Annotated in this window: 157 protein-coding genes and 7 pseudogenes (2 of these 164 running past the window's edge); 77 read left to right on the forward strand and 87 right to left on the reverse strand. The window is 71.6% G+C overall.

Translation table 11 applies throughout. From position 1 onward, the window contains the following. Nucleotides 1-400: the 5' end (the start) of a DegT/DnrJ/EryC1/StrS family aminotransferase gene (locus tag V1227_RS09100; protein WP_329792067.1), read on the reverse strand. It extends 704 nt beyond the left edge of the window; only the first 400 of its 1,104 coding nucleotides appear in the window; its start codon is at nucleotides 398-400; the stop codon falls past the left edge of the window. A 151-nt stretch (nucleotides 401-551) separates the two neighbouring features. Between V1227_RS09100 and rfbA the strand changes: the two genes are divergently transcribed. Beyond that, nucleotides 552-1,427, forward strand: a complete 876-nt coding sequence (rfbA, locus tag V1227_RS09105; RefSeq protein WP_090096827.1) for a glucose-1-phosphate thymidylyltransferase RfbA — start codon at nucleotides 552-554, stop codon at nucleotides 1,425-1,427. On the opposite strand, the pseudogene V1227_RS40600 reads toward rfbA, so the two are convergent. The 3 genes and pseudogenes from V1227_RS40600 to V1227_RS09125 form a co-directional block, all read right to left on the reverse strand. Beyond that, nucleotides 1,377-2,362, reverse strand: a pseudogene (locus tag V1227_RS40600) (NAD-dependent epimerase/dehydratase family protein). The gene rfbA and the pseudogene V1227_RS40600 overlap by 51 nt on opposite strands. Nucleotide 2,363: 1 nt before the next feature. After that, nucleotides 2,364-3,527 (reverse strand): epoxide hydrolase family protein, encoded by a 1,164-nt coding sequence (locus tag V1227_RS09120; protein WP_329792070.1) that lies wholly within the window; start codon nucleotides 3,525-3,527, stop codon nucleotides 2,364-2,366. 2 nt (nucleotides 3,528-3,529) lie between these two features. Continuing rightward, nucleotides 3,530-4,159, reverse strand: coding sequence for a DUF2306 domain-containing protein (locus V1227_RS09125; protein WP_329792071.1), 630 nt, complete (start codon nucleotides 4,157-4,159; stop codon nucleotides 3,530-3,532). 351 nt (nucleotides 4,160-4,510) lie between these two features. On the opposite strand from V1227_RS09125, the gene V1227_RS09130 reads away from it, so the two are divergent. The 3 genes from V1227_RS09130 to V1227_RS09140 are packed head-to-tail and all read left to right on the forward strand — an operon-like array spanning nucleotide 4,511 to nucleotide 7,902. Next, nucleotides 4,511-5,842, forward strand: a complete 1,332-nt coding sequence (locus V1227_RS09130; protein ID WP_329792072.1) for a nucleotide disphospho-sugar-binding domain-containing protein — start codon at nucleotides 4,511-4,513, stop codon at nucleotides 5,840-5,842. After that, nucleotides 5,842-7,077 (forward strand): class I SAM-dependent methyltransferase, encoded by a 1,236-nt coding sequence (locus V1227_RS09135; protein WP_329792073.1) that lies wholly within the window; start codon nucleotides 5,842-5,844, stop codon nucleotides 7,075-7,077. Before V1227_RS09130 ends, V1227_RS09135 begins: the two co-directional genes overlap by 1 nt. A 24-nt stretch (nucleotides 7,078-7,101) precedes the next feature. Next, nucleotides 7,102-7,902, forward strand: coding sequence for a TIGR03084 family metal-binding protein (locus V1227_RS09140; protein WP_329792074.1), 801 nt, complete (start codon nucleotides 7,102-7,104; stop codon nucleotides 7,900-7,902). A 171-nt stretch (nucleotides 7,903-8,073) separates the two neighbouring features. Here the strand turns inward: V1227_RS09140 and V1227_RS09145 are convergent, their stop codons facing one another. Next, entirely contained in the window at nucleotides 8,074-9,660 is a 1,587-nt protein-coding gene (locus V1227_RS09145) for an MFS transporter (RefSeq protein ID WP_329792075.1), read from the reverse strand. Nucleotides 9,661-9,766: 106 nt separating this feature from the next. Here V1227_RS09145 and V1227_RS09150 point away from each other — a divergent pair, with 106 nt between their 5' ends. Further along, on the forward strand, nucleotides 9,767-12,895 hold the full coding sequence (locus tag V1227_RS09150) for a BTAD domain-containing putative transcriptional regulator (RefSeq protein WP_329792076.1): 3,129 nt from the start codon (nucleotides 9,767-9,769) through the stop codon (nucleotides 12,893-12,895). Nucleotides 12,896-12,909: 14 nt separating this feature from the next. Here V1227_RS09150 and V1227_RS09155 read toward each other — a convergent pair whose 3' ends face one another. Beyond that, entirely contained in the window at nucleotides 12,910-13,356 is a 447-nt protein-coding gene (locus tag V1227_RS09155) for a winged helix-turn-helix transcriptional regulator (protein ID WP_329792077.1), read from the reverse strand. An 86-nt stretch (nucleotides 13,357-13,442) separates the two neighbouring features. Here V1227_RS09155 and V1227_RS09160 point away from each other — a divergent pair, with 86 nt between their 5' ends. From V1227_RS09160 to V1227_RS09170, 3 genes are all read left to right on the forward strand, one after another. Further along, the gene (locus V1227_RS09160; protein WP_329792078.1) at nucleotides 13,443-14,387 is read left to right on the forward strand and encodes a carboxymuconolactone decarboxylase family protein; all 945 of its coding nucleotides are present in this window, start codon (nucleotides 13,443-13,445) and stop codon (nucleotides 14,385-14,387) included. Nucleotides 14,388-14,520: 133 nt separating this feature from the next. Then, nucleotides 14,521-15,507, forward strand: coding sequence for a DUF1702 family protein (locus V1227_RS09165; RefSeq protein WP_329792079.1), 987 nt, complete (start codon nucleotides 14,521-14,523; stop codon nucleotides 15,505-15,507). A 7-nt stretch (nucleotides 15,508-15,514) separates the two neighbouring features. Beyond that, nucleotides 15,515-16,513, forward strand: coding sequence for a carboxymuconolactone decarboxylase family protein (locus tag V1227_RS09170; RefSeq protein ID WP_329792080.1), 999 nt, complete (start codon nucleotides 15,515-15,517; stop codon nucleotides 16,511-16,513). A gap of 51 nt (nucleotides 16,514-16,564) precedes the next feature. Here V1227_RS09170 and V1227_RS09175 read toward each other — a convergent pair whose 3' ends face one another. The 3 genes from V1227_RS09175 to V1227_RS09185 are packed head-to-tail and all read right to left on the reverse strand — an operon-like array spanning nucleotide 16,565 to nucleotide 20,093. Then, complete coding sequence (locus V1227_RS09175) at nucleotides 16,565-17,908, reverse strand: cytochrome P450 (RefSeq protein ID WP_236221771.1); 1,344 nt, start codon at nucleotides 17,906-17,908, stop codon at nucleotides 16,565-16,567. Beyond that, complete coding sequence (locus V1227_RS09180; protein WP_329792081.1) at nucleotides 17,905-19,566, reverse strand: GMC family oxidoreductase; 1,662 nt, start codon at nucleotides 19,564-19,566, stop codon at nucleotides 17,905-17,907. Before V1227_RS09180 ends, V1227_RS09175 begins: the two co-directional genes overlap by 4 nt. After that, on the reverse strand, nucleotides 19,563-20,093 hold the full coding sequence (locus V1227_RS09185; protein WP_329793985.1) for a DUF5987 family protein: 531 nt from the start codon (nucleotides 20,091-20,093) through the stop codon (nucleotides 19,563-19,565). The genes V1227_RS09180 and V1227_RS09185 overlap by 4 nt, the downstream gene beginning before the upstream one ends. Before the next feature lie 497 nt (nucleotides 20,094-20,590). Here V1227_RS09185 and V1227_RS09190 point away from each other — a divergent pair, with 497 nt between their 5' ends. Continuing rightward, the gene (locus V1227_RS09190; RefSeq protein WP_329792082.1) at nucleotides 20,591-21,445 is read left to right on the forward strand and encodes an AraC family transcriptional regulator; all 855 of its coding nucleotides are present in this window, start codon (nucleotides 20,591-20,593) and stop codon (nucleotides 21,443-21,445) included. 63 nt (nucleotides 21,446-21,508) lie between these two features. Here V1227_RS09190 and V1227_RS09195 read toward each other — a convergent pair whose 3' ends face one another. The 9 genes from V1227_RS09195 to V1227_RS09235 form a co-directional block, all read right to left on the reverse strand. Continuing rightward, on the reverse strand, nucleotides 21,509-22,018 hold the full coding sequence (locus V1227_RS09195; protein ID WP_236221769.1) for a flavin reductase family protein: 510 nt from the start codon (nucleotides 22,016-22,018) through the stop codon (nucleotides 21,509-21,511). A 20-nt stretch (nucleotides 22,019-22,038) separates the two neighbouring features. Continuing rightward, nucleotides 22,039-22,476 (reverse strand): acyl-CoA thioesterase, encoded by a 438-nt coding sequence (locus tag V1227_RS09200; protein WP_090096843.1) that lies wholly within the window; start codon nucleotides 22,474-22,476, stop codon nucleotides 22,039-22,041. Between the two features lies 1 nt (nucleotide 22,477). Continuing rightward, on the reverse strand, nucleotides 22,478-28,210 hold the full coding sequence (locus tag V1227_RS09205) for a type I polyketide synthase (RefSeq protein WP_329792083.1): 5,733 nt from the start codon (nucleotides 28,208-28,210) through the stop codon (nucleotides 22,478-22,480). Further along, on the reverse strand, nucleotides 28,207-29,223 hold the full coding sequence (locus tag V1227_RS09210; RefSeq protein WP_442916524.1) for an enediyne biosynthesis protein: 1,017 nt from the start codon (nucleotides 29,221-29,223) through the stop codon (nucleotides 28,207-28,209). Before V1227_RS09210 ends, V1227_RS09205 begins: the two co-directional genes overlap by 4 nt. A gap of 5 nt (nucleotides 29,224-29,228) precedes the next feature. Beyond that, a complete protein-coding gene (locus tag V1227_RS09215) occupies nucleotides 29,229-31,088 on the reverse strand; it encodes a CRTAC1 family protein (protein WP_329793986.1) in 1,860 nt (619 codons plus the stop codon). A 47-nt stretch (nucleotides 31,089-31,135) separates the two neighbouring features. Continuing rightward, on the reverse strand, nucleotides 31,136-32,119 hold the full coding sequence (locus V1227_RS09220; RefSeq protein WP_329792085.1) for a DUF1702 family protein: 984 nt from the start codon (nucleotides 32,117-32,119) through the stop codon (nucleotides 31,136-31,138). A 90-nt stretch (nucleotides 32,120-32,209) separates the two neighbouring features. Next, on the reverse strand, nucleotides 32,210-33,178 hold the full coding sequence (locus V1227_RS09225; protein WP_329792086.1) for a DUF1702 family protein: 969 nt from the start codon (nucleotides 33,176-33,178) through the stop codon (nucleotides 32,210-32,212). Between the two features lie 76 nt (nucleotides 33,179-33,254). Beyond that, a complete protein-coding gene (locus V1227_RS09230; protein WP_329792087.1) occupies nucleotides 33,255-33,893 on the reverse strand; it encodes a MerR family transcriptional regulator in 639 nt (212 codons plus the stop codon). Next, entirely contained in the window at nucleotides 33,884-34,852 is a 969-nt protein-coding gene (locus V1227_RS09235; protein ID WP_329792088.1) for a hypothetical protein, read from the reverse strand. The genes V1227_RS09230 and V1227_RS09235 overlap by 10 nt, the downstream gene beginning before the upstream one ends. Nucleotides 34,853-34,927: 75 nt before the next feature. Between V1227_RS09235 and V1227_RS09240 the strand changes: the two genes are divergently transcribed. From V1227_RS09240 to V1227_RS09250, 3 genes are all read left to right on the forward strand, one after another. Next, nucleotides 34,928-35,995: an NAD-dependent epimerase/dehydratase family protein gene (locus V1227_RS09240; protein ID WP_329792089.1), complete on the forward strand. Its 1,068-nt coding sequence runs from the start codon at nucleotides 34,928-34,930 to the stop codon at nucleotides 35,993-35,995. 89 nt (nucleotides 35,996-36,084) lie between these two features. Continuing rightward, nucleotides 36,085-37,626 carry an acyl-CoA carboxylase subunit beta gene (locus tag V1227_RS09245; RefSeq protein ID WP_329793987.1) on the forward strand — a complete coding sequence of 514 codons (1,542 nt, stop codon included), beginning with the start codon at nucleotides 36,085-36,087 and terminating at the stop codon, nucleotides 37,624-37,626. After that, nucleotides 37,623-38,264, forward strand: a complete 642-nt coding sequence (locus V1227_RS09250) for a maleylpyruvate isomerase N-terminal domain-containing protein (protein WP_329792090.1) — start codon at nucleotides 37,623-37,625, stop codon at nucleotides 38,262-38,264. Before V1227_RS09245 ends, V1227_RS09250 begins: the two co-directional genes overlap by 4 nt. On the opposite strand, the gene V1227_RS09255 is transcribed toward V1227_RS09250, so the two are convergent. Further along, a complete protein-coding gene (locus V1227_RS09255; protein WP_329792091.1) occupies nucleotides 38,245-38,910 on the reverse strand; it encodes a TetR/AcrR family transcriptional regulator in 666 nt (221 codons plus the stop codon). The genes V1227_RS09250 and V1227_RS09255 overlap by 20 nt on opposite strands. 69 nt (nucleotides 38,911-38,979) lie before the next feature. On the opposite strand from V1227_RS09255, the gene V1227_RS09260 reads away from it, so the two are divergent. After that, complete coding sequence (locus tag V1227_RS09260; protein ID WP_329792092.1) at nucleotides 38,980-39,996, forward strand: carotenoid oxygenase family protein; 1,017 nt, start codon at nucleotides 38,980-38,982, stop codon at nucleotides 39,994-39,996. 39 nt (nucleotides 39,997-40,035) lie between these two features. On the opposite strand, the gene V1227_RS09265 is transcribed toward V1227_RS09260, so the two are convergent. The 3 genes and pseudogenes from V1227_RS09265 to V1227_RS09275 form a co-directional block, all read right to left on the reverse strand. Continuing rightward, the gene (locus tag V1227_RS09265; RefSeq protein ID WP_329792093.1) at nucleotides 40,036-40,896 is read right to left on the reverse strand and encodes a hypothetical protein; all 861 of its coding nucleotides are present in this window, start codon (nucleotides 40,894-40,896) and stop codon (nucleotides 40,036-40,038) included. 517 nt (nucleotides 40,897-41,413) lie between these two features. After that, nucleotides 41,414-41,743 (reverse strand): annotated as a pseudogene (locus V1227_RS09270) (SDR family NAD(P)-dependent oxidoreductase); the annotation flags it as partial. Nucleotides 41,744-41,756: 13 nt separating this feature from the next. Next, a complete protein-coding gene (locus tag V1227_RS09275; RefSeq protein WP_329792096.1) occupies nucleotides 41,757-42,530 on the reverse strand; it encodes a FadR/GntR family transcriptional regulator in 774 nt (257 codons plus the stop codon). A 324-nt stretch (nucleotides 42,531-42,854) separates the two neighbouring features. Between V1227_RS09275 and V1227_RS09280 the strand changes: the two genes are divergently transcribed. From V1227_RS09280 to V1227_RS09305, 6 genes are all read left to right on the forward strand, one after another. After that, a complete protein-coding gene (locus tag V1227_RS09280; RefSeq protein ID WP_329792097.1) occupies nucleotides 42,855-45,227 on the forward strand; it encodes an RICIN domain-containing protein in 2,373 nt (790 codons plus the stop codon). Nucleotides 45,228-45,738: 511 nt separating this feature from the next. Further along, nucleotides 45,739-47,076 carry an endo-1,4-beta-xylanase gene (locus V1227_RS09285; protein ID WP_329792098.1) on the forward strand — a complete coding sequence of 446 codons (1,338 nt, stop codon included), beginning with the start codon at nucleotides 45,739-45,741 and terminating at the stop codon, nucleotides 47,074-47,076. A gap of 90 nt (nucleotides 47,077-47,166) precedes the next feature. Next, nucleotides 47,167-48,528, forward strand: coding sequence for a glycoside hydrolase family 43 protein (locus V1227_RS09290; RefSeq protein ID WP_329792099.1), 1,362 nt, complete (start codon nucleotides 47,167-47,169; stop codon nucleotides 48,526-48,528). 106 nt (nucleotides 48,529-48,634) lie between these two features. Beyond that, on the forward strand, nucleotides 48,635-51,487 hold the full coding sequence (locus V1227_RS09295; RefSeq protein WP_329792100.1) for a glycosyl hydrolase family 95 catalytic domain-containing protein: 2,853 nt from the start codon (nucleotides 48,635-48,637) through the stop codon (nucleotides 51,485-51,487). 110 nt (nucleotides 51,488-51,597) lie between these two features. Continuing rightward, nucleotides 51,598-52,890 carry a ricin-type beta-trefoil lectin domain protein gene (locus V1227_RS09300; RefSeq protein WP_329792101.1) on the forward strand — a complete coding sequence of 431 codons (1,293 nt, stop codon included), beginning with the start codon at nucleotides 51,598-51,600 and terminating at the stop codon, nucleotides 52,888-52,890. A gap of 36 nt (nucleotides 52,891-52,926) precedes the next feature. Continuing rightward, complete coding sequence (locus tag V1227_RS09305; RefSeq protein WP_329792102.1) at nucleotides 52,927-56,670, forward strand: glycoside hydrolase family 2 TIM barrel-domain containing protein; 3,744 nt, start codon at nucleotides 52,927-52,929, stop codon at nucleotides 56,668-56,670. Between the two features lie 93 nt (nucleotides 56,671-56,763). On the opposite strand, the gene V1227_RS09310 is transcribed toward V1227_RS09305, so the two are convergent. From V1227_RS09310 to V1227_RS09325, 4 genes are all read right to left on the reverse strand, one after another. Further along, nucleotides 56,764-57,387 carry a DUF1345 domain-containing protein gene (locus V1227_RS09310; RefSeq protein ID WP_236219243.1) on the reverse strand — a complete coding sequence of 208 codons (624 nt, stop codon included), beginning with the start codon at nucleotides 57,385-57,387 and terminating at the stop codon, nucleotides 56,764-56,766. 154 nt (nucleotides 57,388-57,541) lie between these two features. Beyond that, the gene (locus V1227_RS09315) at nucleotides 57,542-58,348 is read right to left on the reverse strand and encodes an alpha/beta fold hydrolase (protein WP_329792103.1); all 807 of its coding nucleotides are present in this window, start codon (nucleotides 58,346-58,348) and stop codon (nucleotides 57,542-57,544) included. Between the two features lie 9 nt (nucleotides 58,349-58,357). Further along, the gene (locus V1227_RS09320) at nucleotides 58,358-59,191 is read right to left on the reverse strand and encodes an alpha/beta fold hydrolase (RefSeq protein ID WP_329792104.1); all 834 of its coding nucleotides are present in this window, start codon (nucleotides 59,189-59,191) and stop codon (nucleotides 58,358-58,360) included. A 78-nt stretch (nucleotides 59,192-59,269) separates the two neighbouring features. Then, complete coding sequence (locus V1227_RS09325) at nucleotides 59,270-62,020, reverse strand: ATP-binding protein (RefSeq protein WP_329792105.1); 2,751 nt, start codon at nucleotides 62,018-62,020, stop codon at nucleotides 59,270-59,272. Nucleotides 62,021-62,295: 275 nt separating this feature from the next. Between V1227_RS09325 and V1227_RS09330 the strand changes: the two genes are divergently transcribed. From V1227_RS09330 to V1227_RS09365, 8 genes are all read left to right on the forward strand, one after another. Then, a complete protein-coding gene (locus V1227_RS09330; protein ID WP_329792106.1) occupies nucleotides 62,296-62,484 on the forward strand; it encodes a TIGR03769 domain-containing protein in 189 nt (62 codons plus the stop codon). A gap of 177 nt (nucleotides 62,485-62,661) precedes the next feature. Continuing rightward, a complete protein-coding gene (locus V1227_RS09335; RefSeq protein ID WP_329792107.1) occupies nucleotides 62,662-64,194 on the forward strand; it encodes an anchored repeat ABC transporter, substrate-binding protein in 1,533 nt (510 codons plus the stop codon). Nucleotides 64,195-64,208: 14 nt separating this feature from the next. Next, nucleotides 64,209-65,105, forward strand: a complete 897-nt coding sequence (locus V1227_RS09340; protein ID WP_329792108.1) for a choice-of-anchor M domain-containing protein — start codon at nucleotides 64,209-64,211, stop codon at nucleotides 65,103-65,105. Next, on the forward strand, nucleotides 65,102-65,845 hold the full coding sequence (locus tag V1227_RS09345) for an anchored repeat-type ABC transporter ATP-binding subunit (protein ID WP_329792109.1): 744 nt from the start codon (nucleotides 65,102-65,104) through the stop codon (nucleotides 65,843-65,845). The genes V1227_RS09340 and V1227_RS09345 overlap by 4 nt, the downstream gene beginning before the upstream one ends. Further along, nucleotides 65,846-66,718: an anchored repeat-type ABC transporter permease subunit gene (locus V1227_RS09350; RefSeq protein WP_329792110.1), complete on the forward strand. Its 873-nt coding sequence runs from the start codon at nucleotides 65,846-65,848 to the stop codon at nucleotides 66,716-66,718. Between the two features lie 106 nt (nucleotides 66,719-66,824). Further along, complete coding sequence (locus V1227_RS09355; protein ID WP_329792111.1) at nucleotides 66,825-68,987, forward strand: choice-of-anchor M domain-containing protein; 2,163 nt, start codon at nucleotides 66,825-66,827, stop codon at nucleotides 68,985-68,987. Between the two features lie 75 nt (nucleotides 68,988-69,062). Continuing rightward, nucleotides 69,063-70,478 carry a choice-of-anchor M domain-containing protein gene (locus V1227_RS09360; RefSeq protein WP_329792112.1) on the forward strand — a complete coding sequence of 472 codons (1,416 nt, stop codon included), beginning with the start codon at nucleotides 69,063-69,065 and terminating at the stop codon, nucleotides 70,476-70,478. 60 nt (nucleotides 70,479-70,538) lie between these two features. Then, entirely contained in the window at nucleotides 70,539-71,513 is a 975-nt protein-coding gene (locus V1227_RS09365) for a WxL protein peptidoglycan domain-containing protein (protein WP_329792113.1), read from the forward strand. A 482-nt stretch (nucleotides 71,514-71,995) separates the two neighbouring features. On the opposite strand, the gene V1227_RS09370 is transcribed toward V1227_RS09365, so the two are convergent. From V1227_RS09370 to V1227_RS09380, 3 genes are all read right to left on the reverse strand, one after another. Continuing rightward, nucleotides 71,996-72,418 carry a Fur family transcriptional regulator gene (locus V1227_RS09370; protein WP_329792114.1) on the reverse strand — a complete coding sequence of 141 codons (423 nt, stop codon included), beginning with the start codon at nucleotides 72,416-72,418 and terminating at the stop codon, nucleotides 71,996-71,998. A gap of 93 nt (nucleotides 72,419-72,511) precedes the next feature. Continuing rightward, nucleotides 72,512-73,618 carry a ribosome hibernation factor-recruiting GTPase MRF gene (gene mrf, locus V1227_RS09375; RefSeq protein WP_329792115.1) on the reverse strand — a complete coding sequence of 369 codons (1,107 nt, stop codon included), beginning with the start codon at nucleotides 73,616-73,618 and terminating at the stop codon, nucleotides 72,512-72,514. Between the two features lie 273 nt (nucleotides 73,619-73,891). Continuing rightward, a complete protein-coding gene (locus V1227_RS09380; protein WP_236219235.1) occupies nucleotides 73,892-74,188 on the reverse strand; it encodes a hypothetical protein in 297 nt (98 codons plus the stop codon). A 219-nt stretch (nucleotides 74,189-74,407) separates the two neighbouring features. Between V1227_RS09380 and V1227_RS09385 the strand changes: the two genes are divergently transcribed. From V1227_RS09385 to V1227_RS09435, 11 genes are read left to right on the forward strand one after another with little or no spacing between them, the layout of a single operon-like run. Next, nucleotides 74,408-75,658, forward strand: a complete 1,251-nt coding sequence (locus tag V1227_RS09385; RefSeq protein WP_329792116.1) for an ATP-grasp domain-containing protein — start codon at nucleotides 74,408-74,410, stop codon at nucleotides 75,656-75,658. Further along, complete coding sequence (locus V1227_RS09390) at nucleotides 75,655-76,449, forward strand: Rossmann-like domain-containing protein (protein ID WP_329792117.1); 795 nt, start codon at nucleotides 75,655-75,657, stop codon at nucleotides 76,447-76,449. The genes V1227_RS09385 and V1227_RS09390 overlap by 4 nt, the downstream gene beginning before the upstream one ends. Next, nucleotides 76,446-77,504, forward strand: coding sequence for a PLP-dependent cysteine synthase family protein (locus tag V1227_RS09395; protein ID WP_442916472.1), 1,059 nt, complete (start codon nucleotides 76,446-76,448; stop codon nucleotides 77,502-77,504). Before V1227_RS09390 ends, V1227_RS09395 begins: the two co-directional genes overlap by 4 nt. Then, entirely contained in the window at nucleotides 77,501-78,529 is a 1,029-nt protein-coding gene (locus V1227_RS09400; RefSeq protein WP_329792118.1) for an enolase C-terminal domain-like protein, read from the forward strand. Before V1227_RS09395 ends, V1227_RS09400 begins: the two co-directional genes overlap by 4 nt. Continuing rightward, nucleotides 78,526-79,698 carry an MFS transporter gene (locus tag V1227_RS09405; RefSeq protein WP_329792119.1) on the forward strand — a complete coding sequence of 391 codons (1,173 nt, stop codon included), beginning with the start codon at nucleotides 78,526-78,528 and terminating at the stop codon, nucleotides 79,696-79,698. The genes V1227_RS09400 and V1227_RS09405 overlap by 4 nt, the downstream gene beginning before the upstream one ends. Further along, complete coding sequence (locus V1227_RS09410; RefSeq protein ID WP_329792120.1) at nucleotides 79,695-80,480, forward strand: class I SAM-dependent methyltransferase; 786 nt, start codon at nucleotides 79,695-79,697, stop codon at nucleotides 80,478-80,480. Before V1227_RS09405 ends, V1227_RS09410 begins: the two co-directional genes overlap by 4 nt. Before the next feature lie 11 nt (nucleotides 80,481-80,491). After that, nucleotides 80,492-82,018, forward strand: a complete 1,527-nt coding sequence (locus V1227_RS09415) for an ABC transporter substrate-binding protein (protein ID WP_329792121.1) — start codon at nucleotides 80,492-80,494, stop codon at nucleotides 82,016-82,018. After that, nucleotides 82,015-82,959, forward strand: coding sequence for an ABC transporter permease (locus V1227_RS09420; RefSeq protein ID WP_329792122.1), 945 nt, complete (start codon nucleotides 82,015-82,017; stop codon nucleotides 82,957-82,959). The genes V1227_RS09415 and V1227_RS09420 overlap by 4 nt, the downstream gene beginning before the upstream one ends. Beyond that, entirely contained in the window at nucleotides 82,956-83,729 is a 774-nt protein-coding gene (locus V1227_RS09425) for an ABC transporter permease (protein WP_329792123.1), read from the forward strand. The genes V1227_RS09420 and V1227_RS09425 overlap by 4 nt, the downstream gene beginning before the upstream one ends. After that, nucleotides 83,726-85,144, forward strand: coding sequence for an ABC transporter ATP-binding protein (locus tag V1227_RS09430; protein WP_329792124.1), 1,419 nt, complete (start codon nucleotides 83,726-83,728; stop codon nucleotides 85,142-85,144). The genes V1227_RS09425 and V1227_RS09430 overlap by 4 nt, the downstream gene beginning before the upstream one ends. Beyond that, nucleotides 85,141-85,716: a GNAT family N-acetyltransferase gene (locus V1227_RS09435; RefSeq protein WP_329792125.1), complete on the forward strand. Its 576-nt coding sequence runs from the start codon at nucleotides 85,141-85,143 to the stop codon at nucleotides 85,714-85,716. The genes V1227_RS09430 and V1227_RS09435 overlap by 4 nt, the downstream gene beginning before the upstream one ends. A gap of 43 nt (nucleotides 85,717-85,759) precedes the next feature. Here V1227_RS09435 and V1227_RS09440 read toward each other — a convergent pair whose 3' ends face one another. Then, nucleotides 85,760-86,119: an ArsR/SmtB family transcription factor gene (locus V1227_RS09440; RefSeq protein WP_236219213.1), complete on the reverse strand. Its 360-nt coding sequence runs from the start codon at nucleotides 86,117-86,119 to the stop codon at nucleotides 85,760-85,762. Nucleotides 86,120-86,159: 40 nt separating this feature from the next. Between V1227_RS09440 and V1227_RS09445 the strand changes: the two genes are divergently transcribed. Further along, complete coding sequence (locus V1227_RS09445; RefSeq protein WP_442916473.1) at nucleotides 86,160-88,034, forward strand: heavy metal translocating P-type ATPase; 1,875 nt, start codon at nucleotides 86,160-86,162, stop codon at nucleotides 88,032-88,034. 27 nt (nucleotides 88,035-88,061) lie between these two features. On the opposite strand, the gene V1227_RS09450 is transcribed toward V1227_RS09445, so the two are convergent. The 3 genes from V1227_RS09450 to V1227_RS09460 are packed head-to-tail and all read right to left on the reverse strand — an operon-like array spanning nucleotide 88,062 to nucleotide 90,827. Next, a complete protein-coding gene (locus tag V1227_RS09450) occupies nucleotides 88,062-88,874 on the reverse strand; it encodes a class I SAM-dependent methyltransferase (protein ID WP_329792127.1) in 813 nt (270 codons plus the stop codon). Continuing rightward, nucleotides 88,867-89,691 (reverse strand): class I SAM-dependent methyltransferase, encoded by an 825-nt coding sequence (locus V1227_RS09455; RefSeq protein ID WP_329792128.1) that lies wholly within the window; start codon nucleotides 89,689-89,691, stop codon nucleotides 88,867-88,869. Before V1227_RS09455 ends, V1227_RS09450 begins: the two co-directional genes overlap by 8 nt. Further along, on the reverse strand, nucleotides 89,688-90,827 hold the full coding sequence (locus tag V1227_RS09460; RefSeq protein ID WP_329792129.1) for a GTP-binding protein: 1,140 nt from the start codon (nucleotides 90,825-90,827) through the stop codon (nucleotides 89,688-89,690). The genes V1227_RS09455 and V1227_RS09460 overlap by 4 nt, the downstream gene beginning before the upstream one ends. Before the next feature lie 6 nt (nucleotides 90,828-90,833). Between V1227_RS09460 and V1227_RS09465 the strand changes: the two genes are divergently transcribed. Both V1227_RS09465 and V1227_RS09470 read left to right on the forward strand, forming a co-directional pair. Next, the gene (locus tag V1227_RS09465) at nucleotides 90,834-91,073 is read left to right on the forward strand and encodes a hypothetical protein (protein WP_329792130.1); all 240 of its coding nucleotides are present in this window, start codon (nucleotides 90,834-90,836) and stop codon (nucleotides 91,071-91,073) included. A gap of 63 nt (nucleotides 91,074-91,136) precedes the next feature. Continuing rightward, the gene (locus V1227_RS09470; protein WP_329792131.1) at nucleotides 91,137-91,430 is read left to right on the forward strand and encodes a hypothetical protein; all 294 of its coding nucleotides are present in this window, start codon (nucleotides 91,137-91,139) and stop codon (nucleotides 91,428-91,430) included. An 83-nt stretch (nucleotides 91,431-91,513) separates the two neighbouring features. On the opposite strand, the gene V1227_RS09475 is transcribed toward V1227_RS09470, so the two are convergent. Both V1227_RS09475 and V1227_RS09480 read right to left on the reverse strand, forming a co-directional pair. Further along, nucleotides 91,514-91,822 (reverse strand): hypothetical protein, encoded by a 309-nt coding sequence (locus V1227_RS09475; protein WP_329792132.1) that lies wholly within the window; start codon nucleotides 91,820-91,822, stop codon nucleotides 91,514-91,516. Continuing rightward, nucleotides 91,819-92,001: a hypothetical protein gene (locus V1227_RS09480; RefSeq protein WP_329792133.1), complete on the reverse strand. Its 183-nt coding sequence runs from the start codon at nucleotides 91,999-92,001 to the stop codon at nucleotides 91,819-91,821. Before V1227_RS09480 ends, V1227_RS09475 begins: the two co-directional genes overlap by 4 nt. Before the next feature lie 495 nt (nucleotides 92,002-92,496). Here V1227_RS09480 and V1227_RS09485 point away from each other — a divergent pair, with 495 nt between their 5' ends. The 3 genes from V1227_RS09485 to V1227_RS09495 all read left to right on the forward strand — a co-directional run bounded on the left by V1227_RS09485 (nucleotide 92,497) and on the right by V1227_RS09495 (nucleotide 94,844). Then, a complete protein-coding gene (locus V1227_RS09485) occupies nucleotides 92,497-92,868 on the forward strand; it encodes a MerR family transcriptional regulator (protein ID WP_329793989.1) in 372 nt (123 codons plus the stop codon). A 235-nt stretch (nucleotides 92,869-93,103) separates the two neighbouring features. Next, a complete protein-coding gene (locus V1227_RS09490) occupies nucleotides 93,104-94,600 on the forward strand; it encodes a SulP family inorganic anion transporter (protein ID WP_329793990.1) in 1,497 nt (498 codons plus the stop codon). Nucleotides 94,601-94,616: 16 nt separating this feature from the next. Further along, entirely contained in the window at nucleotides 94,617-94,844 is a 228-nt protein-coding gene (locus V1227_RS09495) for a hypothetical protein (RefSeq protein ID WP_329792134.1), read from the forward strand. A gap of 128 nt (nucleotides 94,845-94,972) precedes the next feature. Here the strand turns inward: V1227_RS09495 and V1227_RS40605 are convergent, their stop codons facing one another. Beyond that, on the reverse strand, nucleotides 94,973-95,293 hold the full coding sequence (locus tag V1227_RS40605) for a hypothetical protein (RefSeq protein ID WP_442916474.1): 321 nt from the start codon (nucleotides 95,291-95,293) through the stop codon (nucleotides 94,973-94,975). Between the two features lie 1,027 nt (nucleotides 95,294-96,320). Here V1227_RS40605 and V1227_RS09505 point away from each other — a divergent pair. Beyond that, nucleotides 96,321-96,794 (forward strand): YbaB/EbfC family nucleoid-associated protein, encoded by a 474-nt coding sequence (locus V1227_RS09505; protein WP_329792135.1) that lies wholly within the window; start codon nucleotides 96,321-96,323, stop codon nucleotides 96,792-96,794. 285 nt (nucleotides 96,795-97,079) lie between these two features. Here V1227_RS09505 and V1227_RS09510 read toward each other — a convergent pair whose 3' ends face one another. Beyond that, a complete protein-coding gene (locus V1227_RS09510; RefSeq protein WP_329792136.1) occupies nucleotides 97,080-97,628 on the reverse strand; it encodes a PH domain-containing protein in 549 nt (182 codons plus the stop codon). A gap of 134 nt (nucleotides 97,629-97,762) precedes the next feature. On the opposite strand from V1227_RS09510, the gene V1227_RS09515 reads away from it, so the two are divergent. The 6 genes from V1227_RS09515 to V1227_RS09540 all read left to right on the forward strand — a co-directional run bounded on the left by V1227_RS09515 (nucleotide 97,763) and on the right by V1227_RS09540 (nucleotide 104,990). Then, nucleotides 97,763-98,869, forward strand: coding sequence for a PucR family transcriptional regulator (locus tag V1227_RS09515; RefSeq protein WP_329792137.1), 1,107 nt, complete (start codon nucleotides 97,763-97,765; stop codon nucleotides 98,867-98,869). Between the two features lie 133 nt (nucleotides 98,870-99,002). Next, complete coding sequence (locus V1227_RS09520) at nucleotides 99,003-99,434, forward strand: NfeD family protein (RefSeq protein WP_329792138.1); 432 nt, start codon at nucleotides 99,003-99,005, stop codon at nucleotides 99,432-99,434. A 3-nt stretch (nucleotides 99,435-99,437) separates the two neighbouring features. Next, nucleotides 99,438-100,481 carry an SPFH domain-containing protein gene (locus tag V1227_RS09525; protein WP_329792139.1) on the forward strand — a complete coding sequence of 348 codons (1,044 nt, stop codon included), beginning with the start codon at nucleotides 99,438-99,440 and terminating at the stop codon, nucleotides 100,479-100,481. Nucleotides 100,482-100,616: 135 nt separating this feature from the next. Further along, on the forward strand, nucleotides 100,617-101,924 hold the full coding sequence (gene nhaA, locus V1227_RS09530) for a Na+/H+ antiporter NhaA (protein WP_329792140.1): 1,308 nt from the start codon (nucleotides 100,617-100,619) through the stop codon (nucleotides 101,922-101,924). A gap of 119 nt (nucleotides 101,925-102,043) precedes the next feature. Then, nucleotides 102,044-102,622 (forward strand): NAD-binding protein, encoded by a 579-nt coding sequence (locus V1227_RS09535; RefSeq protein ID WP_329792141.1) that lies wholly within the window; start codon nucleotides 102,044-102,046, stop codon nucleotides 102,620-102,622. A gap of 313 nt (nucleotides 102,623-102,935) precedes the next feature. Then, nucleotides 102,936-104,990, forward strand: coding sequence for an acyltransferase family protein (locus V1227_RS09540; protein ID WP_329792142.1), 2,055 nt, complete (start codon nucleotides 102,936-102,938; stop codon nucleotides 104,988-104,990). A 2-nt stretch (nucleotides 104,991-104,992) separates the two neighbouring features. On the opposite strand, the gene V1227_RS09545 is transcribed toward V1227_RS09540, so the two are convergent. Genes V1227_RS09545 through V1227_RS09555 form a run of 3 tightly spaced genes read right to left on the reverse strand, consistent with a single transcriptional unit; the run spans nucleotide 104,993 to nucleotide 107,183 of the window. After that, nucleotides 104,993-105,811, reverse strand: a complete 819-nt coding sequence (locus V1227_RS09545; protein ID WP_329792143.1) for a hypothetical protein — start codon at nucleotides 105,809-105,811, stop codon at nucleotides 104,993-104,995. Then, nucleotides 105,801-105,935, reverse strand: coding sequence for a hypothetical protein (locus tag V1227_RS09550; protein ID WP_329792144.1), 135 nt, complete (start codon nucleotides 105,933-105,935; stop codon nucleotides 105,801-105,803). The genes V1227_RS09545 and V1227_RS09550 overlap by 11 nt, the downstream gene beginning before the upstream one ends. A 36-nt stretch (nucleotides 105,936-105,971) precedes the next feature. Further along, complete coding sequence (locus V1227_RS09555; protein WP_329792145.1) at nucleotides 105,972-107,183, reverse strand: cation:proton antiporter; 1,212 nt, start codon at nucleotides 107,181-107,183, stop codon at nucleotides 105,972-105,974. 159 nt (nucleotides 107,184-107,342) lie between these two features. On the opposite strand from V1227_RS09555, the gene V1227_RS09560 reads away from it, so the two are divergent. From V1227_RS09560 to nhaA (V1227_RS09585), 6 genes are all read left to right on the forward strand, one after another. Continuing rightward, the gene (locus V1227_RS09560) at nucleotides 107,343-107,951 is read left to right on the forward strand and encodes a TetR/AcrR family transcriptional regulator (RefSeq protein ID WP_329792146.1); all 609 of its coding nucleotides are present in this window, start codon (nucleotides 107,343-107,345) and stop codon (nucleotides 107,949-107,951) included. Beyond that, entirely contained in the window at nucleotides 107,948-109,198 is a 1,251-nt protein-coding gene (locus tag V1227_RS09565) for a glycosyltransferase (RefSeq protein WP_329792147.1), read from the forward strand. Before V1227_RS09560 ends, V1227_RS09565 begins: the two co-directional genes overlap by 4 nt. Beyond that, nucleotides 109,185-109,667: a DUF6653 family protein gene (locus V1227_RS09570; RefSeq protein ID WP_329792148.1), complete on the forward strand. Its 483-nt coding sequence runs from the start codon at nucleotides 109,185-109,187 to the stop codon at nucleotides 109,665-109,667. The genes V1227_RS09565 and V1227_RS09570 overlap by 14 nt, the downstream gene beginning before the upstream one ends. A 229-nt stretch (nucleotides 109,668-109,896) precedes the next feature. Beyond that, entirely contained in the window at nucleotides 109,897-110,094 is a 198-nt protein-coding gene (locus V1227_RS09575; protein WP_329792149.1) for a hypothetical protein, read from the forward strand. Between the two features lie 46 nt (nucleotides 110,095-110,140). Continuing rightward, on the forward strand, nucleotides 110,141-110,377 hold the full coding sequence (locus V1227_RS09580) for a hypothetical protein (protein WP_329792150.1): 237 nt from the start codon (nucleotides 110,141-110,143) through the stop codon (nucleotides 110,375-110,377). 65 nt (nucleotides 110,378-110,442) lie between these two features. Then, a complete protein-coding gene (nhaA, locus tag V1227_RS09585) occupies nucleotides 110,443-111,633 on the forward strand; it encodes a Na+/H+ antiporter NhaA (protein ID WP_329792151.1) in 1,191 nt (396 codons plus the stop codon). A 620-nt stretch (nucleotides 111,634-112,253) separates the two neighbouring features. On the opposite strand, the gene V1227_RS09590 is transcribed toward nhaA (V1227_RS09585), so the two are convergent. From V1227_RS09590 to V1227_RS09630, 9 genes and pseudogenes are all read right to left on the reverse strand, one after another. Next, a complete protein-coding gene (locus V1227_RS09590) occupies nucleotides 112,254-112,655 on the reverse strand; it encodes an ATP-binding protein (protein WP_329792152.1) in 402 nt (133 codons plus the stop codon). A gap of 205 nt (nucleotides 112,656-112,860) precedes the next feature. Next, nucleotides 112,861-114,459: a SulP family inorganic anion transporter gene (locus tag V1227_RS09595; RefSeq protein WP_329792153.1), complete on the reverse strand. Its 1,599-nt coding sequence runs from the start codon at nucleotides 114,457-114,459 to the stop codon at nucleotides 112,861-112,863. After that, nucleotides 114,456-114,788, reverse strand: a pseudogene (locus V1227_RS09600) (ArsR/SmtB family transcription factor). The gene V1227_RS09595 and the pseudogene V1227_RS09600 overlap by 4 nt, the downstream one beginning before the upstream one ends. 3 nt (nucleotides 114,789-114,791) lie before the next feature. Continuing rightward, nucleotides 114,792-114,968, reverse strand: a complete 177-nt coding sequence (locus tag V1227_RS09605; protein WP_329792154.1) for a hypothetical protein — start codon at nucleotides 114,966-114,968, stop codon at nucleotides 114,792-114,794. 97 nt (nucleotides 114,969-115,065) lie between these two features. Beyond that, complete coding sequence (locus V1227_RS09610) at nucleotides 115,066-115,548, reverse strand: CBS domain-containing protein (protein WP_329793991.1); 483 nt, start codon at nucleotides 115,546-115,548, stop codon at nucleotides 115,066-115,068. After that, a pseudogene (locus tag V1227_RS09615) lies at nucleotides 115,531-116,127 on the reverse strand (IS630 family transposase); the annotation flags it as partial. The gene V1227_RS09610 and the pseudogene V1227_RS09615, both read right to left, overlap by 18 nt. Before the next feature lie 44 nt (nucleotides 116,128-116,171). Continuing rightward, nucleotides 116,172-117,047: a universal stress protein gene (locus V1227_RS09620; protein WP_329792155.1), complete on the reverse strand. Its 876-nt coding sequence runs from the start codon at nucleotides 117,045-117,047 to the stop codon at nucleotides 116,172-116,174. Then, nucleotides 117,044-117,610: a CBS domain-containing protein gene (locus V1227_RS09625; protein ID WP_329792156.1), complete on the reverse strand. Its 567-nt coding sequence runs from the start codon at nucleotides 117,608-117,610 to the stop codon at nucleotides 117,044-117,046. Before V1227_RS09625 ends, V1227_RS09620 begins: the two co-directional genes overlap by 4 nt. 26 nt (nucleotides 117,611-117,636) lie before the next feature. Further along, nucleotides 117,637-118,329, reverse strand: coding sequence for a hypothetical protein (locus tag V1227_RS09630; protein ID WP_329792157.1), 693 nt, complete (start codon nucleotides 118,327-118,329; stop codon nucleotides 117,637-117,639). Between the two features lie 259 nt (nucleotides 118,330-118,588). Between V1227_RS09630 and V1227_RS09635 the strand changes: the two genes are divergently transcribed. Beyond that, a complete protein-coding gene (locus tag V1227_RS09635; RefSeq protein WP_329792158.1) occupies nucleotides 118,589-119,245 on the forward strand; it encodes a response regulator transcription factor in 657 nt (218 codons plus the stop codon). A gap of 4 nt (nucleotides 119,246-119,249) precedes the next feature. Here the strand turns inward: V1227_RS09635 and V1227_RS09640 are convergent, their stop codons facing one another. Beyond that, the gene (locus V1227_RS09640; RefSeq protein WP_329792159.1) at nucleotides 119,250-120,920 is read right to left on the reverse strand and encodes a sensor histidine kinase; all 1,671 of its coding nucleotides are present in this window, start codon (nucleotides 120,918-120,920) and stop codon (nucleotides 119,250-119,252) included. 139 nt (nucleotides 120,921-121,059) lie between these two features. Here V1227_RS09640 and V1227_RS09645 point away from each other — a divergent pair, with 139 nt between their 5' ends. The 3 genes from V1227_RS09645 (at nucleotide 121,060) to V1227_RS09655 (ending at nucleotide 123,797) form a co-directional block, all read left to right on the forward strand. After that, nucleotides 121,060-122,067: an Acg family FMN-binding oxidoreductase gene (locus V1227_RS09645; protein ID WP_329792160.1), complete on the forward strand. Its 1,008-nt coding sequence runs from the start codon at nucleotides 121,060-121,062 to the stop codon at nucleotides 122,065-122,067. Nucleotides 122,068-122,166: 99 nt separating this feature from the next. After that, on the forward strand, nucleotides 122,167-122,646 hold the full coding sequence (locus V1227_RS09650; RefSeq protein ID WP_090096871.1) for a cation:proton antiporter regulatory subunit: 480 nt from the start codon (nucleotides 122,167-122,169) through the stop codon (nucleotides 122,644-122,646). A gap of 2 nt (nucleotides 122,647-122,648) precedes the next feature. Further along, on the forward strand, nucleotides 122,649-123,797 hold the full coding sequence (locus V1227_RS09655; RefSeq protein ID WP_329792161.1) for a cation:proton antiporter: 1,149 nt from the start codon (nucleotides 122,649-122,651) through the stop codon (nucleotides 123,795-123,797). On the opposite strand, the gene V1227_RS09660 is transcribed toward V1227_RS09655, so the two are convergent. After that, nucleotides 123,754-124,086, reverse strand: a complete 333-nt coding sequence (locus V1227_RS09660; protein WP_329792162.1) for a glycosyltransferase — start codon at nucleotides 124,084-124,086, stop codon at nucleotides 123,754-123,756. The genes V1227_RS09655 and V1227_RS09660 overlap by 44 nt on opposite strands. A 14-nt stretch (nucleotides 124,087-124,100) precedes the next feature. Between V1227_RS09660 and V1227_RS09665 the strand changes: the two genes are divergently transcribed. Further along, a complete protein-coding gene (locus V1227_RS09665) occupies nucleotides 124,101-124,484 on the forward strand; it encodes a TetR-like C-terminal domain-containing protein (RefSeq protein WP_329792163.1) in 384 nt (127 codons plus the stop codon). Nucleotides 124,485-124,563: 79 nt separating this feature from the next. Here V1227_RS09665 and V1227_RS09670 read toward each other — a convergent pair whose 3' ends face one another. After that, nucleotides 124,564-124,911, reverse strand: coding sequence for a helix-turn-helix transcriptional regulator (locus tag V1227_RS09670; protein WP_329792164.1), 348 nt, complete (start codon nucleotides 124,909-124,911; stop codon nucleotides 124,564-124,566). A gap of 220 nt (nucleotides 124,912-125,131) precedes the next feature. On the opposite strand from V1227_RS09670, the gene V1227_RS09675 reads away from it, so the two are divergent. After that, nucleotides 125,132-126,067, forward strand: a complete 936-nt coding sequence (locus V1227_RS09675; protein WP_329792165.1) for a TerC family protein — start codon at nucleotides 125,132-125,134, stop codon at nucleotides 126,065-126,067. 21 nt (nucleotides 126,068-126,088) lie between these two features. On the opposite strand, the gene V1227_RS09680 is transcribed toward V1227_RS09675, so the two are convergent. The 3 genes from V1227_RS09680 to V1227_RS09690 all read right to left on the reverse strand — a co-directional run bounded on the left by V1227_RS09680 (nucleotide 126,089) and on the right by V1227_RS09690 (nucleotide 128,848). Continuing rightward, complete coding sequence (locus tag V1227_RS09680) at nucleotides 126,089-126,484, reverse strand: STAS domain-containing protein (protein ID WP_329792166.1); 396 nt, start codon at nucleotides 126,482-126,484, stop codon at nucleotides 126,089-126,091. Between the two features lie 72 nt (nucleotides 126,485-126,556). Next, on the reverse strand, nucleotides 126,557-127,513 hold the full coding sequence (locus tag V1227_RS09685; RefSeq protein ID WP_329792167.1) for a DUF4394 domain-containing protein: 957 nt from the start codon (nucleotides 127,511-127,513) through the stop codon (nucleotides 126,557-126,559). A gap of 3 nt (nucleotides 127,514-127,516) precedes the next feature. Continuing rightward, on the reverse strand, nucleotides 127,517-128,848 hold the full coding sequence (locus V1227_RS09690; RefSeq protein WP_329792168.1) for a PP2C family protein-serine/threonine phosphatase: 1,332 nt from the start codon (nucleotides 128,846-128,848) through the stop codon (nucleotides 127,517-127,519). 228 nt (nucleotides 128,849-129,076) lie between these two features. Here V1227_RS09690 and V1227_RS09695 point away from each other — a divergent pair, with 228 nt between their 5' ends. Together V1227_RS09695 and V1227_RS09700 are read left to right on the forward strand one after the other, a co-directional pair. Continuing rightward, the gene (locus V1227_RS09695) at nucleotides 129,077-129,256 is read left to right on the forward strand and encodes a hypothetical protein (RefSeq protein WP_329792169.1); all 180 of its coding nucleotides are present in this window, start codon (nucleotides 129,077-129,079) and stop codon (nucleotides 129,254-129,256) included. A 227-nt stretch (nucleotides 129,257-129,483) separates the two neighbouring features. Further along, the gene (locus tag V1227_RS09700) at nucleotides 129,484-130,419 is read left to right on the forward strand and encodes a hypothetical protein (RefSeq protein ID WP_329792170.1); all 936 of its coding nucleotides are present in this window, start codon (nucleotides 129,484-129,486) and stop codon (nucleotides 130,417-130,419) included. A 123-nt stretch (nucleotides 130,420-130,542) separates the two neighbouring features. Here V1227_RS09700 and V1227_RS09705 read toward each other — a convergent pair whose 3' ends face one another. The 3 genes from V1227_RS09705 to V1227_RS09715 are packed head-to-tail and all read right to left on the reverse strand — an operon-like array spanning nucleotide 130,543 to nucleotide 132,100. Further along, complete coding sequence (locus V1227_RS09705) at nucleotides 130,543-131,409, reverse strand: transglutaminase-like domain-containing protein (protein ID WP_329792171.1); 867 nt, start codon at nucleotides 131,407-131,409, stop codon at nucleotides 130,543-130,545. After that, entirely contained in the window at nucleotides 131,406-131,561 is a 156-nt protein-coding gene (locus V1227_RS09710; protein ID WP_329792172.1) for a DUF6307 family protein, read from the reverse strand. The genes V1227_RS09705 and V1227_RS09710 overlap by 4 nt, the downstream gene beginning before the upstream one ends. Continuing rightward, nucleotides 131,558-132,100 (reverse strand): DUF5994 family protein, encoded by a 543-nt coding sequence (locus V1227_RS09715; protein WP_329792174.1) that lies wholly within the window; start codon nucleotides 132,098-132,100, stop codon nucleotides 131,558-131,560. Before V1227_RS09715 ends, V1227_RS09710 begins: the two co-directional genes overlap by 4 nt. Nucleotides 132,101-132,489: 389 nt before the next feature. Here V1227_RS09715 and V1227_RS09720 point away from each other — a divergent pair, with 389 nt between their 5' ends. After that, nucleotides 132,490-132,804 carry a hypothetical protein gene (locus tag V1227_RS09720; RefSeq protein ID WP_329792175.1) on the forward strand — a complete coding sequence of 105 codons (315 nt, stop codon included), beginning with the start codon at nucleotides 132,490-132,492 and terminating at the stop codon, nucleotides 132,802-132,804. 69 nt (nucleotides 132,805-132,873) lie between these two features. Here the strand turns inward: V1227_RS09720 and V1227_RS09725 are convergent, their stop codons facing one another. Next, nucleotides 132,874-133,017, reverse strand: a complete 144-nt coding sequence (locus tag V1227_RS09725) for a hypothetical protein (RefSeq protein WP_329792176.1) — start codon at nucleotides 133,015-133,017, stop codon at nucleotides 132,874-132,876. Between the two features lie 382 nt (nucleotides 133,018-133,399). On the opposite strand from V1227_RS09725, the gene V1227_RS09730 reads away from it, so the two are divergent. The 4 genes from V1227_RS09730 to V1227_RS09745 all read left to right on the forward strand — a co-directional run bounded on the left by V1227_RS09730 (nucleotide 133,400) and on the right by V1227_RS09745 (nucleotide 136,854). After that, nucleotides 133,400-134,023, forward strand: coding sequence for a hypothetical protein (locus V1227_RS09730; RefSeq protein ID WP_329792177.1), 624 nt, complete (start codon nucleotides 133,400-133,402; stop codon nucleotides 134,021-134,023). Between the two features lie 151 nt (nucleotides 134,024-134,174). After that, nucleotides 134,175-135,398, forward strand: a complete 1,224-nt coding sequence (locus tag V1227_RS09735) for an AI-2E family transporter (RefSeq protein WP_442916475.1) — start codon at nucleotides 134,175-134,177, stop codon at nucleotides 135,396-135,398. Continuing rightward, nucleotides 135,399-136,439, forward strand: a complete 1,041-nt coding sequence (locus tag V1227_RS09740; RefSeq protein ID WP_329792178.1) for a fatty acid desaturase family protein — start codon at nucleotides 135,399-135,401, stop codon at nucleotides 136,437-136,439. A 19-nt stretch (nucleotides 136,440-136,458) separates the two neighbouring features. Then, nucleotides 136,459-136,854, forward strand: a complete 396-nt coding sequence (locus V1227_RS09745; RefSeq protein ID WP_329792179.1) for an HPF/RaiA family ribosome-associated protein — start codon at nucleotides 136,459-136,461, stop codon at nucleotides 136,852-136,854. Here the strand turns inward: V1227_RS09745 and V1227_RS09750 are convergent. From V1227_RS09750 to V1227_RS40610, 4 genes are all read right to left on the reverse strand, one after another. Further along, a complete protein-coding gene (locus V1227_RS09750) occupies nucleotides 136,839-137,300 on the reverse strand; it encodes a hypothetical protein (protein ID WP_329792180.1) in 462 nt (153 codons plus the stop codon). The two genes, V1227_RS09745 and V1227_RS09750, sit on opposite strands and share 16 nt — an antisense overlap. Further along, nucleotides 137,300-138,151 (reverse strand): STAS domain-containing protein, encoded by an 852-nt coding sequence (locus V1227_RS09755; RefSeq protein ID WP_329792181.1) that lies wholly within the window; start codon nucleotides 138,149-138,151, stop codon nucleotides 137,300-137,302. The genes V1227_RS09750 and V1227_RS09755 overlap by 1 nt, the downstream gene beginning before the upstream one ends. Nucleotides 138,152-138,251: 100 nt before the next feature. Continuing rightward, entirely contained in the window at nucleotides 138,252-138,827 is a 576-nt protein-coding gene (locus tag V1227_RS09760; RefSeq protein ID WP_329792182.1) for a GNAT family N-acetyltransferase, read from the reverse strand. Continuing rightward, a complete protein-coding gene (locus tag V1227_RS40610; protein WP_442916476.1) occupies nucleotides 138,824-138,976 on the reverse strand; it encodes an RGCVC family protein in 153 nt (50 codons plus the stop codon). The genes V1227_RS09760 and V1227_RS40610 overlap by 4 nt, the downstream gene beginning before the upstream one ends. A 1,594-nt stretch (nucleotides 138,977-140,570) precedes the next feature. On the opposite strand from V1227_RS40610, the gene V1227_RS09765 reads away from it, so the two are divergent. The 3 genes from V1227_RS09765 (at nucleotide 140,571) to V1227_RS09775 (ending at nucleotide 141,945) form a co-directional block, all read left to right on the forward strand. Beyond that, entirely contained in the window at nucleotides 140,571-140,774 is a 204-nt protein-coding gene (locus V1227_RS09765) for a cold-shock protein (RefSeq protein ID WP_329792183.1), read from the forward strand. A 252-nt stretch (nucleotides 140,775-141,026) separates the two neighbouring features. Further along, a complete protein-coding gene (locus V1227_RS09770) occupies nucleotides 141,027-141,257 on the forward strand; it encodes a hypothetical protein (RefSeq protein ID WP_329792184.1) in 231 nt (76 codons plus the stop codon). Between the two features lie 346 nt (nucleotides 141,258-141,603). Next, on the forward strand, nucleotides 141,604-141,945 hold the full coding sequence (locus V1227_RS09775) for an ATP-binding protein (protein ID WP_329792185.1): 342 nt from the start codon (nucleotides 141,604-141,606) through the stop codon (nucleotides 141,943-141,945). Nucleotides 141,946-142,093: 148 nt separating this feature from the next. Here V1227_RS09775 and V1227_RS09780 read toward each other — a convergent pair. Next, a pseudogene (locus V1227_RS09780) lies at nucleotides 142,094-143,365 on the reverse strand (DUF6357 family protein); the annotation flags it as partial. Nucleotides 143,366-143,628: 263 nt separating this feature from the next. On the opposite strand from V1227_RS09780, the gene V1227_RS09785 reads away from it, so the two are divergent. Continuing rightward, complete coding sequence (locus V1227_RS09785) at nucleotides 143,629-143,973, forward strand: histone-like nucleoid-structuring protein Lsr2 (protein ID WP_329792186.1); 345 nt, start codon at nucleotides 143,629-143,631, stop codon at nucleotides 143,971-143,973. Between the two features lie 31 nt (nucleotides 143,974-144,004). Here the strand turns inward: V1227_RS09785 and V1227_RS09790 are convergent, their stop codons facing one another. The 8 genes from V1227_RS09790 to V1227_RS09825 form a co-directional block, all read right to left on the reverse strand. Next, nucleotides 144,005-145,237 carry an MFS transporter gene (locus V1227_RS09790; RefSeq protein WP_329792187.1) on the reverse strand — a complete coding sequence of 411 codons (1,233 nt, stop codon included), beginning with the start codon at nucleotides 145,235-145,237 and terminating at the stop codon, nucleotides 144,005-144,007. After that, nucleotides 145,234-164,712, reverse strand: coding sequence for a non-ribosomal peptide synthase/polyketide synthase (locus V1227_RS09795; RefSeq protein WP_329792188.1), 19,479 nt, complete (start codon nucleotides 164,710-164,712; stop codon nucleotides 145,234-145,236). The genes V1227_RS09790 and V1227_RS09795 overlap by 4 nt, the downstream gene beginning before the upstream one ends. Nucleotides 164,713-164,726: 14 nt before the next feature. After that, nucleotides 164,727-166,463 (reverse strand): non-ribosomal peptide synthetase, encoded by a 1,737-nt coding sequence (locus tag V1227_RS09800; RefSeq protein WP_329792189.1) that lies wholly within the window; start codon nucleotides 166,461-166,463, stop codon nucleotides 164,727-164,729. Next, nucleotides 166,442-178,294 carry an amino acid adenylation domain-containing protein gene (locus V1227_RS09805; RefSeq protein ID WP_442916525.1) on the reverse strand — a complete coding sequence of 3,951 codons (11,853 nt, stop codon included), beginning with the start codon at nucleotides 178,292-178,294 and terminating at the stop codon, nucleotides 166,442-166,444. The genes V1227_RS09800 and V1227_RS09805 overlap by 22 nt, the downstream gene beginning before the upstream one ends. A gap of 98 nt (nucleotides 178,295-178,392) precedes the next feature. After that, the gene (locus V1227_RS09810) at nucleotides 178,393-179,715 is read right to left on the reverse strand and encodes a serine hydrolase domain-containing protein (RefSeq protein ID WP_329792191.1); all 1,323 of its coding nucleotides are present in this window, start codon (nucleotides 179,713-179,715) and stop codon (nucleotides 178,393-178,395) included. 368 nt (nucleotides 179,716-180,083) lie between these two features. Continuing rightward, nucleotides 180,084-180,287 (reverse strand): MbtH family protein, encoded by a 204-nt coding sequence (locus V1227_RS09815; RefSeq protein ID WP_329792192.1) that lies wholly within the window; start codon nucleotides 180,285-180,287, stop codon nucleotides 180,084-180,086. A 396-nt stretch (nucleotides 180,288-180,683) separates the two neighbouring features. Beyond that, nucleotides 180,684-180,878: a hypothetical protein gene (locus tag V1227_RS09820; RefSeq protein WP_329792193.1), complete on the reverse strand. Its 195-nt coding sequence runs from the start codon at nucleotides 180,876-180,878 to the stop codon at nucleotides 180,684-180,686. A 121-nt stretch (nucleotides 180,879-180,999) separates the two neighbouring features. Beyond that, nucleotides 181,000-181,812, reverse strand: a complete 813-nt coding sequence (locus tag V1227_RS09825; protein WP_329792194.1) for an HD domain-containing protein — start codon at nucleotides 181,810-181,812, stop codon at nucleotides 181,000-181,002. 252 nt (nucleotides 181,813-182,064) lie between these two features. On the opposite strand from V1227_RS09825, the gene V1227_RS09830 reads away from it, so the two are divergent. Both V1227_RS09830 and V1227_RS09835 read left to right on the forward strand, forming a co-directional pair. Further along, nucleotides 182,065-182,418, forward strand: a complete 354-nt coding sequence (locus V1227_RS09830) for a TFIIB-type zinc ribbon-containing protein (protein WP_329792195.1) — start codon at nucleotides 182,065-182,067, stop codon at nucleotides 182,416-182,418. Nucleotides 182,419-182,673: 255 nt separating this feature from the next. Continuing rightward, nucleotides 182,674-184,209: an MFS transporter gene (locus tag V1227_RS09835; protein WP_329792196.1), complete on the forward strand. Its 1,536-nt coding sequence runs from the start codon at nucleotides 182,674-182,676 to the stop codon at nucleotides 184,207-184,209. A gap of 597 nt (nucleotides 184,210-184,806) precedes the next feature. Here the strand turns inward: V1227_RS09835 and V1227_RS09840 are convergent. Both V1227_RS09840 and V1227_RS09845 read right to left on the reverse strand, forming a co-directional pair. After that, nucleotides 184,807-187,356 carry a BTAD domain-containing putative transcriptional regulator gene (locus V1227_RS09840; protein WP_329792197.1) on the reverse strand — a complete coding sequence of 850 codons (2,550 nt, stop codon included), beginning with the start codon at nucleotides 187,354-187,356 and terminating at the stop codon, nucleotides 184,807-184,809. 58 nt (nucleotides 187,357-187,414) lie between these two features. Further along, the gene (locus tag V1227_RS09845; protein WP_329792198.1) at nucleotides 187,415-187,690 is read right to left on the reverse strand and encodes a hypothetical protein; all 276 of its coding nucleotides are present in this window, start codon (nucleotides 187,688-187,690) and stop codon (nucleotides 187,415-187,417) included. Between the two features lie 630 nt (nucleotides 187,691-188,320). Here V1227_RS09845 and V1227_RS09850 point away from each other — a divergent pair. Continuing rightward, nucleotides 188,321-191,260 carry an AfsR/SARP family transcriptional regulator gene (locus V1227_RS09850; RefSeq protein WP_329792199.1) on the forward strand — a complete coding sequence of 980 codons (2,940 nt, stop codon included), beginning with the start codon at nucleotides 188,321-188,323 and terminating at the stop codon, nucleotides 191,258-191,260. A gap of 88 nt (nucleotides 191,261-191,348) precedes the next feature. On the opposite strand, the gene V1227_RS09855 is transcribed toward V1227_RS09850, so the two are convergent. From V1227_RS09855 to V1227_RS09915, 13 genes and pseudogenes are all read right to left on the reverse strand, one after another. Further along, entirely contained in the window at nucleotides 191,349-192,761 is a 1,413-nt protein-coding gene (locus V1227_RS09855) for a class I adenylate-forming enzyme family protein (RefSeq protein ID WP_329792200.1), read from the reverse strand. 305 nt (nucleotides 192,762-193,066) lie between these two features. Continuing rightward, on the reverse strand, nucleotides 193,067-193,333 hold the full coding sequence (locus V1227_RS09860) for a DUF5988 family protein (RefSeq protein ID WP_329792201.1): 267 nt from the start codon (nucleotides 193,331-193,333) through the stop codon (nucleotides 193,067-193,069). A 176-nt stretch (nucleotides 193,334-193,509) separates the two neighbouring features. Beyond that, nucleotides 193,510-194,253 (reverse strand): thioesterase II family protein, encoded by a 744-nt coding sequence (locus V1227_RS09865; RefSeq protein WP_329792202.1) that lies wholly within the window; start codon nucleotides 194,251-194,253, stop codon nucleotides 193,510-193,512. Then, nucleotides 194,250-195,311, reverse strand: a complete 1,062-nt coding sequence (locus tag V1227_RS09870; protein WP_329792203.1) for an HAD-IIIC family phosphatase — start codon at nucleotides 195,309-195,311, stop codon at nucleotides 194,250-194,252. The genes V1227_RS09865 and V1227_RS09870 overlap by 4 nt, the downstream gene beginning before the upstream one ends. Continuing rightward, nucleotides 195,308-196,261: an acyl-CoA dehydrogenase family protein gene (locus V1227_RS09875; RefSeq protein WP_329792204.1), complete on the reverse strand. Its 954-nt coding sequence runs from the start codon at nucleotides 196,259-196,261 to the stop codon at nucleotides 195,308-195,310. The genes V1227_RS09870 and V1227_RS09875 overlap by 4 nt, the downstream gene beginning before the upstream one ends. A gap of 196 nt (nucleotides 196,262-196,457) precedes the next feature. Then, entirely contained in the window at nucleotides 196,458-196,709 is a 252-nt protein-coding gene (locus V1227_RS09880) for an acyl carrier protein (protein WP_236218466.1), read from the reverse strand. A 45-nt stretch (nucleotides 196,710-196,754) separates the two neighbouring features. Next, on the reverse strand, nucleotides 196,755-197,606 hold the full coding sequence (locus V1227_RS09885) for a 3-hydroxyacyl-CoA dehydrogenase family protein (protein WP_329792205.1): 852 nt from the start codon (nucleotides 197,604-197,606) through the stop codon (nucleotides 196,755-196,757). 107 nt (nucleotides 197,607-197,713) lie between these two features. Then, nucleotides 197,714-200,524: a type I polyketide synthase gene (locus V1227_RS09890; protein ID WP_329792206.1), complete on the reverse strand. Its 2,811-nt coding sequence runs from the start codon at nucleotides 200,522-200,524 to the stop codon at nucleotides 197,714-197,716. A gap of 7 nt (nucleotides 200,525-200,531) precedes the next feature. Continuing rightward, nucleotides 200,532-209,303, reverse strand: a pseudogene (locus tag V1227_RS09895) (type I polyketide synthase); the annotation flags it as partial. 30 nt (nucleotides 209,304-209,333) lie between these two features. Then, entirely contained in the window at nucleotides 209,334-215,648 is a 6,315-nt protein-coding gene (locus V1227_RS09900; RefSeq protein ID WP_442916526.1) for a type I polyketide synthase, read from the reverse strand. A gap of 94 nt (nucleotides 215,649-215,742) precedes the next feature. Continuing rightward, entirely contained in the window at nucleotides 215,743-217,785 is a 2,043-nt protein-coding gene (locus V1227_RS09905; protein WP_329792209.1) for a type I polyketide synthase, read from the reverse strand. Next, nucleotides 217,743-223,025: pseudogene (locus V1227_RS09910) on the reverse strand (type I polyketide synthase); the annotation flags it as partial. The pseudogene V1227_RS09910 and the gene V1227_RS09905, both read right to left, overlap by 43 nt. A gap of 176 nt (nucleotides 223,026-223,201) precedes the next feature. Next, nucleotides 223,202-230,686, reverse strand: the 3' portion of a protein-coding gene (locus V1227_RS09915) for an SDR family NAD(P)-dependent oxidoreductase (protein ID WP_329792211.1). Its footprint extends 7,173 nt past the window's final position; only the last 7,485 of its 14,658 coding nucleotides appear in the window; its start codon lies beyond the right edge, outside the window — the gene reads right to left on this strand; the stop codon is at nucleotides 223,202-223,204.

Consider the following 230,686-nt stretch of genomic DNA (forward strand, 5'->3'; position numbering starts at 1 on the left):
AGAGGTGCACGGGCAGCAGGCACTTCGTCCGCGGGGTGATCGCGGCGGCCACCTGGCTCACGTCCATCAGGTAGTCCGACGGGCGCACGTCGACGAACACCGGTGTGGCGCCCACCGAGTCGATGGCGACCACGGTCGGTGCCGCCGTGTTCGACACGGTGATGACCTCGTCGCCCGGCCCGACCTGCAACGCCCTGAGCGCGAGCACGAGCGCGTTCGTCCCGTTGTCGACGCCGACGCAGTGCCGCACGCCGTGGTAGGCGGCGAAATCGGACTCGAACCCGGCGACGCTGTCGCCGAGGACCAGCCGGCCGGAGCGGAACACGCCGTCCACCGCGTCGAGGATGTCGTCGCGCTCGGCTTCGTACTCAGCCAGGTAATCCCACACCGACGTTCCCACGGCGCTACCTCCGAGTGTGTTTCCGGCGAATCACCACAATTAGATTCACGAGCGCCCCGGCACCCAACCCCTACTACCCCCTACCGCCCCGCGAAGCGCATTATCGAACAAATACCGCGGGTTTCCTCCGCCGCTGCCGTTAACTGGATTCGTGAAGGGAATCATTCTCGCCGGCGGCACCGGTTCCCGGCTGGGCCCGATGACCGCCGCGATCTCGAAGCAACTGCTCCCGGTCGGCGACAAGCCGATGATCTTCTACCCGTTGTCGGTGCTCATGCTGAGCGGGATCCGCGAGGTGCTGATCATCTCGCTGCCCCGCGACGTGCCCCTGTTCCGGCAGCTGCTGGGCGACGGCAGCCAGTTCGGCATCCACCTCGACTACGCCGAACAACCGCGTCCGAACGGGCTGGCCGAGGCTTTTCTCATCGGGGAGGAGCACATCGGTGGCGATTCCGTCGCGCTCGTGCTGGGCGACAACGTCTTCCACGGTCCCGGATTCCAGCGCGTGCTCGAGAAGCACAGCACCGCGGTGAAGGGGTGCGTGCTGTTCGGTTACCGGGTGAGCGATCCGCACCGGTACGGCGTCGGCGAGCTGGACGACACCGGACGCCTGGTGTCGCTCGAGGAGAAGCCGGCGCGGCCGAGGTCGGACCTCGCCGTCACCGGCCTCTACTTCTACGACAACGACGTGGTCGACATCGCGCGGCAGGTGCGGCCGTCGGCGCGCGGCGAGCTGGAGATCACCGACGTGAACCGCGTCTACCTCGACCGCGGCCTCGCGAAGATGGTCGACCTCGGCCGCGGCTTCGCCTGGCTCGACACCGGAACGCCGGAGGCGCTGCTGGAGGCGAGCCAGTACGTCCGCACCCTCGAGCAGCGCCAGGACGTCGGCATCGCGTGCCTGGAGGAAGTGGCTCTGCGCATGGGTTTCATCGACACCGACGCCTGCCTGGCCGCCGCTCGCAGGTACGGCAACTCACGATACGGCCGGTACATCACGGAGATCGTCCGCGAGTTCGGCGGCTGACCGCCGGTACCACGCCACGGTGCGGCGCAGTCCCTCCCGCAACGGCACGGGCGCCGTGCCGTCGATCTCCCGCATCCGGGTCAGGTCCAGGTTCCGGCTCGACCGGCCCTCGGGCTTGCCCGGATCGGTCTTGAGGCGCACCGGCCTGCCCAGCGCCTCTCCCACGAGCCGCGCCAGTGCCAGCACCGAGACCTGTTCCCCTGTTCCGATGTTGGCCACGCGGTGCACCGGGTGTTCGACCATCGCCAGCACAGTGCGCACGACGTCGGTCACGTAGATGAACGTGCGGGTCTGCTCACCGCTCCCCCAGATCTCGACCTCCTCCCCGCGTGCACGCGGGAGATCAGCCTCGGGATCAGCCGCAGCGACCGGGGACCGAAGTCGTCGCCGGGGCCGTAGATGCTGGTGGGCCTGGGCATGTGCACGCGCATCCCGTGCTCGGCCGCGTACTGCTCGGCGAGCACCTCGGCGTACACCTTGGACAGGTAGAAGCCGTCCTGCGCGAACCTCATGTCCGTGTGGTGGTCCTCGGTCTCCCTCGTCGGCCACGGCACGGAGCCCGCGTAGACGTCGCTGGAGCTCAGCAGCACGGTGTCCGCGACCCCGCCCCGGCGCGCGCTGTCGAGGACGTTCGACACCATCCGCATGTTCTCGTCGATCATCGTGCCCGCGCGCAGCCGCTTGTCCTCGGGCGTCCCGTCCACGGCCGCGCTGTGCACGACCAGGTCGACGTCCCCGGACGCCACGAGCCGGGCGAGACCGGTCCTGTCCAGCAGGTCGAGCCGGACCGGCCGCAGGCGGTCGTGCGGCGGCAGGTGGAGCACCCCCGACCGGCACGGGCACAGCACGGTCGCACCACGGGCGACGAGCTCCTCGGCTAGGTGCGCGCCGAGGAAACCCGTCGCCCCGGTGACCAGGGCGGTGCGGCCCCGCATGTCAGCCTTCGACCGCACCGAAGAACTTCCTCACCTCGCGGACGAACGCCTCCGGCTGCTCCATCGCGGCGAAGTGCCCGCCCCGCGGCACCTCCGACCAGGAGACGATCGCGGGGTAGTCGGCCTCGGCCAGCGCACGGACCGGCGCGACGACGTCCCCGCCGAACACGCTCACCCCCAGCGGGACCGGCACGGGCTCCGGCCGCACACCCGGCGTGAAGATTGCACCGAGCTGAGGACCCGCCTCGAAGTACAGCTGCGCGGACGACGCGGCGGTCCCGGTCAGCCAGTACAGCGTCACGTTCGCGAGCAGCATGTCGCGGTTCACCGCGTCCTCCGGCAGCTCGGCCGCCGGGTCCGTCCAGTCCTTGAACTTCTCCACGATCCACGCGAGCAGGCCGGCCGGGGAGTCGTTCAGCCCGAAGGAGACGGTCAGCGGCCGGGTGGACATCAGCTTCAGGTAACCCGACAGCTCCCGGTCGAACCGCTGCAGCCCGCCGAGCCGCCCGAAGTCCTCTTCGGACAGTCCGGTCAGCTCGGCCGGATCACCGGACGGCACCGTGACGAGCATGTTCACGTGCACCGCCCGGACGTGCTCCGGATCGCGCCTGGCCAGTTCCAGCGAGATGAACGAGCCCCAGTCGCCGCCCTGCGCGAAGTACGCGTCGTAGCCCAGCCGGGCCATCAGCTCCGCCCACGCCCCCGCGATCCTGGGGAGGTCCCAGCCCGGCTGCTCCACCGGACCGGAGAAACCGTGGCCCGGCAACGAGGGCACGACGAGGTGGAACGCCTGTGCGGGGTCGCCGCCGTGCGCCCGCGGGTCCGTGAGCGGGCCGATCACGTCCAGGAACTCGATCACCGAGCCCGGCCAGCCGTGCGTGAGCAGCAGGGGCCGCGCGTCCGGTTCCGGCGATCGGACGTGCAGGAAGTGCACGGTCGCGCCGTCGATCTCGGTGACGAACTGGTCGTAGGAGTTCAGCCGCCGCTCCACCGCCCGCCAGTCGAAGTCGGTGGACCAGTGCTTGGCGAGCTCCCGCAGGTACTCCGGCGGCACTCCGCGCTCCCAGCCCGTGCCGGGGATGGCGGCGGGCCAGCGGGTCGCGGCGATCCGGGCGCGGAGGTCGTCGAGCCGGCTGTCGGGCACGTCGATCCGGAAGGGACGCATGGTCAGCCTTTCACGTTGGCGGACAGGACTTTCCGGTGCTTGGTCCGCTCGATCCACCACTGGGCCACGAGCAGGTTGAACACCCACACGCACCACCCGACCATCTCGAACAGCAGCGCCTGGTCGATCCGCGCGGTCCACGGCAGCTGCACGCCGAACACCGGCACGACCCCGAGCAGGAACAGCGCGAGCCGCGTGCCGACACCGTCCATGATCAGCGCGAAGCTGTAGATCATGTACCGGCGGTGGTCGGCGTACCGGTGCCTTCTCGCCATGCGGTACGCCACGACCGTGCTCAGCAGCAACAGCAGGCCGAGCACGAACCTGCCGACCCTGCCCGGTCCCGCGGCGATCTCGCCGGAGAACAGCAGCAGGACGGGCGTGGTCACCGCGACCGGCAGCGCGCCACCGAAGATGTAGATGATCCCGCTCGTGCGGTGCAGTCTCGGATACCTGCCGCGCACCCACGTCGACATCTGCAGGCAGGCGGTGAGCAGCCCCAGCGTGCCCGCGACGATGTGCAGGACCAGCAACGGGTAGTGGATCGAGGAGCCCTCAACGATCGGCGACAGGGACTTCGCCGGGTCGAGGTCGAGGTAGGGCGGTAGGGCGTAGACCAAGAATGCCACCACGAGCGCCACTAACGCTATCCACCAAGGGTTTCGCCACACGGGTCTGGACGCCGGCCTGGGCGTCGCCGCGGGCGCGCGATCGGAGATCGGAGCGAGCTGATCCGTCACTGAACTTCCTCCTCAGCCTGCGAATTCCACCCGATGCGCGCGCCCGCTGACCGTAGCTTTGGACAGCGGCACTTCCTTCTCGCAGATTGCGCTGCCGACGCCTTGCAATCCGGGGTCGGAAACCCAGGGGTGCCAGCGGTTTCACGCTCCGCAACCTCGGAGATGCGGACGCTGCTCCGCGCGACTCAGGATGGCCGTCGCCGTGCCTGCGTCATTCGCTTTCCCCCTCTGAGGAGCAGCCGCATGCGAGTCGTGTTCACCCCCTGGCCAACGCCGTCGCACCTGAACCCGATGGTTCCGCTCGCCTGGGCGCTGCAGAGCGCGGGGCACGAGGTCTGCGTCGCCGCGCATCCGGCGCTCGCCGACGCCGTCGCCGCGGTCGGGCTGACCGGTGTGTCCCTCGGGACCGCCGACAGCGCACCGGTCCTGATGGGACCGGGACGTCCGACACCGCCGGAGACACGCGCGCGGCTCGACGAGACGGGACGCGCGCTCGGTCCGTTCAGCCCGGCCGAGCAGAACCTCTGGGACGTCTTCTGCCAGTTCATGCTGCCGCCCATCTGGGACTTCCACCCGGTCGGCGCCACCGCCTCCGACGCGCTGCCCGTGGTCGACGAGTTCGTGGACTTCTGCCGCGCCTGGAAACCGGACCTCGTCGTCTGGGACGCGTGCTTCCCGGCGGCGGCCATCGGGGCGCGGGTGAGCGGCGCGGCGCACGCCCGGCTGCACTGGGGTCTCGACTACTTCGCGTGGGTGCTCGACCGCGTCGGGACGAACTGGAACCCGCTGGCGGAGACCGTTCGCCCCGCCGCCGAGCGGCACGGCGTCGAGGTGGACCGCGACCTGCTGCTCGGCCAGTGGACCATCGACCCGCTCCCCGCGGGCATGCGGCTGCCGGTGGCCACCAGGACGGTGCCGATGCGCTGGATCCCGTACTCCGGCCAGACCGCCGTCCCGGACTGGCTCTACGCCCCGCAGGACCGGCCGCGCGTCGCGCTGTCGCTCGGGCAGTCGCGGCGCCTGGTCATGAAGGGCGGCTGGGACCACGTGCCCGGTCTGCTGGAGATGGTGTCCGAACTGGACGTCGACGTCGTGGCGACGTTGAACGAGACGCAGCTGGCCGGTGTGCGCGAGGTGCCGGGCAACGTGCGCGTCGTCGACTACGTGCCGCTCAACCAGCTCCTGCCCACGTGCGCGGCGTTGATCCACCACGGCGGCGTCGGCACGTTCTCCGCGGCGGCCGGCCTGCGGGTGCCGCAGCTCATCCTCGACTCCGGGGGTGAGGAGGGACTGCTCGCCGAGGGTGAGGCCGGCACCGAATGGGCACTGGCGGCCAAGGACATCGAGTCGTCGGACACCGCGGCGTGGGTGGTCGGCCAGGGGGCCGGGCTCACCCTCGACTTCGCGCGGCACTCGATCGACGTCATGCGCAAGCGGGTCATGCGGGTGATCGAGGACCCGTCCTTCGCGGAGGGGGCGCACCGGCTGCGGCTCGACGCCGCCGCCGCGCCGAGTCCGGGTGAGCTCGTGCCGGTGCTGGCGCAGCTCGTCGAGCAGCAACGAGCGGGGGCGTGATGAACGACAACCGGAAGAACTCCGTCTGCCACGTGTGCGCCGGTGTCGTGCGCGAGTTCGCCGACTTCGGATCGCAGCCGCTCTCCGACGCCTTCGTGCTGCCGGGTGATCCGGCCGGCGACTTCCGCTTCCGGCTCGCCGTCGGGGTCTGCGAGTCCTGCACGATGGTGCAGCTGATGTCCGAGGTGCCCCGGGACCGGATGTTCCACCACGACTACCCCTACCTGTCGTCGGGCTCGCGGTTCATGCGCGAGCACTTCGCGGCGCTGGCCGCCCGGCTGCGCCGCGACGAGCTGACCGGGCCGGCACCGTTCGTCGTGGAGATCGGCTGCAACGACGGCGTGATGCTCGAGTGGTTCGCCGCGGAGGGCGTCCACCACCTCGGGGTGGAACCGTCCGGCGGGGTGGCCCAGCGCGCCGCCGCGAAGGGCGTGCAGGTGCGCAACACGTTCTTCGACGAGCCGACCGCGGTGGAGATCCTCGCCGAGCACGGCCCGGCCGACGTCGTGTTCGCCGCGAACACGTTGTGCCACATCCCCTACATCGGATCGATCCTGCGCGGCGTCGCCGCGCTGCTCTCCCCCGGCGGGATCTTCGTCTTCGAGGACCCGTACTTCGCCGACATCGTCGAGCGCAACTCGTTCGACCAGATCTACGACGAGCACTTCTTTTTCTTCACCGTGCGTTCGGTGCAGTACATGGCCTTGATGCACGGACTGGAACTGGTCGACGTCGAACGGCTCACCGTGCACGGCGGCGAGCTGCGGTACACCCTGGCGCGCAAGGGAACCCGCGCGGTGTCGCCGGCTGTCGCCGAGCTCGCCGCCGAGGAGGAGCTGTCCGGCCTCACCTCGCCGGCCACGCTCACCCGGTTCGCCTCGAACGTCGCACAGATCAGAACCGACCTGGTGGAGCTGCTGCGGTCGTTGCGCGCGGAGGGCAAGAGCGTCGTCGGCTACGGCGCGACCGCGAAGAGCGCGACGGTGCTCAACTTCTGCGGCATCGGGCCGGACCTCGTGCCGTTCATCTGCGACACCAGCGTCACCAAGCAGGGCCGCGTCACCCCCGGCTCGCACATCCCCGTGCGCCCGCCGGCCGCCTTCTCCGACCCCTACCCCGACTACGCGGTGCTGTTCGCGTGGAACCACGCCGACGAGATCCTGGCCAAGGAGATCGGGTTCCGGGAGTCGGGCGGCCGCTGGATCCGTTACGTGCCCGACGTCCACATCGTGTAGCCCCGGTCCCAGGAGGACAGACGCGTGACCGAAGAGAACGTTTACCTCGCACTGAAGGCCGAAGGTGAGGAGGTCGACCGCATGGTCGCCTCCCTCACCGAGTCGCAGTGGTCGCTGCCGACCCCCGCGCCCGGCTGGACGATCGCCCACCAGATCGCCCACCTCACCTCGACCACCCGCATGGCGGGCCTCGCCGCCTCCGACCCGGCCGCGTTCGCCACCCTCGTGGCGGGCATCGGAGCCGACTTCGACGGGGCGGTCGCGGGAGCGCTGGCCCCGTTCCTCTCGCTCGGCCCCCGCAAGCTGCTCGAACGCTGGCGGGCCGAACGGCAGGCCGCGGGCAGCGCGCTGTCGTCCGTGCCGGACGGCCAGCTCGTGCCGTGGCTGGTGAACCCGCTGCCCGCGCCGGTGCTGGCCGCCGGCGGCATGATGGAGCTCTTCGCCCACGGCCAGGACATCGCCGACACCCTCGGCATCCGCCGCGAGCCGACCGGCCGGTTGAAGCACCTGTGCGGGTTCGGTTTCCACACCATGACGTTCGGCTACCTCGCGCGGGGGCTCACGCCACCGCAGAAGCCGTTCCGCTTCGAGCTGACCGGGCCGTCCGGTGAGCTGTGGACGTTCGGTCCGCAGGACGCCTCGCAGCGGATCTCGGGACCGGCGCTGGACTTCTGCCTGCTCGTGGCCAGGCGGCGGCACCACGCGGATCTCGCGGTGGTGGCCGAGGGAGAGGAGGCGCTCGGCTGGCTGGAGGTCGCACAGGCCTACCGCGGGCCGGCGGGAGCCGGACGGGAGGCCGGGCAGTTCTCGAGCCTGCCCGCGTGACGCGATGACGGAAAGGGCCGGGGACTCCCCGGCCCTTTTCGCGTGCGGACGATGCGCGAACACGGGTGAGCCCGGCATCGAGGGGGGACGATGCCGGACCCACCCGCGGGGTGGTCGCGCCGCGACCGGACGATCAGGGGATCGTCGTCACCAGGTCGCGGCGCGACCGGGTCACCGGGCTTCCCGTTCCGCCGCCAGGGCGATTCCCGCGTCGGCCGGGGCCGGTGACTCCTCGCCGGTCTTGCCGACGTGCCGCAGCAGGGCGACGGTCAGCCCGGACAGCACCACCAGGATCACCGCGGCGACTCCCGCCGCGGTGTTGACGCCGCTGGTGAACGCGGCACGGGCGGAGTCGAGCAGTGCCGCGCCCGTGTCGGCGGCCAGTCCCTCCGCCGCCGCGACGGCACCGCTGATCGTCTCCCCGGCCGCCGCGGCGGCCTCCGCGGGGACGCCCGGCGGCACCGCGACGAGGTTCTGGTAGACCGCCGCCGCGATCGTGCCGTAGGTCGCGACGCCGATGGCCACGCCCAGCTCGGTGCTCGTCTCCGACACCGAGGCGGCGGAGCCGGCGCGTTCTTCCGGCGCCGAGCCGACGATCATCTCCGTGCCGAGCGAGCCCATCGGACCGACACCGGCCTGCACCAGGACGAACCCGAGCAGCACCACCAGGAGGCTCGTGGCGGTGCCGACCTGGGACACGACCGCGAGACCGGCCGCCGCCACCAGGAGACCGGCGGCGGCCACGTAGGCCGGGCGGACCTTCTGCGCGATCTTCGGTGCCACCAGCGACGTGACGATCAGGGCGGCCGCGGCCGGGATCAGCCACAGGCCGGACTCGACGGCCGAGTACCCGCGGACGGTCTGCAGGTAGAGGCTGAACAGCATGATGCTGGACGAGATCGTCGCCGAGGTCAGCAGCATGACGACCAGCGCGCCGCTCAGCGTCCTGCTGCGGAACAGCTTCAGGTCGAGCAGCGGGCTGTCGAGCGTGCGCTGGCGCAGCACGAACAGCACGCCGAACACGATGCCGACGAGGACGGACCCGCCCGCGAACGCGCTGAAGCCGTGCTGCGCGATCTCCTTCAGGCCGTACACCACGGGCAGGATCGCGAGCAGCGACAGCACCACGCTGAGGAGGTCGATGCGTCCGGCGTCCGGGTCGCGCATCTCCGGCAGCAGGACGGGGGCGGTGACCATCAGCAGCACCATCACCGGCACCGCCATCAGGAACACCGATCCCCACCAGAACCAGCCGAGCAGGGCGCCACCGATCACCGGGCCGACGGCCATGCCGCCCATGAACGAGCTGAGCCAGACGCCGATCGCGAAGCCGCGCTGCTTGGCGTCGGTGAACATCGTCATGATCAGCGCGAGGGTGGACGGCATCAGGGTCGCGCCGGCGATGCCGAGCAGGGCCCGCGCGAAGATCAGCATCTCCGGCGTCGTCGAGTAGGCGGCGATCACGGACGCGACGGCGAACGCGGCGGAGCCGTACAGCATCAGCTTGCGGCGGCCGATGCGGTCACCGAGGGTGCCCATGGTGACGAGGAAGCCCGCGATCATGAACGCGTAGATGTCCATGATCCAGAGCTGCTGGCTGGCCGACGGGTTCAGGTCGGCGCTCAGCTGGGGTTGCGCGAGGAACAGCACGCTCAGGTCGAGCGACAGCAGCAGCGTCGGCAGGGCGAGCACCGCGAGGCCGATCCACTCCCGCCGCCCCGCCCGCGTGGTGTCCTCGGCCGGACCGGTCGAATCCATGAACTTGTCCTTCCGTGTGGTGCCGTGGCCGGCACCCGAACTCATCGATCCGGGTCACCCTGCGCGTCCGCACTGTCGGAATTCTTTCGGCCGGTATCGTGTGCGCATGTTCTTCGCGGTGCTCGGGCCGCTCGCCGTCCGAACCGCCGACGGCCGCCCCGTCGAGATTCCCGAGTCGAAGGTGCGGGCACTTCTCGCGAACCTGCTGGCGCACCGCAACCGCCCGGTGTCGGCGACCGCGTTGATCGAGGACCTGTGGGGCGACGACCTGCCGGTCAACCCGACGGGCGCCCTGCAGACCAAGATCTCCAAGCTGCGCCAGGCCCTGGCCGCGGGCGAACCCGGCGCGCGCGACCTGCTCGCCTCCCAGCGGCCCGGCTACGTGCTGCGGACCGGCGCCGGCTGTGTGGACGCGGACCGGTTCGCCGCCCTCACCGCCGCCGCGCGCGCCAGCACGGACCTGAGCGAGCGCGCCCGCCTGCTCGGCGACGCGCTGGCGCTGTGGCGCGGGGCCGCCTTCGCGGACTTCGCCGGGGAGCCGTTCGCCCGCGCCGAGATCACCCGGCTGGAGGAAGACCGGCTGTCGGCGGCCGAGGAGCTGGCCCAGGCCCGGCTGGAGCTCGGCGAGCACGCCGCGCTGCTCGGCCAGATCGGCGACCTGGTGGCGGCCCACCCCCTGCGCGAACGGCTCCGCGAGCTGCACATGCTGGCGCTCTACCGGGCCGGGCGGCAGAGCGAGGCGCTGGCGTCGTTCCGCGAGGTGCGGGCGCTGCTGCACGACGAACAGGGGCTCGAACCCGGTGAGCGGCTCGCCGAGCTGCACCGGTCGATCCTGCGCCACGACCCTTCGCTCGTACCGCTGGGCCGGCGCCCCGCCACCCTCCCCGTGCCGCCCACCGAGCTGATCGGCCGGGACGAGGCCGTCTCCGGCGTCTGCGCGCTGCTGGCCTCCTCGAGGCTCGTGACGCTCACCGGATCGGGTGGCGTCGGCAAGACCCGTCTCGCGGTGGAGGTGGCGACCCGCACGGCCGCGCGGTACCCGGACGGCGCCTGGCTCGTGGAGCTCGCGACGATCACCGAGGGCGGTCTGCTCCCGAGCGCGGTGATGGCGGCGCTCGGCATCAGGGACGTGCCGGGCACCGAGGTGCTCTCCGAGGCCGTGCGGACCCGGCGGATGCTGCTGGTGCTGGACAACTGCGAGCACCTCGTCACCGAGGTCGCGGCGATCACCGAACGGCTGCTGGCCGCCGCGCCCGGTCTGCGGGTGCTCGCGACGAGCCAGAAGCCGCTGCGCATCGCGGGCGAGTCGGTGTGGACGGTCTCGCCGCTCGACCTGCCCCCACCCGGCACGCCACCCGACGTCGTGGAGCGGTCGAGCGCGGTGAAGCTGTTCGTCGCCCGGTCGGCGCCCTCGTTCACGCTGGACGCGGGCAACGCCCAGGCCGTCGCCGAGCTGTGCACCCGGCTCGACGGGGTGCCGCTCGCGCTGGAGCTCGCGGCGACCAGGGCCCGGTCGCTGGGGCTGCGCGAGCTGCTGGCCCGGCTCGACGACAGGTTCCGGCTGCTCGCGGACGGCTACCGCGACGCGCCACCGCGCCAGCAGACGTTGCGCGCGATGATCGACTGGAGCTGGGAGCCGCTCGACCCGGTCGGTCGCGCGGTGCTGCGCAGGCTCGCCGCGCACTCCGACGGGTGCACGCTGACCGCGGCCGAGGCGGTGTGCGCGGGCGGGACCGTCGCGGCGGCCGACGTGCTGGACGCGGTCGCGGACCTGGTCGACCGGTCGCTGGTCACCGCCGTCGACACACCGGACGGCACCCGGTACCGGTTGCTCGAGTCGGTCGCCGCCTACTGCCGCGAACGGCTGGCCGAGGCCGGCGAGACCGAGATCGTGCAGGAAGCGCACCGGCGGTACTACACGGCACTGGCCGAGACCGCGGAACCGCACCTGCGCGGACCCGCCCAGCGCGAGTGGCTCGAACGCCTCGACGCCGAGTCCGCGAACCTGCGCACCGCACTCGACACCGCGGACGGTCCCGGCGCGCTGCGGCTGGTCAACGCGCTGGCCTGGTACTGGTACCTGCGGGGCAGGCTGTCCGAGGCACGCAGGGCGCTGTCCACCGCCCTGGCCCTCGACACCGCGCACTCGGCCGAACGGGCCCGCGCCTCGGCGTGGCACGCGGGCATCACGTTCCTCGGCAGCGACGTGGCGGACCGGGCGGCCGCGCGTGCCGCCGCGCTCGCCGCGTACGACTCGCTGGACGACCCGCGGGGCGAGGCGTTCGCCCAGTTCTTCCTCGGCCTGGTCGAGGCCGACTTCGGCGCCCAGTCCACCAGCGAGGACCTGGTGAACCGCGCGCAGGAGACGTTCGGCGAGCTGGGCGACCGGTGGGGTGTCGCCGCGACGCTGAGCCTGCAGGCGATCCGCGCGCACACCCGAGGTGACCTGGAGTCCCTGCGGCGCAACGGTTCGCAGAGCCTCGCGCTGTTCCGTGAGCTCGGCGACCGGTGGGGTCAGCTGCGCGCGACCGAGGCGCTCGGTGGCCTCGCCGAGATCGAGGGCGACTACGAGGAGGCGGCCCGCCTGCACCGCGACGGCCTGCGCATGGCGGAGGAGCTGCGCCTGTGGCCGCAGGCCGCGGACCGCCTGAGCTGGCTGGGCCGCGTCTCGATGTTGCGCGGTGACCACGCGCGCGCCCGCGAGCTGAACGAACGCGCCCTGCGCCTGTCCCGTGAGCAGAGCTACAAGCCGGGCCAGATCTTCGCCGAGATCAACCTGGGCCTCATCGCCCGGCGGGCGGGAGACCTCGAGGCCGCGGAACGCCACCTGCGCACCGTGCTGGAGTGGGAGTGGGAGCCGGGCATCGGGTTGTGGCTCATCCTCACCGAGCTCGGGTTCGTCGCCGAACAGCGCGGCGACACCAGGACCGCGAGGGCCCGGCACCTCGAGGGACTCACCGTCGCCCGCTCGCTGGGCGACCAGCGCGCGGTCGCCGTCGCCATGGAGGGGCTGGCGGGGGCGTGCCTCGCCGACTCGTTGCCGGCCGAAGCGGCGCGGCTGCTCGGGGCCGCCGAGGCGGCACGGCGGTCCGCCGGGGCCACGCTGACAGCCGCCGAGCGAGCGGACCGCGACCGGGTGGAAGCCGGCGTCCGGCAGCGCCTGGGCGAGGAGTTCGCCGCGGAGTACTCGCACGGGTTCGAGTCGAACGGCTCCTCGGCGGTCGTGCCGCTGTAGCGGGTGCCCGCGGGTCAGGCGCGGTTCGACCTCGTCGCCACCTCACCGGGACGGGCCGGCTCGCCGCAGTCCGGGCACATCAGGCACGCGACCAGTTCCCCTTCGCACGTCGTGTGCAGGGCGGTGCGCGGCGGCCCGTCCGGCGACGGCACGTTCCGGTCGCCCCACTGCATCAACGCGACCACCACGACCGCGAGCTCCCGGCCGGCCGCGGTCGGGCGGTACTCGTAGCGCGGCGGGTGCCGCCGGTAGGCAACGCGTTCCAGCACGCCGTGCTCCACCAGGCCGGTGAGCCGGTCGCTGAGCACGTTGCGGGCGATGCCCAGGCTCGCCAGCAGGCCGTCGAACCGCACGACACCCAGCAGCACGTCCCGCATGATCAGCAACGTCCACCGCTCGCCCACCACCTCGAGCGCGCGGGCGGCTGAGCAGACCTGGTCGTCGTACCTTCGTCCGAGCATTCCCCATGCTAAACCGCCAGTTGCGTGATCGAACCGACGTACCGTAGCGTTCCAGTGAGTAGCATCATGCAACCGTTGGGGGCCCGATGGCGCGCTCGCTGCTCCGCAAGGCCCTGCGCGGCCTCTCCCTCGCCCAGGTCCGGCACGTCAGGCCGGTCCCGTTCCGCAGGGCCGGCCCCGAGGTCCTCGAGGTCTACCGCGCGGTCGAAAGCGAGTTCGGCGTGCTGGCACCCCCCGTCGTGCTGCACGCGGCGGCACCCGCCGTGCTGCGGGCGTCCTGGGTGATGTTGCGGGAGGTCGTGCTCGCTCCCGGCCGGCTCGACCGCGGCACCAAGGAAGGCGTCGCGGCGGCGGTGTCGCAGGCCAACGAGTGCCCCTACTGCGTCACCGTCCACACCGCGACCACGGCCAGGTTCGGTGGCGGCAGGGTGGATCTCGCGGACACCGGGCGGTTCACCGCCGACCAGCTGCCGGAGGTGCTCGGTGTCGCGACGACGCTGCAGTACTTCAACAGGATGGTGAGCGTCTTCCTCACCGAACGGCCGATGCCGCCGTACGCGCCGACCTTCATGCTCGGCCCAGTGACGAGGATGCTCACCGGCCTCATCGCGTCCGCCGGGAGCGTCCCGCCCGGACGCAACCCGCTGCCGGAGGCGCCACTGCCCGATGAGCTCGCGTGGGCGGCGGGCAGCCCGGTCGTCGCGCAGGCCCTCGCCCGCTCGAAGGCCGTCTTCGACTCGGCACCGGTCCCGGAAGCCGCACGGGCGCTGCTCGCCGCGGAACTGTCCACCTGGGACGGCGGACTCAAGGGGCCGAGCCGGAGGTGGGCGTGGGACGCGGCCGGCCGCGTCGGGCCGCGGGACCGGGCGGCGGTCAGGCTGGCACTGCTGTGCGCGTTCGCGCCGTACCAGGTGGACGACGAGGTGATCCGGGACGTGCGGGCGGACGACGCCGCGCTGATCGAGCTCGCCGCGTGGGCGAGCATGGCCGCCGCGGTCCGCGCGACGGCGTTGACGAAGTCCCCGGCCTGAATATCCGACCGCGCATTGCCGTTGTCCGATTTTTCTTTTCTCCGGGAGCAACGTGAGAGAAGCGGCCCGACCGGAAGGTGTGCCAGCATTGAACGGTGGATAATCGCCTTTCCAAGAGGAGGTCCCACCGGAAATGTCAACCACGGGACTGATTCGCAAACGGCTCGTCACGCCGGACGCTTCGGACGTCCTCTTCGACCGGCGCGGGTTCGCCGTCGACACACCCGCGCGCGCCAAGCTCGAAATGAGCGCCCTGCAGCTCGTCTACGGATTCGAGTTCGGCATCGAGCACAAAGACCACGGCTCGATAATCGCGCGGCTCGACGCACTGTCCCGCGAATACCGAGGCTTCGCCTACGAGGGCGCCACGATGGCGCTGGCGCTTCGCGACGCCCTCACCCCGCTGCCCGGCCGCAGCCACGTCGAGCAGTTCCTCGCCGGGCCCCACTTCACCTCGGCGCCCGCGTCCAAGCACATCTTCATGGCCTACATCGGCGTGGGGTTCGCGCTGGCGAGGTTGCCGCGAATGCTGTGGTCACGGGCCATCCCCGACGCGCGCAAGCTCGCCGACCACCCGTCGCTGAGCTGGTTGATCATGGACGGCTACGGCTTCCACCTCGCCTACTTCGACCACATCTCGTGGGTGGAGCAACACCGCGTCCCCGGACGGCTCGCCTGGCCCGGCCCCGCCGCGTACACGAACCGGGTGATCGACCACGGCATCGGGCGAGCGATGTGGTTCATCCACGGCGGCGACGTCGACCGTCTCCTGAAAAGCATCAGACGCTTTCCCCAGGGCAGGCACGCGGACCTCCTCAGCGGAGCGGGACTGGCCGCTTCCTATGCGGGCGGAGTCACCGAGAACGAACTCGGAAAACTGGTCGAAGGAGCCGGTGACCTCCTGCCCGAGGTCGCCCAGGGCGCGGTTTTCGCGATGCGCGCCAGGGTGGTCGCCGGCCTCGTGACGCCGCACAGCGAAATGGCCGCCCAGGTGTTCTGCGGGCGCAGCGCGGAGGAATGTTCGGAAATCGCCGCGAAGGAGATCGAGGACCTCCCCGAGGACGGCGCCGTGCCCGCGTACGAGGTTTTCCGCCAGCGCGTCCAGAACTACTTCCGGTGAGGCCGCCATGTCCGGAATCGTGAAACACGTCGAGGTCGTCCCGTCGAAACGGGCGACGGGCCTGGTCCGCGAGGTCTACGCGCAGTCCGCGAAGGAGGTCGGGCGGCTCGTCGAGGCGGTGACGATGTTCTCCGCCGCGCCCGCACTGCTCGCCGCGTCCTGGGCGGCCTTCCGCGAACCGCTGCTGGCGGGCACGGCGCCCCGCGTCAGCAAGGAGGCGGTGGCCGCCACCGTGTCCCGGCTGAACGAGTGCACCTACTGCGTGGACGCCCACGCGATCATGCTCCACGGCGGCGGCGCCGGGTCCTTCGCCACCCAGCTGCTGTCCGGCGCCGGCGCGGACGGGCTCGACCCGGCCCTGCGGCCGTTCGCGGCGTGGGCCGAGACGCCGGTGCGACCGCCGTTCGCCGCGGCCCACACGCCCGAGTACGTCGGCGTCCTGGTGTACTTCCACTTCCTCAACCGCGTGATCAACGTCCTGCTGGACGGCACGTTCCTGCCCGGCCCCCCGCGGGCGCGGGCCATCGCCCGGCGCGTGGCCGGCAGGGTGATGTCCGGCAGGGTCACCGCGCGGAACGAGACCGGTCGCGCGCCCGGCCTGCACCTCGGCACACCACCGCCGGAAGGCTTCGGCTGGGCGGCCGGCTCACCTGCCGTCGCCGCCGCTTTCGCCACCCTGGCGAACGAAACCGCCGCGGCGGCGGCCCACCTCCCCGACGAGGCACGCCACACGCTCGACACCGTGGTCCCGGAGCGCCTCGGCCGGCCACCGGGCATCAGCGCGTCCTGGGTGGACGAGCACCTGCACGCCCTCGGGCGGAAGTCCGTCCCCTCCGCCCGGCTCGCACTGCTCACCGCGCTCGCACCGCACCAGGTCGGCGACCACGACGTCGCGCGGTTCCGGGACCAGTACCCGGACGACCGCGACCTGCTCGGGCTGCTGTCCCTGGCCGCGCTGACCGCCGCCCGGCACCTCGGCGAGCAGAAGGCCGGCATCGTCCACTGAGGACATGCGAGAAGTGCCGATGGCTCGTCGCCATCGGCACTTCCGCTGTGTTCACCAGGTGGACACGGTCATCGGCAGACCGTCCCGCATGCGCAGCGTCAGCATCGGCTCCGGCACCGCCGCCCGTCCCGGTACGCCGGTGAGCCGCAGCGCCCTGGTGACCGTCGCCAGCACGAACGTCGCCTCCATCATCCCGAGGTGGTTGCCGACGCAGTAGCGCGGTCCCGCGCCGAACGGGATGTAGGCGTAGGCCGGCCGGCCCGCCGCGTCACCGGTGAAGCGGCCGGGGTCGAACCGCTCGGGAGCCTCCCAGAACGCCGGGTGCCGGTGCAGCGTGTACGGGCAGATCAGCACGTCGGCGCCTGCCTCCACGCGGTACCCGCCGATCACGTCGGCCTCCCTGGCCTGGCGCGGCAGGATCCACACCGGCGGGTACAGCCGCATGACCTCCTGCAGCACCGCCGACGTGTACGGCAGCGCGTGCAGGTCCTCGAACACCGGCATGCGGTCACCCAGCGCGCCGGCGACCTCGTCGTGCACCGCGGCCGCCACGTGCGGATGGCGGTCGAGCAGGTGGAACGCCCAGCTGAGCGTGCTCGCCGTCGTCTCGTGCCCGGCGAGCAGCAACGTCACCAGTTCGTCGCGCATCCGGCGCCGCCCGACGGCCGCGTCGGTCTCCGCGCGCGTGGACTCGACCAGCCGCGACACGACGTCGTCCCCGCCCGCTCGCGCCCCGTCGGCGCCGAGCCGGTCCACGACGTCCTGCAGGTCGGCGCGAGCCCGGCGGAACCTCAGCTGGCGCGGCAGCGGCACCCAGGTGGGCACCGCGCTGAGCGACATCATCTCGAACATCGCCTGGTCCTGCACCGCCTCGAACGACGCCCCGAGCGTGTGGAACTCGCTGAGGTCGGCGTCGAGCAGGACCCGCCCGAGCACCCGCAGCGTCAGATCGGTCATCTCCGCACGGATGTCGACGGTCTGACCGCGCAGCGACCGGAGCCTCTGCGCCGTGTCCGCCGCCTCCTGGGCGATCACCCCTCCGTACCGCGCCATCCGCTTGGCCTGGAACACCGGCTGGATCACCTTGCGCTGCTTGCGCCACAGCTCACCGTCGCTCGTGAGCAGGCCGTCGCCCAGCGCACGCCGGGCGTGCGTCAGGCCGATGCCCTTGACGTAGTTCGCGGCGTTGTCCGCGAGCACGTGCTTCGCGTGGTCGGGGTGGTTGAAGTAGTTCAGCGTCTTGGGCCCCAGGGGCAGCCGCACGACGTCGCCGTACCGGGCCGACATCGACGACATCACCCGCAACCGGTTCCTGGCCATGCTCGCGAGCACCGCGAGGGTCGCCCGCCGCGGCGGGCCGGGAGCCACCGCGGCGGGCGCGACCGCCGTCGTCATTCCGCCACCAGGTGTGACACCAGCGGGAGAACGCCGTTGCGCGCCGAGGTCTCCCCGTCCGGCGACGGTGCGCCGTAGGAGACGTCGACCCCGCGTTGACGAGCCGCCCGCACGATCGCGGGCACCGCGCGTTCGGCCAGTGCCGCGATCGTCATCGCCGGGTTCACCGTCAGCGCACCCGGCACGGCGGAGCCGTCCGTCACGAAGATGCCGGGATGCCCGCGCAGCTCGTGGTTCTCGTCGAGCGCCGACGTCGCCGGGTCGTCACCGAGGCGGCAGGAGGACAGCGGGTGCACGGTGTACGCGCCCACGACGTCGTTCGTCCACGGCATCACACGGGACATGCCGTCGCGTTCCAGGATGTCGCGGACCGCGGCGTCGGACTCCGCCCAGCCGCGTCGCGTGTTCTCGGTCGGCTGGTAGCTGATCGTGCCGCGGCCGAGCATCTGCTGGGAGATGCGGTGGGCGTTGCCGGTGGGAGGAGGCGGGCCGAAGACGCCCTCGTTGTCGTCCTCGGACATCGTGAACACCGTCAGCCACGACTTCCAGCGGCGCAGGATCTCCTTCTTCTCCACGCCGAACCAAGTCGGACCGGTGGCGTCGGGCACCTGGGCGAGGATGGTGCCGAGGCCGGGCGGGAAGTACAGCTGCTCGAGCGAGAAGCGCGAGTACTCGGGCAGCGAGCCGTCGAGCCGGTCCCAGCTCGCGACGCAGGGGCCGCGGCCGATCTGGTTGGCCTGGAAGGTGACGGCCTCGTCGATGCTGATGCCGAGCACCTCGCGCACCCGGTCCTCGTTCAGGATCGCGGTGTTGAGGCGTTCGCCGTTGCCGGAGAAGTACCGTCCGGCCGCGTGCGGCATCGCGCCCAGCGTGGGCTCCGAGCGTTGCAGGATCACGGGTGTGGCGCCGGCGCCGGCGGCGAGGACCACGACCTTCGCGTCGATCGTGCCGGAGCCGGTGGACACGCGGTAGTCCTCGCCGTCGATCACGTTGTAGTGCACCCGGTAGCCGCCGCCGTCCGTCGTGGACAGTTGCTGGACCTCGTGCAGCGGCCGGATCTCCGCGCCGTGGGCGAGCGCGGCGGGCAGGTAGTTGAGCAGCAGCGAGCGCTTGGCGTCGAACTTGCAGCCGGACATCATCCAGTTGCAGTTGGTGCACAGCGCGGTGTCGATGGCGGCGGGCACCGGGTTCGCGGTGTGGCCCGCGTGTGCGCAGGCGGCACCGAAGAGGCCACCGCCGTAGGTCATCGTGTCCCAGTCGGTCGTGCTGATCGGCAACGCCTCCGCGACCCGGTCGTACCACGGGTCGAGGCTGTCCCTGGTGATCGCCGCCGGCCACATGCGCCTGCCGATCGAGCCCTGGCGGTCGAAGACGAACCGGGGCGCCCTGGGCATCGCGGCGAAGTAGACGACGCTGCCGCCGCCGACGCAGTTGCCGCTCAGCACGCTCATGCCGTCACCCACGACGAAGTCGAACACGCGGGTGGACGACGAGCCGAGCCGGAAGTCGTGGTCGAACTCGGCGGCCTGCAGCCAGGGGCCGCGTTCGAGGACCACGACCCGCGCGCCACCGGCGGCGAGGTGGTAGGCGGTGATCGCGCCGCCGAACCCGCTGCCGATCACCACCACGTCCGTCTGCTCCACTGTGGACGCACTCATGCCGGGCTCCCTGAGGGTGTCGTGTCCGGGTGACGGCGCGCGAGGGGCTTGCCGTAGGTGTAGTCGGGGAAGCGCCACAGGCCGTCGGGGTCCGGCGGCGCGAACCCGATCGTCAGCAGCCCGGGGTGGCCTGCCGCGATCGCGTCGGTCGTGTGCATGTGCGCGCCGGTGTCGAAGGCCATGTTGCTGAACAGCGCGATGCCGACCCAGACCTCCTTCTCCGGGTGGCCGGGTGTGGTCAGCAGCTGCACCACCGCCGTGCGGTCGCCGAACGGCAAGGCGACGAACGGTGGCAGCGCGGAGTCGAGCTCGATGTCGTGCTCGGCCGCGTACGTCGCCGCGTGGTTGTTCAGCAGGCCCGCGAGCGGGTCCAGCAACGCGGCCATCCCTCCCTCCGGCATGCGCAGCAGTTCGATGGCGCCGGCCGCCACGGCACCGGGACCGGCGCTCGCCCCCGCGACCGCGACGTCCCCGGGCCATCTCTTCTCGCCGGGCACGATCGTGTCCGCGAACGCCTCGAACGTCATCGTCGTGACGTCGTTCTGCCCTGTTTCCGCTTCGCTGGCGGTCACGTGCGCGTCCTCCTGTCGTGTGGGTTCGGGCGAACGCCCGGCTGTGGAGCAACATTGACTTTCACAGGCCGAACCACCCGTTCGGCGGAAGACACGGAAGGCGGCCAATACCAGCCGAGGCTTTCCGTGGACACCATTCTCGCGATCGTCGCCCGAACGGCGCATCTCCCGGATTGCGGTCTCGATTAATGGAAGATCAACTCAAGAGGTGGGATGATCCCCTTCGCACACGGAGAGCGACGTCGAAAACACCACTCCTGGGAGCGCACCCACAACTCCGGGCGGTTCAGGACATTGGGCTGGACGGACCAACAGGCCAGGTCCGGCGTAAAGCATGACCATGCGCTCCGCGCATAGACAAAGCGTAGAGGTGATATAGCAACCATGAATCGCCTACCGAGAGTGAAGCCATCAGAGGAGCGCTATGCCTGAATCGCGCCTTGCCTGGCGTTTTGCCCACTGCTAGCTTCGGCTGGAGCGATTCCAACGCACTTTCCCAACAACTGGATAATCCGCTACATCCACCGCAACAGCCGATTGGGGGGCCAATGGACAAGCTCGGTGAACAAGCAGTCGCGAGAGTCGTCGGTGCCATGCAGACGAACCTGGGCGAGCGGATAACCATCGACGACATGGCGAAAGTCGCCATGTTCAGCAAATTTCACTTCACCCGCGTGTTCCAACGGGTTACCGGAGTATCGCCGGCGCGTTTTCTCTCGGCGTTGCGACTGCAAGAGGCCAAACGGTATCTGGTGGCGACCGACCTGAGGGTCACGGAGATCAGCCACCGGGTCGGCTACAACAGTCCCGGCACGTTCAGTTCGCGGTTCAAAACCAGCGTCGGACTCTCCCCCACCGAGTACCGGCAGCTGCGCGGCCGGACGACGCGCATCTCCGTCGACAACCGCAAGAACATCGTGGTGCGGCGCACGAGCTCGGTCAGCGGCCGGATCCACTGCCCCGCCGAGTGCGAGCCCGGCCCCACGTTCGTCGGCTTGTTTCGCGACCCGATCCCGCAGGGGGCGCCGATCAGCTGCGCGGTGCTGCCGGGGCCGGGTCACTTCCAGCTGGAGAACGTGCCGGAGGGCGCGTGGCACCTGCTCATCCACACGGTGCCGGCGGGCAGTGAACACACCGCGGACCGCACGCCGTCCGTGGGTTCGCACGGGCCGCTGGTCGTGTCGAGCAGCACGGTGGCGCACGTCGTGGACGTCGTCCTGCGCCCCATGTCCGCCATCGATCCTCCGGTGCTCATGGCGTTGCTCGACGTCCGGACCACCGCGCTGGAGATTTCACGGGCGAGCTGAACACGGACGCGAGAAGGCGGGTCACCGGTGGTGACCCGCCTTTCGCGTTGGTGTTCAGGTGGTTCAGGCCGACAGACCGGAGTGCTCCAGCGCGTGGAAGCTGCCGTTGAGGAACAGCAACGCGTTGCGGCCGGCCGGACCGTCGGTCGCGAGGAGCCTCCCGAGGAAGATCGTGTGGTCGCCGCCGTCGTAGGTGCGCCACAGCGTGCATTCGAACCGGGCGAGCGCGCCGCCGATCAGCGGCGCGTCGATCCTGGTGCCCGGCACCCAGTCCACCGCGTCGAACTGCGCGTGGCCCGCCGGGCGCCACCTGCTGGCGAAGTGGCGTGCGACGTCCTCCTGGTCCGCGGCGAGCACGGACACCCCGAACGCCCCTGTCTTCGTGAGGTGCCCGTGCATCGAGGCATCACGACCGACGCACACGAGCACCAGCGGCGGGTCGAGGGACACCGACGTGAAGGAGTTCGCCGTCATGCCGTGCGGCGCCGAACCCCCGACGGTGACCACGGTGACGCCCGTCGCGAACGTGCCGAAGACTCGTCGCAACGTCTTCGGGTCTTCGAACTCGTCCATGCAGGTCTCCCCCGTCATGATCAGGCCGCCGCCGGGGCGTACCGCTCGAGCGCCAGGCGCAGCGAGTCGGGCACCCGCGCCGGCCTGGTCCCGTTGTTCGGGCCGCGCATGCACGCGACCCGCTGGGCGCCCCGCGCCACGAGCTTCTCCGACCCGTCCGGCCCGACCAGCACGTAGTCGAAGCCGAACTCGACCTGGGTCTGCGCCAGCTCGACCAGGGTCATCCTGACCGCCAGCTCGTCGAACGCGGTGAGCTCGGCGTAGAACTCGCAGTCCACCTTCAGCGTGAAGAGCTTCAGGTCGTCCTGGAGCTCGGTCAGCACGTCGGGGGCGTGCCGCACCAGGAACATCTCCCGGCACCGGCCCTGCCAGCGCAGGTAGTTCACGTAGTACACGTTGCCGACGAGGTTGGTCTCCTCGAAGCCGACCGTGTGCCTGATCTCGAAGTACGACTCCACGTCAGCTCCCCTCCACCAGCAGCACGGCGGCGACCACGGGATCCGCGACCCCGCGCAGCGCCGTCACCAGCGTCGCGATCCTCAACCCCGGTGCGGTGAACACCACCCAGCCCTCCGGCCCGCCCGGTTCCGGCGTGAGCGGGGTGTCGAGCGGGAGACCCGCCTTCTGCAGGCACTCGACGGCGGACCACACGCGGGTCGCGGCCACCGCGAACGGCTCACCGGCCCCGGCCAGCAGCGCCGCCGTGCGGTGGCGCCGCCCCAGCAGCCCCTGCCACACCTGGTCCTCCTGCTCACGCACCTCCTGCAGGTCGCAGGCCGTCACGCGGTCCGCGGCCACGCAGAGGGTGACCCCGGCGGCGTGCGACGCCGACACGACCACCCCGGCGTCGACCTCGGGCCGGCCGTCGGTCCGGTACCGGACCTCGGTCTCGCGTCCCAGCAGCCGGCTCACCCCGAGCGCCGTGCTCCTGCGCCGGGTCGCCCGGTCGGCGCCCGCCTCGCGGTCGGGTTCGACGACCACCGCGACCCGGTGGCCCAGCAGGCCCTCGACCTCCCGTTCCAGGTGCGAGCCCAGCAGCGGGGCCACCCACGGGCCGGCGGACCCCTTGCGCCGCACGGCACGCAGGTGCAGGCCCTCCCACCTCTCGACGACCTCGTCGCCGTCGAACACCGCGATGTCGTAGACGTAGGTGTCGCCGTCGCGGTGGCGTTCGGTGGCACGCATCCGCACTTCACCGGCGCCGATGCCCGAGCCCGCGGGGTACAGGCGGTCGATCCGTTCCGGCAGCAGCGTCCCGTCCGGGACGCAGACCTGGTTGCCGTGCATCAACGCGTCCCGCATGCCGGGGTCGGCGAGCAGCAGCTCGGCGGGCAGGTAGCCGGCGAACCCGTCCGGGTGCGCGCTCAAGGCCACGTCGGCGCTGACGTCGCGGGCACGCGCCTCGTGGAAGCGCCGCAACCGCTGGAACCTCGGGCCCTGGAACATGGTGTCGCCGTAGAGCTGCGCCGCCGGGTCGAGCGCGACCGGGGGCAGACCGGTGTGCACGACCGGGTCCTCCTGGGGAACCGCCTTGCCGTACGAGAGCCGGGCCACGAAGTGGTCTGCCTCGAACGCGGTCTCGGAGCTGCGGATCGCCACGTCCACCACGTCGTCGGCGGTGACCACCGCGGCGATCCGGATCGTCGTCGTGCCGCGCGGTGGCACCACGATCGGCCGGAGGAACCGGATCCCGGACAGCACGGGGGTGGACTCGCGTCCCGTGAGCGCCGCGGCGACCTGGGTCATCGCCTCCATGCCGTAGACGGCGGGGAACAGCAGGTTGCCGTCGAGCAGGTGGTCGGCGAGGTAGAGGTCGGTGCCCGCGTTCAGCTCCACCTCGGTGACGAGCTCGACGCCGTGGTACCGGACCAGCGGCTTGTCCACGAACCTCAGCAGGGGCAACGGCGGCAGGTCGTGCCGCACGGTGTCGACGCCCTCGGTGCGGCCGCTGACCACGACGACGGCCGGCGTCTGCGGGTCGACGAGCAGCCGGCGCAGGATCCGCACGCCCTCGTCGGGCGGGATGGGCGTGACGCCGTCCCGCGAGAGCGACTCGACCACGGCGAGCCGCTCGCCCATGCCGACACCGGACCACACCGACCACTCGAGGCACAGGGCACGGCAGGACGGGTGGGTGTCGGCGAACTCGCGGGTGAGCGCGGCCAGCCAGTCGTTGGCGGTGCCGTAGTGCGCCTCGCCGCGCAGCCCGGAACGGCCGATGATGCTGCCGAAGGTCACCAGCAGCCGCAACGACCCCGCGTCGACGGCATCGAGCACCGCGCGCAGGCCGTCGAGCTTGGGCGCCATCGTCGACCGCAGCCGTTCCGCGTCCACCGCGGGCAGCGCGACCGGCTCGTTGCGCCCGGCTCCGTGCAGCACGGCGGTGACGGGGCCGAGCGCGGCCTCCAGCTCGCCGACGGCGGCCCGCAGCCCTTCGGCGTCGGTGACGTCGGCCACCGCGTACGCGACCTCGATGCCCCTCGCCCTCATGCGGTCGAGGTTCGCGGCCAGTTCGGCGTCCGCGGAGATCTCGGACCTGCCGAGGACCGCCAGCCGCGCTCCCCACTCCTGGGCGAGCGAGATCGCGCACTCGGCGGTGATCCCCTTGCCGCCGCCCGTGACCAGCAGCACGTCGGTGTCGGTCAGCGGCCGGATCTCGGCGGCCGGAGCCACCGGCAGTGCCCGCATCGTCGGCACCGTGCGCGTCATTTCGCGGTCGTACCGCACTTCGCTGAACGCCGTCGTCGACAGCACCTCCGGCAGCACGACGTCGCACCCCGACCCGGCGGGCAGGTGCACGATCGTCACCCGAACGCCGGGCGCCTCCAGCCGCAGCGTCTTCGCCATGGCCGCCGCGCCCGTGTCGTGCTGCACGAGCACGAACCGGCCGTCGTTACGCGCCGCCGCGGACTTCGCGCCGCGCAACGCCAGCTCCAGGTGCCGTTCCTCGCACACCTCGGGCAGGCACACGAGGACGCCGTCCCCGGTTCCCCCTCGTTCGAGGTCGCGCCGCAACCGTTCGGCGAACGGGTGGCCGTCCTCGGCGTAGAGCTGCCACTGGCCGTTGTCCTCGGCCACCGCCGCCGGCCGCAGCGGAACCGGTTCGTCGTCCACGACGAACGCCCGCGCCCACGGTCCGGCACCGGTGACGACCGCCGCCGCGGTGTCGGTCTCCCTGGCGGTGGCGCTCAGGTCGTCGAGGGCGTCGGCCAGTTCCCGCACGGTGGCGGTGGCGAAGTTCGTCGGCGCGCTGGCGGGCGGTACCCCGAGCCGCTGGGCGGCCTCGTTGACGAGCTGTCCCACGGTGATCGAGCTGAGGTGCAGGTCGTCGAGCAGCCTGCTCTCGGGGGCGACCGCCTCGCTCGGCAGTTCGGCGCGCGCGGCCGCCATCTCCCGCAGCACGTCCACGGTGGACGTCGCGGTGCCGACGACGGTCATGCCCGCCACAGCCGTCACGACCAGGTTGGCCGCGCCGACCGACGACTCCGGCGCCTGCTCGCAGGGACTCGCGAAGAACGAGAAGTCCTGACCGATCCGCAGCGGTCGCACCAGCCTGTCCGCGAACAGCGCCCTCAGGTCCAGCGCTGCCCCGGTGACGTGCGCGGCCCCGACGACGCCGAGCAGCGACACCAGCGACTCGTCGTCGGTGTCGAGCGCGACGACGGGCACCTGCGCCACGTCGGCCGCGAGCGTCGTCAGCACCCGGCCGGGACCGACCTCGACGAGCAGGTCCGCGTCCTTCGCCGCGACCCCGACCGCCTGCGAGAACAGCACGGGGTCGGTGATCTGGGCGCGCAGCAGGGCGGGGACGTCCACATCGGACGGCAGCGCCTCCCCGGTCACGGTCGACACGACGTGCCCGCTGACCGCGCCGAACTCCTCGGCGCTCAGTTTGGCGTGCAGCGCGTCGGCCGCCGGAGCCACGAGTGGCGAGTGGAACGCGTGCGAGACCCGCAACGCCGTGGCCTGCACACCCTCCTTGGCCGCCGCCTCGACCGCCGCCGCCACCGCGGCTTCGCTGCCGGCGACGACCGTCTGCTTCGGACCGTTGTACGCGGCGATCACCACCGGCAAGTCGCGGACGAGCTCGCTCACGAACTCCGCTGACGCGCCGAGGCTCGCCATCGTGCCCGAGGCGCTGTGCTCGGTCATGGTCGCGCCGCGCACGGACGCCACGCGCAGCAGGGTCTGTTCGTCGATCGCGCCGGCCCAGTGCAGCGCGGTGATCTCGCCGAGGCTGTGGCCCACGGCGACGTCCGCCGTGACGCCGAGACCTGCCAGCACCCGCAGCCCCGCGAGCGACCCGGTGACGATCCGGGGCTGGGCGACCGACGTGGCGACCATGTCGCCCGACGCCGGCAGCGCCGCCCGTTCGTAGACCTCCCGCGCGGCCGCGAAGCGCCTGCGCATCGCGCCGCCGCTCGTTCCCCGGCCGGAGCCCTGGCCGGGGAACAGGAACCCGACCGTCGCCGGTTCCGCGGCGTGACCGAGGAAGCCGCGACCGTCCGGCGCGAACCACGTCGTCACACCGGAGTCGGCCGCCTCCAGCACGCGGGTGAGTCCCTGCACGGCGTCCTCGGGCGACCGCGCGACCACGGCCGCCCGGTACGGCCGGTCCGACAGCCCGGCGTGCAACACGGCCGCCAGGTCGCCGAGCTGCGCGTAGGACACCCGTGCCGTGAACTCGGCCAGCTCGCTCAGCCTGGCCCGCAGCGCCTCCGCCGAGTCGGCGTCGACCAGCAGCACCTCGGCGTCCTGCGAGGCGCGGGACATCTCCAGCGCCCTCGCGTCGGGGGCGCGCAGCGGCACGGACGACTCGAGCACGACGTGGGTGTTGATCCCGCCGAAGCCCATCGCCGTGACGCCGGCCCGCAGCGGGGCGTCCGCGGGCCACGGCTCGGCGGTGCGCAGGACGCGCAGGTTCGCCCGGTCCTCCGCCAGCACGGGGTGCGGGTCGACGCAGCCGATCGTCGGCGGCAGCGTCTGGTGGTGCAACGCCAGCGCGGCCTTGATCAGACCGGCCACGCCCGCCGCCGCCTTGGTGTGCCCGATCATGCCCTTGATGGTGCTGATCGCGGCCGGGGCGGCTGCCGGGTTCGCTGCCGCGCGGGCCTGGGACAACGCCCGCAGCTCGGTCGCGTCGCCCACCTCGGTGCCGGTGCCGTGGCCCTCGAACATCGGCACGGTGTCGACGCCGAACCCGGCCCGTTCGTAGGCGCGGTCGAGCGCGAGCCGGTAGCCGCTGACCTCGGGGCGGGTCATGCCGCCCCAGCCGTCGGAAGACACGCCCCACCCGGCGACCGTCGCGTAGACGCGCTGGTGCGGCTGGACGTCCTCCTCGCGCATCAGCACGACCATGCCGCAGCCCTCGCCCGGCCAGAACCCGTTGGACCCGCGGTCGTAGACCCGCATCTCCGACCGGGCGAGCGCCCCGGTCTTGGCGAAACCGACGATCTCGAACGGGTCGATCGACAGGTCCACCCCGCCCGCGACGGCGACGTCGAGGTCGCCGTCGACGAGCCGGCCCGCCGCCGTCGCCACGGACAGCAGCGACGAGGAACAGGCGCCGTCGACGGTGTAGCCGCCGCCGTTGAGGCCGAAGTAGTTGCAGACCCGGCCCGCGATCGTGTTCGCGAGACCACCGGCGAGGCTGTCCTCGTCGATGGCGGGGAACGGGTTCTTGTAGGTGGCCTCCAGATCCGCGAGGAAGCCGCCGAGCTCCTCGTCGTCCCAGCCCCTGGCCTTCAGCGAGGCGGCGACCGTGCGGCGCACGTACGGCCACCGCAGCCTCATCAGGTTGGCCCTGGCGAACTCGCCGGTCAGGGTGTTGCCGACCACGACACCGGTGCGTTCGCGGGGCAGGCCCTCACCACCGGCGAACCCCGCGTCGGCGAGCGCCCTGCCCGCCGTGTCGAGCGCGAGCCAGTGGGTCAGGTCGGTGGAGCGGTAGGTGCTGCCCGCGATGCGGTGTGCCACCCGGTCGAACTCGTAGCCCTCGATGACGGCGGCGGTGCGGGCGTAGAAGCGGTCTGGTGTCGCGGGGTCCGGGTCCCAGTAGTCCTCGAGGCGCATCCGCTCGTCCGGGAGCCGCCGGAAGGCCCTGCGGCCGGCGAGCGCGTTCTCCCACAGCTCCCGCGCGGACGTCGCGTCCGGATAGCGGCAGGCCACACCGACGATCGCGATCTTCGTCATGCCGGTACGACCTCCTTGCCCGTTGTCGAGGGAGGCGAGACGACCTGGCCGTTCCCCGTGGAGCTCTCGACCGCGGTCCCGGCTTCCTTCGCCGCGAGGGCCTGGCTCGCCTCGAACTGCTCACGCGACTTGTTCACGAAGTGGATGCCCCACAGGAACATGCCGCGGATCAGGCACACCAGCGCCGTTGCGAAGAACAGGCCGTACGCGATGTGCACACCGGTGAAGAAGCCGTACACCAGGGCCACGCCGCCACCGAACGCGATCTGCGAGATCGGTTTCGACGGGCTCGTACCGGGGTCGGTGATCATGTAGTTCGTGAACAGCACGAACGCGACACCGGTCATGGTGAGCAGCGCGCCGGGGATCGACGTGCCGAACAGGATCCCCCTGACCACCGACTGGACCACGAAGAAGAACAGCCACGACAGGATCAGCCACATGCGGCCGGTGAGCTTCGCGTTCAGCATCGTGCCGGCGGTGACGATGATCGCCGGGATCAGCCAGTCGAACAGGCCGTGCACGTTCTCGGTGAAGTGGTAGGGCGGCACGATGCTCGCCCAGGGGAAGATCAGCAGGATGACCGCGATGCCGAAGTTCGACGGGTTCATGTAGTGCCGCAGCCGGCCGCGCACAGGTGCCCGCAGCACCCACTTCGCGCCGACGGCCACGGTGACACCGAAGATCATCACCCAGATCTGGTCGTTGACGTAGATGAGCATGTTCATCGCGAGGCTGGTGATGTGCGCCGGGTAGAGGAACTCGACCACGCCGCGCACGCCGTTGCCGGTGAACCTCGGTGGCCGTCCGTCGATCCTGGACCCGACGAGCTCGAGCCCGATCTCGACGGTGTAGCCCGTCAGCAGCGCGATGAACGGCCACAGCCACGGTTGCTCGAACCCGAGCACGGAGTAGCCGATGATGTTGAACACGGTCATCGACACCGCGAAGTTGCGCAGTGCCTTGACGACCTTCGGGTCGTGCCGGGGCACGGTCGCCGCCACGTCCGTCACGTCCGTCACCTCTCCTTCGCCTCGGTACCGAGTTCGAGCGTGTGCCTGCCGGGGTTGAGCGTCAGCGTGTCCTCGCGGGTCTCGCCCGAGCGGTCGCGCCAGTTGATCCGCACCTCGACGGGTCCGTCCGCCTTGCCGAGTCCGATGTGGACCTCGTGGCTGCGCTTGCCGGAGTGGCCGCCGCCGCCGTCGACGTGGCCGATGAACGTGCGGCCGTCCCTGGTCTTCGCGGTGACCTGGGCGCCGACCGCGGGCGATCCGCCGTCGTGGCACAGCCGCAACGTGAGAGCGCTGCCGCGCGACGGGCCGGAGTTGCGGTAGAACACCGGTTCCGCCCACTGCCGGGCCACCGCGAGGTCGAGCCTGCCGTCGCCGTCCGCGTCACCGGTGGCGATGCCGCGGGTGGGGACGGGGATGGCGAGACCGAGCTGCTCCGCGATGTCGACGTACCGGTCGCCGTCCTTGACGTAGAAGGCGAGGCGGTGGTTGCCGCCGACGTCGTCGCCGACCGTCACGCGCGGCCAGGACACGGGGTGGCGCAGCGCGAGGTCGTTGGCGGTGGCCAGTTCCTGAAGCTGGGGCCACCTGTTGACCTGGCCGCGGACGAAGCCGGTGGCCTGGGCGATCGCGGGTTCGCCGGAGTTGGCGAAGTCGGCGATCTTGACGTCCCAGCCCCAGCCGGACCACGCGGTGCCGGCCGGTGCGCTCACGTCCTCCCACGGCGCCTCGCTGTTGGCGAGCTTGGCGCGCAGCACGTCCCGGTCGCCGGACTGGGACATGAACTGGAAGTTGCTCTCCTGGATGCCGTACGACGTGGTGATGTTGCTGACGAACATGTCGTACACGCCGTCGCGGTTGAGGTCGCCGAAGTCGACGCCCATGCCCTTGAACGAGTCCTGGCCGACGACCTTCGACTTCGGGGTGAGCGCGGTGCGGACGCCCTCGACCGGCGCGAGCACGATCCGGCCGGGCGTGGACCTGTTGTGGAACATGCGGTCCGGGCCGAAGTCGTTGGCGAGGTAGAGCTCGGGCAGCAGGTCCCCGTCCAGGTCGGCGGCGGACGCCGCGAGCTCCCAGCCCTTGGACGAGTCCAGGCCCTGCACGCCCTCCTGGACCTCGAAGCGGGCTCCGGTCGCCGACGCTCCCGTCCAGCGCAGGAAGTAGTTCTCGCCGCCGTTGTAGGCGGCCGACATCGAGTCGTTCATCTCGACGCCGCCGCTGACCGACGGGTCGAGCACCGGGCCGTGCGGGAAGTAGTTGCCGATGAAGACGTCCGCGTGGCCGTCACCGTCGAAGTCGGCGACCGCCGCGGCGTTGGTGTTCCACTGCGGACCGGTGTAGCGGCCCGCGGTGGAGTTCGCGCCGGGCACCAGTTCGGTGGCGGTGTAGGAGGCGGCGGTGAGCCCGTCCTGGCCGTCCTTCGCGATGTGCACGATCGGCGTGCGGCCCCACAGGTACACCAGCAGGTCGACGCGGCCGTCCTCGTTGAAGTCGCCGGGCACGCAGCCCATGGGCGCCATCACGTCGTTCATCGGCAGCGAGCCGGGCGAGAGCGCGAACGCCTGGTAGCGCTCCTCCTTCGCGCCGGGTGCCGGGGTGACGACGACCTGGTCGATCCGCGGGTCGACCAGGCACAGGTCGTTGGCGAGGCCGTCGCCGTCGAGGTCGTTCATCGCGATCGCCGCGCCGACGGAGGAGATCCAGGCGTCGATGTGGGAGTAGTCCTTGTTGACCTTGCGGATGGTCTGCTGGTCGAACCCGCCCGGGAGCGAGATCGACATCGAGGTGAAGCCGTAGCCGCTCGCCACGTCGCGCTTCTCCGCCTGCGACGCGGCGGGCAGCCGGGCCATCAGGAAGGTCACCATCACGAGAACGAGCGCCAGGATCCCCGGCAGCTGTTTGCGGGCCCAGTTCACTGCTCCACACCTCCTGAGTGGACGTACTGGTCGGCGAAGCCGCGCCGCCACAGCTCGTAGGCGGGGACGTCGTCCCGCCCCGGCCCGGCCGGCTTGAGGGCGCGGACCCGGTGCGCGGCCTCGTCCGCGCCGGTGCCGCACAGGATTTGGGTGGCGATGTGCGTGTGGTCGACGGCGAGGCCCGCGAGCACGCGGGCTTCCGCGGCGAACGCGCTGCCCTGGGCCACCACCGCGCGGTGGCGTCCCGCGTGCTCGGCGAACCAGCGCAGCTCCTCGGGTCCCGCGCCGCCCGCGTAGGTCGCGGCGAGGCCCGCGCCCGCGTACAGGTCGGCCCGCCGCGTGTCGGGGAAGCCGTCGACCAGCTCGGCGACCCGGGCCGCGTCCGCACCTCCCACGAACCACAGCGCCCTGCCGATGCCCTGGTCGATCGCGCGGTTCGCGTACCAGGCCGGGCCGGTGAAGGGCCACGGGAAGTCGGGTTCGCGGTAGTGGCCGTGCACGTACTTCCCGGTGTGGAAGTACGCCTGGTGGAAGCCGTAGCCGTCGAGCAGCAGCCACTGCAGCAGCTCGTCGCTCACCGCGAGCCGCGGCCAGCGGAACCTCGGCACGCGGGCCATCGCCCAGCCGACGCCCACGTAGACCATGTAGACGTGCTTCGCGCCTGCCCCCGCGAGGAACTCCGCCACCCGTCCACCGCCGCCGAACGGCAGCGCGTCGAGCGTGGCGAACCCCATGCCCGCGCCCTCGTAGGCGAAGCCGCGGAACTGCGGGGCCACGGTGTCGAGGTGTCGCTCCACCTCGGCGGGTGCGCGTGCCTCCACCGCGGTCGCGAACCCGAAGAGGAAGTTCCGGCCGATGCTTTCCAGCAGTTCCTTCGCCGCCTCGTCCTTGTGGTGAAATCCACGTACTGAAAGCGTTGCCTCCGAACTCCTGGGCGTCAGCAACCGACGCCGCAAAGCGCGCCATCCCGCCTTGGTCACGATGCACTCTCCCCAAACATACGATTTCCCGTCACCATTCTTTGCATCACCGAGGCGGTCTGACATCTTCCAGCATGCTCGACCCTTTTCTCACCGCGTGAAATGTGCGCGAATGCGACTGCGCCACCGTTCGTATTCGGGCTCGGGACCCGGTCCGCCGGCGGACGTGGAGGAGGTCTCGACGAGGGTGACCGCGGCGGCCGCGGTGAGGTCGCCCAGCGCGTGGACGGCCTGTCCCGCGCGGTCGTCGACGTGGCCCGCCGCCGCCTTGGCCATGACGGCGAGTGCGGCCCCCAGCGCGAGCTCGGGTGCCTGCTGTCCCGCCTCGGCCCGCAGCCACGCGAGGTCCGCGGGGGTGGCGCCACCGGCGAAGGTGGCGGCGAGCCCGACACCGCTCCAGAGGTCGGGCTGACGGCGGCCGGCGAACCTCCGCACGGCGCTCGCGACGGCCTTCACGTCCGCGCCGTGGATGAACCACAGGGCGCGGCCCAGCCCCTGGTCGAAGGCCCGCGGGAAGTAGGACGGCGTGTCCTGCCACGGGTACGGCTGCGGTGAGCGCTGCCCGGCGACCCAGCGTTCGGGGTGGAAGTAGGCGCGGTCGAAGCCGTAGCCGTCGACGGCCAGCCAGGTGATCGCCGGGTGGTAGCGGACGCCTTCGAGGTCGGGCACCACCTTGCGCCACAGCGGCCGGGGCAGCCGGGCCATGGCGAAGCCGATGCCTATGTAGGCGAGGAAGAGGTGCGGGAGGCCGGGACCGCGCAGCAGGTCACGGGTGCGCTTGCCCCGGTCCATCGCGTCCAGGACCGTGCAGGCCATCGTCGCGCCCTCGTAGGCGAACCCGCGCAACTCGGGCGCGACGAGCGACAACCTGCGTTCCAGCTCCCACAGCCCGCGGCAGTCGATTCCCCATTCGAATCCCGCGATCACGGTCTGCGGAATCTGTTCCAGTGCCCGGGTCGTCTCCGATTCCGGAATCGAGAAACCGCGCGCCGCGAACGTGACGTTCACGAGAGCCGGTGCGAAGATCAATCGTCTGATGGAACCGAGCACCGTCGACATCAGCGCTCCTCTACTAGGCTCCTCCCATCTTCATCCGCACGTGTGGCAATTTGCATCTTTCCAATTGCGGTGCCGCTCAGCCGTCCTCGTCCGCGAGGTCGTGGCCCAGTCTGCGGGCAGCCGTGAGCGCCACCGCGCCCAGGACGATGGACACCAGCAGGCGTTCCGCGCACTCCCTCGTGGCACCGGCGCCACGCGCCTGGTCCGCCTCGGCGGCCGCGACCGCCGCCCCGGCCCTCAGGTAGGCCTCCAGCAGGGCGTCGTCGGGCGCGTGTCCCGCGAGCTCCAGGCTCGCCAGCACGCCGGCCAGCTCGGCCGCGGCGGCGTTGTCGTCCGCGACCTCGCGCCCGTCCTTCGCCAGCACCTCGTCGACGCGGTCGCGCCACTTCGCCCGCGCCTCCCCGAGGGAGCCGGGCGTGGTGGCGTCAGGCGCACCGGTGCGGGAGATCGCGGTGAGCACGTCCGGCACCCTGACGTCGACGCTGCCGCCGACGAGCTCGGCGACCGCGGCGACGGGCAGGCCGCCGCGGTCGACGAGAGCGCGCACGACGCGGAGCCTGCGGACGTGGCTCTCGTCGTAGCGCATCTGGTTCGGCCCGGTCCTCCTGCCGGGGTGCAGCAGGCCGGACCGCAGGTAGAACTTGATCGTCGGAATGCTGACCTGCGTGAGGCCGCTCAGCCCCGCGATCCGCAGGCCGTCGCCCGTCACGCCCATGGCGCCGTCGGGTACCACGGGATCAGCTCGCGGCGGGCGAGCAGCCGCACGTCCCAGTACAGGAAGGTGAAGACGCCCACGGTGATCAGCGCGACGCCGGTGATCACCGCGAGCCGCACCGGCTTCTCCGTCAGCCACCGCCGGACCCGGTCGCCCAGGAACGCCGCGGTGGCCACGAGCGCCAGGGCGAGCACGGCGATGTTGCCGAGGGACTGCAGGCAGAACGCGGCAGCTCCGTAGAGCGGGTTGCCGCTCTCCGCCGCGTCGCGGAACAGCTGGCGGAACAGGCCGAACGGGCGGCCGATCAGGAACCCTCCGATGAGCACGCCCATGAACACCATGGGGGCGTTGGGATAGCGCTTCGCGATGCGCGCGAACGGGTCGCGGACCACGCCCAGCGCGGCGAGACCGAGGTAGGTCATCGTCAGGCCGATCACGCCGAACACGACCAGGGACTGCACGCTGCGGCCGGACAGCGTGCCCGCGACGTTCTGCGCGGTCGAGAACTGGGGCATCGAGGTGCCCACGAGCCCGACGATCGCGCCGTAGACCGCGGACACCGACAGCATGCCCGCCGACAGCCACAGCAACGGCTTCAGCGCGCCGCGGACCCGTTCCGCACGGCTGCTGGAGCCGCCCAGCATCGGCGCCATCGCCCCGAACGCCGCGATGTTGCAGGCGGTGAACGTGCCCGCGAGACCCGTGACGAACGCGAACACGATGCCGGCGGCCGCGCCGGCGATCGGCGTGGCCTTGGCGTCGTGGCCGAGCAACGTGTTCGCGACGTTGTCCCCGATGGTCGAGTCCACGAAGTGCGCCGACCACACGACCGTCAGCCCGAAGCCCGCGAGCGCGCTCAGCAGGACGATCAGCCCGCGCCTGCGCGGGAAGTGGCCGTTGACGAACGCGGATGTGGCGATCGGCCGCACAGGTGCCGGTGCGGTTCGTTCCGTCGACATGGGTGTTCTCCTCCGCCGCCTACATTCATCCACAAAGGACTTGCGCTGCTGCGCCTATCACAGAATGGAGGTGGCGTGGCGACAATCGCTTATTCCAGAGTGCGCGGTTGTGGCGCGGCGGACATCGCACGCTCGAAGAAGCAGCACGACCGCCGCGCGGGCAGGCTGGCGTTCGTCGTCGCGGCGAATGGGGTGCGGATGCTGGTGAGCGTGACCGGAGGGACGGGTTTCGTCGGATCGCACTCGGTCGCGGCGGTCATCGCGGCCGGGCACCGGGTCCGGCTTCTCACGAGGAACCCGCGGGCGGTGCCGGAGGTGCTGCGCCCGCTGGGCGTCGATCCCGCCGGCGTCGAGGTGGTCGCCGGTGCCGCGACGGACCCCGGCCGGGTGGCGGAACTGGTGCGCGGCGCGGACGCCGTGCTGCACGCCGCCGGCGTCTACTCGTTCGACCGGCGCCGGCGCCGGGAGATGCGGCGCACGAACGCGCTCGCCACCGAGGCGGTGCTGGGGGCGGCGCGGAAGGCGGGGGTCGGTCGGATCGTGCACGTGTCGAGCTTCGTGGCGCTGGGCGGCACCGTGCTCGACGAGAACTCCCCCGTGACCTCGTCTTCCGAGCCGTACGCGGCGTCGAAGGCCGCGGCGGAGGAGGTCGCGCGGGAGCACGGCGCCGTGATCAGCTACCCGCCCGCGTTGCTCGGGCCGCACGACCCGCGACTGGGCGACCAGACCGCGCGCCTGCGGGCCACCCTGCGCGGGCTCATGCCGATCTGGCCGACCGGCGGCTTCCCGCTGGGCGACGTCCGCGACACGGCGGCGTTGCACGCCCGTCTGCTCACCGGCGGTCCGTCCCGGTGTTTCGGGCCGGGCCGGTTCGTCTCGACGCGCGACTACGTCCGGACGTTGCGGGAGGTCACGGGGCGCCGGTTGCCCGCCGTTTTCCTGCCCGCCGCGGCACTGGTGCCGGTGGGCGTGGCCGCCGACGCGCTGCAGCGGGTGTGGCCGTGGCCCGTCCCGGTGCAGGGCGGGGCGATCCGCACGTGCCTGGCCGCGCAGAGCACCGCCTCGTCCGGGCCCGCCCGGCCGCTGGCGGAGACGATGGCCGACGCCGTGCGCTGGCTGCGTGACGCGGGGAGGGTGGCATGACCGACCTGTCCGAACGCTCGCTGCGGCGGGTCGACTTCGTGCCGGTGACCGTGCCCCGTCCCGCGCCGGCGGCGGCGGAACCGCGTTCGATGCGGTCCGTGCTGGACGAGTCCGACCGGCTGCGGTCGCGCATCGTGACCGGTGACGAGAACGCCGTCGCCCGTCAGCACGCGCTCGGCAAGCACACCGCCCGCGAACGGCTCGACCTGCTGCTCGACCCCGGCTCGTTCACCGAGATCGACCTGTACCGGCGCCACCAGGCGAGGGGGATGAAGATCTCCGAGAACCGGCCGCACACCGACGGTGTGATCGCGGGTTCCGGCACGATCGACGGACGCCGGGTGTTCGTCTACGCCCAGGACTTCTCGGTGTTCGGCGGGTCCCTCGGCGAAGCGCACGCCTCGAAGATCCACAAGGTGATGGACCTGGCGATCTCCACCGGCTGCCCGTTGATCGGGCTCAACGACAGCGGTGGCGCCCGCATCCAGGAGGGGGTGATGGCCCTCAACGCCTACGGCGGCATCTTCCGCCGGCACGTGGCGGCGTCCGGGATCATCCCGCAGATCAGCGTCGTGATCGGTCCCTGCGCGGGCGGCGCCGCCTACTCCCCCGCGCTGACCGACTTCACGTTCATGGTGCGCGGCACGGCGAAGATGTACCTGACCGGACCGGACGTCGTCGCGGCCGTCAACGGCGAAGTCGTGACGCACGAGGAACTCGGCGGCGCGGACGTCCACGGCAGCCAGTCCGGTGTCGCCACGTTCGTCCACGACGACGAAGAGACCTGCCTCGCGGACGTGCGGTACCTCGTGTCCCTGTTGCCCGCCAACAACCTCGACACCCCGCCGCACGACGGCCCGGTCGGCGCCACGACCGACGAACGACCGCGGCTCGCCCAGCTCGTGCCGGTGGAGCCGAACAAGCCGTACGACATGCGTTCGGTCGTGGCCGAGGTGGTGGACGACGGCGAGTTCATCGAGGTGCACGAACACTGGGCCGGGAACGTGATCTGCGCGCTGGGCCGCGTCGACGGCCGGCCGGTGGGTGTCGTGGGCAACCAGCCACTGGTGCTCGCCGGCGTGCTCGACTCGGCCGCGGCGCAGAAGGCGGCGCGGTTCGTGCGGTTCTGCGACGCCTTCAACATCCCGCTGATCACGCTGGTGGACGTGCCCGGATTCCTGCCGGGCACCGCCCAGGAGCAGGGCGGGGCGATCCGGCACGGCGCGAAGCTGCTCTACGCCTACTGCGAGGCCACGGTCCCGCGCATCCAGGTGATCATCCGCAAGGCCTACGGCGGCGCGTACATCGTGATGGACTCCCGCTCGATCGGCTCGGACGTGTCCCTGGCCTGGCCCACCAACGAAATCGCGGTCATGGGGGCGGAGGGCGCGGTGAACGTGTTGTTCCGCAAGGAGCTCACCGCCGCGGCCGACCCGGCGGCGTTGCGGGCGGAGCTGATCGCCGAGTACCGGGAGCAGCTCATGCACCCGCACTACGCCGCCGAACGCGGCCTGGTCGACGACGTCATCGACCCCGCGCAGACGCGGGCGGCGATCGCACGGGGCCTGGAGATGATGAGCACCAAACGTGCCTCCGCCCCGCAGCGCAAGCACGGGAACGTGCCGCTGTGAGCGCGCCCGACCACCTGCTGTACCGGCAGGTCCGCCTCGACATCGGGCTGCTGGCGACACGGCAGGTCGCCGCGGTGCCGGTGCCCGCGTGTCCGGGGTGGACGGTGACGGACCTGGTGGCGCACCTCGTGGAAGTCGCGGCGAACGTGGCCGCACGGCTGGGTTCTCCCGCGGGCACGGCTCCGCGAGGCATCACCGACGTCGATCTCGCCCTGGCGGAGTGGGAGCGCGTCTGCCACGTCCTCGAGCCGCTGGTCGAACTGGAGGGCCCGCGCTCGGCCGGGCGGATGGTGATGGACGCGTTCACCCACCTCCTCGACCTGCACGCCGCCCTGGACGTCCCGCCCGATCCCGGGCACCCCGCCTACCGCAGCACGCTGAACCTGCTCGTCGGCGGTTTCTCCGCCTCCGTGAGGGCACACGGCCTGCCCGCCTTGCGGATCGAGAGCCCCGCCGCCACGGGGACGGCGGGCGACGGCCCGGTCGTCCGCACGCTGCGAGCCGGAACCCACGACCTGCACCGGAGCCTGGCCGGCCGGCGGTCGCACGCCGAGATCGCGGCACTGGACTGGGACGGCGCGCACGAACCGTGGCTGCCCGCCTTCAGCTGGGGCCCGTTCACCCCGCCTGCGCGCTGAGCTCGCGCTCGATGCGCCGGCGCGACGACCGCACGGACCGCACCGCCGCGTCCGGCCGGTCGCCCGCCCCCACCATCAGTGCGACGAGTTGGGGCTCGAACAGCGCCTCGCCGTCGAGCGGCGCCGCCAGGTACCCGCCCAGTTCCAGGGTCACGAGGCCGTGGGTGGCGATCCACATCTGGTGTGCGACGTGCGCGGCGTCGGCGTCGGCGAACCGGCCCGCCGCCACGCACCTCGCCACGCACTCCACGACGCTCGTCAGGGTGTACCGGCCGTGCTGGCGGTCGTCGTCGGTCAGCGAGAAGCCGCTGAGCGACGCGCCCCCGAACATCACGCTGTACAGGTGCGAGTTGGCCAGGGCGTTCATCCGGTACGCCCGGCCGAGCAGCGCCATGTCCGCGACCGGGTCGGACGTCGACCGCACGGCCGTCAGGTGGCGCTCCAGCCGCTGGAACCCTTCGTGCACCACTTCCCGCACCAAGCCGCTCATCCCGCCGAAGTAGGTGTACACGGCCATCGTCGAGGTACCGGCCTCCGCCGCGATCCGCCGCGTCGAGAGGGCCTGGGGTCCTTCGGTGGCGAGCAACGCGGCGGCGATCTCGATGAGGGCGGTGTGGGTGCGCGGGTCCATTCGGCGTGGGCTCACGTTTGACATTGTTGCATAACGGCGATATGTTTAGCACAACGCTGTTATGCATAGGTCGGAGGTGCGTCCGTGGAAGCACTCCTCGTGGAGGGTCAGCTGCCCGCGAACCTGCACGGCAGGTTCCTGCAGTCCGTCCCGCATCCCGCACACGGCACGGACCCGGTCTCGATCACCGGCGTCCGCCTCGCCGACGGCACCGCGACCTGGCACCGCGCCCGCACCGACCTCTCGTTGCTGGGCACCGTGCCCACGTTGGCCCCGGCGGTGCGCGACGGCCTCCGCGTCGCCCGGCCGGCGCAGGACCCCCGCACCGGCGAATGGCACACGATCGCGACCAGGCCGGGCTCCCCGCTCGCCGAACACGTGACGATGAGCGCCGCGGGCGCGGTGCGCCGGGGCCGTTGTTTCGTGCTCAGCGGCCCCGCGCGCATCGACACCGTCGCCCTGTCGGCGGACCACGTCGTCGTCCTGGACCTGTCCGTGGAACACGACCGCGCCACCGAGCTCATCGGCCTGCGCGCCCCCTACACCTGGCGGCCGGGCAAACAGGCGCGGATCGGTCTCCTGCCACGCCGGTCCCGGGGCAACCCCCTCTGGTTCCCCGTGTCACCGTGCTTCGTGCCGGAGGCGGTCAACGCCTACGAGGACGGGCCGGAGGTCGTCCTCGACGCGGTGCGGCACACCTCGCCCACCGGACCTCGGGAGCTGACGCGCTGGACCCTCGACCCGAGCACGGGCACCGCGAGCGAAGAGCGCCTGCTCAGCGCCGACTCCGCCGTCGTGGCCGACCCGGAACGCGGCCGACGGCACCACACCGTGTACGCGGCCCGGGACACCTCGGTGTCGCGGCACGATCCGCACACGTCCACGACCTACGACTTCGGCCCCGGTCACCGGCTCGGCCAGCCCGCGACCGCCGGCGAATGGCTCATCGTCCCGTTCCACGACAGCACGTCGAGCAACCTGGCCGTCTTCGACACCGCGGATCTGGCCTCCGGCCCGCGCTCCGTCGTGAGGCTTCCCGTCACCGTCCCGGTCGCGACGCGCACCACGTGGCAGCCACTGCTCGAACCTGTGCGCGCCTGAGAACACAGCCATGCAGGTCGAGCGGCACAGCCGGCCGGCTCACGCCCGCGTACCGGCCGGCTCCGGCAAGGGTTCCTTCTGCCGCGTGTTCGCCGAGTAGTGGGCGACGGCGATCGCTCCGGCGATCGCCAGGACGAACCCCGTGGTCGCGGCGACCACGTAACCGTCGCGGACGTTGTCGCCGAGGTAGACCAGCCCGACGAACGACGAAAGCGCCGTGTTGGTGGTGAACATGATCGCGGTGACCCCGGTCGGACCGCCCTTCTGCAGCGCCATCGCGAACAGCGCCGCCGCGGTGAGGCCGTTGAGGACGATGGACCAGGCCGCCGGTTCCAGCACGAGTCGCCACACGGCGTCCGGGAGGTGGAGTGTCCGCGCCGAGATGCCGACGACGCTGTAGGAGACACCGGAGCCGAACGCCAGTGCCACCGTCGACCCGACGTGGTGGTGGCGCCGGGCGTAGAGGACGATCGCCGCCACCGGGATCGGAACGGCCAGGAGGAGCCACCGCCAGTGCGGTGGCAGGGCCTGCGCGGGACCCGGCTCCGCGGACACGCCCAGCAGGACCAGACCGGTCGCGCCGACCACCAGCGCGCCCCATCCCCGCGCACGGAGGTGGGCACCCATGAAACTGCTGATCATGGCGGTCACGCCGACGCTGAACGCGAGCATCGACTGGACGAGGAACAGCGGCAGCCGGTGCAACGCCGCGGAGGCGAAGGCGAATCCCAGCAGGTTCACGCCGAGGCCGAGGAAGTACAGCCACTGACGCCAGAGAGCGATGAGATCCCGAGACGACCCGCCGTGCGCGGCCACACGCCGCACACCCATCGCCTCGAGGATCGAACCACTGCCTGACGCCAGGGTCGCCAGCACGGCGAAGACGTAACCCAGTGCCATTCGTCCATTGTGTCAGCCGGTGACCGGCGTGCTTTCAAGGTCCCCGTCGAGAACGGCCGACCCGGCAACAACCGTGACCGCGCACTATGCCTTGCCGCCATTCCATCGCAAAGAAATCCAGCCCCCATTACTCCATATGGAGCAATTCCGGTGGACGCATTACGTGATCAACGCACGAATTGACGGAAAGCTCTGAACGTCCTATGAGGACGCTCCCCACCACCGCTACCACCGGCCTCGGCCCGCGGTTGCAAAACGTCCACATCGGATACGGCGGCGGCTCGGCCCCCGGAGTCCCGGTCGTCACCGGTGTCCCGCTCAGCGGTCGAGCAGCTCCAGGAACCGCTCGAGCATTATGCTCTGGTACTCCTCCGGACTCCACCCGCAGTCCCGCACCAGCACCGTGCAGGCGCTGTGCTGCGCGGTGACCCAGCAGCAGCCGACGGCGGGCGAGGCAGCACAGCTTCTCCCACCGTCCGACGTCGGTCGCGCCACGTGGGTGCGGAGGTTGATCCGCTCAGACCTCGCTCCTGGCCTTCATCACCCGCCGCGCGAGGGCGAGGGTGAGGCGCCTCGGCAGCAGTCTGCCGAACAGGAACGTGGTCAGGGCGTTGACCTTGCCGTCGACGACCGCCGGTCCGGTGCCGGACAGGGCGCGGAACACAGTGGCGGCGACGGCCTCGGCACTGCGCGTGCCGCGGCCGTTCATCGGCGTCTTCGTGGGACCGGGGCTGACCGCCACCACGCGGACACCGGTGCCCCGGGTCTCGGCCCACAGCGCCTGGGTGAACGAGACGACATACGTCTTCGTCGCCGCGTACACCGCCAGGTGGGGAGCGGGCACGTACCCGCCGGTGCTTTCACCGGTTCAACCGGCCGGGATCCCCTGCTTCGCCGCGGCGCACCAGCCACGCCTCGGTGATGTGGGTGAACATGGCCTCCGCCGCCCCGGCGGGGTCGTGGGCGGCGATGCGGTCGAAGACGCGCCGATGTCCGGCGTTCGACGCCTGGCACAGCTCGCGACTGCTCTCGCCGCGGTACCCGGCCGTGTTGAGGACTTGCGACTGCAGCGAGCGCACGACGCCGCGGGCGATGCGGTTCCCCGACGCCAGCATGATCGCGTCGTGGAAGAGGCGGTCGTGCTCCTCGTAGCCGGCGACGTCGTCGACGAGCTCGTCCATCCGGTCCACCAGTGCCCGCAACCGGTCGACGGTGTCGTCATCCGCGGTGCGCGCGGCGACCTGCGCCATGTCGGACTCCAGCAGCCGCCGGGTCACGACGAGGTCGTCGAGGGTCGCGAGGCTCTCGTCCTCGGCGATCGCGGCGAGCAGCACCTGCTCGTCGAGCATGTTCCACTGCACCGGCGGGTTGACGGTCGTGCCGGAGCCCTGGCGCACCGTGACGAGGCCCTTCTCCTGCAAGACCTTCACCGCCTCGCGGATCACCGTCCTGCTCACCGAGAAGGTCTCGCAGAGCACCGGTTCGGGCGGCAGCGTCATGCCGGCGGACCAGCTGTGCCGGACGATCCGCTGCACCAGTTCCGCGGTGACGGCCGCGGCGAGGCTGGCCGGTCTCCGCGTCCACACCGGATCCGCGGACACGCCCTCCTCCGCCTGCCGTCCTGTCGTCGTCATGCTCGGCTCCGTTGCGCTGCGCCGTGGTGCTCCCAGCCCGCAGTGTACGGACCACCGTTGACGTCACACGTCATACGAGTTACGTTCGGAGTGTTCCGCTGGCCGACTTCCGCACCGCGCCGGCAACGTTCGCTCCGCCCGAACGGAACAGTCCCGACCTGAGCACCGGACGCCGCGACCGACGCTCCGCGAGCGCTCGGCGACCGGACGCCGCCAGTCCCGCCGCGTGCGTTCGCACCTCACCCACGTGGACGTGGTGGCGCGCGGTGCTCCGAGCGTCCACAGGCCCCCGCCAGCCGCCGCGCACCCACCTCAGGAGGTCCCTTGTCCACGTCCTCGTTCCCCGCTGCGCGGCGGCGAACAGCTCTCGCCGCCGTCGCGGTCGTGGTGGCCGCGGCGGTCGCCACCGCTCCCCCGGCCTCGGCCGCCACGACCACCCTGCACGCTTCCCCTTCCGGCACCGGTACCGCCTGCACCGCAACCGCTCCGTGCTCGCTGACGGGCGCGCAGTCGGCCGTGCGGTCCCGCACCGGCGCGATGTCCGGTGACATCGTCGTGGAGCTCGCCGACGGGGTGTACCGGCTCTCGCAGCCGTTCCGGCTCACCGCGGCGGACTCGGGCACCAACGGCCACCGCGTGCTGTGGCAGGCAGCCGCATCGGCTCGTCCCGTCCTCAGCGGCGCCAGAGCCGTCACGGGCTGGACGGTCGCCGACGCGGGCAAGAACATCTGGCGGGCGAACGTCGGTGCCGGTCTCGACAGTCGTCAGCTCTACGTCGACGGTGCGATCGCCACCCGCGCGCGCACGCAGGTCAACCGGTCCGACTTCACCTTCACCGACAGCGGCATGCGCTTCTCCAACGGCGCGCTGAGCTACCTGAACACCCTGGCGAACCAGAACCGGGTCGAGGTGGAGAGCGTCAACTCCTTCACCGACAGGTACTCGCCGGTGCAGAGCATCAGCGGCAACTTCCTGACGATGCAGCAACCCGCGTGGAACAACAACACCTTCGGCTACGACACGCTCAACAACCCGTTCCGCGCCGGCCCGCTCCACCTGGCGAACGCGTACGAGTTCCTGGACGCGGTGGGTGAGTGGTACCTCAACCCCGGCACCGGTGTCCTGTACTACATCCCCCGCTCCGGGCAGAACATGAACAACGTCAGCGTCGAACTGCCGGCGCTGCAGTCGCTGGTCTCCGTCGGTGGCACCTACGACGCGCTCGCGCACGACATCTCGTTCAGCGGCATCACCTTCACCGGCACCTCGTGGCTCGGCCCCAGCAGCAACCAGGGGTACGCGGACCAGCAGACCGGCGCCTACATCTCCGGCGACTGGAACTGGCCGGCCGACCGGCTGAACTCGTGCCGGAGCGGCTGCCCGGCGTTCGAGGCGGTCCGGCCGCACTGGTCGCAGATGCCCGCCGCCGTCCAGATCTCCGCGGCCAGCCGCGTCACCTTCACCGACTCCCGCTTCGTCAACCTCGGGCAGACCGCGATCGGCATCGGCAACGACGCGAACGCGCACAGCAGCGGGGTCGGGCTGGGCGCGTCCGGCATCACGATCACCCGCTCGGAGATCGCGCACAGCTCGGCGGGCGGCATCGTGGTCGGCGGCGTGCGCGCCGACGCGCACCACCCGGGCGACCAGCGGATGGTGAACCGGGACATCACCGTCAGCCACAACCGCGTCCACGACCTCGGGATCGAGTACCGGGGAATCGTGTCGGTGCTCAACACCTACGTCACCAACGCGACCGTGGCCCACAACGAGGTCTACAACCTGCCGTACTCCGGCATCTCCCTCGGCTACGGCTGGGGCTCGAACGACGCGGGCGGCAGCAACCACTACGCCGGCCGGGGCCTCTACAACTACCAGCCCCGGTACACCACACCCACCACCGCGTCCGGCAACAAGCTGCTCAACAACTACGTCCACGACGTGATGCAGCAGATGACCGACGGCGGCTGCATCTACACGCTGGGCTGGAACCCGAACGCGGAAATCCGCGGCAACTACTGCTTGCGCACCAACGGGTTCTTCGGGCTCTACTTCGACGAGGGCTCCAAGCACTACCGCGCCACGGGCAACGTCTTCTCCGCCACCGGAACCTGGGCCACCGCCAACTACTACGGCGGCGAGAACATGGGCAACTGGACGCTCACCGGCAACTGGTCGAGCAACGGCAGCAGCAACATCACCAACGGTGATCGCGGCAACGTGGTGAGCGGCAACGTCGTCGTCTCCGGCGGCAACTGGCCGGCCGGCGCCCAGGCCGTGATGGCCGCCGCCGGACCGGGCGGCACCGGCGGACGGGAGAACGTCACCGTCGCCGGCCTCCAGTCGGGCCGTTGCCTCGACGTCGCCACCACGGCCAACAACAGCACCGCGAGGTTGTGGGACTGCGGCGGCGGTGCGAACCAGCGCTGGACCTACACCTCCGGCAAGCAGTTCACGATCGGCGGCAGGTGCCTCGACGCCTCGGGCGGCGGCACCGCCAACGGCACCGCGGCGATCCTCTGGGACTGCCACGGCGGCCTGAACCAGCAGTGGAACGTCAACGCCGACGGCAGCGTCACCGGCGCGCAATCGGGGCTCTGCCTCGACGCCAGTGGCAACGGGACGGCCAACGGCACGCCGGTCGTGCTCTGGACGTGCCACGGCGGCGCGAACCAGCAGTGGAGCCTGCGCGGCTGACCGACTCGAGCGGAGCAGCGGGCCGCCGGCACCCCGCCAAGGCGCACAGCGCCGGACGGGGTGACCGGCGGCACCGCCGTGCGCTCCAAAAAGCTTGCGGTGTTAGCGCTAACTTTTCCCCAAGAGCTATTCATTCGACCCTTTTCGGCAGCATTCGACTGCGTTCGACATGCCTTTTCACCGCTCTTCCTGGCCGCTTTCGTCCATCCAGCGCAATTCCGAGGAAAAGTCGTGTTCGCCTTCTTGTGAGCGTGAACACCGAGCTGCAACACTCCTGGACGACGCACTCGCGGTCGTGTGGGGAAGGGGATGGCGATGCAGCTCTTCCGCCGAAGACGATTCGGCTTCAGCACCTACCTCCCTCCGCACCGCGGGTGACGGAGACGCACCACAGCCGCGATTCCGCGCGCACGAGAGCCCTGGCACCGCCGCACCGGGTCTCCTCGGCGTGCACCGGATCGCCCCACCCATCACGCCCGCATTCCGGGCACGTCCGGTGAAAGTGTGGAAGATGAAACTGACATCGAGGTCGGTCTCACTCGTCCCGATCGTGTCGACAGCAGCGGCGGCGGCCCTGGGCGCCGTGCTCGTCGTGTCCGTCCCCGCCAGCGCGGCGACCACGCTCGGTGCCGCCGCGGCGCAGTCCGGCCGCTACTTCGGCACCGCCGTGGCGGCGGGCAGACTGAACGACCAGACCTACGTGAACATCCTCAACACCGAGTTCAACATGGTGACGGCCGAGAACGAGATGAAGTGGGACGCGACCGAGCCCAACCGCGGCCAGTTCACCTACTCCGGCGGAGACCGCATCCTCAACCAGGCCTTGGGCAACGGCAAGCGGGCCCGGGGGCACGCCCTGCTGTGGCACCAGCAGGAACCGGGCTGGGCGCAGCGCCTGGAAGGCGCCGACCTGCGCCGGGCCATGATGAACCACGTCACCCAGGTCGCCACCCACTACAAGGGCAAGATCTACGCCTGGGACGTGGTGAACGAGGCGTTCGCCGACGGCGGCAGCGGTGGCCGGCGTGACTCCAACCTGCAGCGCACCGGCAACGACTGGATCGAGGCGGCGTTCCGCGCGGCCCGTGCGGCCGATCCCGCGGCGAAGCTCTGCTACAACGACTACAACACCGACAGCATCAACCCGAAGTCCACCGGCATCTACACCATGGTCCGCGACTTCAAGGCCCGCGGCGTGCCGATCGACTGCGTCGGGTTCCAGTCCCACCTCACCGACAACGCGCCGCCGGACTACCAGGCGAACCTCCAGCGCTTCGCCGACCTCGGCGTCGAGGTGCAGATCACCGAGCTCGACATCGCCGGCAGCAACCAGGCGAACGCCTACGGAGCGGTCACGAGGGCGTGCATGGCGATCCGTGCCTGCACGGGCATCACCGTGTGGGGCATCCGCGACACCGACTCGTGGCGCGGCGGCGAGAACCCCTTGCTGTTCACCGGTTCCGGCGCCAAGAAGCCCGCGTACAACGCGGTGCTCGACGCGCTGAACGCGGGAGGCCCCGGTCCCACCACCACGACGACCACGTCCAACGGCCCTGGCCCCGGTGGCTGCACCGCGGCGGTGTCGTTGAACCAGTGGAACGGCGGGTTCGTCGCCACGGTCAAGGTCACCGCCGGATCCACCGCACTGCGCGGCTGGCGGGTGACGACGACCCTGTCGAACGGGACGGTCACCTCCTCCTGGAGCGCCAACCGCAGCGGCACCAGCGGCACCGTCACCTTCACCAACGTGGACTACAACGCCAACGTGCCCGCGGGCGGCTCCACCGAGTTCGGCTTCCAGGGCACCGGCAGCGGCTCGGGGCTCAACCCCTCCTGCACCGCCACCTGACGTTCCGCAGCACACACCACCGGAGGACGGTTCCAGCGGCTCGGGCGTGCGCCCCGGGCCGCGGAGCCCCCCTGCCCCCAGGAGACGACGATGGCCACGAAACGAAGGTTCTGGGCGACCACCGCCGCGGTGGTGGGACTGGTCCTGACCGTGATCGCCCCTGCCCGAGCGGACAACCCGATCGTGCAGCACATCTACACCGCGGACCCCGCGCCACTGGTCCACAACGGACGTGTCTACCTCTACACAGGACACGACGAGGACGGCTCGACCTGGTTCACGATGAAGGAGTGGCGCGTCTGGTCCTCGGCCGACATGGTCAACTGGACCGACCACGGCTCCCCCATGAACCTCGCCACCTTCAGCTGGGCCAAGCAGGACGCCTGGGCCGGGCAGGCGATCGAGCGCAACGGCAAGTTCTACTGGTACGTCCCCGTCGTCACCAAGGCCACCGGGCGCCCGGCGATCGGCGTCGGCGTCTCCGACAGCCCCACCGGGCCGTTCCGGGACGCGATCGGCAGGCCACTCGTCGAGAACGGTGAGATCGACCCCACCGTGATGATCGACGACGGCGGCCAGGCCTACCTGTACTGGGGCAACCCGAACCTCTCCTACGTCCGCCTCAACCCCGACATGATCTCCTACAGCGGCGGCATCACCAGGATCCCGCTCACCACCGCGGGCTTCGGCACCCGCACCGGCGACCCCAACCGGCCCACGCTCTACGAGGAAGGGCCCTGGGTCTACAAGCGCAACGGGCTGTACTACAACGTCTTCGCCGCCAAGTGCTGCTCGGAGTTCATCGCCTACTCCACCTCGCCCGGCCCCACCGGACCGTGGACCTACCGCGGCACCGTGATGCCCACCCAGGGCAGCAGCTTCACCAACCACGCCGGCATCATCGACTTCAAGGGCAGCTCGTACTTCTTCTACCACAACGGCGCCCTGCCCGGCGGGGGCGGCTTCACCCGCTCCGTCGCCGTCGAGAAGTTCACCTACAACGCCGACGGCACCATCCCGACCATCAACATGACCACGGCCGGGCCACCCGCCGCGGACACCCTGAACCCCTACGTCCGCCAGGAGGGCGAGACCATCGGGTGGGGCAGCGGCGTCGAGACCGAACCGTCGAGCGAGGGCGGCCTGAACCTCAGCCACCTCAACAACGGCGACTACGTGAAGCTGAAGAACGTCGCCTTCGGCAACGGTGCCAGGACCTTCACCGCTCGCGTCTCGTCCACCGTCGCGGGAAGCTCCGTCGAGGTCCGCTCCGGCGGCCCGACCGGCGCCCTCGCCGGAACCTGCTCGGTGCCGAACACGGGCGGCTGGCAGACGTGGACCACCGTCTCCTGCGCCGTGAACGGGCTGACCGGCACGCGCGACCTCTACCTGAGGTTCACCGGCGGCAACAGCTACCTGCTCAACGTGAACTGGTGGCAGTTCAGCGCCTGATCGCCCGAGAAAGACGTCGTGAACTGACCGTCCCCTCCCCTGCTCCTCGTGGCCGACGACCACCAGGGGTGCTTCAGCGACCGCGAGAAACCTCTGGAGGACCGACATGTCCGACCTGAACCGCCGGCAGCTCATGAAGCTGGGCGCGGGAGTCGTGCTGACGCAGGCGGGGTGGACGGCCACCGGTACCGCCTCGGCGGCACCGGTGGAGGTGCGGGCGGCGAACGACCTCGCGCTCTGGTACGACCGCCCGGCCGGCAGCGACTGGCTGCGCGCGCTGCCGGTGGGCAACGGGCGGCTCGGCGCGATGGTGTTCGGCAACACCGACACCGAACGCCTGCAGCTCAACGAGGACACGGTCTGGGCAGGGGGCCCGCACGACTACAGCAACCCGCGGGGTGCCGGATCGCTGGCGCAGATCCGGCAGCTCGTGTTCTCGAACCAGTGGACGCAGGCGCAGTCGCTGATCGACCAGACGATGCTCGGCAACCCGGCCGGGCAGCTCGCCTACCAACCGGTCGGCGACCTGAGGCTGGTGCTGCCGTCCGGGACCGCGAGCGGGTACCAGCGCACGCTCGACCTCACGACGGCGACGACCGCCGTCAGCTACGTGGTGAACAACGTGCGCCACCGGCGGGAGGTGTTCGCCAGCGCGCCGGACCAGGTGATCGTCGTGCGCCTGACCGCGGAGACACCGGGGGCGATCTCGTTCACCGCGTCGTTCGGCTCACCCCAGCGCACCACGACGTCCAGCCCGGACGCCACGACGATCGCGCTGGACGGGATCTCCGGCACCCAGCGGGGAATCGCGGGCACCGTGCGGTTCCTGGCACTGGCCAGGGCGGTGGCGGAGGGCGGCACCGTCACCAGCTCGGCGGGGACGGTGCGGGTGAGCGGCGCCTCCGCGGTGACCCTGCTGATCTCCATCGGCACCAGCTACGTCGACTTCCGCACGGTCAACGGCGACTACCAGGGCATCGCCCGCAGCCGTCTGAACGCCGCGCAGGGCCTCTCCTTCGACACCCTGCGGTCCCGGCACGTCGCCGACCACCAGGCGCTGTTCGGGCGCGTGACGCTCGACCTGGGGCGGACGGCGGCGGCCGACCAGCCGACCGACGTCCGGATCGCCCGGCACGCCGGCACGACCGACCCGCAGTTCGCCGCGCTGCTCTTCCAGTACGGCCGCTACCTGCTGATCTCGTCGTCGCGGCCCGGCACGCAACCGGCGAACCTGCAGGGCATCTGGAACGACCAGATGGCGCCTTCGTGGGACTCGAAGTACACCATCAACGCCAACCTGCCGATGAACTACTGGCCGGCGGACACCACCAACCTCGGCGAGTGCCTCCAGCCCGTCTTCCGCATGGTCAACGACCTGACGACCACCGGCGCCCGCACCGCCCAGGTGCAGTACGGCGCCCGAGGCTGGGTCACCCACCACAACACCGACGCCTGGCGCGGTGCCTCGGTCGTCGACTTCGCCGCGGCGGGCATGTGGCAGACGGGCGGCGCGTGGCTCTCCACGCTGATCTGGGACCACTACCGCTTCACCGGTGACGTGGACTTCCTGCGCACGTACTACCCGGCGCTCAAGGGGTGCGCGCAGTTCTTCCTCGACACGCTCGTCACCGAGCCGACCCTCGGCCACCTCGTCACCAACCCGTCCAACTCACCGGAGCTCAACCACCACGCCAACGCCTCGGTGTGCGCCGGGCCCACGATGGACATGCAGATCCTGCGCGACCTGTTCGACGGCTGCGCCGCCGCGTCCGAGGTGCTCGGCGTCGACACCGACTTCCGCGCGCAGGTCCGCGCGGCCAGGCAGCGGCTGGCGCCGACGCGGGTGGGCTCGCGCGGCAACGTGATGGAGTGGCTGTACGACTGGGTCGAGACCGAACCGAACCACCGGCACGTGTCGCACCTCTACGGCCTGCACCCGAGCAACCAGATCACCAAGCGCGGCACCCCCCGGCTGCACACCGCCGCGCGTCGCACGCTCGAGCTGCGCGGTGACACGGGCACCGGGTGGTCACTCGCCTGGAAGATCAACTTCTGGGCACGGCTGGAAGAGGGTTCCCGGGCGCACGACCTGCTGCGCTCCCTGGTGACGACCGACCGCCTCGCGCCCAACATGTTCGACCTGCACCCGCCGTTCCAGATCGACGGCAACTTCGGCGCGACCTCCGGCATCGCGGAAATGCTGCTGCACAGCCACAACGGCGAGCTGCACGTGCTCCCCGCCCTGCCGCCGGCCTGGCCCGCCGGCAGCGTCTCGGGCCTGCGCGGGCGCGGCGGCTACACGGTCGGCGCGACCTGGGCGGCCGACGGCGCTGTCACGCTGTCCGTCGCCGCCGACCGGGACGGCACGGTCCGCGTCCGCAACCGGATCTTCACCGGCACGTTCGAGCTGCGCGACACGACCACCGGCGCCGCGGTCCAGGCCGTGAAACCCGAAGCCGACGTCGTGCAGTTCACCGTCCAACGTGGACACGTGTACAGCGCGACCGGCCGGGGCACCGGCTCGGGGCCCGTGGTGCAGCCGGGCGTGCCCTACCGGCTCGTCGCACGGCACAGCGGGAAGTACGCCGACATCAGCGGCGTGTCCACGGCACCCGGCGCGCTGTTGCAGCAGTGGTCCCCGACCGGCGGGCTCAACCAGCAGTTCGACTTCCTCGACTCCGGCGGCGGGTACTACCGCGTCCGGGCCCGGCACAGCGGCCTGGTGCTCCAGGTCGCGGGCACGGCCACGGGCGCCGACGTCACCCAGCAGACCGACACCGGCGCCACGTCCCAGCAGTGGCGCGTGACCGACCAGGGCGGCGGGGTGATCACCTTGGTCAACCGGTGGAGCGGCCTCGCCCTCGACGTGTGGCAGGCGTCGGCCACCGACGGTGCGCGGATCTCCCAGTGGACCCCCAGCGGGGCCGAGAACCAGCGGTTCCAGCTCCAGCCGGCGTGACGAACCGGAGGAACGGCGATGTCCCAGCAGCACAGCGAGCTCACACCGGCCTCGTCCGCCCCCAACGGCAAGACGTGCTCAGCCGCCTGACCACCACGGGAGTGAAACCCATGCGACGAAACACCATCCAACGACGGGCGTGGTCGCTGATCGCGACGGCCGCGCTGGTCCTCTCCGGCGCCGGTGCCACCCACGCACAGGCGGAGACACCGGCCGGGCAGACCGTGCTCGCGGGCACCGCCGGCTGCGGCAAGGCCCCCACGCTGCGCAACGGCGCCCACACCATCCAGAGCGGCGGCAAGAACCGGTCGTTCATCCTGAGCATCCCGGACAACTACGACAACACCCGCCAGTACCGGCTGGTCTTCGGGTTCCACTGGCTCGGCGGCACGGCGAACCAGGTGGCGGGCGGCGGCAGCGACGGCGACGTCTACGCCCACTACGGCCTGCGCCGGCTGGCGAACAACTCGGCGATCTTCGTCGCCCCGCAGGGGTTGAACAACGGCTGGGGCAACTCCGGCGGCGAGGACGTCAGGTTCGTCGACGACATGCTCAGCCGGATCGAGAACGACCTCTGCGTCGACACGACGCAGCGCTTCTCGCTCGGCTTCAGCTACGGCGGCGCGATGAGCATCTCACTCGCCTGCTCCCGCCCGACGGTGTTCCGCGCCATCGCCGCCATCGCCTCGCCGGGTGAGATCAGCGGGTGCGCCGGCGGCACCGCGCCCGTGGCGTACATGGGCATCCACGGCATCAGCGACAACATCGGGTCGGGCCGCGGCCAGCGCGACCGCTGGGTCCGCAACAACGGCTGCACGCCGCAGAACGCCCCGGAACCCGCGCGGGGCAGCAACACGCACATCACCACCACCTACTCCGGTTGCCGCACGGGCTACCCGGTGGTGTGGGCCCCGTTCGACGGCGGCCACCAGCAGGGACCGGTGGACGGGTGCGCGGGCTGTGAGAGCGGTGCCCGCAGCTGGGTCAAGAACGAGGTGTGGAAGTTCTTCACCGGCGACACGAACCCAGGCCCCACCGCGTTCCGGTTGCGCGGCGAGTCCTCCGGTCGCTGCCTCGACGTGTCCGGGGCGGGCACGGCCAACGGCTCCCAGCTGATCACCTGGGACTGCCACACGGGTGCCAACCAGCAGTTCACCCAGAACGGTCAGGCACTGCAGGTCACCGGCAAGTGCCTCGACGCGCCCACCGGCGCCGGTTCCGGCACCAGGGTGCAGATCTGGGACTGCCACGGCGGTGCCAACCAGAGCTGGAACCTCGGCGGCGGCACCGCCGTCAACGTCCGAACAGGACTCTGCCTGACCTCCGGTGGCACGGGCAACGGCGCGGCCGTCACCCTGGCCACCTGCCGAGGCAGCTCCGACCAGCGCTGGGCCAAGGCCTGACGTCACCCGCTCCCGCACCGACCGCCAGGAGAAGACGTGTCCAACGCACCAGACGAGCGCCCACCGGCACACCCCCACCCGATCCGCAGGCGCACCCTCCTCGGTGGCGGTCTGGCGGCGCTCGCCGCACCCGCGCTGACCGGTCCCGCCGCCGCGACGGCCGAAACCCCGGCGGCGGCCGGGGAGGTCGCGGCCGCGTGGCCCGATCCGCCCAACGGCTACCCCGAGTGGAACAACAACATCGGGATCTTCCAGGTCAACTCCCAGCCCGCGCACGCCACCCTCATGCCGTACGCCGATCTGCAGCAGGCGCTGGCGGCCGACCGCTCGGCCTCGCCGTTCCGCCTCGACCTGACCGGGACCTGGAAGTTCAAGCACGTCACCAAACCCGCCGACCGCGACCTGAACTTCTGGCGGACCGACGTCGACGACAGCGGCTGGGCGAGCCTCCCCGTGCCCGCCAACTGGCAGCTGCACGGCTACGACAACCCGATCTACGTCAACTTCACCTACCCGTGGTGGGGCGGCAACGGCCAGAACGAGAACGCGCAGCCGCCGTTCGCTCCGCAGCGGGTCAACGCGGTCGGCCAGTACCGCCGGACCTTCACGCTGCCCCCCGCGTGGCAGGGCCGCCGGGTCCTGATCCACTTCGAGGGCGTCAAGGCCGGGTTCTACCTGTGGGTGAACGGCACGAAGGTCGGGTACCGCGAGGGCTCGTACACGCCGTCGGAGTTCGACATCACCGACCAGGTGCGCGCCGGGTCGAACCTGCTCGCCGTCGAGGTGTTCCGGTACCCGGACGGCGACTGGCTGGAGGACCAGGACATGATCCGGCTGTCCGGGATCTTCCGACCGGTCTTCCTCTACTCGCTCCCGCCCGTGCACCTGCGCGACTTCACGATCACCACGCCGTTGCGGGACAACTACACCAACGCCGACCTCGGCGTGGCGGTGGTCCTCCGCAACAGCGGCGGGCAGCAGACGGGGACGTTCACGGTCGAAACCCAGCTGTACGAACGGAACGGGCAACCGGTGTGGGCGGAACCGCTGCGCACGCCGGTGAACTCGCCCTCGTCCGGCCAGGAGGCCACCGGCCGCGGCTCGAAAGCGGTGCAGGGACCGAGGCTCTGGTCGGCCGAGCACCCGAACCTCTACACCGCCGTGCTCTCGCTGAAGAATTCCGCGGGCACGGTGGTCCAGACGGTGTCGGCCAGGGTCGGCTTCCGCGAGTTCGCGCTCAGGGACGGGCTCATGCGGATCAACGGCCGGCCGGTGTCGTTGCGCGGCACCAACAGGCACGAGATGCACCCGGACCGCGGTGCCGCACTGACCCGTGCCGACATGGTCCGCGACATCACCGTGATGAAGCAGCTCAACATCAACTCGGTCCGCACGTCGCACTACCCGAACGACACGCTGTGGTACGACCTGGCCGACGAGTACGGGCTCTACGTGCTCGACGAGGCCAACCTCGAGACCCACGGGATCCGGGACAACTACCCCGCGTCGAGGTCGGACTGGACCTCGAACGTGCTCGACCGGGCCGCGCAGATGGTGCACCGCGACAAGAACCACCCGTCGGTGATCATGTGGTCGCTCGGCAACGAGGCCGGTGGCGGCAGCAACTTCGTCGCGATGCGCGACTGGATCCGCGCGGCCGACCCGACCCGGATCATCCAGTACGAGGGCGACAACCGGCCCCAGGTCAGCGACATCCGGTCCGCTATGTACGAAAGCCCCGCCGCGGTGCAGAACCGGGCGCGGAACACCTCGGACACCCGGCCGTACGTCATGATCGAGTACACCCACTGCATGGGCAACTCCGCCGGCAACCTCAAGGAGTACTGGGACGTCATCCGCGCCCATCCCGTCCTGCAGGGCGGCTGGATCTGGGACTTCGCCGACCAGGCGCTCACCTGGAGGACCTCGGCCGGCGTCACGTACCTGGCCTACGGCGGCGACTGGGGCGACAACCCGAACGACGGCGCCTTCTGCGGTGACGGCATCGTGATGGCCGACCGGCGGATCACCGGCAAGGCCGTCGAGGTCAAGCAGGTCTACCAGGCGATCAACGTGACCGCCGGCAGCTCCTTCGACACCGTCCGGATCACCAACGAGCACCTGTTCACCAACGTCAACGAGTTCGTCGCCGACTGGGCTCTGGTCGCCGACGGCACGGTCATCCAAAGCGGACAGCTCACCGCGGCGCAGGCCGACATCGCACCGCTGTCCACCAAGGCGGTGCAGCTGCCGGTCCAGCGCCCAGCCAACCCGGCACCGGGCGAGGAGCACTTCCTGCAGCTGTCGTTCAAGCTGCGGACCGCGACCCCGTGGGCCGCGGCCGGTTTCGAGGTGGCCAAGCAACAGCTGCCGGTCGCCCTCGGCAGCCCGCCGGTCGTGCCGGTACCGGTCACGTCCGTGCCGGTGCTGACCGCCACCGAGACCGGTGACCGCATCACCGTCACCGGACAGGACTTCGCCCTCACCATCGCGAGGGCCACCGGCGTGATCACCTCCTACGACGCGATGGGCATGCGGCTGCTGACCTCCGGTCCGGTGCCCAACTTCTGGCGGGCGCCGACCGACAACGACGTCGGCAACGGCCACCCGAGCCGCAACGCCACCTGGCGCCACGCGGGCGCGAACCGCACGGTGAGCCGCGTGGTGCTCGACCGGCCCTCCGACCGCGAAGTGCGGATCACCGTGAGCGGCACCCTGCCGACCAGCACCGTGTCGACGTTCACGATGACGTACACGGTCTACGGCAACGGCGAGATCAAGGTCGACAACACGCTGCACCCCGGAGCGCCGACCCTGCCCTACATCCCCGAGGTGGGCACGATGCTGTTCCTGCCGGGTGAGCTCTCCCGGCTGCGCTACTACGGCCGGGGTCCGCACGAGAACCAGTGGGACCGCAAGACCGGCTCGGACGTCGGCGTGTACTCCTCGACCGTGGCCGAGCAGTGGACCGGCTACCTCCGGCCGCAGGAGAACGGCAACAAGACCGACGTCCGCTGGGTCGCCCTGGTCAACGGCAGCGGCCGCGGCCTGCTCGCGTGCGGCGACCAGCCGCTGGAGGTGAACGCGTCCCACTTCACCCCCGAGGACCTCTCGAAGGGCGTCCGGCACGACTACCAGCTCACCCGGCGGCAGGACGTGGTGCTGCGGCTGAACCTGCGCCAGACGGGTGTCGGGGGCAACGACAGCTGGGGCGCGCACCCGCTCGACACCTACAAGCTGTTCCCCAACCGGGACTACACCTACACGTACCGGTTGAAGCCGTTGCCCGACCTCGGCCAAGCGCTGGCGCTGGCCCGCAGACCGGTCGGCAGCGCGGGTGTCGGCACCGGTCCGGTGCAGACCGGTGTGGACTACCGGCTCGTCGCCCAGCACAGCGGCAAGCTGGTGGACATCAACGGCGGTTCCACCGCGGCGGGTGCCACCGCGATCCAGTGGTCCGCCACGGGTGGGCTGAACCAGGTGTTCGACTTCCTCGACGCCGGCGGCGGCCACTACCGGATCCGCGCGCGGCACAGCGGTCTCGTGCTCCAGGTCGCGAGCTCGAGCAGCGGTGCCGACATCACCCAGCAGCCCGACACCGGCTCGGCCGCCCAGCAGTGGCGGGTGGTCGACCACGGGCTGGGCGTGGTGGGCTTCGTCAACCGGCAGAGCGGGCTCGCCGTGGACGTCTGGGAGCAGTCGACAGCCGACGGTGCCCGGATCTCCCAGTGGGCCGCGGGATCCGGTCTCAACCAGCGGTTCACGCTCCAGCGGCTGTGAGCCGGTCTTCCGGTGGGATGGACGCTCACGTACCCGTGGGCGTCCATCCCACCGATCACTCGGCCTGCGGCGCGCCGTGTGACAACCGGGTGGTCAGCCGCTGATCACGCCGATGGCGATGCCGAGCATCGCGGTGTTGTAGATGAACGAGAGCACGCCGTGCGCGAGGACCCGCAATCGCATCCTGGAGGTGCGCGACTCGACGTCGGAGACCGCGAACGTGGTGCCTACGGTGAACGAGAAGTAGGCGAAGTCGATGAAGGTCGGGTGCTCGGTGCCGGGGAACACCAGCACCTTCTCGGGCAGGGCGCTGTAGTAGGCCTGCGCGTAGCGGTCGGCGTAGCCGAAGTGCAGGATCGCCCACGCCAGCAGCACGGCGAGCACCCCCACGGCCTTGCCGAGCACCGCCGCCTGGGTGCCGTCCTCGATGAGCACGATGGTCAGGCCGGACGTGATCCCGACGAGGCTGGTGAACAGGGTGAACAGGGTGCCGCTGCGGCGGCCCAGCGCGGTCTTGACCCACGCGCCCCTGTCGTCGCCCGCCCGCTTGCTGCGACTGAGGCGGATGACGCGGATCGCGAGGTAGACGACGGCGATGAGGTCCCACAACGCGATCCACCTGGTGTCGTCCACCTCCGCGAAGAAGATGGGGATGCCGAGCAGGGCGAGCGTGCCCTCCAGGATCCGGGACAGCACGATTGACAGCTTGAAGCGCATGACCTTCCTCGGTCGGGATAGCAGGGTTGGTCGGCGGGCGACGCGCACGGCCGGGCGATCCCGCCGGCACAGGGGGATGTCCGCCGGGAGCGACGCCGCGGCTCGCCGGCCGCCCCGGCCCCGCGACCGCGAGGTCACGGGGCCGGGAGAGGCGTCAGCTCGCGGCGCGGCGGACGAGGTCGACGACCGCGTTCGGATGCGAGACCGCCACGGCGTGCGACGCTCCCTCGACGGTCGCGGTGGCGCGTGAACCCGCCCGGCCGGCCATGAACTCCTGCGCCCGCAGGGGGATGTTCTTGTCGGCCCCGGCCAGCAGGAACCACGAGGGGATGCTCGCCCAGGCCGGCGTGCCCGAAGCCTCGTTCAGGGCGGCGTCCCGGATGGGGCGCTGAGTGGCGGCCATCAGGGCGGTCTGCCGCGCCGGGACGTCGGCCGCGAACTGCTGCCGGAAGAGCGAGGGCAAGATGTAGAGGTCCGTCGAGCCGTCCGGCAGCGCAACGGGTGCCAGCGTCTCCCCCAGTGTGCTGCCGGGGTACTTCGCGGCGAGCTGTGCCGCGGCCTCACCCCCGGCGGGGGCGAAGGCGGCCACGTACACCAGCGCCTTGACCTTCGGGGAACGTGCCTTCACGTTGGTGATGACGGCACCGCCGTAGGAGTGGCCGACGAGCACCACGGGCCCGTCGATCGCAGCCAGACGCGCGTCGAGTGCCTCGGCGTCGGAGGCGACTCCGCGCAGGGGGTTGGCCACGGCGAGGGCGGTGAAGCCCTTGCGCTGCAACCGCTCGATGACGGGGTTCCAGCTCGCGCCGTCGGCGAAGGCGCCGTGGACGAGGACGATCGTGGGCTTCTGCCCGGCCGGCGGGTGGGCGGCCACCGCGTTCGAGATGCCGAACAGGGCGAGCCCCGAGGCGGCGACGAGCACGGCCAGCAGAGCGGTGAAGCGGTGCGTGAGTCTGTGCATCTGCGGGTCTCAGTCCGTGAGGAAGGCGAGCAGGGCGGCGTTGACCTCGGCCGCGTGCGTGAGCAGCAGGCCGTGGGGAGCGCCGTCGATCTCGACGTAGCGCGCGCCGGGCAGGCGGCGGCGGAACTCGCGGGCGGTGGCGTCGATCGGCAGGATGCGGTCGGCGGTGCCGTGCAGGATGAGCGACGGCACGTCGATGCGCTCCACGTCGGCCCGGAAGTCCGTCAGCCACGCCGGGACGCACGCGTACGCCGCCACCGGCGCCGAGGCGATGGCGGTGGCCCAGTTCGCCCGGAGCGCGGCGTCGCTGAGACGGGAGCCGAGCGTCTCGTCGGTGTTGAAGAAGTCGACGAAGAAGTTCTCGTACCAGGCGTAGCGGTCGGCCTCGGCCTGCTCGGCGATGCCGTCGAACACCGACTGCGGCACGCCGGCGGGGTTGTCGTCGGTCTGCAGCAGGAACGGCTGGAGCGCGCCGAGGAAGGCCGCCTTCGCCACCCGCTGCGAGCCGTAGGTGCCGAGGTAGCGGGCGACCTCGCCCGAGCCCATCGAGAAGCCGACGAGCACGACGTCGCTCAGGTCGAGCCGGGTCAGGACCTCGTCGAGGTCACCGGCGAAGGTGTCGTAGTCGTAGCCCGTCATGGTCTTGCTCGACCGGCCGAAGCCGCGGCGGTCGTAGGTGATGACTCGGTAGCCGGCCTTGACCAGCGCGTCGGTCTGCTTCTCCCACGACTGGCCGTCGAGCGGGTAGCCGTGGATCAGGACGACCGGCTGGCCCGAGCCGTGGTCCTCGTAGTACAGCTCGACGTCGGTCGAGCCCTCGGTGCCGACGGTGATGGTTCCCATGGTGCCTTCCCGCCCGTCCGCCGTTTGCGAACCGGGCATGGCACGAAACCTAGGGAGCGGCGGGCCCGGCCGCGTCCGTCAGCCGACGTCTTCGACGTACGTAGTCGTGCCGCGCAGCACCGCGCCGAGCTCGCCGCGGGAGGTCACGCCCAGCTTGGGGAACATGCGCTGCAGGTGCGTGCTCACCGTCCTGGGCGAAACGTACAGCCGCTCGCCGATCTCCCGGTTGGTCAGCCCCTGCGCGGCGAGCTGGGCGACGTGCAGCTCGGTCGAGGTGAGCCGGTCGACGGCGACCGGGTCCTGCCGGGGCGACGACGTGCCCGCGGCGCGCAGCTCCTGACGTGCCCGCTGCGACCAGGCCGACGCGCCGAGCGCGTCGAAGACCTCGCACGCGGCCTGCAGCACGACGCGGGACTCCGCGGGCCGCCGGTGCCGCCGCAGCCACGCGCCCAGGGCGAGGTGCACCCGCGCCCGCTCGAACGGCCAGTCGACGGGGACGGCGCCGAGGGCCTCCCGGTACAGCGGCTCGGCGGCGTCCGGCGGGCTGAGCAGGGCACGGCCGAGGCGCAGCCCGCAGAGCAGGGCGGGTGAGGGGGTCTGCTCCGCGAGCGGGGCGAGTTCGCGCAGGACGTCCCGCGCCGCTTCGGCGGACTCGCTGCGCACCGCCGCCTCGACCAGTTCGGCGACCCCGTAGAAGCGCAGCCAGGGGTGGAAGGCGGGGTCGGCCGGCTCGAAGACGCGGAGCAGGTGCCCGAAGGCGTCGCCGTAGCGGCCCTGGCAGAGGGCTTCCTGTCCGCGGGCCATCTGCACGATGGCCAGCGCCGGGCGCGCACCGCCGGGCAGCGCGGTCCGTTCCGCCTCCGCTGCCCACTCCTGCGCGCGCGGGTCGCCGCAGACGGCGGCGACCTGCGCACGGATGGCGTGCACCATCGCGTGCACGAGGGGCTGTCCCGTCTCGCGGGCCAGCTCTCCCGCCTCCTCGGCGGCGAGCTGAGCGGCGCGCACGTCGGCGAGCCGCGCGGCGCCGCCCGCCTGGACGCACAGGGCTCTGGCGAGCATCGACAACCGGCCCCGTGCCCGCAGGGCGTCGAGCGACCTCGTGGCCAGCCGGCTCGCCAGGGCGGGAGCGCCCATCATCACCGCGGCACTGCCGAGGAGCTGGTCCCAGTCGGCGTCCTCGGACCACCGGTCCAGCTGATCGGCCAGGGACTCCAGGGCGGCGCGTCCGCGCTCGACCGGCGCGCAGTACGCCCGCAGTGCCACCACGCCGGCGTTGCCCGCGTCCACGGGCATCCGCTCGGCAGCGGCGGCGATCCGCCGGCGGGCGGCCGGTCCCGGCTCGCCCCAGAAGCAGTGCAGGACCGCTCCCCACAGCATGCGCAGGCCCAGCGCGGGCTCACCACTGGCGGCGACCTCCACGGCCAGCTCCGCCAGCTCGGCGGTCGCGGTGCCCTCGCCCTGCGCCGAACCCTCGACCAGGACGATGTCGACCCAGGCGGCACGGCCCCGGTTCCGCACCGAGAGGTCGTACGAGCGCGCCTGGCCCAGCAGCTGGGCCGCGGCCTCGCACTGGCCCGACTCCAGGGCGAGCTCGGCCGCGCGCAGCAGCCGGTCCGCACGCGCGGAGGGGTCCGCGGTCAGCTCCGCCGCCCGCCGCAGCGCGGCGAGGGCCGCGGCGACACCACCGCGCCGCAGAGCCCGGTCGGCGGTGAGGACCAGGTCCCGCGCCGCGTGCTCATCGGGACCGGCGGTGGCGGCGGCGCGGTGCCACGCCCGCCGATCGGGCTGCCCCTCGAGCTGCGAGGTGAGAGCGGCGTGCGCGGCCTGCCGTTCCGCGGCGGTCGCCGCGTGGTGCAGCGCCGAGCGGACCAGCGGGTGCCGGAACACCATCCCCCACGGCTCCAGCAAACCGGCGTCCACCGCCGGCTCGAGAACGGCGACGTCGACCGCCTTCCCGAGCATCCGGCCGGCGGCGGCGAGGCACTCGTCCATCGTGCCGTCGCCGTTGAGGGCGGCGAGGAGGAGAACCGCCCGCGTGTCGGCCGGAAGACGGGACACCCGCGCCGTGAAGGTCCGCTCGAGCCGCTCGGTCAGCGGCAGCGGACCCGGGGTGAGCGCGTACGCCCCACCGACCGACCGCAGCGCGACCGGCAGCTCGGTCAACGCCAGCGGGTTCCCGGCCGCCTCCGCCAGCAGCCGCCGCCGGACCTGCTGCCCCAGGCCGGGGGCCACCGAGTCCAGCAGCTCCCCCGACACCTCGTCCGTCAGCGGGTCCAGGTGCAGCACCGGCAGCCCGGCGCCGGACAGCCGGTCGTCGAGGAAGCGGGTGACGGCGACCAGCGCGAGGGGGTCGGACTCGATCCTCCGCGCGACGAACCCGAGCACGTCGAGGCTCGCCCGGTCGATCCAATGGGCGTCCTCGACGACCACCAGCAACGGCGCCTTCACCGCCGCGTCCGACAACAGGGTCAGCGCAGCGAGACCGACGAGGTAGAGGTCCGGCACGGTCTCGTCGGCGAGCCCGACGGCGGCGCGCAGCGCGGCGCGTTGCGGTGCGGGCAGGTCGTCGATCCCGTCTCGCAGCTGGTGGACCAGCTGGTGCAGGCCGGCGCAGGGCACGTGCTCCTCCGACTCCACCCCCACCGCCGTGACCACCCGCGTCCCGCGCTCCGCGGCCCGCGCCGCCGCCTCGGCGACCAGCGCCGACTTGCCGATTCCGGGCGAGCCGAGGACGACCACCGCGCCTCCCGACCCGGAGGCGGCCTGTTCGACGAGGGCAGCCAGTGCACGGCGCTCGGTCTCACGACCCAGCAGGGCCCGTCGTTGCATGCAGAAACTCTCTCTTCTCCACCGCCACCTGCCGCGCCCGGGACACGCGGAACCGGCTGATCCCCGCGTGACTCGCACGAGCCGGCCGGGCCGGACAGGGGACGCGGGCCGCACAACGGCACGCGTGCCGCCTTGGCGAAACCGGGGCTCCAGTGCCTGCGAGCCGTATTGGAGCACATCCGGAACTCCGGCCGAAACCGAGACCGGGAGCTCCGAGGCATCGTGACAACGGTCTGCCCATCTCCGCCCCGGCAACACCCACCGAGCAGTCGACCGTGTGGTTCGACAGCGGCAACGGCCTGCCCGACAGCCGCTCGTTCGCCGTGAACACCCACGCCCACGCCAACTGGGCGTTCGAAGCGGTATGCACCTACACCGCGGTCTTCGAGGTGACGGCGACCAAGGCCACCGGCGGCGCGGTCACCAGCGGCCAGAAGAGCTGCACCTTCACCGTCCAGCCGTGACGTGCGCGGAGGCCGGGATGCGCCTCGGCCTCCGCACTTCACCGCAGCGCCGCGAGACCGCAGCCAAGTGGTGTAGACCACGCCCCCCGAGGTCTGGCTTTCGAGGGCGGTTGATGATTATGGTTATCGTTATTAACTACCTCCGGCACAGATTGGCGTGACGACGTGCTCCCTGGCTTGCGCCGACGCCTGCTGGCCGGGTTGGTCGTCATCGCGGGAACGGCGGGCTGCACCGCTCCGGCCTCGCTGAGCGATCGCGACGACCGGCTCCAGGTGGTCACCACGACCGGGCTGCTGCGGGACCTCGTGCGCAACGTCGGCGGATCGAGGGTCAACGTCACCTCGCTCGTGCCCGACGGAGCCGACCCGCACTCCTACGAACCGAGCCTGCGCGACGTGCGGAACGTGGTGTACGCGGACGTCGCGTTCAGCAACTACGTGATGCTGGAGGAGCACTCCGTCATCCGAGCCCTGGACGCGAACCTCCGGCCGGAGGCCGCGAACGTGTCGTTGGCCGAGGAAGCGGTCAAGTACGCGGCCGAGATCATCCCGCTGGTCGAGGACGTCACGCTGGACACCGTGTGGCTCGGACTGCGGGCCCGGGGTGGAGGAAAGGCCCGCGGCGCGAACCGCGCGTCGGAGGTGCTGGTGAGCATGACCGCCGCCAGCGGCCCGGGCCACGTCTACGGCTACCTCACCGGGTCGTTCGGCGACGCCGACGTCTACTTCGACTCCAGTGACGGCTTCAACCCCGGCAACGGGTACGGCGACGACACCGCGATCCTGCCCGCCGACGCCCACACGCACATGTCCTGGGCGTTCACCAAGCCCGGCGTCTACGAAGTGACCCTGTCCGCGCGGCTGAAGGTGGACCAGCGGTCACGACCGGTTCCGCTCGGCGAGTCGACGTTCACCTTCGCGGTCGGCGTGCAGCCCCCGAACCGGCCTGTGCCCGTGGACCGGGGGCATACCGACCTGACCGTCGACGTGGACGGCGAACAGATGTACACCCTGTACGACCCGCAAGGCGGAGGCGAGAAGGCGCAGCAGGTCGTGCCCGCGACCGACGCCGTGATCGTCGTGCCGAGCAAGGCGCTCAGCGAGATCCCCGCCGGGTTCGGGTTCCTCGGCCGTCCGGGCGAGCGGGTCTACCAGCTCGCCCAGGCCGTGCTCGGCAAGCACGTGCACGGAGAGATCGACCCGCACCTGTGGCAGAACGTGCGCAACGCCATGTCCTACACCCAGGTCATCCGCGACAAGCTGATCGAGAAGGATCCCCGGGGCGCACTGGAGTACCGGCGCAACGCCGAGGCCTACCTCGCCGAACTGGACGCCCTCGACCGGTATGTGCGCACACGGATCGACGAGATCCCGGCAGCGCGCCGTCATCTGATCACCACCCACGACGCGTTCGGGTATCTCGCCCAGGCGTACGGCGTGAGCGTCGCCGGGTTCGTCACGCCCAACCCCGCCACCGAGCCGTCCCTGGCCGATCGCCGCAAGCTCACCGAGACGATCCGCAACCTCGAGGTGCCCGCGGTGTTCCTCGAGCCCAACCTGGCCGCCCGTTCCTCGACGCTCACGCAGGTAGCCGAGGAGCAGGGAATCCGGGTCTGCCCGATCTACGGCGACACGTTCGACGGCGAGGTCACGACCTACGTCCGGATGATGCGGTTCAACGCCGACTCGCTGCGCGACTGCCTGCGCTGATGAAAGAGGAGTTCATGAGACGGTCCCTGCCGAGCGCCCTGCTGGTCGTGGTGGCGCTGCTGACGCCTGCCGCGGCCTCGGCGCAGCCGACCGACCAGACCATCGCGCCGGACCAGCGGATCGCGGCGGACGAGGCCGTGCTGTCGCGCGGCCACGTGGACATCGGTCCCCGGTACGCCGACGGTGCGTGGAAGCTGATGGTGCACGACGACACCGGCGACCCGGCCGTGTGGCGGGACCTCGACCGCACCGCGTTCCAGGTCCCGGACAAGGCTTTGCTGACCGTGCCGGACAACCCCGCCTACGCCTTCATCGGCAAGCCGGGTGCTCGGGTGCACGTGCTGCCGCAGGTGCAGAACCCCGACGTGACCTGGGTCGGCTGGAACACCCAGGACCCGCAGGTGATGGAGACCGTCGACCGGGGCGTCACCCTGACGCTCACCGGCGTCGAGGGTCCCGGCGAGCTGTTCGTCTACCTGCAGGCCGGCAACTTCGGTGCCGCCGACGTGCTCTGGAACTCCACCAAGCCGGAACGCCAGGACATCTGGGTCGACACCAACACGCACACGCACGCCAACTGGGTCTTCACCGCGCCTGGCGTCTACCTCGTCCAGGTCGAGGCACACGCGAAACTGGTGGACGGCAAGGAAGTCCGCAACACCACGACACTGCGCTTCGCCGTCGGCGACGCGGTCGACCCCGAAGCGGCCCTCGCCGCCACGCCGCGGACGTCAGCGAACGCGGCACCTCCCGCAGCAGCGTCCGAAAAGGACGTTGCTGCGGACGACCGCGGTTCCGGACCACCCCTGGGCGTCGTCGCGCTGATCGCGGCCGTTGTCGTGCTGGGGGTGCTCGTCGTCGTTGTGCTCGTGCGCGGCCGGGCGGCGAAGCGGCAGGGGACCTCCGGGTGAACGCGCTGCGGGTGAGCGGGCTCGCCGTGGACCTCGGCGGGCGGCGGGTGCTCACGGACGTCGACCTCACCGTCGACCGGGGCGAGCTCGTCGGGCTCGTCGGGCCGAACGGCGCCGGAAAGACCACGTTGTTGCGCAGCCTGATGGGCCTGCTGACCCCCAAGGCCGGCTTGGTCGAGGTCGACGGGGAGCCGGTGCACCGCGCCGGTACCGGCCTGGGGTACGTGCCGCAGCGGCACGAGTTCGCCTGGGACTTCCCGCTCTCGGTGGAGGGTGTGGTGATGACCGGCCGGACCGGGAAGCTGGGGCTGTTCCGCAGACCGGGGGCGGCGGACTGGCGTGCGGTGGCCGAAGCGCTCGACCGGGTGCGCATGGCCGATCTGCGGACCCGGCCTGTCGGCGAACTGTCCGGCGGGCAGCGCCAGCGCGTGCTGCTGGCCAGGGCGCTCGCGCTCCAGCCGTCGGCGCTGTTGCTCGACGAGCCCTTCACCGGCTTGGACATGCCCACGCAGGAACTGCTCTCGGACCTGCTGCTGTCCCTGGCCGGGGACTCCCACGCCGTGCTGACCACCACCCACGACCTGCCGGGAGCGCTCTACACCTGCGACCGGCTCATCCTGCTCAACCGCACGGTCGTCGCCGCGGGCCCGCCGGACGAGTTGCGCGACGAGAAGCCGTGGATGGACACCTTCGGCGTCAGCGAGGGCAGTCCGCTGCTCAAGATCCTCAAGGCGGTCTGAATGTCCCCGATCGACTTCCTGCGCGACCTGACCAACCCCGACCTCGCGTTCCTGCCCAAGGCACTGCTCGTGGCCGTCATGTCCTCGATCGTCTGCGGCGTCGTGGGCTGCTACGTCGTGCTGCGGGGAATGGCGTTCATCGGTGACGCGGTCGCGCACGCCGTGTTCCCCGGACTCGCCATCGCGTTCGCGGTGTCGGGCAACCTCATCCTCGGCGGCACCCTCGCCGGGGTCGCCACCGCCGTCCTGGTCGCCGTGTTCTCGCAGAACCGGCGGCTGCGCGAGGACTCGGTGATCGGCATCTTCTTCGTGGCGGCGTTCGCGCTGGGCATCGTGGTGATCTCCAGGGCGCCGGGCTACGCGGGATCGCTGCAGCAGTTCCTGTTCGGCTCCATCACCGGTATCCCGGACGAGGACCTCTACACGGTCGCGGTGACCGGCATCCTCGTGCTGGGCGCGGTCTTCCTGCTGCACAAGGAGTTCGTCGCGGTCACCATCGACCGGGAGATGGCCAGGGCGACGGGGCTCCGGGTGTTCTGGCTGGACATCGTGCTCTACGTGCTCGTCACCCTCGCGGTGGTGATCTCGGTGCAGACGATCGGCAACATCCTGGTGCTGGCGCTCCTCGTGACCCCGGCGGCGACCGCGCGCCTGCTGACCGACCGGCTCGCCGTGATGATGCTGCTCGCGCCTGTGATCGGCGGCCTGTGCGCGCTCACCGGCCTGTACGTGTCGTGGTCGTGGGACTTCCCGACGGGCGGAACGATCGTCCTCGTCCTCACCGCGGTGTTCCTGACGGCGTGGGTCCTGGCGCCGAAGCACGGTCTGCTCTCCCGCGCGTCCGGACGCCGGGCGGAGAGCACCGCGAGCTAGCTCGACCGACGACGTGTGACCTTCCCGACCGAGGACTCCTCGGCTTCTTGTTGAAAATGACAATCATGTGACTTACGTTCAGGGCGTGTCACTCGGAGGGAGCGGAATGCGAATCCGCGCAGGTGGTCGGAACCCGGAACGACGGGGTGCGGTCGTCGCCGTGGTGGCGGCTGTCCTCGCCGTGCTGGCGGCCCCCGCCGCGGCCGCCGCACCCGGCCCGGCGCCCGAGCCTCCGCAGCGCCGGCTCATCGCAGGCGGGCACGTCGACCTGGTGGCGGTGCAGCTCGAGAACGGCGCGCTGGTCGTCAGGGGCAAGAGCGACGCCGGACCGTTCGACCCGGCCGCCACGACTCTTCACGTCACGGACGCGGCCAAGCGGCCCGCGCCCTCCTCCCCCGCCTACGGCTTCCTCGGCGTACCGGGTGGCACACCGATCCACGTGATCCCGCAGACCTTCCAGCCCGACGTGCTCTGGGCGGGCTGGAACACCGAGTCGGTGCCCCGAGGGGCACTCGCGGACAACGTTGTCGACCTCACGATGCTGGCGGCACGCGGACCCGGTCGCGTCGAGGTCTACGTGTCCGGAACCGACGGCCCGGAACGCGTTTTCAGCTCGCAGGACCCGGCGGTGCGGACGGAGCGCGCAGCGGTCCCCACCCACGCACATGCCAACTGGGCGTTCACCGCGCCAGGCGTCTACGAACTGGAGTTCCAGGCGTCCGCGACGTCGTCCTCGGGTGCGCCCCTGGTCTCGCCTCCTGCCCGGTACACCGTCGTGGTCGGACCGCACGGTGCGCTCGCCACGACGACCACGCTGGCGGTGACGAGCACACCGGCGGGCATCGAGCTGACCGGCACCGTGAGCATGGCCGGTGGCCTGCCGCAGGGCTGGGTCGAGTTCGTGCGGCACACCGGAACCGGGGACGAGGTCGTCGGCCACGAGTCGCTGAGCGCCGGCTCGGCGACCTCCGTCCTGGCGGCGGACCCGGAAGCACTGGCGTTCTCCGCCCGGTTCGTCCCCCTGGCGGAAGACCTCGCCGCCCGGTCGCAGTCGCCACCCGTCGCCAATCCCGGCGCCCCCGCGGGCGCGGTGGTGACCGGCGTCCGCGACACCTACGCGCAAGGCGAGCAGATCACCGCCACCGCGCTCGTGACGCCGCACCGCCCCGGGCACACCGTTACCTGGTGGACCCGCAAGGCGGGCACCACCGCCGAGCGGGCAACCGGCGAGGTCCTGACGCTCACGGCGAACCCCGACCTGCACGGCGCCGAACTCGGCTTCGACGTGCGCGACCAGAGCGGCGCCACCGTCGTTTCCGCCCGGCCCCTGGTCCTGGGCGTCCGCGCGGACGCCCCCACCACAGCCCCCACCACTCCGACGACCACTCCCCCGGGCTCCACCAGCGCTGCACCACCGAAAGGCGCGCCGCCGGCGACCGCGACGACGCCGGCCTGCGTGCCCACGGCGGTGACCCGCACGGTGCCGCCCGGCGAGGTCGAGGTCGTCACGGACGGCCACTTCGACTTCGGACCCGTCGTCGAGGGCGGTGCGTTCTCCGCGCGGGTCAAGGACGACCGCCAGGGCAGCCCGGTCTTCCGCGACCCGGCGAGCTACGTCTTCCACCTCGGCGACGCCGCGCGGGCGACCCCACCGCCGGGCTCCGGCCTCGACTTCCTCGGTCCGGGTCCGGTGTGGACGATTCCGCTGACGCAGCGCTCCGGCGTCCCGTGGCTGGGCTGGAACACCCAGCACCCGTCCGTGCTCGCCTCCGTGAGGAGCGACATCACGCTGACGCTGGACAAGGTCGACGGGCCCGGCGAGCTGGCCGTCTACGGGCAGGACCCGTTCGGCGGAGTCGGTGACCGCTACTTCGGCACGGTGAACGGGTTCCCGCGCGCCACGACCGTCCCGGTCGGACAGTCGGGTGTGCACGTGCACGCGGTGTGGGCGTTCACCAAGCCCGGCAGCTACGCGGTGACGTTCTCCATCGGCGGCTCCATCGACGGCCGCCAGGCCGGTGCCAAGAGCACCCTCACCTTCCACGTGGGGCCGGGCGACCCGAAGTCCGCGCGCACGGGCACGCCGGTCGTCGAGCAGGTGGGCCGCACGGCTGACGGCGAGGAGTGCGCGCTGCCCTCCGGGCTGGCCTCGACCGGACTCGACGGTTTCGCCGTCGCCGGTCTCGTGGTGGCCGCGGGTCTGCTGATCCCCCTCGGCTTCTTGTTCACCAACCTGGCCACCCTCGCCGGCGTTCGCCGCCGGCGCTGACCTCTGGTCCCCCAAGAAAGGCAAGGAAACGCAGTGACCGCAACAAAGGCAAGAACGAGAGGGCGAGCCGCCGCAGTGGCGCTCGCCGCTCTGGGACTGATCGCGGGCCCTCTGGTCGGGACCGCCGCGGCGCAGGAGAAGGTGGTCGTCTCCGAGGGCCACCTCGACCTGTTCTACGTGGACGTGCAGAACTCCACCCACGTGCTCACGGCCCACTCCGGGAGTGGCAACGTCGCGCCCGGTGACCTGACCGTGCACGTCAAGCCGTCGGTGGCCTCCCGCACCGTCAGCGCCTCGATCGCCACCCTGCCGGGGTGGAAGGCGCAGGGCGAGACCTACTACCTGCTGCCGCAGAACTCGCAGCCCGGTCAGGTCTTCGCGGGCTTCGGCTACAGCTCGGCCGTGGCCGAGGGCACGTCGGTGACCTACACCCTCGACTCGCTGCAGGGCCCCGGCGCGTTCGCGCTGTGGCAGAACGGCGAGGAGGGACCGAACGTGTTCCTCGGTTCCGCCGACGGCGGGCCGAAGTCGTTCACCAGCGCCGCCGGCCACGAGCACGTCAACTGGGGCTTCACCGAGCAGGGCGAGTACGCGCTGACCGTCAGCGCCACCGCGACCCCGCCCGGCGGCGCCCCGGTGGCGATCCCGCCGGTGACCTACACGTTCGTCGTCGGTGAGGAGATCTCCTCCGGGCCGGGAACGCCGGTGACCCAGCTGTCGATCACCGGTGTGGCGGCCCACTACCACGCCGGTGGCGTCGCCGCGCTGACCGCGGTGCAGAACCCCGTCACCGACGAGAACCACTACCACTGGTTCACCAAGGCCGCGGGCGCGACGGAGTGGGCTGTCGTCTCCGGCGCGCTCACCGGCAAGTACGGCTTCGTGGTCCGCACCGCGGACAACGGCCGTCAGGTCAAGGCCGTGCTCTACGACCACGACCACAAGGTGATCGCGGAGTCCGAGCCGGTCGTCATCGTCGTCGACGACCACGGCAACGACCCGGTCAACGGCCCGACCATCACCACCACGCTGGCCGCGGAGCAGGGTGTGCTGGCCATCAGCGTCGCCCCGGAGAACCGCGAGGTCGACCTCGGCGCGCTGACGCTCAACCCGGCGGCTGACCGGTTCACCGCCGCGGGCGCGCTCAAGCCCATCACGGTGACCGACACCCGCGCGGACAACCCCGGCTGGACCGCGTCCGGTCGCGTGCGCGCGTTCACCACGGCCGACGGCAACCAGCTCGGCGGCAAGTACCTGGGCTGGGCGCCGAACGTCGTGTCCGCGTCCACCGGTCAGACGGTGACCGCGGGCCCGCAGGTCGCCTCCGGCTTCGCCACCGGCAACGGTCTGGCCACGTGGTCGCAGCTCGCCACCGCCGCGGCGGGCGCGGGCCGCGGCACCGCCCAGCTCGGTGCCGGCCTGACCCTGGAGGCCCCGGTCGAGACCGCGCCGGGCGCCTACCAGGCAATGCTCATCCTGACCGCCATCTGATATCGGAGAAGGACGGGTGCGGGGCTCGCTCCGGACCCGTCCGTCCACACGGAGCACCGCGTGAGAAGACCGCTCGCCGCCCTGGTCGTCGTGCTCGGGCTGGTCTCGGCACCACCCGCGACGGCACAACCCGCTCAGAACGACGGCAGGCTCACCTGGTCCGTCTCCCCTGCCGACGCCGGCGGACCGAACGGCCGCGCGCAGTTCGACTACGTCGTCGAACCCGGCATGCGCTACGACGACCACATCGCCATCCGCAACCTGGGCGAGAGCGAACTGGCCGTGGACCTCTACGCCGCCGACGCCGTCAACACCGCCACCGGCGGCTTCGACCTGCTCGCGCGCGACGAGCCGTCGCCCTCCGTGGGCGCCTGGATCTCCGTCGCCGAGCCGAAGGTCGTCCTGAAGCCCCGTTCCACCACCGTCGTGCCGTTCAGCCTGACGGTGCCCCCGGACGCCGAACCGGGCGACCACGTCGGCGGACTGGTCGCCGCCCTCACCACCAGCGCTCAGGTGCAGGTCGAACGACGGGTGGGCGCCAGGCTCTACGTCCGGGTCGCCGGCGCGGTGACCACGAACCTGCGCGTCGACCGGCCCACGGCCGGCTACCGGGGCACGGCCAACCCGGCTGCGCCCGGCGAGGTCGACGTGACCTGGACCGTCGTCAACGACGGCAACGTCCGCCTCGCGGTCCGCCCCTCGGTTCACCTGGAGGGTCTCTTCGGGCTGGGGAGCACCGGGTGGACAGGCCACACCGCGACCGAACTCCTGCCCGGCAGCGCCATCACGTTCACCCGCACCCTCAGCGGCGTGTGGCCGCTGGGCCCGCTCACCGTCCGCGGGGAGGCCGAACCCGTCGCGTCCGCGGGCCAGGACCTCGTCGGCGCGGTCACGACCGCCACCGGCAAGACCACGATCTGGGCGATTCCCTGGAGTGCGCTCGGCGCCCTCCTGTTGCTCGCGGCGATCCTGTTCGCGCTGTGGCGCGTCCGGCGCCGGATCCGTCAGCTGACCCGAGCGGCCGAGCGCTCCTAGTGCCCTGAGGTCGTCAGTTCGCGTGCAGGCGCAGGGTTCGGTGGCATGCCGGACCCGAAGCTGCCCGAGTTGGTGCTGTCCGACGACGAGGCGAGCGCGTTGCGGGCTGGACGCGGCGTCGGAAGACGGCGCCGGCATTGCGGGCGCGGATCGTGTTGCGGTGCGCCGAGGGCGGCTCGAACAGCGAGATCGCGGCCGAGCCGGGGTTCAGCGGGCGGCGTTGGCGACGTGACGCATCCCCACCCGCGCCGCACGCGAGCTCCAACGCGTCTCCCGCGCCGCACGCGAGCTCCAACGCGTCTCCCGCGTTCAGCGGCTCGGCCACCTCCACGCGCCGCTGGCTCGGCCGCGCGCCCCGCAGCTCCGCGCGATCTCGGTGCTCGCGGTGGACGCCTTCTGAGGAACTCCGGCCTCCACGGCCCCGCCCTCCGACGTCGAGCACCCGCTTCCCGGCGACAACGCCACAGCATTCGTCCGGCAGTTCAACGACATTCGGCCGTTGCGGGCAGAGGCGGCGCACAGGCCGCACAGGTTCCGGACAACAGCACCGAGCTGTCGGTGATCATGAAGCCGTGCAGGGCGGCGGTCTGCGCGACCCATGTGGTCACTTCGTCGTCGTCCGCGTCCACGACAAGGGCGCACTCGGAACACACGAGCCGGTGGCCGCTTCCGCACGCGGGCCGGAGTCCGTAGACAGCGGTGCTCGGCCGGATGGCCACCCGCTCGAGGACCCCGGCCTCGACCAGCCGCTTGACGCACTGGTACACGGTGGCCAACCGGGTCGAGCGGCCCGCCGACGTCAACCGGTCACGGACCTCCGCGACCGTCAGGAACTGCCGCTCGGATTCGAACACGCTCACGATGCGGTGCTCGTGGTCGGTTCGCGGCCTGGACCGGGCGCACATCCCACACTCCTGTCAGCACGAGGGGCCCGACCGGCGCGGTGGGCCGGCGACGACGAAGTCAGATGCATTCGCTTCATCGCATGGCGGAACACCTCACGACCCCTCCGCCGCGTCGTGCCGCTCGGCGAACGGGTCGACGAACTCCAGCTGGTCGGCGAGCTCCAGCTCCTCGTCGGTCACCAGCGCATCGCGCAGAGCCGAGGTGATCTCCTCCGGTGACGCGGTCGCCGTGATCACCACCAGCTCCTGGGACCTGTCGCCGTAGCGCGGGTGCCAGGTCGCCGAAGCCATCGCGCGCCGGTCCTCGGGGACGTCCGACCAGTCCTCCACCGCCGCGAGCCACGGCCCCAGGTCGCCCACGCTCAGACCGCCACCGGCGGACTCGAGCCACAGCGCGGTGTCCGGCTGGCTGGCCAGCCACACACGACCTCGGGTGCGCACCACGCCGTCGAGCAGGACGTCGATCGCGTCGTGCAGCCGAGCGGGGTGGAACGGCCGGCGTTCGGTGAAGTGGACGACCGACACGCCCCGCACAGGCTCCAGCGGAGGCTGTCCGTGCAGCAACGTGCCGAAGCCGTCGTCGAAGCGGCCCCTGCGGGCGTCGCCGGGGATGGCGGACAGCAGAGCGGTCACGTCCATCCCTGCCCGGTCCTGGCGAGGTGCACGCGGGTTGAGCCGGTCGAGCACGGAGTCGAGCACCGCGTCCTGGCCGGCGTCGCGGCCGGCGCCGGTCAAGACGAGAGCATCAGCGAACTCGGCCTGCCCCACCACGACTTGGGCCACCGTGCGGTCGTCATCGGCGGCAGCGGCCAGACCCCGCTCCGCCAGCGCGTCCCCGCCGACGGCATCGGCCAGCCAGTTCTCCCGGTCGACCACGGCGACCACCGCGGCGACCCTGACATCGATCTCTCTCAGGGCGAAGCAGACGGCCTCGGGCTCCAACGCCGGGTCCAGGTCGACCACCACCCAGCCACCCAGGCGCTCCAGCAGTGGCAGCAGGTCCAGGCGCAGCGTGCAGGAAACGCATCCGTGCGCCAGTTCCAGCACGGTCAGCTCGCCGTCCACCCAGCGGCGCACCACTCCCTCGGCGAGATCGCGCAAGTTGTGGCGGACCAGCACCGTTCCCGGCAGCGCGCGCCAGATCTCCTCGGCCACGTCGTGCTGCGCCGGACCGGCGACCAGGACGACCTCGACTCCCATGAGGCCATCTTAACGGAAATGATTGTCGTTTTAAATCGTCGGTCCGACACCGCTTGCCCGGGCTCGTGGACACTGGGACCTGCCGAGCAGCAGCCCGCGTCGTCGAGCTTGGAAGCGGAAATGAACCAACGGTGGATGAAAGTCACTGCGGCCGTCATCGCCGCGGCGGTCACACTGAGTGCGTTGTACTACCTGGTCGCCAGCCTCTGATCAGCAATGGACGCCGTGGCCGCGCCTCACGCGCAACCGCGCGAGACGCGACCACGCCGCAGATCAGTGTTCGTCGTAATGCCCGTCATGGACGGCGTGGCGGTGACCGTCGTGCACGTAGTCGACGTGATCACCGTGCGGAACGGCCACATGGCCGCAGCCCTCGCCGTGGTCGTGCCCGTGGTCCGAGTGCGACTGGTGATCGCCGGGTTCGCACTCGTCGACGTGTCCGTCGTGCTCCCGGTGGAGGTGGCCGTCGTGCGCGTAGTCGACGTGATCACCGTGCGGGACGGCCACATGGCCGCACCCGTCGCCGTGAGCGTGGCCGTGGTCGGCGTGTTCGAGGTGTGCCGCGGTCATGATCGGCCTGCCTTTCGATGTCCAGGCCTTCGCTTCACCCGGACGTCCTAGCTCCGTCACTGAACGCAACAAATATTAGTCAGCGTGCATGAATGGCGCACCTCGAACGCTCACCCGTCCGGCGCAGCCGCTTCCCCGAGAGGCGGTAGTGACCACGTATCGACAATGATTACCATGTTCCTCAATTCCGCCGCGGGGTCGCGGCGGGGAGGAGGACTTGTGGCTCACCTGTTGATGATCGAGAGCTGGGTCGGCGCGATGAGTTCGCTGCTGCCCAGGGCGATCAACGAGTCAGGGCACCGCTTCACCTTCATGACCCGCGATCTGCACCACTACCTGCGCTCCGCCCCAGCGCACCCGCATCCGTTGCTGGCCGCCGACAACGTGCTCACCGCGGACACCAACGACGTGCCCGCCCTGCTCGACCACGTCGAGCGCCTGCACGCGGTGCTGCGCTTCGACGGCGTGATCTCCTCGTGCGACTACTACCTCCCGGCCACCGCGCGCGTCGCCGCGCACCTGGGCCTGCCCGGCCCCGACCCGGAGGCGGTGGAACGGGCCTGCCGCAAGGACCTCACCCGCACCACGTTGAGCGCGGCCGGCGTACCGGGCCCGCGCTTCGCCCTCGCCGACGACTGGCCGGCACTCGCGAAGGCGGCGGCCGAACTGGGTTATCCGCTGGTGGTCAAACCGGTCGACCTGTGCGCCGGGATGTACGTGCGCAAGGTGACCGGCGAGTCGGAGCTGCGCGAGGCGTTCGCCGCGATGGAGGCCTTCCCGGTCAACGCGCGCAACCAGCCCAGGGTGCGGACCGTGCTGGTGGAGGAGCTCCTGACCGGCCCCGAGGTGAGCGTCGAGACGATCACCGTGGACGGCACCACGCACGTCGTCGGCGTCACCGACAAGAGCGTCGCGGGAGATCCGTGGTTCGTGGAGAGCGGGCACATGTTCCCCGCCGACCTGCCCACCCGCGACGCCGAGACCGTCGCCGTCGCGGCCGTCGAAGCCCTGGGCCTCGAGCGCGGTGTCGCGCACACCGAGGTCAAGCTGACACCCGACGGTCCCAAGCTCGTCGAGGTCAACCCGCGCCCCGCGGGCAACCAGATCACGGAGCTGGTCCGGCGGGTCACCGGCATCGACCTGCCCGCCGTCTACGCCCAGCTGGCCGTGGGCGAACGACCGGACCCGCGTCCCGCGGACACCGGTGTGCGCAGCGCCGCGATCTCCTTCCTCCTCCCACCGCGCTCCGGCCTGGTGTCCGCCGTCCGCGGCGCGGAGGTGCTCGACGCCGCGCCCGAGGTCGTGGACTGGACCGTCAAGGGGCCCGGCCACCGCGCGGGCGACCCGACCAGCAACAACAGCTACCTCGGCCACGTCGTCGTGACCGACCCGGCCGGTCTCGGCGCGCGGGCCCGTGCCGAGCAGCTCGTCGGCGGTCTGACGGTCGACTACGCCGAGGTGCCCGCGTGACCCTCGCCGAACTCGCCGAACTCGTCCGGGGTGGCGGGCTGGGTCCTGATCCCGCGTCGTGCGCCGTGAGCGTCGGGTTCACGACCCGGCAGGGCGCCCGGCACGCCACGCGCGGGCAGTCCTACCGCAACACCGTCGTCAGCCTCCGCGTGGAAGACGCGGTCGGCTCCTGCGCGGTGGAGGACGTCGTCGACGACGACGTGCACGGCTGCGTCGGTTCGACCGTGCTCGAGCTGCTCGACCACCCCAGCCCCGTGATCCGCACCGCCGCGCTCGACGCCTACCTGGCGCACGCCCGGCCGCACCACCTGTCCGCCACCAAGTCGATCTCCGTCGGTCCCGGCAGCTCCCTGGCCAAGTCCCTGGCCCGCGCCGAGGCCGTGATCGACCTCTTGGACCCGGTGCCGGGTGACCGGGTGCTGGTGGTCGGCGTGGTCAACTCGCTGCTGCACCACCTGCGCGAGCGGGGCGCGACCTACGTGGCGTGCGACCTCAAGGGCGGCAGGACCGAATGGGACGAGCCGGTCACCACCGAGGCGGAGAGCGCGCTCGACGGCTGCACCCTCGTGCTCGCCTCGGGGATGACGGTCGGCAACGGCACGTTCGAACCGCTGCTGCGGCTCGCCGTCGCGGCAGGCACGCCGATGGTGTTGTTCGCGCAAACGGCCGCCGCGGTGTTGCCGTGGTTCATCGGCAGTGGCGTGCGTGCCGTCTCGGCTGAGCCGTACCCGTTCTTCTGGCTCGACGGCGGTCCCACGACGATCCACCACTACACGGAGCGACCGTCGTGATCCTCCCGCGCCAGAACCGGCACCTGCTCGACCTGCTCGGCCAGAGCCCGGTCACCCGCATCACCACGCCGCTGCCCCACCGGCACGGCGGGTTCTGGGCCAAGCTGGAGTGCCTCAGCGCCGGCGGCATGAAAGCCCGGCCGGCGGTGTCGATGCTGCGTGCCGCTCGCGACCGCGGCGAGCTGCGCCCCGGCGCGGTGGTCGTCGAGTCCACCAGCGGCACCCTCGGTCTCGGTCTCGCGTTCGCCTGCCAGGTCTTCGGCCACCCGGTCGTCCTGGTGGTGGACAGCGAGCTGGAACCGTCGATGCGGGCTCTGCTGCGGGCGCACGGGGCCCGGCTGGAGGTGGTCGACCGGCCGCACCCCGTGGGCGGCTGGCAGCAGGCGCGCTTGGACCGGCTCCAAGCCGTGCTGCGCGAGTTCCCCGACGCCTACTGGCCCGACCAGTACAACAACCCGGACAACCCGAAGGGCTACGTCGGGCTGGCCAGGGAACTCGTGGAGCAGATCGATCCCGTCGACGTCCTGGTCTGCAGCGTGGGTACCGGCGGGCACAGCGCCGGTGTCGTCAGGGAACTGCGCCGGTACCGGCCGGGTGTGCGGCTGATCGGCGTGGACACCATCGGCTCCACGATCTTCGGCCAGCCCGCGCGCGCCAGGGTGATGCGCGGACTGGGCAGCAGCATCCACCCCCGCAACGTGGCCTACGCCGAGTTCGACGAGGTCCACTGGCTCGGCCCGGTCGAGGTGGTGGACGCGTGCCGCCGGCTCGCCCGCGACGCCTTCGTCACCGGTGGCTGGAGCAGCGGCGCCGTCGCCCTGGTCGCCGCGTGGGCCGCCAGGGTCGAGCCCGGCGCCGTGGTGGCGACGATCTTCCCCGACGGGCCGCACCGCTACCTCGGCACGATCTTCGACGACGACTTCTGCACCGCCCGCGGCCTGCTCGGGACGGCCGCCGACAGGCCGGTGGAGATCGGTGACCCGCTCCGGGTGGAGGCGACGGGCTGGACGCGCTGCCGGTCGGTCGCCGCGCCGAGGGCCGTGGTGCTCGCATGAGGATCGGGTGGGAGGTCTACGGCCTCGAGCTGGGAACGCCCCTGCGCATCTCCAGGTCCGTCATGGCACGACGCGACGCCGTGCGGGTCGTCCTGGAGCACGACGGGCAGCACGGCCACGGCGAAGTGGTGACCAGCACCTACTACCGGCTCGACGTGGAGGCGATCGTGCGCTGGCTGGACCGGCTGGGGCCGGTTCTCGCCGACGCCGGCGCACCGGACGCCGCCCTCGACGTCCTGCACGCCGACGAGACGGTTCCCGCCGGCGTGCGGGCCGCGGTCGACGCGGCGTTGCACGACCTGATCGGCCTGCGTCAGAACGTGCCGGCGCACGTGCTCGTCGGAACCCGGGACTGGCGGGCCACTCCGACCGCGTGCACGATCGGCATCACCACGCCGGACGACGCCGCCGCTCGGGCATCGGCGCTGCGCGAGCGCGGGTTCTCCCTGCTCAAGGTCAAGGTGGGAGCCGATCCGGAGCGGGACGTGGCCAGCGTGGTCGCCGTCGGGGCCGCCGCACCGGAGGCCCGGCTGGTGCTCGACCCCAACGGCGGCTGGACCCCGGACGAGACGGTGCGCGTCGTGGAACGACTCGGCGCCGCCGGTGTCGTGCTCGACGCGGTCGAGCAGCCGATCCCTCCCGGCACCCCGGACGCACTGGCCTGGATCCACGAACGGTGTCCGGCACCCCTGATCGCCGACGAGGACGCCGCCACGGCCGCCGACGTCCGCGAGCTCGCGGGCGCGGTGGACGGCGTCAACATCAAGCTCGCCAAGTGCGGCGGCCTCGCGCCGGCGCTGGACATCGTCTCGGCCGCCCGCGAAGGCGGGCTGGACGTGATGCTCGGCTGCCTGGTCGCCAGCTCGCTCGGCATCGCGCCCGCCGTCCACCTCGCAGGGCACACCCGGTGGGCCGACCTGGACGGGCACCTGCTGCTCGCCGCAGATCCGTGGTCGGGCATCGGCGGTGAGGACGGCGTCCTCCGGCTCTCCGGGGCGCCGGGGCTGGGCGTGGTGCGGCGATGAGCCGGTTCGCACTTCCGGTGCGGCTGCTGCTGGTCAACCAGTTCGCCGTCAACACCGGCTTCTACCTGCTCATCCCCTACCTCGCCACGCACCTGGGCAGCCTCGGCATGTCCGCCGCGGTGATCGGCGTCGTCCTCGGCGTCCGGACGCTGAGCCAGCAGGGCCTGTTCCTGGTGGGCGGAACCGCGTCGGACCGGCTCGGCCCGCGCACGACCATCCTGGTCGGCTGCGGTCTGCGCGCGGTGGGCTTCGGGTTGTTCGCCATCGGCGAGTCGCTCGCGGTGGTGCTGGCCGCCTCCGTCCTCAGTGGACTGGCCGGAGCGCTGTTCAACCCCGCGGTGCGCGCGTACATCGCTTTGGAAGCGGGCAGAGCACGCACCGAGGCGTTCGCCCGGTTCAACGTCTACGCCCAGGCGGGCGCGCTGTGCGGTCCGGTGCTCGGCAGCGTGTTGCTGCTGTGGGACTTCCGGGTCTCCGCCGTGGTGGCGGCCGGGATCTTCGCGGCGCTGACCGCCGCCCAAGCCGTCGTGCTGCCCGCGCGGGCGGCCACGCGCAAGGGCGGGTCGATCCTCGGCGACTGGCGCGAGTGCCTGACGAACCGCAGGTTCGTCGCGTTCACCTGCGTGCTCAGCGGGATGTTCGTGCTGCAGAACCAGCTCTACCTGCTGCTGCCGATCCAGGCGCAGAAGGCCACCGGCTGGGCGGGCGTGGTCGCCGTGCTGTTCATCGCGTCCACGGTCGTCACCCTGCTGTTCCAGGTCCGCATCACCCGCCTCGTCTCCGACCGCGCGCGGGGCCCCGTGATCGCTACCGGTCTCGCCGTCACGGGCGCGGGTTTCGCGGCTCCCGCGCTGTGGTCCGGACTCGCGCCGGTGCTGGTGGCCACGCTCGCACTCGCCGTCGGTGTGATGATCGCGCATCCGCTGGTCTACGACCTGATCCCGTCGTTCGGCCCCGACAGCCTCGCCGGCACGCACTTCGGCGTGTTCTACCTCGGCTCCGGCCTGGCGGCCGCACTCGGCAACACCGCGATCGGGTGGGTGAGCGGGTTCGGCGACCGGCTCGCGTCGCTGCTGTGCGTCGCGATCGGACTCATCAGCGCCACAGGGGTGGCCTGGCTGCACCGGCGCGGCGCGCTCATCCCACGGCAGCAGGAGGTCGCTCGATGAACCTGCTCACCGACAACCCCGAGCTGTACGAGCACCAGTTCCCCGACCCGGAACACGTCGCCGCGAGGTTCGTGCACGACGTGGTGACCCGCTTCGGCGGCGGGCGGGACCTGCTCGACATCGGCTGCGGCACCGGTCGTGATGCGGGATGGCTGGCCCGCAACGGTTATCGCGTCGCCGGCCTCGACAGCTCCGAGAACATGCTCGCGCACGTCCGCGAGCACCACCCGGCGGTCGACGTGGCGTTGGCGGACATGCGGTCCTTCGACCTCGGCCGCAGCTTCGACGTCATCACCTGCCTGGACAGCGCGATGCTGTACTGCCACACCAACGCCGATCTCACCGTGTTCCTTCAACGGTGCCGCGAGCACCTGGCACCCGGCGGGTTGTTCGTGGCGGAGATGCGCAACGGCGCGTTCTTCCTGGGCAACACCGAACTCCTCGACGGTGTGCGCACCCGTTCGGTCACGTGGCGGGGCACCGAGTACACCTCGCACACCGAACTGTGGATCGACCACGCCGATCAGTTGCTACGACGCCGACGCACCTGGGAATGGGCAGGCCGCTCCGAACCGCTGGTGCAGCGGTCGGCCTGGCGGCTGCTCTTCCCCCAGGAGCTGCGGCACCTGCTCGACCTCGCCGGGTTCGAGGTGCTCGCGCTGTTCGACTCCCCCGGCCCGCGCACCGACCGGCCCTGGACCGCCGACGCCGCGTTGAGCGGCGCGCTGTCCGGTGACCGCCTCCACGTCGTGGCCCGCCTCCGCCGAGACGGGCGCCAGTGAAAGGAACCAGCATGCCCCTGAACCGCCGCGGTTTCCTCGGCCTCACCTCCGGTCTGGCGGTCGTCACCCTCGCGGGATGCGGCAGTGCCACGCCGGCCTCGCCCGCAGCCCGTGCCGGTGGCAGGCTCCGCGCCGCGTTCGCCGGTGGTGGTGCCAAGGAGGTCCTCGACCCGCACCTGGCCAACCTGTTCGTCGAAGCCGCGCGGTCCAAGGCGATGTTCGACAAGCTCGCGGACCTCGGCAACGACGTGTCGCCGCAGCCGCGGCTGGCGGAGAGGTGGGAGCCGAACGCCGACCTGACGCGCTGGCGGATCAGCCTGCGCCAGGCGGTGTTCCACGACGGCAGACCGGTGCGCGCCCAGGACGTGCTCGCCAGCTACGCGCGCATCCTCGACCCGAACCGCGCGTTCCGCGCCAAGTCGAGCCTCGCGCTGATCGACCTCGCGAACAGCCGCGCGGTCGACGACCGGACCGTGGAGTTCGCGCTGAAGCGGCCGTTCGGGGAGTTCCCCAACGCGCTCGCCGCCTTCGGCGCGTACATCGTGCCCGAGGGTGCCGAGGACTTCACCAAGCCCGTCGGGTCCGGGGCGTTCAGCTTCGTGTCGTTCGAGCCGGGCAGGTCGGTGCTGCTCAAGCGCAACCCGGACTACTGGGAGGGCGCGCCGCTGCTCGACGAGCTCGAGTTCGTGATCGCCAACGAGGAGTCCGCGCGCACCAACGCGTTGCTGGGCGGTCAGGTCGAGTACGCGCACGACCTCACGCCGACCACCGCGCGCAGCAACGCCTCCGGCGACCGCATGACGATCCACCGCTCCCCCAACAGCGCCGTGCAGGCGTTCGCCATGAAGGTGGACCGGGCGCCGTTCGACAACCGCGACCTGCGAGAGGCGATGTTCCTGCTCGCCGACCGGCCGCAGCTGGTGGAGTCGGTGCTCGCGGGCAGCGGCCAGGTCGGCAACGACCTGTTCGGCAAGGACTACCAGCACTACGCCGGTGACCTCCCGCAGCGGCAGCGCGACCTGGACAAGGCGAAGTTCCTGATCCGCAAGGCCGGTGCGGAGGGTCTGACGGTCAGGCTCGACACGTCGACGGCCGCGGCCGGCATGGTGGAGGCCGCCACGGTGTTCGCCGACCAGGCCAAGGGCTCCGGGCTGACGATCGAGGTCGTCCAGGGCAACAAGGACAGCTACTGGGCCGACACGCTCAAGAACGGCTCGCTGTCGAGCTTCCGCTCCGGTGCCATGCCCATCGAGACCCACGTCGCGCAGCGCCTGCTCAGCGGGTCCGGCACGAACGTGACCAAGTGGGCCCGGCCCGAGTTCGACGCGCTGTACGAGAAGGCGGTGTCCACTTCGGACCCGGCCGCGCGCACCGAGGCGTACCGGGAGATGCAGCGCGTGCTGCACGCCGAGGGCGGCTACCTGATGTGGGGCTTCGCGGACTGGATCGTGGGCGCGAAGCCGAACGTCGGTGGCATCTCCACCGCCCCGGCCAACACGCTCGACTGGGCCCGCTTCGACAAGGTGTGGCTGGGGTGAGTCTCGCTTCCTACACGGCCCGGCGAGCCGCGCTCGGGCTGGTGCAGGTGCTCGCCGTGGTCACCCTCGTGTTCTTCCTGGTCGAGGCCCTGCCGGGAGACGCGGCGGTGGCCTTGGCCGGGGACAACCCGGACCCCGCGCGGATCGCGCAGATCCGCGCGGCCATGGGGCTGGACCGGCCGACCCTGGAACGGTTCGCGGAGTGGCTCGTCGGGCTGCCCCGGCTGGACTTCGGCGCCTCGCTGGTGTCGGGACGGCCGGTCGCGGACTTCCTGTCCGGCGGCATCGGCCCGACGCTCGTGCTGGCGGCGCTGACCCTGGTGCTGCTGGTCCCGATCTCGGTGCTGGTCGGTGTGCTGGCCGCCTTGCGCGAGGGCAGCCCGCTGGACCGGGCGCTGACGTCGATCAGCGTCGCGCTGCACTCGATCCCCGAGTTCGCGCTCGCCGTGGTGCTGATCGCGGTGTTCGGCGTGCACCTGGCCTGGCTGCCGCCGACGGCGGTGGGCGCGGACCTGTTCGCCCAGCCCGCGGTGCTGGTGCTACCGCTGGTGGTGCTGCTGGCCCGGCCGATCTGCTCGATCAGCCGCCTGGTCCGCGCGGGGATGGTCGACGCGCTGGCGTCGGACTACGTGCGCCACGCCCGGCGCCTCGGGATCGGCGAGACGCGGGTGCGGTTCGCCCACGCGCTGCCGAACGCGCTCGCGCCCGCCGTGCAGCAGGTCGCGCGGACCACGGACTGGTTGCTGGGCGGCGTGATCGTCGTCGAGGCGGTGTTCGTCATCCCCGGCCTCGGCACCGTCCTGGTGGACTCCGTGGCCGCGCGCGACCTCCCGGTCGTGCAGGGCCTGGCCGTGGTCTTCGCCGTCACCACGGTGGCCGTGAACCTGCTGGCCGACCTGGTGGCGTTCCGGCTCGCTCCGCGCGCGGAGGTGGTCGCGTGAAGCGGGCGGGCATCGGCGGGCTGCTGATCGCGGTGCCGCTCGCGTTGGCGCTGCTGGGACCGCTGTTCGTGCCGGACCGGCAGACCCGTGGCGCTCCCTTCATGCCGCTCGGGTTCCTGGGCACGGACTTCGTGGGCCGCGACGCCTGGTACCAGGTGCTCGCGGGTGGCCAGACGGTGGTGCTGGTGGCGTTGATCGCGACCGTGCTCTCCTACCTGGCCGGCGTGCCCTACGGCGTTCTGGCGGCCACCACGCGGCTGCGGCTGGTCGACGAGGCGTTGATGCGGCCGCTGGACGTGCTGCTGGCGGTGCCGTCGCTGCTGGTGCTGATCCTCGTGGCCGCGATCGCCGGTCAAGGCCTGCCGGTGCTGGTCGGCGTGGTCACGCTCGTCAACTTCCCCGACGTCGCCCGCCTCTCGCGGACGGCGGCACTCGAGATCTCCGGACGACCCGCCCTGGAGGCGATGCGCATGCAGGGCGAGTCGTGGTGGCAGACCTCGATCATCTACACAGGACGGTCGATGCTGCGCACACTCGCCGCCGACGTGGGCGTCCGGCTCACCGCGGCGCTGTACCTGGTGGCCTCGGCCAGCTTCCTGGGCGTCGGCGTGCCGCCCGACGCGGCGGACTGGGCCGTGATGGTGGACCGCAACCGGGGTGGGTTGTTCCTGCAGCCGTTGACCGTGGTGGTGCCCGCGCTGCTGATCGTCGCGCTGTCCGTCGGGCTGAACCTGGTGTTCGACCGCGCCCTGAAGCGGGTGCGCACGTGACCCCGGTCGTGCACGTCGAGGACCTGCGCGCCGAGGCGAACGGTCACGTTCTGCTCGACGGTGTCAGCTTCGCGCTGTCCGCCGGGCGGGTGCTCGCCCTGGTCGGCGCCTCGGGCAGCGGCAAGACCACGACCGGGCTCGCCCTGCTGGGCGAACACGGTCCCGGTGTGTCGGTGAGCGGACGCGTGGAGGTGCACGGACGCGTCGGGTTCGTGCCGCAGCAACCGGCCTCCGCGCTCAACCCGGTGCGCCGCCTGGACGCCGTGTTCCGCGAGATCGCCGCACTGCACGAAGGCAGCCCCGGTGAGCTGCTCGAGACGGCTCTGCGCCGGGCGCGCGTGCCGGCCGACCTGCTGCGCCGCTACCCGCACCAGCTCTCCGGGGGCCAGCAGCAGCGCGTCGTGCTCGCCCAGGCGCTGGTGGGCGACCCGGCGGTGCTGGTGGCCGACGAACCCACCACCGGGCAGGACGCTCTGACCCGTGCCGAGGTCGTCGACGAGCTCGCCGCCGTGGTCGCGCAAGGTGTGGCGCTGGTGCTGCTGACCCACGACGTGGAGGTGGTGCGAGCGCTCGCCGACGAGATCGTGGTGCTGCGAGCAGGTCGCGTCGTGGAAGCCGGGCCCGCGCAGGAGCTCCTGACCGAGCCCCGCGAGGACTACACCCGCGCGTTGCTCGACGCCGCGCCGCAGGAGTTCACCGGGGTCCCCGAGCGGGCGCCCCGCCTGCGGGTGCGCGGCCTGACCGCCCGGCACCGCACCACCACCGTCCTGCACGACGTGCACCTCGACGTCGGCGAACGCCTGGCGGTCGTCGGACGCTCCGGCAGCGGCAAGACCACCCTCGGCCGCTGCCTGGCCGGCCTGCACCAGCAGGCCACCGGTGAGGTGCTGCTGCACGACCGGCCACTGGCGCGGTCGCTGCGCCGGCGGCCCCGGAACGCGCTCGCCGCCGTCCAGTACGTCTTCCAGGACGCGCGGGGGTCGTTCGACGAGCACCGCCCGGTGCTCGACCAGGTCGCCAGGACCGCGGTCCGGCTGCGCGGAGTGCGGACCTCGGACGCCCGTGCCGCGGCACTCGCCGCGCTGGACCGAGTCGGCCTGCACGAGGAGGCGGTGCTGCGTCGTCCGCGCGGTCTGTCCGGCGGCGAACTCCAACGAGCCGCGCTCGTGCGCGCCCTGCTCGCCGAACCCGAGGTGCTCGTGTGCGACGAGATCACCTCGGGCCTGGACGCGGTCACCCGCGCCGGGCTGCTCGACCTGCTCGCGAGCGTGCCGTGCGCGCTCGTGCTGATCAGCCACGACCTCGACGTCGTGGCCCGCCTCGCCGACCGGGTGGTCGTGCTGCACGAGGGACGCGTCGTCATGGACGGTCCGGTCGCGACGACCCTGGACGGCGCGAAAGAGAGGATGAAGTGAACACGCACCACCAAGCAGCGGACGCCTACGAGGTCCGGTTGGCGACGCACGCCGACCTGCCGGGAGCCCGCAGCGTCATGCTCGACACCTTCTACCGCGAGTTCGGCTACGGCTACAGCCCCCAGTGGCACGCCGACGTGATCGACCTCGCCGCGACGTACCTCGAGACTCCCCGGCACGCGTTGTTCGTCGCGGTCCGCGGCGACGAGGTCGTGGGCACCACGGCCGTGCGAGCGCAGGGGCCGGCGAGCCCGCCCCACCCGGCCTGGATCGCCGAGCGCTACTCCGGCGACCGGACGGCACAGCTCTTCCGCGTGTACGTCCGGGCCGAGCACCGGCGCCGTGGCCTGGCGCGTGCCCTGGTCGACGCCGCGGTCGGGTTCGTCGCCGAAACCCCCGGCTACGAACAGATCTACCTGCACACCGACACCCGCGTCGCCGGTGCGGAGGGGTTCTGGCGCTCGGTCGCGAAGGAGGTGTGCGACGCCCGCGACGGCGACCCGGACCGCAGCCAGACCGTGCACTTCGAGATCCCGATCCCGGCCCTGGCCGTGGCGGCCGACCCGAGATGACGTGACGGTCGGGGGTGGTCCCGCTCGGCCGTCCCCGACCCTCTCAGGCGGTGTCGACGTCGTCGGTGGCGCCGAGGCCGAGGTGTTCGATGTGGTAGACGGCTTCGTCGAGCAGCATCGCGACGTGGTTGTCGTACAGGCTGTAGACCACGCTGCGGCCCTGGCGCGTACCGGTCACGAGCCCGAGCGCGCGGAGCAGCCGCAGCTGGTGCGACACCGCGGACTGCTCCATCTCCACCGCTTCGGCGAGCTCACCGACGGGGCAGGCCCCGTGCCGCAGACGGGTCAGGATGCGCAGACGGCTCGGCGTCGCGAGCGCCTGCAGGGTGGCCGCCACCGTCGCCGCCGACTCCGCGTCCAGCTGTGCCGGCGGTGTGGCCCTGCCCTCGACTCCGTGACCCATGACAGCATCCTACTCAGTGAACACATGAAGAGGTCTTCAGATGTTCCTGTATGGTGCTCGCGTGACTTCGACGCTTGCCGTGACCGCGCCGCACCACACACCCCCACGGCACCGATCCGTTCTCGCAATCGGCGAGGTCCGCTGGGCCGCCATCGCCACAGTGCTGTTCCTCGCGGGCCTCGGGACCAAGCTCGCCGGGGGGCCGTCCTGGAGCTGGTGGCTCCTGCTGCTCGGTTGCTACGCCACCGGTGGCTGGGAACCCGCGCTCGCCGGGCTGAGGGCGCTGCGCGAGCGGACGCTCGACGTCGACCTGCTGATGATCGTCGCGGCGATCGGCGCGGCCTCGATCGGCCAGGTCGTCGACGGTGGCCTGCTGATCGTCATCTTCGCCACCTCCGGCGCGCTGGAGGCCGTGCTCACCCAGCGGACGGCCGACTCGGTGCGCGGGCTGCTCGACCTGGCACCCCAGCGCGCCACCCTGGTGCTGGCCGGGAACCGCGAGCAGGAGGTCGACGCGGCGGACCTGCGGGTGGGCGACGAGATCCTCGTGCGACCGGGCGAGCGGATCAGCGGTGACGGCGTGGTCGTCGACGGCCGCAGCGAGGCCGACCAGTCGTCGATCACCGGCGAGTCGCTGCCCGCGCCGAAGCAGCCCGGGTCGGAGGTGTTCGCGGGGTCGCTCAACGGCACCGGCGGGCTGCGCGTGCGGATCACCCGTGCGGCCAGGGACACGGTGATCGCCCGGATCGTGGCGATGGTCGAGCAGGCCTCGGCGACGAAGGCCAAGACGCAGTTGTTCATCGAGAAGGTCGAACAGCGCTACTCGCTCGGCATGGTGACCGTGACGCTCGCGTTGTTCGCCGTGCCGTTGCTGTTCGGCGCGGCGCTGGAACCGACGCTGCTCCGCGCGATGACCTTCATGATCGTCGCCTCACCGTGCGCCCTGGTGCTGGCCACCATGCCCCCGTTGCTGGCAGCCGTCGCCAACGCCGGAAAACGCGGTGTGCTGGTCAAATCCGCCGTGGCGATGGAACAGCTGAGCACCGTGGACACCGTGGCGCTGGACAAGACCGGCACCCTCACCGAAGGCACACCCCAGGTCGTCGGCGACGTCGACGACGACGTGCTCGCCACCGCCGCGGCGGCCGAGCAGCTCAGCGAGCACCCGATCGGTCGCGCGATCGTCGAAGCCGCACGGCGACGCCACCTGGTCGTGCCACCCGCCGAGGACTTCCGGGCGACACCGGGCGTCGGCGTGACGGCACGTGTCGGGCAGCGGACCGTCTCGGTGCACCGAGCCGACTCCTCACCCAACGGCAACACCGCGGTCGTCGTCACCGCCGACCAGCGCCGGATCGGCGTCATCGAACTGGCCGACCGGGTCCGCCCGTCCAGCGAGCCCGCCGTCCGCGGGCTCACCGCCCTCACCGGACGGAGCCCGGTGCTGCTGACCGGGGACAACCACCCGGTCGCGCTCCGCGTCGCCGACGAGGTCGGTATCGCCGACGTGCGCGCCGAGCTGCTGCCGCAGGACAAGGTGCGCGCGGTCAGCGAGCTCCAGGGCAAGGTGCTCTTCGTCGGCGACGGCGTCAACGACGCCCCCGCGCTCGCGACCGCGCACAGCGCGATCGCCATGGGCCGCCGGGGATCCGCGCTGACCGTGGACACCGCCGACGTCGTGGTCGTGGGTGACGACCTGACCGTCGTGCCGTCGCTCGTGGCGCTGGCCCGCCGGGCGAGGCGGGTCGTGATCGCCAACCTCGTCATCGCCGGCGCGTTCATCGTGGTCCTGTCCGCGTGGGACCTGTTCGGCACGCTGCCGCTCCCGCTCGGCGTCGCCGGGCACGAGGGGTCGACGGTGCTGGTCGCGCTCAACGGGATGCGGCTGCTGAGCGCGCGAGCCTGGAGGCCGTGACCGAGGCGGCCGACCTCCCCGCGGCGCTCAACGCTCCGAACGACGTCCGCTGCCGATCAGCGTGGTGGCGTCGAGCTCCTCCAGACCGGCCTGTCCCAGCGACGCCAGGTAGCGCTCGCGCACGTCCGCGACCAGCTCGGCGGGCACCTTCGCGAGCGCTCCCCGGAACCCGGATCCGACGACCACCAGCCACGCCACCTCCGGCGTCATCGTCAGCGCCAGCTCGTGCACGGTGACCTCGACGTCGGCCAGACCGCGTCCGGTCAGCCAGGCCGCGTAGGTGTCCGCCTGGTTGACCTCGTCGACCAGGTGCGGCGGGCGGGGCGCCGGTACCGGCGTGTTCGTGACCTCGGCGATCGCGAGGCCGAGGTGGCGGCCCGCCGCGACCATCGCCTCCCCGCGCCAGATGGTGAGCACCACCCGCCCACCGGGCCGGGCCCGGCTGATCAGGTGGTCGGTCCCGGCGGTCATGTCCGGGAAGAAGAAGATGCCCAGCGCCGACTGCACGACGTCGTAACCCTCCCCCGGCCACGTCGTCACATCCGCCTGGTGCGCGTGCAGCTGAGGCAGGCCGGTCGACAGCCGGCGCAGCTCGTCCACCATCGGACCGGACAGGTCGACGGCGTCGACGTGCCCGTCCACCCCGACGAGCCGCGCCGACGGGATCGCCGAGGCGCCGGTGCCGCAGCAGGCGTCGAGGACGCGCTCGCCGGGCTTCGGATCGGCCACGGCGACCGCCGCCGTGCCGATCGGCTCCCAGAGGTGGCGGCCCAGCGCCGTGAAGTCGGCCGCCGCGGCGTCGAACGCGCCGCGGATCTCGGTCTGCCGGTCCTCAGCCATGATCTCCCCGTTTCGCTCCGATGTGGACAGTCCTGGCGGTGAGCAGTGCCACGTCGTCACGCGCCCCCAGCCAAGCCGATGACGAGCGGTCGAGCAACGCCGCCCACGCCCGCAGGTCATCTTCACCCAGGAAGGCCCGCGCCCGCCCGACTCGCGCGGCGAGTTCCGCGAGCACGACCTCCCGAACGCCGGGCCCGAGCGGTGCGGGCAGGTCCAGCAGGACGCTGCGGCTGGTGACCTGCTCGAGTCCGGCGGTCCTCATGAGCTCAGGCCACCCGCGTGCCTCGCGCACGACACCGGGCCTGCCCTCGAACCACGCCGTGAACCACTCGTTGTGCGCGGCGTCCAGCCTGCTCTCCAGGCCGGGCCTGCCGACACCGACGTCCCACGGCAGGCACCGCGCCGGCAGGCCACCCTCGCCGAGCGCGAGCACGCCACCGGGTGCGAGCAGGTCCGCCAGTCCGGACACCGCGTCCTGCCACGACAACGCGTGGTGCACGCAGGCACCCGACCAGATCAGCGACACCGGTTCCGGCAGCGGAACCGGGCCGTCGTCGAGCTCGTGCAGGACCGTGCGGACACGGTCGCCCAGCCCCGCTCGCGCGGCGCGGTCGCGGACCATCTCGAGCATCGCCTCGTCGTTGTCCACGGCGTACACCCGGAGCGCGCGCTCGGCCAGGCGGACCGTGCTCGTCCCGGCTCCAGGTCCCACGTCGGCCACCACGCCGCCGATCGGCAAGGAGTCCAGCAGCGCGAGCTCGACCGGCGCGAACACCGCTTCCGCCGCGGCGGGGTCGGTGGTCGACGGGCCGGTCATCCGGCGTGCTCGTGCAGGTCGGCGAGGTCCCACAGCGGCAGTGGATCCTCCAGCGCGCGCCAGTGCTCCGGCCCGGCCGCGAACTCCTCCTCGGTCAGCAAGGCGGGCTCGAGCCGCCGGCGCGGTTCGTCGCGATCGAGGCCGACGCCGATGAAGACGAGCTCCTGACGGCCCTGCGGGCCCTCCAGCAGCTGCCCCGGTTCCAGGGTGAGGTTCGGACCTGCCTGCGACCACACCGCCAGGACGTCGGGGCGGCTCGCTATGTGGCAGAACCCCTTGCTGCGCAACACCCCTTCCCAGCCGGCCAGCGCCGCCGCCAACCGGGCCGGGTGGAAGGGCCGCGAGGCCCGGAAGGCGACCGAGCGGATGCCGTACTCCTCGGTCTCCGGGACGTGGCCGGTGCCCGCGAGCTCCTGAGCCCAGCCAGGTGCCTGCGCGGCGGTGATCGGGTCGTAGCGCCCGGTGTCGAGCACCTCGGCCAGGTCGACGACGCCGTGCCGGGTGTGCAGCAGCCGGGCGACGGGGTTGAGCCTGCGCAGCACGGCGTCGAGCGTCGCGAGCTGCTCCTCGGTCACCAGGTCCGTCTTGTTGACCACCAGCAGGTCCGCGAACTCGACCTGGTCGACCAGCAGGTCCGAGATCGTGCGCTCGTCCCCCTCCGCCGCGGCGATGTCGCGTTCGGCCAGCTGCTCACCGGTGGTCAGCTCGCGCAGGAACCCCGCCGCGTCCACGACGGTGACCATCGTGTCGAGCCGGGCGTGGTCGGACAGGCTGGTGCCGTCCTCGAACGTCCAGTCGAAGGTCGCTGCCACCGGCATCGGCTCGGAGATGCCCGTGGACTCGATCAGGATCGTGTCGAACCGGCCCGAGCGCGCCAGCTCGCCGACGCTGTCGAGCAGGTCCTCCCGCAACGTGCAGCAGATGCAGCCGTTGGTCAGCTCGACCAGCCGTTCCTCGGTGCGGTCCAGGCTGCCCTGACCGGCGACCAGCGCGGCATCGATGTTGATCTCGCTCATGTCGTTGACGATCACCGCCACCCGCCGCCCCTCCCGGTTGGCGAGCACGTGGTTGAGCAACGTCGTCTTCCCGGAGCCCAGGAAACCGGACAGGACGGTGACAGGTGTGCGTCCAAGCATCTGCACATGATAATCATCTTCATAGCCGGTGCGAGCAGTCCCGGCCGGGTGGAGCAGGCCCACGGCGCCGAGGAACAGTTCCGCGGCAAGCTCGCCGATGCCGTGGACCGGACCCGCGGCACCGGACAGACGAGCAAGAAGGTCCTGCTGATGTACGGCAGCAAGGCCCAGCCCGCCGCCGACGACCACGATGCGCGTCATGGCTTCGCTCTCGCCGCCGTTCAACGGCCCGGGAAACGGCTTTGAGCACTGGGAGTCGAGGACCTTCGTCTCTGCGACCGGCGGTGTGGACCGGGACACTGCGAGGAGATGAGCACCAAGCTGGCGACTGGCGTGTGGGCGACGTGGTTCATCTGGGTGACGGCGGGTGAGTTCGCCGACTTCCTGGTACCTGCCGTCGTCGGTGCGTTGACCTCGTTCGGTCCTGCGCTGGTTCTCGCCGGGGTTGCCGAAGGCGCGGTGCTTGGTGCGGCGCAGTGTTTCGCCCTGCGCCGCACCATCCCCAGGTTGATCGCGCAGGACTGGATCGGCGTCACCGCGCTGGCAGCAGCGTTCGCCCAGGAGGCGCGGATCGGCACGGGACTGAGGTGCCAGACGCCTTAAGTCGTCGGAAGGTCGCTTACAGCCTGCGGGGGATCGTTGTGACGCCCGTGCACAGTCGACACGCGCGTCACAGCGAGAAACATCTATCTGATGATCCGCTGGGTCATCACGTCGGGAAGTGTCACCGCGTCGGCCTCGGTTTCGAACCGACCGCTGTTGTCCTCGATCACGAAACTGGTCAGATCCTGCGAAGCGATCACGTCGAATTCGACGTCGCCGGCGGTACAGGTCAGGTGCCAGTTCCAGACAGCAGCAGCACTTGGCACTTCAGCCGGTTCCACCTGTACCAGGAGATCGACTCCTCGCAGAGCGACCTGGGCACGAACCCTGTCGATCACGTCGTCAAGACATTGGCGTCGCCAGCTCCACGTGTTTTCAGTGGTGTCGCTCACTCCAGCCATCTTCCCTTGATGCTCACTCGGCCGTAGAGGAAGTTCCTGTGCCAGGCGTTCTTGCCGCGTCCGGCAACGATACGGAAGGCGGCCAGGCCGCCTTCGAACCCGAGCGGCTTGGTCGGGATGATGTTCCATCCTATGCGCACAGGCATCTTCTTGTGGTTGAGCAACCCCATGCGTCCGCCCTGGATCGTCTTGTTGCCGAACAGCGTGTAGGTCCGAGCTCAAAAAGGTTCGCTGGCGTGCGGCTCGCTGTGACCGCTGCCGAACAGTGCTGGATCATCACCGGCGCGCTCGTCGTGGTGCTGTCCGCGTGGGGACCTGTGCGGCACGTTGCACCTCCACTCAGCGTCGCCCGGCACGACGAGGCGAGGCGGTGGAGCGGTCACGACGCGCGGAACGCGGCCGACGGGATGCCGTGCTCCCCAGCCTCCGAAACGCAACCGGCGTCCGCGAGCCCTTGGGCCCAGCCGGGCGCCTGTTCGGCGGCGACGAGGTGATGGGGGCGCAGCGCCCGGTGTCGAGAACCTCAGCGACGCCGCCGACACCGCAAGAGTGAAACCGTTTGATGCCAGCTCACCAACCACCATCAGGCCGGAGCGTTCCTTCGGCCCCCTGCCAGAATGGTCGTGACCGAGACAGGACGCGGAAGGGATGTCGTGGGCGAGCACATGCAGATCGGTGAGGTGGCTGAACGGACCGGTCTGTCGCTGCGCACGATCCGCTACTACGAGGAGGTCGGGCTGGTGGTGCCCAGCGCGCGCAGCCAGGGTGGCTTCCGCCTCTACACCGAGCCCGACGTGCAGCGCCTGGGCGTGATCATGCGAATGAAACCGCTGGGTTTCCAGCTCGAGGAGATGCGCGAGCTGCTGGGCATCCTCGATGCGCTCGCCGCGGGCCACGACCGGGACCGCGACGAGCACTTGCGGCGCCTGACGGAGTTCTGGACCGCGGCCGAGGACCGCTGCCGGGCTCTGCGCACACAACTGGGCATCGCCGAGGACTTCGCCGCGACGCTGCGCTCACACCTGCCGGCGATTTGACACGGCCAGGCGCGCGGCGGAACGCCTCACGCGACCACCGCACACCATGGAGACGTTGCTCACGATCACCCGGACCGACACCAACTCTACTCTCACGTCACGGTAGAGTTTGACTGTTGCGCCGGAGTGGTCGCAACTCACGCTCTCCAGCGGCTCAGCGGCATCAGGACGTTGACCCGTGCTCATCGTCGCGAGACTTGCCACCGGCGGTGTCGCGCCATCTCCCGAGGTGCCGATGTCCTCGTTCCAGACTGCCCTGCGGCCGTCCCTCCCACAGCGCGTGCGCGCCGCGTGGTTCTCCAACCCACGCGCCGACCTGCTCTCCGGTCTCGTCGTGGCGCTCGCGCTGATCCCCGAGGCGCTGTCGTTCTCCGTCATCGCCGGCGTGGACCCGAAGGTCGGCCTCTACGCTTCGTTCACCATCGCGATCATCATCGCGTTCGCGGGTGGCCGTCCCGCCATGATCTCCGCCGCCACCGGCGCGATGGCCCTTGTGCTCGTGCAGCTGGTACGCGACCACGGCGTCGAGTACATGTTCGCCGCCACCGTTCTCACCGGCGTGTTCCAGATCCTCTTCGGACTACTCGGTGTGCACAAGCTCATGCGGTTCGTCCCGCGCACCGTGATGGTCGGCTTCGTCAACGCGCTGGCGATCCTGCTGTTCGCCGCGCAGATCCCCCACATCACCGGCGGCGGCTGGCCCGTCATCGCCCTGGCTGTGCTCGGCCTCGCCATCATCTACCTGCTACCCCGGCTCACCAAGACCATCCCCGCTCCCCTGGTGGCGATCGTCGTGGTCACCGCGCTCACGGTATTCCTGCACATCGGCGTTCCGACCGTGGGCGATCAGGGCGAGCTGCCCACCGCGCTGCCCGGCTTCGGCCTGCCGATGGTGCCGTTCACCCTCGACACGCTCGCCGTCATCGCGCCCTACGCGCTCACCCTCGCCGCGGTCGGCCTGATCGAGTCGCTGCTCACCGCACAGCTGCTCGACGACATCACCGACACCAGCTCCAGCAAGGGCACGGAGGTCCGCGGCCAGGGCATCGCCAACATCGCCACCGGCTTCTTCGGCGGCATGGCCGGCTGCGCCATGATCGGCCAGTCGATGATCAACGTGAAGTCCGGCGGCCGCACCCGCCTGTCCACCCTCGCCGCCGGCGTGTTCCTGCTGGTCCTGGTCTTCGTGCTCGGCCCGGTCGTCTCCCTGATCCCGATGGCCGCGCTCGTCGCGGTCATGGTGTTCGTGTCGGTCAGCACCTTCGACTGGAGCAGCATCAAGATCTCCACCCTGCGCCGCACCCCGAAAAGCGAGACCGCGGTGATGGTCGTGACCGTCGGCACCGTCGTCGCCACCCACAACCTCGCCCTCGGCGTACTGGCGGGCGCCCTGCTCTCCGCGATCTTCTTCGCCCGCCGCGTCGCCCACCTCGTCGACGTCTCCAGCGTGCTCGATCCCGACGGCGACATCCGCGTCTACGTCGTCACCGGCGAGCTGTTCTTCGCCTCCACCAACGAGCTCATGCACGCCTTCGACTACACCGACACGGTGTCCAAAGTGGTCATCGACCTCTCCGACGCCCACATCTGGGACAGCTCCGCCGTCGCCACCCTCGACGCCGTCACCACCAAGTTCACCTCCCGCGGCATCGACACCGAGATCATCGGCCTCAACCCGCACAGCGAACACCTGCACACCAAGCTCTCCGGACAGCTCACCGGCTCACACTGATCGCATATGGGCCAACATGGGCAACGGCTTCGCCTTGTTCATCTCCGGCTGGACCGGCGGAGTGGGCCCCTGGTTGGACGGCCTGTTCTCCCCTGACAACGAGCGCGCGCCGGTGCTGCTGAACGAAGGTGTCGTGGCGCTGCTGTGGTTGGTCATCGGCGCGTTGGTCACCAACCTGATCAGCCGCGTGGCTCTGCCGGTGAATGAGCGGCGGGCGTTGTACCGGCGATCGATCTGGCGCTGACGGGTGTTCACCGTGGCCGGAGGCCCCGGACACGGAGGGACCTCCGGCCACGGCGCACAAGTGGAACTAGCGGCGTGATGGACCGCGCCGCCGCAGGCCAGATGCTCATCTTGCGCTGCGCCGTGGGATTACCGCGTCTGCGAGCGGTCCGTCCGCACGGCGCTAGTTGTGCTACTGACGCTGGTCGTTGACGACCTGGGCGTAGGCGTGGGTCTTCTGTAGCAGCCTCTCATGCGGGGTCTGGCCACCAAGGCCGCCGTGTGGCGGTGGTAGTTGCAGTAGTCCTCCCACTCCTTGAGGCGTTCGTTGAACACGCCGGCGTCGCCGATCACCACACCGACGTGCAGCCGGTAGAACTCTTCCACGTCGATGCGGTGAGAGCGCTCGACCTTCCCGTTGAGCCGCGGAGTCGCGGGCCGGATGTCGACGTGACCGATGCCTGTGTCCAAGACGTTCCAGAGGAACGCGGACTGGAACTCGGCTCCGTTGTCCGCCGACGTCCACCCGCGGACCCGGTCAGCTGGTAGACCAGCACCGGCGACGCCACCGCCGACACCACCGCGCCATGCCCACCGCCGCGCAGGGGTTCAGCCAGGTGCGGGTTTGCGTTGGTGCACTTTTACGGCATCTTGACGGGTGGAGTGCCGGGAAGCCTGGTCGGCCCGCTTGCCACAACACGGTGGCCGCGGATACGCGACGTGAGGTGTCATGCCCAGGCTTCGATCTTCCTCCGCCATCACCCTCCTCCGGACGAGCACGACCGGACATCCACCCGAACGCTGAGCGCGCACCGGTCCGTCTCTTCGCGTGCTCGGCTTGGTCCGAGCAGACCTTTTCGCACTGCAACGCTTTGTGCTGCACGAAAAACGCTCGGGTGAGGTGTGTCGTGGTCGTGGTTCCCCGGATGATTCCGATGGTCGACAGCCCTGGAGTCGCCATCGCGCTGGCCGCGCGGTGGCAACGCGCTCGGCTGCCGGTGCTGATCTCCATGGTGGTCCTGCCCGTCGTGCTGGGGCTCATCTGCCTCGCGCTCGCGCTGCTCCCGCACGTGGACCTGCCCAGCGCGCCGTGGTGGTCGGTGATCCCGGCCGTCCCCGCTGTGCTGTGCGGCATCGCGCTCGTGGTCTGGTTGCGCCGCAACGGGATCACGGATCCGTCCTCGTGGTTCCCGGCCACCGTGCTGATGACCGGTACCCAGCTGGTGCTCGGTCTGGTCCCGGGTTTCGGGATGGCCGTGCGGTCCGCGACCGGAACCGCGGTCGTGGTGAAGGCGTTGTTCGCGCTCGGCGTTCTCGGCACGGGTTCGGCGTGGTCGATCGCGCGCCGAGCTTGCCGGTCGCTGCACATGTCACCGGTGGCCGAGCTGGGTTCCACGCCGTTGCGGCTGGTGTTCCGCGACCCGTCGTCCCGCCTGGTGGTCGAGCCGACCGGGTCGACTGGACCTTCCGCGTGCCGGGTGGTCGTGCCGATGCGGGCGTGTCGTTCCGGAACCTGCACGACGTGTCGGTGGACCAAGGCGACGGAACTCTCGTGCTGCACACCTCGACCGGTCGCTGGGCGGTTCCGACCGCGGAGGCCGCGTTGGTGTGCGAGGTGGTCAAGGACCGCAAGACGAGGTGGGAGCACAGGATCGAGGCCGCGGTCGACCGGGAACGGCGGCGCTACCAGGACATGGTGCGATCGCTCGCTCAGACGCGGGCGACCGCGTCGACCCGAGACCACAGCATGTCGGTGACCGTGGACGCCGATGGGATCACCACGGACATCGAGCTGACCGATCGGGTCAGGGACAGGGATCCCCAGGCGATCTCGGCCGACCTCATGGCGTGCATCGGTCGGGCCCGTGCCGCGGTGCGCGAACAGGTGCAGGACATCGTTCTGGAGCGGTACACGGCGCCGGGTGCTCCGCGCGGTCTCGACAGCGCGGCCATCGATCGGCTCGCGGTCTGACGCAGTCCACGAAGGAGGCTTCCGGCCAGGTCGAGAAGGTGTTCCCGATGAACCGTGACCGGAGCGGACGTGCTCGAAGCCGGGATCGGGGACGTGCGTAGGTTGCGGTTGCGCGCTGTCGGCGTGCGCGGCATGGACGATCTGCTGCGTCCCGCCGAGTACTTCGTTCCGGAAGCGGCCGTGGACCCGTGCTGGCCGCCGCCCGGACGGTCCGGGCGTGAGCCGGATGTCGACAGGTGGCGTGGACGACAGCGCGGTCCCGCGCGGGCTGCGGACACAGAGGGATCACCGGAGAACCCCCGACCAGGCGACGATCACCAGGTAGCCGACCAGCGCGACGAAGTGCCGCGGGCACAGGTCCAGCCTCCTCACCACCCCGCCTGAACCAAGAGGAACCGGATGCGGACGGCTGTTTTCGACAGCGACTCGAATCCGGTCCTGCGGCCGATTCCCCATCAGCGAGCCGGCCACCGAAGACGCTCCGGAAGCCACTCCGATCCGCTCACCGGAAACGAGGACGAGGTTGACCTCGTCCGTCGACTCGACGGAGGCCAGCTCGCTCCACGGAATCCAATACCTGCGAAACCAATTCACCACCAACACACCTGATTCGTACACCTTGACCACAGGATGTGCGCCAACCATCCAGATGAACCACGTCAGCGGCGCCATCGCGGCGACGAATTCGAGTTGGTCGATGAACTGATGTTCCGGAAAGGGGGTCAGCAGCGCGCAGGTGGTGGCGACAACCGACCCGACCACACCGAGAAAGCTGAAGGTGCTGTCGAACCGCCGGCGAAGAACCACCTTGGCCTTCCCCGGCGTTCGCGACATCGACCTCGCCCTTTCTCGGTGCTCCGTCGTTGCCCTTCCGGTACACGTGGCCGAAATGCACCCGCGCGAAGCAGCCCTCAACGTGATTCGCTGTGTGCGCAGCTCGCCTGCACTCGACATGCCCAGGAGGGCACATGGCCAAGCAACCCACCAGGTCGACGGCGGCCGACGTCCCGGAGTTCGTCCGCGCCCTGCGGGAGATCAGCCTGGCGGGCAGAGCGCTGTCGGTCCAGGAGCGGCACGCGCTGCACGACGCGGGCGCCGGCGCGGCAGAAGGCGGCATCCCGCTGCGGGACCTGATCACAGGGCACCTCGAGGAGATGTGGCGGTCCTGGTCGTCCTTGCCCGGTGTCACGGGCGCTCAGTCGACCGACGCCCTGAAACGGGTCGGGGAAGCCGTGTTCCGCGCGGCGGAGGACGCCGTCGGCGAACTCACCAAGGGCTACGAGGAGACGCAGCGCTGGACGGTGCGCAGGGAGGAGTCGCTGCGACGCGAGTTCGTCGACGACCTCCTCACCGGCCGCGACGTCGGCCAGCTCGCGGAACGCGCCGAGCGCTACGGGCTGCGGCTCGCGGGCACGAACGTCGTGGCCGCGGCGTGTTCCTCCAAGCCCTTCCTCGACTCGGACGCGGCCTCGGCGAACGTCCAGTCGGCCATGAGCCTGCGCTTCAGCTCCCGTCATGTCCTCGTCGCCACCCGAGAAGGTCTGCTCGTGTGCGTGGTGCCGCACGATCTCGCAGGCGCACCGGAGGAGTTCGCCCGCCGCGTGGGCGAGGTCGTCGAACGGGGGGCGCAGTGGCGGGTCGGCGTGGGTCAGCCCCAGTCCGGTCCCGGCGGTGCGGTTCGCTCGTTCCAGCAGGCCCGCAACGCCTTGGAGCTGGCCGACCGCCTCGACCTGGCAGACCGGGTGGTCAAGGCCGCGGATCTCCTGGTCTACCAGGTCCTCCTGCGCGACAGCGCGGCGCTGGGTGAACTCGTCACCGCCGTGCTGCAACCGCTGCGCCAGGCCAGAGGTGGAGCGGAGCGGCTGGTCGACACGCTGAACGCCTACTTCGCCTCCGGACGGGTGACGACCGCGACCGCCCAGACCCTGGGCGTCGGCGTTCGCACGGTCACCTACCGCCTCGACCGCGTCCGCGAGCTGACCGGGTACCGCGCCGACGATCCAGCGCAGGGGTTCACCCTCCAGGTCGCTGTGCTGGGCGCCCGTCTGCTCGGCTGGCCCAGTCCCGCACCGTGATTGCCGGGCGTCGGCAGTCACCGGGCCCTGAAATGGCCGGGCCGACGCCTGTGCCGGAACGCGAAACGGGCCAATGATGGTGGGGAGACGTCGCACGTTCCGACGTGTTCCTCCACCTGAGGAGGGTCGCACCATGGATCCCTGGCTCGTCTGGCTGATCATCGCGCTGGTGCTGGCCATCGCCGAGATCTTCACCCTGACAGCGGCGTTGGGCATGCTCGCCGTCGCGGGTTTCGTCACGGCGGGTACGGCGGCGATCGGGCTGCCGGTCCCCGGCCAGCTCGTCGTGTTCAGCGTGGTGTCCGCGCTGGGGGTGCTGCTCGCCAGGCCCTGGGCGCGGCGGGCGATGGTGCAGCCGCGCCTCGAACGGTTCGGCGTCGAGGCGCTCGTCGGTGCGTCGGCCCACGTGCTCCGCGAGGTGAACGCCCACGAGGGGCTGGTGCGCCTTCGCGGGGAGGACTGGACGGCGCGGTCCTACGACGAGTCCGTCGTCATCCCCGCCGGAAGCACGGTCGACGTCCTGCACATCGACGGCAGCATCGCCGTCGTCTACCCACGGGAGTGAGCCATGTCCACACTGCTCATCGCCGGACTCGTGCTCGCGATCTTCGCAGCGTTCACGGTTCTGCGCGCGGTGCGCATCGTGCCGCAGGCACGCGCGCGCAACGTCGAACGCCTCGGCCGCTACCAGCGCACCCTCACCCCCGGCCTCAACTTCGTGATCCCCTACGTCGACCGGGTCTACCCGCCGATCGACCTGCGCGAGCAGGTGGTGTCGTTCCAGCCGCAACCGGTGATCACCGAGGACAACCTGGTCGTTCAGATCGACACGGTGCTGTACTTCCAGGTCACCGATCCCCGGGCCGCGGCGTACGAGATCGCGAGCTTCCTGCAGGCCGTCGAGCAGCTCACCGTCACGACCCTGCGCAACGTCGTCGGGTCGATGGACCTGGAGAAGACCCTCACCTCGCGCGACACGATCAACAACCAGTTGCGCGGTGTGCTCGACGACGCCACCGGCAAGTGGGGCCTGCGGGTCAACCGGGTGGAGATCAAGGCCATCGACCCGCCGCAGAGCATCAAGGAGGCCATGGAGAAGCAGATGCGGGCCGAACGCGACAAGCGGGCCGCGATCCTGAACGCCGAAGGCCAGCGGCAGTCGCAGATCCTCACAGCAGAGGGTGACAAGCAGGCCGCCGTGTTGCGGGCCGAAGGGCACCGGGCCGCCACCATCCTCGAAGCCGAGGGCCAGTCCCGCGCGATCGACCAGGTCTTCCAGTCGGTGCACCGCAACGATCCGGACCCGAAGCTCCTCGCCTACCAGTACCTGCAGATGCTGCCCAAACTCGCGGAGGGTCCCGGCAACACGTTCTGGGTGATTCCGAGCGAGGTCACCACCGCGCTGCACGACGTCTCGAAGGCGTTTTCCGAGGCGTTGCCGCGATCCGGGGCGACCAGGACCGACGACTCGGCCGAGGCTGCTGTGGTGCAGGCGGAGAAGGACGTCGCGCAGGCGAGCGAAGCAGCGGCGATCGCGGTGGCGGACGCCGAGGAAGCCGCGGAGACCGGGCCGGTGCGCACCGGTCTCGAACCGGAACCAGCGCAGCGCTGAACACACGCGGACAAGATCACATCGACGGCGCGCCACCTCCGACCGTGAGGTACGGTCGGGTGGTTGCCGTGGCAAACGGCATGGTGTGCCGGGAAGTCTGGTCGGCGTTGCGGCCGTCGACACCCGGAGTGAGCTTTGAACCACGTGAAGACCCGGTTGTTCAGCCGCGGTTCCTGGCCCGAGGCCAGGCGCATCTCCGACCTGCTGCGCCTGGAGACCGTCGGCGGCGTCATCATGCTGGTCGCCGCCTCCATCGGCTTGATCTGGGCGAACTCACCGTGGGCGTCTCTCTACGAGACCTTGCGGTCCGTCGAGTTCGGTCCGGAATCACTGCACCTGCGGCTCAGCCTGACCCAATGGGCGTCCGACGGTCTGCTGGTCATCTTCTTCTTCGTCGCCGGCCTGGAGCTCAAACGCGAGTTCGTCGCCGGTGACCTGAGAGATCCCCGGCGTGCCGCCGTGCCGGTCGCGGCGGCGTTCGGTGGTGTCGCGGTACCCGCGCTCATCTACGTCGGGATCAACCTCGGCGGCGGTCCCGCGCTGGCGGGCTGGGCCATCCCCACCGCCACGGACATCGCGTTCGCGCTCGCGGTCCTCGCGGTGATCGGCCGCTGCCTCCCGTCAGCCCTGCGCACCTTCCTGCTCACCCTCGCGGTCGTGGACGACCTGATCGCGATCGTGATCATCGCGCTCTTCTACACCGACCACCTGTCGCTGCTGCCGCTGGCGCTGATGTTCGTCCCGCTCGGGCTGTTCACCGTCCTCGTGCAACGCCGGGTCCGGTCGTGGTGGCTGCTCATTCCTCTGGCCGTGGCGACGTGGGCGCTGATGCACGCATCAGGGGTGCACGCCACCGTGGCAGGCGTGCTGCTCGGTTTCGCCGTGCCGGTGATCCGCCGCCACGGTGACGGTCCCGGACTCGCCGAGATCTTCCAGCACCGCTGGCAGCCCCTCTCGACCGGCGTCGCCGTCCCGGTCTTCGCCTTCTTCGCGGCCGGCGTGTCGGTCGGCGGTCTGAGCGGCTTCGTCAGCTCGCTCACCGACAGCGTCACCCTCGGCATCGTGCTCGGCCTCCTCGTGGGCAAACCGATCGGCATCACCGCCGCCACCTACCTCGTCGCGCGGTTCACCAAGGCGGAGCTGGACGACGACCTGGCCTGGATCGACGCGGTCGGCCTGTCGATCCTCGCCGGCATCGGCTTCACCGTCTCACTGCTGGTCAGCGAGCTCTCGTTCGGCGAAGGCAGCAGCGACTACAGCAACGCCAAGATCGCCGTCCTCCTGGGGTCGGTCCTTTCCGCACTGATCGCGACGGTGATCCTGCGTGTGCGCAACCGGGTCTACCGCCGCATCTACGAGGAAGAGAACCGCGACGCGGACAACGACGGCATCCCCGACGTGCACCAAGAGCCGGCGGAGAGCGGCCGGACCGCGAACGACTGACCTCGTCACCACCCCCGCCTGTAACGCGGTGATGGCCGCCGACGGTTGTCTTCCCGTACGAGGTGTGCCGGGAAGACTGGTCGGCGGCTGCTTTGCCGTGCCGCCAACCAGGAGTCGCAATGAGCTCACACACCGTCCTCATCGGCTTCGGCGAGCGTGGCCGGCGGGTCGTCAGCGCGATGTTCGGGCCTCAGCTCCAGTCCCTCGTGGTCATCGACCCCGATCTCGCGTGTGCCGGCCACATCTCACAACGCGGCGCCCGGCCGGTGATCGGCAACGGCACCGATGTCGTCGCACTGCGCGAAGCCGACGTCCCCCACGCCGCTCGGGTGATCATCGCGGTGGCGGATGACGCGGTCGCACTGCGCGTCCTGTGCGCGGTTCGCTGGCTCAACGACCAAGCGATCGTGGCCGTCGCCTTCGAGGACCCGCAGTGGCGAGAACTGGGCCTCTACCTCGGCGCCGACCACGTCGTGCTGGACGAGGCACCGCCGGAGGCCTTCACACGGGACCAGGGAGACTTGGTGCTCGTCGAGCGAGCCGTCCACCCGAGCGAGGTCGGCTCGATCCTGTCCGAGTGCGCACCGGGGATCCTCGCCGCCGTGCGCGGCAACGACCACCGCTGGCGTGACCAGCCCCTGCCCCACGTGCTCTGCGCCGAAGACCGCCTCCTCGAACTTCGCACCGAGCATGCGTGAGCGCTCCAGCCGGACTTCGGCGATCAACGGATCTGCAGGCCGCGAAGCGGTCGCGGAAACTTCAGTGCACGTCATGTCCCATGGCCGCCGTCGGATCCCGTGGTACCGCTCGTTGAGCGCGGTCTACGGCACGTCTGCTCCGCAAAGCCCGGGAACTGCGCCGAAGAGCCTGCGCGAGAGATGAAGATCCCGGCGGACGATTGGCACATATCGGGCAGGAACCGGTACGGTTCCCGCGCTGACGTCCACCGGGGCGTCATGGTGTGCCGGGAAGTCTGGTCGGCGACAGAGCCGAACCACCCCGGAGTTGATCTTGTCTTCGCCTTCCACCGCCACCACGAGCCCCGTGATCCCCGAGCCCGGCGGGCGACGGCGCCACCGGCCCGAGATCCAGGGCCTGCGAGCTCTCGCCGTCGTGCTGGTCGTGGTCTACCACGTGTGGCTGGGCCGGGTGTCCGGTGGCGTGGACGTGTTCTTCCTCCTGTCGGGTTTCCTGATGACGGGCCAACTCGTCCGCGCGGCGGAGGGCAGGGGCATCGGCTTCGGAGCCCTCTGGGCCCGGATGATCAGGCGTCTGTTCCCGGCGGCCCTCGTCGTGCTCGCGGTCACGATGGCCGTGAGCGTCGTGGTCCTGCCCGAGAACCGCTGGTTCCAGACGATCCGGGAGGTCGTGGCGGCCGCGCTGTACGTGGAGAACTGGCAGCTCGCGGCGGATTCGGCGGACTACTTCACCCAGCACGACGAGGCCAGTGTCGTCCAGCACTTCTGGTCGCTGTCCATCCAGGGCCAGTTCTACCTGGTGTGGCCGATCCTGATCGCGGTGACCGCGCTGGTCGGCGCACGCCTGGGGCGTTCGGTGCGCACCTCGGCGGCATGGTGCCTCATCGCCGTGTTCATCGCCTCGCTGAGCTACTCGGTGGTCCTCACGGAGGCGCACCAGCAGCTCGCTTACTTCCACTCGCTCACACGGGTCTGGGAGTTCGCGTTCGGTGGCCTGCTCGCGCTGGTCGTCGACTCCGTGGTCCTGTCGCGCTGGTCGCGGACGGTGCTCGGCTGGGCGGGCGTGATCGGTCTGGTGGCCTGCGGTCTCGTCCTGCAGGTCGGCACGGTGTTCCCCGGCTACGCCGCGCTGTGGCCGACGCTGTGCGCGGCAGCGGTGGTCACGGCGGGAGCGACCGGTAGCCGCCTGGGAGCGGACCGGTGGCTGAGTTCGCGGCCCCTGAGCTACCTGGGCGATCTCAGCTACGGGCTGTACCTCTGGCATTGGCCCGTGCTCGTGTTCTACCTGGTGATCAGGGAGCGCACCGCTGTCGGTCTCGCAGGAGGCCTGGTCATCATCGCGGTGTCCTTGACGCTCGCTGCGCTGACCTACCACCTGGTCGAGAACCCGGTGCGCGAGTCGGAGGTGGGCACCCGCTCACGCTGGGGCGGTTACGCGCTGGGCGCGGCGATGCTCGTGCCGGTGCTGGTGGCCGCCGGCCTCTGGGGCGAGGTCAGCGTGCGGAAGGCGCGGACGTACGCGAGCCTCGTCGCCGACCCGGACCACCCGGGTGCCTTGGCGCGGCAGCCCGGTTTCGAGTTCTGGGGCAGCGAGGACGCCGCCGTGGTGCCGCCGCTGGTGGCCCTACCTCGTGACTTCGCCGCCATCGAAGGAGCCACCTGCACGCGTGCGCCCCACAACAACGTCCTCGAGATCTGCTCGTCGCCGGTGTCACCGCCCGCGGCCAAGCGGATCGTGGTCGTGGGCGACTCGCACATGCAGCAGTACCTCGCCGCCCTCGCCCCCATCGCCCGCCGGCACAACTGGCAGGTCGTCCACATGCTCAAGGGCGCGTGCCCGTTCTCGGTGAACGCCGACGCCAAGCCGGGAGACCGCGACTGCGTCAAGTGGAACGCCGATGCGGCGCGGGAGATCATCCGCATGAAACCGGACGCGGTGTTCACCAACGGCAGCCGCAACGTCCGAGTCGGCCTCACCGAGGAAACGCCGGCCGGCTTCGTCGCCCAGTGGCGGAAGCTCGAGGAGGCGGAGATCCCCGTGATCGCCGTGCGGGACAACCCGAGGCACTCGTTCTCCCCACCGCAGTGTGCCGCCACGCACGGCCGCGAGGCGCCGCAGTGCAGCGTGCCACGCGCGGATCTGCTCGCGGCGGAGGCACCGTACTCGCTGATCGAGGACCCGCCGAGCAACACGACCTTCTTGGACTTCAGCGACTACTTCTGCACCGAGGACCTGTGCCCACCGGTGATCGGCAACGTGCAGGTCTACCTCGACGACAACCACGTGAGCGGCACGTACATGGGAACCATGAGCCCGATCGTGGAGGAGGCGCTGCTGGCGCAGCTCGCCGATCTGGCCGGGGCCTGAGGTCAGCCGGTTCCCAGTGCCCACAGGTCTCGGCGGCGGTTCAGCAGTTCGGTGACGAGCGCCGCATCGTGCACGGGGAGGAGCCACTCGTCCTCGATGGTCGTCAGGACGACGCCTGGTCCTGCGCCGGCGTACAGCGTGATTCCTCCGGGCAGAACGGTCCACGGCCTCGACTCGGGCACGACGGGCAGGGTCACCGGCATGACGCGGATGAGGTCCCGGAACGGAACCGACCTCTCCAGGCGCGCACCGCGACCGCGGCCCGCGTGCAGGCACACGGTCCACTCGACACGGTCGCGATCGAGGACGATCCGGGCCGAGACGAGCTCAGGGCCGCTGACCGCGGTCCGCACCTCGAGCGTCAAGCGCAGATCAGCTGATCCGAGTTCGGCGGCGAGTGGCGTGAGCAGAGCGCGGCTCGCGCGGTGAGCCGACGGGCAGGTCGCGACCGCGACGGCCCAGCTGCCGAAGAACAGGACGGCCGGTCCGGTCAGCGCATCGGGTGTTCTGCCGGTGGCGATGCCGTAGGCGGGGATTGCGATGGACAGCTGCTGCACGGCCACCGCGAGGAAGGCGGCGGGCGGCCACGACGACGGATCCAGGGGCGTCTGGCGCCGGAGCCAGTGGCGCAGTGCCGGCGCCGCGACCGCGACGGGTACCAGCGGAACCGCCGCCACCGAGAAGAGCCCGTCACCTGTGAGCATCACGATCGCCGTGCACAACAGGAACTGCAACGCGGGCAGCAAGACGGAGAACGCCGTGATGTACCGCTGGCTGCGCGACCACCGCTCGCGCAACACGGCTTCCGCGTCAGGGCTCATCGTGCTCCTGCCGCTCGGCGTCGCCGGGTGGTTCGACGAACCAGAGCCACGACATGCCGACCCCGGTCACGGCCAGTCCCAGCGAGTCCGACCAGTGGCCGGTGCACTCGCCGTCGAACCACACCGCCGCCCAGCCGGGGGGTCAGGTCCAGCGATCCCATCAGTCCTGCTTCTGCTCACGCCCCTCTTCCGGCTGGCCTGTGGGCAGACCGTCCGGAGGCTCGAAGCTCAGCGCCTTGGCCACGGGCACGTCGGTCGACGAGTGCAGCACGATCGACAGGGCGATGGTGATGGCGACCAGGTCGAAGACGTGTTCTCCCGCGGGTATCCCCGCTTGCAGCACAAGAAGCCCATAGACCACCGACGCGAAGCCCTTCGGTCCGAACCACGCCGCGGCGGAGCGTTCGCGTGCGGGCAGGGGCGTGCGCAGAAGCGAGACCATCATCGCCGCCGGCCGCACGAGCAGGATCGCGATCACCGCGACCGCCCAGTCCCCCACGCTCAGGTGCGAGATGCGTTCAGGCGTGATCAGCGCGCCGAAGACGAGCAGTGCCGCGAACTTCGTGATCTCGGAGAGCAGGTCGCCGAAGTGCTCGAAGTGTTCCGCCGCGACGCGGTCCAGCGTGGCGATGGTCGATCCCGCGGCGAACGCGGCCAGGTAGGGGTTGGCGTGGGTGAGGTGGCAGGCGGCGTACAGCATCACCGCGATCGCCAGGGGCCCGAGCGCCTGCAGCCGCGGTTCGGCGGTGAAGATCCGCAGCCGCCACGACAGCACGACGACCGCGGGGATCACGATGCCCAGCGCGAGTCCGGCGGCCAGCTCGATGCCGATCGTGGCGAAGTCGGTCTCCCTGTTCGCCGCGGTGGCCAGGAAGATGAGCACGAACGGCAGCGCGAGACCGTCGTTGAGGCCGGACTCGACGTTGAGCAGGCGCCGAAGCCGCGCGGGCACGTCGGTGCGGCCGACGATGGCGGAGGCGAACACCGGGTCGGTCGGCGAGAGGATCGCGCCGATCAGGAACGACGTCGTCCAGTCCAGCCCGGTCAGGAAGTGCGTCGGGACGGCGATGCCGACCATGGTCAGCGGCATGGCCAGGCCGAGCGCCCGTCCGGACAGCCGCCACCCCTGCCTGAGGTCCGGCAGGCCGGCTCGCTGGCCGTCGGTGAAGAGGACCGTGAACAGCGCGAGGTCGGCGAGCACGGTCACGAAGGCGCTGTTGGACGGGATGTCGACCAGCCCGAGGCCACCTTGGCCGATCAGGGCGCCGGCGACCAGGAACATCAGGGCCGTCGACAGGATGGTGCGCGCGGCGAGACCGGACAGCGAGACGCTGATCAGCAAGACCACACCGAACGCCAGAACCAGCGCCATCAAAAGACTCCGCCCACGTCAGCCAGGCCCGCCATGAGTTCGTGACGGGCATTGCCGACCAGACTTCCCGGCGCACCGCGCGCAAAGATGCCGCAAAGATCCTCGCAAAGCAAACCGGCCACCTGGACAGCGACTGAACATCTGTTCAATACTCGGAACATGCGTTCAGCTTCCGATCTGACGGCCAGAGCCCGCATCCGCGATGCCGCGCTCGCCCGGTTCGGCGTCGACGGTCCGGCGGGGACCTCGGTCCGCGCGGTAGCCGCGGACGCCGGGGTGTCCCCCGCGCTCGTGGTGCACCACTTCGGTTCCAAGGAAGGACTTCGTCAAGCATGTGACGACTACGTGCTCGAGTCGATCCGCCGCGGTGACGAGGCCGCCTCCGAGGCCTTGGCCGAGGTGCTGCAGGCCGCGACACCGGTCCGGCGCTACCTGGCGCGCGCGTTGCTCGACGACACCCCGGCGGCGGGTGCGCTGTTCGCCGAGATCGTCGAGCGCACGCAGGCGTGGCTCGCGGCCGGCGAAGCCGAGGGCTGGGTCCGCGGTTCACAGGACGCGCAGGCGCGGGCGGTCACCTACGTCTCGTGGTTGCTGGCACCGCTGGTGCTCGGCGACCACGTCGGACGGCTGCTGGGCGGCGACCCGGCCGAGACCGCGACCGCGGTGCGCGGCGCGCGAGCCGGTCTGGAGATGCTGACCAACGGCCTGTTCTCCGACGACCGCTGGCTCACCGCGTTCTCCGAGATCAACGACAGGAACAGGCCGTGAGAGCGTTGCTGGTCACGCATGGGACGCGTGGTGACGTACAACCGTTGCTGGCACTCGCGGTGGCTCTGCGCAAGGCGGGCCATGAAGCGCTGCTCGCGGCTCCCGCCTCCTTCGCCGGCAGCGCCGTCTCGCACGGCGTGGAGTTCGCACCGCTGGACGAGGGACCGAACAGGCTGCTGCAGGACCCCGCCATGCTGCAGGCGGTAGAGGGTGGCTACCGGGGTGTGCGCGGCAAGCTGACGGCGATCTCGACGATCCGGCGCATCAAACCGTTGATGGCAGACGTACTGCGCGATGTCGGCGAGGTCGCCCGGTCCTCCGGCGCCGATCTGCTGGTGCACACCCCGAGCCTGCCCGCACAGCACGCGGCGGAAGTGCTCGGCGTTCCCGCCGTCCTGGCCACGCTGCAGCCCGGCTGGGTGCCGACGTCGGAGTTCCCCTGCCCCATGGTGCCGCTGCCGAGGCTCCCCCGTTTCCTCAACCGGGCGACCTATCTGACGGTGTCGGCGGTCATGCGCTCCTACAACGGCGTGTCCAACGCCTGGCGCGTCGAGCAACTCGGCCTCGCCCGAGGTCCCGGGCCACGTCACGCCCTGGTGTTGCAGGCGTTCAGCTCCGCGGTCACGCCGATCGATCCCGCATGGCCCGCGACCGTGCGCACCACGGGTTTCTGGTTCCTGCCACGCGATCCGGCGTGGACCCCGGACCCGGCACTGCAGGCGTTCCTGGACGCGGGCCCGCCACCGGTCCACCTCGGCTTCGGCAGCATGGCGGGGCGCGACGCCCAGCGCATCGGAGACATCGTCGCCGAGGCAGCGCAGGCAGCGGGAGTGCGCGCGATCGTGGCCACCGGCTGGGGTGGGCTCGCCGCACGCTCCTCCGACGACCTGCTGGTGATCGACCAAGCCCCGCACGACTGGTTGTTCGGCAAGGTGGGGGCGGTCGTGCACCACGGCGGAGGAGGGACGACCGCCGCGGCGCTGGCCGCGGGGGTGCCCCAGGTCGTGTGCCCGTTCGTCGCCGACCAACCCCACTGGGCACAACGGATGCACGCCCTGGGCGTTGCGCCACGACCACAACGCCCTACGAAGATGAGCGCCGCTTCGCTCGCCGAAGCGATCTCACAGGCCGTGGGCGATCCCCGCCTCCGGCAACGCGCTGCAGAGCTCGGTGGGCAGATGCGCGGGGAGAACGGTGCCGGCAACGCTGTCCACGACCTGGAGGAGCTCCACAATGGACGCCGCTGACCGGATTGCCAAGGCTTTCGGCATGACGGACGAGGTGTGGCAACGGCACGCCAACCCGTGGAGCGTCTGGACGCGGTTCGCCGCCATCCCGTTGCTGCTCCTCGCCATCTGGAGCCGCACCTGGATCGGCTGGTGGAGTCTTCTGGCCGTCGCCGCCGTGGTCGTCTGGCTCTTCGTCAACCCGCGGGCGTTCCCACCGGTACGAGAACCGCGAGGCTGGGCCGCGCGCGGCATCTACGGGGAGCGCGCCTGGGTCCGGCACCGCGATCTCGTGACGCCGGACCACCGGGCGGTGCTGCGCCTGCTGGTCACCCTCGGTGTCATCGGGTTCGGCACGATCATCTGGGGCTTGATCGCCCTTGAGGTGTGGCCCACGCTCTTCGGCGCCACGGTGGTCGTGATCGCACAGCTCTGGCGAATCGACCGCTTCGGCTGGCTGTGGGAGCGCCACGAGGCTCAGCGGTCCTGACCCAACGCGATCGCGCCATCGCCCTCGACGAGCGGCATTCACCGGAGACCGGGCCTCGTCGAAGTCCATTCAGGACTTCGCCCCGCCGTCGGAGTGCACAGGGGCGCTTCATTGCCGTTCCCCGGCAATGAAGCGCCCCCCGTACTTGCACGGTCGAACCATGTCGGCCGGTCCACCGCACCAGTCAGGATGGACGGGGAAGAGCCGAACCGGGGAAGGGTGAGCGATCATGCACAACACACCCCGCTGGATTGCACCCGGCCTGGTCCTGCTGGCCGTGATCACCGTGCTGGCAACCGCAGCCACTGACGACGGACTCTTCAACGAAGCACTCGTCGTCGTGGCGATCGGCCTGCTGGTCGCGGGCTACGCCTTGCGTTTCCACGCGCGCAAGCGGCTGATCTACCAGCGGGACGACAAACGTTGACATCGACCACACGATCGCCGAAGTGCAGCTCAAAGGAGGAAGCGGGATGACCGTCCAGGTCGAACCCTCGAACGAGGACGTCCGCGAGGTGTTCGACGGACTGGCGGCCGAGTTCAGCGGTGTGGTGCCCCGGGCCGTTGTCTCCAGAACGGTGCTCGACGCACGGCAGGACCTGGACGGGCAGATCATGCCCAACGCGCTGGCTGAGATGTTGCACCACCTGGCCCGCCATCGGCTGATCTCCCTGCACGCTCCGGAATGCCGGACCGACGCCACAGGCTGACAGGCCGCACATCGTGGTTGTACCGCAACGGTTATCGGAGAGACGTTTTGCCAGAACACCGCGAAGTGACCGATACGCGTCTGACGCGACGAGTAACGGCTAGCCTGCGCAAGTTCGTCCACAACGAGGCGGCCGCTGGTGTCGTGCTGCTGCTGGCGACCGCAGCCGCCCTCGTCTGGGCCAACAGCGCCGCTGCGGCCGGCTACCAGGAGGTGTGGCGGTTCCGCTTGTCGATCGGCGCGGGTCAGGTGTCGGTGACCGAGGATCTGCGGCACTGGGTCAACGACGGGTTGATGGTCATCTTCTTCTTCGTCGTCGGCTTGGAGATCAAGCGCGAACTCGTCGTGGGCGAGCTCCGTGACCGGCGTGCGGCGCTGCTGCCGGCCCTGGGGGCTTTGGGCGGGGTCGTGCTGCCGGCGGTGCTCTTCCTCGTCGTGGTCGGTGGCGGACCGGAGGCACGGGGGTGGGGAGTTCCTCTGGCGACCGACATCGCGTTCGCTGTCGGCGTGCTGGCCCTGCTGGGGCCACGAGTCCCCGCGGGGGTGAAGCTCTTCCTGCTGTCGGTCGCGATCGTCGACGACATCATCGCGGTCGGGGTCATCGCGTTGGCCTACACCGAGGACCTCGATCGCGTGTGGCTGCTTTCCGCGGCGGTCGGGTTGATCGTCATCGCGGCGTTGCGCCGGCTCGGGATCGGCTCGATCACGTTCTACGTGCTGGTGGGGCTGTTCGTCTGGTACGCCGCCCTGCACTCGGGAGTGCACGCCACCATCGCGGGAGTGGTGCTGGGCCTGATGACGCCGGCCCGTCCTGTGGACGGCCGTGACGTTCTAGGCGAACTGCAGCACAAGCTGCACCCGGTCAGCGCGTTCCTGGTGGTGCCGTTGTTCGCTCTCGCCAACGCGGGAATCGACCTCCGCGGTGGGGTCCTCGGGGAAGCGGCGGGAAGCTCCGTGGCGTGGGCGGTCGTGATCGGACTGCTGGCCGGCAAGATCGCCGGGATCGGCGGCGCCACCTGGCTCGCGCTGCGGACGGGCATCGGCACGTTGCCCCGGGGAATGCCACCGCGCCTGATCTGGGGTGTGGCGGCACTGGCGGGAATCGGGTTCACGGTGTCGCTGTTCATCACCGATCTGGCTTACTCCGACGCAGGCCTGGTCATCCAGGCGAAGGTCGGCGTCTTCACGGCCAGCGTGGTGGCCGCGGTGCTCGGCAGCGGACTGCTGCTCGCTTTGTCCCGTCGCAGCGTCGACTGACCGCGAAGGTCGCAGCAGGTCCGGCTGTCCGGCGGCACCCCGACTCGATCGGGGTACCGCAGCCGTCGATCTCACCCCGGACCTGCTCCACCGTCAGCTCGGCGCGGTTGGCACAGGCACTGGGGGTTCTACCTCGTGGACCTCACACGTCCGGCACGACTGGCGGTGCAGGTGCCGCACCCGGCGAACGACCTGCGCACCGACGAGATCGGCCTGGAGATGTTCCGGCGGATCCCAGCAGCGTGCTGGCCATCTCGGGCACGCACCGCGCGGTCGCGAACGGGGCGGGTGACGCGGCGCACCGCGTGGACTCGATGTTCCACGCGCTCGCGGTCGACCACTCGAATCGCGCGCTGCCCCAGGTGCAGCTGCACGGCTTCGGTGACGGCAGCCTGTCCTCTGCGGACGTGGTGGTCTCACCCGGTGCCGGGGCGGCCGAGCCGGCCCACCGGCGCATCGCGGACGGACTGGGCGACGGGCTGCGGGTCTGCCGTGCCTGGGTGCGCGACTGCGGCGAACTGGAGGGCAGGCGCAACAAGCAGGGCGGTGTGGCGGCGGAGCGGGGTGTGACGTTCGTGCACCTCGGCGTGCCCTGCAGGTGGAAGGGCGAGCGAAACCGACTACCCGGTGCAGTCGACGACTGCCCACACGGTCTTGCCCTCGGGCAGTGGACGCACACCCCAGTGCACGGACACCCTGTCGACCACGACGATGCCCCGTCCCCGGCTACCGCCCAGACGGGAGTGGCCGCGCACGGGCAGTGCCGACGAGGAGTCGTCCACCTCGACGCTCACCCTGCAGGGCTGCGTGTGGTGCGCGACCCGCAGCTGTCCGGGGCCGGGCGCGTGGTCGTACACGTTGCTCACGAGCTCGGTGACGATGAGCTGGACGTCGTAGAGGTGGTCCTCGCCGAGGCCGTCGAGCGCGTCGACGAGCCACCTGCGCACCGCGCCGACGGTGGTCGAGGCGTCGGCGGGCAGGTCGAGCGCCAGCGGTCTGGCGCCCTCTTCGACGGTTGTCACCACTGCCTCCGCGTGGCGTGGATCCGGTCATACCGGACGGAAAGAACGCTCACCGTACCTGGCGCCACGTCCGGGGACCGAACAGATGACCGGGGGCGAGCTCTCCGCCCACGACGACGGTCAGGCAAGGCGCCGGCGTCGTCGTGATAGACGCGGTCTGGCGACCTTGACCGCACCGCCACCGCGGCAGATCTCATTCGCTTTGTCATGGCAACGTTCCGTTCCGTCGCAGGTGGTTCCGCGCGTACGCGATGGCTTCGGGCGTGCTCGGGAACATCCGCACCCCGTGGATCTCCAACTGCCGGCGGTGCTCCTCGCGCACGCCGGAAAGCAGCACGGTGACGCCTCGCTGCTCCAGCCTCTCGACGGCGTCCCGCAGCACCAGGGCTCCGGTTCCGTCCAGGGTGGACACGTGCGACAGGCGCAGGACCACCACGGAGACCGCCGAGATCTCGGTGAGCTCCAGCAGGAACCGGTGTGCCGCGGCGAAGAACAGCGGTCCGTCCAGCCGGTAGGCGACGATGTGCTCGGAGAGCAGCTCCCGCTCCTCCTCGCTGTGATCGCCCGTTTCCAGTGGTTCGACGTCGATCCGCGCGGACCTGGCGACGGCTCGCAGCGCCAGCGCTCCCGCCACGACGAGGCCCACGATCACGGCGGTGACCAGGTCCAGCGCCAGGGTCGCGACCGCGGTGAGGGCGAGCACCACCGCGTCGGACCGGTTCGCGCGCATCAGCACCCGCACCGACCCCACCTCGACCATCCTCACCGCGGTGGCGAGCAGGACGCCGGCCAGCACGGCCAACGGGATGCGCCCGACCAGCGGTGCCGCGGCCAGCATGATCACGGCGAGCGTCAGCGCGTGCACCAGTGACGCCAGTCGTGACGTCGCACCCGAACGCACGTTGACCGCGGTCCGCGCGATCGCCGCGGTGGCGGGCACACCGCCGAACAGCGGCGTGACGACGTTCGCGATGCCCTGCCCGAACAGCTCTCGATCCGGGTCGTGCCGCTGGTTCACGCTCATGCCGTCGGCGACCGTGGCGGACAGCAGGCTCTCCAGCGCGGCCAGTGCCGCCACCGCCACCGCGGACGGCAGCAACGACCACACCGCGCCCAGGTCCAGGAAGGACAGCGACGGCGCGGGCAGCATCGCCGGCAGCGCCCCGATCCGGGCCACCGGCAACGGCCAGATCTCCGCCACCGCCGTGCCCACCGCCACGGCGAGCAGCGAGAACGGGACCGCCGGCTTCCAGCGCGCGCCCGCGAGCATCACCACGACCACACCGGCCGCGAGCAGCACGGCCGGCCAGACGGGACCGGCCCCGAACGCGCGCACCGCGTTCACCACCACGTTGTGCCCGTCCGGCGCCGGCACGCCGAGAGCCGCGGGAACCTGCTGCAGCGCGATCACCGCGGCGATGCCGATGGTGAAGCCCTCGACCACGGGCGCGGGCACGTACCGCATGTACCGCCCGGCCCGGGCCACCGCCAGGCAGAGCAGCAGCACACCCGCGAGCAGACCGACCGTCAGCACACCGCCGGGCCCGAACCTCGCGACGATCGGCACCAGCACGACCGTCATCGCACCGGTCGGCCCGGACACCTGCAGGCTCGACCCCCCGAACACCGCCGCCAGCGCGCCCGCCACGACCGCCGTCGCCAGACCGGCCGCCGCGCCGAGCCCGGACGCGACACCGAACCCGAGCGCCAGGGGCAGGGCCACGACGGCAACCGTGACGCCCGCGACCACGTCCCTGGGCGTCGCGGCAGACCAGTCCGCCTTCGCGGGCAGGAAGGCTCTCACACCGGGTCCTCGCGCAACTGCGCGAGCAACTCGTTCTGCCCCACCAGGAGCTCGGTCAGGATCCGCCTGGCCGCCTTCATCAGGTCGGCCACGTCGGCGCCCGCGAGCGCGTACACCACCGTCGACCCTTCACGGGTCGCCGTCACGATGCCGGACCTGCGCAGCACGGCCAGCTGGGCGGAGAGGTTGGACGCCTCCACGTCGATCTCGGCGAGCAGGTCGCGCACGGCCTTCGGGCCGTCCTGCAACAACTCCAGCACCCGGATGCGCACGGGATGCCCGAGCATGCGGAAGAACTCGGCCTTCGCCTAGTACAGGGGAACCGGCACCGCTCACTCCTTCCCGGGTGCGTCGACCACCACGCCGTGCTCGCCCGCCAGGCGCCGCAGGTTGGCGAGATCGGCGCGGTGCACCTCGGCGCCGTAGTCGTCCTGCTGCTCCTCCGCGTGACGCACCGCCCGCTCCGCCTGCTCGAGCCGGATGAGCAGGCTGTCTTCGAACTCGCTCACGGAACCACAACCTGTCGGATTGAAGAATTCTTCAATTCGACACACTACAACTCCGTCACCTGTGAACCGGAGAGATGCTCCCGCCACTCTCGTGCCGTCAGCCGCCGGCGGGAACGGGTTCGGTCGTGAACTCCACGTCGGTCACACCGGCGGTCGCGCGGACCAGCACGTCGACCACGTGGCGCTCGGTGGCGCCGTTGCCCTTGTCCACGATCGACACCTTGCCGCCGGTGACCTCGACCTGCCATCGCCGCGTGCCACCGACCATGCCGAGCCGGTTGCGGATCTCGGCCTCGACCACCCAGTCCGCGCGGGTGACGGTGCGGAGCATGTCCCTGCGGGTCACGATGCCCGCGAGGTGTCCCTCGTGCACGACCGGCACGCTGCGCACGTTGTGCTCGAGCATCAGTTCCGCGACCTCGGTGAGGTCGGTGCCCGGGGTCACCGTCACCACGGGCTTCGTCATCACCCGGGCGACCACCTCCGCGGGCGCCTGCCTGGCTTCGACGGGGTGGCCGTGGACGAGCCGCCTCGGGTCCTGGGGCAAGCGGTCGCGGAGCAGCGGCGTTCCCGGCAGCATCGGCAGGACCGGGGCGGTGCGGTTGAGGGCCTGGATCTGACTCTTCTCGTCCACGCACAACACCACCGCCCGCTCCGGCGGCGCGAGGTAGAGCCCGACCACGTCCTTGGCCTTGTCCACGAACAACGGGTCCTTGGACAGCTTCCACGCCTCACGGTGATGCGGCTGCAACCCGAACGCGTTCCAGATCCGCGTCACCGCGGTCTGCGTCAGCCCCGACTCCGCCGCCATCGGCCGCGTCGACCAGTGCGTCGCGTTGGCCGGCGTCGACTCCAGCGTCGCGGTGATCACCGCCTCGACCTGCTCATCAGTGATCGTGCGCGGCCGCCCCGGACGAACTTCGTTCAGCAGCCCGTCCAGCCGGTCGGTCACGAACCGCGACCGCCACTTCGCCACAGTTCCCCGCTGAACCCCCAACTGCGCCGCGATCTCACTGTTCGAGCCGCCCTCGGCGCACCGCAACACGATCCGCGCCCGCAACGCCAGCGCCTGCGCCGTCTTCCGTCGCCGCGTCCAGCCTTGCAGCACGTCTGCCTCGTCGTCGGACAGCACCAACTCAGGCAGCTTCGGGTTCGGCATGCCACCGAACCCTAGGCCTGCACACAAACTAACGACTCAGGACACTAGTCCGGGCGGACGATCGCCAACGGGCACGGCGCGTTGTAGACGAGTGCCTGACTCGTCGAGCCGAGCAACATGCCGGCGAACCCGCCGTGCCCGTGGCTACCCACCACCACGAGCTGCGCCTCAGCCCCGTAGCGCATCAACGCTCGCACCGGACGATCGCGCACGACCACGGGGTGCACCTGCACGTCCGGGTACTTCTCCTGCCACCCCGCCAGCCGCTGCGCCAGCAACCTGCGCTCCTCGACCTCCACCTGGCCCCAGTCCACGGTGAACCGCAAGGCGCTGTAAGCGCTTTCCACCATGAAGTCCTGCCAGCACATCACCGCGGTCAGCTGGGCACCGCGCATCGATGCCGTCTCGAAGGCGAACGCCAGTGCGGCCTCACTCGTCGGCGACCCGTCGACGCCCACCACGACCGGGCCGTCCGGCACCGCCGTGCCGCGCACCACGACCACCGGGCTCTGCCCGTGCGCCGCCAACGCCAGGGCCGTGGAACCGACGATCATGCCGGTCACCGTGCCGAGCCCCTGGGAGCCGACCACCACCAGACGGGCGGACTTGGACTCCTCGACGAGCAGCGCGGTGGCGCCGCAGCACACGATGTCCGTCGTCACCTCGACGTCCGGTGCCGCCGCCCGCGCGGCCGCAGTGGCCTCCTCCAGCTTGTCCCGGCCCAGGTTCTCGAGGGCGTGGCGGATCTCGTTGCCGGTGAGGATGACCTCGGGGTAGCCGCGGGTCGGCAGCACGTAGGCGTGCACCAGCCGCAACGGCACCTTGTGCCGCGCGCACTCCTGCGCTGCCCACGTCACCGCCGACAGTGCCGAGGTGGAACCGTCGACACCGACGACGATCGGGGCGGATGGGGCCTTCATCGTTGTCCTCCAGTCAGAACGCGGGCGCGCAGCACTCCTGGTACCGCGTCGGCCAGTGCCACGAGAACCCGTTCGGTGTCCTCGTCGGTGGTCGCGGCGCCGATCACGGCTTCACCTCCGTGCACCGTGACCGTCCACTTGCGACCTCCGCCGTACACGTCCAGCACGCGCTGGACCTCTGCGGCGACCGTCGTGTCGGCCCTGGCGATCACCCGCACCAGGTCGCGGCGGGTCACCACGCCGATCACGGTCGAGCCGTCGACGATCGGAACGCACCGCCTGCGGTCGTCGACCATGACGCGGGCCAGGGCCTCGGCGGGTGCGGCGGCGTCCATCGCGACAGCGGGCGAGGTCATCACATCGGTGACCACGGCACCGCCGTCCTCGAGGTACCCGCCGCGCACGAGGTCTGCCTCGGTCACGATGCCGAGCAGACGTTTGCCCTCGTCCACGACGGGAAGTGCGGTGAAGCCGTGCGAGACCATCAACGCGGCCGCGCCCTTGAGGGGGACGGCCGGCGTGACGGTGATCACCGGGCTGGTCATGACGTCGCGAGCACGCATGGCGGAACTCCCTTCCGGCTTCGACGTTAGGAATCGGCACGGCCGGCGGACGCTGTCCTTGGTCCCGTCCCGGCCGGGCCCTTGGCACCGACGACGGCCAGCGCCTGCGGGAATCCGGCGAGCTCGTGCCGTTCGACCAGGCCGGCCCGCCACTCGCGCCGGTGCACCAGGTGGACGACCGGTCGCACCGCCACGCCGGCGCAGCGGCCCGCCAGCACCGCCGCCTGCAACGCGGCACCACCCCGGACGTGGTCCGGACGGCGATCGCCGGTGGTGATCACGACGAGTTCGTGCTCACCCAGCGCGCGCAGCTCCGTTCCCACCCAGTGGCTGGCCCGTCCCAGCGCACGGGCATCGCCCGCGCCGGTGGCCTCGGCGAGGCGGATCGCCCGGTGCAGGCCGAGGTCCTGCGGATCCGCCGGTTCGCGGCGGTCCGCGCGGACGACGACGAGCAGGTCGGGACTCGCCTGGTCGGTCGGGAACACGACGTGCGGGTGCCAGCCCGCGTGCCGGACGGCGAGCACGACGTGTTCCAGAGCGGCGCCGCACGACAGCAACCGGTCGAAGCCGAGCGGATCGTGCTCGGACGTGTGTCCCCTCGAGAAGAGGTAGACCGACCGGTTGTGCAGCTCCAGCGACCACGGCCGGTCCTCGCTGTACACGGGCGCCTCACCGGCCGCCTCGACGATTCCCGCGGCCTCTGCTGGGTTCCATCGCATGCCTTGACGATTCCGCCGCGTGATGTCGTGCGGGCAGAGCGGACGTGCCCCTCCGCGACGGGCACTTGGACCCTCCGCAGAGGCCCGCGCACACCGGCTCCCAACCCTCATACTGGACGGGCAGCTGATCGGATGGCGAGGAGTTCGGCCGGGTGCGCAGGACCCTCGCTTCCCGGGAACAGGGTCTTTGGTCCCTGTGTGCGGCCGCTCGCCATAAGAGATCGTGATCGCGGAACGGTTGAGGAAAGGGTGGTCGCAAGTGGTGTCGCGAGTCTTCCTGGTGGACGACCACGAGGTCGTCCGGGTCGGCATCAGGGAGCTGCTCAGCGCCTCCCCCGACCTGGAGGTCGTGGGCGAGGCGGGCTCGGTCACCGAGGCGCTCACCCTGGTCCCGGCGGCCGACCCGGACGTCGCGGTGCTCGACGTGCGGCTGCCCGACGGCAACGGCATCGAGTTGTGCCGCGAGCTGCGCTCGCGGCTGCCCGAGCTGAACGTCCTGATGCTCACCTCGTTCACCGACGACGAGGCGCTGTTCGACGCGATCATGGCCGGCGCGTCGGGGTTCGTGCTCAAGCGCATCCTCGGCACCGACCTGACCACCGCGGTGAAGACCGTCGCGGCCGGGCAGTCGCTGCTCGACGCCCGCTCCACCGCCGCGTTGCTCAACCGCATCCGCCGCGAACGCGAGCAGGGCGACCCCGTCCGGGCGCTCACCGAACAGGAACGGACCGTGTTCGACTACATCGGCGACGGCCTGACCAACCGGCAGATCGCCGAGAAGATGTTCCTCGCGGAGAAGACCGTCAAGAACTACGTCTCGCACCTGCTGGCCAAGCTCGGCCTCGAACGCCGCACCCAGGCCGCCGTGCTCGCCTCACAGCTGCGCAAGCCCACCCACGACAACGAGACCGGCTGAGCGGTCAGTCCAGCGGCACCCGCCACGTCACGCGGGTGCCGCCGCCCGGCTCGCCGCCGACGGTGAGGGCGCCGTTCAGCGCGGTCGCACGCTGCTCGAGGTTGCGCAGGCCGCTGCGCGCGACCTCGGCCGGCATGCCCAGGCCGTTGTCCACCATGGAAATGATCAAGGAATCGCCCGCCTCGACGGTCAGCGTCAGCTCCGTCGCGCGCGAGTGGCGCAGCGCGTTGCTGACGGTCTCGCGCACCACGGCCTCGGCGTGTTCCCCGATGTAGTCGGGCACGAGGCTGTCGATGGTGCCCGACATCCGCACCGCGGGCGTCAGCTCGGCTCCCTCGGTGAGCTCGGCGACGATGTCCAGCAAGCGCCTGCGCAAGCCCGTGTCACCGGAGTCCGCCTGCAGGTCGAAGATCGACGTGCGGATCTCCAGCACCGTCTGGTCCAGCTGGTTCACCGCCTTCTGCACCCGCCTGCGGACCTCCGGGTGGGTCACCCACGTGAGCGACCCCTGCAGGCTCATGCCGGTCGCGAACAGGCGCTGGATCACGTGGTCGTGCAGGTCACGTGCGATCCGGTCGCGGTCCTCGAGCACGTCGACCATGCGCCGGGCGTTCTGGTTCTCGGCGAACTCGATCGCCACCACGGCCTGGTCGGCGAACGACGCCAGCAACGGCATCAGGTCCGCTCCGAACGCGGCTGCGTCCTTCTCCCGGACCGAGAGCAGGACACCGGTCACCGTCGTACCCGCCCGCAGCGGTACCACCACGGTGGGACCAGCCCGCCCAGGAAGGTCGCCGAGTTGCTCGCCCGCCTCCTCGAGCATCACCGGTGCGGCGGTCTCCAACACCTCCGCGAACACCGGCGCGCCGGCGGCGAACCGGACGGGACCGGCCTCGGTGCCCGCATGCGCCGCCGTGCGGAGTTCGTCGCCCTCGAGCAGCAGGACCGAGGACCAGGAGGCTCCCGCCAGTTCGACCGCGCGCTGCGCGATCAACCGCAGCGCGTCCTCGGCGGTCGCGCCGGCCAGGAGCTGGGCGTTGATCTCGGCGGTCGCCTCCAGCCACCGTTCGCGCATCCGCGAGCGTTCGAACAGCCGCGCGTTCTCGACGGCGACACCGGCGGCCGCGGCCAACGCCTCCAGCACGACCTCGTCGTCGGCGGTGAAGTCGCCGCCGTCGGTCTTCTCGGTCATGTAGAGGTTGCCGAACACCTCGTCGCGCACCCGCACGGGAGCACCGAGGAAGCTGTGCATCGGCGGGTGGTTGGGCGGGAAGCCGACCGACGCCGCGTGCTCGCTGATGTCGTGCAGCCGGATCGCCCGCGGGTCCTTGATCAGCAGCCCGAGGAGGCCCTTGCCCTCCGGCAGGTGACCCATGTGCGAGCGGGTCTCCGGGTCGATGCCCACGTACACGAACTGCGACAGGTTGTGCCGCGACCCGAGCACCCCCAGCGCGCCGTAGCGGGCGCCCACCAGCTCCACGGCGGCCTGCACGATGCGCTGCAGCGTCGAGTCCAGCTCCAGACCCGCGCCGACGGCGAGCACCGCGTCGAGCAGGCTCTGCATCTTGTCCCTGGTCGACCCGATCTCGGCGAGCCGGTCCCGCATCTCGTCGAGCAGCTCGTCCAGCCGCAGACCGCCCAGCAGGCTTCGCGCCGGGGCCTCCTGTCCATCCATGGATCAAGCTTTTCACGTCGCCACGACGGCACCAAGCGGTCCCGGTCGAGTCGGGACCTTGGACGGTGGGGCCGTCCCGGCGCAGCGGGAACAGTGGAGGCACAGCACGTTGGACCAGGCAACACGATGAGGTGAACACATGGCTCAGGTGACGGCGGCTCTCGGGCTGGGACCGGAGCAGATCGAGAAAGCGCTCGTGGCCGCCTCGCTCGCGCCCTCCGTCCACAACACCCAGCCCTGGCGGTTCCAGGTGGAGCGGGACCGCATCGAGCTGCACACCGATCCGAGCCGCAAGCTGGCGGCGACCGACCCGGAGGACCGCGAGCTGCGGCTGTCCTGCGGCGCGGCGTTGTTCAACCTCAGGCTGGCTCTGCAGAGCATGGGCGTACGTCCCCTGGTGTCGATGCTGCCCGGCCACGACGCGCCCGGAGCCCTCGCCGTGGTGCGCCGCGGTGGCACGATCAAGATCGACGACGAGCACCGCGCGCTGCTGGACGCCGTTCCTCGCCGTCGCACCAACCGCAAGCCCTTCCTCGAGTCACCGGTGGACCCTCGTCAGCGCCACGCGCTGGTGCGCGCGGCCGAACTGGAACGCTCGTGGCTGCACGTCGTCATGACCCCGCAGGACCGGGCCCAGCTCAAGCGGCTCGTCCGGCAGGCGCACGAGATCCAGCTCGGCGACGAAGCCGTGCAGGCGGAACTGGCCGCGTTCACCGGCCACCGCCCCGGCGCGGCCGACGGGATCCCGCCCATCTCCGCCGGCGTGCGGCCGGCGATGCAGGACGAGTGGGCGTTCCGCGACTTCCAGGGCCCCGAGCGCCACCCCGGCAAGGACTACGAGTCCGACCCGCTCGTCGCGGTGCTGTGCTCGTTCTACGACGGCCCGCTCGGCGACCTGCAGGCCGGACAGGCGATGCAGAGGGTCCTGCTCACGGCGACCACGCGCGGTCTGTCCGCGTCGTTCCTGTCCCAGCCGGTCGAGGTCCGGCGGGTCCGGGAAGACCTGCGCCGCGGTCTGGGGGGCATGCTCGTGCCGCAGACCGTCCTGCGGCTGGGCTACAGCACGCCGGTCCCGCCCACCCCGCGACGGCCGGTCTCCGAGCTGCTGATCGGGTCCGACGAGCACCAGCCCTGCTCACGCGCATGAGCCGGTGAACTCGACGAGGACGACCTCGGTCCGGACGGGACCGGGGCGGCAGGAGCACGTGCTCGATCCGGGCAGGTCCCGGCTTGCCATGATGACCTGATGGACGTCAACGAGGTACTGCTGCCCGGCGTCGGCCTGCGCTACGAGTTCACCAACGCCGACGGTGACCGCATCGGCATCGTCGCGCGCCGCGAGGGCAACTTCGAGGTGATCCGCTACGCGGCGGACGACCCGGACGAGGCGCAGCCGCTGTTCCGCCTCACCACCGCCGAGGCCGACACGGTCGCCGAGATCCTCGGCGCTCCGCGCATCGCCGAGCGGTTCGCCGACCTGACCAGGGAGGTGCCGGGGCTCAGTGCCGGACAGGTCGTCGTACCGGACGCATCCGCGCACGCGGGCAAACCGCTCAGCCACACCCGTGCCCGCACCCGCACCGGGGCGTCGGTCGTCGCGATCGTGCGCGGCGAGGACGTGATCGCCTCCCCGCTGCCCGAGGAGGTGCTGCGGGCGGGTGACGTGCTCGTGGTGATCGGCACCCACGACGGCATCAACGGCGTGCGCCGGATCATCGAGGCCTGACGGTGCACACGTCCCTCGCGCTGCTGCTCGAACTCGGCGTCATCCTCGTCGGGCTCAGCGTGCTCGGCGCGGCCGCGAGACGGTGGTCGTTCTCCCCCGTCCCGCTGTACCTGCTCGCGGGTCTCGCCCTCGGCAACGGCGGCATCGCCCCCGTTCCCGCCGCGGGCGACTTCGTCGAGGTCGGCGCCTCCATCGGCGTCGTGCTGCTCCTGCTCACCCTCGGGCTCGAGTTCAACACCGCGGAACTCACCCACAGCCTGCGCCGCCACATCCCGTCCGCGCTGGTCGACCTCGTCCTCAACGCGGCGCCGGGGCTGATCGCGGGATGGCTGCTCGGCCTGCCGTGGCCCGGCGTCCTCGCCCTCGCCGGTGCCACCTGGGTCTCCTCCTCGGGCATCATCTCCCGGTTGCTGAGCGACCTGCGCCGTCTCGGCAACCGCGAGACACCGGCGGTCCTCGCCGTCCTGGTGATGGAGGACTTCGCCATGGCGATCTACCTCCCGGTGCTCGTGGTCCTGGCCTCCGGCGGCACCTGGTGGCAGGCCTTGGTCGGAGTGGTCATCGCGATCGCCAGCGTGACCGCGGCGTTCACCGCCTCCCACCGCTGGGGCCACCACGTCAACCGCTGGCTCGCCCACCCCGACGACGAACAGCTCATGCTCCGCGTCCTCGGCACCACCCTCGTCGTCGCCGCACTCGCCGAGCTCGTGTCGGTCTCGGCCGCGGTCGGCGCCTTCCTCGTCGGACTCACCCTCACCGGCGCCACGGCCGAACGAGCACGCGCCGTCCTCGCGCCCCTGCGCGACCTGTTCGCCGCCGCGTTCTTCCTCGCCATCGGCTTCGCCGTCAGCCCGGCCCAGCTGCTCCCGGCCCTGCCCGCCGCATCCGCACTCGCCCTGGCGGGCATCCTCACGAAGATCGCCACCGGCTGGTACGCCGCCCGCCGCGACGGCGTAGCCCCACGCGGACGCCTCCGCGCCGGCACCGCACTGATCGCCCGCGGCGAGTTCTCGATCGTGATCATGAGCCTCGCCGGTGCCACGAGCCCCGGACTCGGACCCGTGGTCACGGCGTACGTCCTCATCCTCGCCACGACCGGGCCGCTCATCACCCGCTGGTCCGGCAGCTGGCTCTCACCACGAAGATCCTGAGCACCCCGGGTGTGGTGCCGGGACAGTGCGCCCGCTGCTTCGCGAGCTCACTGCCGCATCGCCCGAAATTGCGGTCGAAGATCTCGATGGCATTCGTGATGCCGTCCTCATCGGCGATCTGCTCGCCGAGGAGGGTGGCGCGCTCGCGCATGCCGTTGTCGGTGAGAGCGGTCCGCAGCGCGGTCGCCGACGACTGCGCGGACAGCTCCGACCGCGGCACCGGACGCGGGCCGACTCCGAGCGCGGCGATCCTGTTGCCCCAGAACGGCTGGTCGACCCCGTGCGGCACGGTGAAGTCCTCCGGTGCGACTTCTCCGGCAGCCCCGACACCGGCAGCGTGCGCGGCGACCTGCACGCCGTCGCCACCCCATCGCCGAGTTCCTGTCCCGCCCCGAAGGCACCGCACTGGCACGAGCGGCGATCGGCACCGGCGCCACGAGCGACATCGCGTCCCTCGCCGCACACCGGATGTCCGAGCAGGTGTCACCGGTGTTCGCCATCGCCGAACGAGCCCGCGCCCGCGGCGAGTGGCGCGAGGACGCCGACCCGCACCAGGTGATCTTCACGCTCGTCGGGGCGATCATGCACCGGGTGCTCCTCGAACACGCCGACCCCACCGGCCCCTGGCTGGACTCGCTGGTCGACCTCGTGCACCGCGGCACCGAGCGGCCTGGCTCCGGCACATGAACTCCACGCACCGGAGTGCGCGAAAGCCTGCGGCCGTGGGAGCTGCGCGCGGGAGCACTGCCCAGTCGACGGTGGACGGTCAGCTGCCGCAGCGGGCCGACGGTCCGGGCTCCACGGGACCGAGCGTCGTGATGAGGTCGGCGACGCGGTGGTGGGCCTCCAGCGGGTGGCGCAGGTGGCCGTCGGGGTTGATCTCGTAGTGGTTGCGGCGACCGTTCCTCGTGCGCACGACGTACCCGCCTTCGATCAAGTCCGCGAGGATCAGCTGCACCGCGCGGCTGGTGATGCCGACCCGCTCGGCGATCACGGGCAGCGTCTGGTCCGGATCGGCCGCCAGGCACAGCAACACGTGCGCGTGGTTGCTCAGGAACGTCCACGACCCGGTGGCGCGCTCCCCTGACGGCGCTGAACGCTCGGCGGGCGGCATGACAGCCACCATAGCCGCGCCGCGGTGACGGAGATCAAGCTTGACTGACGAACTCCAGTTCGTCATTCTGGACGTACGGAGGGGAGTACCCACCTCGCCCGGGATCGTCATTACGGCAGCCCCGAAGGCCGCCCGGTCCCGGCACCACCACACACGACGGCGTCGCCGCCCGGTGGTCGGGGAGACCTCTGGTTCCGCATACGAACCGGAGGTGTGTCACGTGCTAGTCCCGTTGTGGGCCTGGGCCGCCGTGCTCGGCGTCATCCTGCTGATGCTCGCCATCGACCTGTTCGCCCACCGCAGGGCACAGGTGATCGGCGTCCGCGAGGCCGCCGTGTGGTCGGCCGTGTGGCTGGCGCTGGGCCTCGGCTTCGGCGCCGTCGTGTGGTGGGCGTGGGGCGCGGAGTTCGCCGGCCAGTACTTCGCCGGCTACGTCATCGAGAAGTCCCTCGCCGTGGACAACGTCTTCGTCTTCGCGATCATCTTCGGTTACTTCGCCGTCCCCCGCGAGTACCAGCACCGGGTGCTGTTCTACGGCGTGCTCGGCGCGTTGGTGTTCCGCGCCGTCTTCATCGCCGCCGGGTCGGTGCTGATCGCGAGCTTCGCCTGGGTCCTGTACGTCTTCGGCGCCTTCCTGGTCGTCACCGGCATCCGGATGGCGTTGCACCGCAACGACACCATGGACCCCGAGCGCAGCGTCGTCCTGCGGCTGTTCCGCCGCCTGGTCCCCGTCACCGACACCTACCACGGCGCCCGGTTCCTGGTGCGTCAGAGCGGGCGCTGGGTGGCCACACCGCTGCTCGCGGTCCTGGTCCTCGTCGAGGTGACCGACGTCGTGTTCGCCGTGGACTCCATCCCCGCCATCTTCGCCGTCACCCAGCAACCGTTCCTCGTGTTCACCTCCAACGCCTTCGCCATCCTCGGCCTGCGCGCCATGTACTTCCTGCTCGCCGACCTCATGCACCGCTTCGTCTACCTCAAGCTCGGCCTCGCGCTGGTGCTCGTGTGGGTCGGCGTCAAGATGCTGCTGCTGGAGCTCTACAAGATCCCCACCGGCATCTCTCTCGCCGTGGTCGCCACGGTGCTCGCCACCGCGGTCACCGCCAGCTGGCTGCGCACCCGGACCGCGAACGCCACATCGGACACAACCGGCTGACGACCGGTGGTCCACCCCGGGTCACAGGATGGTCGGTTCCGCGGTGGTCGAGGTGCGCAGCGCCTCGACCGCGTGCGGCACGGTCTCGTGCAACGGGAGAACCTGGTCCAGGCCGGTGGCTTCCAGCGCGCGCCGGGTGGTCCGTCCGGGCGCGACGACGGCGAACCGGATCCCGGCGAGCCGGGCGCGCTGGTTGGTCTCGGCCAGCAGCGACAGTCCGGTCGAGGCGAAGAACCCCACGGCGAGGCAGACGACGATCCCCTCGGGGTGGTGGTTCATCTGCTCTTCGACCGCGACGCGCGCCTGGTTGACATTGGTGATGTCGATGTCACCGCTGACCACCATGACCACGACGCCGTCGTGGTCGATGGTCTCGATCTCCAGGTGTGAGATGCCGCCGCCCGGCCTGTCCGTCATCGCGCACCGCCGCACATGCTGGACCGTCCCTTTCGAAGCAAGCCGTTGATGTTCTCACCGGGAGGGTGCGCATCAGCGTGACGGCACCGTCCTGGTCGGTCTCCCTTTCTCCCCGCCGCCGTGGACGACGTCCAGACTCGCACCGATCAGCGATTCCTGCGCGTTCAAATGACTGGTTCGGACCGGCCACGGATGCGGCCGGCCGTGGAACCGCGATGCCCACTCCGCGAAAGCCAGGCCGACGACGTCACCGCCCGCCAGCCCGACGACCGAGGCGCGGCCGGTGCCGAGGTCGGCCCTCACGAGGACCGACCCGTCCAGCAGCGGAAGACCGGCCCGCACTGCGGCGAGGGCTTGGTGGCGGCTGTCGGCGGTCGCGATGTCGAAGCCGTTGACCTCGCCGACGTCGACGCCGAGCTGCCCGACCGTGAACAGCCGGCCGGTGTTCGGCGAGACGACCGGGGTGACGCCGGTGGCGGGCCGCACGTCGATGCCCACCAGGCGGTCGCGGGCCTTCAGACCCGTCACGCGAACGCGCTGCTGGGCGAGCAGCGCTGTCCTCCGCTCTCCCCCGGTGCTGACCGCACGGTCGGCGGCGTCGTAGCAGTACCGGGACTCCGCCGTTCCGGACGCGGCCCGGCCGACAGCGGCCGCGACGCTCCTGCCATCGCTGGTCTTCCAGTCGAGCGGGAGCATCCTGGCGGCGTCGCCCCTGCTGATCGATGCGATCGAACTGCCACTGCCGCAGGCCATCGACACCGAGGTGACGCCGTCCAGCTCCTGGGTGAGGGTGCGGTCGGCGTCGTCGTAGGTGAACGACACGGACCGCGGGCTGTCGAAGGCGTTCGCCGTCACCGTGGAGGAGGTGCCCCTGTCGACCTGATCGTAGGTCGTTGGCGTGCGCACGCCGTTGACATCGGTGTAGACGACGACGCGCCCGAGCAGGTCGGTGGCGGTGTTCACCCCGGAGGGCGGGTGCACCTGCGTGGCCGACAAGACCGGGAGCCGTTCCCCCACCACACCGGCCACGGCTCACAGCGCGGGCAGCAGACTGAGCTGGTCGGTCGTGGTCCACTCCAGCATCAGCAGCGTCGCGTCGTCCTGGAGCCGGCCGTCCTGGTGCTCCAGCACCGCGCGCACCACCCGGCGCAGCGTCTCCGCGGCGGGCAGCCCGCTGGCCTCGTGCCGCTCGACCAGGTCGACCAGCCGCTCCAGCCCGAACAGCTCGCCGTGCGGGCTGCGGGCCTCGGTCACCCCGTCGGTGTGGAACAGCACCCGGTCACCGGGCTCGAGCTGCTCGCGCAGCAGGACTGGCCTGCCCCGGTGCAGGTTTCCCAGCCCCAGCGGCGTGCGGCTCACGGTGTCGAGCAGCCGCACCACCCTCCCGTCGCGCAGCACCGCGGGAGCCGGGTGTCCGGCGTTGAGGTAGTGCAGCACACCGGTGTCCAGCTCCAACTGCGCCAGGAACGCCGTGGCGAAGGAGTACAGCTCGCCCGAGCGGTGGGCGTTGATGGTGTCGTCGGCCAGCTCCGCGGCGGCGACCAGATCCGCTCCGCAGCGGCGGGCGTTGCGGGTCGCGGCCAGCGCCATCGAGGTGGTCAGGCCTGCGTGCAGGTCGTGCCCCATCGAGTCGAAGATCGCCACGTAGGCGCGGTCGTCGTCCACGGCGTAGTCGAACCCGTCGCCGCCGACCTGGTCGTAGGGCTCCATCGCCGCGGCGATGACGACCCGCTCGCAGGCGAACACCTTCGGCGGCAGCAGCTGCCACAGCAGCTCCGAGGCCACCGACAGCGGCTTGGTGCGCCGCACGCGGTGGAACAGGTCGCTGTAGAGCTGCTTGCTCAGCACCAGGTGCGCGACCTGACCGGCCAGTGCCCAGACCTGAGCGCGCAACACCCGGTCCTGCGGATCGGCGCCCGCGGGCAGGCCGACGCGCAGCACGCCGAGGCGTTCGGTGCCGTCCAGCACCGGCACCCACAGGTGCGCCGGTTCAGCCTCGGCCGCCGACACGACGATCTCCACCCTGGCGAACGCCCGTCCCGCCAGCGTCGCGTCCACCGGCAACGACGTCCCGCCCCGCTCCCGCACCGGGTGCAGCTCCCGCTGCCCCAGGTCGACCAGGTACAGCTCGGCCGACACCTCGAGCAGCGCGCTCGCCTGGTCCAGGATGCCGGGCAGGTCGCCTGCTGTGGCCAGGTGCGACCGGTTGACGACGTGCTCGAACACCGCCTGCCAGGACCGCTCGTCATTCACCACCGCCGAAGGGTAGGTGATGAACGTGCCGATCGCGCCGCGCGAGCCGGTGTGATCCCGGCGATCCCGGTTCAGGCCGGCGGTGTCGCGGGAGCCGGGCGACGCGATCACCGCCGGCTCCCAGCCTCCGCGGCCGCCGCCCGCAGCGGCCGGTGTTCAGCGGGTTTGCCAGGACGAACCGTGCTTCGTGCGGCAGAAACGTCTCCACCCGAAGGGACCGTCGTGGGAGTAGGGTGGGTGGTCCGAGGGGACCTCGTGCATCGGCGACCGAGCCAGGTGCCCCCTCCGGAGCACCAGAGACCCCGCCCGGCTGGTCCGGGCGGAGGCGGGAGCACCGAGATGATCTCGGGCCCGATCAGCACCGGCATCGAACCGACGGCACCTCACGGTCTTCGCGCGGTCAGGAGGCCGGACGCCCTGTCCGACAGCCAGTTCCCCGGCGGCTGGCGGCCGTTGGCGACCGACCCCGCCACCACCGTTCCCGCGCTGAACCCGCCGACGTGGCGCGCGCGGGCATGACACGCCACGTCCGAACCTCCTCCTGGTGGTCCGAAGTGGACTTCCACGCGGTCTCGGGGCTGAGCTGCTCGGGGTCACCCGGACGTCGGTGAGCAACCTCGTCGCGGGAGGCCGCGGCATCGTCACCGCGCCACCCGGAGCGCGTGGCGCGGGAACCGAAGTCGTCCGGCGACGCCCGATCGGCGGCGGTGCCGCCTCCACCACACCGGTCTGGAGTGCTGCCTGCCATGATGGGTCTGTCCGACGTCACGCGCCTGGAACAGGACACCCGTGCACTGCGCGGGCTGGACCACCGGCGCGGTGGCGAGCCCTGTCTGGACCGGGTGCGCCTGCGGATCCGCGAGAACCTCCCGCTGCTCGTCGCACCCGCGTCGCGGGAGGTGCGGCAACGGCTGCACGTGGCCGTGGGCGACCTGCGGAACCTGGCGGGCTGGGTGTGCTTCGACGCCGGCCTGGTCACCCACGCGCAGAACCACTTCTCGCACGCACTCGCGCTGGCCGGTGTCGCACGCGACAACGGGCTGATCGCCAACGTGTGCTACCGGCTGGGGCGGGTCCACCTGCACCACGGGCACCTCGACGAGGCGTTGCGGTACTTCGACCTCGGCCGCCTCGCGGCCTCCAGGTCCGGTGACCGGCTCGCGGGCAGCATCCTGACCGTCAACTCGGCGTGGGCGTGTGCGCAGAAGGGCGCCGAGCACGGTGCCCTGACGTTGCTCGACCGCGGCCGCGAGCAGTTCAGCGCCGCGAACCGCACCGAGGTGGCCGGGTGGGCGGAGTTCTTCACCGAGTCCGACCTGTCGGGCATGGCCGGGGCGGTGCACACGGCCCTGGTCGGCACCGCTGGGCGGCACCACGCGGGAACCGCTGTTCCGCTGCTCGTCGCGGCGGTCGACGGCTACGGCGAGGACATGCTCCGCAGCCGGATCCTCAGCCTGGTCCTGCTGTCCACCAGCCAGTTGGTGCAAGGAGACGTCGACATCGGCGTCGCCACCGGACTGCGGGCGCTCGAGTTCGCCGCCTCCGTCGGCTCGGCCCGGGTGCGCGACCGCTTCCGGCCCCTCGCAGCGCAGGCACGCGAACAACCCACCCACTCCGGAGCGCTCGACCTCGCTCGTCGCATCGACGCGAGAACCATTACGTCTGCGCCGCAGATGCCCTGAGTCGCGCCCACCGGTGCCGACGCGGTCGTGCGAGCAGACGACGGGCGCACTGAACCTGTTCACCGCCAACCGATCGCGGTCGGAGAGTCGCTGCTCCGGTGGCGGACGCCGCCACCGGCCGGCTCATCGCCACGCGGGCGCCATGTCCTCTTCGGCGTGGACGACCATCGACTCCAGCACAGGGCCTCCGAACGTGGTCACCACGGCGACGTCCGCGGCGTCCCTGCCGCGGCCGACCACCACCCTGCCCTTGCGCGGCACGCCGATGTGCGGGTCGAAGGTCCACCAGCGGTCCCCCAGCCAGACCTCCATCCAGGCCGCGAAGTCCATCGGCGCTCCGCCCGGCGGGACGTCCAGGTCGGGCAGGTAGCCGAAGACGTAGCGGGCGGGGATGGTGAGGGCGCGGCAGAACGAGATCGCCAGGTGCGCGAAGTCGCGGCAGGCCCCGATCCCCGAAGCGTTGACGTCGGCGGCGGTGGGCAACGCCGTGGAGGTGGCGTGGCCGAACTCCAGCGACTCGTGGACGTGCCGGCAGATCGCCTGCACCCTGCGGTATCCGGGCGGATGCGCGCCGAACCTCGACCAGGCCTCGTCTCCCAGCACGTCGGACGCGCAGTACCGGCTGGGCAACGTGTAGAGCAGCACGTCGCCGGGGAGGTCGTCGGGCCACCTCTCCGGCGCGGTCTCGTCGACGTCCTCCGCGCGGTCGGGAACGTCCGCCCAGGCGGCGTAGTTCACGGTGGACAGCCCGGGTGGCAGCACCAGGCGCGCGAGCCAGTTGCCGTAAACGTCGAAGTGGTATCGCACGGGCACGTCCGGCTCGGTGAACAGGTTCTCACCGCTCACCCGCACCTGGTCGTGCCGGTCCGGTCTGACCATGAACACCGCCGGTGCGGGCACCTCGGCGCGGTAGGTGAACGCACAACCGACGCGGAGCAGCCGAGTGCCCCGCGCCGGTCGAGCCTCGCCGCCGCTGTGGCGCGAGGTCACCGCACCCTCTCCGGGATGTGGTCGAGCGCGCGCAACACGTGCACGGCCAGATCCCGCGCGGCCTTGCCGCCGAGCTCGGTGCGGCCGGTCAGCACGTCCTCCACCATCTTGAGCCGGCGGTCGTACGCGGACGTGAAGGTCGATTCGGTCATTCTGCTTCTTTCGTCTTCTGTTGGGGTATCCGGCCGCCCTCGGCCTCCGGGGAATCCACAGTGGACCCCTCGGCCGCCTGGGCACCGGTGCGGAACAGGTCTGCGACCGTGTCGGCGTTGTCGCGCCGGGTAGCGCACATCATCGTTTCGTGGGCAGCGGACGGGTCGGTGCCGGGCGGTACGACGAGCAGCGTGAGGCGGCGCCGGTCACCCGCGATGAGGTCGAGCGTGTGTGCGGGCCTGGACCAGAACCCGTTGAGACGGACGCGCACGCCGTCTGCCGCGATCTGGCGCGGCGCCGTGTCCCATTCCGCCAGGTTGTAGCTCACCCGCGGGACGACCCCCAGCCGAACTGCCAGCACCGCGAGCAGTGCCGGCAGTTCGGCGGCGAGGTCCCGGGAACGCGGCCACCAGGCACCGTCGACATACCCCGTGGTGAGCGCCTTCGGCCGCAACCGCAGTCGCAACTGGTGGTGCGGAGGCTGCTCGGTGGCCGTGACGGCTGCAGGGGCGATGGACTGGTGCGGAGCCGACGTCATGCCGGAACTCCCGTCTCCGGCCGGAAATCGACCGGTTCTGGTTTCGCCGAGTACGACGTGAGCTTGACCGCTCAGGTACGAGATGTTCTCGACAGAATTGACACTACACCCTTTTCTCTCACCCAACCGATTTCACGCGCACTATTTCCTGCCGCCACGATTTCCCGTCGGCGCTGCTCGCCGGCGCGGGTGGACACGGATACCGCGAAATTGTCCGAACGGCGCCCGGTCAACACCTTCGGGGTCGAGCCGGGAAAACCGACGGGCCCCCACGGCTGCGCTGCTCTCGTGAGAAGGCGTCGGTGCGCGCTGCGGGCGAACGCGGAGACGGCCTCGTTGACGGACCAGTCAACGGGAGTGCCGGCCACGACGACCGAGAGGTGACCGACGTGTCCGACCACCAGCGGCTGGAATCCTGCTCGCCGATGAGCGCGGTGCGCTCGAACCGGTGGCCGCGTCAACCCAGCCGGCTCGTCCGCTCGAGCACCTCACTCCTGCGGCGCGCGGACGGCCCGTCCGAAGAGTCGCTCCACACAGGACAGGCGGTGCGTTGTCCGGACCTCGGCGTGCTGCCGTCGCGCTGGCCACGTTCCACCTCCGCGGCACTGGAGCTCGGGTTCGTCGCGGTCGGCACCGTGCCGATGCGCCTGAAGGGCGAGGCGGACGGTTCGCTGAACCTGTTCCGGACGTCGTCCGGCGCGTAGTCGCCGAGCACCTGGAGATCGGGGCCACTGATGCCCTGTCCCTCATGCGCAACTACGCGCGCAACACGGTCAACCGCTGTCGGACGTCGCCAGGCAGGTCACCGCGCGGTCACCGGAGGTCTCCGGGCTGCCGAGGTCCGGCAAGCCGCGGCCCCGCTGGCGACATCGGCGGACCGGCGGCTCGTCCACGTCGAGGTTCGGCAACAGGCTCAACCCGGTGATCATCGGGGGCTGTCGCACCGGGGTTTGCGCGGGACACCGCACAGGACCGTGCCCGCCCGCCGCGTCATCCCGCTGGGTCGACAACCACGTGGTGGCTGAACCGCAGTTGTCCGGCGATCCCGTCATGCCGCACCGCGCAGGTGCTCGTGTCCACCCGCACCGCAGACGCCGCACCTCTGCGCGGGAAATCCGACGGCTCCGCGTGCCAGGCGGCCTTCGTGCGTGACCGCAAGATCCACAATGGATGGTCTACAGCACCGGCGGTGCGGTAGTGGAGTAGCGTTGAACCATCAACGACTCGCTGAACGAGGAACGACCGGCTCAGGGCTCGACCAGGGTCACCGGGAGAGTTCGCGCGGGCGCCGTCGTGGTGGTGGGCCTTCTGGTGCTCCTCGCGGTGGTGCTCGCGGTGGTGCTCGGCGCAGGCCAGGCCGGCGTCGTGCTGCTGGGTGTCCTGGGCTGGATGATCGCCCTGGCGGCTCGGCTGCCGGTGCTGGGCTCAGCCGGGAGGCTGCACGCCGTCCGGCGGCGCGACACCATCATCGCGGTGGTGTCCGGCGCCACCGACGAGGTGGTCCGGCTCGCGGTGGTCCTGGTCGCCGTCACCGGCGTCGAATCCGCGCTCTGGGCCGGTTTCGGCTGGGCGTCGGCCCAGCTCGTGTTCATCGCCGCCACCGAGCTCACGAGGTTCAGCTGGCCGATCGGGCGGCAGGCCGCCGAACAGCTGAAGGCGCAGGGCGGGTTCGTCAGCACACATCCCGCCCACAGCGGAGTTCGCGGCGTCGCAGCGATGTCGTTCCACCTCGGAGCGACTCTGCTGCTGAGCGCCGGACCTTGGTGGGTCGTGGTGACGGCGATCGCGCACGTGGTGGTGAACGCGGGATTCGCTCGGTGGGCGAGGGAGAGGCTCCTGTCCGTCGAAGTGTTCGGTGCCGCCGTGAGCGCGGCGCTGCTGCTGGGTGGTCTGGCCGCCGCTCAGGCACTCGGCTCTTCTTGAAGGCGTCCTCGGCCTTCTCCACCGACTCGTCGAGGTGGCCCTCGAACTGGTCGGCCTCGGCGTCGAACTCGTCACAGCCCGTCGGGGTTTGGTGGGCCGAAAGGCGGGGAAATCCAGGTAGAGGTGTGCGGACACACCGCCGTTCTCACCGATGACCCGGATCCCGGCGTCGGCAACCGATACCGGAGGTACAGCCGTCGTCAGCAACGACCGCGGGCACTCATCGCCCGCACGGACCGCCATTCCCCCCGTACTGCGCGTCAGTGCGGCTCTGGGCTGGCGCTTCCTCGTCGTGGTGGCCTCGCTCTACGTCATCGGCGTCGTCCTCGGCAGGCTGGCATCACTGGTGGTGCCGCTCGCGATCGCTTTGCTGCTGGCGGCGTTGCTCGCCCCGGCGGTCGGTTTTCTCATGTCGAGACGATTTCCGCGAGGTCTCGCGACGGTGGTGGTGCTCGTGGGTGGCCTTGCCGCGCTCGGCGGGCTGCTCACGTTCGTCGTGACGACGTTCGTCAACGGCGTACCGGAGCTGGCGGCGCAACTGGTCCGCAGCGTCGACGCCGTGTCCGGTTGGCTGGTCAACGGCCCGCTGCACCTCAGCGACACGCAGCTGCGCGAGTTCGCCGACCGGTTCGTGAAGACGCTGCGGGACAACCCGTCAGGCATCACGTCGAGCGCCATCACCACGGCCGCTACTGTCGGCGAGATCCTCGTCGAGATGGTGCTCGTGTTGTTCGCGCTCGCCTTCTTCCTCTACGACGGCCCGCGGATCTGGCAGTTCCTCATCCGCGTCGTCCCCGCCGGCCCGCGCCGCAGGGTGGACGTCGCGGGCAGGCGCAGCCTCGCCGCGCTGGTCAGCTACGTCCGGGCGACCGGAGCGGTCGCCGTGGTCGACGCGCTCGGCATCGGCGTCGGGCTGGCCGTTCTGGGCGTGCCGCTGGCGGTTCCGTTGGCAGCACTGGTGTTCATCGGCGCGTTCATCCCGATCTTCGGAGCGGTGGTGGCGGGTGGCGTGGCGGTCCTCATCGCACTCGTCGCGAACGGTCCGGTGACGGCGGCCATCGTGCTCGTCATCGTGATCGCGGTGAACCAGCTGGAAAGCCATGTCCTGCAACCGTTCCTGCTGGGACGTGCGGTGAAGCTGCACCCTCTGGCGGTGGTGCTGGCCATCGCGAGCGGACTTCTCGTCGCGGGCATCGCGGGCGCTCTGCTCGCGGTACCGCTGCTGGCGGTGCTCAACTCAGCGATCCGCTCGCTGCGGAGCGAGGCCGATGAACACGTGGCACCCGCCGACGTGCACACCAGCGAACCCGAAGAGTCCGGACCGGACGAACCCGGACTGGACACCGAAGCCGACACCGAAACCCGGAGCAGGTAGATGACCTCGACACACGACGTGCTGGCGGAGACGGCCGACCGTCCCCGCGGCAGTGATTTCGCTCGTCTGACCAGAGAACTCAAAGACGCCGGCCTGCTGGACCGCCGCCGCGGGTACTACCTGCTGCGCATGGCGGTCAACGCTGCCCTGCTCGGTGCCATCGCGGTGACCTTCGTGATGCTCGGCGACTCCTGGTGGCAGGTGTTGCTCGCCGCGGCACTGGCCGTGGCCTCGACCCAGCTGGCGTTCATCGGGCACGACGCCGGACACCGGCAGATCTTCCGCAGCCACCGCCACAACGACGTGGTCGGGCACCTGCACGGCAGCCTCACCGGCATCAGCTACCAGTGGTGGGTCGCCAAGCACAACCGCCACCACGCCAACCCCAACCACGAAGACCACGACCCCGACATCGAGATCCACGCCCTCGCCTTCAGCCGCGCCCAGGCCAGGAGCAAACGCGGCCTGAACGCCTGGATCACCAAACACCAGGCTTTCCTGTTCTTCCCGCTGCTGCTCGCCGAAGCCGCCGTGCTGCGGATCTCCGGCATCGTCGCCCTGTGCCGTCGCGAACTGCGCAACCCGTGGCGCGAGGCGGCACTCCAGATCGTGCCGCTGGTGGCGTACGTGGCGGCGGTCTTCGTGGTCCTCTCCCCGCTGAAGGCCGTTGTGTTCATCGCCGTGCACCAGGGACTGATGGGCGTCTACCTCGGGTGCTCGTTCGCGCCCAACCACAAGGGAATGCCGATCATCAGCGGTGAGCAACGCCTCGACCACCTCCACAAGCAGGTGCTCACCTCCCGCAACGTCACCGGCGGCCGCTGGGTCGACGCCCTGCTCGGCGGGCTCAACCACCAGGTCGAGCACCACCTCTACCCGCACATGCCCCGCCCCAACCTCCGCCGCGCGCAACCCGTTGTCGAGAGCTTCTGCGAGCGACACGGAATCCCCTACAGCAAGACCACCTTGGTTCGGTCGTACGCCGAGGTCCTGCGCCATCTGCACGACGCAGGAGCGCCGCTACGCGGTACAGCACGATGACGAACACGAGGAGATGCCGGTGAACGCAGTACCCGCAGATGCGTCCGTGATCGACCAGCGCCTGCAGCTGGCCACCGGATTCCACGCGTCCGAGCGCGACTGGGTCGTCGAGCGGCTGGCCGCCCTCGGCTCCCGCCTGCGCTCGTACCGGGACGACCAGGTGGAACTGGAGATCGCGGTGAAGGACCGGGAAGGTGTCGACCAGCGGGTGGTGCTGCAGTGCTGGCTCAGCAGCGCGCACCGCCTGCACCTGATCGCGACCTCGGCGGAGCAGGAGCTGTCCACCGCGCTCAACGAGGTCCGCGACGAGCTGATCCGCCAGGTCGACGACGCCAAGACCCGAACGGAGCCGCGCAGCAACCGGGCGCTGCGGTCGTCACCGCCCGATCCCCGGAGTGATCAGCGGGCCACGTAGCCACCGTCGACCGGAGGGCGGCACCGAGCGGCTTCGCGTTCGCGGGCCTCGATCTCGCGGCTCAAGGCCGCGGTGCGCAGCCGTGCACGCCGGCCTGATCTCTTCCACTTGACCACCGTCACGACGGTGCCTCGGCAGACCTCGGTGTCGAGGCCGAACTGGTCGACCAGGCGACGTGCGCTGCTGAGACCGAGACCGCTGTCGCTGCTCCAGCCGTCGGCGAGTGCCGGAACAGGATCGGAAATGCCCGGTTCCTCATCGTGGAACGACACGCGCACACCGTCGCGGGTCCTGCGCGACACGGGCCGTGCGCACGCCGCCGAGCGTGAGGCCCAGTCCCACCAGTGATCGCGCCGGCCGGAACGCATGCCCACCACGCTCTGGTCCTGCAGGTCGACCCGGACGAGCAGCACGCCGCCGATCTCCAGAATCGGGACGCGTTCCATCACACCACTTCGCGACTGAGGGCATCCACACCCTCGTTGCGCAGCACGTGGCGCAGGGCGTCGGCCAGCGAGGCCTTCGTGACGATGTCGCCGAACTCGATGCCCAGCGCCACGATCGTCTGCGCGATCTGCGGGCGGATGCCGGACACGATGCACTCCGCGCCCATGAGCCGCGCCGCGACGACGGTCTTGAGCAGGTGCTGCGCGACCTGGGTGTCCACGGCGAACACACCGGTGATGTCGATGATCGCGTGCTCGGAGCCGGTCTCGACCAGCATCTCCAGCAGCTTCTCCATCACGACCTGGGTGCGCGCGGAATCGAGCGTGCCCACGAGCGGCACCGCCAGCACGCCCTCCCAGATCTTCACGACCGGCGTGGTCAGCTCCAGCAACTGCTCGGCCTGCTCCTGGATGATCTCCTCACGCGCCCGCGAGAAGGCTTCGAACGTCCACAACCCCAATGCGTCCAGCAGTGCGGAGAACGCGAGCGCCTGCCGGAACAGGTTCGGATCGTCGCCGTTCTCGACCAGCGCGAAGGCCTCGCGCTTGAGCGAGAAGACGCTCGACGCGGTCTCCGACGGCGTGAAGCCGCCTCGCACCCTCGAGCGGGAGTACTCCTGGAGGAAGGACCGGACCTCACCGAACGCCGGTCCGGAGATGTCCCGGCCGTCCTGCCCCGCCAAGGGCAGCAAGAGCTGGAAGAGCTCGCGGAAGTCGATGGTCAGCTCCGCCTGCGTGGCACGTCCGCGCAGCAGTGCCGCCACGGCGCCCACCCACTTCTCGATCACCGTTTCGGTGTTGGTCCGCAACAGCTCCGTCAAGCGGTTGTCCTGCCTTGCGCCTGCAGTCATACGAGCCTCCTGGGCTTCGACCTCCGCAGCCGAGCCGGACGACTGCACGCCCGGTGAGGCCGGGCGTGCCCGGCACGAGGTGCGTTCGGTGCCGATGTGGTCAGTCGCGGGCTGGCGGCTGGAGCGAGGCAGGGGCGGCCGAGTCGAGGTCCGCCATGCGGAGGCGGAACACCTGGAGCTCGATGCCGAAGTACTTCGTGGTCTCGCCGACCCAGTGCATTCCGTTGTTGCGCACGGTGGCCGCCGCACGGGTGTTGCCCGGCCGGACGACGGCGAACACCTCGTGCGCGTCCTGGCTGAACGCCCAGGAGGCCAGGGCGTGGGTGGTTTCGGCGGCGTACCCGTTGCCCCAGGCGTCGGGACGCAGTTGCCAGCCGATCTCCAGGTCCTCCTCGCCCGGCGGCAGCGGGAGCAGGACGGCACCGCCGATCACCAGGCCGTCGCTGTCGCGCTGGATCGCCCAGCGGCCCGCCGGTGCGGGCAGCCTCACGCTTTCCGCGGTCCACTGCTGCAGCAGCAGCCGCATGGCCGCCTGGTCCGGGACCTGGTCCATCTCGGGGCTGAGCCAGCGCGTCACCTCGGTGTGCCCGTAGACGTCCAGTGCCGCGGGTGCGTCTTCGACCTGCCACGGGCGCAGGGTCAGCCGTTCGGTGGTGAGCACGGGGGTGAACGTCATGAGCAGATACATCCCCGGGGCTGCGTGGAGCTCGCGGTGGCGGTGCAGTACCGCACGCCGATCGGGTCGTGCTCCCGCCACGGGTGGGGGCAGACGTCGCACATGCGCCCGGCTTCGGTGTAGGTGGTCAGTGGCTCGGACGTGGTCATGCGCGGACTCCGATGAACGGTGCTGCAAGAAGAGGACACCGGTGACGGAGGCACGCGGAGAGCAAGGCCGCAAAGCGGCTCGGCGCTCCCACCTCCAGCCGGACGGCCGGGTCTCGTGAAGCGCCCAAGGCAGCACCAGCTCGACCGCTGTTGCACGACATGCCCTCGGTGGTCCCAGTCTACGCGAGTCCGGAGCACCAGCTCGCGCGCGGTCGTCGCCGCCGCAAGACGCGATCATGTGGCCCTGAGGTCGAGTCCTGTCAGGACAGACGCCGACACCCTTGAGCGGGCGCAGTCGGGGTCCGACTGACAGCATCACGCGCGCCCAGCGGGTTTCCGGCGCGGAGGTGAACGCACAACCGACGCGGAGCATTCGGGGTTGCCCGCGCGGTTGCGCCTCGCTGCCGTCATGCGGTGCGAGGTCGAGGGACGCGCTCAGGGACGTGCTCGCGAGCGCGCGGTGAGTGGCCGTCGGTTCACCGCGTCGCCGGCTTGACCAAGTCGACGGTGGACCTGTCGGCGGATCAGGACACGAGGTGGTTCCTGCAGCCCGCAGAAGCCGGCAGGACGGGAAAAGCGCGGAGCCGACATGATGCCGGAGCTCCTGATCCCGACAGAGCCGACAGTACACGTCCCGGGCTCGGGCGTACCGAGGTTCGCCGGGTACCTCCAGGACGACCCACCGCCTGGCTCGGCAAGAGCGATTTCGCCCCGTTCGGGTTGCGCGAGTGCGCAGCGGTCGGTGCCACCGCCACCAGAGGCGTGCCTTTGGCCTGGAGTGGCCGCGTTCCGAGCCCCGATCTCTCCTGTCGGAGACGGAGATTTCTCCGCAGCGGAACGGGAAGAACCCAGTGGTCCCGTTTTCGGCGACCGTCCTGTTCAGCCATTCCGAGACGCACCCGGTTGTCCGGTGCTCCGCGATATCCGCCGGCAGCACCTGCGCCTTTCGCGAAGATGAGCCGACCACCGCTCACATCCGGCGGGTGAACACACCGCGCGCTCGACAGCGAGCCGGGTGGATGGTCACTCTCAACAAATCGTTGCGGCACAACCGGAATCCTGCAAGAAGCGTCGTGCTCGCGGCCACCCGGGGTCCGGTGCCGGAACCCAGCGGGGAGCAGACCGGCGCTGGATGGGGTAGTGTCGGCCTGGTTGGGGTTCCAGTTGCCGGCATCCAGCCGCCGCGGCCCCCGATCCAATTCGGCTCGGCGCCCTCGCCTCCGGCCGGAGATCGGAGTACCGGCTTGCCGCCGGACCACCAGTTCTCCACTTCGCTCTTCCGAAGCTTTCGCGCCGTGCCCGACGAGTGGGTGCGTTCATGACACGGGCCAGACAGATCGGCGGGCAGAGCGGTGCCGCGGCCGATTTCGCGCAGGCACGCCTCGCCGCCGAGGCCGCGGGAGCCGTCCAGCAACGGCAAGCGGCACAACGCGTCGCGCAGCACTGCCACGACGTGCAGGACTGCCGCGACCTGCTCGCGATGCTGGGCCTGTCAAACCTGCGACCGCTCACCGCGTCCGGTACGCGACGCACCGAAGACCGTGACTTTCCCGGAGGCGCTCGGAGTGCACCGGACGACCGAAGGAGTACGTCGATGACTCAGGGAACCGTGAAGTGGTTCAACGGCAGCAAGGGGTTCGGTTTCATCGCCCCCGAGGGTGGCGGGCCGGACGTGTTCGTGCACCACTCCGAAGTCCACGAGTACGCATACCAGGGCATACCGGAGAAGCAGCTGGTGGAGTTCGACATCCAGCAGGCGGACAGGGGACCTCAGGCGATGTCGGTCCGGCTTCTCTGACCGGACAAGAGATCCAGGAGCGGGCCACCACCAGGTGGCCCGCTCCTTCGGCGCGGAGCTCTCCGACGCGTCGAGGCACCTGCGCAGCACCGAGGGATGACGCGTCCCGGGTTGCGGCCCACCTCCATCGTGACGAGCCGCGTCACCCTGCCGTCGACGTCGTCCGGAGCTCGGCGCAGCGGACGCAGGCGGTCGGGTGACGAGCGGAGTTCGGTTCGCACGGCTGCAGGCCCACGGCAGTACTGTCGCCCCATGACTGATGCACAAGGCGGTCCTTCCCTCGGTCCCACGTTGTCCGAGTGGATCAGCGCTCGCGACGAGACCGAACGGCACCTGGCGGCAGCGGCTGGTTCCCCGGTCGACGCGAAGTGGGTGCAGCGGCTCGCCGACCTGCTCGCCACCGAGAGGTCGTGGCAGGACCAGTACACCGACCTCCTCGCGCTCGGCAGCGCCGGCGGTCACTTCCCTTCCTCGAACCGCTGAACCGCCGACCTCTCGTCCATTCGTGTCGCAAGTACGCCCGGGGTGAATCCGCGTCCAGTGGCTCGGGGACGTACCGCACATCTTCGACTTCCCCGCCGTAGCCGGACAGGCCCACCCGTGCGTTGCAGTGCACCGTGGACAGACCTGGGGTGACGGGACATGGGTCCTCTTGTTGCCGTAGCCGTCATCCGGCTCAGGGCACTACACGCTCCCGCTGCGGGGGTTTTGACCGATTCAGCCGAGGTACTCATTGGACGTGACACCAGAAGAACGAAGCCCTGTCGTGGCTGACGCGGATCCTGGTGGGGGGTGGAGTACTTTCGAACTCATCTGCGGTGTTCCCGACATGGCCAAGGTGCGCAGATGGGCTCAGTCGATGTTGTGCGAGCTGTCCGAGGACGATCTCGTCGACGTGCTCCTCGTCGTCTCCGAACTCGCGTCGAACGTGTTCGACCACGCCCGGTTCCCGGCACGTCTCAGACTGCGCAAGTCGGCCGAGCCCTGCGTCGTCAGCATCGTCGCCGAGGACTCCTCGCCCGACCTGCCCCGGTTGCGGCCGGCCACACCCGACTCGGTGCGCAGCCGTGGAATGGTGATCGTCGAGAAGTTGTCCGAACGGTGGGGCGTGGTCCGGCGCCTGACGGGCAAGTCCGTGTGGGCTGTCATGCCGTGCGCGGCGATTTCCTGACCGACCTCGGCCGCTGACAGCCCGGTGGCCGAAGGGCGCACGCCACGCTGGAAAGCACCGCGACCGCGGCGGGCGGTTCCGGGTCGAGCGGGGCGGGTGCCACCGCCCCTGGTGGAAGTGGACCGAGGTCACCCCGGCCCACCACCGTTCACGACCAGTTGCCGAGCTCCGCGTCGACGCGGGGGTCGGTGCGGACCCACACCTCACCGGTGGCCGCTCCCGGCGGGGCGTCGACGCGCTCGAGTCCGAGGGTCCGGACCAGCTCCAGCAGGTCGTCGCGGTCCGGACCCGCCTCCTCGACCGTGCAGCTGTCGAACAGGACGTAGTGCACGTCCCAGCGGTCGTTGTACCCGCAGTCGGCCCAGACCTGGCAGAAGCTGGTCAACGCCTCGCGGTCGAGTGGTGCGGCCTGCGCCTCGGCCGGTGCGGGGGTCGCGGCGAAGCCCTTCGCGATGTCCTCCTGGCTCCACCACTGCCCTGCCTCCGCGACCGCCGCGGGGGTGAAGTCCCGCGCCGCGAGAAAGCGTTCGAGCAGCCGGCCGGCCCCGGTGTCCTCGATGCCCAGCCTGTCGTCCCGCAGGCGCTTCACCAGGCCCTCCGCCATCGCGCACGGGCCGGAGAAGGTGAAGATCCCGGTGGCGGCCACCAGCGTGCCGCCGTCGGGATGCGGGACGTCGAGCGTCGTGCCCGTTCGCGGCGCGTTCCTCACCAGGGCGAGCAGATCCGCCGGCACGCCGTCGTACAGCGCCGCCTGGGCACGTCTGTCCACTGTGGAACCGAGAGGGCTGGAGCGGTCGAACGTCAGCACCAGGCCGCGGCCGTCGGCCGTGAACCAGGCGTTGACGGTGTCGCCGGTGCCGTAGCCGTAGTGGGTGACGCCGGAGGCGGTGACCGGCTCGCGTCCGTCGACGCGGGTCAGGACCTCCAGGCGGCGGCGCAGTTCGCGCGGGTGGGTGCGCCGCAGCACGGAACGGTCGAACTCGGATCGGAGCTCCTCGTCACGACCTCGTCCGAGCTCCGCGGCACCGGGTGCCGCTCGGTGCTCGAACTGCGCCGATCGGGCCTGCACGAAGCTCTCGGCGTCCGGCAGCCAGGGCCCGTGGGGGTCGAGGGCGGCGAACCCGCCGCGGGCGAACTCGGCCGCCAGGGTCCGGTGGTCGCCGCTGTCCGTGACGACCCGGTACTCGGTGTGCGGGTCCTGCCACCCCTTGACCCGGCAGATGGCCCCGATGCCCACCTCGAACAGCAGCGTCTCCTCGCTCGCCGCGTCCTCCATGGAGAACGACGTGTTGTCCGCACCCCGGTGCCGGGCGACGAACTCCAGGAAGGCGTCCGCGGCGGACTCGTTCCCGTCCGGGAGCCACTCCTGCTCGTTGTCCTGGTTGTCGCTGAAGGTCAGCGGTCCCATCACTCGTCCTCGCTGTCGGGCCGCGGGTTCTTCGCGGACGTCGGCCGGTCCGGTCGGAGTGGAATTCTGCTACGGACGCGGCGCGGGGAGGAAACCCAGCCCCGCATCCCGTCGATCAGCCCCGGCGCACGCAATATCCATCCGAGTCAGACATTTGCGGACCCAGAACCAAAAAACAAGCGCGGGAACGACATCCGACGCCGTGCAGGAAACACTTGGGCACTGCTAAGCTGAATCGTCCGCTCTATTCTTCACCTATCACTGTGAGACACTGAATGGCGAAGAAGCACCACGACCTCGTCGACGACCTGGACGGCGCCGCGTCGGAAGAAGAGCTCGAAACAGTGCACTTCGGTTTGGACGGCGTGATCTACTTGATCGATCTCAACGGGCACAACGCCAGTCGGCTCCGGGCCGCCCTGCGGGACTTCGTCGTCAAGGCCCGCCGGATCGGCGATCGGCGCACGCCCGGCTCCGGGCACGTGAATACCGACAAAGCGCCTCCGAGACGACAGACCCGAGCGATCCGGGAATGGGCACGCAGAAACGGTCACGCGATTTCCGACCGCGGCCGGATCCCGGATCGCGTCGTCACCGCTTTTCTGGAACAGCACCGCTGAACGCGGTCGCGACAGCCGGATCAGCGAATTCTCATTCAGCGGAAACGCCGATCCGGCTGTCGCTTTCGCGGGAGAACCTGCGCAGGGTGGTGTTCGCGGTGGCGTAGATCGTCAGCAGGCCGGCTCCGGCGGCGCAGGTGAGGATGGCCGCCGTGGGGGTGAGCAGGTCCACCAGCAGGCCGCCGACCGCGGGGCCGGCGATCGAGGCGATGCCCAGCGCCACGCCCATCACGCTGCTCAGCCTGCCGCGCAGCTCGTCCGGTGTGAGCAGCAGCTGGTAGGTGGTGATCGTGGTGTTCGCGGTGGGGGCCAGGAACGCGGCGGCCGCGAACACCACGCCGGTCGGGATCCCCGGCTCGAGGAACAGCGACGCGGGGATGAGCGCGGTGATGGCCCAGAAGACGGCGACGATCGCCCGGTGCGGGCGCAGTGCGCGGTGCAGCCGTGGCGCCACCAGCGCGCCCAGGACGCCGCCCGCGCCGAGCATCGCGCCCATGATCCCGATCTGTGCCGCCGGCACGCCCTGCTGGTGGGCGATGGCGATCATCAGCAGGTAGAACGCCTGGAAGAACAGGTTGAGACCGACGGCGCAGAAGGCGACCACCCGCACCACCGGCTGGGTCCACACCCAGCGCAGGCCTTCGCCGACCTCGCGGTGGAACCGGCTGAGCGGCGCCGGTTCCCGTTTGCGCGGCGGGACGCGGATGAACAGCAACGCCAGGAACGTCGCCACGTGCGTCACCGCCTCCACCACGAACGGCAGCACGCGGGACAGGCCGAACAGCAGGCCGCCGAGGGCCGTGCCGGAGAGCTGGCCGAGGTAGCCGCGGGCGGCGTTCATCGCGACCGCGTCCGGGAGCTGCGGTTCCGGCACGATGGCGGGCAGCAGCGCCTCCTCCGCCGGTTCGGACAGCGCCCGGCAGACGCCGAGCACGATGACGACCACCACCACGTGCTCCACGCCGACGGCCTGCCACCACAGACCTGCCACCAGCAGGGCCACGGCCAGTGCCTGCACCGCTTCGCAGACCAGCATCACCGTCCTGCGGTTCCAGCGGTCGACCAGCGCACCGGCCGGCAGGCCGACGACCAGCTGCGCGGCGGCGGAGACGCCCAGCACCACACCGGACGCCGCCGCCGAGTCGGTCAGCAGGAGCACCAGCAGGGGCAGCGCGATGACCGACGCGCTCGCCCCCGCCTCGGACAGGGCCTGTCCCGCCCACAGCAGGCGGTAGTTCCTGTTGCGCGACAACGGCGTGCTCATCGGCCGCTCCTGCAGTCCGCGGCGATGCCGCGCAGGGAGTCGAGGAAGTCCTCCGCGACCCGCCGCACCGTGGCCTCCTCGTGCCGGTCCGGCTGGTAGTGCCAGGTGAAGCGGAGCTCGCCCGCCGCCACGCCGCCGACCACCTCCAGCAGGTGCGGTCCCCGGTCGGTCGGGTCACCGTCCTGGCCGATGGGGTCGAGCACCGTCCGGTACAGCCCTCCGGAAGCCTCCTCGGCGGTGCTGCCGGACTGGCCGAGGTAGTTGAACACCACCTGCGGTCCCTGCCCGGCGAGGCGCTCCCGCACGTCCGGCGTGCCCAGGTGCTTCAACGCGCCGAAGCCGAACCCGTTGCCCGGCACCGTGCGCAGCTGCCTGCGCACCGCCTTGACGAGGTCGCGCCACGAGGCGCCGTCGCCGGGCAGCGTCAGCCCGACCGGGTAGAGCGTGGTGAACCAGCCGACCGTGCGGGACAGGTCCGCGCCGAGAACGTCCTCGCGGCCGTGCCCCTCCATGTCGAGCGAGACCGTCCGCTGCCCGGTGAACCGGGACAGCGCCGACGCCAGCGCGGCGAGCAGGACGTCGTTGATCCGGGTGCGGTAGGCCGTCGGCGCGTCGTGCAGCAGTGCGTCGGTGTCCTGCGCGTCGAGCACCACGTGCACCTCGGCCGCGGCGGTGCCCGGCGTCGGCTCCTCGTGGTCGACGGGCAGCGGGGCCGCGCCGAGCGCCGACGCCCAGTGGTCCACCTCGTGGTCCAGCGCTCCCCCGGCGACGTGCCGGGTCAGCCCGTCCGCCCACTCGCGGAACGACGTCGACTTCGCGCCCAGGTCCACCGGCTCACCGCGGACCGCCTGCCGGTAGGCGGTGTCGAGGTCGTCGAGCAGGATCCGCCAGGACACGCCGTCCACGACGAGGTGGTGCACGGTGAGGAACAGCAGCGGCGCCGGCATGTCGTCGCCGTGGAACAGCACGAACCGGTACAACGGCCCCTCGGCGAGGTCGAAGCCCGAGTGCGCCTCGTCGGCGATCTTCACCATGTGCGCCTGCCGTTCCGGCTCACCGATCGCGCTGAGGTCGTACCGCTCCAGCACCGCGCCCGGCTCGACCGGGGCGTTGTGCTGACGCCACTCGCCGCCGGCGTGCTCGAACCGCATGCGCAGCGCGTCGTGGTGCGCCACCAGGGCGGCGAGGCCGCTTTCCAGCGCCGTCTCGTCCAGGTCCGCGGTCAGCTCCAGCAGCATGGACTGGGCGAAGTGGTGCACGGCCGTGCGGGTCTCGAAGAACCACCGCTGGATCGGGGTGAGCGGGACGTCGCCGACGACCTCGGCGGTGTTCACCGGTTCGGCTTCGAGCTCGGTGACGAACGGCGCGAGCGACTCGATCGTCTGGTTGCGGAACAGGGACTTGGTGGTCAGGGTCAGCCCGGCCTTCCGCGCCCGCGACACCACCTGGATCACCAGGATGGAGTCGCCGCCCAGCTCGAAGAAGTTGTCCCGCAGCCCGACCCGTTCCGCTCCCAGCACATCCGCCCACACCCTGGCGAGCGTGGTCTCCACCGGCGTGCGCGGCGCCACGTACTCGCCTTCCCCGTCGGCGAGCGGTTCCGGAGCGGGCAGCGCCGCCCGGTCGAGCTTGCCGTTGGGCGTCACCGGCAGAACCGGCACCGCGACGAAGGCGGACGGGACCATGTAGGCGGGCAGGCGGTCCGCGAGGAACGCGCGCAGCTCGGCGGTGCCCACCTCACCGGCGGCGACGAAGTACGCGACCAGGCGGGCGTGGCCCTGGCCGGTGTCCGCGGCCACCACGGCGGCCTCGGCCACCCGCGGGTGCCGCAGGAGCGCGGACTCGACCTCGCCCGGCTCGACCCGGTGGCCGCGGATCTTGACCTGGTCGTCGATGCGGCCCAGGTACTCGACCACGCCGTCCGCACGCCTGCGGACCAGGTCGCCGGAGCGGTACATCCGCTCCCCCTGCACACCGAACGGGCACGCCACGAACGAGGCCGCGGTGAGGCCGGGCCGGTTCAGGTAGCCGCGGGCGAGGCCGTCCCCCGCGATGCACAGCTCACCGGGGACCCCGAGAGGGACCGGCCGCAGCTGGTCGTCCACGACGTAGAGGCGGGTGTTCCAGGCCGCGTGGCCGATCGGCACGGGTCCGGGGTCCACCGGTTCGCCCGGCTCGACGCGGTGCTCCATGCAGCCGACGGTCGCCTCGGTCGGGCCGTACTCGTTGATCACGACGGCCGTCGGGTGCGCGCGCCGCCACTCGTCCACCACCGCGCCCAGCAGCTGCTCGCCACCGACGACGAGGTCACCGGTCGGCGACAGCTCCGCCGGCACGGCACCGAGCAGCGACAGGTGGCTCGGCGTGGCCTTGAGGAACGCCGCCTGCTCCACCGGTACCGCGTCCTCGTCCAGGTCGCTCACCACGATGCGGCCGCCGGCCAGCAGCGGGCCGAACAGCGTCGTGACGGTGAGGTCGAACGAGACCGGCGAGTGCAGCACCGCCGCCCCGCGCAGACCGCCGTAGACCTCGATCGACCAGGCCAGGTAGTCGACCACCGAGCGGTGCTCGACGACCACGCCCTTGGGCCTGCCGGTCGACCCGGACGTGTAGATCACGTACGCCGCGTCGCCGGTGGACAGCGGCGTGGTCCGGTCGTGGTCGCCGGGATCGTCGTCCCGGCCGTCCTCGCCGCGCAGGAAGTCGCGGTCGTCGAGCACCAGGACCGGCCGGGCGTCGCCGAGCACGAACGCGACCCGGTCCGCGGGCTGGTCCGGCTCGACCGGCACGTACGCGGCGCCCGCTTTGAGCACGGCCAGCACCGCCACGAGCAGCTCGGCGGAGCGCGGCAACGAGATCGCGACGTACCGGCCAGGGCCGACGCCCTGCGCGATCAGCCGGTGCGCCACGCGGTTGGCACGGGCGTTGAGCTCGGCGTACGTCCACGTCTCGCCGCCGTCCACCACCGCGGTGGCCTCCGGCGTCCGCCGCACCTGCGCCTCGAACAGGTCCGTGATGGTGGCGTCGGGCACGGCGTGGGCCGTGTCGTTCCACGCGTGCAGCACGGTCCGTTGTTCGTCTTCGTCCATCAACGGCAGGTCGGCCAGCGGGAGGTCGGGGTCGGTGGCGGCGGCGGTCAGCAGCACGCGCAGGTGCCCGGCCATCCGCTCGACGGTCGCGGCGTCGAACAGGTCGGTGTTGTAGTTGACCGCCGCGTGCAGTGCGTCGTCGTCCTCCTGGAACTCCCACGTGAGGTCGAAGTTGGCCGCCACCTTCGGCAACGGCAGGTCCTCGACGCGCAGGCCGGGCAGCTCCGGCACGGCGTCGGGGGTGTTCTGCAGGATCACCATCGCCTGGAACAGCGGGGTGCGGCTGGTGTCGCGGTCCGGCTTCAGTTCGTCCACCACGCGCTCGAACGGCACGTCCTGGTGGGCGAACGCGTCGAGCACCCCACCCCGGACCTCGCCGAGGAACTCGCGGAACGTCGCACTTCCGTCCACAGTGGACCTGAGTACCAGCGTGTTGACGAAGAACCCGACCAGGCCCTCCAGTTCGGCGCGGTCCCGGCCGGAGGTCACCGTGCCCACGGCGATGTCGTCCTGCCGGGACCAGCGGGCGAACAGCACCTGGCACGCGGCGACCAGCGCCATGAACAGGGTGCCGTCCTGCTGCCGCGCCAGTGCCTTGAGCGCGTCGGCGACGTCCGCGGGCAGGGTGAACAGGTGCACCGCGCCGCGGTTGGTGCGGACGGCGGGCCTCGGCCGGTCGGTCGGCAGTTCCAGCGGGGTGACGCCGGCGAGCCGGTCCCGCCAGAACGAGAGCTGCTCCTCGGCCAGCGGTCCGGTGAGCCTTTCCCGTTGCCACGCCGCGTAGTCCGCGTACTGGATCGGCAGGTCGGGCAGTGCCTCACCGCGGTAGAGCGCGTTCAGCTCGGCGGTCAGCACGCCGTTGGACCAGCCGTCGGTGATGATGTGGTGCGCCAGCAGGAGGAGCACGTGGTCGTCCTCGGCCACCCGCACCAGCAACGGCCGCAGCAGCGGGCCTCGAGCGAGGTCGAACGGGCGGGTGCTCTCCCGCTCCAGCACCTCGGCGAGGCCGTCCTCGCCGCCGAGCACGTGGAGCACCGGCACCTCGACGGGGTGGGGCGGGTGCACGACCTGCACACCTTGGCCGTCCACGCCGTCGAAGGTGGTGCGCAGCGACTCGTGCCGCGCGACCAGCGCGGTCAGCGCCGCGTTCAGGGCGTCGACGTCCAGACGACCGCGCAGCCGCAGGAGCGACGGCGACAGGTAGTCGGTGCTCTCCGGCTCGAACTGGTCGAGGAACCACAGCCGCTGCTGCGCGAACGACAACGGTAGAGCACCGTCGCGTGACGTCCTCGGGATGACGTCCCCGGCCGCTCCCGTCCCCGCCCCGATCTCCTCGACCAGCCGGGCGACCGTCGGCGAGGTGAAGAGCACGCGCGGCGACACGGGCGCGTCCAGTTCGGCGCGCAGCCGGGACACGACCCGGATGCTGAGGATGGAGTCGCCGCCGAGCTCGAAGAAGTTGTCGTCGAGCCCGACCCGCGACACGCCCAGCACGTCGGCCCAGATGCGGCAGACCCGCTCCTCGGCCGGGGTGCGCGGGGCGCGGTAGGCCGAGGCCGCGGCCTGCAAGTCCGGTGCGGGCAGCGCGCGCCGATCGACCTTGCCGTTGGCGTTCAACGGAATCGCGTCCAGCTCGACGAACGCCGACGGGACCAGGTAGTCGGGCACCCTGTCCGCGAGCCACGGCCGCAGGTCGGTCGCCGCACCCGTCACGTAGGCGACGAGCCGCTGGTGCCCGTCGACCCGGCGGGCGATGACCACGGCCTCGCGCACGCCGGGGTGCTGGGACAGCACGGCTTCGACCTCACCGGGTTCGACCCGGTGGCCGCGGATCTTGACCTGGTCGTCGGTCCGCCCCAGGTAGTCCAGCGTGCCGTCGGCCAGCCACCGCGCCCGGTCACCGGTGCGGTACATCCGCTCCCCCGGACCGCCGAACGGATCCGCGAGGAACCGGTCCGCGGTCAGGCCCGGACGGCCGAGGTACCCGCGAGCGAGCTGCGCGCCGGCCAGGAACAGCTCTCCCGGCACCCCGACGGGCACCGGTCGCAGCTGCTCGTCCAGCACGTGGGCGCGCACGTTCAGCAACGGCCGGCCGACCGCGACGGGCGCATCGGCCGTGATCCGGCAGGACAGGGCGTCCACTGTGGACTCGGTCGGGCCGTAGAAGTTGTAGCTGACGGTCCCCCGCACCTCCGCCAGGCGCCGCCACAGGTCCTCGCCGATCGCTTCGCCGCCCAGCATCAGCACCTTCGGCCGGTGCTCGCCGTCCACGAGCCCGGCCTCCACCAACTGCCGTGCGTAGGACGGGGTCAGGTCCAAGAAGTCGATCCGGCGGTCACGCACGTACCGCACGAGTGCGGACGGGTCGAGCCGCACGTCCTCGTCCAGCACGTGCAACTCATGACCGTCGGCCATCAGCACGACGCCTTCCAGCGACGTGTCGAACGAGAACACCGCCGACAGGGCGACGCGCAACCGGTTCCCGGCCACGAAGTCCTCGCGGTGGTTCACCAGCAGGTTGACCAGGCTGCCGTGCTCGACCACCACACCCTTGGGCCGTCCGGAGGAGCCGGAGGTGTAGATGACGTAGGCGGCGTGGTCGCCGCGCACCGGAGCCAGGTTCGAGGCGTCCTGGTCGTCGGCGTCCGGCAGCGACCCGCGCACCACGAGCACCGGGTCGGCGTCGCGCAGCAGGAAGTCCACCCGGTCGGCGGGCAGCGACGGGTCGACCGGCAGGTACACCCCGCCGGCCTTCCAGATCGCCAGCAACGCCACCACGAACTCGACCGACCGCGGCAGCGACAACGCCACCACGCGCTCCGGTCCCACCCCCGAGGCCACGAACACCCGCGCCACCCGGTTCGCCCACGCGTTCAGCTCCGCGAACGACGACGACCGGTCCCCCACCACCAGGGCGGTGGCGTCCGGTGTGGCCTCCGCCTGGCTCTCGAAGACCTCCACGACCGACTGCGCCGACACCTCGCCGTCGGTGGCGTTCCACTCCACGAGCACCTGGCGGCGTTCGTCGTCGGTCATCAACGGCAGCTCGCCGAGCGCACGGGCCGGCTCGGTCGCGATGCCCTCCAGCACCGCCGCGAGACGGGTGGCGAGGCGTTCGACCGTGGCGGCGTCGAACAGCCGCGGGTCGTAGTCCAGCTCCAGCCGCAGCCGGTCGCCGAGGTTCGCGCTGAGGGCCAGCGGGAAGCTGGTGGTGTCGGCGCCCTCCACCTCCTGCACCCGCACGCCCTGCGAGTCGTCGAGCAGCTCGTCCACCGGGTAGTTCTCGAACACCACGGCGCTGTCGAACAACGACGACCCCGCCGGGACGTCGCTCCACGACCGCAGGTCGGCCAGCGACACGAAGTCGAACCGCCGCGACTCCGTCTGCGCCGCCTGCAGGTCCCGCAGCCACGGCAGCACCGGAGCGTCCAGGTCGACCCGGACGCGGGTGGGGACGGTGTTGATGAACATGCCGACCATGGACCCGATGCCCGGCAGCTCCGCCGGGCGTCCCGAGACCGTCGTGCCGAACACGACGTCGGACTCACCGCTGTAGCGCGACAGCAGCAACGCCCACGCACCCTGCACCACGGTGTTGGCGGTCAGCCCGCCGGCGCGGGCGACCCGGTTCAGGGCGGCCGAGCGGCCGGCGTCCAGTTCGACGTGGACGGACGCGCTGGACTCCGCGCGGTGCGCTTGGACCGGCGAGCGGTCCCACGGCAGCGGGGTCGGCGCCTCGACGCCGGCGAGCACCTGGCGCCAGTGCCGTTCGGCCGCCGCGGTGTCCTGCCCGGCCAGCCACCGCAGGTAGTCGCGGAACGGCCGCCGCGGCGGGAGCTCCGGTTCCGCACCGCGCACGACCGCGGTGTACTGCTCGCAGACCTCGGCCAGCACCTGCGCGAAGCTCCACCCGTCCAGCAGCACGTGGTGGGCCGTCCAGAGCAGCACCACCTCGTCGTCGGTGAGTCGTGCGATTGCCAGGCGCAGCAACGGTGGCGTGGTGAGGTCGAGCTCCTCCCCGCCCACTGAGGCGTCATGCTCCTCGACCGGCAAGTGGCGCCAGTCGTGCACGGTGATCGGCACGTCGACGCGGTGGCGCACGACCTGCACCGGTGCCTCGACGCCTTCCCACACCACGCCGCCGCGCAGCACCGGAGTGCGGTTCACGACCCGGCGGCACGCCTCGGCCAGCGCGTCCGGGTCGGACACCCCGGACAGCCGCAGCCGGAACCGGTTCGAGTAGGCGGTCGACGTGTCGTCCACCAGTGTGTGGAACAGCATTCCGGTCTGCAGCGGGGTCAGCGGATACACGTCCTCGACCTCGGCACCGGTGCCGACCAACCGGTCCACCGCCGCCTGGTCCAACCGCGCCAACGGGAAGTCCGAAGGCGTGCGGCCACCGGCACCTGGCTTGGCGCAGTGCGCCACGATCTCCGCCAGCCCGCACATCACGGCCTCGGCGACGGTCCGCACGGTCGACTCGTCGTGCAGGTGCTCGGAGTAGAACCAGGACAGCACGAGTTCGCCGTCCTCGACGCCGCCGACGACGTCGAGCTGGAACGGCCGCGGGCTGTCGGCGGCCGAGTCGGCTCCGCGGTCGTCCAACCGGCCGCGAACCAGGCCTTCCTCGGCCGCTGCCACGTCGAACCGGCCGTGGTAGTTGAAACTCACCGGCGGCAACGCGGACCCGGTCAGGGAGTTCGCGCGGAGCTGGCGCAGCGCCTCGAACCCGAACCCGCGGCCGGGAACGGCCCGCAGCTGTTCCTTCACCGACTTGAGCACCACGCCCCAGTCGCCGGCGGGCACGGTCAGCGCGACCGGGTACTGCGTGGTGAACCAGCCGACGGTGCGCGAGGTGTCGACGCCGTCGAGCACGTCCTCACGGCCGTGGCCCTCCATCGTCACGGCGACGCGGTCCCGTCCGGTCCACGCCGACAGGGCCCGGCCGAGTGCGCTGAGCAGCACGTCGTTGACCTGCGTGCGGTAGACGTCCGGCACGCGGTGCAGCAGGGCGTCGGTGTGCTCCCTGCCCAGCCGCACCGACACCACGCGCGTGGATCCGGCGGTGTTGGCGCCGTCGCGGTCCACCGGCACGTCGCCCGGCACGCCGAGCGCGGCGGTCCAGTGCGGCAGTTCCGCGTCGAACGCGCCGGAGCGCACGTGCTCGGCGAGCCGGTGGGCCCACTGGGTGAACCGGGTGCCGACCGGGTCGAGGGTGATCCGCTCGCCCGCCACGGCCTGGCGGTACGCGATCTCCAGGTCGCCGAGCAGGATGCGCCACGACACGCCGTCGACGACGAGGTGGTGCACCACCAGGCTCAACCGCTTGCCGGAGAACACCAACGCGCGCATCACCGGACCGCGGCTGATGTCCAACCCCGCCCGGGCGGCGGTGACCAGAGCTTCTTCCTCCACTGTGGACACGTCGTGGCGTTCCAGCTCGACCACGGCGTCGGCCACGTCCTGGACCCACTCGCCGTCCACGCGGGTGAAGCGGGTGCGCAGGGCCTCGTGGTGCGCCACGACCGCGGCCAGGGCGCGCTCCAGCGCGTCGACGTCGGTGTCGTCGGCCAGCTCCAGGTGCACCGACATGGTGAAGTGGTGCGGGTCGTCGGTGTGGGAGTCGAGGTACCACTGCTGGATCGGCGTGAGCGGCGCCGGCCCGGCGATGTCCGGGAGCGCGGTCTTCGGTTCGTTCGTGCGGACGACGGTGGCCAGCTCGGCGATGGTCTGGTGGGTGAACAGGTCCCTGGTGGCCAGCTCGAGGCCGGCCTGGCGGGCTTTCGACACGACCTGGATGCTCAGGATCGAGTCGCCGCCCAGGCCGAAGAAGTTGTCGTGCACGCCGACGCGGTCCACGCGCAGCGCCTCGGCCCAGACCCGCGCCAATTCCCGTTCGACGGCGGTGCGCGGCGCCACGTGGTCCTGCGACCCACCGGCGTCGGGGGCGGGCAGGGCACGGCGGTCCACCTTGCCGCTGTCGGTCGTGGGCAGCTCGTCGAGCAGCACGAACAACGACGGCACCAGGTGGTCGGGCAGCCGGAGCTTCAGCTGCGCCCGCAGTTCGTCCACCTCAACGGTTCCCACGACGTAGCCGACGAGGCGGTGGGTGCCCGGTTCGACCTCCTGGGCCACGACCACGGCCTGCGCCACCCCCGGCAGGCCGGCCAGCGCGGCCTCGACCTCGCCGGGTTCGACGCGGTAGCCGCGGATCTTGACCTGGTCGTCCGCGCGGCCCCGGTACTCCAGCACGCCGTCGGCGGTCCAGCGGACCAGGTCGCCGGTCCGGTACATCCGGCTGCCGGGCGGCCCGAACGGGTCGGCGACGAACCGGTCCGCGGTCAGGCCCGGCCGGTTCAGGTAGCCGCGCGTCACCTGGTCACCGGCCAGGTGCAGCTCGCCCGGCACCCCGACCGGCTGGGGCCGCAGCCCCGCGTCGAGCACGTAGGCGCGCAGGCCCTGCCCCGGCGTGCCGATCACCGGCAGGTCCCGGCCGGTGATCTCGGTCCACACGGAGTCCACGGTGCACTCGGTGGGGCCGTAGAGGTTCACCGCGGTGACGCTGTCGGCCTCGGCGAGCGCACGCCACAGCGGCTCCCCGACGGCCTCGCCGCCCAGGGCGAGCAGCAGCGGCCGTTCGAGCACCCCTTCCGGCAGGAGCTGGCGCAGGTAGGACGGGGTGCAGCTGAGGAAGTCGATGCCGTGCAGGGCGATGTGCTCGACCACGGCCCGCGGGTCGAGCCGGACGTCGTCGTCGAGCAGGTGCAGCTCGTGGCCCGCGGCCAGCAGGAGCAGGCCCTCCCAGGAGGCGTCGAAGGTGTACGCGGCGGTGGCGATGCCCCGCAGGACGGTGCCGTCCCGGGGCAGCAGGCGGGCGTGGTGGTCGGCGACGAGCGCGGCGAGGTTGCGGTGCTCGACCACGACGCCCTTGGGACGGCCGGTGGAGCCGGAGGTGTAGATCACGTACGCGGCGTGCTCCGACCGCAGCGGCGCCGTGCGGTCGGCGTCGGACGGATCGGTCGCGGGACGGGCGGCCACGGCGGGGTCGTCGAGCCGCACGTGCGGCAGGTCGCCGTGGACGCTGTCGTCCGCCACCACCACGAGCACCGGCCGGGCGTCGTCGAGCACGAACGCGATCCGCTCCGCCGGGTGCTCCGGGTCGACCGGCAGGTACGCGCCACCGGCCTTGAGCACGGCCAGGATCGCGAGCACCAGCTCGGCCGAGCGGGGCAGCGCCAGCGCCACCACCGACTCCGGCCCGACGCCCGCGGCGATCAGGTGGTGGGCGATCCGGTTGGCGTCGGCGTTGAGCTCGGCGAAGGTCCACGACCGGGCTCCGTCGACCAGCGCGGTCGCGTCGGGCGTGCGGGCGGCGCGGTCCTGGAAAACCTCGTGGTAAGCCGGTGCCGGGCCGGCGGTGCCGGTGTCGTTCCACCTCTCCAGCACGTTCACGAGCTCGTCGTCGGTGAGCAGCGGCAGGTCGGCCACGGCGAGATCGGGTTCGGCGGTCGCGCCGTCGAGCAGCACGCCGACGTGGGCCACCAGCCTCTCGGCCGTGGCCGCGTCGAACAACGCGGTGTCGTAGGTCAGCACCGCCTCCAGCCGGCCGTCGACCTCCTGGAACTGGAACGACACGTCGAAACCGGCCGCGACCGACGGCGGCGGCAGCTCCTCGACCCGCAGACCGGGCAGGCGCGGTTCGTCGCCGCCCGTGTTCTGCAGCACGACCATCGCCTGGAACAGCGGGGTGCGGCTGGGGTCGCGCACGGGGTGCACCTCGTCCACGACCCGTTCGAACGGCACGTCCTGGTGGGCGAAGGCGTCCAGCACCGTCTCCCGCACCTGGCCGAGCAGGTGCCCGAAGCCCTCGCGCGGGTCGACGTCGCAGCGCAGCACCAGCGTGTTGACGAAGAACCCGACCAGACCCTCGAGCTCGGTGCGGTCACGGCCGGAGACGACCGTGCCGACGGCGACGTCGCGCTGCCCCGACCACCGGGAGAACACCGCCTGGCACGCGGCGACCAGCGCCATGAACAGCGTGCCGTCGTGCCGGCGGGCCAACGCCCTGAGCCGCTCGGTGACCTCGGCGGGCACCTGGAAGTGCACGAGAGCGCCCTGCTTGACCCGGGTCGCCGGCCGGGGTCGGTCGGTGGGCAGCTCCAGCGGCCGCATGCCGTCGAGCGCACGACGCCAGTGCGCCAGGTGCTCGCGCAACGCCTCCTCGGTCGAGGAGTTCCGCTGCCACACCGCGAAGTCGGCGTACTGCACCGGCAGGTCGGGCAGCTCCGCGTCCCCGCCGCCCGTCGCGGCCTCGTAGCAGGCGCCGAGCTCACCGAGCAGCACGCCGTTGGACCAGCCGTCGGTGATGATGTGGTGCAGCACCAGGGACAGCACGTGGTCGTCCTCGCCCAGCCGCGCCAGCAGCACCCGCACCAGCGGGCCGCGCCGCAGGTCGAACGGCGTGGTGGTCTCGCGGGTCAGGACGTGGGCCAGCTCCTGCTCGGTCACGTCCACCACCGCCACCTCGAGGGGCCGCGGCGGGTGCACGACCTGCACACCGCGCCCGTCGACGGTGTCGAAGGTGGTGCGCAGCGACTCGTGCCGCGCGACCAGCGTCGTCAGCGCCGCGTTCAGGGCGTCGACGTCCAGGGGGCCGCGCAGCCGCAGGATCGACGGCGTCAGGTACTCGACGCCTCCGGGTTCGAACTGGTCGAGGAACCACAGCCGCTGCTGGGCGAACGACAGCGGCAGGGCGCCGTCGCGCGGCACCACGGGGATCTCGGCCAGCCCGGCCTTCGCCGACTCCGCGACCAGCGCGGCGATCCCGGCGACGGTCGGGTGGGTGAACAGCGTCCGCGGCGACATCTCCACGTCGAACGCGGCCCGCAGCCGCGAGATCACCCGGATGCTGAGGATGGAGTCGCCGCCGAGCTCGAAGAAGTCGTCCCGCACACCGATGCCGGGCACGCCCAGCACCTCCGACCAGATGGCCGCCACCTCGCGCTCCACGTCCGTGCGCGGTGCGACGTGCTCGGTGCGCGCCCCGGTGAAGTCGGGCGCGGGCAGGGCGCGGCGGTCGACCTTGCCGTTGGCGTTCAGCGGAATCGCGTCCAGCTCGACGAACGCCGCCGGCACGAGGTAGTCGGGCAGCCGCTGCGCCAGCCAGGTCCGCAGGTCGGTCGCGGCACCCGTCACGTAGGCGACGAGCCGCTGATGTCCCTCGTCCTTCCGTGCGATCACCACTGCTTCGCGGACGTCGGGGTGCTGCGTCAGCGCGGCCTCGACCTCGCCGGGCTCGATCCGGAAGCCGCGGATCTTCACCTGGTCGTCGGTGCGGCCCAGGTAGTCCAGGGTGCCGTCGGCCAGCCACCGGACGCGGTCGCCGGTGCGGTACATGCGGTCGCCGGGCTCGCCGAACGGGTCCGCGAGGAACCGGTCGGCGGTCAGGCCCGGACGGCCGAGGTACCCGCGGGCGAGCTGGATGCCGGCGAGGTGCAGTTCTCCCGGCACGCCGACGGGGACCGGCTCCAGGTCCTCGTCCAGCACGTAGGCCCGCGTGTTGGGCAGCGGGCGTCCCACGACCGGTCGCCCGGCGCCGGTGATCCGGCCGGACAGGGCGTCCACTGTGGACTCGGTCGGACCGTAGAAGTTGTAGCTGACGGTCCCCCGCACCTCCGCCAGGCGCCGCCACAGGTCCTCGCCGATCGCTTCGCCGCCCAGCATCAGCACCTTCGGCCGGTGCTCGCCGTCCACCAGCCCGGCCTCCACCAACTGCCGTGCGTAAGACGGGGTCAGGTCCAAGAAGTCGATCCGGCGGTCACGCACGTACCGCACGAGTGCGGACGGGTCGAGCCGCACGTCCTCGTCCAGCACGTGCAACTCATGACCGTCGGCCATCAGCACGACGCCTTCCAGCGACGTGTCGAACGAGAACACCGCCGACAACGCCACCCGCAACCGGTGGCCGCGGGCGAAACCCTCCCGGTGGGCCACCAGCAGGTTCACCAGGCTGCCGTGCTCGACCACGACGCCCTTGGGCCGCCCGGTCGAACCGGACGTGTAGATCACGTACGCCGCCTGCCCCGGATCCACCGGCTCCAGGTCGGCCGAGTCGTCGGACTCGGGCAGGCCGTCGCGCACCACCAGCACCGGGTTCGCGTCCCGCAGCAGGAACTCCACCCGGTCGGCGGGCAGTGACGGGTCGACCGGGAGGTAGACCCCGCCGGCCTTCCAGATCGCCAGCAACGCCACCACGAACTCGACCGACCGCGGCAACGACAACGCCACCGCACGTTCGCGACTCACGCCCGACGCGACGAAAGCCCGTGCCACCCGGTCCGCCCACGCGTTCAGCTCCGCGAACGACAGCGACAGGTCCCCCACCACCAACGCGACCGCGTCCGGAGTGGACAGCGCCTGCCTCTCGAACACCTCGACGACCGACTTCTCCGTCACCTCGGTGGCCGTGTCGTTCCACTCCACGAGGACCTGGTGCCGCTCGTCGCCGGTCATCAGCGGCAATGCGGACACCGGTCGTGCCGAGTCGGCGGCGATGGCGTCGACGAGCAGCAGCAGCCGGTCGGCGAGGCGATGGGCCGTGTCGGCGTCGAACAGGTGCGGGTCGTAGGCCAGGTCGAGGCGGAGGCGGTCGTCGAGCACGGCGCTGAGGGTGAGCGCGAAGGTCGTCGTGTCGCGGGCCTGCACCTCGGCCGCCCGGATGCCGCCGACCTCGGCGACGTCGTTGAGCGGGTAGTTCTCGAACACCACGGCGCTGTCGAACAACGACGACCCCGCCGGGACGTCGCTCCACGACCGCAGGTCGGCCAGCGACACGAAGTCGAACCGGCGCGACTCCGTCTGCGCCGCCTGCACCTCGCCCAGCCAGGTCGCGACGTCGGTGTCGGCGCGCACGGCGACCCTGGCCGGCACGGTGTTGATGAACAGGCCGATCATCTGCTCCACGCCCGGCAGCTCACCGGGGCGGCCGGACACCGTCGTGCCGAACACGACGTCGGACTCGCCGCTGTAGCGCGAGAGCAGCAACGCCCACGCACCCTGCACCACGGTGTTGACGGTGAGGCCGTGGCGGCGGGCGGTGCGGCGCAACCGGTCGGTCTGCTCGGCGGTCAGCGCCACCGGCACCGCCGTGGAGGACTCCGTGGCGTGGTCGCGCGTGGGCGGGCGGTCGTAGGGCAGGGCGGTGGGCGCGGAGAAACCCGCCAGCACCTCACGCCAGTGGCGTTCGGCGTCGGACCGGTCCTGCGCGTCCAGCCAGCGCAGGTAGTCGCGGAACGGCCGCCGGGACACGACCTCCGGTGCGCCGCCCGCCGTGATCGCCCGGTACTGCTCGCACACCTCGGCGAACACCTGCGCGAGGCTCCACCCGTCCAGCAGCACGTGGTGGAACGTCCAGACCAGCAGCACCTCGTCGTCGGACAACCGGGCCAGGTCGATCCGCATCAGCGGCGCCCGGCGCAGGTCGAGGTCCTGCGCGCCCAGCGCTTCCAGCTCGCGTTCGCGGTCCTCTTCGGACAGTGGGCGCCAGTCGTGGTGCGTGGTCGGCAGGTCGACGTGCGAGCGGATCACCTGCACGGGCCGCTCGACGCCCTCCCAGACCAGGGCGCCGCGCAGCACCGGCGTGCGGTCGACGACGCGGTGCCACGCGGTGGCGAGGGCCCGTTCGTCGGTGACGCCGGTCAACCGCAGGCGCACCTGGTCGAAGTAGGCGGTGGACGACGGGTCGGCCAGGCCGTGGAAGAGCATGCCCTCCTGCAGCGGCGTCAGCGGGTAGACGTCCTCGACCTCGGCACCGGTGCCGACCAGCCGGTCCACCGCCGCCTGGTCCAGCCGCGCCAGCGGGAAGTCCGACGGCGTGCGGCCACCGGCACCCGGCTCGGCGCAATGCGCCACGATCTCGGCCAGTCCACGCATCATCGCGTCGGCCACCGCTCGCACCGTCGACTCGTCGTGCACGCGGCCGGAGTACAGCCAGGTGAGTTCCAGCCGGCCGTTCTCCACCAGACCGACGACGTCGACCAGGTACGCGCGGGCGTTGCCGGGAGCGCTGTCCCGGCCGAGCGGGGCGCGGCGAGCGCGGACGAGCCCGTCGTCCTCGGCCGCGACGTCCCACTGGCCGTGGTAGTTGAAGCTGATCAACGGGTGCGGGTCGTCCCGCAGCGCCGAAGCCGGGGAGCCGGGAGCGGACAGGTAGCGCAGCGCCGCGTAGCTCTGGCCACGGCGCGGCAGTGCGCGCACCTGCTCCTTGACCGACTTCAGCACGCCGCCCCAGTCGCCCTCCGGCACGTGCAGGGCGAGCGGGAACTGGCTGGTGAACCAGCCGACGGTCCGGGAGAGGTCGAGGTCGTCGGGCACGTCCTCGCGCCCGTGGCCCTCCAGGCCGACCAGCACGCGGTCGTGCCCGGTCCAGCCGGCCAGCGCCCGGCCGAGCGCGCTGAGCAGCACGTCGTTGACCTGCGTGCGGTAGACGCCCGGCACCTGGTGCAACAGCGCCCCGGTGTCGGCGGCGCTGAGCCGCACGGTGACCGACCGGACGTCCTCTGCGGGGTCGCCGTCGTGGTCCACCGGGATCTCGGCGGGGGCGGAGGCGGCGAAGCCGGTCCAGTGGTCGAGGTCGGCGTCCAGCTCACCCGCGCGCACCCGATCTGCCAGGCGGCGGGCCCACGTGGCGAACGCGGTGGTCACCGGTTCCAGCGCGATCGGCTCGCCGCGCAGCACCTGGTGGTAGGCGGTGTCGAGGTCGTCGAGCAGCACGCGCCAGGACACGCCGTCCACGACGAGGTGGTGCACGGTCAGGAAAAGTCGGCGGCGGCCGTCACCGAGGCGGAACAGCAGGGCTCGCAGCAGTGGGCCTTCGGTGAGGTCGAGGCTCGACTGGGCGGTGAGGGCGGCCTCGTCGCAGGCGTGGTCGTCGAGGCCGGTCAGCACCTGCAGGACGCCGGTCGGCGCAGTGGGCGCCAGGTCCTGGACCCAGCGGTCGCCGTCGCGGGTGAAGCGGGTCCGCAGCGCGTCGTGGTGCGCGACCACGGCGTCCACGGCGGTCGCCAGCGCCCGCTCGTCCACCTCGGGTGCCAGCTCGACGTGCGTGGACATGGTGAAGTGGTGCGGGTTCGCGGGCGCGGTCTCGAAGAACCACTCCTGGATCGGCGTCAGCGGCGCGGGCCCCGCGACCGGGGCGTCCCGCGCCTGGTCGGCCACGGCGGTCGCGACGGCGGCCAGCTCGGCGACGGTGGGGTGCAGGAAGACGTCCTTGGACGACAACCGCAGCCCTGCCCGGCGGGCGCGGGCGACGAGCTGGATGCTGAGGATGGAGTCGCCGCCCAGCTCGAAGAAGTTGTCCTCGACGCCCACGCGGTCGACGCGCAGCACCTCGGCCCAGACGCGGGCCAGCTCCCGTTCGACCGGCGTGGTGGGCTCGACGTGGCGGTCGGCCGCCGTGCGGGCCTCGGGGGCGGGCAGCGCCCGGCGGTCGACCTTCCCGTTGCCGCTCAACGGAAGCGCGTTCAGCTCCACGAACGCCGACGGCACCATGTAGTCGGGCAGCTCGCGGGTGAGCCACGTGCGCAGCTCGGCGTGTGCCGGGACCGTGCCCGCCGCGGGCACGAGGTAGGCGACGAGCTGCTTGCGGCCGTCGTCGACGCGGGCGACGGTGATCGACTGGGCGACGCCGGGGTGGCGCACGAGCAGGGCGTCGATCTCCCCGGTCTCGACGCGGAAGCCGCGGATCTTGACCTGGTCGTCGGTGCGGCCGACGAACTCAACGACGCCGTGCGCGCGCCAGCGGCCGATGTCGCCGGTGCGGTACATGCGGGAGCCGGGCGGGCCGAACGGGTCGGGCAGGAACCGCTCGGCGGTCAGGCCCGGTTGCCCGAGGTAGCCGCGGGCCACGCCGGCGCCCGCGAGGAACAGCTCCCCCGGTACTCCGGCGGGAACCGGGCGCAGGCCCCGGTCGAGCACGTAGACGGCCATGCCGTCCAACGGCCGGCCGATGGGGATGACGTCGGGCACGGTGTCCGTCATCGGGAACGACGTGGCGAACGTCGTGGTCTCGGTCGGGCCGTAGCCGTCGACCACCGTCAGACCGGGGCAGGCTTCGAGCACGCCGCGCACGGCCGCGGCGGGCACCACGTCACCGCCGGTCCACACCTCCCGCAGCCCGGCGAACGCCTCCGGCGCCTCCTGGGCGACGAGCCGGAACAGCCCCGCGGTCAACCAGATCGCGGTCACGCCGCGGCCGACCGCGTCCCTGATCGCCTCGGCGTCCACGTCACCCGGCCGCGCCACCACGACCTGACCGCCGCGCAGCAGCGGCACCCACAGCTCGTAGGTGGAGGCGTCGAACGCCGACGGCGAGTGCAGCAGCACGCGGTCGTGGGCTCCGCCGTCGAAACGGGAGTCCAGTGCCAGCGCCACGACGTCGCGGTGCCGCACGGCCACCCCCTTGGGCGTGCCGGTGGACCCGGAGGTGTGCATGACGTAGGCGAGCTGGTCCGGGTGCACCACGACGGCGGGATCGGCCGCGCCGCCCCGGTCACCGTCGAGCCGTACGGTGTGGACGGAGCTGACCAGGTTCTCGTTGCGCGCATCGGTGAGCACGACCGCGATCCCGGAGTCGGCGACGACCCGCCGGATCCGGTCGGCCGGCGCACGACCGTCGAGGGGCACGTACGCCGCTCCGGCCTTGACGATCGCCAGCTCGGCGACGACCAGATCGGCGGACCGCTCCACGAGCAGCCCCACCCGGTCCTCCGGCCGCACGCCGAGTTCGACCAGCTCACGGGCGAGCCCGTTGGCCCGCGCGTCCAGTTCGGCGTAGGTGAGGGTCGCGTCGCCGGAGATCACGGCGGGCGCGTCCGGCGTCCGGCGCACCTGCTCGGCGAACAGGCCGGGGATCGTCGCCTCGACCGGCGCGCGACGGGCGTCGTTCCAGCCCACCAGCACCTGCTCGCGTTCGGCCTCCGACAGCCACGGCAGCTCGCCCAGCGGCCGGTGCGGATCGGTCGCCACGCCGTCGAGCAGCCGCACGAGGTGGCCGGAGAAGCGCTCGGCCGTGGCGGCGTCGAACAGGTCGGTGTTGTACTCCACCACCCCGTCCAGCAGGCCGTCCCGCTCCTGGAACTCGATGGTCAGGTCGAAGATGGCGTCCCGCCGGGCCAGTCCGACCCTCTCGACCGCCAGGCCCGGCAGCCGCGGCGGGGTGCGTTCGGCGTTCTGCAGCAGCACCATCACGTCGAACAACGGGTTGCGGCTGACGTCGCGGTCCGTGCGCAGGGCGTCGACCACGCGCTCGAGCGGAACCTCGTCGTGGGCGTACGCCTCCTTGACGTTCTCCTTGACCTGGTCCAGGAACTCGGCGAACGACACCCCGCTGTCCACTGTGGACCTGAGGACGACGGTGTTGACGAAGAACCCGACCAGCCGTTCCAGCCCCGGGCGGTCGCGGCCGGTGGTCACGGTGCCCACGGCCACGTCGTCCTGGCCGGCGTAGCGGGCCAGCAGCGCCTGGCACCCGGCCATCAGCACGGAGAACAGGATCGTGCCGCGTTCCTGGGCGAGCGTGCGCAAAGCCGCGGTGGTCTTGGCGGGAACGGTGAACGCGTGCGTCGCACCGTTCGTGGTGCGCACCGGCGGGCGCGGCCGGTCGGTGGGCAGCTCCAGCGGGGTGGTGCCGCTCAGCCGCCGCGTCCAGTGCTCGACCTGGCCGCGCAACGCGTCACCGGACAGCCGTTCCCGCTGCCAGGCGGCGAAGTCGGCGTACTGCAGCGGCAACGCGGGCAGCGCGGCCTCCCGCCCGTCGACGGCCGCCCCGTACAGCTCGCCCAGCTCCTCGGTCAGCACTCCCATCGACCAGCCGTCGGTGACGACGTGGTGCGCGGTGACGAGCAGCACGTGCTCGTCCTGCGCCAGCCGCACCAGCAGCGCCCGCACCAGCGGGCCGCGCCGCAGGTCGAACGGGCGGGAGTACTCCTCGACCAGCAGCTCGTCCAGGTCGCCGGGCGACTCGGCCACCGGCAGGGCGAGGTCGAACGGCGGGTGCACGACCTGCACACCCACCCCGTCGACCTCGTCGAGCGTGGTGCGCAGCGACTCGTGCCGCGCCACGAGCCCGGTCAGCGCCGCGGACAGCGCGGCCACGTCCAGGTGTCCGGTCAGGCGCAGCGCCAGCGCGCTGTTGTAGCCGGAGCCGCCGGGCTGGAAGCCGTCCAGGAACCACAGGCGCTGCTGCGGGAACGACAGCGGCAACGGCCGGGTCCGGTCGGCCGGTCTGATGGCGTCGGCCTGCTGCGAGCGGCCGGAGAGGCGGCGGCGCATCTGCTCGCGCAGGTGCGGGGGCAGCGCGGCGATGCGGTCCTCGATAGACGACGACATGGTGTGGTGTCTCCTCACAGTTCCTGGGTGGCGCCGTCTTCGAGGGCGAGGCGTTCGAGCTCGAGCAGGATCTTCTCCTCGACCAGTCCCGCGAGGTCGGCGACCGTGCGGGCGGTGAGGACGTCGTGCGGGGTCAGCGGCACGTCGAAGGCCGCACGGCAGCGGGACGTGACGAGCAGGCTGCGCATGGAGTCGCCGCCGAGTGCGATGAAGTCGTCCTCGGCGCCGACGCGCTCCACGCCCAGCACCTCGGCCCAGATCGCGGCCATGACCTCCTCGGTCTCGGTCCTGGGCGCCACGTACCGGGCGGCGGGCGCGGTCACCGACGGTTCGGGCAGCGCGGCGCGGTCGACCTTCCCGTTGGCGCTCAACGGCAACGCGTCGAGCACGACGAACACCGAGGGCACCATGTAGTCGGGCAGGGACCGTCCCGCGAACTCCGCCAGCTCCGCCGGTTCCGGCGCGCGAGCCGGGTCGGCGGGCACCAGGTAGGCCACGAGCCGCTTGCCGCCGAGGTCGTCCTCGCGGACCACCACGACCAGCCCGCCCACGCCGGGATGCCGTGCCAGCACCGCCTCGACCTCACCGAGCTCGATGCGGAAGCCGCGCAGCTTCACCTGGTCGTCGGCGCGGCCGGCGAACTCCAGCACGCCACCGGGCAGCCACCGCACGACGTCGCCGGTGCGGTACATCCGCTCCCCCGGCGTTCCGAACGGGCAGGCGACGAACCTGGAGGCCGTGAGGCCGGGCCGGTCGAGGTAGCCGCGGGCCAGACCGGCACCCGCGAGGTAGAGCTCGCCCGGCACCCCGATCGGCACCGGGCGCAGCCGGTCGTCCAGCACGTACGTGCCCATGCCGTCGAGCGCGGAGCCGATCGGCACCGTGTCCGGCACGTCGTCCTGGCCGGTCATCCGGTACGAGGTGGCGAACGTCGTGGTCTCGGTCGGTCCGTACCCGTCGACCACCACGAGACCGGGACAGGCCGCCAGCACCCGGCGGACCGCGGCGGCGGGCACGACGTCACCGCCGGTCCACACCTCGCTCACGCCCGCCAGGCAGTCCGGCGAGTCCTGCGCCAGCACGCGGAACAGGCCCGCGGTCAGCCAGAGCGCCGTCACGCCGTGCGTGGTGACCAGCTCGCGCAACGCGGCCGCGTCGAGGTCCTCCGGCGGCGCGACGACCACCCGGCCGCCCCGCAGCAGCGGCACCCACAGCTCGTAGGTGGACGCGTCGAACGCCAGCGGCGAGTGCAGGAGCACGCTCCGGTGGGCCGGGCCGTCGAACCGGGAGTCCAGTGCCAGCGCGGCGACGTCCCGGTGCCGCACCGCGACACCCTTGGGCGTGCCGGTCGAGCCCGAGGTGAACTCCACGTAGGCGAGTCCGTCCGGGTGCGCGGTGACCACAGGCCGATCGACCGTCGTCGACCCGTCGGGGACCACGACGTGGCCGTCGAACGGAACGTCCGCGTCGGTGATCAGCACCCGGCTCCCGGCCTGCTCCAGCACCAGCCGCCGGCGCTCCTGCGGCGCCCGGCTGTCCAGCGGCAGGTACGCGCCTCCCGCCTTGAGCACGGCGAGCACCGCCACCACGACGTCGGCGGATCGGCGCAGCAGCACGCCGACGCGTTCCTCTGGCCGCACGCCGAGCGAGGTCAGCCGATGCGCCAACCGGTTCGCGCGAGCGTCCAGTTCGGCGTAGGTGAGCGACGTGTCGCCGGCGACCACGGCCGTCACGTCGGGAGTCCGGTCCACCTGTGCGGCGAACAGCTCCGCGACGGTCGCGTGGGGAACGCTGATCTCCCCCGCTCCGGGAGGACGAGCCGCCGCTCGGCCTCGCCGAGGACGTCGACCTCGCCCACCGCCCGATCGGGATCGGCGGCCAGGCCGAGCAGCGCCGTGGCGAGGTGGCCGGCGACGCGCTCGACCGTGGCGGGGTCGAACAGCGCCGGGTCGTAGCTCAGCCGGAACTCCAGCTCCTCGCCGGGGCGAACTCCCACGCTCAGCGGGTAGTTGGTCGTCTCCACGGCGTCCAGGTCGCGGACGGTGACGCCGTGGGTGGCGACCTCGTCAACCGGGTAGTTCTCGAACACCACGATGCTGCTGAACAGCTCCGTGCCGCTCCAGGACTGCAGGTCCGCGAGCGACACGTGCTCGAACCGCCGGGCCTCGGCCTGCTCGGTCTGCAGGCGCCTCAACCACGCCGCGACCGGCTCGTCCTCCGCGATCGCCGTCCGCACCGGCAGGGTGTTGATGAACATGCCGGTGATGGCGTCCGCGCCGGTCAGCTCGACCGGGCGGCCGGACACGGTGGAACCGAAGCACACGTCGGTCTGCCCGCTGTAGCGCGACAGCAGCAGCGCCCACGCGCCCTGCACCACGGCGTTGAGCGTCAACCCGTTGCGCTGGGCGAAGTCGCGCAAGCCGGCGCCGGGCAGCTTCATCGTGGTCCACGCGGCCGAACGGGTGGCGTGACCCGGTTCGGCGGGCCGGTCGAGCGGCAGCGGCGTGGGAGCCTCGAACCCGCGCAGCGCCTGCCGCCAGTGCGCTTCCGCCTCGGCCGGGTCCTGTGTGGACAGCCAGCGCAGGTAGTCGCCGAACGGGCGGCGGGACGGGAGCTCGGGTTCGCGCCCGGCGGTGAAGGCCGCGTAGCAGGTGATCACGTCGTTGAGCACCTGGAACGTGCTCCAGCCGTCGAGCAGCACGTGGTGGAACGTCCACCCGACCCGCACGGCCGTGTCGGACTCGCGCGTCAGCTCCAGCCGCATCAACGGCGCGGTGCCGAGGTCGAGTTCGCCGTCGCCACCCGGCAGGCCGACCTCGCGGCAGACCACCTGCACCGGCCGGTCGACGCCCTCCCACACGACGCGGCTGCGCAGGATCGGCGTGCGTGCCACCACCTCGCGCCACGCACGCTCCAGCGCCTCGACGTCCGTGACGCCGTCGAGGACGAAGGAGAGCCGTTCGGTGTAAAGGCCTTCGTGACCGTGGGACAGGCTGTGGAACACCATGCCCGCCTGCATCGGCGTCAGCGGGTAGACGTCCTCGACGTCACGGCCGTTCCCGACGATCCGGTCCACCGCGGCCTGGTCCAAGCCCGCCAGCGGGAAGTCCGACGGCGTCCGGCCACCCGCACCCGGCTCGGCGCAGTGCGTCACGACCTCCCGCAACGCCGACGTCATCGCCTCGGCCAAGGTCCGCACGGTCGCCTCGTCGTGCACCTCGTCGCTGTAGTACCAGGTGAGCTGGAGCCGCTTGTCCTGAACCGCACCGACGACGTCGAGCAGGTGGTGCCGAGGCGTGTCGGGCGCGGCGTCCGCACCCAGTCCGCCGATCGTGCGGAACGCTTCGCCGCCCGCGGCACCGTCGAACTGCCCGAGGTAGTTGAACGCGACAGCCGGCTGCACTCCGCCGTACCGCGCGCCGTGGCCGATGCCACGCCGGGGCACCGCGCGCAGCCGTTCCTTGGTCGCCTTCAGCACCTCGCCCCAGTCCCCCGTCGGCACGTCGAGCGCCACCGGGAACACCGAGGTGAACCAGCCGACCGTGCGGGACAGGTCGACGCCGTCGAGGAAGTCGCCGTCGCGGCCGTGGCCCTCCAGGTCGACCAGCACCCGGTCCCGGCCCGTCCACCCCGCCAGCACCCGTCCCAACGCGCTGAGCAGCACGTCGTTGACCTGCGTGCGGTACACGGCGGGCACGTCCTGCAACAGCGCCCTGGTCAGGCCGGCGTCCAGCTCGACCGTGACACCGCGCACGGAACCGGTGGTGCCGGTGCCCTGGCGGTCGACGGGCACGCCGGGGTCACCGGTCACGCCCGCCCAGTGGTCGCCCTCGTCGTCGAAGCCGCCGCCGTCGGTGTACTCGGCGAGGCGCAGCGCCCACTCGCGGAACGACGTCGTCTTGGCCGCGAGGACGACCTCCTCACCGCGCCGGGCTTGGAGGTAGGCGGTTTCCAGGTCCTCCAGCAGGACCCGCCACGACACCCCGTCGACGACCAGGTGGTGCGCGGTGAGCCGCAGCGTGCGGGACGTGAGTGCGGCGCGCAGCAGCGGTCCGCGGCTCAGGTCGAACCCGGAGTCCACTTCGGACAGCACGTCGGCGGGTCCGACCGGCGGGTTGTGCTGCCGCCACCCGGACTCCGTGCGCTCGAACCGCATCCGCAACGCGTCGTGGTGCTCCACCAGACCCGCCAGTGCCTTGCGCAACGCCGCCGCGTCGACCTCGTCGGTGAACTCGACCTCCACGAACTGGTCGAAGTGCTCGGGATGCGGCGGTGCGGTGTCGAGGAACCAGCGCTGGATCGGGGTCAGCGGAACCTCGCCGGCCACCGGCCCCTGCGGTACACCGGCCGCGGTTTCGGCAGCGGGCACGGCCGCCGCGAGCGCGGCCACCGTGGGGTGGGTGAACAGGTCCCGCGGCGCGAGGCCGTACCCCGCCTGCCGGGCACGCGACACGACCTGGATGCTGATGATCGAGTCACCGCCCAGTTCGAAGAAGTCGTCCTCGACGCCGACCCGCTCGAGTCCCAGCACCTGCGCCCAGATGTCCGCGAGCACGCGCTCGGCCTCCGTGCGCGGCTCTACGTGCCGGGCACCGGTCGTCTCCCACTCCGGCGCGGGCAGCGCCCTGCGGTCGAGCTTCCCGTTGCCGGTCAGCGGAAGGCGGTCCAGGTGCACGAACGCCGATGGCACCATGTGGTCGGGCAGCGTCCGCGCCAGGAACGCGCGCAGGTCGGCGCTCCGGCCGCCCACGACGTAGCCGACGATGACGTTGCGCCCGGCGTGCTCGCGGACCTCGGCGACGGCGGCGGTCACGTCCTCGTGCGCTTCGAGCGCGGCCTCGACCTCCCCCAGCTCGATGCGGAAGCCGCGGATCTTGACCTGGTGGTCGGCGCGGCCGAGGTAGTCGAGCCGGCCGTCCTTCCAGCGCGCCAGGTCACCCGTGCGGTACATGCGGGAGCCGGGTGCGCCGAACGGGTCGGCGACGAACCGGGACGCGGTCAGGCCCGGCCGGTTGAGGTACCCGCGGGCCAGCCCGGCGCCGGCGACGTGCATCTCGCCGACGACGCCGGGCGGCACCGGCCGCAGGTCCTCGTCGAGGACGTACACGCGCAGGTCCGGGATGGGTTCGCCGACGGTGCCGTCGGCGGGCGTCCACGTGACGTGCACGGTGGTCTCGGTGATGCCGTACATGTTGATCAGCTCGCCGGGACCGGTCCAAGCCGCCAGCTTGCGCACGTCCAGCGCCTCACCGCCGAAGACCACGTACCGCAGGGAGAGGTCGCGCGGTTGTTCGGCGATCAGCTGGTAGAACGCCGACGGCGTCTGGTTGAGCACCGTGACCCGTTCCCGCGCCAGCAGGTCGGCGAACTCGCGCGGCGAGCGCGACACCTCGTGCGGCACGACCACGAGCCGACCGCCGTGCAGCAGCGGACCCCAGAGCTCCCACACGGAGAAGTCGAAGGCGTAGCTGTGGAACAGGGTCCACACGTCGTCGGCACCGAACCCGAACCAGGCGTCGGTGGCCGAGAACAGCCGGGCCACGTTGGCGTGCGGCACGACGACGCCCTTGGGCCTGCCGGTGGAACCGGAGGTGTAGATGACGTACGCGGGGTTCTCCGGCCGCAGCACCACTTCCGGTGCCGTGGAGGGCATGCCGGACAGCTCCGGCAGCTCGGTCAGCACGGCCACCGGCCGGGTGTCCTCGACCATCCCCGCGATCCGGTCCTCCGGGTAGGAGGGGTCGATCGGCAGGTAGGCCGCGCCGGACTTGAGCACGCCCAGCACCGCCACGACCAGGTCGGTGGACCGCGGCAGCCGCAGCGCGACGTACTCCTCCGGTCCGGCACCGCGTTCGACCAGCAGGTGCGCCAGCCGGTTGGCGCGGGCGTCGAGCTCGGCGTAGGTCAGGTGCTCGCCCTCGCAGGTGACCGCGACGGCGTCCGGGGTGCGCGCGGCCTGCTCGGCGAACAACCGGGGCAGCGTCGCCACCGGGAAGTCCCCGCCGGTCGGGTTCCACTCGACCAGCACCTGTTCGCGTTCGGCGTCGTCGAGCAGCCGCAGCTCGCCCATCGGCAGCGCGGGGTCCACCAGCACGTCGTCCAGCAGCATCCGCAGGTGCCGGCCGAGCCGCCGCACCGTGGCCTCGTCGAACAGCGCCGGGTCGTGGTCGAGCTCGACCACGAGACGCGGTCCGGGCGACACCACGACCGTGAGGGCGTAGTTGGTGGGCTCGTGCGCGTGCACGTCGTGCAGCCGCAGGCCGTGCGCGGCCATGGCGTCCTCGTCGAACGGGTAGTTCTCGAACACCACGATGCTGTCGAAGAGGTTCGCGCCACCGGGCAGGGCGCTCCACCCGCGCAGCCGCGACAGGGGCACGTGCTCGAAGCGCCGCGCCTCCGCCTGGTCGGCCTGCAGCTCCCGCAGCCACGACAGCTGGTCCCGCCCGCGGTCGACGGCGACCCTGGTGGGCACGGTGTTGATGAACATGCCCACCGTCGACTCCACGCCCGGCAGGTCGGCGGGACGACCGGACACGGTGGTGCCGAACACGACGTCGGACGTGCCGGCGTAGCGGGCCAGCAGCACCGCCCACGCGCCCTGCACCACCGTGTTCACGGTCAGGCCGTGCCGCTGCGCCGCTTCGCGCAGCCGCTGGGTGCTCTCGGCGGTCAGCTCGAAGCGGACGGTGCCACCGGACTGCGCGCGGTGCGCGTCGACCGGGCGGCGGTCGAACGGCAGTGGCGTGGTCTCGCCGAAGCCGTCGAGCACGCGCCGCCAGTACCGCTCGGCCTGCTCGCCGTCCTGCCGGTCGAGCCAGTGCAGGTACTCGCGGAACGGCGGGCGGGCCGTGGTGGGTCCCGGGGTGCCGCGGGTGATGGCCGCGTGGTGCTCGCAGACCTCGGTGAACAGCTGGGCGGCGCTCCACCCGTCGAGCAGGACGTGGTGGAACGTCCACAGCACCAGCACCTCGTCGTGCGCCAGGCGGGCGATCGCCACCCTCATGAGCGGTGCGGTGGTGAGGTCCACCCCGGCCGCGCGGTCGCTCTCCAGCAGCGCGCGCAGCTGCTCGTCCTCGTCGAGGCCGCTCCAGTCGAGGTGGGTGATCGGCAGGGTGACGTCGGGGCGCACGAGCTGCAGCGGTTCCGCGAGCCCGTCCCAGACGACCTCGCTGCGCAGCACGGCGTTGCGGTCCACGACGCGTTGCCAGGCCTCGCCCAGCACCAGCGGGTCGGTCACGCCGGAGAGCCGGAAGCGGACCTGGTTGAAGTACGCACCGGAGGTCGTGCCGTCGACCAGGCCGTGGAAGACCATGCCCGCCTGCATCGGCGTCAGCGGGTAGACGTCCTCCACGTCACGGCCGTCACCGGCCAGCCGGGCCACCGCGGCCTGGTCCAGCCGCGCCAGCGGGAAGTCCGACGGTGTCCTGCCGCCCGCGCCCGGCCGGGCGCAGTGGGCCACGACCTCCCGCAGGGCGGCGACCATCGCCTCGGCCAAGCCCTGCACAGTCCGCCGGTCGTGCACCCGGTCGCTGAAGTACCAGGTGAGGTCGAGGCAGCCGTGCTCGACCGCGCCGACGACGTCGAGCAGGTGCGGGCGCGGGGCCTCCGGCGCGCTGTCGAGCTCCAGGCTGCCGCGCACGGCGTGCAGCACGCCGCCCTCCACGGCGGACCAGTCGAGGCGGCCGAGGTAGTTGAAGCTGATCTGCGGTCCGCCGGTGCCGGGGTCGTGCAGGGCGCCGTACCCGATCCCCTTGCGCGGCACCGCGCGCAGCTGTTCCTTGACGGACTTGAGGACCGTTCCCCAGTCTCCGCCGGGCACGTCCAGCGCGACCGGGAAGATCGAGGTGAACCAGCCGACCGTGCGGGAGAGGTCGACTCCGTCGAGCACGTCCTCGCGTCCGTGGCCCTCGAGGTCCACGGGCACCCGCGTGCGGCCGGTCCAGTCGGCCAGCACCCGGCCGAGCGCGCTCAGCAGCACGTCGTTGACCTGGGTGCGGTACGCGCCGGGCACGTCCTGCAACAGCGCCCTGGTGGTCTCCGCGTCGAGCCGGACCGAGACGGCCTCGGTCGACCCGGCGGTGTTGGGACCGTCGTGGTCGACGGGCAGGGACGGGTCCACCGAGGCGGTCGCCGCCCAGTGGTCGCGCTCGTCGTCGAAACCGCCGTCGGCGGTGTGCCGGGTGAGCCGGTGCGCCCAGTCCCTGAACGACGTCGTCTTCGCGGCCAGCCGGACGGGCTCGCCGCGCACCGCCTGGTCGTAGGCGGTGACGAGGTCCTCCAGCAGGACGCGCCACGACACGCCGTCCACGACGAGGTGGTGGATCGTCAAGCGCAGCAACGGGTTCCGCAGCTCGGCGTGCAGCAGCGGCCCGGTCGCGAGGTCGAACCCCGGGCACGGGCTCGTGCTGAGCAGCTCGGCCGGCTCGACCGGCGCGTTGTGCTGCCGCCACCCGGACTCCGTGCGCTCGAACCGCATCCGCAACGCGTCGTGGTGTTCCACCAGCGCGGCGAGTGCCGTGCGCAGGGCGTCGACGTCCACATCGGACGCCAGCTCCACCGTCAGCACCTGGTCGAAGTGCTCGGGGTGGCCGGGGTTCGTGGCGAACAGCCACCGCTGCACCGGCGTGAGCGGCACGTCGCCCGCCACCCGGCCCTGGTCGGCCTCGGCGGGTCCGGCGACGGCCGCCACGGCCGCGAGCGCCGCCACGGTGGGGTGCCGGAACAGGTCGCCGGGGCTGAGCGCCAGCCCGGCCTGCCGGGCGCGCGACACCACCTGGATGCTGAGGATGGAGTCGCCGCCCAGCTCGAAGAAGTTGTCGGCGGCGCCCACGCGCTCGACGCCGAGCAGCTGCGCCCAGATCCCTGCCAGCACGGCTTCCGGTCCGTCGGCGGGCGCGACGTGCGCGGTGGTGGTGGCCCACACCGGCTCGGGAAGGGCGCGGCGGTCGACCTTGCCGCTCGCGTTGAGCGGCAGCGCGTCCACGACGACGAAGGCCGACGGCACGAGGTAGTCCGGCAACGTGCGGCCGAGGAACTCCCTCAGCGACGCCGCGTCCGGAGCGGTGCCGGGCGCGGTCAGGTAGGCGACCAGCCGCTTGCGGCCGGTGTCGTCGGCGCGCACGACCGTCACCGACCCGGCGACGGCGGGGTGTGCGGACAGGGCGGTGTCGACCTCGCCCGGTTCGACGCGGAACCCGCGGATCTTGACCTGGTCGTCGGTGCGGCCGACGAACTCCACCGTGCCGTCGGCCCGCCACCGCACCAGGTCGCCCGTGCGGTACATCCGCTCCCCCGGCGCGCCGAACGGGTCGGCGACGAACCGGGACGCGGTGAGCCCCGGTCGGCCCGCGTAGCCGCGCGCCAGGCCCGAACCGGCGATGAACAGCTCGCCCGGCACACCGATCGGGGTGGGCGACAGGGTGCCGTCGAGCACGCGCAGGCGCATCCCGTCGAGCGGGCGGCCGATGGGCACCAGGTCGCCGACCGCGCCGGCGTCGGTCATGCGGTGCGAGGTGGCGAAGGTGGTGGTCTCGGTCGGGCCGTAGCCGTCGACGACGGCGATGCCGGGGCACGCGCGCAGCACCCGCCGGACCGCCGGTGCGGGGACGACGTCACCACCGGTCCACACCTCGTGCAGCCCGCTCAGGCACTCAGGGTCGTCCTGCGCGATGACGCGGAACAGGCCCGCGGTCAGCCACAGGCCGGTCAGCCCGTGCCGGGTGACCAGGTCGCGGATTCCGTCGGCGTCCAGGTCTCCCGGCGGGGCGACCACGACGGTGCCGCCGTTCAGCAGCGGCACCCACAGCTCGTAGGTGGTGGCGTCGAACGCCGGAGCGGAGTGCAGCAGGACCCGGTCGTGCGCCCCGCCCGCGAACCGCCTGTCCCGTGCCAGGTCGGTCACGTCGCGGTGCCGCACGGCGACACCCTTGGGCACGCCCGTGGACCCCGAGGTGTGCATGACGTAGGCCAGCTGGTCCGGGTGCACCACGACGTCCGGCGTCGTGGCCGGTTCGCCGGTCAGGTCTTCGCCGCCCAGCACGACGACGCGTCCGTCGTGGCTCTCGCGCACGGTCGCGAGCCACGTGTGGTCGGTGAGGACGACCCCGGCACCGCATCCCTCCAGCAGCACGGCCAGCCGCTCGGCGGGCGCCCTGGTGTCGAGCGGGACGTACGCGCCGCCCGCCTTGGCCACCGCCAGTTCGGCGGTCACGAGGTCGGTCGAGCGGCTCAGCAGCAGAGCCACGGGTTCCTCGGCGCGCAGTCCGCGGCGCAGCAGGTGGTGCGCCAGGCGGTTGGCCCGCTCGTCCAGCTCGGTGTAGGTCAGCGAGGTGCTGCCGGCGACCACGGCCTCGGCGTCGGGTGTGCGGAGGACCTGCTCGGTGAACAGAGCGGTGACCGTGGTCGGCGGTTCGCGCCGGGCGGTGTCGTTGAACGCTTCCAGCACCTGGTGGCGTTCGTCCTGCCCGAGCAGGGGCAGCTCGCCCAGGCGCACGCCGGGGGTGATGCCCTCCAGCAGGGCCCTGAGGTGGCCGGCCATCCGCTGGATCGTGGCGGCGTCCCACAGGTCGGTGTTGTACTCGACGGACAGGTCCAGCGAGCCGTTGCGCGGCCAGAACTCCACCAGCAGCTCGAACCGCGCCCGCGGCCGCGGCAGGTGGTGCTCGGTGACGTCGAGCGCCTCGACCGTCCTGGGGCGCACCATCTCCTGCTGCAGCACGACGATCGCCTGGACCAGCGGGGTGCGGCTGGGGTCCCGGTCCGGGCGCAGCTCGTCGACGAGCCGGTCGAACGGGACCTCGTCGTGGGCGAACGCGTCGAGCACGGTGTCCTTGACGTCGGCCAGGAACCGCTCGAACGGCACCTCCGGGTCCACTGTGGACCGCAGGACGAGGGTGTTGACGAAGAACCCGACGAGGTCGTCGAGCTCCGGCCTGCCACGTCCGGCGGACGCGGTGCCCACGGCCACGTCGCGGCGGCCGGTGTAGCGGGCCAGGAGCAGCTGCACGGCCGCCGCCAGCGTGGTGAACAGGGTGGTGCCGCCGTCCCTGCTGACGTCGGACAGGCGCTGCACCAGCTCGCGCGGCAGGGCCTCGCGGTGCACCGCGCCCGCCGTGGTGCGCTGCGCGGGGCGGGGCCGGTCGGTGGGCAGGTCGAGCGGTTCGAGGCCGTCGAGGACGCGCCGCCAGTGCTCGATCTCCTCCGCCGCGGAGGGGTCGTCGAGGCGGCGTCGCTGCCACGCCGCGAAGTCGCCGTAGCGCACGGGAAGCGGCTTGAGGTCGGCTGTCGTTCTTCGGGCGGCGGACCGGTACAGCTCGAGCAGGTCGTCGACCTGGAGCCGGACCGACCAGCCGTCGGTGACGACGTGGTGCTGGTCGAGCAGCAGCACGTGGTCCTGCTCGGCCAGCCTGGCCAGCACGGCGCGCACCAGTGGGCCGGTGCCGAGGTCGAACGGTGTGGTCAGCTCCTCCGCGCACAACCGGTCCAGCGCGTCGTCCTGGTTCGCGGCGGCGGAAAGGTCCTCCACCCGCAGCGGCACCGCGGCGCGGGCGGCGACCACCTGCACGCCTTGACCGTCGACCTCGGCGAAGGTGGTGCGCATGGTCTCGTGCCGCTCGGCCAGTCCGTCCAGCGCGGCCCGCAGGGCGTCGAGGTCGAGCGGACCGCGCAACCGCAGAGCGACACCGGTGTTGTAGTCGGTGGCGGCGGGGTCGAGCTGGTGCTGCAACCACAACCGCCGCTGTGCCGGGGAAAGCGGCAGGACATCGCCGTGCCGTACGGGAGTGATCCGGTCGTCCGCCGCGATGGGCAGGCGGTCGGCCAGCAGGCCGGCGAGGCCGGCCACGGTCCGCGCGCCCATCAGGTCCCCGGTCGACAACGGCACGTCGAGCGCCGTGCGCAGCCGTGACACCACGCGCAGGGCCTGGATCGAGTCGCCGCCCAGGGACAGGAAGTCGTCCTGCGCGCCGACCAGTCCGGGGTCGATCCCGAGCACGTCCGCCCAGGCCTGCGCGATGGCGCGTTCGGCGGGAGTGCGGGGTGCCACGTGCCCGGCCCGCCGGTCGAGGCCCCAGTCGGGTGCGGGCAGCGCCTTGCGGTCGACTTTCCCGTTGCTGTTGAGCGGAAGGCGGTCCAACGCCACGAACGCCGACGGCACCATGTAGTCCGGCAGCGAGCGCAGGAGGAGCGCGCGCAGTTCTTCCTCGGACGGTGCGGCCGTGGACACCACGTACGCGACCAGGCGCTTGACCCCGTTGTGGTCCACCCGCGCCTGCACCGCGGCCTGCACGACCTCGGGGTGCTTGGCCAGCACGGCCTCGACCTCGGCGGTCTCCACGCGGAAACCGCGGATCTTGACCTGCTCGTCGACGCGGCCGACGAAGTCGACGGTGCCCTCCGGCGTCCACCGGACCAGGTCGCCGGTGCGGTACACGCGGTCACCGGGTGCACCGGACGGGTCGGCCAGGAAGCGGTCCGCGGTGAGGCCCGGGCGGTGGAGGTAGCCGCGGGCGAGTCCGGCGCCCGCGATGAACAGCTCACCGGTCTCCCCGTCGGGGACGGGGTTCAGGTCCTCGTCGAGCACGTGCAGGCGCATGCCGTCCAGTGCCGTGCCGATGGGCAGGACGTCGGGCACCGCTTCGAGATCGGGCAGGGGGTGGCAGGTGGCGAACGTGGTCGTCTCGGTGGGGCCGTAGACGTCCACGACGGTGGTGCCGGGGCACGCCCGCAGCACCCGCCGCACCGCCGCGGCCGGCACGACGTCACCGCCGGTCCACACCTCGCGCAGTCCCGCCAGGCAGGCGGGGTCGTCCTGCGCCAGCACGCGGAACAGACCCGAGGTCACGAAGAGCCCGGTCACGCCGTGCTCGCTGATCGCCTTCCGCAGGACCTGCCCGTCCACGTCGCCGGGAGGAGCGATCACGGCGGTGCCGCCGCTCAGCAGCGGTACCCACAGCTCGTAGGTCGACGCGTCGAACGCCATCGGTGAGTGCACCAGCACGCGGTCGTGCGCGCCGCCGGTGAACCGCTCGTCGCGCACCAGGTCCACCACGTCGCGGTGGCGCGCCGCCACGCCTTTCGGCAACCCCGTGGACCCCGAGGTGAACACGACGTACGCCAGGTTGTCCGGGTGTACCGGCACCTCGGGTGCGGACTCCCCCTCGTCGCTCACGACGAGCACGTGGCCGCCGTGCACACGCTCCGCCACGCTCTTCCACGTCTCGTCGGTCAGCAGCACCGAGACCCCCGCCTCGGCCAGCACGGTCGCCATCCGCTCGTCGGGCGCGCGAGCGTCGAGCGGCACGTACGCGCCCCCGGCTTTGAGCACGGCGAGCAGACCGGCCACGAGACCGGCCGACCGCTCCACGAGCACACCGACCGGCTGTTCGGGCCGGACTCCCAGCCGCACCAGGGATCCCGCGAGCCGGTCCGAGCGTGCGTCCAGTTCCGCGTAGGTGTACTCGCCGTCGTCGGCGACCACCGCCACCGCGGCGGGAGTGCGCCGGACCTGCTCGGTGAACAGGCCGACCACCGTGTCCCGCTGCTCCGCGCGGAAAGGACCACCGGCTGACGTGGTGGCGGGCACTGTGTCGTGGAGCGTCATCGCCGTCCAACCTCTTTTTGGGCGCGCAGCAGCGCCACGGGGTACAGGGGGAAGAGGAAAGGGGGTGCGGAACCGCGGCGTCAGGCCACGTCGCGCTCGCGGTGCCGCCGGCCCGCGACCCTGCCGCCGATCTGGATCCGGTCGATCCGGCCGCTGCGGGGGTCTCGCAGGAAGCGGCCGGGGCGACCGGTCGCGCCGTTGGCCAGATCCGTCACGGAGAAGACGAACCCGTCGTGGACCGCGAGCCGCGCGGCCGGTTCGTCGTCGACGACCAGGTGCAGCTCATCGCCCTCGACCACGACGGAGAACGCCGTGTCGCCGTTGACGTACGTGCCGGTGCACTCGCGCGGGATCGACACGCTCGGCTCGGCGTCGATCGTCGTTTCGCCCTCGGTGAGGTCGATGCCCACCGCGCGCAGTTCGGGCAGCAGGTCCCGCCACAGGGCGGCGCCGGTGGACGAGTTGGCCGTCAGGGCCACGACCGTGCCGGACTCGGGGTTCAGGCGCAGGTGGCAGGAGGTGCCGTCGGCGGTGCCGTCGTGCCCGAGCCACCCGGTGCCGTGACCGCGGAAGATCGCCAGGCCGAGGCCCCAGCCGTCCGCGAGCCCGAACGGCTCCGCGCCCGGCACCGGGCGGCACATCTCCGCGAGGTGCTCGGGAGTGACCAGCCCGGGGTCGATGCCGCCGTGCCGGGGGTCGAGGTGCATCTTCGCCAGCTCGACGAGGTCGGCGGCGCTGGCGGCGAGACCGCCGGCGGGCGCCTCGACGAGGGCGAGCTCCTGCTCGACGGGACGCACCAGGCGCAGCGCGTGGTTCACGGTGTGGCCGCTGGCCGTGGCCTCACCCCCCTGCCCCGCGATGAACCCGAGGTCGATGCCCAGCGGTTTGAGCAGGATCGTGCGCACCGCCTCCGCCCAGGTCATGCCCGTCGCCACCTCGATCAGGCGGCCGATGAGGGCGTACCCCGTGTTGGAGTAGGAGAAGCCGGCGCCCGGCGGCTGCACGACGTCCTGCACGGAGGCCGCCAGCGCCACCCGGCCGTCCGGCGGGGCGACGACCTCCGAGGGCAGGCCACCGGTGTGGCTGAGGAGGTGGCGGGCGGTGAGCACGTCGGCGTGGCCGCCGAGCGCCTGCCGCAGTTCGGGCAGGTACTCCACCACCGGCTCGTCCAGGTCGACGTCGCCGTCGGACACCAGGACCATCAGCAGCGTCGCGGTGAACGTCTTGGTGATGGAGCCGATGGGCACCTTGCTGTCGCGTTTGACCGCACACCCGGTGCCGTGCCGTTCCTCACCGAACTCGAACTCCCGGACCTCACCATCCCGCCATATGACGAGCTGTGCACCGGGTACGTGGTTGTCAAGTGCCGAGCGTCTCAGCACCTCGCGTAAGTGCTCCACCATTTCCTCTCACGGAACGTCGGTTCTTCTGATCGATCTTCTCTGCCCTGACCTGCGGCACGGGACGCGGCACGCATACAGGCACCGATAACTCCCGCGCAGACTTCCGCTCACTTCGCGGCCACATTCCCCGTCAGCGGGAATTCCCTGCGGAGTTCGCGACCGCAGACCAACATCCATACAGCCAACCAACGACGATGTCAGCCCCGAGTTACGAAGTCCCACAATTTGGGTCCTGAATCTCATCGGTCATTGATGATGATCGCGAAAGGTCACCACAATTGCTGCGATTCACCCGAACGCCAGGTTTGACAGGACCCGGCAGAGCCGAACCTGGCCGGTCCGGGCGAGGTTCCTCGCACGCCGCGAGGTCAGCCGGCGGCGTCGGCCGACATCCGTTCCCGCAGGCTGCGGGGCCGCATGTCGGTCCACACGGTGTCGACGTAGTCCATGCACTCCTGCCGCGAGCCCTCCTTGCCCTCGCTGCGCCACCCCGCGGGAACCTCTTTCCCCAAAGGCCACAGCGACCGCTGCTCCTCATCATTGATCAGCACTTGATAAACGTCCTCGGCCACAACTCTCTCCTTCTCCCGGTGTCTACAACAGGCACGGTCCTGCCCTCGCCGGAGTCGGACTCGCCGACCCGTCCCCGAGGAGAACCGTGAACACAAACCAGCGGCAGCGCACAACCGGCACCGCCGCAGCCGAAGATAACAGTGTCGTTCCGCCCGTGCACCCAAACACCGCCGAAAGGAGCATTCCATCCACGGCGAATGGGCATCAAAAAACTGTATGTTTAGCGGCCCGACGACAGGGAACCGGCCCCTTACCCGAGAGTCACTTACTTCTTCGCAATTGCTCGACATGACAACGCGCAGGACAAATGCAATGGAGTTCCGGTGTGCTGAGCGTCACCACGTCCCTCCTCGGCCGACGGCGGTGACAGGACGAGATCCAGGTGTGCTCCGGGCTCAGCGGATCGCCTCCGGGACGCCGAGAGGGATCGCTTTTACGCGTAGCACCGCCGCAGCGCCGCCCTGGCCGGCCTGGTCGGCCTCGTGCCGGACGCGGTTCCCGGCACGAGGGCAGAGGTGGCGGTCTACTACGAAGCCGTCTGCCCACAGCCGGCCCTTGACCGTGGACGCCGCCGCCAACGCCACCCTCATGACGAGGCTGCCCGCATTTGCCGCAAGCCTGAAAAAATTCGGTGCTTCGCCTCGCCGCGATCTCAGTCGGCCGGGAGGAGTTCGACACCTCACCACCGGTCGGTCCCCGGTGGGAGCGGCGTCAGACCAGGCCCCTCGAAGGGTGCCCCAGTGTGCGGCGCAGCAAACGATGGGTACGCCGGACCGCTGCACGGCGTGCGTCGACGTTGATGGCGAGAGCGCGCACAACCGGATCGTCCGGGCCTCGTCGCAGACGGATCTCGGCGAGCCGGTTCTCGAACGTGGTCGGCTGACCGTCGGGCCCGGTGGTCATGTCGCTGTACCAGAGCGCGTCGCGCAGACGGCCCTGTACGTCGTCGAACTCCATCAGTTCGTCGAGCAGTCCCACCACCTCCGCGACGGCCGAGGCGCCGGAGTGGTGCGCCACCAGGTTGCACACCTGCCGGGGCACACCGGCTCGCAGCAGGTAGCGCGCCCCGTCGAGGGAGTGCAGGCCCGTTTCGCTCAACTCCTCCGCGTAGCCGATGTCGTGCAGCCACGCCGCCGCGACCAGCACGTCCCGCTCGCCGGCCGGCACGACGCGCGCGACCTGCTCGGCACGGCGCGCGACGCCGCTCGAGTGCGCCCATCGACGCGGCGAGCGCCGGGCCAGCAACCGGTGCGCCGTGTTGCGCGCCCAGCTGGTCAGCGGCGCGCCGGACATCTCCCCGTCCCCGGCCGGGAACTTCCGCACCCGCGCCCGCACCGCGCGTTCCACCAGCAGCGGGACGAAGTCCCGGACAGCCGCACCACCCAGCCGCGCACGGGCGTGCTCGACCCACTCGTGCACCAGGCTGGGAGGCACGCTGTCGTGCTCCGTCACCAGCCGTGACTCCATGCGGCGAATCTGCTCGTCCACCGCATGCCACCGCACCGCGGGTTCTGCCGCCAGCACCCCGACCACCTTCCACGACGTCTCAGGCTCAGCGTAGGACAGTCACCGCCGACACGGCTCCAGCCGATCCGACCGCATCACGACGCTGGCAGACGAACACGATGTGCGGTATCAATTGCACAGTCGTCCACTTCCGCCGCTCCGGCCCTCGTGTCGCCTGATGACATCGAATGGGCGAGCGATTACCGGACGGTTCCTTAAGAAGCCGCACGAGCGGGACAAGCATGCGCGGATCACCCCTATCCTGCCTCTGTGATCTGTCCAAAATGTCATCACGCCATGCGCACCTTCGACCGGGACGGGATTCATCTCGAGCAGTGCGAGAACTGCAAGGGCATCTACCTCGACGCCGGTGAGCTGGAGCAGATCCTGCTGACCTACCGCACCCATCTGCAGTCCGCCGGCCACCAGCAGGCCACGCCGGCTCCGCCGCCCTACCGACCTGCACCGATGTCGGCGCCGCACCACCCGGCACCGCCGCCGCGGGAGAAGAAGGACGACTTCTGGGGCGACGATGACGACGACTTCTTCGGCACGAGCAAGGACTCTCGCGGGAAGAAGAAGAAAAAGGACAAGTGGGGTTTCCTCGACGACATCTTCGGCTGAGACCGGAGCAATGCACGCCATCAGCACTGCCCCACGGAAGACGAGCGAGAACTCGGTACGCAACGGCGTACCGCGACCCGAGACAACTTCGGAAATGCAGGTGCGCGGTGAACCAAACGCAGGGACGTTGTCCATTCTCCAGCCCGCGGCCGGCTCGGGCCGGACGAAGTGCCGAACCGGTCGGCGCAGACGGTCGCACGCACGTCGTGCGAGCGTTCGGAACTCCTGCCACAGCCCCGTCGACCCGGTTGTGCCATGAGTAGCCGGGCGGCGGGTCACGCCACGATCATCGCGTCGTGCCTCGCCCAGCTCATCGTCACGGTGGACATGACCGTGCTGTACCTGGCGGCACCCGAGCTGACCGTGCAGCTCGGCGCTTCGAACATGGCGATGCTGTGGATCGTGGACGTCTACGGGTTCACGATGGCGGGCCTGCTGGTCACCTTCGGCAACCTGGGCGACCGGCTGGGACGACGGCGGATGCTGGTGTGGGGTGTCACGGCGTTCGCCGCGACCTCGGTGCTGGCGGCGTACGCACCGACCGCCGAGGTGCTGATCGTCGCGCGGGCGTTGATGGGCGTGGCGGGAGCGGCGATCCTGCCGGCGACCACGTCCCTGCTGCGCGTCATGTTCACCACGCAACGGGCCCGCACGGCGGCGGTGGGCGCCAGCGCCGGCGTTTCCGCGGCGGGGTTCGCGGTCGGGCCGATCGTCGGCGGAGTCCTGCTGAACCAGTTCTGGTGGGGTTCGGTCTTCCTGATCAACATCCCGATCGCCCTGTTCATCCTCATCGCGACCAGGTTCATCCCGGAGTCGCGCGCGCCGCAGGGGGTGCGGATGGACCTGGCCAGCGTGCTGCTGTCCGTGATCGGTGTGGTCGCGGTGGTGTACACGATCAAGACCGCCTTCGTCCTGGGCCTGTGGCACCTGGACGTGATGACCGCGCTGATCGTGGGAGTCGTCGCGCTGGGGCTGTTCGCCCGGCGGCAGCTGCGACTACCTGTGCCGCTGATCGACCTGCGCCTGTTCCACAGCCGGCAGTTCACCGCCTCCGTCGGCTCGAACCTGATCGCGGTGTTCACCCTGTCGGCCTTCGGACTGATCATCAGCCAGTACTTCCAGCTGGTGCGCGAATGGACTCCGCTCAACGCGGGACTCGCCTACGTACCGGGAGCGCTGGCAGCCGTGCTGGCGGGCGGTGTCCTGGCCGCGTCGGTGATCAACAGGATCGGCCGCGGACCGGCGGTGGCGCTGGGACTGGTGCTCGCCGCGATCGGCTTCGGCGTGCTCGCCACCGTCCAGACGCAGTCGCCGTACATGGTGGTCGTCGCCGCGCAGGTCGCCGTCGGCGCGGGCGCGGGGCTGACCCTGACGGTCACCGGTGACACGATCCTCGGCACCGTCCCCCGGGACCGCGCCGGTGCGGCCGCCGCGATCTCGGTGACCGCGTACGAACTGGGTGGTTCCCTGGGGATCGCCGTCATCGGAAGCGTTCTCTCCGGGATCTACCGAGCGCAGCTCCTCGTCCCTCCCGGCGTCCCGCAGGCGGTCGCCGACCAGGTCCAGGAGTCGTTCGGCGCGGCGGTCACCACCGCCCTGCCGGAGCCGGTCGCCACAGCCGTCCGGACCGCCGCCACCGAAGCGTTCCTCGGTGGTGTCCGGACGAGCATGGTCGTCAGCGCCGCCACCACTGTTGTCCTCGCTCTCGTCGCCCTGAGGGTCCTGCGCGGGGTTCCGAAGGTCATCGAACAGGAAACAGCACGCGAACCGGATCCCGCACTCGGGGCGTGAGACTCGTTGCTGCCGTTCCAGCGCAACCGGTTCGAATCAGAGTCACGGCGAGATGCTCGTCTTCACGATGCGCGAGCTCGGCCGGCGGATCAGGGATCGGGTGGCCGCGCCTCGACCGCTCCCCCGCCGCCGAGCTCGGCAGCCCTGATCAGGTCACGGATCCGCTGGCCGATCTCCTCCCGCTCCGCCCCGCACAGCGAGGAAGCCCAGCCGACTGGCTGGGCTTCCTCGCTGTGCGCGGATCCGGTCGCACCTCTGAGCGGACGTGTTCGCGCACAACGGAAACACGCACCGCCTGGCCGGAGGAGTTCTGGAGGAGGCGACCGAATGTGGCGGATCGCCATCAGGGCCGGATCTCGACCTCGGGTCTTTCCGGCTGAACGCGCTGTTGGGCGGCCTCACCACAGGCGGTCGTGCATCCACTGTTCGCACGCCGACCCGGAACAGCCGCAGGGCAACCCCACGAAGAAACGCGGACGCCGAGCTCGTCGGCGTCCGCGAGGTTCTGGTGTTCGGCCTGTCTCCAGCGGGGAACGAGCTTGACGTCGGGCCGCGCGGGGGGTGGGACGCGGGCCCGACGTCAAGCGTCTCACCGGGTCATCCCGCCCGGCGGTCGGTGAGGTTCAACGCCGGCTGGTCGAGCCACGCCCGCGCCCTCTCGCCCTTCGACGCCCGTTCGGCTCGGGGGATCTGCTCGGCGACGACGTCGCGCACGAGCACGTGCCGGAACCCGTACTCGATCTCGCCGGTCTCGCTGTTGCGGCCCTGACGACGCAGGAAGTCCCGCTGTTCCAGCAGTTCCAGCGCCTTGGCGACCTGGCGGGGGTCGCGTCGGCCCGTCGCGGCCACCGCACCGGACGACACGACGTCACCGGACAGCGCCGCGTCCTGCAGAACCGCCTTCACCTCGACCGGCAGCGAGTCGAGCTGCGCGGTCAACACCCCGCGCACCGATGGCGGTACCGGCAGCGAGGTGTCGTTCCACAGGTACGTCGCGCGCGGGTCGGCCACCATGCCGGCGTATTCCGCGGCGAACAGCGGGTTGCCGCTGACGCAGGACACGAGCATCTGCCACTGCTCGGACGACAGCTCCGGCGCCGGCAGCAGCGAGCTCAGCAGTCTGCTGGTTCCGCTGTGCGACAGGGGTTCCAAACTGATCGTCGTGGCGTTGCGCTTGCCGCCGAACCACGACGGCCGGCGCTGCAGCAGCTCCGGCCGCGCGGTCGCGATCACCAGCAGCGGCACCGAACCGGCCTGTTCACCCAGTTCCTCCACGAAGTCGAGCACCACGTCGTTCGCCCAGTGCACGTCTTCCAGCAGCACGACCAGCGGTTCGGACTCCGCCACCTCCTCCAGGAAGCGCCGCCACGCCGGGAAGTCCGCGGACACCTCCGCGTCGGGCTCGGCCAGGCGGGCCAGGCTCGCGTGCAGCCGGTCCGCGAGCTCACCGGGACCGACCAGCGCCGCGAGGGCGGCGCGCAGAGTTCCCGGGGAGGAGAAGCCGCTCACGACGTCGGACAACGCGCCGTAGCCGTGATCGTCGCTGTAGGCCGTCGCGGTGCCTCGCAACACGTTCGCACCAGAGGACGCGAGTTCGTTCACGAGCCTCGTCTTGCCCAAGCCCGCTTCGCCGAACACGGTCACGAAGTGCGGGCGGCGGCGCGTGCGCACCTCGTCGAGCAGTCCCCGCAACACCGACAACTCGCGCTCGCGTTCCACGAACGGCACCGCGGCCTGCGCGCGGCGGGTCGCACCGCGAGGTGACACACACGAGATCACCTGCCAGCCTCCGGCCGGGGTGCCGTCCACCTCCCACTTCGCGGAGTCGGCGGCGTCACGGGTCGCGGTGCAGGCACGCACCGCTCCGAACGGTGCCGACTCCATCAGCTGACGGCAGCGGTCGAGCAGGACGCCGCTGGCCGTGGGCGCACCCGACGAAGGCAGGCGCACCAGGGAGTCGCCGGTCGCCACGCCGATCTGCACCTCGGCGACAGCACCCAGCCGGTCGCGGATGGCCACGGACGCACGCACGGCGCGATCAGCGTCGTCCTCCGCGGTCCTGGGCACGCCGAACAGGGCGAGGAACACGGATCCGACGCTTCCGCCGACGAGACCTCCCAGCCGGGACACCTCGGCGGAGACGACGGAAGCCACCTGCTGGTGCAGCGCGTCGACGTCCTCGGGGTCGCCGTCACCGGCCGCGGGACCGAGCTGGGCCGACACCATCACGACGCTGACGCGCTTGCGCTCCGCCATCCCGCCTTCCACCGCGTCCACCGCGGGGGCGAGCTCGACGGCGGGCGGCGGCGTCACCACGACGGGCGTGCGCACGGGAGCGGGGTCCTGGCCGACCGCGAGCAGGTGCCTGCCCCGCACCGACGACGGGAGGTCCAGCGCGGGCGCGTGGTCGAGGATCGCGCGCTCCAGGTCCTGCAGCTCGCGGCCGGGCTCGAGACCGAGCTCCTCGACCAGTGCCGCCCTCGTGCGGCGGTAGACGCCCAGCGCGTCCACCTGCCGGCCGCACCGGTACAGGGCGAGCATCAGCTGACCGCCCAGCCGTTCGCGGTACGGCGCGAGCTCGACCAGCGACTCGAGCTCACCGATGATCTCCCCGTGCCTGCCGCAGGCGAGCTCCGCCTCGAAGCAGTCCTCCTGCGCCGCCAGCCTCCAGTCCCGGATGACGGTGAGCTCCGGCCAGGTGAGCCCGGTCTCCGCGAGGTCCGCGAGCACCGGTCCGCGCCACATGCCCAGTGCCCTGCGGAGCACCGTCGCCGCGGCGGGCCAGTTGCCCGCGGAGAGCTCACCCCGCCCCTGCTCGGCCAGCCGCTGGAAGCGCGTCAGGTCGAGGGAGTTCTCGTCCACGCGCAGGAGGTAGCCCGGTGCGTGGGTCAGCAGCAGCGGGGCGCCCTCGGGGTGGCGGCCCGAAGCGAAGACGCCTCGCAGCCCCGAGACGGCGTTCTGGAGCATCTTGCGCGCCGTGGGCGGGACGTCCCGCGGCCACAACGCGTGGAGCAACTTGCTCGTCGCCACCACCCGGTTGGCCTGCAGGAGCAGGTAGCCCAAAGCCGCACGCTGCTTGATCCCGCCCAGCGGCACGGGTGAATCGTCGTCGAGGACTTCTAGTGGGCCCAGCAGGCGGAATTGCATGGTTCTGGCTCCATCGGTGGTTGTCCGGACGCAGGGCGGGGGTCAGCCCCGGGAGGTGTCACCGCCCCCAGGGGGTGTCGCCGTCCGCGGCGGTGCGGCCATCGATCGGAGAGGCGGAAGCCGAGTTGACCCGTCCCCAAGGGGTGTCGTGGGACATCACCGAACCCCAGGGCGTGTCTCCGTCGGCGGCGATCCGGGTCTGCGGGCCGTGGTGCCCGAGGTGGTCACCCGAGCGGACATCGTCGGCCTGCGCGGTACCGAGGCAGAGGGTCATCGTCAGAAACGCCGGAACAGCGGCGAGAAACAGGGCGGCAGCGGTGTTCTTGCGGATCATGTCTGTCTTCCTCGCTTGATCGGATCTCGGCTCAAGTCGTCGTGCGGGCACCTTCGAGCGGTGTCTGGTGGCGAAGTTAGGAGGACCGCCCATCGCTCTTCTATCGCTCACCCACTGCGTATCAATTGGTCGCGATGGCGCGACCGGCGACCAAGTGAGACACCCGTATTACTGACTCATCAGTCAGCTCACGACCACCACACACGAGCAGGCGAAATCCGGGAATTCGTTGCGGTACGCGCAACACGCGGCAACGCGGCGCATAACGACCGCGAAATCCCCGTCTTCGCAACCACGTATTCGCGTAGGAGCATGCACGCCATCCGGAGTCATTCCCAAATGAGATGGCGGTCGAGATCGTATGCATTGGAAGCATTGCTTGTCGATGCACTGCGGCAACTTGACAACTTTCGTCACCCTGACTAACTTCGGGGAAGCAACGGGGCGGGGGGCGGAGAAATTCGCGCCGAGACCACCGCTGGGTATGTTTCCACGCTGTTAACCCAACCCTCCGGTCATTCAGGCGAACGCAGAGCAGAGCAACCGGCGCAGCACGAAGGACAAAGGCACAAAGGGTCGTCAACCATGAGCCTCGCCCCTGACGACGGACTGATTTTCAGGCTACTTGGAATGATCGAGGTAATCGGCTCCAAAGAGCAGATGCCGACACCTCCGCGTCGCCAGAGGACCGTTCTGACCGCGTTGCTGCTCGAGGCGAACCGCGTCGTCGGCATGGAACAGCTGATCTACCTCGTGTGGGAGCACTCCCCGCCGTCGACCGCGCGGGCGCAGATCCAGATCTGCGTGTCCGCACTCCGGCGGGAGTTCGCGAGGGCCGGCGTCGACGCCAAGATCGAGACCCGGCAACCCGGCTACCTGTTGCGGGTCGCCGCGGACAAGATCGACATCTCCCTCTTCGAACGTCGCGTGGCCGCCTCCGACCTCGCCGTGCGCCAGGGCCGCCTGGAGGACGCGGCGACGATTCTGCGCGCGGCGTTGGCCCTGTGGCGCGGACCCGCGCTCAACGGGGCGGGTGCCACCCTGCAGAGCAAAGCGCTCCGGCTGGACGAGAAACGACTGGCAGCGCTGGAGAACTGCGTCGAGGTCGAATTGTCACTCGGCCGCCACCACGCCCTCGTCGGTGAACTGCAAAGCGTCGTGACCGAGAACCCGCTGCGGGAGCGCCTGCGGGGCCAGTTGATGGTCGCGCTCTACCGCGCGGGCCGGCAACCCGAGGCGCTCGAGGTCTACCGCGCGGGCCGCGACCTGTTCATCGAACGTCTGGGCCTCGAACCCAGCGACCAGCTGCGCAGGCTCGAGAGAGCGATCCTCACCGACGACGAGGTGCTGCGACTGGATCACGGGGACCGCGCTCCGGTCACGGCGCACAACGTCGTGTCACCGCACCAGCTCCCGGCCGCGACCTCGGACTTCATCGGTCGCGAGGAAGTGGTGGCGCGTGTCCAGGACGTGCTGTCCGGCGACCACATGACGATGCACGTGGTGAACATCTCCGGCAAGGCGGGCATCGGCAAGAGCGCTCTCGCCGTGCACGTCGCCCACCGCGTCGCCGCCGAGACCTACCCGGACGGTCAGCTGTACTGCGACCTGCGCGGTACCCACGCCCAACCGGCCACGCCGGCGGAGGTTCTCGGGCGCTTCCTCGCCGCCCTGGGAGTCATGGGCTCGTCGCTGCCCGACGGCGTCGACGAACGGGCGGACATGTACCGCAGCATGCTCGCGCACCGCCGGGTGCTGGTCGTTCTGGACGACGCGGCCAGCGAGTCGCAGGTGCACCAGCTCCTCCCGGGCTCGCCGTCGTGCGGCGTCATCGTCACGAGCAGGGCTCGGCTGACCGGCCTCGCCGGATCTCATCTGGTCGAGGTCGACTGCATGAACTCCGACGACTCGCGGGAACTGCTGGGGCGCATCATCGGCAGGCAGCGCCTGGAGAGCGAACCGGTCGCCGTGCCGGCGTTGATAGACGCCGTGGGAGGGCTCCCATTGGCGCTGCGCATCATCGGCGCGCGTCTCGCGGCTCGCCCGCACTGGCCCCTCGCCGCGTTGGTCGGCCGCCTCTCCGACGAACGCCATCGCCTCGACGAGCTCGCGCACGGCGACATGGTCGTGCGCGCCAGCCTGTCGCTCACCTATGACGGCCTCCAGCCCGAAGCTCGCCGGATGATGCGGCTGATGTCGTTGCTCGAGGCGGAGAACCTGCCGAGCTGGACGGCCTCCGCTCTCATCAACGACGACCACCGCAGTTTCGACCTGGTGGAGCGCCTGGTCGACGCGCAGCTGGTCGACGTGGTGGGCACCGACATCACGGGCCTGCCGCGGTACCGCTTCCACGACCTGATACGCCTGTACGCCAAGGAGCAGGCCGCCGCGCACGAGGCCCCGGACACGCAGCTGACCTCCGTGGAGCGGGTCGTCGGAGGCTGGCTCGCGATGGCCGAACAAGCACACCGGCGCCTGTACGGCGGCGACTTCACCTTGCTGCACGGCCACGGGAAGCGCTGGCAACCGCCCGTGCCGCACCTGGACCAGGTGCGACAGGACCCGATGGGCTGGCTGGAGAGCGAGCACCAGAACCTCTGCGCAGCCGTCCTCCAGGCGGCCGACGCCGGCCTGGACGAGCTGAGCTGGGACCTGGCGATAACGCTCGTGACGCTGTTCGAGAGCCGCAGCCGCTTCGACGACTGGCAGCAGACCCACGAACGGGCGTTGGAGGCCGTGCGCAGGGCAGGCAACAAGCGCGGCACCGCGGCCCTGCTGTGCTCGCTCGGTTCGCTGCACCACAGCCAGCGGCGCATGGACGCCACCCGCGCCGCGCTGGTGCCCGCCCTGGACCTCTTCACCGAGCTCGACGACACCCACGGCGTGGCGTTGGCGCGCCGCAACCTCGGGCTGCTGGAGTACACCGAAGGCCGCCCCGAGGTGGCGCAGCGGATCTTCGAGCAGTCGCTGACCGGCTTCGAGCAGGTCGGCGACGTCATCGGCCGGGCCCACGTCGTGTCGCACCTCGCCCAGCTGTCGCTCGACCGCGGCGAGAACGAACTGGCGGCCGCCCAGTTGCGCGACGCCCTCGGCATGTGCCGGGAGATCTCCAGCCCGCGGGTGGAGGCCCAGCTGCTGTACCGGCTCGGTGGTGCGATGCTCGCGCAGGGACGGTACGAGCAGGCGCGCCAGCTCATGACGTCGGTGCTCACGATGGTGCAACGCTCCGGCGACACCGTCGGGGAGAGCTACGCCCTGCACTCGCTCGGCGTGATCCACAGCCGCATGCGCATGGTCGAGGAGGCCGGCGACATGCTGTGGCGAGCGATTCGGCTGTGCGAGGAGAACCTCGACCGCCTCGGGGCCGCGCGGGTCCAGCTCGACCTCGCCCAGCTGGTGTCGCAGTGCGGGGAGGGGTTCCACGCGATCGCCATCGTGGAACAGGCGAGGGCGACGTTCCAGGAGCTGCGGCTCGCGTCGTGGGAGAGCAAGGCCCTGGCCGTGCTGGAGAAGATCACGGCGGAGAGCCCGCTGTCGGCCGCGGCCACGTCGAACGGCGGCGGGTTCTAGGTCCCGGGGGTGCTCAGGGGAGTCGGCCGCCCACTCGCGCGGCCGACTCCCCCGGAGGTCGTGGCGTCGTGCTCCCCCGCCACCGCGTTCACGAATCCTCCGCGAGTGCGCGCTCCTCCAGCTGCTTGCGGTCCGGCTTGCCGTTCCGGTTCAACGGGAACCGTCCGACGACGTTGACCCGGTTCGGCTGTTCGTACTTCGGCAGGATGTTGTTGATCAGCTCACGCCAGTGGGCCGGATCGCGCTTCTGCTCGTCCTCCACGTAGAACACGAGCGTCGAACCGCGTCGCTCGTCCGGCAACGCCACGATCATCGCGATGCAGCCGCGGGCGGCCAGGGTGTGTTCGATGATCTCGGGGTGCAGCGTGTAGCCGTTGCGGTGCACCGCCGTCTTGCGACCGGCCACGAACAGGTTGCCGTCGGCGTCGAGGTAGCCGAAGTCGTTGGTGGCGTACCACTCCCGTGCGACCGGCGTGACCGTGCCCTGCGGACCGAGGTACCCCTCCATGAGATCCGGGTCCAGCACTTCGATCTCACCGATCTGACCGGCCGGGAGCACTGAGCCGTCCTCCCCGCGGATGCGCACCTCCATGCCCTCGACCGGCCGGCCCGTCCCGACCGGGTTGTCCGGGGTCGCGAACGCGACGTTGCCCATCTCGGTGCTGCCGTAGGAGTCCAGCAACGGCAGGCCGTACACCTCGACCGCCCGGTGGGACAGGGCCGGGTCGAGTGGTGCGGCACCGCTGCACAGCATGCGGACCTCGCCGAAGGTGCCGAGGAACGACCGTTGCCGCTCCACGATGTTCAGGATGCTCTTGTAGGTGGCGGGCGTCGCGTCGACCACGGTCGCGCCCACCATCCCGGCGAGCCGCAGCGCGCGGTCCAGCCTGCGGTACGGGGCGATCACCAGCGAGCACCGCACGAGCCAGGCGATGAGGACCATGGAGATCCCGTACTGGTGGTTGAACGGCAGCAACGGGAGCAGGACGTCGTCGGGACGGTGGCCGACGAGGTCCGCGTTGCGCTGGAGGTTCTTCAGGAACCGGCCACCGTTCTTCACGACCCCCTTGGGCTCGCCGGTCGAGCCGGAGGACCACATGATGATGCTGTCCGGCAGCTCGCACCACGCCGAGAAGTCAAGCGCCGCGTCGACCGGTTTCCGGCCGCAGGCGCCCACGGCGAGCTCGTAGCAGTGCACGACCTCCTGGTCGTGCGAGATGGGGGCCTCGTCGTCGACGATGACCATTTTGACCAGTGAACGAGTGCAGGCTTCCGCCGTCTGGCCGGGCTTCTGCTGGTGGTCGACCAGCACCACGGACGCACCGACGTGCATCAGCGCCAAGAGCGTGCTGAGGTAGGAGACGGAGTTGTCGACCTTCACCAGGACGCGGTCGCCGAGGCCGAGACCCTTCTCGCGCAGCACGTCCGCGGTGCACAGGGCGCGCTGTTCGAGCTCGTCGAAGGTGAAAGTGACATCCGGGGCGAACAACATTGCCGGCATCGGATCAGCTCCTTCAGAACGGCTGTCACAAAACAAGGTTTTGCACGAAACTCCAACTACCGCCCACAGGGCGGCAATCGCGTGATTGGTGGTTCTTCTTCTCAACCGCGTCGCGCGGGAGACAGGAAAAAATGCGTTGAGTGCGCAAACTGCTGAACACTGAAATCACGAGCCTGCGATGGGAAAAACACCGCATCACCGGCGCAGCGAAGTCCGTTGGCCGGTCACGCGGTCACCGGTCGCGAACCGGCCGCCGACGCCGAGGGTGTTGTGGCCCGCGGCGCCGACGGCCCCCGCGGTCCGCTTCACTCGGCGAGGCGAGTGCGCCCGGTCCAGCGGAACACCACCTCAGCGCGCTCGCCGGGTGCGGCGACGTCCCGTTCGAAGTGCTCGTGCCCGCCGTAGTGCGGGATCTTCACCTTCCTCTCCTCGCGGTGGACCCGCTGCGCCCGGATCTCCTGCGGCAGGTCAGCGGGGCCGCCGTGCAGCACCGCGTCGACGAGGTAGCCGGAATTGCCGCCGGCGGCGGCGACAATGTCGTTCGCACCGTTGATCTGCACAGCCTCGGTCATGCTGGGTTCCTTTCGCCATGAGTCGTGAGCATTGCCTGCGACGTCCTCGCTGCCACGTGCCGCGGCAGGAGTTGCGATCGGTCATCTGGAAGATCTCGGCCACCACGAACAAACCCGCGCGGGGTGTGTGGTCGGAACTGCGTGCGAATCCCGGCCCGGCCGGAAAGGCAGGCGGCTCAGCCGGCCATCCTCATGCGGACGACGTCGAGCACCTCCGGCACCCGGCCCTCGAGGTAGAAGTGACCGCCGGGGTAGGTGACCACCGCGGAATCCGCGGACAGCTCCTGCCACGCGGCCAGTTCGGACTTCTCGGCGCGGGGGTCGTCGACCCCGCCGAAGGCGGTCAGGGGAATCGGCAGCGGCGGCCCGGGCACGTGCCGGTAGACCTCGTTGACGGTCAGGTCCGCGCGCAGCAGCGGCAGGAACATCTCCAGCAGGGAGCGCTCCTTCAGCAGGACGTCCGGGAAGCCCCCCAGCGCGCGCAGTTCCGCGACGAGGTCGTCGGTCGGCAGCGCGCGCAGTTCTCTGCGGGTGTTGGGCAGCTGCGGCGCCGCCCGGCCCGACACGAACAGGTGCCGCGGTGGCGGTCCTCCCCGCTCGACGATCCGCCGCGCCACCAGGTAGGCGACCAGTGCCCCGACGCTGTGCCCGAACAGGGCGTAGTCGCCGGTGAGCTCCGCGCCCAGCCCGCCGACGATGTCGTCGACCAGCGCTTCGGGATCGTGGTGCGCGGTCTCGCGCCCGCGGGCCGCGCGGCCGGGGAGCTCCACCGGGCAGATGACCAGGTCGTCGTTCCCCGCGGCGCGCCAGCCGGCGTACACCGCCGCGCTGGCACCCGCGTGCGGGAAGCAGAACAACCGGGTCCCGGTTCCCGTGCTGCCGTAGGGCAGCCAGCTCCGGGTGGTGCTCGCCGTGGTCATTCGACGACCACCTTGAGGTAGGCGGGAGGCGGCTGGATCTGCTCGAGGCCGGACTCCAGCACCAGGCGGTTGTCGTCGCGGACGATCTCGCTGAAGCCCGCGAACGCGTAGGTCACGTACATCACCCGGTTCCGCCCGGTCTCGACGAAGTCCGCCCGCAGCTTGGCACCGTCCTCCTTCGCCAGCCGCATCACGTGGTTGAGCAGCACCGTGCCGACACCGCGCGCCATCACGCGGCACGACATCAGCATCATCCGGAGGTGCCACGCGGGCTGTCCGCGCTCGACGAGCGCGAGACCGATCTTGCCGTAGCCGCCGTACTTGTCGGTCAGCGACGCGACGAGCAGCAGGTGGTCGGGCGAGGTGCGCAGCGCGTCGAGCTCGTCGTAGGAGTACGTGCGGCCGGTCGAGTTCAGCTGGTTGGTGCGCACGGTCAGCTCCTCCGCGCGCTGCAGGTCCTCCCGCTTGGCCCGGCTGATCGTGAACACCATGTCCAACGTGGACAGGAAGGCCTCGTTGGTGCCCGTGTAGTCGAGCTCCGCCTGGTCACGCACCACAGCCGCGCGGTAGAGCTCGCGGCGCACCCGCGACTCGTCGGTGACGAACCTCGGCCGGAACTCCTCCGAGGCGAGCTCCACGGCGATCCGCGCGCTGTCGACCGTCTTCACGGCGGGCAGCGCGTGCGCGACCTCTTCCAGCTCGAACGGCTGGTCGTCGACGAACGCGACGGCGTCCAGCCCGATGTTGAGCTCCTTCGCGATCCGCTCGACCGACTGGGACTTGGGGTTCCAGTTGATCTGCGGGTACAGGAAGTACTCGTCGAGGCCTTCCGCCTTCAGCCGCGCCATGGCGGCCTCGTGGTCGTTGCGGCTGGCCACGGAGTGCAGCACCCCCAGCTCGTCGAGGCGTTTGATCTCCGCCACGACCTCGGGACGCACGCGCACCTCGCCGTCCTCGAGGAGGGTGCCGTCCCACAGGGTGTTGTCCAGGTCCCACACCACACATTTGATGCGGCCGCGCTTCGGCTTGGCCGGAGCGGCGATGTCCGTCTGCGTCACTGCGCCACCTCTCGATATGCCTCGGCCGCGATCGTCAGCTCCTGCACCTGGGTGCTGCCTTCGATGACCTCGGTGACCTTGCTGTCGCGGTACAGCCGCGCGACGGGGTAGTCGGGGCTGAACCCGTTGGCGCCGTGGATCTGGACGGCGTCGCCCGCGATCCGCACGGCCGAAGTCGACGCGTGGTACTTCGCCACCCACGTCGCCATGATCGTCGCCGGGTCACCCGCGTCCTTGAGAGCGCCCGCCTTCTCGCACAACAGCCTCGCCGCGTCGCGGGCCGTCACCATTCCGCTCATCATCTGCCGCACGTGCGGCAGGTCCCGCAGCAGGACCCCGCCGGCCGACCGGACCGACGTGTAGGCGGCGCACGCCTCGATCGCGGCCCGGATGATGCCGACCGAACCGCACGCCACGCTGTAGCGGCCGAGGTCCAGCGCGTTGGTCATGACCGTCCCCGCCGCCCAGCCCTGCGGTCCGAGCAGCGCCGACGGCTCCAGGCGCACGTCGGTGAACTCGATCTCGGCGAGCATGCTCGCCGTCGTGCCCATCACGTGCGGCAGCGGGGTGACCCGGACGCCCGGCCGGTCCGACTCCACCAGGAAGGTGCTGGTGCCGGCGCCGGTCGTCGCGAACACCATGAACACGTCGGCGACCTGACCGCCGGTGATCCACTTCTTCCTGCCGTTGAGGATCCAGCCGTCCTGGTCCCGCACCGCCGTGGTGCCCTCCGCGGTGGAGTCGCTGCCGCTGTGGTCCGGTTCGGTCAGGCAGAACGCACCGAGCTTCTCACCGCGGGCGAGGGCCCGCAGCCACTGCTCCTGCTGTGCCGGTTCGCCCCACCGGTGCACCGACGCGCTGACCATCGAGTGCACGGTCAGGAGGCTGCGCAGGCCCGAGCACCCCCGGCCGACCTCCTCGTGCACGCGCCCGACCGAGACCATGTCCATGGCCTCACCGCCGAACTCCGGGGGAGGAACGGCGCCCACAGGCCCAGGTCGGCCACGCGCGACAGGACCTCGCGCGGGATCCACTCCTCCCTCTCGAAGGTGTTGGCGCGGGGCGCGATCTCCAGATCGACGAACCGCCCGACCTCCGCGAGGTCAGCCGGTCCACGCCGCGTTTCCGCTTTCATCACCGCTCCGCTCAGCCCACGGCGGCGGACGTCTGCCGCGCCACCAGGTCGGCCATCAACGACACGGACCGGAAGTTGCCCAGGTGCAGCTCCTCGTTCGGGATGCGGGTCCCGAACGCCTTCTCGATGAACATGACCAGCTCCATCGCGAAGAGGGAGTTCACGAAGCCGAGCGCGAAGATGTCCTCCTCGTCGGAGAACGTCACGTCCGGGAACTTGGTCGTGATGAAGGTGCGGATCTGGGTGCGGGCGTCGTTCGACATTGCTGGACCTTTCTCGAGTGGAACGCGGGAACCGAGGGGGCGAGATCAGCCCATGCTCTGGTAGGAGTAGAAACCCTGGCCGCTCTTGCGCCCGTGCAGACCGGCGTCGGTCATCTTCTTGAGCAGCGGGCAGGGGCGGTACTTGCTGTCGTTGAACTGCTCGTAGAGCACCTCGACGCTGTACAGGATCGTGTCGACGCCGATGAGGTCGGCCGTCTCCAGCGGTCCCATGGGGTGGCCGAAGCAGCTGCGGAACACCTCGTCGACGGTCTTCGCGTCGGCGACGCCCTCGTGGACGAGGAAGGCCGCCTCGTTGACGGTCAGCATGAGCACGCGGTTGGACACGAACCCGGAGGCGTCGTTGACCGGGATCGGCTTCTTGCCCATCGACTCCAGCAGCGCGCGCACCGTCTCCTTGGTCTGCTCACTCGTGTGGTAGCCGGGGATGAACTCGCACGCGGGCTTCATCGGCACCGGGTTCATGAAGTGCACGCCCATCACCTTGTCCGGGCGCGAGGTCAGCGAGGCGATCTTGGTGATCGGGATCGCCGACGTGTTCGCCACGAACACGGTGTCCGCCTTGCAGACGAGGTCGAGCTGGGCGTACAGCGCGCTCTTGAGGTCCCAGTTCTCGGTGATGTTCTCGATCACCACCTCGGTCTCGGCGAGCAGTTCGAGCGAGGTGCCGACCGTGATCGACGCCAGCACCTCCGCGGCGTCGACCTGCGGGCCGCCGAGCATCCGGCTCATCCGGCACTCCAGCTCGATCCGGGCGAGCGCCGCGTCCAGCGCGTCCGGGTTGTTGTCCACCAGGACCACGGTGTGCCCCTTCTGGGCCAGGTCCTGTGCGACACCGGTGCCCATCACACCGGCTCCGACAACTCCGACGTTCGTCATCGCTACTCCTCGACTGCATTGCTCGTGGGGGAAGAAATCGTTCGGGCACACCGGCTTCGTCGCGTGCGCGGACGCGACGAAGCCGGGCTCGGCGATGTGGCGTGCGGTCAGCCCGTCGGGCCGTCGCCGGCCGCTCGGGCGCCCCTGGGAACCGTGGTTGCGGACCCCGGGGCGGTGGGCTCGAGCCAGTAGCGCTCACGCTGGAAGGCGTATCCGGGCACAGTGGTCTTCCTGGCCCCGCGGCCGGACTGGTAGGCGTGCCAGTCGACGTCCACACCGGACAGCCAGAGCCTGCCGAGCGCTTCGGCCGCCGACTCGGTGTCCTGCTTCGGGTCCGCTTCACCGGGAAGGGTCGGCACGAGGTGCGCCCAGGACTTCTGGGGGAAGTCCGGATGTCCTCGGAACATCGACCCCAGCGACTGCCCCGCACCGAGCTCGACGAACGCGGTGTCCGGCCAGTGCGCGGCCAGGTGGCCGATCATGGTGGCGAACTGGACCGGACGGCACATGTGCTCGGCCCAGTAGCCGGGGTCCCCCAGCTGCCTCTCGGTGATCGGCAGCCCGGTGACGTTGGACAGGTACGGCGTCTCGGGCGCACGGGGACTGAGGTTCTGCCTGGCCCAGGCGGTGAGCTGGGCCGCAGCCGGCCGCAGGGAACGCGAGTGGAACGCGTGGGTGGTCCGCAGCGGCCTCGCGGGCACCCCCGCCGTGGCGAGCTTCTCGGTGAGCTGGCCGACGCCCTCGGCGGGGCCGGACACGACGATCATGCGGGGACCGTTGACCGCGGCGACGTCGAGGGAGAAACCCGCGAGATCGCCCACCAACCCGGTCAGCTCGGTCTCCGACAGCGGAACGGCGGCCATCGCTCCGGCGGGCAGCTCCGAGATCAGCTCGGCCCTCCTCGCCACCAGGGCGGTGGCCTCCCGCAGGGTCAGGCTGCCCGCGAGCGCCGCCGTGGCGAACTCGCCGACGCTGTAGCCCGCCATGACCGAGGGCTCGACGCCCCAGGCCGTCAGCAGCCTGCCGAGCGCGTAGTCGATCGCGAAGACGCCGGGCTGGACGACGACCGTGTCCGCGGACCCGCCGGTTCCGGCCTCCGGAGCGCGGCCGAGCAGGGCGGCCAGACCGCCGCCGCCCGCCTTCCGCGCACCGACGAGACCGGCGACGGGGTCGAAGCCGAGGTGCCCGCGGAACAGCTCGGCGCACTCGTCGACCGCCGCGCGGAACACCGGTTCGGTGGCGTACAGGCCACCGGCCATGCCGTCGTACTGCTCCCCGACCCCGGCGAGCAGGAAGCCCGCTCGTCGCGTGCTCACGCCGGTTTCGGCGAGCACGCGCGTCGACGAGCTCAGCGCCTGCACCGCGTCGGCGCTCGACGAGACCACGGCCATCCGCCGGTGCTCGAACGCCTTGCGGCCGACCTGCAGCGTGTACGCGGCGTCCACCGGGTCCGCCCAGTGCGCGGCGTCCGCGGCGAGGTTCGCGGTCGCGGCGTCGGCCGCCTCGGCCGTGCGGGCCGACCAGACCAGCAGCTGGTGCGGACGCGCCGCCGGTCGCACGTCGTCGTCGACAGGGCCTTCCTCGATGACGACGTGGACGTCCGCGCCGCCGTATCCGTGCGCGTTGACGCCGGCCAGCCGTGGGCGTTCGCCGCGCGGCCAGTCGGTCAGCTCCGTCACCACCGCGAGCCGGTCGCCGGACGCGGCCAGGCGCGGGTTCGGTGCGGAGAAGTTCACGGCGGGCGGCAGCTTCTCGTGGTGCAGTGCGAGAGCCGCCTTGATCAGGCGGGCGATTCCGCCCGCCTGGTTGATGTGACCGAGGTTGCCGTCGGTCGAGCCGAGCGTGACCCGCTCGACGCCGTCCACGCCGAAGACCTCCTGCAGCGCCATGACCTCCACGGCGTCACCGAAGGGGGTGCCCATCGCGGTCACCTCGACGTGGTCGATCTCGGCGGGGTCGACGCCCGCGACGGCCAGCGCCTCGGCCATCACGGCGGTCTGGCCCGGCACCCCGGGCACGCCGAACCCCTGGCGGCCGTTCCTGCCCTCGTGCAGCGCGGCCCAGCCGCGGATGACCGCGTAGATCCGGTCGCCGTCGGCCTGAGCGTCCTCGAGCCTGCGCAGCACGACCACTCCGACGCCGTCACCGGGGATCTTGCCGTTGGCGCCGGCGTCGAGGACGCGGCTGACGCCGTCCGGGGAGAACTCGCTGCCCTCGTGGTGCAGGTAGCCGGGGTACTGCGGGACGATCACCGAGACCGCGCCCGCGACGACCAGGTCCGACTCGCCGGCGAGCAGGCTTCCGCAGCCGGCGGCGACCGCGGCGAGCGCGGTCGAGCTGCAGCTCTGGACGCTCACCGACGGTCCGGTGAGGTCGAGCGCGTAGGACACCCGCGACGGGAGCAGGTCCTTCTCGTTCTGCAGCACGAGGTGGTCGGGCCCGTAGGTGAGCACGGCCTGGTCGTTCTGCAGCAGGTTGGACAGCAGGTAGGTGCTCGGCGCACCACCGGCGAACACCCCGACCAGGCCGTCGAAGCGGCTCGGGTCGATGCCCGCGTCCTCCAGCGCGTGCCACGAGCACTCGAGGAACAGGCGGTGCTGCGGGTCGGCCACCTCGGCGTCGGGCCTGCTGAAGCCGAAGAAGCCGGCGTCGAAACGGTCCACATCGGACAGCAGGCCCGACGCGGCGACGAAGGCGGGGTCGTCCACCAGCTCCTGCGGCACGCCGGCCGCCAGCAGCTCGGCCGGGCTCATCCTCGTGATCCCGTCCCGCCCCGCGCACAGGTCGGCCCAGAACCGGCCGATGTCCGGAGCGCCGGGGAAGTTCCCGGCCATGCCCACGATCGCGATGTCGTTGGCGGTGTCGCGTTCTGGACCGGTCTCGAGCTCGGGACTGGTCTCGCGTTCTCGTGTGGTCACCTGTTCCTCACCTTCGGGTCCCGGTCTGGCGCCTGCGCAGGGCTCCGGCGCGCGCACGGCGCCGTTCACCGCGGGCGGACGCGTCCCCGGCCACGTCCGCGAGGTCCGGCCCCGCCGCCGCCTCCGGTGCGGCGAGCAGGGTCGCGAACTCGGCGATGGTCGGCTTCTCGAACAACGTCGCCGGCGCCAGCTCGACGCCGAGCTCCTTGCCGATGCGGCCGATCACCACCAGACCGATCAGCGAGGTGCCGCCGAGGTCGAAGAACCGGTCGTCGACGCCGACCTCCTCGAGCCCCAGGCAGGCCTGCCAGATCTCGGCCACCTGCCGCTCGGCGGGCGTCCTCGGAGCCACGTACGGGGTGCGCAGCTCCGGACGGGGGTAGCGCTTGTCGTCGGTCAGGTCGACCGCCGCGCCGCCCACCAGGGCGTCGAGGGAGTCGAGCTGGGCCAGTGCGGCCAGTGCGTCGGAGAGCTCCAGCGACAGCACGGCCACCTGCGTCTCACCGGAGGCCACGATGCGGGACAGCAGTTCGGTCCCCTCCTCGGTCGGGATGCCGAACTCCTCGCGGAACCGCTTCGAGCTCTCCTGCATCTCGGCCGAGCCGGCGAGGCCCGCGGACGTCCACGGGTCGAGCTGCCACGGTCCCCACGCCACGGACACGACGCGCTTGGCGACCCCGCCCGTGTTGGCCTCCACGAGCGCGAAGGAGTCGAGGAACGCGTTCGCCGCCGAGTAGTCGGTCGCGCCGACGCCGACGGTCAGGCTCGCCACCGACGAGTAGAGCACCAGCAGTTCCACCGGGTCGTCGCGCAGCGCGTCGGCCAGGGCCAGCGTGCCCGCCACCTTCGGCGCGAGCACCGCGGCCGCCTGCTCCTCGGTCTTGCTCTGCAGCAGGCCGCCACCGGCGACGCCCGCCGCGTGCACGACGCCGTGCAGCTCACCGAAGTGCGACCGCACGTCCCGCACCAGCGAGGCGACCTGGGCGGGATCGCTGACGTCGGCCTGGGCGACGAACACCTCGGCGCCCAGCGCGCGCAGCTCCGCCACGGCCATGAGCACGCCGCTGGTCTTGTCGTTGACGCCCTTCTCCGCGATCCAGGCGTCCCAGGTCTCCTCCGGCGGCAACCCCTTGCGGCCGGCCAGCGCGAGCCTGGTGCCGAGCGGGGCCAGTCGCCGCGCCAGTGCCAGGCCGAGCTCGCCCAGGCCGCCGGTGATGAGGTAGACCCCACCGGGACGCCAGGCGTCGGAGTCGGCGACCTCCGGCAGCTCGACCACCTCGAAGTCGCGCACCCAGCGGCGGCCGTGCCGCCACGCGACCACACCGACACCGTCCACGGTGTCCGAGGTGGACGCGGCCAGGGCGTCGACCTCCCGCAGCGCCTGGAGGGCGTGGTCGCCGTCCGTTCCGAGGTCGGCGTACTGCGACCGGACCAGGGGGTACTCCGCCGCGATGGCACTCGTGATGCCCGCGATGGTCGCGGCGTGCGGGTCCTTCGCGTCGCCGGCGAGGACCTCGAACCCGTTCGCGGCGAGGCTGACCAGCTCGACCCGCCTGCCGGCGCACTCCGTGCCGATGGCCTTGCCGAGCCGCATCAGGCTGTAGAAGCCGCTTTCCTGACCGGTGTCGGTGAGACCGTAGGCGTGCACGATCCGGACAGGCTCGCCGGTGGTGCCCGCGAGCAGGGCGCGGTAGTCCTCCAGGTCCTGCGGCCGGGTGTGCGCGTGGACGACCTCGTGCCCGGCTTCCCGTGCCAGCGCGGCGAACCTGTCGGCGAACCCGCCCGGTTCGGCGAGCAGCACCAGCGGTCCGGCCGGGGCGGGCAGCGGCCGGCTGTTGTCGCGCCGCCAGGTGGGGACGTGGGCTTTGAGGCCGTCGTAGGTCGGCATCCCGGCGTTCGCCGCGGTGGCGGGTGCCGCCGGACCGGTGGTGCCGGTCGCCGCGACCTCCGGCCAGTAGCGGGTGCGCTGGAAGCGGTACGCGGGCAGGGGGACGAACACGCGTTCCGCGTCCGCACCGCTCGCCCAGTTCACCGGCACGCCGTGCTCCCACAGCGCGCCGAGCGCGGCGAGCCACGACCGGCGGCCCTGTTCCAGCGGCAGGCTGACCACCGGGGTCGCGGTGTCAGCGCCCGAACCGGCCTCGACGAGGACCTCGGCGTGGCGGCTCAGCAGCGGCAGGCCGTCGGCGATCCGACCGGGCTCTCCCGCCCAGTGGGCGGCGTCACGCGCCTCGGCCGCGGTCAGCGCGGCACCGGTGCGCGGGGACACCACGGTGATCGTGGGCTCCGCGACCTCGGTGGGCACCGTGCCGTCCAGGGCCAGCGCCAGACCGTCGGCCGGGGACAGCATCCCGCCGACGACCGCGGCGACGCACTCCCCCACCCCGGCGCCGAGCACGACGGCCGGAACCAGGTCGCGGGAAGCGAGCAACCGGGCGAGGGCGTACTCGACCGCGAACACGGCGGCCCGCTCGTCGGCCTCCGCCTCGCCGTGCAGCGCGCCCAGCAGGTCCACCCGCCCGTGGAGCAGGCCGGCGCACTCGTCGATCGCGGCGCTGAACGCCGGTTCGGTGCGGTACAGCTCCTCGGTGGTGCCGCGCCAGGCGCCGGGGTCCGCGGGCAGGAGGAGACCGAAGCGGCGCTTCTCCCCGACGACCGAACCGGTGACGCCCGCCCTCAGGGACGCGATGGCGTCCGCGGTGTCGCGCACGGCGAGTGCGGACCGCACCGCCAGGGCGCTGCGCCCGGACTGCGTGGTGTGCGCGACGTCGGCCAGTTCCAGCTCCGGGTGCGCCTCCAGGTGGTCGGCCAGCGCCGCGGCGTTCGCGCGCAGGCTGGACTCGCTGTGCCCGGACACCGTGAGCAGCTGCCACGGCGGTCCCGGTCGCGGCACCGGTCCCCGCGGTGCCTGCTCCAGTACGAAGTGGACGTTCGACCCCGACCAGCCGAACGAGCTGACGCCCGCTCGCAGCACGCCGCCGGCGTCCGCGGGGAAGGGCCTCGCGGTCTGCACGGGCCGGACGGGACCGTCCAGCGTGACGACCGAGTTGGGGGTGGTCATGTTCAGGTTGGCCGGGATCTCGCCGTGCTCCAGGGCGAGCACGGTCTTGACCAGACCGGCCATCCCGGCCGCGGCCAGGGTGTGGCCGACGTTGGACTTGACCGCGCCGACGTACAGCGGCTCCGGCGCGGAGCGCTCGCCGAAGACCTCCTGCAGGGCGGTGAACTCGATGGCGTCGCCCAACTGCGTGCCGGAGCCGTGCGCCTCGACGTAGCCGATGTCGTCGGTCCGCACGCCCGCGTCGGCGTGGGCGGCGCGGATGACCGCGATCTGCGCGGCCCGGTTGGGCGCGGTGAGACCGTTGCTGCGGCCGTCCTGGTTGGTCGCCGTGCCGCGGATCACCGCACGGATGCGTTGTCCCGCCGGGACGTCCTGGGTGCGGCGCAGGACGACCACGCCGCCGCCCTCACCGATCACGTACCCGTCGGCGGACTCGTCGAAGGTCTTGGTGCGGCCGTCGGCGGCGAGCATGCTCATCTTGCAGGACTGGACGAACACCTCCGGGTTGATCATCGTGGAGGAGGCGCCGACGATCGCGATGTCGCACTCGCCGCGGCGCAGGCTCTGCACGGCCAGGTGCATGGCGCTGAGCGCGGAGGAGCACGCGGTGTCCACGGTCAGGCAGGGGCCGCGCAGGTCGAGCTGGTGCGCGATCCGGCCTGCGGCCGCGGACAGCGAGCTGCCCAGGCCGAAGTACGGGTCGTCCCCTGCCTCGGCACCGTCGGCCTCCAGCTGGCGCATGCTGTACTGGATGGTGTCGATCAGCCCGGCGAACACGCCGGTGCGGCTGCCGCGCAGCTCCTCCGCGGTGAGCGAGGAGTCCTCCAGCGCCTCCCAGACGAGCTCCATGAGCAGTCGGAAGCTCGGGTCGGTGCGGCGCGCCTCCTGCGGCGAGAGCCCGAAGAACGCGGCGTCCCAGCCCGCGATGTCGGTGACGAACGCGCCGTGCTGCGTGTAGGCCTTGCCCGGCGCGGTGCGGTCGAGGTCCAGGTAGTCGGCGGCGTTCCACCGGTCCGCCGGGGCGAGGCTGACGAGGTCCTTGCCCTGCATGAGGTTCTGCCAGTAGTCCTCGACCGTGTCGCTGCCGCCCGCGAAGCGGCAGGACATGCCGACGACGGCGATCTCCTGGCCCTGCGCGGTGTTCGCGCGCAGGGTGGTCTTCGTCGCCGAGGACTGCTCCTGCGGGCCGAGCTCGGCGAGCAGGTGTGCGGCGAGCGCGGCGGGGCTCGGGTGGTCGAAGACGATGGTGGGTGGCAGCGCCAGCCCGGTCTCGGCGTTGAGGCGGCCGCGCAGCTCGACCGCGGTGAGCGAGTCGACGCCCAGCTTGGTGAACAGCTGCTGGGCGCTGACCTCGTCCTCGTGGCCGAGCACGGCGGAGGTGTGGGTGAGCACGAGCTGGTGCAGCACGCGTTCACGTTCGGCCGGGGGCATGCCGGCGAGCCGCGTCCGCCACGCCGTGGTGACCTCGGCGCCCTCCTCGGCACGCCGCGCGTCGGCCTCGGCGATCGCCACGACCTCGGGCAGGTCGGCGAGCAGCGGGCTCGGCCGCAGCGCGGCGAACGGTGGTGCGAACTTCGGCCACTCGAACGCGGCCACGGTCAGCGCGGTCTCGTCCCTGCCGAGCGCGCGCCGCAGCGCGAGCACGCCCAGTTCCGGTGCCATGGCCGGCACACCGAGGTCGCTGAGCAGCTGGTCCGCCTGGCCGCTCACACCCATGCCGACCTCGCCCCAGCGACCCCAGGCGACGGAGGTGGCGGGAAGACCGCGGAACCGGCGCTGCTGGGCGACGGCCTCCAGGTAGGCGTTCGCCGCTCCGTAGACGCTCTGCGCGGGGTTGCCGACGGACGCCGCGATCGAGGAGAACAGCACGAAGGCGTCCAGGTCGAGCCCGTCGGTGAGCTCTTCGAGGTTCCGCGTTCCGGAGACCTTGGCGCGCAACGCGTCCACGTAGGACTCGCGGCCGACCGTCTCGATCTGCCCGACCTCGAGGACTCCCGCGAGGTGGAACACGGCGCGCAGGTCGTCGCGGACGTCGTCGACGACGGCTCCGAGCGCGTCGCGGTCGGCGACGTCGCAGGCGACGATGGAGACCCTGCTGCCCAGGTCCTCCCGCAGGGACTCCGCGCCCGGCGCGTCCCCGCCGGTCCGGGAGACCAGCACCACGCGGTCCGCGCCCGCCTCGGCCAGCCAGCGGGCGACCACACCGCCGAGACCGCCGGTGCCACCGGTCACCAGAACGGTGCCCCGCGGCTTCCAGGAGCGCGGCGCCTCGGCGTTCTCGGCGTGCGCCAGGCGACGACCGAACACGCCGGCCGCGCGGATCGCGACCTGGTCCTCGCCGCGGGGGCCGGTGACCACGGCGCCGAGGAGCGCGCTGACGCGATCGGACGGCTCGGCCGGAACGTCGACCAACCCGCCCCACAACCGCGGGTGCTCCAGCGCGGCGGCACGGCCGAAGCCCCAGAGCTGGGCCTGCACCGCGGAGGCGGGCGCCTCGTGCGGGCCGGTGGCGACGGCCTGGCCGGTGACCGTCCACAGTGGAGCGGTGATCTCGCGGGCCGCCAGTTCCTGCACCAGCGACAGCGTCGCCTCGGCGCCGAACGACAGGCCGCCGGTCTCGTGCTCGTCGAGCCCGACCAGGGAGAGCACACCGTCGAACGCCGGGACACCGTCCACCGCGGCGGCCACCGAGGCCCGGTCCGGCCCGGCGAGCACCACGTGGTCGACCTCGGCTCCCCGCAGAGCCGCCGCAGCGGCTTCGGTCCAGTCGCCGGAGCGCGGCGAGGACACCAGCAGCCAGCGCCCGGACGCCTCGGCCGGCTTCGGCGTGAACTGCTTCCAGTGCACGCGATAGCCCAAGGCGTCCACTTCGGACTCGTTCGCACGGGAGCTGCGCCAGCGCGCGAGCGCCGGGAGGACGTCGCCGAGAGGGGCCTGCGCGTTCGGCAGCTCCAGCTCGGCGGCCAGCTCCTCGGCGTCGCCGTTCGCCACGACGGACCAGAACCGGGCGTCCTCACCTCCGGTGCCGCCCGTGACGTCTCCGGCGTCCTCGAGCCAGTAGCGCCGGCGCTGGAACGGGTAGGTCGGCAGGGGGACGGCACGGGCGCCGGTGCCGTCGAGGTAGGCGGCCCAGTCGACGTCGATGCCGGTGACGTGCAGGGCGGCGAGCGCGGACACCAGGGTGCGGACCGGTTCGCGGTCCTTGCGCTGGGCGGCGGCGAACACCACGCCGTCCGGCAGTGCGGAGCGGCCCATCGCGGTGAGCGGGGCGTCCGGCCCCAGCTCGAGGAACGCGGTCACGCCGCGCCGGCGCAGGGTCTCGACGGCGTCCGCGAAGCGCACCGCCTCGCGGGCGTGCTCGACCCAGTACCGCGGGTCGGTCAGCCGCTCGGCGAGCTCACCGGTCAGCGTGGAGACGACCGGGATGGCGGGCTCGCTGTAGGTGAGGTCACGGGCGATCTCCGCGAACTCGGCCAGCATCGGGTCCATGAGGCTCGAGTGGAAGGCGTGCGACACCTTCAGCCGCGTGGTGCGGCGGTCGGGGAACCGCCCGGCCACCGCGAGGACGGCCTCCTCGGTACCGGACAGCACCACCGCGCGGGGGCCGTTGACCGCGGCCAGGCACACGTCGTCGTTCAGGTGGGGGCGGACCTCGTCCTCGGTCGCCTCGACCGCCACCATCGCCCCACCGGCGGGCAGCGCCTGCATCAGGCGGCCACGGGCAAGCACCAGCCGCGCCGCGTCGGCGAGGGACAGCACCCCCGCGACGTGGGCGGCGGCCAGCTCACCGATCGAGTGCCCCGCCAGGAGGTCGGGAACCACGCCCCACGAGCTGACCAGGCGGAACAGCGCCACCTCGAAGGCGAACAGCGCGGGCTGCGCGAACTCGGTGCGGTTCAGCCGCTCGGCGTCGTCGCCGAACACGACCTCGCGCACACCCGGCAGGTACTCGCACACCTCGTCGAACGCGGTCGCGAAGGCCGGGAAGGCGTCGTGCAGCTCGCGGCCCATGCCGAGCTGCTGCGAGCCCTGGCCGCTGAACAGCACGGCCAGCTTCCCGGTGGTGGCGAACCCGGTGACGGTCCCGGCGTCGCCGTCGGCCACCGCGCGCAGACCGGCGGTCAGCTCGTCGGGGCCGGCCCCGACGACGACCGCGCGGTGGTCCATCGCCGCGCGGGCGGTGGCCAGCGACAGCGCGACGTCCACCGGTTCGTGCCGGGTGGCGTCCACGCTCGGCAGCAGTGCCGCGGCCTGTGCCCGCACCGCGGCGGGAGACGCCCCCGACAGGACGTAGGGCACCACAGCCGGCGGCCGGACCTCCCGTGGCGGCAGCGGCTCCTCCGGCACCTGCTCCAGGATGACGTGCGCGTTGGTTCCGCTGATGCCGAACGAGGACACCCCCGCCCGGCGCGGCCTGTCCGCCTCCGGCCACGGCCGCTGCCGCGAGAGCAGCGAGATCGACCCGGCCGACCAGTCGACGTGCTCGGACGGCCGGTCGACGTGCAGGCTCGCCGGGAGGACCCCGTGCCGCATCGCCTCGACCATCTTGATGACGCCGGCGACGCCCGCGGCGCACTGCGTGTGCCCGATGTTCGACTTGACCGAGCCGATCCACAGCGGCTCGGCGCGGTCCCGGCCGTAGGTGGCGATCAGGGCCTGCGCCTCGATGGGGTCGCCGAGCTTCGTGCCGGTGCCGTGCGCCTCGACCGCGTCCACGTCCGACGGGGACAGCTTCGCGTTGGCCAGCGCCTGGCGGATCACGGCTTGCTGGGACGGGCCGTTCGGGGCGGTCAGGCCGTTGGACGTGCCGTCGGAGTTGACCGCGCTGCCCCGCACCACCGCCAGCACCGGGTGGCCGTTGCGCCGTGCGTCGGACAACCGCTCCAGCACCAGCACGCCGGCGCCTTCCGCCCAGTTCGTGCCGTCGGCGCCGGCGGCGAACGGCTTGCACCGGCCGTTCGCGGCCAGTCCGCGCTGGCGGGAGAAGTCGACGAACGGGCCTAGGCTCGACATGACCGTCACACCGCCCGCCAGGGCGAGGGTGGACTCCCCCGTCCGCAGCGAACGGGCGGCCAGGTGCAGCGCCACCAGCGAGGAGGAGCAGGCGGTGTCGACGGACACGGACGGCCCCTGCAGCCCCAGCACGTAGGAGATCCGGCCGGACACGACACTGCCCAGGGTGCCGGTGGCGAGGTAGCCCTCGTACTCCTCCGGCACCGCGGTGAGCCGGGTGGCGTACTCGGTGTTCGTGACACCGGCGAAGACGCCGGTCGCGCTGCCCTTGAGGGAGGTCGGGTCGATGCCCGCGCTCTCGATGGCCTCCCACGCGGTCTCCAGCAGCAGCCGCTGCTGCGGGTCGGTCGCCTCGGCCTCGCGCGGCGAGATGCCGAACAGCTCGGCGTCGAACTCGTCGGCGTCGTGCAGGAACCCGCTCTCGCGGACGTAGGTGGTGCCCGGCCGCTCCGGGTCCGGGTGGTAGAGCCCCTCGAGGTCCCAGCCGCGGTTGGTGGGGAACGGCGAGATGGCGTCACCGCCGGTGCTGACGAGGTCCCACAGCTGCTGGGGCGAACGGATCTCGCCGGGGAAGCGGCAGCTCATCGCGATGATCGCGATCGGCTCGGTGTCGCGTTCCTCGGACTCCCGCAGCTGCCGACGGCTCTCCCGCAGGTCCGCCGCCATTCGCTTGAGGTAGTCGACGTACTGCTCTTCGGTGGGCATCGGTCATGGCTCCTATGACGGCCGGGCTGGTCAGCGCGTGCCGAACTCGTGGTCGATCAGCGCGAGGATGGTGTCCGGGGTCGCGGTGTCGAGATCGCTCCCGGAGCTGTCCGAGCGCTTGGCCGTCCAGACGGACAGCAGGCGCTGCAGACGCCGGTCGACCTCGGTGTCGTCCGGATCGGTGCCGGCGAGCATCGCCTCGAGCCGGCCTATCTGTTCGATCAGCGCGGTGCTCGCCGGCTCGGCGTCACCGACCAGTTCGGTGTGCAGGAACGCCGACAGCGCGGCCGGGGTGGGGTAGTCGAAGACCAGCGTCGAGGACAGCCGCAACCCGGTGACGGCGCTCAGGCGGTTGCGGAACTCGACCGACGTCAGCGAGTCGAACCCGAGGTCGCTGAAACCGCGGGCGGGCTCGACGCTGTCGGCGCCCGTCCTGCCCAGCACCAGTGCGGTCTCCCGCCGGACCAGGTCGAGCAGCAGCTCGTTCGCCCTGGCCGGCGGCAGGCCGGCGAGCGTGCGCAGGAGCTCGTCGTCCTGCTGCGCGGTGGCGGCCTTGGCCCGCACCCGGCCGGGACCGCCGAGCAGACCGCGCAACAACGGGGACATGGACGCGTCCGAGGCGTTGGCGCGGGCCGTGGCGCGGTCGACCTTCAGCGCGAGCAGGACCGGGTGCGCGGTGGCGACGGCGGTGTCGAACATCGCCATGCCCTCGGAGGACGTGATGGGCGGGAAACCACCGCGGCGCAGGCGTTCCTCGCCCTCCTCGCCGAGGCGGCCACCCATGCCGCCCGCCCACAGGCCCCACGCGATCGAGTGGGCGGCCAGACCGTCGGCGCGGCGGCGGGTGGCCAGGGCGTCGAGGAAGCTGTTGGCCGCGGCGTAGTTGGCCTGCCCCGCGTTGCCCAGCACCCCGGCGGCCGAGGAGAACAGGACGAACCAGCGCAGTGGCAGGTGCCGGGTCAGCTCGTGCAGGTGGCCGGCGGCTCGGACCTTGGGGGCGAAGACGCGGTCCACCCGTTCCGGGGTGAGCGCGTCGACCAGGCCGTCGTCCAGGACGCCCGCCGCGTGCACGACACCGGTCAGCGGGTGCCGGTCCGGGATCGCGCCGAGCAGGTCCGCCACGGCGTCGCGGGAGGCGAGGTCGCAGGCGACGACGGTGACCGCGGCGCCCAGGCCCGTCAGGTCGGCGACCAGTTCGGCCGCGCCCGGCGCGTCCGGACCGCGCCTGCTGGTCAGGACGAGGTGCCGCACCCCGTACTCGGTCACCAGGTGCCGGGCGAGGGCCCCGCCGAGGTCCCCGGTGCCGCCGGTGATCAGCACGGTGCCGTCCGGATCGGGACCGGCCGGGATCGTCAGCACCAGCTTGCCGATGTGCTTGGCCTGGCTCAGGAAGCGGAACGCCTCCGGGGCGCGCCGCACGTCCCACACGCGGGTCGGCAACGGCGTGAGCACACCGCGGTCGAACAGCTCGACCACCTCGGACCACATCCGGGTGAGCAGCTCGGGTTCGGCCTCGATCAGGTCGAAGGGCCGGTACAGAACTCCGGGATGCCGCGCGGCGACCTCCTCCGGGTCGCGCAGCCCGGCCTTGCCCATCTCCATGAACCGGCCGCCCCGCGGCAGCAGCCGCAGCGAGGCGTCGACGAAGTCACCGGTCAGCGCGTCCAGCACGACGTCGACGCCCCGCCCACCGCTGGTGGCCCTGAAGTGCTCCTCGAAGCCGAGCGTGCGGGAGTCGGCGATGTGGCCGTCGTCGAGCCCGGCCTCGCGCAGGACGTGCTGCTTGCCGGTGCTCGCGGTGGCGTAGACCTCCGCGCCGAGGTGCCGGGCGATCTGGACGGCGGCCATGCCCACGCCGCCGGCGCCCGCGTGGACCAGCACCGACTCGCCCGCGCTCAGCCCTGCCAGCTCCTTGAGCCCGTAGTAGGCGGTCAGGAACACCAGCGGGACCGAGGCCGCGGTCTCGAACGACCAGCCCTCGGGAACGCGCGTGAAGTAGGCGCGGGGAGCGATGGCGACCGTGCCGACGCCGCCGGCGGCCACGCCCATCACGGCCTCGCCGACCGCCAGGTCCGTCACCTCGGACCCGACCTCGACCACCACGCCCGCCACCTCGTTGCCGAGGGGGCCGGGCTCGCCGTCGAACATGCCGAGCACGTTCAGCACGTCGCGGAAGTTCAGGCCGGCCGCGCGCACGGCGACGCGGACCTCGTTGGGCGCCAGCGGTTCCGATGCCTGCGGGTGCGGCTCCAGGCGCAGGTTGTCCAGGGTGCCGCGACCGGTCATGCCCAGGCGCCAGGCCGGGCCGGCCGGGGCGACGAGCTCGTCGGCCGCCGGCAGCGGGGCCAGGCGCGGTGCGGCGAGCTCACCACCGCGGGAGAGCAGCTGCGGCTCACCGGTGGACAGGGCGGCCGCCAGCTGTGCGGCGGTCGGCTCCGCGTCGGTGTCGATCAGCACGAACCGGCCGGGGTACTCGGACTGCGCCGAGCGCACCAGTCCCCAGACCGCGGCGGCCGCCGGGTCGACCCGGTCCGTGCCGGCCGCGTCGCGGGTGAGCACCACCAGGGTGGTGCCGTGCAGGCGCTCCTCGGCGTTCCACCGCTGGAGCACGGCGAGAACCCGGTTGGTCTCGGCCAGCGCGGTGCCCGCCACGTCGGCGCCTCCGCAGCGCACCGGGAGCACGACGACCGGCGGGGGCGGGACGTCGTCGTCCAGGTCGTCGGCGAACGCCCACTCGACTTCGGGGCCACCAGGGATGGAAAGCGTTTTCCACTCAAGGTGGAACAGCGAGTCCGATCCCCCGGGTTCGGTCGTCTTGAACTGGTCGGCGCTGATCTCGCGCAGCAGCAGCGCACCGATGGTGGCCACCGGCGCACCGACGCCGTCCGCGACCCGGAGCGTGACGGCGTCCGACCGGCCGGGGGTCAGCCGCACCCGCAGCGTGGTGGCGCCGACCGCGTGCAGGGCGACGTCCTGCCACAGGTGGGGAACCCGGGGACCGGAGTCCTCGTCGGCCGTGAGACCGATGGCGTGCAGGCAGGAGTCGAGCAGCGCGGGGTGCAGGCCGAACTTCTCCGCGTCCTTGCGCGCCTCCCCCTCCTCCGGCAGCCGCAGTTCCGCGTAGACCTCGTCCCCGAGGCGCCAGGCCGCTCGCAGGCCGCGGAACACCGTCCCGTACTCCAGGCCGTTGCGGGAGAACGCTTCGTACACGCCGTCCAGGTCGACGGCGGTGGCACCGCGCGGCGGCCATTCGGCCAGGTCGAAGTCCGGCGGCGCGACGGACGGGGTCAGGGTGCCGGAGGCGTGCCGGGTCCAGGGCCCCTCGCCCGCACGGGAGTGCAGGGACACCGACCGGCGGCCCGACTCGTCCGGCGCGGCCAGCACGACCTGGACGTCGCGCGGACCGTCCAGGAACACCGGCTCCAGCAGGGTGAGCTCCTCGAGGTGCGGGCACCCGGCCTCGTCGCCCGCGCGGAGCGCCAGCTCGACGAGCGCCGTTCCCGGCAGGAGCGCGGTGCCCGCGACGACGTGGTCGGCGAGCCACGGGTGGGTCGTGAGCGAGACCCGGCCGGTGAGGACGACCCCGGAGTCGTCGGCCAGCGCCACCGACGCGCCCAGCAACGGGTGGCGGGCGTCGGACAGCCCCAGCCCGGCCGGGTCTCCCGCGCCGCCCGCGGACTGCAGCCAGTAGCTGGCGCGCTGGAACGCGTAGGTGGGCAGCTCCACCGTGCGAGCCCCGGTGCCCTCGTAGAACGTCCGCCAGTCCACGCGTCCGCCGCGCACGTGCAGCGCGGCCAGTGCGGTCGTCGCCGTCACCGGCTCGGAACGGCCGCCCCGGAGCATCGGCACCGCGAGCACGTCCTCGTCGGGCAGGACCCGTGCGACCATCGCGGTCAGCACCGAGTCCGGTCCCAGTTCCACGAACTTCGAGACGCCCTCGGAGCGCAGCCAGGCGATCGAGTCCGCGAACCGGACGGGCTGCCGGACGTGCCGCGGCCAGTACCCCGGTGCGGTGACCTCGTCGGTGCCGGCGAGCTTGCCGGTCACGTTGGACACCACCGCGATGCTCGCGGCACCGTAGGAGACGCTCTCCGCGACCGCGGTGAACTCGGCGAGCATGCCGTCCATGCGTGCCGAGTGGCACGCGTGCGTCATGCGCAGCCGCTTGGTCTTGCGACCCTGCCGGGCGAACGACTCCGCCACCGCGAGGACCGCGTTCTCGTCGCCGGACAGCACGATCGCGTCCGGGCCGTTGACCGCACCGATCTCGACACCGTCGACGAGCGCGGCGCGGACCTCGTCCTCCGCGGCCTGGACGCTCACCATGGCGCCACCGGCGGGCAGCGCCTCCATGAGCCTGCCGCGCGCGGCGACCATCTTCGCCGCGTCCCGCAACGTCCAGACACCGGCCACGTGCGCGGCGGTGAGCTCGCCGATGGAGTGACCGGCGACGAAGTCGGGACGCACGCCCCAGGACTCCAGCAGCCGGAACAGCGCGACCTCGACGGCGAACAGCGCCGGTTGCAGGTAGCTCATCCGGTCGAGCAGGTCCTGGTCGTCGCCGAAGACCACGTCGGCGAGCGGCCGGTCCAGATGCTCGTCCAGTGCCGCCACCACCGCGTCGAACGCCTCGGCGTAGGCGGGAAACGCCCGGTACAGCTCACGGCCCATGCCGCAGCGCTGGCTGCTCTGCCCGGTGAACAGGAACGCCGTGCGCCCGATCAGCGGCGTGCCCGTGACGACGGCGGGGGAAGGCGTCCCCTGCGCCAGCGCGCTCAGACCGGCCACGAGGTCGTCCCGGTTGGAGCCGACCACCGCGGCCCGCCGGTCGAGCGTGGACCGGCCGGTCGCGAGCGAGTGGGCGACGTCGAGCGGATCGGCTCCGCCCACGGCGTCGAGCAGGCGGGAAGCCTGTGCCCGCAGGCCGTTCTCGTTCTTGGCCGACAGCACCCACGGAAGCACCGGAGGAGGCGTCCGTTCGACGTCCTCCCGCTCCTCCACGACCTGCTCCAGGATGACGTGGGCGTTGGTGCCGCTCAGGCCGAACGACGACACGGCACCACGGCGGGGCCGGTCGACAGCGGGCCAGGGACGCTCGTCGGTGAGCAGTTCCACGGCGCCCGCCGTCCAGTCGACGTGGGGCGACGGCTCGTCGACGTGGAGCGTGCGCGGCAGCACCCCGTGCCTCATGGCCTCGACGACCTTGATGATCCCGGCGACGCCGGCGGCCGCCTGGGAGTGGCCGATGTTGGACTTGATGGAGCCCAGGTACAGCGGCACGTCGCGGTCCTGACCGTAGGTGGCCAGCAACGCCTGCGCCTCGATCGGGTCACCGAGCCGCGTGCCCGTGCCGTGCGCCTCGACGAAGTCCACGTCCGATGTGGACAGACGAGCGTTCTTCAGCGCCTGGCGGATCACCCGTTGCTGGGACGGACCGCTGGGAGCGGTGAGACCGTTGGAGGCCCCGTCCTGGTTGACCGCCGAACCGCGGACGACCGCGAGAACGCGGTGCCCGTTGCGGCGGGCGTCGGACAACCGTTCCAGCAGCACCACACCGGCGCCCTCGGACCACCCCGTGCCGTCGGCGGCGGCGGCGAACGCCTTGCACCGCCCGTCGACGGCCAGCCCGCGCTGGCGGGAGAACTCCACGAACGTCTCGGGCGTGGACATCACCGTGACCCCGCCGACCACGGCCAGCGAACACTCACCGGTGCGCAGGGCGTGCCCGGCCAGGTGCAGTGCGACCAAAGAGGACGAACAGGCGGTGTCGACGGTCACCGCCGGCCCTTCCAGGCCGAACGTGTAGGACACCCGGCCGGACAGCACGCTGTTGGACGAGCCGGTGCCGATGAAGCCCTCGATGTCCTCGGACACCGACGTCAGCCCGGACACGTACTCCGCGCGCATCGCGCCGGCGAACACCCCGGTGGCGCTTCCCCTCAGCGAGGAGGGGGCGATCCCGGCGCGTTCCAGCGCCTCCCACGTGACCTCGAGCAGCAGGCGCTGCTGCGGATCCATGGCCAGCGCCTCGCGGGGTGAGATCCCGAACAGCTCCGCGTCGAACCTGTCCGCCTCGTGCAGGAAGCCGCCCGCGGTGGTGTACGTGGTGCCGCGGTGGTCCGGGTCGGGGTGGTAGAGCGCGTCGGCGTCCCAGCCCCGGTTGTCCGGGAAGCTGGTCACGCCGTCACCGCCCCGCGCCACCAGTCGCCACAGGTCCTCCGGCGAGTCCACCCCGCCGGGGTACCGGCAGGCCATCCCGATGACGGCCAGCGGCTCGGATGCGCTCTCCTGGACCTCGTCCAGGCGACGCCTGGTGTCGCGGAGCTCGGTCGTCAACCGCTTCAAGTAGTCGAGCGTCCGGTCGTCGCTGGTCATGCCGCTTCCTCCTTGTGACGGCGTCCTGTGTGGACGCCGCCACGAACGGAAAGGTCGAAGTGGGTCAGAGTTCGTTGTCGAGCAGGGAGAACATGTCGTCCAGCGTGGCGGCCTCGATGTCCGTCCCGTCGTCCGAGCCGGAACGGGTCTTGTCCCGCCACAGCGCGACCAACCGGCGCAGCCTCGTCTCCACGTGCGCCCCGTCGGTGGTCGCCGGGTCGAGCGCGGTCAGCGCCGCCTCCAGGTGGGTGATCTCGCTGTCCACACCGGACACTTCGGCGGCGGCCGCGGGTACCACCTCGGCCTGGAGGAACTCCGCCATGGCGTCCGGGGTCGGGTAGTCGAAGATCAGCGTCGCCGGCAGCCGCAGACCCGTCGCCTCGCCGAGCTGGTTGCGCAGCTCGACCGCGGTCAGCGAGTCGAAGCCCAGGTCGGTGAACGCCCGCTCGGGCTCGATCGTGTCCGGCCCGGCGTGACCGAGCACGGCCGCCGCCTGGCGGCGGACCACGTCGAGCAACGCCTGCCGGGCATCGGCCTGCGACAGCCCGGCCAGGCGCCGCCTCAGCTCCTCCGCCTGTCCCGCGTTCTCGGCCGAGGCCGACCGGCGGGCGCGCTGCGGCCGCACCAGCGCCCGCAGCAGCGGCGGCAGGGAGGCGTTCTCGGCGATCGCCCCGAGCCTCGCCACGTCGAGCTTCACCGGCACCGTCGCCGGTGCGGCCATGGACGTGGCCAGGTCGAACAACGCCAGGCCCTCGGCAGCGGTGAGCGCACCGAAGCCCTCGCGTGCCATCCGGCCGGCGTCCGTCGCCGCACCCATGCCGTCGGCCCAGAGGCCGTAGGCGAGGGAGGAGGCGGGCAGGCCGAGCGAGCGCCGGTGTTCGGCGAGCGCGTCGAGGAAGGTGTTCGCCGCGGCGTAGTTCGCCTGGCCCGGCGTGCCGAGGACGCCCGCGGCCGAGGAGAACAGGACGAACATCGTGAGGTCTCGCCCCCGGGTCAGCTCGTGCAGGTTCCAGGCCGCGTCCACCTTGGGGCGCAGGACCTTCTCCAGCCGGTCCGGCGTCAGCGAGGTGAACAGGCCGTCGTCGAGCACGCCGGCCGCGTGGACGACGCCGGTGAGCACCGGGATGCTCTCCAGCAGGTCCTCCAGCTGGGACCGGTCGGCCGCGTCGCACGCGACGACGCGGACCTGCGCGCCGAGCCCGGTCAGTTCGCCGGCCAGCTCCGCAGCACCCGGCGCGTCCGCGCCACGCCGGCCCACGAGAACGAGGTCCCGCACGCCGAGCGTGGTCACCAGGTGCCGGGCCACGACGGCGCCGAGGCCACCGGTACCGCCGGTGACGAGAACCGTTCCGCTCGCGTCGAGCACCCGCGGCACGGTCAGCACGACCTTGCCGGCGTGCTCGGCGTGACCGAGGAAGCGGGCCGCCTCGGGAGCCTCGCGGATGTCCCAGGAACGGATCGGCAGGGGGTTGAGCACTCCCGACTCGAACATCGTGACCAGCTCCTCCCACATCGCCGCGATCCGTTCGGTGCCGGCGTCCTCGACGTCGCACACCCGGTGAGTCACATCTGGATACTGCCCTGAGAAATCGCTCGCCGGGCGAAGATCGGCCTTCCCCATTTCCACCATCCGCCCACCGCGCGGCAACAGCCGCATCAACGCGTCGGTGGTGCCGCCGCCGAACACGACGTCAACGCCGCGGCCGTCGGTCGAGCCGAGGAACCGCTCCTCGAAGCCGGGAGTCCGCGAGGAGGCGATGCGGCTGTCGGGCAGGCCCGCCGCGCGCAGGACGTCCCACTGGCCTTCCTCCGCCGTGCCGTGGACCTCCGCACCGAGGTGCTGGGCGATCTGGGTGGCGGCCATGCCGACGTCCCCGGCCGCGCCGTCGATGAGCACCGACTCCCCGGCGGACAGACCGGCCAGGTCGTTCAGCGCGTACCAGGCGGTCAGGAACGCCCGCGGCACGGAGGCCGCCTGCTCGAACGTCCACCAGTGCGGGACCCTGGTGACGAGCGAGCGCCCGGTGCGGACGACCGGCCCGAAAGCGTTGTGCACCAAGCCCATCACCGGATCGCCGACGCGGAGGTCGGTGACGCCCTCCCCCACCTCCACGACGATGCCCGCGGCCTCGCGGCCGAGCAGACCTCCGTCGCCGACGCTGACGCCGGCGGCACGGACACCGATCCGGACCTCGTGCGCGGCCAGGGGCGCGGCGGCTTCCGGGAACGGCTGGAACGTGAACCGGCCCGGAGTCCCCCGTCCGACGGGTCCAGCAGCCAGGTGCGCTCACCCGGCGGCGGGACCAGTTCCGGCGCGCTGCTGGCCCGGACCAGGCGGCAGGCGTGCACGACTCCGTCGCGCACCGCCAGCTGCGTCTCGTCGCCGAGCGCGGTGAGCGCCAGGTCGACGTCCTGCTCGGAGGCGTCCACCAGCACCAGCCGGCCGGGGTTCTCCGCCTGGGCACTGCGGATCAGGCCCCAGACCGAAGCCGTGACCGGGTCGACCTCGTCGCAGCCGTTCACCCGCACCGCGTCGCGGGTGAGCAGGACGAGCCTGCCGTCCGCGTTGCGCTCATCGGCCAGCCACGCCTGGACGGTGGCGAGCGTGCTCGCCAGCACGTCGTGCACGGCGCGCGGGACCTCCTGGGAGAGCGGCCGGACCCTGAGCACCGCCACCGGGGGCGCGGTCTCCCCGGCCTCGTCGTGGAAGGCCCAGGCCACCGGGGCACCGCCACCCGCGACCGGAACCCAGTCCGCCCGGAACAGCCAGTCCGAAGTGGACGGACCGCTGTCGAGCTGGTCCGCGGACACTTCGCGCAGCAGCAGGGATCCGACGGTGAGCACCGGTGCGCCCGCGGTGTCGGTGAGCTCCAGCCGGACCGAGTCGGGACCGGTGGGCGTCACCGTCACGCGCACCGCGGTCGCGTTGGTGGCGTGCAGCGAGACGTCGCGCCACAGGAACGGCAGGCGTGCGGTCGCCTCCCCGTCGAAGCCGAGCAGCCCGATGGGGTGCAGGGCCGCGTCGAGCAACGCCGGGTGGATGCCGAAGCGGGCCACGTCGCCGTGCGCCGCCTCCGGCAGCACCACGTCGGCGAAGATCTCCTCGTCCCGCAGCCAGGCGGAGACGAGGCCCTGGAACACCGGGCCGTAGCTCAGGCCGGTGGCCTCCAGATCGGAGTAGAGGCCTTCCACCTCGAGGACTTCCGCGTCCGTGGGCGGCCATGCGCCCGCCGCCTCCGGGAGGCGGTTCTCGTCGGGCACGAGCACACCCGCCGCGTGCTGCGTCCACGGTTCCTCGACGGAGGCGTCCGCCGGCCTCGAGTACACCGCGACCTCGCGCCCGCCGTCCTCGGCCGCGGCGCCGACCACGACCTGGACGGCCAGTCCGCCCTGGTCGGGCAGCACCACCGGTGCCGCGAGGGTCAGCTCGGCCACCCTCGGGCAGCCGATCTCGTCACCCGCCCGGACGACCATCTCGACCAGGGCCGCGCCGGGGACCAGGACCGCGCCGAGCACGGTGTGGTCCACGAGCCACGGCTGGGCGGCGCGGGACAGCCTGCCGAAGCAGACCAGCCCATCGCCGTCCGGCGTCGACGTGATGGCACCGAGCAGCGGGTGCTCGGTCGTCGTCAGTCCGAGCCCGGCGGCGTCGCCGGTCGCCGGACCGCTCTCGAGCCAGTAGCGCTCGCGCTGGAAGGCGTAGGTCGGGAGGTCGACGCGCCGGGCACCGGTGCCCGCGAAGAACGCCTCCCAGTCCACGGTGACGCCCGTCGCCACCAACCGGCCGAAGGCGGCTTCCGCGGACTGCCGCTCGGGGCGGTCCTTGCGCAGCAACGGGACGAACACCGCCGCGTCGCTCGCGCAGTCGTGGCCCATCGCGGACAGCACGCCGTCCGGACCCAGCTCGACGAACTTGGTGACGCCCGCGGCTTCCAGTTCGCGGACGCCGTCGGCGAAGCGGACGGTGTCCCGCACGTGCCGCACCCAGTAGTCCGGGTCGGTCAGCCCGGTCGCCAGCCGGCCCGTCACGTTCGACACGACCGGCACCGCGGGCTCCCGGTAGTCCAGCGAGCGCGCGACCTCCGCGAACTCGGCGAGCATCGGGTCCATCAGCACCGAGTGGAAGGCGTGCGAGACCGCCAGGCGCCTGGTGCGGCGGCCCTGTGCGCGGAAGCTCTCGGCCACGGCCAGCGTGGGAGCCTCCACACCGGACAGCACGACGGCGGAGGGGCCGTTGACGGCGGCCAGGCCGACCTCGGCGGTGAGGTGCTCGCGCACCTCGTCCTCGGTGGCCTCCACGGCCACCATCGCGCCGCCGGTGGGCAGTGCCTGCATCAGCCGTCCGCGCGCCTCGACCAGCTTCGCCGCGTCCTGCAACGACAACACCCCGGCGACGTGCGCCGCGCCCAGCTCGCCGATGGAGTGACCGGCCAGGTAGTCCGGCTTCACGCCCCACGACTCGACCAGCCGGTACAGCGCGACCTCGAGGGCGAACAGCGCGGGCTGCGCGTTGCCCGTCTGGTTGAGCACCTCGGCGTCGTCGATCTCCCGGATGCCGGGCAGCAACGCCGCGATCTCGTCGTACGCCTCGGCGAAAACGGGGAACGCCTCGTACAGCTCACGCCCCATGCCCAGCCGCTGGGAACCCTGCCCCGTGAACAGGACGGCGAGCTGGCCCGCGACGGCGCGGTCCACGGTCAGGTTCGCCGCGGGCTGCCCCTCCGCCAGGGCCGCGAGCCCGGCGCGCAGGTCGGCCGGACGTCCCGTCACGACGGCACGCCGCTCGTGCATGCTGCGGCTGGTGACCAACGAGTACGCGACGTCCACCGGTTCCGCGAGCTCGGCGTTGAGCAGACGCTCCGCCTGCGCCCGCAAGGCTTTCTCCGTCCGTCCGGAAAGGACGTACGGCAGCATTGCCGGCGTCTTCACCTCCCGCGCGGGCACCGGGACGTCCGGTCCCTGCTCGAGGATGACGTGGGCGTTGGTGCCGCTGATGCCGAAGGCCGAAACGGCCGCACGGCGGGGGCGGTCGTGCGGCGCCCACGGCCGCGCCTCGGTCGCCAGCTCGACCGCGCCCCCGGCCCAGTCCACGTGCGGGGACGGCGAGTCGATGTGCAGGCTCGCGGGAATGGTCCCGTGCCGCATCGCCTCGACCATCTTGATGATCCCGGCGACGCCGGCCGCGGCCTGGGTGTGACCGATGTTGGACTTGATCGAGCCGAGCACGAGCGGCACGTCGCGGTCCTGGCCGTAGGTGGCCAGCACCGCCTGCGCCTCGATCGGGTCGCCCAGCGCGGTGCCGGTGCCGTGCGCCTCGACCGCGTCGACGTCCGAAGTGGACAGACCGGCGGCCGCGAGGGCCTGGCGGATCACGCGCACCTGGGACGGACCGTTCGGCGCGGTCAGGCCGTTCGACGCGCCGTCCTGGTTCACCGCAGAGCCCCGGACCACCGCGAGGACGCGGTGACCGTTGCGCCGGGCGTCGGACAACCGCTCCAGGAGCAGGAACCCGGCGCCCTCCGACCAGCCGGTGCCGTCCGCCGCCGCGGCGAACGGCTTGCACCGGCCGTCGGCGGCCAGGCCGCGCTGCCGGGAGAACTCGATGAACGGGTTCGGCGTGGCCATCACCGTCGCGCCACCCGCCAGCGCCAGGTCGCAGTCGCCCGACCGCAGCGACTGCGCCGCGAGGTGCAGCGCGACGAGCGACGACGAGCACGCGGTGTCCACCGACACCGCGGGACCCTCCAGCCCGAAGGTGTAGGCGACGCGGCCGGACAGGACGCTGTTCGCGCTGCCGGTGCCGAGCAGGCCCTCGAACCCGTCGGGGGTGCTCGTCAGGCGGGAGGCGTAGTCGTTGTACATCACGCCGGCGAACACACCGGTGGAGCTGCCCTTGAGCGCCGCCGGGTCGATCCCGGCGCGTTCGAAGGCTTCCTGGGCCGTCTCCAGCAGCAGGCGCTGCTGCGGGTCGACGGTCATCGCCTCGCGGGGCGAGATGCCGAAGAACTCGGCGTCGAAGTCCGCCGCGTCGAGCAGGAACCCGCCCTCGCGGGTGTAGCTCTTGCCGGTGCGGTCGGGGTCCGGGTCGTACAGGTCCTCGAGGTCCCAGCCCCGGTCGGACGGGAACGGCGTGATCGCGTCGGTGCCCTCGGAGACCAGCCGCCACAGGTCCTCCGGCGAGCGGACGCCACCGGGGTAGCGGCAGCTCATCGCGATGATCGCGACGGGCTCGTCCGACACGGCGGAGCGCGCCGCCGGGACGACCTCGGTGGCCGTCGCGCCGAGGAGCTCGGTGCGGACGTACTCGGCCAGCGCCAGGGGCGTCGGGTAGTCGAAGATCAGCGTCGCGGGCAGCCGCAGGCCGGTCGCCTCGCCGAGCCGGTTGCGCAGCTCGACCGCCGTGAGCGAGTCGAAGCCCAGCTCCGTGAACGCACGTCCCACCTCCACCGCGGCCGTTGCGCTGTGGCCGAGGACCTCCGCGACGCGCGTCCGGACCAGGTCCGTCACGTGCGTGCGCTGCTCGGCGTCGGAGAGCCTGGACAGCGTCTCCAGCAGTGCCGACACCGCCTGGGCGTTGACGGCGCTGCGCAGGCGCGGAACCCGCACCAGACCCCGCAGCACGACCGGGATCGGCGAGGTGCGGGCGTGGACCTGCAACGTCGCGAGGTCCAGCTTCACCGGTACCGGCACCGCCGTCTCCGCGGCGAGCGCGGCGTCGAACAGCGCGAGACCCTCCTCTTCGGACAGTGCACCGAAGCCCTCACGGCTCAGCCTGTCCACATCGGACCCGTCGCCCATGCCGTCGGCCCACAGGCCGTAGGCCAGGGACCGGGCGGGCAGGCCTTCGGCGACCCGCAGCTCGGCCAGGGCGTCGAGGACCGCGTTCGCCGCGGCGTAGTTCGCCTGCCCCGGGCCACCGAGGATGCCGGAGACCGAGGACAGCAGGACGAACTGGCTCAGCGGCCGGTCGCGGGTCAGCTCGTGCAGCGCCACGGCCGCTTCGGCCTTCGGGCGCAGCACGGTGTCCACCCGCTCCGGCGTCAGCGCCGTGACCACGCCGTCGTCGAGCACACCGGCGGCGTGCACGACCCCGGTCAGGTCGGGGATCGAGTCCAGCAACGCCGCCAGGGCGTCGGTGTCCGCGACGTCGCACGCCCTGACCTCCGCACCCAGCTCCGCGGCGAGCTCGGCCGCGCCGGGCGCGTCCAGGCCGCGGCGGCTGGTCAGCACCAGCTTGGTGACGCCGTGCACCCGCGAGAGGTGCCGGGCGACCGCGGCGCCGATCCCACCCGTGCCACCGGTGACGAGGACCGTGCCCTCGCCCCACACGGCCGGCTCGGCCGCCCGCGCCCGGACGAGCCGGGGCGCCAGTGCCTCGCCGTCGTGGACGCGGACCTGCGGCTCGCCCGTCGCGAGCGCCGTGCTCACGTCGTCGCCCTCGACGAGGACGAACCGGCCGGGGTTCTCCGACTCCGCGCTGCGGACCAGGCCGCGCACGGCCGCACCGGACAGCGACCCGTCGGTCACGACGACCAGCCGCGCGTCGGCGAACCGCTCCTCGGCGAGGAACTCCTGGATCGCCGCCAGCGTGCTGTGCAGGACGTCCCGGGGGTCGCCCGCCGCGACGTCCAGGACCAGCGCCGGGGAACGTCGTCGCCGGCCTCCCGCAGCGGCAGGTGCTCGACCGGGGTCCCCTGTGCGGGCACGGGAACCCAGGACAGCTCGTACAGCGGCTCGTCGGTCGTGCGCAGCTGCTCGGCGGAGGCGGCGCGGACGACCAGCGAGCCGATCGTCGCGACGGGGGCGCCGGTGCTGTCGGCGACGAGGACGGACACCCTGTCGGTGCCGGTCGAGGTGACCCGGACGCGCAACGCGGTGGCACCGGTCGCGTGCAGGGTGACCGAGCCGAACGAGAACGGGAGACGGGTCTCCTCCCCCTCCATGAGCCCGATCGTGTGCAGCGCAGCGTCGAGCAGCGCCGGGTGCAGGCCGAACCTGCCGGCCTGGTCGTGCTCCGCCTCGGGCAGCGCGACCTCGGCCCAGACGTCGTCGCCGGAGCGCCAGGCGGTCCGCAGGCCCTGGAACACCGGTCCGTAGACCAGTCCGGCGGCGGCGAGGTCGTCGTACACGCCGTCGAGCTCCACGGCCTCGCCCGCGGGCGGCCAGGCCGCCAGGTCGAACGCCGGGGCGGACGTGACGGGCGACAACGTGCCCGCCGCGTGCTCGGTCCACGATCCGTGCGCACCGCGGGAGTGCACGGACACCGGTCGCCGGCCGGCGCCGTCCGCCGCGCCGACGAGCACCTGCACGTCCAGCGATCCGGACGCCGGCAGCAGCAGCGGCGCCTGGACCGTCAGCTCGTCGACCGTGCCGCACCCGGCTTCGTCGCCGGCGCGCACGACCAGTTCCAGCAGCCCGGTTCCCGGCATGAGCACGGAGCCGAGCGCGGCGTGGTCCGCGAGCCACGGGTGCGTGGCCAGCGACAGCCGGCCCGTGAGGACCCAGCCGTCACCGTCGGCGAACGGCACGGCCGCACCGAGCAGCGGGTGCTCGGCGGGCACGAGACCGACGGCGGAGACGTCCGCGCCCGCGCCGGTGGAGGCGAGCCAGAACCGCTGGTGCCGGAAGGCCGACGTCGGGAGGTCCACGACCCGCGCGCCGCTGCCCGCGAACACCGCGGACCAGTCGACCTGCTCACCGCGGGTGTACGCGGCGGCCAGCCCGGTCAGGGCGGACGTGGCCTCGTCGCGGTCCTTGCGCAGGAACGAGGTGAAGAGGCCGTCGGCGCTGTCAGCGCCCATCGCCGACAGCACACCGTCCGGACCGACCTCGAGGAACCGCGTGACGCCCTTGTCCTGCAAGCAGGACACGGCGTCGGCGAACCGGACGGTCGCCCGCACGTGCTCGACCCAGTGGCCGGGATCGGTCAGCCGGTCGGTGACGAGTTCCCCGGTGACCGTGGAGACGACGGGGATCGACGGTGCCGCGTAGGTCAGCGACTCCGCCACCGCGCGGAACTCGTCGAGCATCGGCTCCATCAGCGCCGAGTGGAACGCGTGCGAGACGGTCAGCCGCTTGGTGCGGCGGCCGAGCTTCTCGAACTCCTTGGCAACCTTGAGGGTCTGCGACGCCGCGCCGGACAGCACGACGGCGTTCGGGCCGTTGACCGCGGCCAGCGACACCTCGGGCGACAGGTGTTCCCGGACCTCGTCCTCGGTCGCCTGGACGGCGACCATCGCACCACCGTCCGGCAGCGCCTGCATCAGGCGACCGCGTGCGGACACCAGCTTCGCCGCGTCCGGGAGCGACAGGACCCCGGCGACGTGCGCCGCCGCAATCTCGCCGATCGAGTGCCCGGCGAGGAAGTCCGGCGTGACGCCCCAGGACCGGACCAGGCGGAACAACGCCACTTCCAGCGCGAAGATCGCGGGCTGGGCGTTGCTCGTCCTGGCGAGCACCTCCGCTTCGGTGATGTCCCTGATGCCGGGCAGGTACTCGCAGACCTCGTCGTAGGCCCGGGCGAAGACGGGGAACGCCTCGTACAGCCCGGAACCCATGCCCGGCCGCTGCGAACCCTGACCGGTGAACAGCACCGCCGTCCGTCCGGAGAGGACCCTGCCGGTCGTGACCGACGCCGCGGTCTCACCGGCCGACAGCGCGGTCAGCCCGGCGCGGAGCTCCTGCGGGGTCGAGCCGACCACCACAGCGCGGTGGTCGTGCGAGGTGCGCGTGGTGGCCAGCGACAGGCCGAGATCGGCGTGCTGACCGTCGACGGCGAGCAGCCGGGCCGCCTGCTCGCGCAGTGCCTCCTCGCTGCGCGCGGAGAGCACCCACGGCACGGCGGGGAGCTCCGGGTCCTCGCGCGGCGGCACGGGCTCGTCCGGAGCCTGTTCCAGGATGACGTGCGCGTTGGTGCCGCTGATGCCGAAGGACGACACGGCGGCGCGGCGCGGGCGGTCGACCTCGGGCCAGGCGCGCTGCTCGGTGAGCAGGCTGACGTCACCGGACGCCCAGTCGACGTGCGGGGTCGGCTCGTCCAGGTGCAGCGTCGCCGGCAGCACGCCGTGGCGCAGCGCCTGCACCATCTTGATGACACCGGCGACACCGGCCGAGGCCTGGGTGTGGCCGATGTTCGACTTGATCGAGCCGAGGTAGAGCGGCTCCTCCTCACGCTCCTGGCCGTAGGTGGCGAGCAGCGCCTGGGCCTCGATCGGGTCGCCGAGCGGGGTGCCGGTGCCGTGCGCCTCGACGACGTCCACCGTGGACGACGGGATGCCCGCACTGGCGAGCGCCTGGCGGATCACCCGCTGCTGCGACGGACCGTTCGGCGCGGTCAGGCCGTTCGACGCGCCGTCCTGGTTCACCGCAGAGCCCCGGACCACCGCGAGGACGCGGTGACCGTTGCGGCGGGCGTCGGACAACCGCTCCAGCACCAGCACACCGACGCCTTCGGACCAGCCGGTGCCGTCGGCGTCGCCGGAGAAGGACTTGCACCGGCCGTCGGCGGCGAGACCGCGCTGGCGGGAGAAGCCGATGAACGTGTCGGGAGTGGCCATGACGGTGACACCGCCCGCGAGCGCCATCGAGCACTCACCGGAGCGCAGCGCCTGCATCGCCCAGTGCATGGCGACCAGCGAGGACGAGCACGCCGTGTCGACCGTGACCGCGGGGCCCTCCAGGCCGAGGGTGTAGGCCACGCGCCCGGACAGCACGCTGCCGGACGTGCCGGTGCCGATGAAGCCCTCGACACCGTCGGGCAGCACGCCGAGGCGCGCGCCGTAGTCGTGGTACATCAACCCGGCGAACACACCGGTCTGCGAGCCCTTGAGACCGCTCGGGTCCACCCGTGCGTGCTCCAGCGCCTCCCACGAGACCTCCAGCAGCAACCGCTGCTGCGGGTCCATGGCCAGCGCCTCGCGCGGCGAGATGCCGAAGAACTCCGGGTCGAAGTCGCCGGCGTCGTGCAGGAACCCGCCCTCCCGCGTGTAGGTCTTGCCCTGCGCGTCGGGGTCGGGGTGGTAGATGCCGTCGACGTCCCACCCGCGGTCCTCGGGGAAGCGGGTGACCCCGTCGCGGCCGTGGAGGACGAGGTCCCACAGGTCCTCCGGCGACCCGACGCCACCGGGGTAGCGGCAGGCCATGCCGACGATGGCGATCGGGTCGTCGGCGAGCGCCACGGGGGCGAACGCCGGCGTCGCCGGGTCGGCCAGCTCGTCGACGAACTCGGCCTGGACGAACTCGGCCAGCGCGAGCGGCGTGGGGTAGTCGAAGATCAGCGTGGCGGGCAGCCGCAGACCGGTGGCCGCGTCGAGGCGGTTGCGCAGCTCGACCGCGGTGAGCGAGTCGAAGCCCAGGTCGCCGAACGCGCGGTCGGTCTCGACCGCGTCCGGGCTGGTGTGGCCCAGCACGAGCGCGACCTCGGTGCGGATCAGCTCGAGCAGCTGCCGCAGCCGCTCCGCCGGCGGAAGCGCGCCCAGCCGCTGGCGCAGCCCGGCACCTTCCTCCGTGCGCGCGGTGCGGCGGGGACGCACCTTGACGAGGCTCCGCAGCACGTGCGGGACCACGCCGGTGGCCTTCGCGCCGTCCCTGACCGCGGCGAGGTCCAGCCGCATCGCGACGGGGTTGGCGTCGTCGCCGAGCGCGACCAGGTCGAACAGCGCGAGGCCGTCCTCGGCCGACAGCGCCGCGAACCCGGCGGGGCCGGCGGCCTGGCCGTGGCCCATGCCCTCGTCCCACAGGCCGTAGGCGATCGAGGTCGCCGGCAGCCCCTGCGCGCGGCGGTGAGCGCCCAGCCCGTCGAGGAAGCCGTTCGCCGCGGCGTAGTTGGCCTGGCCCGGCGCGCCGAGCGTGCCCGCGATCGAGGAGAACATGACGAACAGGTCGAGGCCGTCGGTCAGCTCGTGCAGGTGCCAGGCGGCCTCGGCCTTCGGGCGCAGCACGGCTTCCACGCGCTCACGGGTCATCGCGTCGAGCACGCCGTCGTCGAGCACACCGGCCGCGTGCACGACGCCGCGCAACGGCTGGTCGGCGGGAACGAGAGCGAGCGCGGCCTGCAGCTGGCCGCGGTCGGCGACGTCGCACGCGGCGACCGTCACCTCGGCACCGAGCGCGGTCAGCTCCCGCACCAGCGCGGCCGCGCCGGGGCTGTCGCCGCCGGAACGGCTGACCAGCAGCAGGTGCCGGACGCCGTGGTTCTCGACGAGGCGGCGGGCGACCAGCGCGCCCAGGCCGCCGGTACCACCGGTGACCAGGACGGTCCCGTCGAGCGACCAGTCGTCGCGACCGGTCGCCTTGGCGCGCACCAGGCGGGGAGCCTTGAGCTCGCCGCCTGCGAGCAAGACCTCCGGTTCGCCCGTGCCGACGGCGGCGGCGACGTCACCGTCGCCGTGCACCAGCACGAACCGGTCGGGGTGCTCGGCCTGCGCGCTGCGCACGAGCCCGCTCACCGCGGCGTGCGCGGGCACACCGGGGGTCGTGCGCACGACCAGCTTGGCCTCGCGGTCCTCGGCCAGCCACGACTTCAGCAGCTCCAGGACCTCGACGGTGACGGCGTCGGCCGCACCCCCGGGAACGACGTGGACGAACGCGTCCGCGGCGGCCTCTTGGCCGTAGGGCAGGACATCAGCGCGTGCGTCAGCCTTGACCGGCACCCAGTCCACGGTGAACAGGGCGTCGCGCTCTGCCTGACCGGCCGGGCGCAGCTGCTCCTCGCTGATCTCCCTCAGCACGAGCCGGGCGACCGAGAGCACCGGAGCACCGGTGAGGTCGGCGACCCGCAGCGACAGCGCGCCCGCTCCCGCCGGGGCGAGCCGGACGCGCAGCGCGGTCGCGCCGGCCGCGTGCAGCGTCAGGCCGGCCAGCGAGAACGGCAGCCTCGCCTGACCGCCGGAGAGCCCGACGGCGTGCAGCGCGGCGTCCAGCAGGGCCGGGTGCAGGCCGAACCGGCTGACGTCGGTGTCGGCGGGCAGCTCGACCTCGGCGAACGTCTCCTCACCCCGGCGCCAGGCGGCACGCAGGCCGCGGAACACCCCGCCGTAGTCCAGTCCGGCCTCGGCGAGGTTCGGGTAGAAGCCCTCGAGGTCGACAGGTGCGGCGTTCTCCGGCGGCCACGCGGTCTGCGGCTCTCCCGGCTCGTCGTCGCCGCGGACCAGCGTCCCGGTGGCGTGCAGGGTCCAGTCGTCGTCGGCACCCTCGGGTCGCGAGTGGACGGTGACCGCGCGCCGACCGTCCTCTTCGGACTCGGAGAGGGTCACGCGCAGCTGCAGGGCCGCGCCGCCGAGCACCAGTGGCGTCTGGAGGACGAGCTCCTCCACCGTGTCGCAGCCGACCTCGTCGCCCGCGCGGACCGCCAGCTCGGCGAACGCGGTACCGGGCAGCAGGACCGTGCCCATCACCCGGTGCCCGGCCAGCCACGGCTGCGCGTCCAGCGACAGCCGGCCCGTCAGCACGAGTCCCCCGCTGTCCGGGAGCGTGACGGTGGCGCCGAGCAGCGGGTGGTCCAGCGCGCCGAGACCCAGGCTCGGGGCGTCACCCGCGCCGGGCGTGGAGTGCAGCCAGAACCGCTGCTGCCGGAACGGGTAGGTCGGCAGGTCGACGACCTTCGCGCCGCAACCGGCGAAGTACTCCTGCCAGCGGACGTCGACGCCGTGGCTGTGCAACGTTCCCAGCGCGGTCACCAGCGACGTCGCCTCGTCGCGGTCCTTGCGCAGGGACGGGACGAAGACGGCCTCCGCGGTGTCCTGCCCGAGCCCGGACAGGACGGCGTCGGGACCGATCTCCAGGAAACGGGAGACGTCGAGGCCCGCCAGCGCCGTCAGGCCGTCGGCGAACCGCACAGGCTTGCGGACGTGCTCGACCCAGTACTCCGGCGACGTCACCACACCGGGCTCGACCAGCGCGCCCGTCACAGTGGACACGATCGGGACCGCCGGTTCGCGGTACTCGATCGACTCGGCCACCGCGCGGAACTCGGCGAGCATCGGCTCCATCAGCACGGAGTGGAACGCGTGCGACACGGTCAACTGCTTGGTGCGGCGGCCGAGCTCCCGGAACTTCGCGGCGACCTCGAGCACCGGCGCCGCGACACCCGACAGCACCACGGCGTTCGGCCCGTTGACCGCGGCCAGGGACACCTCGTCGGACAGGTGTTCCCGGACCTCGTCCTCGGTCGCCTGGACGGCGACCATCGCGCCACCGGCGGGCAGCGCCTGCATCAGACGGCCGCGTGCGGACACGAGCTTCGCCGCGTCCTCCAGCGACATGACGCCGGCGGCGTGCGCCGCCGCGATCTCACCGATCGAGTGCCCCGCGAGGAAGTCCGGCGTGACACCCCACGACCGGACCAGGCGGAACAGCGCCACTTCCAGCGCGAAGATCGCGGGCTGCGCGTGGGCGGTCTGGCCGAGCACGTCCGCGTCGGAGATGTGCCTGATACCCGGAAGATGGGCACAGACCTCGTCATAGGCCTCGGCGAAGGCCGGAAACGCCTCGTACAGGCCGGCACCCATGCCGAGCCGCTGGGAACCCTGGCCGGTGAACAGGAACGCGAGCCTGCCGGGAGCGGCCAGACCGGTGACGACGCCGGGAGCCTGGCCGGTGGCGGCGAACGCCGACAGCCCGGCGAGCACGCTCTCGTGGTCGGCGCCCACGACGACGGCACGTCGTTCGTGCGACTGGCGGGACGTGACCAGCGAGTAGGCGACGTCCAGCAGGGACGCCGGGTCCGCGGCGGCGGCGAGCCGCCCGGCCTGCTCCCGCAAGGCGTCCTCGGAACGGGCGGACAGCACCAGCGGCACGACCGCGGGCGGGTTCGTCTCCGCCTCCTCGGCGGCCGGTGCCGGGACGTGCTCGAGCACGACGTGCGCGTTGGTGCCGCTGAAGCCGAACGACGACACGCCCGCCCGGCGCGGCGCACCGCTCCGCGGCCACTCGACCTGCTCGGTGAGCAGCCGGATCGCGCCCCTGTCCCAGTCGACCTGGCTGGACGGCTCGTCGATGTGCAGGGTGCG

The sequence above is a fragment of the Lentzea sp. DG1S-22 genome, assembly GCF_036321065.1.
GTDB classification, from domain to species: domain Bacteria; phylum Actinomycetota; class Actinomycetes; order Mycobacteriales; family Pseudonocardiaceae; genus Lentzea; species Lentzea jiangxiensis.

Bases quoted from the DNA above. Each gene is read 5' to 3' on its own strand.
- V1227_RS09525 (WP_329792139.1), top strand. From the start codon at position 99,438: ATGTCCACACTGCTCATCGCCGGACTCGTGCTCGCGATCTTCGCAGCG.
- V1227_RS09170 (WP_329792080.1), top strand. From the start codon at position 15,515: ATGTCCGGAATCGTGAAACACGTCGAGGTCGTCCCGTCGAAACGGGCG.
- V1227_RS09785 (WP_329792186.1), top strand. From the start codon at position 143,629: ATGGCGAAGAAGCACCACGACCTCGTCGACGACCTGGACGGCGCCGCG.
- V1227_RS09380 (WP_236219235.1), bottom strand. From the start codon at position 74,188: ATGACCGCGGCACACCTCGAACACGCCGACCACGGCCACGCTCACGGC.
- V1227_RS09415 (WP_329792121.1), top strand. From the start codon at position 80,492: ATGCCCCTGAACCGCCGCGGTTTCCTCGGCCTCACCTCCGGTCTGGCG.
- V1227_RS09560 (WP_329792146.1), top strand. From the start codon at position 107,343: ATGCGTTCAGCTTCCGATCTGACGGCCAGAGCCCGCATCCGCGATGCC.
- V1227_RS09790 (WP_329792187.1), bottom strand. From the start codon at position 145,237: ATGAGCACGCCGTTGTCGCGCAACAGGAACTACCGCCTGCTGTGGGCG.
- V1227_RS09145 (WP_329792075.1), bottom strand. From the start codon at position 9,660: ATGGATTCGACCGGTCCGGCCGAGGACACCACGCGGGCGGGGCGGCGG.
- V1227_RS09460 (WP_329792129.1), bottom strand. From the start codon at position 90,827: ATGCTTGGACGCACACCTGTCACCGTCCTGTCCGGTTTCCTGGGCTCC.
- V1227_RS09580 (WP_329792150.1), top strand. From the start codon at position 110,141: ATGACCGTCCAGGTCGAACCCTCGAACGAGGACGTCCGCGAGGTGTTC.
- V1227_RS09150 (WP_329792076.1), top strand. From the start codon at position 9,767: ATGTTCTTCGCGGTGCTCGGGCCGCTCGCCGTCCGAACCGCCGACGGC.
- V1227_RS09455 (WP_329792128.1), bottom strand. From the start codon at position 89,691: ATGACCGGCCCGTCGACCACCGACCCCGCCGCGGCGGAAGCGGTGTTC.
- V1227_RS09160 (WP_329792078.1), top strand. From the start codon at position 13,443: ATGGCGCGCTCGCTGCTCCGCAAGGCCCTGCGCGGCCTCTCCCTCGCC.
- V1227_RS09215 (WP_329793986.1), bottom strand. From the start codon at position 31,088: ATGGTGACCTTCCTGATGGCCCGGCTGCCCGCCGCGTCGCAGGCGGAG.
- V1227_RS09465 (WP_329792130.1), top strand. From the start codon at position 90,834: ATGATAATCATCTTCATAGCCGGTGCGAGCAGTCCCGGCCGGGTGGAG.
- V1227_RS09515 (WP_329792137.1), top strand. From the start codon at position 97,763: ATGGCCAAGCAACCCACCAGGTCGACGGCGGCCGACGTCCCGGAGTTC.
- V1227_RS09880 (WP_236218466.1), bottom strand. From the start codon at position 196,709: ATGTCGAACGACGCCCGCACCCAGATCCGCACCTTCATCACGACCAAG.
- V1227_RS09300 (WP_329792101.1), top strand. From the start codon at position 51,598: ATGCGACGAAACACCATCCAACGACGGGCGTGGTCGCTGATCGCGACG.
- V1227_RS09625 (WP_329792156.1), bottom strand. From the start codon at position 117,610: ATGCGTGCTCGCGACGTCATGACCAGCCCGGTGATCACCGTCACGCCG.
- V1227_RS09490 (WP_329793990.1), top strand. From the start codon at position 93,104: ATGTCCTCGTTCCAGACTGCCCTGCGGCCGTCCCTCCCACAGCGCGTG.
- V1227_RS09315 (WP_329792103.1), bottom strand. From the start codon at position 58,348: ATGCACAGACTCACGCACCGCTTCACCGCTCTGCTGGCCGTGCTCGTC.
- V1227_RS09265 (WP_329792093.1), bottom strand. From the start codon at position 40,896: ATGGCACTGGGTTACGTCTTCGCCGTGCTGGCGACCCTGGCGTCAGGC.
- V1227_RS09495 (WP_329792134.1), top strand. From the start codon at position 94,617: ATGGGCAACGGCTTCGCCTTGTTCATCTCCGGCTGGACCGGCGGAGTG.
- V1227_RS09245 (WP_329793987.1), top strand. From the start codon at position 36,085: ATGCGGTCCGTGCTGGACGAGTCCGACCGGCTGCGGTCGCGCATCGTG.
- V1227_RS09865 (WP_329792202.1), bottom strand. From the start codon at position 194,253: ATGACCACGGCGAGCACCACCCGGAGCTGGCTGCCCTACGGCAGCACG.
- V1227_RS09885 (WP_329792205.1), bottom strand. From the start codon at position 197,606: ATGACGAACGTCGGAGTTGTCGGAGCCGGTGTGATGGGCACCGGTGTC.
- V1227_RS09295 (WP_329792100.1), top strand. From the start codon at position 48,635: ATGTCCGACCTGAACCGCCGGCAGCTCATGAAGCTGGGCGCGGGAGTC.
- V1227_RS09555 (WP_329792145.1), bottom strand. From the start codon at position 107,183: ATGGCGCTGGTTCTGGCGTTCGGTGTGGTCTTGCTGATCAGCGTCTCG.
- mrf (WP_329792115.1), bottom strand. From the start codon at position 73,618: ATGGGAGTCGAGGTCGTCCTGGTCGCCGGTCCGGCGCAGCACGACGTG.
- V1227_RS09400 (WP_329792118.1), top strand. From the start codon at position 77,501: ATGAGGATCGGGTGGGAGGTCTACGGCCTCGAGCTGGGAACGCCCCTG.
- V1227_RS09765 (WP_329792183.1), top strand. From the start codon at position 140,571: ATGACTCAGGGAACCGTGAAGTGGTTCAACGGCAGCAAGGGGTTCGGT.
- V1227_RS09630 (WP_329792157.1), bottom strand. From the start codon at position 118,329: ATGCGATGGAACCCAGCAGAGGCCGCGGGAATCGTCGAGGCGGCCGGT.
- V1227_RS09405 (WP_329792119.1), top strand. From the start codon at position 78,526: ATGAGCCGGTTCGCACTTCCGGTGCGGCTGCTGCTGGTCAACCAGTTC.
- V1227_RS09165 (WP_329792079.1), top strand. From the start codon at position 14,521: ATGTCAACCACGGGACTGATTCGCAAACGGCTCGTCACGCCGGACGCT.
- V1227_RS09135 (WP_329792073.1), top strand. From the start codon at position 5,842: ATGAACGACAACCGGAAGAACTCCGTCTGCCACGTGTGCGCCGGTGTC.
- V1227_RS09545 (WP_329792143.1), bottom strand. From the start codon at position 105,811: ATGAGCCCTGACGCGGAAGCCGTGTTGCGCGAGCGGTGGTCGCGCAGC.
- V1227_RS09670 (WP_329792164.1), bottom strand. From the start codon at position 124,911: ATGCCGCCCGCCGAGCGTTCAGCGCCGTCAGGGGAGCGCGCCACCGGG.
- V1227_RS09410 (WP_329792120.1), top strand. From the start codon at position 79,695: ATGAACCTGCTCACCGACAACCCCGAGCTGTACGAGCACCAGTTCCCC.
- V1227_RS09820 (WP_329792193.1), bottom strand. From the start codon at position 180,878: ATGAGGGTGGCGTTGGCGGCGGCGTCCACGGTCAAGGGCCGGCTGTGG.
- V1227_RS09575 (WP_329792149.1), top strand. From the start codon at position 109,897: ATGCACAACACACCCCGCTGGATTGCACCCGGCCTGGTCCTGCTGGCC.
- V1227_RS09520 (WP_329792138.1), top strand. From the start codon at position 99,003: ATGGATCCCTGGCTCGTCTGGCTGATCATCGCGCTGGTGCTGGCCATC.
- V1227_RS09440 (WP_236219213.1), bottom strand. From the start codon at position 86,119: ATGGGTCACGGAGTCGAGGGCAGGGCCACACCGCCGGCACAGCTGGAC.
- V1227_RS09185 (WP_329793985.1), bottom strand. From the start codon at position 20,093: ATGACGTTCGAGGCGTTCGCGGACACGATCGTGCCCGGCGAGAAGAGA.
- V1227_RS09205 (WP_329792083.1), bottom strand. From the start codon at position 28,210: ATGACGAAGATCGCGATCGTCGGTGTGGCCTGCCGCTATCCGGACGCG.
- V1227_RS09120 (WP_329792070.1), bottom strand. From the start codon at position 3,527: ATGCGTCCCTTCCGGATCGACGTGCCCGACAGCCGGCTCGACGACCTC.
- V1227_RS09285 (WP_329792098.1), top strand. From the start codon at position 45,739: ATGAAACTGACATCGAGGTCGGTCTCACTCGTCCCGATCGTGTCGACA.
- V1227_RS09840 (WP_329792197.1), bottom strand. From the start codon at position 187,356: ATGCAATTCCGCCTGCTGGGCCCACTAGAAGTCCTCGACGACGATTCA.
- V1227_RS09740 (WP_329792178.1), top strand. From the start codon at position 135,399: ATGACCTCGACACACGACGTGCTGGCGGAGACGGCCGACCGTCCCCGC.
- V1227_RS09310 (WP_236219243.1), bottom strand. From the start codon at position 57,387: ATGCGCTTCAAGCTGTCAATCGTGCTGTCCCGGATCCTGGAGGGCACG.
- V1227_RS09450 (WP_329792127.1), bottom strand. From the start codon at position 88,874: ATGGCTGAGGACCGGCAGACCGAGATCCGCGGCGCGTTCGACGCCGCG.
- V1227_RS09180 (WP_329792081.1), bottom strand. From the start codon at position 19,566: ATGAGTGCGTCCACAGTGGAGCAGACGGACGTGGTGGTGATCGGCAGC.
- V1227_RS09235 (WP_329792088.1), bottom strand. From the start codon at position 34,852: ATGTCGACGGAACGAACCGCACCGGCACCTGTGCGGCCGATCGCCACA.
- V1227_RS09835 (WP_329792196.1), top strand. From the start codon at position 182,674: ATGAGTAGCCGGGCGGCGGGTCACGCCACGATCATCGCGTCGTGCCTC.
- V1227_RS09230 (WP_329792087.1), bottom strand. From the start codon at position 33,893: ATGGGCGTGACGGGCGACGGCCTGCGGATCGCGGGGCTGAGCGGCCTC.
- V1227_RS09860 (WP_329792201.1), bottom strand. From the start codon at position 193,333: ATGACCGAGGCTGTGCAGATCAACGGTGCGAACGACATTGTCGCCGCC.
- V1227_RS09640 (WP_329792159.1), bottom strand. From the start codon at position 120,920: ATGGATGGACAGGAGGCCCCGGCGCGAAGCCTGCTGGGCGGTCTGCGG.
- V1227_RS09750 (WP_329792180.1), bottom strand. From the start codon at position 137,300: ATGGAACGCGTCCCGATTCTGGAGATCGGCGGCGTGCTGCTCGTCCGG.
- V1227_RS09130 (WP_329792072.1), top strand. From the start codon at position 4,511: ATGCGAGTCGTGTTCACCCCCTGGCCAACGCCGTCGCACCTGAACCCG.
- V1227_RS09875 (WP_329792204.1), bottom strand. From the start codon at position 196,261: ATGGACATGGTCTCGGTCGGGCGCGTGCACGAGGAGGTCGGCCGGGGG.
- V1227_RS09325 (WP_329792105.1), bottom strand. From the start codon at position 62,020: ATGCAACGACGGGCCCTGCTGGGTCGTGAGACCGAGCGCCGTGCACTG.
- V1227_RS09510 (WP_329792136.1), bottom strand. From the start codon at position 97,628: ATGTCGCGAACGCCGGGGAAGGCCAAGGTGGTTCTTCGCCGGCGGTTC.
- V1227_RS09810 (WP_329792191.1), bottom strand. From the start codon at position 179,715: ATGGTGGAGCACTTACGCGAGGTGCTGAGACGCTCGGCACTTGACAAC.
- V1227_RS09710 (WP_329792172.1), bottom strand. From the start codon at position 131,561: ATGACCGAATCGACCTTCACGTCCGCGTACGACCGCCGGCTCAAGATG.
- V1227_RS09855 (WP_329792200.1), bottom strand. From the start codon at position 192,761: ATGCCGGCAATGTTGTTCGCCCCGGATGTCACTTTCACCTTCGACGAG.
- V1227_RS09610 (WP_329793991.1), bottom strand. From the start codon at position 115,548: ATGCTGCCGGGAACGCCGCTGCTCCGCGACCGCTTGCCCCAGGACCCG.
- V1227_RS09695 (WP_329792169.1), top strand. From the start codon at position 129,077: ATGATCTCGGGCCCGATCAGCACCGGCATCGAACCGACGGCACCTCAC.
- V1227_RS09620 (WP_329792155.1), bottom strand. From the start codon at position 117,047: ATGAAGGCCCCATCCGCCCCGATCGTCGTCGGTGTCGACGGTTCCACC.
- V1227_RS09700 (WP_329792170.1), top strand. From the start codon at position 129,484: ATGATGGGTCTGTCCGACGTCACGCGCCTGGAACAGGACACCCGTGCA.
- V1227_RS09175 (WP_236221771.1), bottom strand. From the start codon at position 17,908: ATGACGACGGCGGTCGCGCCCGCCGCGGTGGCTCCCGGCCCGCCGCGG.
- V1227_RS09320 (WP_329792104.1), bottom strand. From the start codon at position 59,191: ATGGGAACCATCACCGTCGGCACCGAGGGCTCGACCGACGTCGAGCTG.
- V1227_RS09485 (WP_329793989.1), top strand. From the start codon at position 92,497: ATGCAGATCGGTGAGGTGGCTGAACGGACCGGTCTGTCGCTGCGCACG.
- V1227_RS09795 (WP_329792188.1), bottom strand. From the start codon at position 164,712: ATGTCGTCGTCTATCGAGGACCGCATCGCCGCGCTGCCCCCGCACCTG.
- V1227_RS09760 (WP_329792182.1), bottom strand. From the start codon at position 138,827: ATGACGTTCACCCCCGTGCTCACCACCGAACGGCTGACCCTGCGCCCG.
- V1227_RS09155 (WP_329792077.1), bottom strand. From the start codon at position 13,356: ATGCTCGGACGAAGGTACGACGACCAGGTCTGCTCAGCCGCCCGCGCG.
- V1227_RS09645 (WP_329792160.1), top strand. From the start codon at position 121,060: ATGGCTCAGGTGACGGCGGCTCTCGGGCTGGGACCGGAGCAGATCGAG.
- V1227_RS09775 (WP_329792185.1), top strand. From the start codon at position 141,604: ATGGCCAAGGTGCGCAGATGGGCTCAGTCGATGTTGTGCGAGCTGTCC.
- V1227_RS09340 (WP_329792108.1), top strand. From the start codon at position 64,209: ATGAGACGGTCCCTGCCGAGCGCCCTGCTGGTCGTGGTGGCGCTGCTG.
- V1227_RS09770 (WP_329792184.1), top strand. From the start codon at position 141,027: ATGACTGATGCACAAGGCGGTCCTTCCCTCGGTCCCACGTTGTCCGAG.
- V1227_RS09225 (WP_329792086.1), bottom strand. From the start codon at position 33,178: ATGTCGACGGTGCTCGGTTCCATCAGACGATTGATCTTCGCACCGGCT.
- V1227_RS09445 (WP_442916473.1), top strand. From the start codon at position 86,160: ATGTTCCTGTATGGTGCTCGCGTGACTTCGACGCTTGCCGTGACCGCG.
- V1227_RS09755 (WP_329792181.1), bottom strand. From the start codon at position 138,151: ATGACTGCAGGCGCAAGGCAGGACAACCGCTTGACGGAGCTGTTGCGG.
- V1227_RS09650 (WP_090096871.1), top strand. From the start codon at position 122,167: ATGGACGTCAACGAGGTACTGCTGCCCGGCGTCGGCCTGCGCTACGAG.
- V1227_RS09370 (WP_329792114.1), bottom strand. From the start codon at position 72,418: ATGTGCGCCCGGTCCAGGCCGCGAACCGACCACGAGCACCGCATCGTG.
- V1227_RS09480 (WP_329792133.1), bottom strand. From the start codon at position 92,001: ATGGGGTTGCTCAACCACAAGAAGATGCCTGTGCGCATAGGATGGAAC.
- V1227_RS09680 (WP_329792166.1), bottom strand. From the start codon at position 126,484: ATGACGGACAGGCCGGGCGGCGGCATCTCACACCTGGAGATCGAGACC.
- V1227_RS09715 (WP_329792174.1), bottom strand. From the start codon at position 132,100: ATGACGTCGGCTCCGCACCAGTCCATCGCCCCTGCAGCCGTCACGGCC.
- V1227_RS09535 (WP_329792141.1), top strand. From the start codon at position 102,044: ATGAGCTCACACACCGTCCTCATCGGCTTCGGCGAGCGTGGCCGGCGG.
- V1227_RS09845 (WP_329792198.1), bottom strand. From the start codon at position 187,690: ATGATCCGCAAGAACACCGCTGCCGCCCTGTTTCTCGCCGCTGTTCCG.
- V1227_RS09195 (WP_236221769.1), bottom strand. From the start codon at position 22,018: ATGGACGAGTTCGAAGACCCGAAGACGTTGCGACGAGTCTTCGGCACG.
- V1227_RS09275 (WP_329792096.1), bottom strand. From the start codon at position 42,530: ATGACGACGACAGGACGGCAGGCGGAGGAGGGCGTGTCCGCGGATCCG.
- V1227_RS09355 (WP_329792111.1), top strand. From the start codon at position 66,825: ATGCGAATCCGCGCAGGTGGTCGGAACCCGGAACGACGGGGTGCGGTC.
- V1227_RS09735 (WP_442916475.1), top strand. From the start codon at position 134,175: ATGACCCGGATCCCGGCGTCGGCAACCGATACCGGAGGTACAGCCGTC.
- V1227_RS09290 (WP_329792099.1), top strand. From the start codon at position 47,167: ATGGCCACGAAACGAAGGTTCTGGGCGACCACCGCCGCGGTGGTGGGA.
- V1227_RS09570 (WP_329792148.1), top strand. From the start codon at position 109,185: ATGGACGCCGCTGACCGGATTGCCAAGGCTTTCGGCATGACGGACGAG.
- V1227_RS09470 (WP_329792131.1), top strand. From the start codon at position 91,137: ATGAGCACCAAGCTGGCGACTGGCGTGTGGGCGACGTGGTTCATCTGG.
- V1227_RS09850 (WP_329792199.1), top strand. From the start codon at position 188,321: ATGATCGAGGTAATCGGCTCCAAAGAGCAGATGCCGACACCTCCGCGT.
- V1227_RS40610 (WP_442916476.1), bottom strand. From the start codon at position 138,976: ATGACCACGTCCGAGCCACTGACCACCTACACCGAAGCCGGGCGCATG.
- V1227_RS09350 (WP_329792110.1), top strand. From the start codon at position 65,846: ATGTCCCCGATCGACTTCCTGCGCGACCTGACCAACCCCGACCTCGCG.